We start from the raw sequence: 230,686 nt of genomic DNA, 5'->3' as shown, positions 1-230,686 counted from the left end.
GCGCTGATCGCGGCGACCTCCAACCGGTCGACGCGCCGCCGGACCGCGCGCTCACTCAGGTAGTTCGTGAGCGCCTCAACATCCGGTAGTTCGGGCACCAGCCAACGGTAGCCTTCTTTCCCGTGAGAATCGTGGTGGCGCACAACCGGTACCGGGAGGCTCAGCCCTCCGGTGAGAACACCATCGTCGACGCGGAGATCGCCCAGCTCACCGCGGCCGGGGTGGAGGTGCTGCCGTTCATCCGCAGCTCGGACGAGATCCCGTCGATGTCGAAGTCGGCCAAGGCGCTGCTGCCGATCTCGCCGATCTGGGCGCCCCGTGCGCAGGAGGACCTGAGCCGGCTGATCGCCGAGCACCGGCCGGACGTGCTGCACCTGCACAACCCGTACCCCCTGATATCGCCCTGGATCGTGCGGACCGCGCACCGGCACGGCGTGCCGGTGGTGCAGACGGTGCACAACTACCGTCAGGTCTGCTCCTCGGGGCTCTACTTCCGTGACGGGATGATCTGCCAGGACTGCCGGGGCCGGGCCCTGGGGGTGCCGGCGATCGTGCACCGCTGCTACCGGGGCTCGCGGGCGCAGAGCGCCCTGATGGCGACCACGCTGGCCGTGCACCGGGGCACGTGGCGCTCGGTGGACCGGTTCGTCGCGCTCACCTCGGCGGTCGCCGACCACCTGCGTGACTACGGCATCCCCGCGGAACGGATCGTGGTGAAGCCCAACGGCATCCCCGATCCGGGGACGCCCGCGCCGCTCGGCGACGGCTTCCTCTACATGGCCCGGCTCTCCCCGGAGAAGGGGCTGGCCCTGCTGCTGGACGCCTGGCGGCGGCACCCGGACGGCGCGCTCGGCCCGCTGCGCATCGCCGGCGACGGTGAACTGCGCCCGCTGGCCGAGGCCGCCGCCGCCGAGCGTGCCGACGTGACCTACCTCGGCCCGCTGGACCGTGCCGGGGTACGCGCCGCGATCGAGGCCAGCGCGGTGATCGTCGCCGCCTCCACCTGGCACGACGTGCTGCCCACGGTGATCATCGAGGCGCTGGCCGCCGGCCGCCCGGTGCTCGGCACCGCCCTCGGCGGCATCCCGTACCTGCTCGGCGCGGACGGCCCGCGCGAACCCGCCGGCACCGGCCCGGCCGCCGTCGCCACAGCCGCGCCGGGGGAGGGCCGCGTCGCGCTGCCCACCGGCGTGGCGGCGGGCGAGGCGGGCTGGGCGGTGCCCCCGGAGCCGGCCGCCATGGCCGCCGCCCTGCCGGTGGCCGCCGCCGGGGCGGCGGAGATCGCGCAGGCTGCCCGGCTGCGCTACGAGCGGACCTTCCACCCCGACGTGGTCACCAAGCGGCTCATCGACATCTACGCCGACGTGACGCGCCGCCGCTGACCGACCCGCCCGCGAGGACCGTCTGTAGGTACGATCTCGGTGTTGTTGGCACAAGGAGGTGTGGTGTGAGCACCGTGTCAGTGCGTGAGTTCTCCTACAACCCCAGCGCGATGTTCGCCCGGGTGGAGCAGGGCGAGACGATCGAGGTCACACGGCACGGCAGCGTGATCGCCGTGCTGCTGCCGGGTTCGGGGACGCTCGGCAGATATGCCTCATTGGTGGCCAAAGGGGTCATTCGCCTCAAGGCGACCACTACGAGCGACATCCACCGGCTCCCCCGTTACGACGTACCGCCCGGTGTGTCGCCTCTTGATCTGCTGCTGACCGACCGCGAGGACGATGAGCAGTGATCTACCTGGACTCGTCCGCCCTGATCACGCTGCTTGCCGACCGCACCCACGCCACAGAACTGCAGGATTTTCTGGCGAGCCGGGTCGGTATGCCGATGGGAACCAGCTCCGTCGGATTCGTCGAGACGGTGCGCACCCTCGACCGGATCGGCGACTATCCGGACGCCATGGAGATGTTGGCGCGGAACTTCACCGAGATCCTGTTGACCGAGGAGGTCCGGGATTCGGCGGCAGCTCTCCCCGCCGGCATCCGGACGTTGGACGCGCTGCACGTGGCGAGTGCCCAGGCTCTTGGCGATGCGCTCGACGTGCTGGTCACGTACGACAAGCGCATGTCGGACATCGCAGCCTCGGTGGGCTTGCCGGTCGCGGCTCCCGGCACCGACTGACTCCTCCGTGGCCGGGGTGGCGGTGTCCCGGACGGAGTTAATGATCGTGATCAGGCGATCCAGGTCGGCGGAGGGAAAGAGCGAATCCGGGTCCGGCGCGATGTCGCTGAACGGGGAGTCGTAGAGCCGCTCGGGTGCCATGACGCCGTTCTGCGTGAGGTGGGCGATGATCAGATCGACGGGCCAGCGCGAAGAAGCACGCCGCCGGGTCGAGGTGCGCATGACCCGGCAGGCTTGCCTGACCGAAGAGCCGGCCCTGAAGTTCTGGGCAATCGTGGACGAGGGCGTGCTGCGTCGTCGGACCGGCGGTCCAGACGTCATGCGCGCCCAACTCAACCACCTCATCGAGATGAGCGATCGGCCGAACATCGAGCTTCAGGTGCTTCCGTTCAGCGAGGGGTGGCACCCCGGCACGGTGGGCTCCTTCTCGATCCTGGAGTTTCCCGAGGACCGGTCACGTGCCGTGTGGCGCAAGAGCAGCCGAAGCGACGCCAACAGCCAGTGCGTCAAGGTGGCCGACCTCCGTGACGGGGTGGCCGTCCGAGACAGCAAGGACACGGCCGGCCCCGCGCTGGCCTTCGACGCCCAGGGCTGGCGCACGTTCATCGACTCCCTGAAGCGCGGCTGAGGCGCGTATCAGAAGTACCAGGGGCCGATCCACGTCATGGCGTGGGCGGTCCGACGGACGGAGGATCTGAAGGGCGCGCGGGGAGCCGGCGAACCACTACCACCGCAGCGCTGATACCTCGGTGGCATCAAAATGCCTGTCTGGTATCGGGATAAGTCGGCCACACCGCCGGTCGTCAGGTCCGACGCGGCGGCGAACCACTGGTGAGACAGGTTCCAGCGCTGCCTTCCGTGGTCGGGTCTGCCGGCGGTTGCCACGTTCCGGGAATTTCATTCCGTTCTTTCAGACGGCCGGAGATCTTGGTGCGAAGGTGCCCCTCCAGGGGCCGTCGCGTACCAAGATCTCGCGGGCGGTCGGCCGTGGGCACGGTGTGCCGGACGTGCCGATCGAGCGGTAGCACAGACGGGGCAGCTCGGCAGGGGCCGAAGAGGGACACCTCGGCCCCGGCGCGGGCCGCCCCGGCGTGGGCCGCCCCGAGGGGCGCAGCTCAGCGCAGGGAGGCGCGGGCCGAGAAGGCGATGCTGGCGAGCAGGAAGCCGCCGTTGACGATCGTGAACGCCACGATCACCCAGAGGACCAGGCCCGGGGCGAAGGCCAGCACCAGGCCGGCCGCGAAGATCACCGCGCCGTAGTCGCGGACCAGCTTCACGAGGCGTACGGGCAGGGAGGTCGAGGTGACCATGCTGGCGGCGTTCGGGCCGGCCTGCATCACCGAGGTGACCAGGTTGACCATCCAGGTGCCGGCGAAGATCGCGACCAGCCAGCTCGGCGTCGACGGCTCCTGCGCCACCGCCGTGGCCGCCAGGGCGGCGACCAGGGCGATCTGGGCGGCCACGTCGGCGAGCACGTCGACCCGGGCACCCGCCGCGCTGCCCTGACCGGTCACCCGGGCGAGCTGACCGTCGGCGCAGTCCAGGGCGTACGCCACCTGCCAGCCGACCAGCGCGAGCAGCCCGACCGCCCAGGCCGGGACGTCTCCGGCGGCGACCCGCCCGGCGAGCGCGACCACGGTGACCGAGGTGGCCAGGCCGAGCACCAGGTTGGCGATGGTCAGCGCCGTCGGGCGCAGCCCGAGGCGCTGGGCGACGAGCGCGAAGACCGCGCCCAGCCACTGGCTGATCGATTCGCTGAACAGGCCGCCGCCCCGGTTGACCCGGTGGAAGTCGGCGACGGTGGGACGGGGCTCAGCCAAGGTGGTCGCGGATTGCACCGGCGTAGTCTGCCAGCCGCTCCCGCGTCTCGGTAGGCGACATCGCCAGGTGTTCGAGGATCGTGTAGCGGTCCGGCCGGGTCCGGGGCGCGAACTGCACGGCATCGACGAACTGCTCGTCGGTCAGGCCCAGGTCGCCCGGCGTGGTGGCGAGGCCGTGCCGGTGCAGGCAGTGGGCGAGGCGACCGAACCGGTCGGAGTCCCCCCGCAGGAACGTGCAGAAGAGGGCGCCGAGCCCCACCTGCTCGCCGTGGGCGGCGGTGCCGGGGTGGAGCCGGTCGATCGCGTGGGAGATCTCGTGGTCGCCGCCGCTGGCGGGGCGCGTCGACCCGCACACGGAGCTGGCGATGCCGCCCATGATCAGCGCCTCGGCCAGCGTGGTGAGGAAGCCGTCGTCGGTGATCTTGCCGGGGTGGTTGAGCAGCGCCTCGGCGCCCGTCCTGGCCAACGTCACCGCGAGCCCGTCGATGGGCTCGCCGCGTACCTCGTGGGCCAGCTCCCAGTCGGCGCAGGCGTTCAGGTTGCTCACCGCGTCGCCGATGCCGGCCTGGGTCTGCCGGTCCGGGCCGTTCTCCACGAAGTCGAGGTCGACGATGACGCCGATCGGGATGTGCACCCCGTAGGAGCCCTTGCCGCCCTCGTGGTCGAGCGAGGCGGTCGGGGAGGCGATGCCGTCGTTCGCCAGGCTGGTCGCCACCGTCACCATCGGGATCCCGTAGCGGGTGGCCGCGTACTTGGCGGTGTCGATGGTCTTGCCGCCGCCGATGCCCACCACGGCGTCGTAATGGCGGCGGCGCAGCCGGTCGCCGAGGTCGTTCGCCGCGTCGATGGTGCCGCCGACGACCGTGAAGACGTCGGCCGCGCCGAGCGACGGCCGGCACAGCTCGACGATCCGCTCACCCTGCCCGGGGCCGACCACCACGGCCACGTCCCCGCCGGCCGAGATCCGCCGGTCGGCCAGCAGCGGCCCGAGGTCGGCCACCGCGCCCCGCCGGACCTCGATCACGAGCGGGGTGTTGACCGTACGGGCTAGTAGCGGCACGCGATCTCCCGCGCCCGGGCCAGGTCGGCGTGGTTGTCGACCTCGACCCAGGAGACGTCGCCGATCGGCGCCGCCCGCACCTCGCCACCACGGTCGGCGAACTCCTGGTAGCCGTCCTCGTAGTAGAGGTTCGGGTCACGCCGCCACGTCGCCTCCAGCGCGTCGGCGAGGGCGTCGGCCACCTGCGGCTCGATGAGCGTCGCGCCGATGTACTCCCCGTACGCCTCGCCCGGGTCCATCAGCTTGGTGATCCGGGTGAGCTGGCCGGCGGCGTCGAAGGTGGTCTTCATCTCCTCCTCGGCCAGCGGCTTGATGGTGTCGACGGCGAGCAGGATGCCCGGGCCGCGCTCGGCCAGCAGGGTCTTCTCCACGCTCACCGGGTGCACGGTGTCGCCGTTGACCAGCAGCACCCCCCGGGAGAAGTGCTCGCGGGCCAACCAGAGCGAGTACGCGTTGTTCCACTCCTCGGCCTTGTCGTTGTGCACGAGGGTGATCGTGACGCCGTACCGCTTCTCCAGGTCGGCCTGGCGGGAGACGACCGCGTCGGCGGCGTAGCCGACCACGATCACCACGTCGGTGAGCCCCACCTCGGCCAGGTTGCGCAGCGAGATGTCCAGGATGGTGGTGTCGCCGTCCACCGGCACCAGCGCCTTGGGCAGGGTGTCGGTGTACGGGCGCAGCCGACGCCCCGCCCCGGCTGCGAGCACCATCCCGATCATTGAGGCGTCCTCCGTCGTACGAGTCCCGGTCACCGCTGGAGGATAGCCCCGGGCGGCGGCACCGCTGCGGTCAACCGGGTCAGCCGGGCAGCGCCGCCAGGTCCGCCAGCACCCCCAGCCGCTCCTCGGCGCTCAGCACGGCGTACGGGGCGGCGGCCCGCCGGTCGGTCTCCAGCTCGATGGCGAGCTGCTCCGGGCCGGGCGGCAGGGCGGTGGCGCTCGCCGCGTCGTGCCCGGCGGCCGTCCACGCGGCGGCGTGCGCGTCGGCCCGGTGGTAGCGCATGGTGCCGAGCCGGTTCAGCAGCAGCACGCCGGGCGGGGTGCCGTCCGGCTCGTACGGCGGCGCCGACGCGGCGAACGCCGCACCCGCCTGGGCGCCCTGCTCGTCGGCCAGCACCAGCGCGCACGTGAGCACCCGGCCGAACGCCTCCACCAGCCGCAGCACCCGGTCCTCGTGCCCCGCCCAGAGTTCCTCGGTGACCTCGGCGTGCACCTGCCAGATCTCGGCGAGGAAGGCCAGCCCGCGCTCGGTGGCGGTGAGCCCGCCCTCGGTGCTGCGGTGGATCATCCCGTACGCCACCTGCTTGTCCAGGGCGCGCCGGCACTCGACCGGGTCCCGGTAGCGGGTGACCGCCGCGAAGCCGGCCTCGTCGACCGTCCCGCCCGGCGCCGCGAGGCGGGTGCGGAACTCCAGCAGGAAGCCGGTGGCCGCCGGCCCGCCGTACCGCTGGCTCAGCTCGGCGCCACCGCCGTCGCGGCCGGCGAGGATGCCGGCGACGAACGCCCGGTCCACCGCCGGGGCGACCAGGCCGGCGAACCGGTGCGGCGCCAGCTCGACGGTGTCGTTCACAGACCGATCGAACGCAGGGCGGCGAAGCCTTCGGCCGCGATCCGGCGGATGAGGCCGTCGTTGACGTCGCGGTGCTCGTCGAGCAGGTCGAGCTCGTCGGCGGCGAGCCAGCGGAACTCGGTGTGCTTGCCCGCCTCCAGCGTCGGCCGGGCCAGGTCGCCGTCGACCCGGACCAGCCAGTCGCGCTCGACGCGGGCCAGGCCGTCGTCGGCGACGTAGCGGTATTCCCCGACGTGGCCGAGCACGTGCGACACCGCCCAGCCGGTCTCCTCGGTCACCTCCCGGCGCAGCGCGTCCATCCAGTCCTCGCCCGGTTCGAGGTGGCCGCCGACGATGTCCCAGCAGTTGGGAAAGATGCGCCGCTGGGGAGATCGTCGCTGGACGAAGAGTCGACTCTCGTCGTCGACGATCAGCGCGCCGGCGCAGCGTAGAGGCTCGGTGGACACGCCTCGACAGTAGCGAGCGGTGGCGCGATCCGGCGACGCCCGGTCTTGTCGCCGGGCAGCGCGCGGGCGCACCATGTCCCCTACCGGGTGCCGCCGTCCCACAGGGGTGATGCGTGATGCAGGTTCGGGAAGCGATGTCCAGCGAGGTTCTCGTGGTCGGCCCGGAGCACACGCTCCGCCAGGCGGCCCGGATGATGTCGGCCCGCGGTGTCGGGTCGGCGGTCGTGATCGACCCGGAGTCCGAGGGGGTCGGCATCATGACCGAACGCGACGTGCTCAAGGCGATCGGGGCCGACCTGGACTGCGACGTCGAGCGGACGGGCGCCCACCTGACCTGGGACGTGGTCTACGCCGGGCCGGAGTGGACCGTGGAGGAGGCGGCGGCGGCCATGGCCCGGGGCGGCTTCCGGCACCTGGTGGTGCTCGACGGGCGCGAGGTGGCCGGGGTGATCTCCGTCCGGGACATCATGCGGGTCTGGGCGGCGAGCCGGATGGCCGGCACGACCTGAGTCACGGCTCGGCGGAGGGTGTGGCGGGCCGATCGACGGGTAAGGATCCCAATGCGGGCGCGGACGGGCCGTGACCCGCGTCGGAGGTCCTCATGCGTGGCGCGGATCGGCTGGTCGAGCAGCAGTACGCGATGCTCCTGCGGCGGGACGTGGCCCGGCTGCCGGATCTCTACGCGGCCGACGCCTTCTACTCCATGCCGGGCGTCACGGTGCGCCCGATCGAGCTGCCCGCGCTGTTGCGCACCTGGACCGGGGCCTTCCCGGACCTGGTCGTCGACCCGATCGGGTCCGTGCAGACGGCGGGCGGCGCGGCCGTCGAGCAGCGGCTGACCGGCACCCACACCGGGGTGCTGCACACCCCGTTCGGCACGGTCGCGCCGACCGGCCGGGTGGTGAGCTGGGAGGTGGTGGACGTCGTCCGGGTCCGGCGCGGCCGGATCGCGGCCTGGCGGTCCTACTTCGACTGGGGGCAGCTCATCGCGGCGCTCGGCCTGCACGTGGACGGGCTCTCGCGGGAAGCGCAGCACGACCCGCTCGGCCTTCCGGTCTGACCTGCCGCCGACCGGTCGACGCCGGTCACCCGTCCCGGTGGCTCAGGATGCGGACATCGCCGTGCCTGGCGCACGCACCCCGTCGCCTTCCGTACGCTGAACAGCCATGACCGCCGAGCAGCTGATCTCCTTCGCCCGTGGCGCTCCCTCCCTGGACATCGTCGATGTCGAGGGGCTCAAGGCCGCCGCCGTCCGCGCGTTCGACGCCGATCCCGCCGGGGTGACCGCGTACGGCACCTCCGTCGGCTACCTTCCGCTGCGGAAGTGGATCGCCGAGAAGCACGGGGTCTCCGCCGACCAGGTGCTGATCACCAACGGGTCGTTGCAGGCGGACGCGTTCCTCTTCGACCACCTGGTCCGCCCCGGCGACGCCGTGGTGGTGGAGCGGCCGACGTACGACCGGACGCTGCTCAACCTCCAGCGGATGGGCAGCGAGCTGCACGGCGTCTCCATCCAGCCGGACGGGCTCGACACCGCCGAGCTGCGCAAGCTGCTGGAGTCGGGGGTGCGTCCCCGGCTGGCGCACGTCATCCCGAACTACCAGAACCCGGCGGGCGTGACGCTCAGCCTGGAGAAGCGCCGCGAGCTGCTCGACCTCGCCGCCGAGTACGAGTTCACGATCTTCGAGGACGACCCGTACGCCGACATCCGGTTCCGGGGCGAGGCGCTGCCGTCGATGCTCTCGCTGGACACCCGTGGCGTCGTGGTGCACGCCTCCAGCTTCACCAAGACGGTCTGCCCCGGCGTACGGGTCGGTTACCTGGTCGGCCCGGCGGACCTGATCGGCGACATCGCGAAGAAGGCGACGAGCCTCTACATCTCGCCGGGCATGGTCTCCGAGGCGATCGTGCACCAGTTCTGCGTCTCGGGCGACATCGCGCGCTCCATCGAGACGGTGCGCGCGGCGCTGGGCGAGCGGGCCCGGGTGCTGGCCGAGTCCCTGCGCCGGCACATCCCCGAGGCCCGCTTCGTGGAGCCGGACGGCGGCTACTTCCTCTGGGTGGAGCTGCCCGAGGACGTGGCGGTCGACCGGCTCGCGCCGGCGGCCGCCGAGCGCGGGGTCGCGGTGGTCAAGGGCAGCGACTTCGTCGTCGACGGCGGGCGGCACGCGCTGCGGCTGGCGTACTCGGCGGTGACCGCAGACCGCATCGACGAGGGCGTGCGGCGCCTGGCGGAGGCCATGGCGGCCGTACGGGGCTGAGTTTCTGTCAGATTTCTGACAGTTGCGCGATCGTGGCCGTCCCGGGTCTCCCGCCGGGGCGGCCGACGGCCCACAATGCTGCGAGCGTCACTCACCACGTGTAGCGGAACTCACCGCCCGGTGCCGGCCCCCACCGCGCCCGGCGGCCGAGGCCCGGCCGGCCCGACCGGCGACACGGGGAGTGTCGCGACCAGCACAACCCCCGCCCCCAAAGGGCGCCGGGCTGGGCCGGGTCGTCCCCTCACCCCCCTGAAGCGACCCGGCCCACCCGGCGCCGCCCTCCCGGGGATCGTCACCGGCGGTGATCATCGACGGCGGCGTACTGTTCACCCTCGGCAGCGCGTGGGGAGGGGGCGGGATGACGGACCGGGGGCAGCAGGGGCGGACCACCGCGCCCAACGGCGGACGGGTGCTCAGGCCCCGCGACTGGGTGGCGCCCGTGCGGGCGATGACCCGCCGGCTCAACCCAGACCATCCGCAGCAGGCCTCCGCGCCGGCCGGCCCGCAGCGCAGCCCCGTGGTCGACTGCGCGCTCTACGTGGACGGCCGCCGGCAGCCCGGCGACTGGCGGTACGCCGAGGCGCTCGCCGCTGCCCGCAGTGCGGAGAACGGCTTCGTCTGGCTCGGCCTGCACGAACCCGAGTTGGCCGAGATGACCGCCATCGCCGCCACGTACGGGCTGCACGAGCTGGCCGTCGAGGACGCCGTGAAGGCCCAGCAGCGCCCCAAGCTGGAGCAGTTCGGCGAGGTCAGCTTCCTGGTGCTGCGCACCGCCCGCTACTGCGAGCACGCCGAGCTGACCGAGCACTCGGAGGTCGTCGAGACCGGCCAGGTGATGCTCTTCATCGGCCCGAACTTCCTGATCAGCGTCCGACACGGGGACGCCTGCCGGCTGGCTCCCGTCCGGGCCGACCTGGAGACGAAGCGCGACCTGCTGCTGCACGGCCCGTGGGCGGTGGCGTACGCGGTCACCGACCGGGTGGTGGACCTCTACCTCGAGGTCGCCGACCGGCTGGAGGACGACCTCGACATCCTGGAGGCCGACGTGTTCGACCGCCAGTCCAGCGGCCGGATCCAGCGGATCTACCAGATGAAGCGGGAACTGGTGGAGTTCAAGCGGGCCGTGATGCCGTTGCAGCGACCCCTGCTCACCCTCACCGCGCAGATGAACCGCGACGTGCCGAAGGAGATCCGCCGCTACTTCCGCGACGTGCAGGACCACCTCAGCCGCACCGTCGAGCAGGTCAACTCGTACGACGACCTGCTCAACTCGATCCTCCAGGCGCGGCTGGCCCAGGTCACGGTCGACCAGAACAACGACATGCGCAAGATCGCGGCGTGGGCCGCCATCGCCGCCGTCTGGACCGCCATCGCCGGCATCTACGGGATGAACTTCGAGGTGATGCCGGAGCTGAAGATGACGTACGGCTATCCCGTCGTCCTCGCCCTGATGCTCGCGATCTCGCTGGCGCTGTACCGCTGGTTCCGCCGCAACGGCTGGCTCTGACGGCCCGAGCCGGACGCGCAGCCCCCGCCGCACCCGGCGCCGCCGCCTCACCCCCGCGGCTTCCGTCGTCGGACGCGGAAGCGCCGGCGGGGCGGCGGGGAGCCGCTTCGCCGGCGCTTTCCGGGACCGACAGGGGATGTCAGCGGCGGCCGTTGGTCCGCGCGCCGCCCTTCCCGAGAGCCTCGGTCAGGTCGTCCGCGGGACGACCCGAGGTGTCCTTCGCGCCCTCGGCCACCGACGGGACCTTGTCCGTCGCGTGCACCGTCGGCTGCTTGCCGGGGGTGGTGGTGGAGGCGCTGTCGCCGCCGGCCACCGCCGAGCTGCCGGCGCCGGTCGGGCCACCGGCCACGCCCGAGCCGCTCGACATCGTCGACGCGTCGGTCACCGGGGTGCGGATCTCCATGGTCTCCACCTCGTCGCGCATCGGCTCCAGCTTGCGGGTCGGGTCGTACTCGGCCCACTCCTGCTGCTCCCGACGCCGCCGCATCGCCACGGCGGCGACACCGGCCACCGCGCCGGCCGCGAGCAGGCCGGTCATCATGGACCCGCCGCGCCGGGAGTTCTTCTTCCGGGACGCCTTCATGTTCTTCGCCTTGACCTTCCTGCCGGCCGCGACCTGCTTGGCTGCCAGGGCCTTCCGTCCGGTGACCGCCTTGCCCGCCGCCTCGGCCTGCGCCTTGCGGACGGCCAGGGCCAGCGGCGCGAGCGCGGCGACCGTGGACGCGAGGCCGCTGGACGCGCGGTCGCGCACGATGACGGCCGTCGGCGCGACCGCGCCCCGGGCCGCCTGGACCCGCGGGGCGACGGTGGCGCCGGCACCCTTCGCGGCGTACGTCGCGGCCTGCCTCAGGTGACCGAGGCCCTGGTTCAGCTCCACCTTGGCCAGCTGCCCCTGGGTCTTACGCCGCCCGATTCCAAACACGGTCCCACCTCCTGGGAGTTGTTCCTTCGTCATCCTCCACCTTCGGATGCCTCCGCACTGCCAGATCGGGCACATGGGAGGATCCGCATGGAACTGACCAACGACTGAGGAGTACCCGTGGCCGAGGCTGTCTACGCCACCTTGCACACCAACGCTGGCCCGATCCGGCTGGAGCTCTTCCAGAACCACGCCCCGAAGACCGTCAAGAACTTCGTCGACCTGGCGGAGGGCACCCGCGAATACACCGACCCGCGTACGGGTCAGCCGGGCAGCGGGCCGTACTACGACGGCACCATCTCGCACCGGGTGATCAGCGGCTTCATGATCCAGATGGGCGACCCGACCGGCACCGGTCGCGGTGGCCCGGGCTACAAGTTCGGTGACGAGTTTCACCCGGAGCTGCGCTTCGACCAGCCGTACCTGCTGGCGATGGCGAACGCCGGGCCGGGCACCAACGGCTCGCAGTTCTTCATCACCGTGTCGCCGACGCCGCACCTGAACAACCGGCACACCATCTTCGGGAAGGTGGCCGACGAGCAGTCCGCGAAGATCGTCGACGCGATCGCCAACACCCCGACCGGCCCGAACGACCGGCCGTTGCAGGACGTCGTCATCGAGCGGGTCGAGATCGAGCGGTCCGCTGCCTGAGCGGTCCGCGAGGTACCTTTGCCGACATGACTGAGCGCTCCGAGGGCCGGGACCGGTTGGTGGGTCGCGCGATCCGCGACGGCGGGCGCGCACGGTGAGCGAGTCCCCACCCACGACCCCGGTCTGCTACCGGCACCCGGGCCGCGAGACGTACGTGCGGTGCACCCGCTGCGACCGGCCGATCTGTCCGGACTGCATGCGGGAGGCGTCGGTCGGGTTCCAGTGCCCGGAGTGCGTGGCGGAGGGACGTCGTAGCGTGCGGCCGGCGCGTACCGCCTTCGGTGGCGGTGCCGCCGGCCGACACGGCTACGTCACCAAGGCGCTGATCGCGCTCAACGTGCTGATGATGCTGCTCTCCATCGCCTCCGACCGGGGCGGGGACGCGGCGGTCGGCGGCTCCGGCTTCGGCGGCCTGATGGGCGGCAGCACCCCGCTGACCGACTGGGGCTCCGTGCTCGGCGGCGCGATCTTCCCCGACGGCACGGTCGGCGGCATCGCCGAGGGCGAGTGGTACCGCCTGGTCACCGCGATGTTCCTGCACTACGGCGTGGTCCACCTGCTGCTGAACATGTGGGCACTGTGGGTGCTCGGCCGGTCGCTGGAGGCCAGCCTCGGGCCGCTGCGCTTCCTGGCGCTCTACCTGGTCGCCGGGCTGGGCGGCAACGTCGCCGCCTACCTGTTCAGCGCGGAGAACCAGCTCACCGCCGGCGCCTCCACGTCGATCTTCGGCCTGTTCGCCGCGCTGGTGGTCATCGAACGGAAGATGGGCCGGGACATCTCCCAGGTGCTGCCCATCCTGGTGATCAACCTGGTCTTCACGTTCACCGTGCCGGGCATCTCGATCCCCGGGCACCTGGGCGGACTGGTGATCGGCGCGCTGCTGGCGTTCGTGTTCGCGTACGCCCCGCGGTCGCGGCGGTCGCTGGTGCAGCTCGCGGGCGGCGCGGTGGTCGTGGTGGCGCTGATCGGCCTGGCCCTGGTCCGCACCGCGGCCATCGTCGGCGGCTGATTTCCGGCCCGGTCCCCGCCTTCGAGCGCGGGCCAACCGGGGCCACCGCCGCGACCTGCCGCTCAGTGCGGGCGGGCCTCGTGCAGGGCCTCGGCGACGTCGGCGGGGTCCGCGCCGAGATCGTGGCGGCCGAAGAGGTGCAGCGACTCGCCCGCGTCGATCTCCAACAGCTCGCTGGTCAGGCCCCGCCTCGCGCGGCGGTCCACGGTCACCTTCTCGATGCTCGACCAGGCCAGCCGCCGGCGCCCCGCGAAGCCCTGGACGACCGTGATCCCCGCCGGGTCCACCGCGAGCCGGACCGGCACGAGAAGGTCGCGCGCCGCCCAGCCGGCGAGCCCGGCGGCCGTGAGGACGGCCAGCGCCAACCGGATCCGGTCGCTGCCGTCGAGGAGCAGTGCCAGCGCGAGCAGCGCGACCGCGCCGGTCAGCTTGAGCGCCGGCAGGGCGGCCGGCACCCGCCACTGCCGGCTCGGGGACGGGTCTGCGGACATCCGTTCAGCATGCCAGGGGACCGGGGGAGGACGCCCGGCCCGCCGACGACGTAGGATCGGGGCCAGCCCAAGTTACCGGGGAGTAGTCATGAGTGACGCAGTCATCGTCGGCGCGGTACGCACCCCGGTGGGGCGGCGCAAGGGCAGCCTGGCCGCCGTGCACCCGGTCGACCTCTCGGCGCACGTGCTGCGCGCCCTCGCCGAGCGCACCGGCATCGACCCGACCCTGGTCGACGACGTGGTCTGGGGCTGCGTCTCCCAGGTCGGCGACCAGTCGTGGAACGTGGCCCGCAACGGCGTGCTCGCCGCCGGCTGGCCCGAGTCGGTGCCCGGCACCACGCTCGACCGGCAGTGCGGCTCCAGCCAGCAGGCCCTGCACTTCGCCGCCGCCACCGTCCTCTCCGGCCAGGCCGACCTGGTCGTCGCCGGTGGCGTCGAGTCGATGACCCGGGTCGCGATGGGCTCCAGCGTGGCGGGCGGGTCGCCGTTCAGCGACCAGCTCCGTGACCGCTACCGGGGCGTCGAGGGCTTCGCCGACGACGCGCCGCTGCCGTTCAACCAGGGCGTCGGGGCGGAGCTGATCGCCGAGCGCTGGCGCTTCTCCCGCGCGCAGCTCGACGAGTTCGCCCTCGCCAGCCACGAGAAGGCCGCCGCCGCGCAGGACGCGGGCGCCTTCGACGCCGAGATCGCCCCGGTCGCCCTGGCCGACGGCGGCAAGTTCGCCGCCGACGAGGGCATCCGGCGGGACACCTCGCTGGCGAAGCTCGGCGAGCTGGCCACCCCGTTCCGCGCCGACGGCGTCGTCACCGCCGGCTCCGCGTCGCAGATCTCCGACGGGGCGGCGGCGCTCGCCGTCACCACCAGCGAGTGGGCCAGCCGGCACGGCCTGCGACCGCTGGCGCGCGTACACACCGCCGTCGTCGCCGCCGACGATCCCGTCACCATGCTCACCGCGCCGATCCCGGCCACCGCGAAGGCGCTGCGCCGCGCGGGGCTGGGCATCGAGGAGATCGGGGTGTACGAGGTGAACGAGGCGTTCGCCCCGGTGCCGCTGGCCTGGCTGGCGGAGACCGAGGCGGACCCGGAGCGGCTCAACCCGCGCGGCGGCGCCATCGCCCTGGGGCACCCGCTCGGCGGCTCCGGGGCCCGGATCATGACCACCATGCTCGCCCACATGCGCGACAACGACATCCGCTACGGCCTCCAGACGATGTGCGAGGGCGGCGGCATGGCCAACGCGACCATCGTCGAACTGCTTTAGGGCCTGTGTCGAACTGGTGAGGCCCGGCAGGCGGAAGGCCGCGGAAGCCTGACGAACCACTGCCGCCCGAACTGTGATACCTCTCTGGCATAAAAATACCCGTGAGGTATCGGCGAGCGAACTACACGGCCGTCGAGATCAAACGCATTCAGTCACGTCCAACGAGCAGAAAGTAGCGAACAGCTCTGGCCGGTCGGCCCCCCACCAGGCCGGTTCGCCGCTGGTCGGCGTGCCGCCGTGGACGACGGAAAACGCGTGGTCCGGTGCGGCGGGTTGCGGTTAGGTTCCCGGCGTGACCGACGCCGCCACGCCACCCGCAGACCGGGCCGCCACGCCGTACGCCGACTGGGCCGACCCGCTCTGGCGGGACACCGCCCTCGACTGGGTCGGCGAGCACCTCGGCCGGCACGGCCGCCGGGTGGCCGGGCCGGTGGAGCCCCGGGTCCGGCCCTGGTCGCTGGTCTGGCGGGTGCCCACCGACGCCGGGGACGTCTGGTTCAAGGCGAACAACCCCGGCACCCGGCACGAGGCCGCGCTGCTGGGCGCGCTGGCCCGGCTCGTCCCCGGCCGGGTACTCGACCCGGTCGCCGTGGACGCCGGGCGAGGCTGGTCCCTGCTGCCCGACGGCGGTCCGACGCTGCGCGAGGCGCTGGGCGGCGACCGCGGCCTGCTGACCCGCTGGGAGCGGGTCCTGCCGGCGTACGCCGATCTCCAGCGCGCGGTCGTGCCCGCAGCCGGCGAACTGCTCGCCCTCGGCGTGCCCGACCACCGGCCGGAGGCGCTGCCGGAGCTGTTCGGGGCGCTGCTCGACGACGAGGAGTCGCTGCTGCTCGGCGCGGAGGACGGGCTCTCCGCCGAGGCGTACGGGCGGCTGCGCGCCCACCGCTCCGCCTTCGCCGAGGACTGCCGGCGGCTGGCCGGCTCCGGCGTCGCGCCGACCGTCCAGCACGACGACCTGCACGACGGCAACGTCTTCGTCGCCGGCGACGGGTACCGCTTCTTCGACTGGGGCGACGCGTCGGTGGCCCACCCGTTCGGCACGCTGCTGGTGACGCTGAACTCGGTCGCGGACGCGTTCGGGCTGCCCGAGGGCGACCCGGCGCTGGCGCGGCTGCGCGACGCCTACCTGGAGCCGTGGTCCGACGGGCACGACCGGGCGACGCTGCGCGAGGCGGCCCGCCTGGCCGTCCGCGTGACCCGGGTCAGCCGGGCGCTCTCCTGGCGCCGCGCCCTCCGGGGCGCCGACCCGACCCGCGCCGAGTACGCCGCCGCGGTGCCCGGCTGGTTGCAGGAGCTGTTCGCCCCGGACCCAATCTGAGCCGCCCCGACCGGGCTCCGGTGGCCGGGGCGCGGAGGCGGACAGGCGGTGCGACGCGCGCCCGTGGAACTTCCAAAAATCCGGCGTGACCCACGTCACCCCAGGTCGCGCCTCGTTGGGCAGGGCATGGACGTCTTCTCCCGAACGTTCCTCCCGGCCGCCTCCGAGGCCGGGCTGGCGGTGCAGACCGTCACCCGGCACATGCCGGTCTTCCGACGCTGCGTCGGTTCCGGCGACGCCACCATCCTCGTCACCCGCTGCGCCCGGCCCGAGCGCCCGATGGCCGGCGAGTACCTCCTCCTGTTGACCCACCGGCGGCTGGTCGTCACCCAGCAGACCCGCGTGCTGCACCGGCTGCGCCTGCACCTCAACACGGACCTGCGGGAACTCAGCAACGTCACCTGGAGCCCCGACCCGCGTCTGCACTCGGTCGAGCTGGCCGCCACCGCCATCGACGGCATCCGCGAGCGGTTCCTCATCCGTACCCGCCACCCGAAGCAGGTGTGGCAGCTCGACGCGCTGCTCAACCACGCCTTCCGGACCCGGCTGCGTACGCCCCGGGAGCGGCTCGTCGCCACCATCGGCGAGGCGCCGCCCGTCGCGCGGCCCGCGACCTTCCGCCCCGCCGTGGTGCGCTGAGCGCCTTCTTACCGAACCCGAACATCCGCCGCCCCTGCGGCGCCGCCGCGTCGGCAATCATGGGCCGGTGACCGCCGACGCCCCGCCTCGCGGGCTCGTCCTCGTGGTGGAGGACGAGCCGGCCATCGCCGACCTGGTCCGGCTCTACCTGAGTCGGGACGGATTCGGCGTACACCTCGAACGGGACGGGGCGGCCGGGCTGGCCGCCGCCCGCCGCCTGCGCCCGGTCGCCTGCGTCCTCGACATCGCGCTGCCCACCCTGACCGGCACCGAGATCTGCCGCCGCCTGCGCGAGGCCGGCGACTGGACGCCGGTCATCTTCCTCACCGCCCGCGACGACGAGGTGGACCGCGTCGTCGGGCTGGAGCTGGGGGCGGACGACTACGTCACCAAGCCGTTCAGCCCCCGCGAACTGGTCGCCCGGGTGCGGGCGGTGCTGCGGCGCACCGCCGGGGCGCCCGAGGGGACGGGCCTGCCCCGGGTCGTCGGCGCGGTGGCTCTCGACCCGACCCGCCGGACGGTGACCGTCGAGGGCACCCCGGTCCAGCTCACCTCCACCGAGTTCGACCTGCTGGCGTACCTGATGGCCCGACCGGGCCGGGTCTTCACCCGGGAGGAACTGCTCGCCGGGGTGTGGGGGTACGCGGCGCACGCCGGCACCCGGACCGTCGACGTGCACGTCGCACAGGTCCGGTCGAAGCTGGGCGGGGCCGGCGTGATCCGCACCCACCGGGGCGTCGGGTACGCCGCCGATGGCTGAGCCGAGCGCCGCGTCGTCACCGCCGCGACACCGTCCCGGCCGGACGCTGACCTCCCGCGCGGTGCTCGTCACCTGCGCGGTCGCCCTGGTCTCCGTGCTGGTCACCGCGATCGTCGCGGTGCCCCTGGCGGTACGCGGCGTGGAGCGGCGCGACCAGGAGGCGCTGGCCGCGCAGGCGCGGCTCGCGGCCGAGGTGCTGCGCCCCCGGCTGGAGACCGGCCGGACCGCCGACGAGGAGCGGCTCATCCGGCAGTTGGACGCCCAGGGCGTCGACGCGTACCTGATCCGGGGCGGGGTGGCCGAACGCCCCGGACTGCCGCCGCGGGTGGTGCGGCGGGTCGCCGAGGGGCGCAACGTGTCGACCCGCCGGCCGCTCGACGGGCGGCGCACCCTCATCGAGGGACGTGCCCTGCCCGGCGGCGACGGGCTGGTGCTGACCCGGGCCCGGCCGACCGCGCCGTGGCGGCAGGTGGTGCCCAGCCTGTGGCTGCCGCTGCTGGCCGGGCTCGCCGCCGGGGTGGCCGCCGGGCTGCTGCTCGCCCGCAGGCTGGCCCGACCGATCCGGCGGGCCGCCGACGCCGCCGCCCGGCTGCGCGCCGGGGACCGGGCGGTACGCGTACCGGTGGAGCCGCCCGACGAGGTGGCCGACCTGGCGTACGCGCTGAACGGGCTGGCCGCCGCGCTGGCCACGAGCGAGGGCCGGCAGCGGGAGTTCCTGCTCTCCATCTCGCACGAGCTGCGCACCCCGTTGACCGCGATCCGGGGCTACGCCGAGGCACTGGCCGACGGGGTGATCGGGCCGGCGGACGCGGCCGGTGCCGGTCGTACCGTGCTCGCCGAGGCGCAGCACCTGGACCGGCTGGTCAGCGACCTGCTGGCGTTGGCCCGGTTGGAGGCCGCCGACTTCCCGCTCGAACCGGTCCCCGTGGACCTCGCCCGGCTGGCGGCCGACGCGGGCCGGACCTGGGCCGACCGGTGCGCGGCGGTCGGGGTGCCGTTCCGCGTGGAGGCTCCCGACGGCGCCGTGCCGGCGTACACCGATCCGGGCCGGATCCGGCAGGTGGTGGACGGGCTGCTGGAGAACGCGCTGCGGGTCGTACCGCCGGGGGCGCCGGTCGTGCTCGCGGTCCGGCCGGCCGGCGCGGACCCGGCGGCGGGCGGCGTCGTCGAGGTCCGCGACGGCGGACCGGGCCTCACCGACGACGACCTGGCGGTGGCGTTCGAGCGCGGCGCCCTGCACCAGCGCTACCGGGGCGTGCGCAAGGTCGGCAGCGGGCTGGGGCTGGCGCTCGCCGCCGGCCTGGTCCGCCGCCTCGGCGGGGAGGTCGCGGCCGGGCACGCGCCGGAGGGCGGCGCCGCGTTCACCGTCCGGCTGCCCCCGGATCCTTACCTGACCCGAACATCGGTCTGACCTGTCGCTCGCGGTGCGGCGGGAGGCTGGGGTCCCACGGACGAGAGGGAGACTCATGGCACGTTGGTCAATCGCCACCACCACGCTGCTCGCGGCGGTCGCGCTCGGCGTCGGCGGATGCGGCTCCGCCGAGGTGGCCGGTCAGCCGGCCCGGGAGACCGCCGTCGAGGTCGTCGCCGCGTTCGGCGCGGAGGGCCAGGCGCTGGCCGCGATGGGCTTCGACGCCGGCGACCTGGACGTCGAACCGCTGGCGGCCCCCGCCTCGCCGCAGGCGTCGCCGGGCCCCGCCGGGGAACAGCGTCGGGAACGCGCGGAGGAGCGGCGCGAGCGCCGGCAGGCCCGGGTGCAGCTGCGGCGGAACACCCTGCACGGCGAGGCCGTGGTGCGTACGAAGGACGGTGGGACGAAGACGGTCGTCGTGCAGCGGGGCGAGGTGACCGCCGTCGACGGCGACTCGATGACCGTGAAGTCCGCCGACGGCTTCACGATGACCTGGACCTTCGGCGACGAGCTGCGCGTCGTGGAGCGCCGCACGACGATCCGGTCCGCCGACGTGAAGGTCGGTACGACGGTCGGCGTGGCCGGCGCCAAGGCGGGCGACGGCGGGGTCGCCCGCCTGATCGTCGTACCGGCCCGGCAGAGGTAGGTGGGGTGGCCCGTCGGTGTCGGCGGGCCACCCCGGACGGCGCGAGCGGTGCCGCCCCGGGAAGGGCGGCACCGCTCGGCGTCGGTCGAACTCAGTAGACGCGGGAGCCGATGAAGTCGTCGTGCCCGTAGCCCACCGGGTTGGCGAAGTTGCGCGACTCGAAGGACCACTGCTGGCGGGTGCTGGTGGAGCAGGCGGCCAGGCGCAGCCGGGGGGTGCCCAGCAGCGGGTTGTCGAACGCCAGGCAGAGGTTGCCGTTGCCGGCCGTCCTGATCTGGTTGCCGGCCAGCACGAACTTCTGGTTGGCCCCACCGTGGCAGTCGTAGATGTTCACCGCCGTGCCGGCGCTCAACGATCCGCCCGCGACGTCCAGGCAGCGGTCGTGGGAGAGCTCCGAGTGCAGCGACTGACGGGTCGGGTCGTACCAGAAGCCCTGGTTGCGCCCGCCGTGGCAGCCGTACGACTGCTGGGCGGTGCCGTTGCGCGAGTCGTAGCCCTTGCCGTCGACGCAGGTGCCGGTGGCGGCGTTGCGCAGCTGCTTGAACTCGAAGAGCCCGTCGTAGAGCACGCCGTTGCCGGTGCTGGCCGGGTCCACGCAGGTCGCCCGCTGCCGCCCCGAGTCGACGAACTGGGTGATGCACTGGGCGAACATGCCGTGCCCGCGCTTGTTCGGGTGGAACGACTGCCGGGCCGCGTTCTCGTCCCAGACGCCGATCTCGATGAACAGGCCGCGTACGGAGGTGCTGTCGGTGCACACCTCGTGGCCGTGGAAGAGCCGGCTGGCGTCCAGGTAGCGGGTCCCCGTGTTGGTCGCCGCCGCCCGCAGCGCCGACTCGAACAGCGGCACCGCCTTGTTCCGGGCGAACGCGGCGTCGGCCAGGTAGAGCAGGCAGCCGCCGGAGTACCAGCCGGGGAAGTTCGGGTTGTCCTCCACGTCCGGGCTGCCGGGGCTCGGGTACGACATGAGCACCAGCTCGTAGTCGGACTGTAGGTAGCCGGCGCCGGTCATGGTCCGCCGGATGTCGGTGAGCGCGTCCTCGACCGCCCGGCGGCTGCCGTCGGTGCGGACGGTCCACTGGTCGGTATAGGTGGGGTAGCAGGGCCCCTGGAAGAAGACCCGGCGGACGGCGCAGTCGGTGGCGACCGGGCCGAACTGGATCGTGCCGTCGCCGTTGGCGCCGACCACCACCCAGATCAGCTTGATGTGCGTGTTGCGGGCCTTGATGGCGAGGTGGTCGCCCTGGTTCAGCTCGTTGTGCTGGGTCGGCCCGCCCCGGATGAGGTTCCACGGGGTCGCCCCGGAGCAGGCGATGTTGTACTTCTCGTCGGCGGTGAGCCCGGTGCGGAAGACCGCCTGGTCGTACGAGCGGTCGCACCAGTTGCCGGGCTGGTGGGTGCCGGGGACGTAGTTGCCGACCCCTTCGCCGGAGATCTCGCTGTCGCCCATGGTGATCAGCGCGGTGCGGCGCTGCTCGATGGGGCGGACGGCGGGCGCGCCGTAGAGCGCGGTGGCCTCGGCGGCGCGGATCGCCTCCAGGTTGGCGGCGAGTGGCTGGATGGCGGGACGGTCGGCCGCGGTGGCGGGGGAGGCCGTTGCGGCGAGCATCGGCAGGACGAGAGCGGCGGCGGCGACGACGGTGGACACCCGTCGTCGGGTCGCGCGTTCGCGCCTGGCAGGGGAACCAAGCATCGACGCACTCCTTTCGGCTCGATCGCGGGACGTCGATCGAGTTACCAGAAGGTAGCGTCGGCTCCGAGGTATGTGAATGCGTCTCGGAATCGTTGCGCGCAGGGTGCAGAACCTGGCGATAGGGGCAAACCGTGCGGCACCCGGATCGCCGGAGGGGCGGGCGCGGGCCCTTCCGGCGGGTCGGCGCCGTCAAGGGGTCGGCGCGGCGGGCAGCCGGTCGGCGTCGAGGCGGTGGCTCAGCGTCCGGGCGGGAGGGCGTAGCCGACGTAGCCCCGGAACTGCACGCGCCAGCCCGCCGGCACCAGCGCCGTGCAGGCCGGCCGGCTGCCCGTACAGACGATGGCGTCGACCGAGGCCGGGTTGGCCGGCGGGCGCCCGGGCAGCACCGACTGGAGCGCCACCAGCTGCGGCGGGCGGCCGTCCGCGTCGCGCAGCAGCAGCCACCAGGGGTACTCCCAGTTGTCGTTCTGCTGCACCAGGCCGATCCGGCGGGCGTCCGTCGCGCGTACCGCGTCGGCGGCCCAGCGGAACTCCTCCGCCCACTGGGGACGGCGCAGGAACCGGGTGTCCCATTCCGAGGTCGTGAAGACCGAGCCCGCCCCGACCAGCCGGCGCGGGAAGCCGTACGACACCGCCAGCACCCCGGCCAGCGCGCAGGTGGCCAGCACGCTCACCGCGAGCCCGGCCGCCACCGACCGCCGTCCTCCCGCGCCGGCGGCCCGGCGCCGGAACAGCGCGTCCAGCCAGAGGCCCGCCAGCGGTACGGCCAGCGTCAGCGCGTAGAGCAGCAGCCGGTTGCCCCACGGCTGCCACTTGATCATGGCGGTGTGCAGCAGTGCGGCCGCCACCACGACCACCGCGTACGCGCGCAGCGACCCCGCCCGCGTCGGACTGATCCGGCCGGGCCGGGCCAGCGCGTACGCCGCCCCGATCGCCGCCAGCGCCCCGGCCAGCGGGAAGGCCACCCGGTCCTCGTCGGGATACCAGGACGGCACCGGGAACCGCTCCCGCCCGAACGTGGTGGCCCGGTCCTGCGGGTCCACCCCGATCAGCTCCGCGCCGCCGACGATCGCCTCGGCGCCCGCCCGGCGCAGCGGCGCGAGCGGGGTGTCGAACGCCGTGTGCGCGATCCGCAGCGCGTTGACCACGAGCGACGGCGGGTCGTGCCGCTCCATCGGGATGGACTCGCGCAGCCGGGGCGGCCCGAGCGGATGCCCGAACTCGGCCGTCACCCGCGCCAGGAACGGCCCGACCACCACCACCGCGACCAGCAGGATCAGCGCCGATCCGGCGACCGTACGGCGCACCTGCCGCGACCCCGAGCCGCCGGCACGGGCCGGGTCGACGGTGCCGGCGACCGGGCCGCGCGGCCCCGCGCCGTCCGGTTCCGTGCCGGTACGGGCCAGCCGGAGCTGGGCCAGCCCCCAGAGCAGCAGCAGCGGCCCGACCGCGACCAGGCCGCTGGTCTTGGTCAGTGCGGTCAGCCCGGTGGCCGCCCCCAGCACCAGCATCGCCCCGACCCCGGCGCGGCGGCGCAGCCCGTCCAGCGCCACCGTCGCCGCGCAGGCCACCCAGGCGGCGCAGACCAGGTCCGTCTGGGTGCTGGTGGCCTGGAGCGCGACCATCGGGGTGGTGGCGAGCACGAACGCGGCGAGCAGTTGGGCCCGCCGTCCCCCGCCGAGCTGCGCGGTGATCCGGGTGGCCGCCAGCAGTACGCCGACACCCGCCGCCCACTGCACCAGGTTGTGCAGCGCGTCCCCGTCGGTGAACAGGCGCAGGTGCAGCAGCAGGTACTCGGCGCCGGGCGGGATGGTCACCTGCCGGTGGATGGCGGTGGGCCAGAAGTCCAGGCCGCCCCGGGCGACCCAGTGCTCCACCTTGGGCAGGTGGTAGGTCTGCGAGTCGAAGTTGTTCGGCTCCGCCAGCAGGGCGATCAGCAGCTCGACCAGCAGCAGCCCGCCGACCGTGCCGGCGAGCAGCCGCTCGCCCCGACCCGCCGTACGCCAGGCGTGGGCCAACCGGGTCGACCAGCCGGCGGGGCGGGCGGCGACGCCGGGGTCGGCGGCCGGCGGCGGTGCGGGTGCGGGTGCGGGGGTGCCGGCGGTCGGACCCGTCGTCGCGCCGACCAGCGCCGGCTCGCGCGCGGCGACGACCTCGACCGTGCGGTGTGCGGCGGCCCGGAGCCCGTCGTGCGCGGCGTCGCGGCGTCGCCGCCGGCCGGCGGCGACGGCTGCGGCGGCGAGGAAGGCCAGCCAGGCGGTGGCGAACGCCGGCAGGGTGAGCAGCCGCAGCGCGCCCAGCAGTTCCACCGTGAGCACCGCGAACGTGCCGGTGACCAGAGCCGCCCGGACCAGCGCGAGGCGCCGCCGGGCGACCGTGGCGGGCGCGACCGGGCGCAGCGCCACGGCGAGGAGTCCGATCGCGGCGACAGGGGCCAGCGCGAGCGGGTAGCCGAGTGCCGACATGGCGGCAGTAAACACCATGAACCTGGGGCTGCCGCGCCCAATGCCCGCAGTGCTGAGCACCGGCCCGCTGGCTGCCAGGCTAGGCTAGGGCCGACATATCGTCGCCACCGTGGAGATTCCCGTGAAGCTCTCGATCCTCATGCCGGTCTACAACGAGGAGGAACGCATCGCGGATGCCCTCAAGCAGGCATTGGCGGTCGACTACCCGTGTGAGATCGAGCTTGTCGTGGTCGACGACGGCAGCCGGGACGGCACCGGTGAGATCCTCGGTCGGGCCGACGACGCGCGTCTGCGGGTCATCACGCACCAGCGTAACGCCGGCAAGGGCGCGGCCATCAAGACGGCGGTCGACAACGCCGAGGGCGACTACATGGTCATTCTCGACGCCGACCTGGAGTACGACCCGCTGGACATCCCCAAGCTGCTCGACCCGGTGCTCGACGGGCGGGCCACGGTGGTCTACGGCAACCGCACCTTCGGCAGCCACAGCGCCTACAGCTTCTGGTACGTGATGGGCAACAAGGGCGTCACGATGGCGGCGAACGTCCTGTTCAACTCCTACATCGGCGACCTGGAGACCTGCTTCAAGCTGATGCCGGTGGCGCTCTACCGCTCGCTCGACGTCCGCTCGCGCGGCTTCGGCATGGAGGCCGAGGTCACCGGCAAGCTGCTGCGCCAGCGCATCCGCCCCTACGAGGTCCCGATCAGCTACCGGGCGCGGGGCCGCGAAGAGGGCAAGAAGATCACCTGGAAGGACGGCGTCGAGGCGCTCTGGATTCTCGGCCGCGAGCGCACCCGCCGCCGCCCCCTCGGCGCCCCGACCCGCTGACCCCCAGCCGCCCCGACCGCCGCCCCCCCGGGCCCCTCGTGCCCGTGGCGCCCGGCGTGACCTAGCGGCCGGCCGGCACCGGCGCCGCGTCCAGGAACCCGGCGACCGAGCGGCGCAGCCCGGCGGCGTCCAGCCCGTGCCAGCGGGTGTGGTCCTCGGCCGAGCCGTAGCGGCGCAACTCCTCCCGCCCCACGCCGAGCGCCAGCAGCCGGTGCGGCCGATCGGCCAGGGCCGCCGACACCACCCGGGCCGACGTACCGGCCAGGTAGGGCTCCACCAGGACCACCGCGTCGCCGGCCAGGGCCCGCAGCCCCGCCGTGTCGAAGGGTCGCGGCCGGTGGGTGTAGGCCACCGTCACGCCCAGGTCGCCGACCGCCGCCAGCGCCGCGTCCAGCACCGGCCCGACCGCGACCAGCAGCGGCGCGCCCGGCCCCGCGTCCCGGAGCACCCGCAGCGCGCCGTCGCCACCGTACGGGCGGGCGTTGCGCAGCGTGGACAGCCGCAGGTACGCCGAGCCGTCGCCGGCCACCGCGTCCCGCAGCAGCGCCGGCACCTCGTCGGGGTGCCCGGGAACGTGCACGGTCCAGCCGTGCAGGGTGTCGATCAGCGAGACGTCGGCCGGGGACAGGTGGGTACGCCCCGACTCCGCCCGGTCGTACGACGCGCCGATGCTGACCAGCACCGCGCCCACGCCCTGGTGGTCCAGGTCGAGCTTGATCTGCTCGTACGCCCGCTCGATCAGGAACGGCGCGTAGCTGTGCGCGATCGGCCGCAGCCCGGTCAGGGCGAGCCCGCCGGTCACGCCCAGCAGCAGTTGCTCCCGGATCCCGACGTTGAGCACCCGGTCCGGGTGCCGGTACGCGGCCGGGGCGAACGCGTCGGCGGAGATGTCCGCCAGCACCAGCGCCGTACGCGGATCCTCCGCCAGCAGCGCGGTGGTCGTCTCGACGAATCGCTCCCGCACGGTCACTCCCCCTGGTCGACGACCGCGACGACGACGTGCGGCCGGTGGTTGTCGTGCCCGGTGAGGGCGGTGTGCAGGGCGTCCTGGTCGTGCCCGTCGACGGTGGCGGCGGTCCAGCCGTTGACGGTGAACCGCGCCGCCGCGCCGCCCGGCCAGCCGTGCGTGGCGGAGCCGTTGTCGACCACGATCGCGGTCAGGCTGCCCAGCCCGGCCGCCCCCGCGTACGCGATGGCCTCGTGGTTGGAGCCCTCGTCCAGTTCCGCGTCGCCGAGCAGCACGTGGACCCGGGGCGCGAGCAGGCCCTGGGCGCGCAGCCCGAGCGCGGTGCCCACGCCGAGCCCGAGCCCGTGGCCCAGGGAGCCGGAGCCGATCTCCACGCCGGGCACCAGCACCCGGTCGGGGTGGTCGCCGAGCCGGCTGTCGGGCCCGCCCTGGTCGTCGAGCCAGTCGGCGGGGACGAATCCCTTCGCGGCGAGCACGGCGTAGTAGCCGGCGACGGCGTGCCCCTTGGAGAGCAGGAACCGGTCCCGGCCGGGGTCGTCGACGGTCTCCGGGGTGACCCGCAGGATGCGGTCGTAGAGCACCCAGAGCACGTCGACGGTCGAGCGGACGTTCGCGCCGAACTCGCGACCCGCGCGGATCCGCTCGTACAGCGGCGCGACGGGTCCCGGCAACGGCGGGGCGCCCGGATGACGGGGTGGCGCGGGTACGGGGTCGCGGGGCGGCGCGGCGGTCCGGGCCGGGCCCGCGCTGGCGGTGGTCGTGGTCATGCCGTTAGCCTGCAAGTTGAAGTCCACTTCAACTCAAGGCGAACGTGATGCACGAGTCTCTGACCATCGGCCAGCTCTCCATCCGCAGCGGCGTGGCGCCCTCGGCGTTGCGCTACTACGAGCGGCTCGGGCTGATCCGGGCGGAGCGGACGGGTGGCAACCAGCGCCGCTACGCCCGTACCGAGCTGCGCCGGGTGGCGTTCGTCCGGATCTCCCAGCAGGTCGGCATCTCGCTGGAGGAGATCCGGGAGGCGCTGGACTCCCTGCCCGCGTCGCGGGTCCCGACGGCGGAGGACTGGGCGCGGCTCTCCGCGACCTGGCGGGAGCGCCTGAACGAGAAGATCCGGCTCATGACGAAGCTCCGCGACGACCTCGACGGCTGCATCGGCTGCGGCTGCCTGTCCCTGCAACGCTGCACGCTCAACAACCCCGGCGACTCGCTCGCCGGCGAGGGCCCCGGCGCCCGCCTCGTGCTCCCCCGTACGACCGGGGACCCGGCACCCTGAGCCTCAGCCGGTCGTCAGCAGCACCTTGCCGACGTGGTCGTTCGACTCGACCAGCCGGTGCGCCCGCGCCGCCTCGGTCATCGGCACCCGGCGGTCCACGACCGGTCGGACCGCGCCCGACTCGACCAGCGGCCAGACCTCCTCGCGGACGCCGCGGACGATCTCAGCCTTCTCGTCCAGCGGCCGGGAACGCAGCGCGGTGGCGGTGATCGTGCCCCGCTTGGCCAGCAGCGCCCCGAGGTCCAGCTCGCCCTTGCGGCCGCCCTGCATGCCGATCACCACCAGCCGGCCGCCCGTGGCCAGCGCCGCCACGTTCCGGGGCAGGTAGGCGGCGCCCATGATGTCGAGGATGACGTCCGCGCCCCGACCGCCGGTGACCCGCCGGACCTCCTCGACGAAGTCCTGCTCGCGGTAGTCGATCGTGTGCGCCGCGCCCAGTTCCCGCAGCCGCTCGTGCTTGGCCGCCCGCGCGGTGACCGCGACGGTGGCGCCGAGCGCGACCGCGAGCTGGATCGCGAAGGTGCCGATCCCGCTGCCGCCGCCGTGCAGCAGCAGCGTCTCGCCCTTGCCGAGCCCGGCCACCCGCACCACGTTCGACCAGACCGTGCAGGCGACCTCGGGCAGCGCCGCCGCGTCGACCAGGTCGACGCCGGCCGGCACCGGCAGGAGCTGCCCGGCCGGCACCGCCACCCGCTCCGCGTAGCCGCCGCCGGCCAGCAGCGCGCAGACCTCCCGGCCCACCTCCCAGCCGGCCACGTCGGGGCCGATCGCGCTGATCACCCCGGAGCACTCCAGCCCGGGGTACGCGGGCGCGCCCGGCGGCGGCGGATAGTGCCCCTGCCGTTGCAGCAGGTCGGCCCGGTTCACCGCGCTGGCCCGCACGTCGACGATCACCTCGCCCGGCCCGGGATCGGGATCGGGCACCTCGCTCCAGACCAGTGCGTCGGGTCCGCCGGGCTCCGGGATCGTCATCGCGCGCATGTTCCGTGTCTACCCCACCCGTCCGTCGGTCCACGCCCGGGCCAGGATTTCGTCCACCGTCCGCGCCGGGGTCAGCGCCGAGCTGTCCAGCCAGAGCCCGATCCGGGGCGTCTGCGCCCGGAACTCCGCGTCCAGGTCGGCGACCGGCCAGTCCCCGTACCCCTTCTTCTCCCGCGCGTCCTCGCGGGCGGCGACGACCTCGGGGCTCGGCGCGAGCACCACGACCGCCAGCGGCCGGTGCCGGACGCGGTCGACCATCGCCGGCAGCTCCGCGCCGAGGATCACGTCCTGGAGCACCACGGTGAAGCCGGCGGCGGCGTACCGGTCCGCCGCCGCCGCGGCGAGGTCGTAGCGCAGCCGCAACTGTCGCCACGCCTCCGCCGACGGCTCGGCGGTCATCTCCTCCCGCCCGCTGACCACCATCCGCCGGAACACGTCACCGCGCAGGTGCACCGCGCGGGGCAGCCGCCGGGCCAGCGCCTCGGCCACAGTGGACTTTCCGGCGGCCATGATCCCGCTGATCAGCACCACCGACGGGCTCTCCCACACGCCGTGGATCATCCCAGGGCGGGTGCGGTGCCCGCTCGCCCGCAGCGGGTCCGTGGCAGACTAGGCACGGTCGCGTACCCCTGCGGGGCGGCGCGACCCGGGAGGGTTCGCCTAGTGGCCGATGGCGCTGGTCTTGAAAACCGGTAAGGCAGCGATGTCTTCGTGGGTTCGAATCCCACACCCTCCGCCCTCTTGTAGAGGTCTCGGCCTGCTCGCTCGGCTCGCCGCGTACGTGTGCGGGTGTCGTCAGCAGCGGAGGTAGGTGCCGCACAACGGCGGCGCGTCGACGCGACAGACCTTCCAGCCGCCGCCGATGCCTCCCTCCTCCGTCGTCTCGAAGCGCCACCGGTGGGTGGCGCCGGTGAAGGTGACGTTTCCCGAGGGGGCGACCTCCGTGAACCGGAGGTCCACCATCGCGGAGACCGTGCCGTCCGCGTCGGTCTGCCAGTTGGTGGCCTCGACCCGCACGCCGAAGGTGACCTGCGACTCGACCTGTTTGCGCAGGTCGCGAGCCTGCCGGAACAGCTCGTCCCGATTGTCGCCGCACAGGCACCGGTTGATGTCGGGGTTGTCGTCCGGTTGGAAGACCGCCAGCAGGTACGCCTCGGCCGCCGCGGCGGGCGTCTTCTCGCCCCCGCCGGCCTCGATCGCCCTCGTCACCGCCTGTCGGACCGGCCAGCCCACGCAGGCCACCGCGAAGGCGATGGCGGCGGCAACCGTCGCCCGGCGACGCCATTGCCGAGCGGTCAGCGGCATCTCGATCACCGGGCGAGACTACGCGCCCGAGCGACGAGGGTCGGGACGGGACGCTCGGCGCTTCCGGTTCGATCGCGGGCGCCGAGGGGGTAAGAAGGTGGCGGAGAGACAACCGCTCACCGGAAGGACCGCCCCGATGACCCTGGAACGACCGATCGCCCCGGACCCGTACGAGCTGCTGCCGACCGTCCCGTCGTTCACCCTGACCAGTGACGACGTGCAGAACGGCGAGCCGATGGACGCCGCGTACGCCCACGGCAGCGTCGGCGGCGACAACGTCTCGCCGCAGCTCACCTGGTCCGGCTTCCCGGCCGAGACCAAGGGGTTCGTGGTGACGTGCTTCGACCCGGACGCGCCGACGGGCAGCGGGTTCTGGCACTGGGTGCTGGTCAACCTGCCGGCCGGCGTGACCCGGCTGCCGCGCGGCGCGGCCGGGGACGACCTCGGCGGCGCCTTCACGGTCCGCAACGACTACGGCGAGCAGGGCTACGGCGGTGCCGCCCCGCCGGCCGGCGACCGACCGCACCGCTACGTCTTCGCGGTGCACGCCCTGGACGTGGAGCGCCTCGACGTCACCCCCGACGCGACCCCCGCCTACGTCGGCTTCAACCTGGCCTTCCACACCCTGGCGCGGGCCGTGATCCGCCCGACCTTCCAGGTCAAGGACTGACCCGGGCCGGGGTGGGAGACGGTCAGGAGGGTACGCGGGCCACGGCGAAGACGGACTGCCCGAACGGGGGCAGGAGGCGCTGCTCGGCCGCCTTGGTGACGGGGAGCACCAGGGTGTCGTAGACCTTGACCATCGGGCCCTCCTTCGGCATCAGCCGGAAGACCTTGGTCGCCATGAAGTAGCCGATCAGGCCGAGCGCGTTCGCGTAGTGGATCTTCTCCACCGTCAGGCCGGCGTCGGTCATCGCGGCGGCCAAGGTCTTCTTCGTGTAGCGGCGTACGTGGCCGGTGGCGACGTCCGCCGGGCTCATCGCGAACTGGAACGCCGGCACGATGATGATGACGTTGCCGCCGGGCCGGACCAGGTCGCGCATGCTGCGCAGCGCGCCCACGTGGTCCTCGATGTGCTCCAGCACGTTGTACGACACCGCGGCGCTGTAGTCGCCCCGGTCGGGGTGCGGCAGCAGCATCTGCCGGACCTCGATGTGGGGCTGGTCGGCCAGCCGCTCCTTCAGCGAGACGAGCCGGTCCGGGTCGGCCTCGGTGGCGGTGAACCGGGGCAGCCGCTCCGCCCACTCCAGCGCGTAGTCGCCGAGCCCGCTGCCGATCTCGATCGGGTCGTCACCGAGGTACGGCAGGGCCAACTCGACGAACCAGCGGCGGTGGTTGACCGCCGTCGCGAGGCCCTCCAGGACCTCGGACTGCACGCGCTGATCCCCAGTGATTTCTGCCATGCGTCGATTCCTCACGATATGAACTCGACCCGCGCCTGGACCGACAGAGTGAATCATCCGCGCTGGCGGGATAAAAATCGGGGCACCGGTGGTGGCCGAAATGCGGTCGGGGTTGGCACGTGATCGGCGGTCGGCGAACCCGGCACATAGTACGCCAGTACCCCGAAACATGTCACGGCGGCGCCATAGCCTGACTACTCTACGAATCGTCATGACTACTCCTGAATCGGGCCTCCCCGCCGGCGGGTCGGGGGCCGGGGCGTCGGCGGACGGGCCCGACCGGGGCGTACGGGCCTGGCAGGGGTGGTGGACCGACGTCGCCGCCGTGGCGAGCTTCGTGGCGCTGGGCTTCTGGGTGACCGCGCGGCTCTGGCTGCGCCCGTCGCACGGCATCCGGGACAACCGCACGGACCAGTCGCAGTTCGAGTGGATGATGGCGCACGGCGCGCGGGTGCTGACCGATTTTGTTGATCCATTCACCTCCGACCGGATGAACGTGCCGGAGAGCGTGAATCTCATGGCAAATACGTCCGTATTATCCGTATCTCTGCCAATGACGCCCGTCACGCTCCTGCTCGGCACCCGCGCGTCGTTTCTGCTCTTCCTCACGCTGGGCATGATCGCCACGGCCACGGCCTGGTACTTCCTGCTGTCCCGGGTGGTCGTCGGCAGCCGGGGGCCGGCCTGGCTCGGCGCCGCCTTCTGCGCGTACGCGCCCGCGATGGTCTCGCACGCCAACGCGCACCCCAACATCGTCTCGCAGTACGTGGTGCCCCTGATCGTCTGGCGCACCCTGCGGCTCGCCGAGCCGGGGCGCTGGTTGCGCAACGGGCTGCTGCTCGCGCTCGTCATCGTGTGGCAGGCCTTCCTCAACCTCGAGGTGCTGCTGATGACCGCCATCGGGCTGGGCGTGGTCGTCGGGGCGCTCGCCCTCGGCCGACCCGGGTTGCGCCGCCGGGCCCGGCCGTTCCTCGCGGGGCTGGGGGTGGCCGCCGCCGTGGCGCTGGTGGTGCTCGCGTACCCGCTGTACGTCCAGTTCTTCGGCCCAGGGGCCTACAACGGGCTGTCCCGGCTGATCCGGGGCTACTCGACGGACCTCGCGTCGTTCGTGGCGTACTCGCGGGAGTCCCTGGCCGGCGACGCCCGCAGCGCGCAGGGGTTGGCCAAGAACCCCACCGAGGAGAACGCCTTCTTCGGCTGGCCGCTGGTGGTGCTCGTCGTCGCCCTGTTCTGGTGGCTGCGCGACAACGTCGTGGTACGCGGCCTCGCCGCCCTCGCGCTCCTCTTCGGCTTGCTCTCCCTCGGGCGGGAGGTGCAGCTGGGCGGCAGGGGAACCGGGGTACCCGGCCCGTGGGCGGCGCTGGAGAACCTGCCCGTCCTGCACTCGGTGGTGCCGACCCGGTGGGCGCTGGCGATCACCCCGATCGTCGGGGTGCTGCTCGCGTACGGGGCGGAGCGCGTACGCGCCCTGGCCGCCCGGCACCCGCGGGCGCGCCCGCAGATCCGGTTCGCCACCGCCACGGTCCTGGCCATGGCCCTGCTGCCGATCCTGCCGACCCCGCTGCCCACCACCCGGCTGGAGCCCGTACCCGACTTCGTCACCTCGGGCGCCTGGCGGCCGTACGCGGAGGGCGGGCGGAGCATCGTGACCCTGCCGCTGCCCGACACCCACTACGCCGATCCGCTGCGCTGGTCGGCGCGGACCGGGCTGGACATGCCCATCGCCCGCGGCTACTTCCTCGGCCCGGACACCCGCCCCGGCCGCGACCGGGTGGCCCTGTTCTCCGCGCCGCCCCGCCCCACCAGCGAGTTCTTCGGCGAGATCCGGCGAACCGGCGCGGTGCCGCCGATCACTCCGCAGGCGCGGGTCGACGCGGTCGGTGACCTGCGGTACTGGCGGGCGGGCGCGGTCGTGCTCGGGCCGCACCGGCAGGCCGACGCGCTGCGCCGGGGCATGACCGAGCTGACCGGCGTCCATCCCACGTACACCGGAGGGGTCTGGCTCTGGGACGTGCGCCCGCTCACGGACTGACGCCGGCGGGATCGGGGCGTGGGGAGCGGCGGCGTGCCGGACGGCCGGTCGTCAGGCCTGGCGGACGCAGCAGCCCTGGCAGATCTTGGGCTTGGGGAGGGTGAACGCGAGGCAGCAGGTGCGCCGCTGCACGGTCGGCTCGCCGTTCGGGCCCGGGACCAGTTCCACCAGGTCGGCGAGATCGAGCGCGCCGAGCAGCGTCTCGATCGTCTCGACCGACGAGCCGGGCAGGGCGTCGGCGGCCCGGAGGATGCCGTGGGCGATGCCCGAGGCCACCGACCCGAGCAGGGTGCGCGCGCCGATGCGGACCTCGGCCTGGATCGCGGCCACCATGGGGGCCAGGTGGGCGTCGAGCAGCGAGGCCCGGAGCGCCCGGAGCAGTTCCGCCTCGTCGGAGACGACGCGCACCTCGGGCAGCCCGGCGAGCGCCAGCGGGTCGCCCGGCAGGACCGCGACCGTGGTCGAGTGGCGCAGGCCCATGGTGAGCAGCGGCCGATGGTCCTCGAAGTGGATCAGCACGTCGGCCGGGTCCAGCAGCGGAACCCGGCGGGCCGAGGCCCAGCCCAGCACCACGGGCAGCGCCGTCCAGTAGCTGTACGACTTCCAGGCCAGCGCGGCGCACGCGTGCGGGGTGCCACCCCAGCGCGAGGCGGCCGAACGCAGGAATTCGGGCAGGAGAGCGCCGCCGACCAGGGCGGTGGCCGGCTGCCAGCCGAACTCGTCGTGCACCAGCAGGCCGGGCGCGAGACCGGGCACGTCGTCGGTGCCGAACATCGCGCGCATCGTGGCGGTTACCGGCGCCAGCGGCGCGGCGGCCACATCCCGCTCCGGCAGCACCGCTGTCACTGGACTCACCCGCCCCGTCATCGCCGTCGCCGGGCGGTACGCCCGTCACTGGTAAGGCTAGCCTAACCACAGGCTGCGCGGTAAGGGAAGCCTCGCCTCTGTCGGATCGGGAGGGGCCGGTCACTCCGCCCGCTGCTCGGCGTACTACCCGGCCCCCGGGGTGGAAAACCCGGCCCCAGTATCGGCAGTCATCGCCTCCTGTCAATGTTCGTGTCGGCAAGGTGCCAGTTCCGTGTGCGCGTCGCCACAGAAAGTGAAACTGATACTCCCGGCCACGAGGAAGCTGATGACCTCACCGCTCGATCGGGCTGCCGACTCCTTCGCCGCCGAGGTCGCCCGGCACCGCACAGGTCGGGGGCTGTCCAAGAAGCAGCTCGCCACCCTGATGCGCTTCGACCCGTCGTACGTCAGCCACGTCGAGGGGCGGCGGCACCGGCCCACCGAGGACTTCGCGCGCCGCGCCGAGGCCGTGCTGGAGGCCAGCGGCGCCATCTGGCAGCGCTTCAAGGAGTACGACGAGCTGCGCCACGTCCGGGCCGAGCGGGCACACCGGGAACCACCCGTACCCGGGCAGTGGATGCCACCCGGCACCGGCCTGATCGTCGAGCGGGAACTCGCCACCCTCACCCACCTGGACGACGCCTACCGCTGCGTCATCCGGCGCGAGCTCTACAACGCCGGCACCGAACCCGTCACCCGCTACCTGGTGCGGGTCGCCGTCGACCGCTACCCCAACGACCCCGGGCGCTCCAACCTGCACCACCGGGAACACCCGCTGACCTTCGCCGAGCTGCGACTACAGGCGTACCGGGAGGACGGGGACGAACGGGAGGCGATGCACTGGCGGGCCAAGCACGACCGGGACGCGTTCAAGGAACTGTGGCTGCTCTTCGAGAACACCGACCGGCGCTTCCCCCTCTACCCCGGCGACCGGGCCACCATCGAGTACGCCTACTGCGTCGGGCACGACAAGTGGGGCCCCTGGTTCCAGCGGGCCGTCCGGCTGCCCACCCGGCAGATGGCCGTACGCCTGGACTTTCCGGCGGCCCTCGACCCGCAGGTCTGGGGCGCGGAGACCTCGCTCTCGGCGGAGGAGGGCCCGCTGCGCACGCCGGTCACCAAGCGGGAGGACGCCGACCGGGTGATCTTCGACTGGGCGACCGAGGACCCCCCGCTCAACGCGCGGTACCGGTTGCAGTGGCGGTTCCGCAGCCGGCCGGAGGCCGAACCGGAGGAGGCCGGACGGGTCCGGCCCAGCGAGCGGATGCGCGGCATCGGCATCGTGCAGCGCGGCGACGACCTGCTCCGCCAGCCGGCGCGCCCGTTCGACCTGCCCCGCGAGGAACAGGCGGCCCGGGAGGTGGCCGACCGCCTCGCGGCGACCCTGGTCCGCCTCGACGAGCTGCACCCGTTCCGCAAGGGGGTGGGCATCGCCGCCCCGCAGCTCGGCCTCGGCCGGGCGGTGGCGGTCGTCCGGCCCCCCGACCGGTCGGCCGACCCGGTCGTGCTGCTCAACCCCCGCGCCGTCGACGCCTCACCCGACAGCGACGAGCAGTACGAGGGCTGCCTCTCGTTCTTCGACCACCGTGGCCTGGTGCCCCGGCCGCTGCGGCTCGACGTGGAGCACGCCCAGTACGACGGCAGCCGGATCATCACCTCGTTCGAGTTCGGCATGGCCCGGCTCGTCGCCCACGAGATCGACCACCTGGAGGGGCGGCTCTACGTCGACCGGATGGCGCCGGGCGTGCCGCTGGTCCCGGTCGAGGAGTACCGCGAGACCGGCCGGCCCTGGCGCTACTGACTCCATGGACCAGCCGGGCGGCACGACCACGTCCGCGCGGGTGGGAAGGACGGCCGGGCGGACGTGGTCGTGCGGGGCGGTGCCGGTCCGCCCGTCTGGGGGACCGGGGCGCGTGCCCCAGGGGGCAGGGGCACGCGCCCCGATTCGGGGGGAGGAACGCTTCTAGAGGTTGCCGAAGGTGTCGTAGCGGGTGTTCTCGGGCGGGACACCGTCCTCGGCGAGGACCCGGAGGGTGGCCCGGACCATGCGGGCGGAACCGGAGACGTAACAGTCGTGCGCCGTCCACGGGCCGTACCGGCTGACCACCTCGGAGACGTCGCCCAGCTCGCCGTCGAAGTCGGGATCCTCGCTGCACGCCGGGGTGACCGACAGCCACGGGTGCGCGGCCACCAGTTCCTGGAGCCCGGCCAGGCCGTACAGGTCCGCCGCCGTGCGGGCACCGTAGAAGACGTGCACCCAGCGGGTCCGGTTGTAGCCGGCCAGCTCCTCCACCAGCGCCTTGATCGGAGCCAGCCCGACGCCGCCCGCCACGCAGAGGATGTCCCGCTCCGAGGAACGGTCCAGCGTCATCGACCCCATCGGCGCCGCCACCCGGAGCAGGTCGCCGGGCTTGACCCGGCGGACCAGCGCCCCGGACACCCAGCCGGCACCCTCCGGCGTACGGACGTGGAACTCCAGCAGGTTGTCGTCGTTCGGGGCGTTCGCCACCGAGTAGGTGCGCCACACCCGGGGAAGGTGGCGGGGCACCTCCAGGCTCACGTACTGCCCGGCCTTCCACGACAGCGGAAACTGCAACGCCCGGCAGGTCAGCACGGCCGTGTCCCTGCCGTACCGCTCGTGGGTCAGCACCTCCGCGTGCCAGAACGGCGGGTCGTCGTCGGCCGCCGCGCCGGCCAGCATCTTCTCCGTGATCGCCGCGTAGGCGTCCCGCCACGCCTGGTCGTACTCCAGGTTCCAACCGTCGCCGGCGACGCTGCGCAGTGCGTCCAGCAGCGCCACGCCCATGGTCTCGTAGTGCGCCGCGTCGACGTGGTACTTGCGGTGGTCCCGCCCCAGCGCGCGCAGGTACTCGTCGAAGCTCTCCGGGTCGCCGACCGTCTGGGCGGCGGTGACGATGGCCTCCAGGATCCGGTCGCCCTGCCCCGTCATCTCCACCGGGAAGAGCTTGCGCAGCTCGGGGTCGAGGAGGAAGAGCCGGGCGTAGAAGTGACCGCTCAGCCGCTCCCGGTGCTCCTCGACCAGGGTCCAGCTCTCCTTCAGCAGCCTTGCGAAGTCGTCCACGGGGCGCGCTCCTTCTCCTGACGGCGGATCGGGCACCCATAGAATGTCCACGGAGCGTGTCGACTGGTCGCACAGAATGTGCGATCGGCTCGTGAGGCTCGTTCGGGCGGTGCCGCCGCGCGGTGACGTCGGCGCGGCCGCCGGTCCCACCCCGAAAGACGTCGGGCAGAGTGGTGCGGTGACCGTTGAGCTGCAACGCCCGGCGACGCGCCGGATGCTCGGCACCGAGACGCTGCTCGTGCTCGGCCTCTCGCTCGGCCAGTCCGCCGTCTACGCGACGGTGTCGATCATCGCGAAGCTGACCGCCGACGGGCCGCTGTCGAAGCAGACCGCCGCGCTCAACACCTCGGCGTCACCCCGGCCGTGGCTGGACCTGACGTACCAGCTGCTCGGGATCGTCTTCGCGCTGCTGCCGGTGCTGCTCGCCGTACACCTGCTGGCGCGGGACCCCGGCGACCCGGCGCGGACGCTCGGCCTGGACGCCCGGCGGCCCGGTCAGGACCTGGCCCGTGGCGCCGGCCTGGCCGCGCTCATCGGCCTGCCCGGCCTGGCGCTGTTCTGGGCGGCGGCCCAGCTCGGCGTGAACGCGACGCTGGTGCCGGCCGCGCTGCCCGAGCTCTGGTGGACGGTGCCGGTGCTGATCCTCGCCGCCGTGCAGAACTCGGTGCTGGAGGAGGTGATCGTCGTCGGCTACCTGGTCACCCGCCTGCGCCAGCTCCAGTGGCGGATCGGCGCGATCGTCGCGACGAGCGCGCTGCTGCGCGGCTCGTACCACCTCTACCAGGGCTTCGGCGCCTTCCTCGGCAACGTGGTGATGGGCGTCGTGTTCAGCCTCTTCTACCTGCGTACCCGCCGGGTCATGCCGCTGATCGTCGCGCACACGCTGCTCGACGTCGTCGCCTTCGTCGGCTACGCCATGCTGCCGAGGGAATGGTTCGACTGGCTCTGACCCCCGCCAGCCCCGCCGCGGCTCTCCGCCGGACGCCTTGGTGGATCTTGGTCGGAAAGCGCCCCTCCGGGGGCCGTCTCGTACCAACATCTACCAGCGGCCGGCGTCCTTTCCGTCGCTCCGCCGAGCGCAGGCTCAGCGGGGCGCGGGTCGCCGGTAGGCGCTGACCGCGCGGGCGGCGAGCCGCTCGGCCGCCGCCGCGTCCCCGGCCGCCGCCACGAGCATCGCCGCGCCGGGCAGCAGCCGCGACGCCGCCCGCAGCGCCAGCCAGCCGCCGGCCTGGGCGGCCAGGGGCGGCGCCAGCCGCCACGCCGCCTCCGCCGCCCGGGGCCAGCCCGCCTCGTCGGGCGCGTCCGCCGCGCGGGCCGCCGCCAGCGCCGCCCGCGCGCTCTCCGCGTCCGGGTGCACGCGGGTCAGCACCAGCAGATCCACCGCCCGGTCCGGATGCGCCGGATCCCGGCCGTACGCCGCCGCGAGGTGCAGCACCAGGTTGGCCTGCGCCCACAGCACGGCCGCCAGCTCGGCCACCGGCGCGAAGAGCCCCGCCAGTGCGGCGGTCGCCCCGCCCGCCCCGGCCTGTCGGACGAACCGCCGGGTCGCGAGCCGCGCCAACCCGTCGGCACCCGCGTCGGGGTACGCCTCCCGGAGCCGCTGCGCCCAGTCGCGGGCGCGCGGCCCGACCGCCTCGACGGCGGCCAGTGCCAGCAACTCCGGCGCGAACCCGGGATGCTCCAGCATCCGCGCCGCAGCCAGCCGAAGGACAGTTTCCGGCGTACGCCCCAGCGGTGTCTCCGCCGCCGCGTCGCCGGTGTGCCGCTCGACCACCTGCGGGCGCGCGGCGGCGTCGGCCGAGGCCTGGACCGGGGCCTCGGCAGCGACCGGCGCCGGGGTCGGCGTCGCCGGGGCGGCCTTCTTCGCGGGCGCGGCCTTCCGGGCGGGCCCGGCGCTCGCGGCGGGTGCGGCCCTCTTCGCGGGCGTCGCCTTCTTCGCGGGCGTCGCCTTCTTCGTGACCGCCCTCTTCCCGGGCACCTTGCGCGCGGGGGTGGCGTCATCGCCAGAGGTCTCCGCGCCGAAGGTGGACGGGCCCGCATCGGTGGCGGATCCCGGCTGATCGCCGGCAGGGGCGGGCGCGCCGCCGCCGGTGTGCGCGATGTCACTTCCACGGGCCTCGTCCGCCTGGCCGGGCCGCTCCCGTGGCGCCTGTTCGGCCGCTCGGTCGGCCTGGCGGGGCAGCGGCGGGTCGGCCGAGGGCGGCTGGAAGAGCACCGCGGGCGCCGGCTTCGCCCGCCGGGGGCGCTTCCCGGAGTCCTCCTGCCTGCCTGGCTCAGGCGGGGTGGGCGGCGGACTGAAGGTCGGCTTCGGGGAGCGGCGGCGTGCCCCCTCAGCGGGCTCTCGGCGGTTCGGCTCGCGCGGCGGCTGCTCCTGCATATCGATGGAGCGTAGTCCTGATCACGCCCGTGCACAGCAGTGAAAGGCGAGGCCGGGGCGAGGATCGGGGTCCCCGGGGACGACACGGTGCGGAGGTGGAGGGCGCGTCGGGGGAAGTCGCTTTGCTCCCGATGGGTGGTGCCCTGTATTCTCGGGCGCGGTGGTCTGCAGGGCCACCAGGGAGACTTCGCCTAGTCTGGTCTATGGCGCCGCACTGCTAATGCGGTTGGGGTCTTAAAGCCCCTCCCGGGTTCGAATCCCGGAGTCTCCGCGCGAAAGCCGGGTGTGTAGACTGGCCAAGCACCGAGCGCCCGTAGCTCAATGGATAGAGCATCTGACTACGGATCAGAAGGTTAGGGGTTCGAGTCCCTTCGGGCGCACAAAGTGATCAAGGCCGTGACCAGCAGGAACGCCGGTTACGGCCTTGACTCTTTCCCGGTATGTGCCGCAATTTTCCAACATTTGGGAGCGTGGTGCTCCGATGGTGCTCCGAGGTTTGCGTGCCGTCTGCATGCGGCTCCGAGCGCGTGGCTGGTCCGCGTCGCCGTCCCACACGGCGTCACCGTCGTGTTCGACGAGAGCGCGCGGCCGTGCGCTGCCATCACCGACCAGTTGGTCATCGCCCGGTTCACCACCGATGTCCCGGTCCCACCGTCGTTGATCCGGTGCAACCCAGGGGTCGAGATCGCCCCGGAGATCGCCGAGTGGGCGGATTTCGGGATGGACGGCTCCAAGCTGCCGCTGGACCAGCGCATGCGGATGACCGAACTATTCATGCGAAACCACCTCGAGAATATGGCCTACTACTCGAACGTGACGCCGCCGCAGGGCTTCCGCACGATCAGCCTGCCGCCCGCGAGCTGACCCAACGACTCCGGATCGGAAAGACGCTGTCAGATGGCACGACTGTTGAGCGACGCGACCCTGGACGCGTTGAGTGACCTGGGCACCAAGGTCCGATTCGACGAGGACGTGAAGCCGGCCCTCGCCGCAGTCGGACTGGTCGCACAACGAGAGGGCGCGAGGTCCGGAGACGGTTTCTTCTACATCCCGGGTACCGCCTCCCACATCGCGAAGAGCCTGAAGGGGCTTGACCTGTCCGATCCCGCCCTCGCGTCAAAGGTCCTCCGGTTCGCCGCCCGGATCGCCGAGGTGTACGCGGCGACACCAAACGTCGATCGGCGGCGACTCGTGCGGCTGCGCAACGCGCTGGCCGACGATGGCTACGACCTGCAGGCCGCGGGAGAGCCCGTCGCCGCGATCACTGACCTGTGGGTGAAGGCCAGCCCCGACCTGGCCGACTCCGCCGCGGTCCGGGCAGAACTCGTCCGGCTGGAGCGCGCACTTCCCGACGATCCAGCCGCGGCGATCGGCCGGGCGAAGAACCTGGTGGAGGCGACCGCGAAGCTGGTCCTGCAGCGCACTGGCCACTCCGTGGACGACAACGACGACGTGCCGGTCCTGGTCCACAAGGCGAGCATCGCAGCTGGCATCCACCCGAGTCAGGTGCCGTCAACCCAGCATCGGGAGCAGTTCCTGCGGATTCTGGGCAACCTGAAAGCCATCACCCAAAGCCTCGCCGAGCTACGGAACAAGGTCGGCGACGGTCACGGCTCCGGGACGGTACCCGCCGACGTCACGGTCGCACATGGCCGTCTGGCGGCCCGCTCCGCCATCGCCTGGGCGGCGTTCGCGTTGGACACGATCGCCGCGCCCTGAACCGTTCCGCCGAGGGGTCTGGCGTCGGCTCACCCTCCCGGCTCGAAACTCCAGTGCTGTCGAGCGTGCAGGTCTCTACCGTGAAGGAGTTCGACGGTCGAGTGTCGAGCGGAAGTCACGGGAAGGCTGGCCACGATGCAGCGCCTGGAGCTGGTGATCGTACAGTTTGAAGAGGTCAAGCGCCTGATCACCGTTGGACGTGTTCCTCAACTGAGGCTGGCGCTCATCCTGCTCGACAGCGCCATTGAACTGATCATGCACCGCATGGTCGAAGCGGAGCTCGGTCACGAGCGCTTTCATTTCGATCAACTGAAGCAGCTTCGTCGGCTGGAGTCGTGGCGGCACAGCGGCAACCCGATGCAGCGCCAGTTCGCGACCAGCGGGCCCAGCTGCGACCAACTTGCCACTGAGATTCAGCGGCTTGCACCGATGGTGACGTCAACGGCCAAGCGAAAGAGGATCGACCGCGTTTTCGGCGACAAGATCGACTTCCTGGTCGAGCGGCAGCTGCTGCCAGCCGAGGTCGCGCCAGCGCTGAAGAAGCTGCACGAGTACCGAAACGAGACGTACCATCGCGACCGGCATCGCGTCGAGGTGCTCCATCCGGCGGTCGTGATCTATTTCGACATCGCGTGCACGGTGCTGGATCACTACAGCCCGGGCTCGATGGTTGACGGGCCGCTCGGCCCTGAACTCAAACGTTTTCGAGACGACTCCGGCGGCCACGACGACCCGTTCGAGCTGCCCCACCGAGCGGCCCGGCAGCTCCGGCAGGACGTGGGACTCGATCTGGCGACCGTCCGTGAGGCGCTGGTGGCGCACCTACTCGAACGTCTTGAAGACATCGAGTCCGGACTTGGTTACATCGAGGAGAACAGTCTGAACCGCATGCGTCCCGGCGATGCCATTAGGTGGATGCAGATCGATGACGACGACGTCGAAGCAATCTTCAACGATGCCGTGTTCCGCAGCCGAGATTATCCGCTGACGATGGCTGATGTCGCCGCATGGATTGAAAGGGCGACCGCGATGGAGTGCATGACCGACAAGCATGCGTTGTTCGCTGAGTTCGCAGCCCTTGAAGACGCTTTTGAAGCGATGGAGCATAGGGTCTCGAAAGCGGTCTGGGACATCGATGAGCAGGCGAACATCCGATGACCGCCCGCAGCCTTGGCCGACTGCATGTTGCGGGCCGTCGACAGCACTAACCTCGGCCGTTGACTCAGCCGAGCTCCTTGGCAGATGCGGTGTTGCGATGCTGTCGCCCGCGCCGAGCGATCTCAGTTGGGCGTTGAGCTGGTTACGGATGAGCGGGCCGGCCGGGTGGCGCCGGAACGTCGAGTCGGTCGTGGGTGTACGGGCGCAGCGTGGGGCGGTGCCGATCCAGTTCCTGCGGTGAAGCGATTCCGTCGACGTCGACCACAACGTGCGCTGACGAGGTAGGGGACGTCAGGTGTCCACCCGGAGCTACCCTGGCGGAGGTTGTGTCGATGGCGAAGGACCTGCCTCCTTAAGTCACGGTGAGGTGATGGTGAACCGGTAGCGGACGCCGTCGCCGACTGGCCGGTAGACGCCACTGTGAGCTGGGTCGAGCGGGTTGGGTAGAAGACGGATCCGCCGCTCGGCGGCTCGGAAAACGTTCGTGATGAAGAGGATTGTGTAGCGTTCGTTCTTTCTTAGGCCCCGTGCTCGGGTGATCTCCGCAGGGGTGAGCAGGAACTCGGATGCTTCGCTTTCGGATGCCTTGACCTCGAACATCAGACGCCGGCGGCCCTGCTCGACCAGGAAGTCGTATCCGAGGGTGTCGTCCCCGCCGTCGTCGCCGAGCAGTTGGTTGCGATAGCCGGAATGCCAGCACTGCAGCTCGTTGAGGCCGGGGTAGCGCTCCTTGAGCCACTCCAGCGCCGCGATCTCGCCGGCCAGACCGATTGCAGCCAATTTGGCCTCTGGCGGCCGGCTCTGGCGGGCGGCGGTCGTCCCGGGGCCGCCCCATCCTGGTGCACGGCGCGACGGGCGTGCGGCGGCCTCTAGTGAGGTGCGACCGTTGGCGGCGCGGAACTCGGGCGTGATGCTCGCCCGAACGGCCGTGGCGATCTGTGCGTAGTTCGTCTCGTCGGCTACCAGCCGAACTCCGTCAATCTGGACGGTCCGACGTTCCAGCTCGCGGCGGTCGTGGATCTCCCGCTGTTGCTTTCGGGCCAGGTCGAGGGAGTCGGCGGGCAGGCCGAGCGTGCCCAGGTCGGTGGAGCGCGGCATGTCGGCCGGCCAGCGTTTGGTGTCTGCTGCCCAGACCAGCAAGCGGTCCGCGTCGACTGGCTCGAAGTCCAGGATGCCTGCGCTACTAGCCGCGTCGGCGACCGCGGTTGGCTCACCCGGCAGGCCGGACGGGGTAAGGCCGCGCTGGGTTTCGTACGCCCGGACGACCCGAGCGGTCTCGGCGGCCCAGCTCAGTGCTGCGGTGCGGTTGCCGATCCGCAGCCGGTCGAGTGGCTCGAGCCCGGAATTAATGCCTGGCTCACCGGCGCCGGACGCGGCCAGCCAGGCGTTGACTCGCTCGCTCATCCGGGCAGCGGGGATGGTGGGGAAGTAGTCCAGTACCCATTCCGGATCGGGGCCGAGGGTCGCCAGCGTCCGTTGCGCGACGTATGGGTCCAGCGGGCGTCCGGCCCGAAAGTCGGCGAGGGAGGCCGCCCGCAGGGCATCGAGGATCGGTCCGGTGCGCTCGGCGACGAAGGCCCGGAACTGCTGGGCGATCCCCTCCGGGTCGGTCAGAGGTTGGTAGGGCGCCCCGAGCGCCCGAATCGCCGCGTTCAACGGGCGCAGTTCGATACCCAGCAACCGCCGAGCCGCGTCCAGGCCCTCGGCTGCGGCCTGGAGCAGGGCGTCCGGCGTGGCCGTGGCGTCGCTGTGGTCGCACAACCATGCCGCGATCTCGCCGGGGGTGACCGCCGTGTCGTCGCCGTCCAGATCGTGCGCGCGGGCCGGGTCGAGGGTGGCGACCAGCGGGACGAGAACCTCGAGGGTTACCTCGTCGGGCCGGCGGATCGCGGCGCGCACCTCTTCCACCCTGGCGATTGGTTCGCCGAGTACGTCGGCGATCGCGGCCGACGACGGAGACTGGTCGGGTCCGTAGCCGTCCCGGGCCAGCTCGATCAGGGCGAGCCGGAGGGACTCGTCCAGCGACGGATGGCCGAGCAGCTCGCCGACGGCCGGCGTGGCGCGTTCCAGTAGCCGCTGGCGATCAGGCGAGCGCAGCAGCAGGACAGTTGGATGGGTGTCGTCTGGCATGGCCAAGTGCCGTGCCTCGATCGTATTCCCGCCGAAGCCTGCCTCGATCCGGTCGGCCTCTACGACGCGGATCCGGCGGAGCATGGTGTTCGCCCGGCGCAACACGTCCGTCCGACTGGCCCGGACGCTGCGCCCTCGCAGGTCGATCACCGCGGCAACCAGGTCAGCGAACCAGTCCTGGTCCGGCTGCATCAGCAGCGGCGGCGTGTTGGACGGGGTGAACGGGATGCCGTCGACGGTTACCGCCGGGTGCACGCCGGAGACCCGCTGCACCCGAGCGCCGAACGCCGCGACCAGCCGGTCGGCGACGGCGGACGCCTCCGGGCGGCGTAGGCGGAGCACCGGGAGTCCGCACTGCTCGAGCATCCGGAGTCGCTGCCGCTCGTCCGTGTCCTGCACGAACACAGGATCGGTGGCCGCCTCGGCGGCGAGATCGATCACGTCGATGGTGGTGCCGCGGGTGACCACCAGCGGTGCCCGGCTCTGGTGGTCGAGCGGCGTCCCGGCGGAGCGCTGGCGGATGAAATCCGTCCAGGCATCTTCGTACGCGTTGCGGAACGGGGGCACCACCGTGTCCGGCACGTGCCCGGTCTCGAGCAGCCGGGCCAGCAGGAGGACCCGGTCGGCCGCGGTGGCCGGGTCGTCCCAGGTGCGGATGCCGAGGCGGGTAGCTCGTGCCTCAGCGACCGGGCGGGCGTGGATCAGGTTGCGGACCCGGGACGCGATGACGGCTGCGAACGGCAGCGCGTCTCCCCGATCCGACCAGGCCTCGCGTGCCTTGCAATAGGTGACGTTGCTGCGGTCGCGCGGGGCGGTGACCGGCAGCCAGTCCGCTTCACTCAGAAAGGCCGCGGCCGGCGTCGGCAGATCGAAGGCGTCCGTGCCGTCGTTGTGCCGCCGCACCGTCACCGTGAGCGCCTCGTCAGGCCAGGTGGCGAGGCCGTGGACGATCAGCCGTGCGTACGCCATCCGGGCGGGACCGGAAAAGCGCACGTGGTCGTCCTGGCCGGCCAGGCGATAGAGCGGGCTTCGGCTGAGGTATGTGGTCTGCGGCCGGCGTCCCTGCGGCCGAGCGCGCCCGGTCGCCCGGCGCCAAAGCTTCCCGGTCTCGGCGGTCAAAGCGCGCGGGGAGGTGAAGTAATCACCCATGAAGGCGTCGCCGCGCCCGTTCAGCAGCGAATCCGCCACCGGATCTGGGACCAGGCCGGCCCGTACGCCGATGTGCCCGAGGAACTCCCGCCACCGCTCGCGTTGGTGGCCGGAGAACGGCGGAGCGCCCGGCCCGGCGATGATTCGGCGCCGCAGGGCGGCCATCTCGGGGAACTCGTCGGCGGTGTGGCGCAGCAGGTCGTCGAGCAGCGCGGGCTCGGGGCCGCCCCAGTCCTTGGACAGGTGGGCCTCAGCCGCAGGAATCCAATCGCCGTCGCGGCACGGCACGCGGAGCCCCATCTCGCGGATCTCGCGCCAGGGCGGATCGGCGAGGCCAGTCGCGAAATGGTACGTCCACAGCAGCACATCGGCGGCCAGCTCCGGTCTACGCTTCAGCTCTTCCCCGACGGTCCGGAGCAGCGTGGCGGCCCGGTACTCCCGGACCAGACCGGCTTCCAGCAGCGTGCGGCCGGGCCGCTTGGTGATGACGCTTCCGGTGCGGGTGTTCCAGGGCAGCGCCGACGAGACGTAGAACAGCCGACGGCGCAGCGACTCCGGCGGCTTGAGGGTGTCGCCAGCGGCATCCGGCGCGTCGGCGTCCGAGCGCGGGGAGAAGAACGCGGTCGGGCCGCCGCGGTCACTGTTGCAGGCGCGCAGCCGGCCGTCGTCATCGATCAGGATCGTGCGGCCGCGCAGGACCGTACGCTGTCGCACCGCGCCGGCCAGGTCGTCGTAGAAGGCCATCCAGACGTCTGGGTCGAACGGCGCCGAGGTCAGGCCCTGGGCAATGCGCTCCGCCCAGCCGGCGATCTCCTCATCCGGCGCGGTCAGAGTCCGGCCGGCGAGCGTACGAGCGGTCGCGCCGATGCTGGCCCGGCGTCTCTTCGACAGTGCGGCCGGGAGCAACGGGACGTGCGCGCGCCGGGCCAGCCCTTCGGTTGTCAGCACCTTGCGCCCGCCGCCATCCCAGGCGAAAACCTGCGACAGCGAGGATCGCGCGCCCGAGTCACCCTCGATCGGCACCACAGGCACGGTAGCGGCGTCGTGGCCGAGGGCGCCGAAGGCATTTCGTAGCCGCCCGGCGTCCTCTGTCGTCCAGGAGAGCAGGTCGGCGAGGGTGTCCACATCGATCGGCACGTCGCCGCTGCGCGCCGCGAGCAGCAGTCGGGCGCACAACATCGCGACCTCGTCGAGCAAGGTGTCGTTCAGCGGCACCGACTGCTCGAGACCGACCCTGGCAAGCTTGGCGAAGAACGGCGCGTTGACGTGCGCGGCCAGCGGCGCCCGAGCGTCCCGCCCCATCGGCAGGTGGGTGTAGAGGCGGTGGTCGCCGGGCTCGTCGCCGAGGGTCGCGGCGATCGACACGTGGGCGTCGCCGCGCCAGTCCCGCCAGCCCTCGCTAATGTGGTCGCCCCCGATGCTCCGCCGGATCGCCTCGGCCAGCGTCGCCTCGGGGACGAGCTTGTCAGCCACGAAGTACCGACCTGCCGGGCCCAAATCCACGATCGATGCCGAGACTCCGCCGTCGAAGCCGGCCAGCGGCGTCTCGCGCCGGCGCAGGGTCTCGCGGACCGGCTGAAGGCCACCGATCTCGACGGTCAGCTCGGCGATCCGGCGCAAGAACAGCAGTGTAGGCGGTGTCCCGCCAAGCAGGTGCATCTGCGCCATTGCGTCCGCGCGGGCGTCGTCGCTCTTGAGTGGCAGTCGCACTACTGTGGCGTACCCCTCGGCGAGCAGCTTGATCACCGCCGCCGGCCGGTGCGGCTGAGGGAGTGGCAGACAAAGGTGGAAGACATCGCGTTCGATGTCGGCTACGTCGCCGGCGATGTCGGGACCGACGATGCCGATCAGCTGCTCGCGCAGCTCCGGGCCGGTGGCGAAGCGGAAAGAGTAGGCGTCGTCAAGGTGTGTCGCGGTCGAATAGACCTCGGGCGAGCGGGACAGTTGCAGGACCGATTTGAACCCGATGCCCTTGTTGCCGATGCCCTCGTCGGGCCGCTTGTCCGACCGGGCAACGTCGCTGATCGCGTCGAAGTTGCTGTCGCCGAAGCCGTTGCCGGTGTTCGCCACGTACAGCACGCCGTGCTCGCCCTCGTCGGGATCGAGCCGGACCAGGATTCGACCGGTCTGTTCTCCGCCATCCTGCGCGTCGTGTGCGTTTTGCACCAGCTCGACCACGGCCCGGTGCTCGTAATCGCGGACCGCCTGCTCGGTCAGGTTCTTCAAGCCGCGGGCCGGGTTCCAATCGTCCTTGGAACGCAGGTACGACCGGATGCGGCCACGCGTGGTGTCCTCGATTCGGCGCTGGCGGGATCCGGTCGAGGCGGGCTGGACCTGAGTCACGCCTTGAGCATGTCACTCAGGTGCGACAGAGGCGACGGTGCGCCACGGCGGGGGCGGTCCCTGGTGTTTCAAAACGGGCACCGAACTCCTCGACGATGCGTAGGTGCGCCGCCACATCGCTGCGTGAGGTCCCTCTATAGCCTTGGGGATACCCTCGAACGGAACGCGTCGTAGACAGACGACAGCGGCGGGCATTCGCAGCTGCAGCTCGCATGGTCCACCCCCAGCCGCAACCCGCCAGGCGTGGGCCGCGTCAGCATCACGCGGGCCGGGCCTTGTTTCACCTGTTTGCGGCGGCGACGATCAGTGCGAGGCAGCCGATGAGGAGTGTGATAGCGCCGAACATGGCATAGGGCCACCACTGGCCGGACCGCGGCCGGGAACTTGGCTTCGATGGTGGCCACGACTCGGTCGAATTGGGCTCGGACGGCGTCGGCGTCGGGTTGGTCGAAGATCGTGCGGACGAGTGTGGCGATCCACGGCTGCGCCGACTTCGGGACTTTGGTCAGCAGGTTGCGCAGGTAGTGGGTGCGGCAGCGTTGCCATGACGCGCCGGGCAGGGCGGCTCCGATGGCCTGCACCAGGCCGGCGTGGGCGTCGGAGATGACCAGGCGGACACCGGACAGGCCGCGGGCGGTCAGCGATCGTAGGAACGCCAGCCAGCCGGCGCCGTCCTCATCTGAGGCGACGTCGAAGCCGAGGACTTCGCGCCCTCCGTCGGCGTTGACGCCGACGGCGATCAGGGCATGAACGTTGACGGTCCGGCCTGCCTCGCGGACTTTCATCGTCAGCGCGTCCATCCACACGAACGTGTAGTGGCCTGAGTCGAGGGGCTGGTTGCGGAACGCCTCGACCTGCGCGTCCAGGTGGGAAGCCATCTCCGACACCTGCGACTTGGACAGCTGCCGGATCCCGAGCTGCTCGACCAGCTTCTCCACCCGCCGGGTCGACACCCCGAGCAGGTAGGAGGTGGCCACGACCGAGACCAAGGGCCTGCTCCGCCCGCCGACGATGAGTCAGCAGCCAGTCCGGGAAATACGAGCCAGAACGCAGCTTCGGGATCGCCAGGTCGATCGTCCCGGCCCGGGTGTCCCACTCCCGAGGCCGGTAGCCGTTGCGCGAGTTCACCCGCTCGTCGCTGCGCTGCCCGTAACCGGCGCCGCACATCGCGTCGGCCTCGGCGGACATCAACGTCTGCGCGAACGTTTTGATCATCGCCTGCAACATGTCCGGCGACGCGCCCTTGATCTGCTCGCGCAGCAGGTCAACAGGGTTCACACTCTCTGATGCGGCCATCGCGTTCAGTCGTAGACCGTCTTCGCCGGCGGGAAGTCGTGCGGCAGGTACTCCCACGCGATCCCAGTCCTGGCCACCGCGTTGACGATCTCCCGCAGATCGTGCACCGGCCGGCTGATCCCCAACCCCACCCGCCCCGCGCGCCATGCGGTCAGCACCAGCTCGATCAACGCCCACCGTTAATCCGACAAGTCCGACCGATACCCACGACGCTGCACTCCCACGCCACGATCAATGAACCGGCCACGGCCGAACATGAATCAACCGCTACACGGATCAGATGCCCTCTTAGCTTGGAGTCAGACCACAGGTTGGTGCGCAGGGTCGGACAACAAGTCGGCATTCCCAGCCTCTAGCCGCTGGGAGATCCTTGGCGCACAGGGCGACTGTGCTGGCCTTCAGCTTCCCCGGATTCTCTCCACGAGCCGGTGATGATTGCCCGGAGCTGTACCTCCCACCGCAGGAAGGCGAGCACACATCAGCCCTGCATTGCGCGCTACCTGCACCCGGCACCCTGTCACGACCAGACAGCACGAGAAACCAGAGATTGGAGCGCCGAGTGACGCACACGGCTGACAGGTCGGATTCCTCGGATCGAGTCGGGAGAATTCGAGATGGCCTCGTGGACCGCCTCATCGCTGACGGCATGATCACCTCCTCGGTCGTGGAGGCGGCGTTCCGAACGGTACCGCGGCATGCGTTCGTGCCTGCGGGCACACCACTCGAGGTCGTCTACGACGTCGACCAGTCGGTGATTACGAAGACCGATGAGCACGGAGTACATCTGTCCTCGGTCAGCGCCGCGTACATCCAGGCCCGCATGATCGAGCAAGCCGGTGTCGGGCCCGGGATGCGGGTCCTGGAGATCGGTTCGGGTGGTTACAACGCAGCGCTGCTGGCTGAGGTGGTCGGGGCGGACGGCCACGTCGTCAGCGTGGACATCGACGCCGATATCACGGACCGGGCCAGGGTCCTGCTGCGCGAGACGGGCTATGACCACCGGGTACGGGTGTTGCAGGCCGACGCGGTGCACGGCGTGCCCAGTGAGGGTGTGTTCGACCGGATCCTCGTCACGGTCGGCGCGTGGGACATCTCTCCCGCCTGGCTGGATCACCTCGCACCGGACGGGGTGATGGTGGTGCCGTTGCGGATGAACGGCGTGACCCGGACGATCGCGTTCCGCCGCGACGGCGACCACTTGAGGAGTACCTCGAGTGAGGTGGCGGGATTCGTGCCCCTGCAGGGCGACGGTGCGCGGCCCGAGCGGATCTTCCGGCTGCCCGACCGGCAGGGCCAGTTCGTCAGCTTGCGCTTCGACGTCGGCGTCCCGGACGACGTACGTCAGCTGGATGGTGTGCTGGATACCGAACGCAGCGAGGTCTGGTCGGGAGTCACGGTCGGCCTCAGCGAGTCCTTCGCGGATCTTCACCTGTGGCTGGCCGGGTTCCTGCCCGGTTTCTGCCTGCTCGCGGCGGACGACGGTACCGAGCTGGCTGCCGAGCGCCGCTGGTTTCCGTTCGGTGTCGTGCGCGGTGACTCGTTCGCCTACCTGGCCTGGCGTCCGACCGACGGTGGCTCGAGGGCCGAGCTCGGGGCTCGTGCCTTCGGGGCGCACGGCAAGGACGCCGCAGCGGCCATGTCGGAGCAGATTCAGGCCTGGTACCAGCGGGCCCGCAGCGGGCCGGCGCCGACGTTCGCCTACTGGCCGGCCGGTAGCAGCGCCGGCGCTGTGTCGGACAACGTAGCGGTGCTGAAGAAGACGCACGGCCTGCTCATGATCTCCTGGCCGGCGGCGAGCTAGCCGCCCTCGGCCGGGTGAACCACCCCTATTCGATCTACCCGAGGAGCGTGAAGACCATGGCCCCGCTGCTGGAACTCGAGCGCACGGACGCCGCCACCGCAACCACCGAGGACGACTTCGTGCTCGACATGCGGGTCGTGGAGTCCACGACCCCGCTGGTGATCATGATGTGCAGCACGAGCGACGGCTGCGGTAGCAGCTGCAGCACGAGTGCCTGCGCGACCAAGTCCAGCGACCCCGTCTGATTCGGGCTTCATTCTGACGATGCCGTCGGCGCCCAGTCGGGCGCCGACGGCGGCCACGCGGTTGAGGAGGCCTCGTCGTGCCAGTCCCGCCTGTCTTTCAGCGTGCCGGTGCGGTCATGGTGCGCGCCACGACGGACCCCGGCGATTTCGATGTGCCTTCTCAGCTGGACCTGGCCGATGATGCCGCGGTGCTGCGTGACGGCATGGCGTGGCTGATGAAGACGTGGGCGCGCTCCGACGTCCGCGATGCGCTCAGCCTGGCGAGCCCCACGCTGGCGGCGCAGCTCGACCGAATCAGCGAGCGTCCCGACACGGCGACGGTCAAGGCCGTTCGCCGGGCGGTCATCTCCGTCGCCGGGTACCTGCTGCGGTGGCAGCGCCGGGCTACGCCGTTCGGTGTATTCGCCGGCGTCACGACCGCCGCCGAAGGAGCGGCCAGCGTAGCGGTGGGACGACAGCACCGCGTGATCGCGCGGGCCGACAGCGAATGGCTCACGGCCGTGATCGACCGGCTGGAGGAGCACCCGCTCCTGCGACGTCAGCTGCACCTTGTTGCCGACAACACCGGCGTCGTTCGTGACGGCCGGTTCATCACCGCCCGCCGCGCCGACCCGGGCAGCGGCAAGGCGGTTCCGCTGCGCGACGCGTCCGTGCGCTACACGGCACCGGTGAAAGCCGCGCTCGCCATCGCCGCCATTCCCGTCCGATATGACGAGCTTGCCGTCGAACTGGCGGAACGGTTCCCGGCTGCCCGACCTGAGCAGATCACCACGGTCCTGGACAATCTGCTGTTACAGGGGGCACTCATCAGTGCTCTGCGCCCACCGATGACGACCCTCGACGGCCTCACCCACGTGATCGATACGGTGACCGCCGCAGGCGGCGAGCAGTTCGCTGACGTCGCCGTGCTGCTGCGGGACCTCGAGATGGTGCGGGAGCTGATCGATCAACACAACGCGATCGACGATCCGGTGCAGGCATCCGCGATCCGCGCATCGGTCATGCAGCGAATGCGCGAGATCGTTCCCGGCAGCCAGGATGTGCTGGCCGTCGACACTCGGCTCGACGCCCATATCCGCCTCCCACAGCAGGTGTTGGCCGAAGCAGTCGAGGCCGCGAACGTCCTGCTGCGGATCAGCACGAAGCCGTTCGGGTCGACCGCCTGGCAGGATTACCGGTCCCGGTTCCGAGCCCGCTATGGCCAGGGCGCACTCGTGCCAGTGCGGGATCTGGTTGCCGACTCCGGGCTCGGCTATCCCACCGGCTACCTCGGTGCGCCCCGCGCGCACCCCAGCTGGCGGGCCATCAACGAGCGTGACGCGGCTTTCCTGGCTCTGGTGCAACGGGCCGCGCTCGACGGACGCGACGAGATCAGCCTGACCGATGCGGATGTCGAGGCGCTGACCGTTGGCGAACCGGCAGACGTGATACCGCCGGCACGCATCGAACTCGGCGTGGCGGTCCACGCCGCGTCGCTCGAGGCCCTCGACAGGGGCGAATTCCGGCTGCGCTTCGCCGCGGCACCGGGCATGCCGACGAGCGTGGCCGGCCGCTTCATCTACCTTTTCGACAAGAATCAGCAGGCTCAGATGGCTGCCGCCTGTGCCCCGAGTTCGCCGAGCGGCGACGCGGTGGCGGTGCAGCTGTCGTTCCCGCCGCGCCGCCCGCACAACGAGAACGTCACCCGGGTCCCACAGCTCCTGCCCGACGTCCTCGCGCTCGCCGAACACCCCACCGGCAATCCGATCAGCCTCGACGATCTGGCCGTCACCGCCGACGCCGACCAGATGTACCTGGTGCAGATCTCCACCGGCCGCCGGGTCATCCCCAACATTCCGCACGCACTCGACACCGTCGTGCAAAGTCCCCCGCTGGCACGCTTCCTCGCCGAGGTCGCCGACGCGCGCACCGCAGTGTTTGGCCCGCTCGACGTCGGTGCCGCCCGCACCCTGCCGTACCTGCCGCGCGTCCGGTATCGCCGCACGATCCTCGCTGCCGCACGATGGCTGCTCACCACCAATGACCTGCCGTCCCGAGCCGGTCAGGGCTGGGAGTCCGCGCTGCAGGCGTGGCAGCGGCACTGGCGTGTCCCGGCCCGTGTCGTGCTCTGTCACGGGGAGTTCCGTCAGCCCTTGAATCTCGACCACCGCCTGGACCGGGCACTGCTGCACAGGCGTCTAGCGCAAGCCGGACGGGTGGAGCTGCAGGAGGACGCCCAGCCCGAGGAACATGGGTGGATCGGCCGTGCCGCCGAGCTGCTGATTCCGATGCTTGCGACCGCGCCACCGCGCCGGCCGCTCCCTCACCTCGCACCGCCCGGTCGGCTTCAGGTGCCCGGCAACACGGCCGTGGTGCAGGCTCGTCTGGCCGGCAACCCGGCCCGCTTCGACGACATCATCCGGCACCTCCCGCCCCTCACCGCGACACTGCGCGGCGAGGTACGCCGGTGGTGGATTCGGCGCCAGCGCGACCTGGTTCGGATGGACGCCGACCAGCACCTCATCCTCGTGCTCCGGCTGACCGAGCCCGAGCACCACGCGGCCGTCACCGCAGCCCTGGCCGCGTTCGCCACCGAGCTCACAGCCCGTGGCTTGCCTGGCCAGATGTCACTCGTGCCTTACCAGGACCATCCCGGCCGCTACGGCTACGACGAGGCACTCACTGCCGCCGAGGACGTGTTCGGCACCGACACCGCCTGCGTCATCGCCCAGATGGCAGCCGCCGACGACCTGGGCATCGCGGCGCAGGCGCTGGCCGCCGCATCCATGGCCCGGATTGCCGCCGCGTTCGCTACCGACGAAGGCTCGGGAAATCAGGCCCTGCTGCGGTGCCTGCCGCAGCAGACCGGGGCGTTGGACCGCGGGCTGGGCGAGGAAACGCTACAACTGGTCGACCTCTCCATCGACTCGCGGCAGCCACAGCCAGACACCGCCAGGGAGGCGCTCTTCGACGCGTGGCGGGCTCGCGACACCGCCCTACGCCGCTACTTCCGCACCCTCGCCGTGCAACGCGACCCGGCCGGTCTCCTGCCGACCTTGCTGCGCGACCACCACATCCGTGCGCTCGGCGTCGATCCCACCTTCGAGCAGAACACCAACCGCCTGGCTCGCGCCGCCGCCCTGCGCGCTCTCGCCCGGATCGACCAGCGGTGAACAGGCCAGCGATCAGCCGCACAACCCCTGTCGGTGCCGAACCACCGACGATGGGCGGCCCGGATGCCGTCCGCCAGTCGCTGTCCACCGGCACGGCAGGGATCGCTCTGCTGCACCTCGAACGCGCCCTCACCGGTACCGGATCCTGGCCAGACGCGCATGCGCAGACCCGGGCAGCGGCCACCGGGCCGCTCGACGGCGGCCAACACACCGGCTTGTACTACGGCACCCCAGCCATCGCATTCCTCCTGCACTGCGCCGCCAAGGCCGACGACCGCTACGAAACAGCCGCAGCGACCCTCGACCAACACGTCGCCCGGCTTACCCGTCGCCGCCTTTCCGCCGCCACCGCCCGAATGCGGCACGGCGGCGCGGCCTCGCTCGCCGAATACGACCTGTTCTACGGCCTCACCGGCATCGGCGCACTACTGATGCAGCGTATGCCCACCAGCGACACTTTCGCCGATCTGCTGCGATACCTGACTGTGCTGGTCCGCCCGCGGCAGCAGGACGGCCTCCTGCTGCCCGGCTGGTGGGCCGCCCACAACCCCGACCCGACCCTGCCCACGCCGGGTGGACACGCCAACCTCGGGATGGCCCACGGAGCGGCGGGCATCCTCGCCCTGCTTGCCCTCGCGGCGCGCCACGGCCACGTTGTGAACCACCACGCCGAGGCCATCGACCAGCTCACCCGCTGGTTTGACCGATGGCGCCAGCACGACGCCGACGGCAGCACCTGGTGGCCACAGTGGCTCACCCTCGACGACCTACGAACCGGTCGCGTAAGCCAGCCCGCACCGGGCCGGCCGTCCTGGTGCTACGGCACCCCCGGCATCGCCCGTGCACTCCAGCTCGCCGCGACCGCCACCGACGACCCGGCCCGCCGCGCCGATGCCGAACACGCGCTCGCCGCCTGCCTTACCGACCGGCACCTCAACCGGCTCACCGACCTCGGCCTCTGCCACGGCCTCGCCGGCCTCTACGCAACCGCCCACCAGGCCGCTGCCGACGCCCACAGCCCAGCCCTCAAGCAACAGCTACCCGCCTTGGCCACGGCCATACAGAAGGCCGCCCACAACCACGACCAGGACGGCAACGCCGGGCTGCTGACCGGCCACGCCGGCATCCACCTGGCAGCCGAGACCGCGCGGCACGGCACCACCCGCACTGGATGGGAAACATGCCTCCTGATCACGTGACCACCACACCACTGGCCGCCAGCGTGCTCAACGTGCTCGCCGGCACCCCGCTGGAGACCGCCGCGGCGACCGCAGCCATCGATCCAGCCGACCTCGCCGACGCCGTCACCACCTACCACCTGGCCGGCCGCGCCGCGCTTCAGGAACACGCCGACGGCCACTGGTACCAGGTACGCGTCGAATTTCCCGACTGGGACACCGCAGAGACGACCGCAGTCACCTCGCTCGGCCCCCGGCTCGACCACCTCACGAACGAGGGCGCATGCGGCGGCTGGTGGTTCCTGCGCAAACATCCCTGCTGGCGCATCCGCTTTACCCACGCACAGGTCGACGGCGTCAACCAGGTACTCAACGAGCTCACCGCAGCCGGGCAACTCACCAGGTGGTGGCCCAACCTGTACGAACCGGAGACCACTGCCTTCGGCGGCACATCCGGAATCCAAATCGTGCACGACCTGTTCTGCGCCGACAGCCACGGCGTCCTCAACTACCTCCGCCAACCGCAGCCCGCCCTCGGACGCCGCGAGCTGTCCCTCCTCCTGCTTAGCGGCCTCCTACAGGCCGCGGGGCTGGACTGGTTCGAACGCGGCGACGTGTTCGCTCGGATCGCCCAAATGCGGCCCCTCGACAACATCGCCGACAGCCGACTCGACGCACTCACAGCCAGCGTGCGCGGGCTGCTCGCTGTAGCGCCCGACACGGACAACTCCCTGTTCGGCGCTGGCGGTGTGGTTCCCTTCGCCGCGCCATGGCACACCGCGTACACGTCCGCCGGCCGCGCACTTGCAGCTGCCGCGAAGGCCGGCACCCTCAACCGCGGTCTACGAGCTGTCGTCAGCCACATCGTGATCTTCCACTGGAACCGGCTCGGGCTGCCCGCCCACACCCAAGGCATCCTCGCCCGCGCCGCGCTCGAAGCGTTCCTGCCCCGGAGCCGACCATGAACACCGCTGTCAACCCCACCACCATCCCCGTCGTCATCCGTCGCTTCCCACTCCTCGGCAGGCCCCGACCCGCGTGCTCCGCCCTGACCGACCGTGTCGCCGAGGTCGCCGAGATCGCCGCCAACGCAGCCGCACAAGACGACAACGGCATGGCCGACGCCGCACACGCCCTGAACAAAGCCGCGCTAATCGCCAGCGACTGCGGCCTGACGGACCTGGCCCGCCAATGGTGCTGGCAGCACATCGACATCTACCGGCAATGGGACTCCCTCAGCGTCTTGCAGGCCAGCTACCTGCTCGAACCCGTCCTCAACCTCGCCCGCCTGCAGATCCGCGCTCGTCAGCCCGCACTGCAACTATTGAAGGCGATGAGCCAGGCCGTCACCACAGGCACCAACCTGATCATCGACGGGCACACACTGCCACTGACCAACCTGACCGGCGCCGCAGCCGAACTCGGCAAGCTCCGCCAGTGGACCTGGCTACAACACCTCAGCGAGGGCATCCGCATCCTCGCCCTCGCCGGCCGGTGGGACGACGCCGTCGAGCACGCCAAAACCCTCAACGGCATCGGACTGCACCTGATGGAAGGACGACAAGCCACGATCATCGCCCACCTTCTGCACGAGGAAATCGAAGCCGCCCGCGCGATCCTCGACGACAGCGCCATCACCCAACCGTGGGAACATCAGGTCGGCTCATGCCTGACCGCCATGTGCGCAGCACCAGGAACGGCCAGCCATCAGATATCCGCCATGGTCGATCAATTCCTCGCGCACGAACCCGTCGACGGATACGCCGTCTATCGAGCCCGTTGGGGCCTCACGGCCGCCACCCTGTCCAGCGGCCACCACGAAGTCGCAGCTCAACACCTTCTCCACCGCCTGGCGACCGAGGTTCTCGAAGCAGCCGACGGATACGCAGCCCGGGAAATCCTCGGCCACCGCACCGGCCTACAGATCAAGGAGCCGCAAGAGCAAGCTCTCGCCCGCATCGTGGCAGCAGCCGGCCTAGGGGCCGGTGCCATACCAGAAACCACCCTACGAACGCTCAACGGCGCAGTGGAGATCGCGCGCGACGCCTTGGCCCGCTCCGTCGGGTTGCCTATAGGTCTGGCGACGCCACGGAAGAGGTCGCGGCTGCGGAAACTCGGTGAGCCGGCGCCGTAAATCGCGCCGATAATCGAGCTCCCTGTCGCCGGTGCACGCGCCGCCCTCGCCCGTGGCAGTGACCAACCGGTCAACCTCGGTTGGCGGGCACCTAGAGCGCGTTTCACATATAGACCAGTCGGGTGTGTTGAAGGTACGGCGCTGTTGCCGGGTGGCGGGTGCACCTCGAGTCAGGCGGCCAAGCATGCCGCCAATGGCGGCCCAGCGGATTATGGCTTCCGAGGTGGTGGGTGGCGGTGAGCGCGGTGGCGGCGACGATTGGTCCCACGCCGGTCAACTGCAGCAGGTCCGGTCGCCAAGAGCGGACGATCGTCCGGATCGCCTTCTCGTGTTCGGCGGCTTCGGCTTCGAGGAGACGGACGCGGCGGGCGAGGTTGCGCAACACGCTCAGGCAGGTGAAGACCTCGACGTCGACGCTGGTGGTGGGGCGTAGTCGGTGGCGGTGGTGAGCATGAGCCGGGTGCTCTGGCCGCGGAACCGGGCCCGCGCCACCTCGGGACTGGTGATCACCAAGGCCGTGCAGTTGCCGTTGGGCGGTGGCGCTGGCCTCGACGGCGACGAGGCGGGCGGTCAGCCGTGCTTGCAGCGCGGCCCGTTCGGAGCCGGTCTTGGGTTGCGCCAGGCGGGTGCGGGCCAGGGCGTCGCGGGCGGCGCGTTCGGCGTCGATCGGGTCGGACTTGGTCCCGCCACTGCGGGCTGGTCGCACGGGCCGGTCCAGTTCGACGACCAGCTCACCACGACTGGCCAGGTGCCGGGTCAGGCCGGCGCCGTAGCCACCGGAGCCCTCCAACGCCCAGGCCCGCAGCCCCGAGTGTTGCTCGGCCAAGGTCATCAGTTCGGCGTAGCCGTCGGGATCGGCGGTCACTGTGGTTCTGGCGAGGACTCCGCCGGTGCGAGTGTCGAGCAGTGCGGCGGTGTGGGGTCTTTGTGGGTGTCGACGCCGATGACGACTTCGACCAGTTCTGTCAGCATGGACATGCGTTCTCTCCTCACCGTGGGGACGCGAGGGTCCGGTCCGGTGCGGAGATGGCAGGGCTGTGATGAGACATGCCAGCCGGTAACCGGCGGTCAAGCTCCTGATCAGGCCAAACGTCTCCGGCCGGGCCGCCGCCGGCAGCAGCAGGCGGACAAGTCCTTTCAAAGGCACAAACGCTAGTCAGGGCAAGAGTCACGCCCGCCACCACCAGCTGTCAGCTCACCACTGCTGAACCGACCCCGCCACCCTCACAGTCAGGCCAGCCGACGCCTGACGGCCAGTAGGCGGCGTCCGACGTTGTGCTCCCAGAGCTGGTTGGCTACCTCGTCCGGGGCGCTGCCCATACCGCCGAGGCACAGGCGCTGCTGCAACTGCCCGAACGCCACCACCGCCAGCTCGACGTTCTGGGTCAACTGCCGTGGGGTGATGGTCCAGCCTCCGGCGAGACGACGGCTCAGGATCCCGGTCATCTCCCCGTGGGCAACGGCGGAGTACAGCGAGTAGACCACCTCGTGGCCACCGCTGACCTTGCCGGCCAGCAGCGCCGTGACCCTTTCAGTCTTGCTCGGCAGCCTCTCGCCGGAGACGGAGAGCGGCTTGGTGGCGCGAGCCAGGCCCAGGTCGTCGATTCGAGTGATGAGCGTGCTGAGGTCCGCCTGCGCCTGCGCGATGTTCGGGGGTGCGCTGGCCTTGGTGTTCTTGAGCGTGGTCTTGTTCTCATCCCAGAGCACCAGGTAGGTGCGGGCGACCCGCTGCCGGACGGTGAGCTGCGGGTCCATGAGCCAGAAGGCGAACCCGGCACTTTCCAGGGCTGACCGGCACAGGACTGCCGAACCCAGCTTCGGCACCGGCGGGGGGAAGGGCGGCTCCAGGAGCTTGCGGATGCCGGTCAGGTAGTCCTCGACCGCGAGCATGCTCAATTGCGCCATCTCGAACGCCATAGTGGGTTCCTGCGGGCCCCAGGGAGCCCCGTGCACATCGACCTCGGTGTTCGCCAGCTCGTCACGGAAGGGCGAGCCTGGCCGGGGCTGCCAGAACGCCGGGTCGAGCCGGCGCACGGCGGCCCGGCTGGTGAGGTCGAGCACCTCCCGCAGCTGACCCAGCAGCCAGTCCCCGTCCGGGCTCGTCGTCTGCGCAGCCGGGAAGCCCGGAGCGAGGGGGAAGGACGTCGTCACCCCTATAGGATGACAGTTAACTCCACACATTGGATCTGCGCGTGGCCTCGGTGACCCGCAGGTGTGCTGATCGTCGACGACACCGGGTCCTGAAGAAGGGCGTGCGGTCGGTCGGGTGTAACGCCAGTACTCCGGCACCGCCGACCGGACTGATAATTGCCAGGTCGGAGTGTTCCTCGCCAACCGCTCTGGCAAGGGTCACGCGCTGATCGACCGGCAGTTGTACCTGCCCCAGTCCTGGCTCGACGACCGGGACCGGTGCCGGGCCGCCAGATCACTAACAGCAGTGTGGCTGATCCGGCGCCCCTCAATGGGCATCACGGACTGGAGCAGGTCGCCCGCAGGCAGCAGGTCGACCAGCGAAGCTGTGCCTGGGGCGTCGCGGTCAGGATCGGCAAAATCTGGTGCGCCGGTACGACGCGGGCTGTAGAGGCCGATGTCAGCGTCGGTGGCGGCACCGAGCACCTGGCGAAAGGGCGGTGCGGCGCTCCCGGCTGGGTCAGCGATGTTCCCCACGTTCGAGTTTGCCGACCCAGCGGTGGTCAACGTAGTGGGCGGTGAGGCTTCGCCCGGGGTAAAGGCGGTCGAGGGCGACGTTGATGGCGTCGGCTAGCTCGGCCCGGGACATCTGCTGGCCAAGCCGTCGTGGCGAGGTCCGGCGCTGGCGGGCCTGGGCGAGCAGGGTGTTGCGCGTGATGATGGTGTCGGGATGGCGGGACATCTACGCCTCCCTCCGTAGGCCGACTCTGGATCCTCAGCCGAAGCGTAGTTGTGGTACGTCGTACAGGTCCGCGTTCGGTAGACGGCGCATGACCGGCGAATCAATCTCGATGATCAGCATTTCCGTCAGGAATTGGACCGTGGCCTCCAGCAGGTGGCTGGTGTGAGCGGTGGCGCTGTGTTCCTTGAGTCCGGCGGTGATGTGAATGTGAGGGAGGATCCTCTGGGCGGTGTTGTCCCAGGCGATGGTGCCGCCACCGAGTGCTTCCACGTTCTCGAGGTCGACGTGCGTCCATACGGGGGCGTCGGGGTTGTCGAGGCGTTGACATGTGCCGACGACCTTCGCCCTGCTGAGGCCGGCGATGAACATGGGGATATAGCCCTGTTTAATGCCGTGGGCGCGGCAGGCGTCGGCGAGGGCGGTGAAGAAGTCGTCGCCGTGGTCGAAGACCACACCGATCATCCGTCCTGCGGTCAGGTTGTGGCTACGCATGCGGGGTGGCTGTCTCCGTTGGGTCACCGGTCAGGGGTGGTGCCGGCCAAGGCCAGGAGGAAAAGGCATCGAGGTTGCCTGCGACTGCGATCGCTGAAGCGATGTACTGCGGCTCGACTTGGGCGTTGAGAAGCACGCGGAGCAGGATGCGGGCTTTGTAAGGGTGTAGCCAGCCTGCGGGGATGAGCCCGCGGGCGAGGAGGTCCTGCTCGGAACCGGGGAAGCCGTAGGTGCGGGTGAGCGTTGGGCCAGCCGGGGTGCGGGAGGCAAGGACGACGGGGATCCGTGCGGCGAGGGTGGAGAGGGTGTCGACGAGGGGTTCGGGTACATGGCCGACTCCGAATCCGGCGACGACGAGGCCGTCGCAGTGCCGGCTGATGGCGTCGAGGAGAGTGGGATCCTCGTCGAGGCTGACTGTGTAAAGGCCGACGCGCGCACGTGCGGCCTGAGCGAGGGTAGGGATGGTAAGCCGACATGGCACGCAGGTCAGCAGCCTAAGGGCACCTTCCACGACGGCTCCGATGGGACCGGTGTCCGGCGAGCGGAAGGTATCGCCGTGGGTGGAGTGGGTCTTGGTGACCCAGCGAGCGGCGTGAACTTCATCGGCGAGGACGACGAGGCAGCCTTGGGCCCGAGCGGCCGGGGAGGCAGCGGTTTGGATGGCGGCGAGGAGGTTGGCAGGGCCGTCCGCGCCGGCCATGGTGGGATTGCGCATCGCGCCGGTGACGACCACGGGTTCGGCGCGTCGGTGCAACAGGTCGAGCAGGTAGGCGGTCTCCTCGATCGTGTCGGTGCCCTGGGTAACGACCACTCCGGTGGCACCTGCGGCAAGTTCGTCAGTCGCCGCGGTGGCGAGCTCGGTAACGTCTTCGAACGTGAGGGACGCCCCGGGGCGGCGGCGGAAGTCCACCACCTCGACGTCGATTCGAGCTGAGGCCAGTCCTGGTACGGCGTCGACCAGGTCGCGTGCGGACAGGTTTGGACTGACGCCTTCCCTGGTGCCGCTGGTCATGGCGATCGTGCCGCCAAGGCCGAACACGACCACCTTCGGCGCGGATGTTGTCGGTGTCGAGGGCACGACGGTTCCTCTCGGCGGTCGCCGCTTGTGCGCAGAAGCCTATTACGGCAGGGATCCAATGAAGCGGCACGCCTGGTCGACCCCGTCGAGGGAGAGTAGACGGCTGCGGGGCTCGGCGAGGCCTGCCAGACTGTACTGGCCGAGGTCGGCGCAGCGGCTTTGTAACCAGTTCCAGTCGAGGTTGAGGTAATCGGCAAGGTGGAGTAGCCGTCCGCCGGGCGTGTCGCTGGCGGTGATGGAGTGAGCTTGCACGTGGCCAATGGCGTCACGGTAGGCGGCGATGGCGTTGGGGCGGTCGGTGACATCAACGTGCCAGACTTCATCGGCACGGATCCAGGTGGCCATGATCGCTCGCTGCTTGTCTATGACGAGTCCCGGTAGCGTGGTGTATTCCGGGTCGTCCGTCACCGCAGTGTGGATCCCGAGGGATTCCATCAAGGCCAGGGCAAGCAGCAGCAGGATTCGTTCAGACGTTGACGAGGCGGCCACCGCGTGCGAAGGGAGGCAAAACATCCTGGTCATCGGCTGGGACGCGCTTCGGTACCGTTCGGCGGTCTCGCGTAGGTACCGCAGCTTGTGGCGGAATAGCAGCCATGTGCTGGCTTCCTCCCCGCGTTGCTCCCGCGTCCAGTAGGTGGGCACGTCGGACAGGAGATGGTAGTGGCGGCGGATGTGGTCGGCGCAGAATGCCGATCCGATCCACAGCCGTGACACCGAATCCAACTCTTCAGCGATATCGCGGCTCGCGGCAGATCTGTCCATGTCCCTGTATGGAGATGCGGCTGCCTGCGCGGTGTCCAACCGGGCGTCGTCGAGCAGTAGCGACGAATCGAGGTTTGCCACCGCCCACAAGACTCCGGCCGTGATCGCGTCGAGCTGGTATGCGCGAGGGATGAGCAGCCGGGTGTCCCGACCCGCTTCGACCAGGTGCTGGTACGCCCGCCGAGAGTCCAGCGCGAAGACACCGACACGATCCGGCCTATCGACATGCCCAAGGATGAGCCGCCGTTGAAGGGACCGACGCCATCTCTGTTCCGTGCCGGCATGGGTGATCGTGGCGAGGACGCGACCGTCGTCGACCGCCGGGTACAACTCGATGTCGATCGTTGTTCCAGGGAAGTGTTGGCCTGTCGGGGCCGAGATCGTTCGGCGGGAAGAACGGTCATCGTCGGGCAGCAGTTGGCGTCCAAACGTGGGGGCACCGAGTTGCAGCAGATCGCCGACGGGAAACAGGTCGCGCCTTGGGGCGGAACGATCAACCTGCTTCCGTTCATCGATGTCCGTTCGGAGGTCGCCGGAGCGCCGAGGACTGTAGAGGTCGAGATCGGTGTCGCTGGCGGCATCGAGCGCGAGCCGTAAAGCGGCACGGCGTTCCTCGCTGGGCCAGCGGTGCTCCCCGCGTTCCAGTTTGCCCACCCAACGGTGGTCCACGTAGTGAGAGGCGATGTCCCGGCCTGGATAGAGCCGATCCAGGGCGGCGTTCACAGCATCGGCCAGTTCGGTCCGGGACATGCGCTGCCCAGGCCGCCGGGGTGATGGCAGGCTAGCGCGTTTCGCGGTGAGCAGAGCGTTTGGCGTAATCAACGTCTCCGGGTGACGAGGCACCGGCACTCCTCCCCCTTGGACACACTGGACTTTTGCGGTTGGGCTAACACGCCAGCTAGGGCGGTATGAGCTGCCGCCCCCCACCGCCGCCATCGTGGCGAGGCGCACACCGACAGTCAAGGAAGCGTCGGGCGTGGCCGCCGAGACGGGAAGGCCAATCTCGGCGTCACGGGTGCTGGACAACGTACGGCCTGAAGTGGTTCATCGGCAGCCTCCAAGGATCACTCCGGGCCCGGTCGACGGTCGGTCGGCCGGGGGGGAGCGGTCAATGTAACCCCGCCCAACCCGGCAGATGATCTTCAGGCGAGTAAGCGGTTCGACCTTTTTCCCAGGTCATCCGCTGGTCGGACCGAAAGTCGGTACGTGAAGTCGGACGGAAGGTCGGCATTCCCAGCTCCGCGCGGTTCCGTAATCGTTGATTTGCAGCGAGCTATTCGTCAATTCACAGAGATGCACGAGGAAGGGTCAATGCGCCGGATGAAGTGGTGCGTGCCGAGGGGAGGCCCGGGCAGCGCACCGTCGTTGAAGGAGGTAGCGCCGATGCGGTGCGAGTGGTTCGCTCCCGCCCGCGACGGTGAGCCCTACAGCCCCTTCGGCCTCGACTGTGAAGGCGCGGCCACGCTGTACGGCGACCGCAGCGGCTGCAATTTCGCCGGGCCGGGTCGAGCCGATCAGGGGGCCGAGGATCTCGCCCAGCGCAACCGTGATTTCTGGATGGCGGCCGATCGGGTTACGACTACGACGAAGCCGTCTCCTCGGCGGCGGCTGCTCCCGGTCCGGCCGGAGGGGCGGTCAGCGTGAACTCGACCGCGCCGATCCCGCAGATCGAGCCGGGCGTCCTGCTGACGCTTGACGGTGACGACTGGTCTGAGGGCCGTGACCTGATTCCCGGCGGCCGGGTCGAGGTCGTCGTCACCGGCCTGCACACCGACGGCAGCGACCACTGAGTGTGGGTGTCCGGTCACCGCCCCGGGTGCTCCTACCCACACGTCGACGAGCATATGCCGTGCCTGGAATTGCGTGTTTGGCTGGCCACGCTGCGCCGCTACGGGAGTGTCCGGCATGAGCCGTAACAACGAAGGTTGCGGGCTCGCGGAGAGGCTTGAATCCGCGCGGATGACTGCCCGGCAGCACGCCGACGGCGGCACCTGCTTCCACTGCAAACCCGACGGCTGCGACCAGAACGCGTGGGCCCAACAGGAGCTCGCCGAGCATGCCCGCCGCGACCCGGCGGCAGCCCCGCACCCCGCCGAGAACACCTGACGCAGGAAGGCCCGCCGCCGTGCACACACACCCCGGTGCCCCCGATGACGCTGCCTGGCCCGTCGACATCCAGCCCGCCGAGCCGCAGCGTCTCGTGCGGGCGGTAGGCACCGTCCCCGCTCGACCCACGTTGCTCGCCGACGAGTTCTGGTTCATGGCCCACGACGACCAGACCGGCCGGCCACGCCTGTTCGAGTCCGCGCTGAACCACGGCCTAGCCGCCGCGCTGCTCGCCGAGCTGTACGGCGAAGGCCGGATCACCTTCAAGCAGGGACAGATCGAATTGCTCCAGCCCTGGCCGCCGAGGAACTGGTTGCAACACGTCGTGCTTGACCGGCTGATCGCACAGCCGCAGCACAGCGACACCCGGACGTGGTTGGCGTTCCTGGCCGCCACTGCCAGCGAGCAGGTCACCGACCGCATGTGGCAGGTCGGGCTGCTGCGACAGCAGCAGGTTGGCCGGCTGTGGCGTCAACGCACCATCTACGTGCCGACCGACATGAACGTCGCTGCGTCGTCGTGGGCGCGGCTGTCGGTCGACCTGCGTTTCACCCGCCGCCTCAACTCCTTCGACGTGGTGCTCGCGGGCCTGGCCTTGCACACCCAGCTGGACAGGGCCCTGCTCGACGGCGCGTCGCTGGCCGTCCGTACCCACTTGCGTCAGGTGGTCGCGCAGGCCCCACAACCGGTACGCGACCTGCTCGCCGACCTCGGCAGCGCGGTCGGCGGAAGCGTCCTGAGTCACCGCACCTGAGCGCGGTCAATCCCCACCACCCTTCCTGAGAGAGACCCGATGCGTACATCGAAACCCGACACCGTCTCGGCTGTGCTGGCACGCGGCCGCCTCGGGATCCCGTCCGTGGTGTTCTTCGTCATCGCCGCAGCGGCACCGCTGACCGTTGTCGCTGGTGGTGCGACCACCGGGTACGCCGTCACCGGCGTCGTCGGCATCCCCGTTTCCTACCTTGTCGTCGCCGCGATCCTGGCGCTGTTCGCCGTCGGCTACGTGGCCATGTCCCGGCGCATCGTCAACGCCGGCGCGTTCTACACCTACGTCGCGCACGGTCTCGGCAAGCCGGCCGGCGTCGCCACCGCCTTCGTGGCGCTTCTGGCGTACAACGCGATGCAGATCGGCCTCTACGGCGGGTTCGGCGCGGTACTGGCCCAGTTCCTCCAGCACCGCTACGGCTGGAACTCCACTTGGTGGCTGTGTGCCCTCGCCGCGTGGGCTGCCGTGACCGTTCTCGGGCTGTTGCGTATCGACCTCAACGGCAAGGTGCTGGCCGTCGTGCTCGTCGCCGAGTGCGCTGTCGCGGTCGTCTTCGACGTCGTCATGGTCAGCAACCCGGCCGCCGGCGGTGTCAGTTTCGACACCCTCGCCCCGTCGCACATCTTCGCCGCCGGTATCGGTGCGGCGCTGGTCACCGCGATCACGGGTTTCGTGGGCTTCGAAGGCACCGTCGTGTTCAGCGAGGAGACGAAGGACCCGCGCCGCACCGTACCGCGGGCCACGTACATCGCGGTGGCGGTCATCGGTCTGCTCTACGGGCTGTCCGCGTGGGCGATGTCCGTCGCCACCGGCCCCGACAAGATCGTCGGCGCCGCGCGCGCCGACGGCACGGACCTCATGTTCAACCTGGTGTCGCCGCACCTCGGCAGCAGTGTCGTCACCGTCGGCCGGGTCCTGTTTATCACCAGCCTGTTCGCCGCGCTGCTGGCGTTTCACCACACCGTCGCCCGGTACCTGTTCGCCCTCGGCCGCGAGCGGGTCCTTCCCGCGTGGCTGGGGCGCACGAGCCGCCGCACCGGCGCACCGAAGGCCGGCTCGATCGTTCAGAGCGTCATCGCGGTAGTCGTTCTCGCAGGCTACGCGGTGGCCGGCGCCGACCCGATCGTTCACCTGTTCTTCTGGATCACCGTCACCGGTGGCCTTGGCGTGCTGATCCTGATGACCGTCACCTCCGCCGCGGTGGTCGGATTCTTCGCCCGCACCCCACACCGCGACGGCCTGTGGCGCACCGCGATCGCGCCCCTGGCCGCTGCTAACGCGCTGGCCGCCATTCTCGTCGTCACCCTCCAGGAGTTCGACGTCCTGCTCGGTGTCGCCGCAACGTCGCCGCTGCGCTGGTGGTTCCCCGCCGCCTACGGCATCGCCGCCGTCCTCGGCACCGTCTGGGCGGTGATCGTGCGCGCCACCCGCCCCGACGTGTTCACCGCGATCGGCCTCGGCGCGGACAGCGCCACCGCGCCAGCACGCACCCCCGGCACCACCCGCCAGCCGGCCTGACCAGGAGTGACCATGCAACCGAACAGCACCATCGCCGTCCGCCGGGCCGCACGTGAGGACGCCGGCGCGCTCATCACCGTGCTGGTGGAGGCGTTCCTCGACGGGCCTGTCGCCGACTGGCTCGTGCCCGACCTGAACGAGCGCCGCGCGGTCTACTTCCGCTACTTCAAGCTGGTTCTCCACTACGGGCTCCAGCACGGGCGCGTGGACACCACCTCCGACCTGTCGGCCGTCGCGATCTGGTACACCCGCGACGAGGTCCCACTGCTGGCATCAACCGACCACTACTACGCGGTGGAAAAGGCCACCGGCAAGTACGCGCCGAAGTTCCTGCTGCTCGACGCCATCTTCGAAACACACCACCCACACGCCCCACACGACTACCTCGCCTACGTCGCAGTCGACCCACGGCGCCAGAGCCGTGGCATCGGCTCGGCGCTGCTCACCACCGCCCACCAAACACTGGACGCGACCCATCGGGCGGCGTACCTGGAGGCCAGCAACACCCGCAACAGGGACCTGTACCTGCGCCTCGGCTACCGCCAAGGCGAACCGATCCACCTACCAACCCAAGGACCGCTGATCTGGCGGATGTGGCGCGGCCAACCGACCGACGGCACCCCCGCACCGTTCCCGACGGACCTCCTACCACGCAGGCGGCTACTGTGAGCGGCCCCGCCCTGGGCACGACCATCCGCCGGGCGACACCCCAGGACGTCGCCGCGATCACGGTTCTGCTGGCCGGCGCACTCGACGGCGACCCCGTCATCCAGTGGCTGCTGCCCGACCCCACCGAGCGCATCACCGTCCTGCAGCGCCTACTCGCCGTCGATATTGACCACGCGATCGAGACCGGGACCGTCGACGTGACGCTGAACCTCTCGGCGGTCGCGGTATGGCGCAGACACGACCCGGAGGCCCCGCGATGGCCGCTCGGAGACCACCACCTGACAACCTTCGCCGGCACCGCAGCCCACCGCCTGGCCACGCTGAACTCCGCCATCGACAGCTACAGGTCCTGGGCACCACACCACTGGCTGTCATGGCTCGCCGTACACCACGCCTTCCAGCGACAGGCCTCGCCAGCGAGCTACTGCGACGGCACCACCAGGTCGTTGACGGCACCGGATGGCCGGTCTACACGGTGGTCACCACCGCAGCGGCGCGGGACATGCTCCGGAAGCAGGGTTACCACGCTGCCCTGCCGCTGAACCTGCCCAGCGGACCGAAGCTCTGGCCCTTGAGCCGAGGGGCTCGCCCGGCCCGCCCGCCCGATGCTTCCCTCCGCTACTGCTAATTGACCGGTTACGCCGAACGGCCGCCAGGCCACCCGGACGGTTTGGCGCTCCGATCCCACCCGCAACGCCACGACCCAGCGAGGAACCACACCGCATGCTGATCCCCCGACGAAACGCCCCCACCCGCCTTGTGGTGGGTCTTCTCGGCAGCGTCATGCTCACCGCCTGCCAGTCAGGCCCCCTGGCCGGCCGGTCGACGCCGACACCAGCGGCGCCATCGCAAACGCAGCAGCCCACCCTCATACCACCCTCGGCCGCCACCGGACCGAACCTCACCGCGCAGCAACGCCTGACCGCCCTGGCGACCAGCGTCGCCGCCACACCGGCCGACGACACCACCGACCGGCCCTACACCTACCTGCACCTGCAGATGTGGAACCGCGCCACCAACGCGATCACCCGCACCGACCTGCGACGCTGGCGACGCGGCGCGGACAGTTCCGGACGCGAGAGCACCCGCCGGCTACCCGACATGCTCGGTGTCGACTACCGCCCCGACCCCGACGAGCGGGAACTGTTCACGCACGCCCCGCAAAAGACCACCCAGTACGGACGGGGCACGCTGCGCCACTACCTCCCCGAACCGCCGCCCACCGATCCCACCGCGCTTGCCCACGCGCTGGCGCCACCGATCCTGGCCGACGAAACCGCATACCCCCTCCTGCTCGCCTCCGGCATCGTCGGACTCGCCACCAGCCAATACCTCAACCAGGAACAGCGAACCGCTACCCTGCGGGTCCTGGCTGGCATCCCCACCATCACCTACCAGGGCGAGACCACCGACATCGCCGGGCGTACAGGCGTCGGCTTCGCGGTGACCGCCGACGGGTCGACCTGGCAACTGATCATCGACGAACGTACGGGCGAACTCCTGGCCGCCCAGGAACGCGTGACCGGCAACCGGCCAGGTCTGTTCTCGTACGTTCTTATCCTCGAACGCGGCCGCACCACCACCGAGGCCGACGAGCCGGGACTGTACAAATAACGGGCTGAATGACCGATCAAGGGAGAGACGCCAGATGACGACCGAGATCATCTCGGGGCAGGAGCCGGCCATCGGGTCGTTGAGTGCGGTCACGGATGAGTGTTCGGCTCGACAGCAGTGCCCCACCTTGCGGTAACAGGGCAGGGCACTGCTGGCTGACGAGGAGTTACTGAACGAGCTTATGGAGTCGGTTGGCTACCACCAGTCCGGTCAAAACCAGGGTGACAACTCCGCTCGCGACCCCCAGAACGATGCTGGGGCCGAGCCCCAACGCGGGGCCGGTCTGGATCGCTACGGTCAGGCCGGCAACGGCGGCCGCAGCAAGGCCGACGATCAACGTGATGACGAGGATGAGCAGATCCCGCTGTGTCAACAAGTAACGCTCGTCCCGTGTGGGCCCATCATCGACGGGCTTGGACTGTCGCGGGATAGGCCGCGAACCGCTGCGGCCGGATCCAGAAGTCCCGTTCACCGGCCCGCGCCGGCTGGATGTGCTCTTGTGCACTGTTGCTCCATCGCATGTTGTGGTCGTTCCTCGGACAGGCGAGACAACAAGCCGTGGGTAGCGCTGCCGGTTACCGCCGGACAGCGGCATGGTGTCTCAGTCCCCCAACGACGTCGCGACGTTCAAAGAAACGCTTGTGCGACGCCTTGTCTCACGCAGCGTGGTGGCTCTGGCGTGATCCGTCTTGGCACTCAACGCGAAATCGGACTTCCTAGCACGCCTGCATTACTGAAAGTAATGATGAAGTTCTTTCAATTCGATCTCTACTTAGTCGATGGATATCGATTTGTGCGACTTCAGTCATCAGCGACTTTCGCCAGGCGCGAGCGCGCTGAGCTTTAGTTATGGCAAAAAGAGATCGGAGAGTGTGAATGGGTTGAACTGTACTGGACAGTAACTTACTCAGGAGTGAGTGCTGCGGGTTCGCGAAAGTTGCGTACCTTAAGCAGGCGAAGTGTCGTTACCAGTAATGAGATGTGAGCCACGCGCATGACGTGGACGCACCTCGGACAGAACGGCCCTCTGTTACCGCAGAGGGTCGTTCGCGTGAGGTCGCTGCCCGACTGCCATCGCCAGAACTCGGCCGGATCCGCTCTACGCCGGAAAGACGATCTCCTCTGAGTAGCGGTTCCCCACTCCAGGCGACCCGCTGTACTTGCTGGTGGTAACCGCGAAGCTGGTGACGGGGTTCGACGCCTCAACGAGGGTGTCCTCTACCTGGACAAGCCGCTAAAGCCCCACACCTTCCACCGTCGCTACATCGAAGCCCATTACCTCGGTGACTGACGAGTGTGTCGCTACCCGGAGGTGATCCGAGGGGCGCTCGCGGCTATCCGCGACGTTGTCCGACCCTCCACATACGCTCTGGTCGCATCCTGTGATGCTTCCTCCGCCCTGAGTGACGGCGGAAGGAACGCCGCGTCGGCGCCTTCGCCGGCGGTGGAGCACACGGACCCGGGAGAGGTCCGCGTCATCCCTACAGTCTCCAAGGAGTAGACGTGAGGCAATTCCTGCTCAGAATCCTCGCTGGCGCGGCCCTCGTGTTGGGGTTCGCCGGCGTCGCCGCGGCCCCGGCCCAGGCCGACACCCCGGACGTGACCGTGTCGTCCCCCTGCTACGAGCCCGCCATCGGCCGGGACTGGGTGTACTGGACGGTCACCAATCACACGTCCGCCGACATCGTCGCCGCCATCACCAACGACACGGCGTCGCCGTATCCCCCGGTGTTCACGGTACCGGCAGGTGGCAGCGTAGTCCGGGAGACGATCGGGGGATTCGATGTGCAGGTGACGGTCGGGGGTTCCGTTGTCGCCTCCGGCTCCGTCTCCCGTGATGCGCTCACGGCATGCGGCACCACGCAGGCCAGTTTCAGTCTGATCGTGGACTGCCGGCCGAGTCCGTACCAGGTCAGCCTGCGGATCAAGAACGCGACCGACGGGGCACGCCAGTACAAGCTGGTGAAGCAGCGTGGCGAGGAGCTGACCGTCACCGCCCTCCCGGGCAACACCTACATCACGGAGGACTGGATGAAGCCGACCGACCGGTGGGTGCTGGAGATCGCCGGGTACAAGTACGTCCGCGTGGTCAACGAGCCGGCGCTGTGCAATGCCCCGTCGCCCACGAGCACTCCTTCCCCGCCGGGCCCATCGCCCATTCCCACCTCGGCGGCTCCCGCGCCCGCCCCGACGCAGACGGTGGCACCGCCTGTGGAAACGACCGGCCCCCCGCCGACCCTGGCCCCGGTTTCTAACGTGTCCGGGTTGAACTCCGGGAATGGTGTGCTCGTCGTGGGGTTGGCCGGCCTGGTGGTCGGCTCAGCGCTCGGCATCGCGGCCACGCTCCGGTTCCGCCGCAGGCCCCTCCCCAAGGAGTAGCGGCTGGCCTAAGTGTTCGGGGGGTGCCATTCGGGGCCATCCCCCGAACAGTCTGCCCGCATGGCCCGCATGCGCGCCGAACCGGCGCGGAATCACGTGCGGCCCACCTCTTCTGGGGCCGCGACAGTGCCGGCATGTCAGAGACCTACGGGCCTGGGACGACCTCGATCGCACGTTGGACGCCGACGCCGACGCCGACGCCGACGCCGACGACTTGCGCCGCGCCACCACCGTGTCCGAGCCGATCACGAGCGGGACTCTCATCGGGGCCGGCTACCACATGGCCGCGATCGCGGCGTCAATCGCGAGGGCCAGCGAGTTCGAGAGCTTGGTCGACAACCACAACAATCTCGAAGAGCCGCTCATCGTCACGAACGACACCCTGGTCTTCCTGGCCCAGTACATGAGCAACCTGGCCGAGTCCGTGCAGCGCAACCCAACCCGTTTCAGCACCTACGACGCCGACGCGCGGGTGCCGTGGCTGCGTGGGTGCGGCACGAAACTCCGCACCGCAGCGGAAGCGACCAAGAAGCCGCCGAAGCGGCGCCGCGAAGCGGAGTAGCCCTCTTCCCGGGGCGGCCTCGGTAGCCCTCGATGTAACCGGCGACGTCGTTCTCGGCGGTGCCCCATACGCTGGGATCGGGTGAGACGACACATCGAAAAGGGGAGAAGGCGTGGACGGAGAGGTCTGGGGCGAGGCGGAGGTGCCCTTCCCCGACTGGAAGGGCACGGCGCAGCTGGACGAGCGCTTGACGGTTCCGTGGGAAGGGCTGGCGCGGACGGTTGGCCTCGACAGTGAGCAGTGGCAGGTGGTGGGGTTCAGCATCGGCGGCGGTGAGCACGGGTATGACCTGCGGCTGGTGGCCGCGCCCCGTGATGTGTGGGAGAAGGTCAAGGCCGACGATCGCGCCGAGATCGAAGCGACCGAGTTCCTCGTGCACGATGTTGACCCGCTCGCGATCCTCCAGCAGATGACGCACGTGTTCGAGTTGAAGATGCGGCTCCGCGCCTTCGACGGGCGTACGGTGCGGGTCCGCGCCCTGTCCGATCTTCCGTCGGAGATGGTCGTGGACGAGAGCTTCGGGCCGCAGGAGGGCTGACGGGTGAGGGTCCGTCGGATGCTCGCCGGACCCTCCGTCGTAGCTGACCGTCGCGGCCGCGTCGGGGTTAGCCTTCAGGTACGTCCGCACCCAGACCGCGGTACGCATCTACTTCTTCTCCGAGCACGGCGCACCAATCGGCACCGTGAACTCCCGCCACGGACCGCCGTTCACGGACACCTTGCCCCGCACACAACCGGCCGACCGCACCCAATAGCCGCCGGCGAACGCCAGCCACTCATCTGGCTGATCGCAGGCGTCCACCCGTACGTGTGAGCTAGGCGTCGCCGGTGTGCCCCAGCCGAGCCACGCCTTCCCGGCCTGCGAATCATCGATTAGCAACTCGATGGCGTGGCCACGGCGGACCAGTACACCAGCCTTGGCGAAGAGCCCTCCAGGGCCGATCTCATCCTCTGTGCTTAGCTGGGCCTGGAGCACCCGCGTGCCAGGAAGCGCCACCGCATCGGCAATGACGACGAGCTCTGCATCAGGTTCCTCCGCGCTACCGACCGACTCGGCGCACGGGATCACGCGTGCCCGGCTGGACGAAGACGGCGGCACTGCCCTCGGCCCGGCACTATCGGATGGCGGTGTCACGCCGGGCATCTCGCCTCCGGCCTGCGTGCTGCCGGTGTCTGACGTGCAGGCGCTCAGAAGTAGCGTCAACATGACGATCAAGCTTCTGATCCGCATCCCGCCAGTCTCCAATTCTTTGGTACTCCAACGTCACTTGGCTCCGGCGGGGGCATGAGGACGGCCATCGCGTGCTCATCGATGGTTTGTGAGGACAACCGAAGGTCGTGCGATGGCCGCGTGCCACAGCGCAGACCTCAGGGTCATGTAGCCGTTCGGGTTTGCGGGATCGGTCACCCCGGCATCGTTGCAGCGGCGCCACCCGTCGCGCCCGGCGGTATGCCAGCCCGGTGCGTACCTGGGCGCGGCGGCTACGGATCGTTGTACAGGGCGGTTACGTTTTCCGCCGTGGACGACGTGAGCAGCCTGCGGTCCTCGGCGACCGCCTTCGCCGAGCAGCACGCCATGACGGTGGTGCCCGCTGTGCCGCTGCACGACCTCGGGCCCGAGGTGCAGCTCGACGCGGAGGTTATCGACCTGCCGGGCTTCCTGGCCCTGGCGCAGCGGATGGGTGCGCCAGCCCTGTATCTGGAGGTCGACCCGTTCGACCCAGACCCGGACCTGGTGGCCGATCCGCCACGGCACCTGCTCGCCCGGCGCGGGCAGCTGCACGGCATTGAGATGGCGTTCGTCGCCGGCGGCGTCGTGCACTTCTGGGAACACACCGTGTCCTGGTACGCCGAGTGGGAAGACCTGATCGACGCGAGCCGAGCCGCTGTCCGTGATGAGGACGTCGACGACGACCGGCCGCGCTGGCTGACCGAGAGCGAGAGGGCGGAACTGGCCGAGCCCGCCGTGCAGGTCCTGCTCGCGATGCCCGAGTTCCGCGTTGAGAAGCCTGGCGGCGGCCGATACCGGTTCGCGCAGCAGCACCTGCCCGCCGACATCGACGAGCGCGTCACGCACACGGCCGTGCGGCTGGCGTGCGACCGCGCCGATGAGCTGACCCGGCAGCGGTACGTCGACATCGACGACCACTACGAGCAGCTTGCCGCGGACCTGCTCGCCGACTCCACTTACCGGCGGGCCGGGTCGGCCGCTGCCCGCAAGCAGGCCGCCGAGCGGTTCCTCACCGCCTGGGCCGACGGCTGGGCTCCCCCCACCGTTGCCCGCGAAGAGCTCTACGCCCGCGCTCAGCGACTGGCTAAAACGGCAGCTCGCCCGCTGGCCCTGTACTGACCAGCAATCCCGGTGGGCAGGGTGGAGGCCCTGCTTCATGCCTGGCTGGTCGCGGGTCACCGAGCGCCGCCGTCGTCCCCGATGATTTGGTTGAACAGCGCGATCGCGCCGCCGGCCGCCGCACCGCCGGTAAGCAGTGCGCTCGCCCAGCCTCCGCCGGACGCGATGACCTGCGTGCAGCTCTAGAGGTATCTCTCTGCGCTGAGCTGCGCTACTCGCCGCTGTGGCTGTGGTGGCGAAGGCGGTGAATGATATGGGCATGCGTTCGCGACGCTGGGTGATTATCGGGGTGGGTGGGGTGGTCGCTGTCGGGTTGGTTGTGGCGGCGGTGATGTTCGGTTTGCAGGGGGTGGAGGTGGCCGGTTGGCTGGCAGGGGCCGCGAGCTTCGTGGTCGCGGTGGCCGCCCTCGTGCTGGCGCCGTCGGGAAATCCTGCAGCGACACCGAAGCCGACGGATCCAGTGGCACCACCACCGGCGGTCGGGCCAGGGTCGATCGCCGTGCAGGGTGACCTCACGGGAATCGCCTCGACCGGCGACAACGCGACGAACACCCAGCAACGGTGAGCCGGTGGTCCCGGCGGGGGCGGCCGACGCCTGAGCCGGCTGATCCGGTGACGCCGACCGTGCCGGCTGATCCCACCGCGCCGGTGGCGCCGGGTGGGACGCGTGCGATCAAGGCGGTCAGCATCCCTGGTATCGCCTCCACGGGCGACCACGCGACCAATATCCAGCACGTCACGATGCTGCCCGCGGAGGTGTTGGTCGCGCCGGAGGCGGTGCCAGCACCGGCCGGGCTGGTGAATCTAACGGTGCGACGGCAGCTGTTCGTGGGGCGTGAGGACGCGCTGGGCTGGCTGAACTTAGCGACTCTGGATCCGGGTGTGGTGGTCGTGCAGGCGGTCCACGGGCTCGGTGGTATCGGTAAGAGCACTCTGGTCGCGCAGTGGGCGGCCACGCACCGCGACGACCACCGCCCGATCTGGTGGATCACCGCGGACAGTCCCGCCGCTCTGGATGCCGGTCTGGTCGCCCTGACCGTCGCGCTCCAACCAGCCCTCGGCGCGGCCCTGCCGTCACCGGCCCTGCGGGAATGGGCCGTGCGGTGGCTAGCCTGCCACGACGGTTGGTTGCTGATCCTGGACAACGTCACCGATCCCGGCCACATCGCTGCCCTGGTGGGCCGGCTGCCACGAGGGCGGATCGTGGTGACTAGCCGCCGGGCCACCGGCTGGCCTGACATCGTGGCCCCGCTGCGCCTGGACGTCCTCGAAACCGACCAGGCGGTCGACCTGCTCACCGCAATCGTGTCCGGTACCGGTGCTGTCATCGACCCCGCAGACGCCGCTGAAGTGTGCGCCGAGCTGGGCTACCTGCCGCTGGCGGTGGAACAGGCTGGTGCCTACCTGGCCCACACCTGCACCGCCGCTGTCGACTACCTGCGGCTGCTCGCGCAGCATCCCGCCGACATCTACCGCGACGGTGAGGAAGGCCGAGCCGCCGAACGCACGATCGCCCGGGTCTGGCAGGTTACCCTCGACGCCCTCGCCGACGCCCTCCTGCCCGGACAGCTGCTACGGACTCTGGCCTGGTACGCACCGGAAGCCATCCCCCACGACTTGTGGCACCACCTCGGCGGCGGGGCGGAGGAGCCGGCGGTGGTGCGGGCGATCGGCCGGCTGGCCGCCTACAACATGCTCACCATCGACCGCACCAGCCGGGCAGTCACGGTGCACCGGCTCGTCCAGGCCGTCGCCCGCACTCCCGATCCCGACGACCCGCACCGCCAACCCGACGACATCACCACCGCCCGCACCACCGCCACCACCGCCCTGATCACCGCATTACCCGACGACTGGCGCGACCCCACCACCTGGCCGACGTGCCGTGCCCTGCTGCCCCACATCGACGCCCTCGCCACCCACGCCAAAGCACATACCAGCGACAGCGACCGCATCGCGCTGGCTTATCTGCTCAACGCGGCCGGCCTGTTCCTGCGCAACCAGGGAAACCTCCCCCACGCCATCGCCTACCTCAAGCAGGCCCTAGCCGACCGGCGGCGGGTGCTCGGCAACGACCACCCAAACACGCTGGCCTCGGTAAACAACCTCGCCTGCGCCTACGAGTCGGCCGGGGACCTGCGGCGGGCGATCCCGCTGTACGAGCAAGCCCTCACTGACTGCCGACGGGTGCTTGGCAACGACCACCCAAACACCCTGGTCTCGGTGAACAACCTCGCCGGCGCCTACGAGTCGGCGGGGGACCTGCGGCGGGCGGTCCCGCTGTACGAGCAAGCCCTCACCGACTGCCGGCGGGTGCTCGGCATGGACCACCCACAGACGTTGCTCTCGGTGAACAACCTCGCTTACGCCTACAAGGTGGCCGGGGACCTGCAGCGGGCGATCCCGCTGCACGAGCAAGCCCTCACCGATCGGCAACGGGTGCTTGGCAACGACCACCCGGACACCCTGGCCTCGGTGATCAACCTCGCCGGCGCCTACGAGTCGGCGGGGGACCTGCGGCGGGCGGTCCCGCTGTACGAGCAAGCCCTCACCGACTGCCGGCGGGTGCTCGGCAAGGACCATCCCGACACCCTGGTCTCGATGAATAACCTCGCCCGCGCCTACAAGGTGGCCGGGGACCTGCAGCGGGCGATCCCGCTGCACGAGCAAGCCCTCACCGATCGGCAACGGGTGCTTGGCAACGACCACCCGAACACCCTGGTCTCGGTGAACAACCTCGCCGGCGCCTACCTGGCGGCCGGGGACCTGCAGCGGGCGGTCCCGCTGTACGAGCAAGCCCTCACCGATTACCGGCGGGTGCTCGGCAAGGACCACCCCGACACCCTGGTCTCGATGAACGACCTCGCCGGCGCCTACCTGGCGGCCGGGGACCTGCAGCGGGCGGTCCCGCTGTTCGAGCAGTCTCTCACCGACTGCCGGCGGGTGTTCGGCAACGACCATCCCGACACCCTGATCTCGGTGAACAACCTCGCCGGCGCCTACCAGGCGGCCGGGAACCTGCGGCAGGCGACCTCGCTGTACGAGCACGCCCTTACCGACTACCGACGGGTGCTCGGCAACGACCACCCACAGACACGGGCCGTCTACGGCAACTTGCGAGCTGCCATCGAGAGCTCCAACTCCGAGTAGCGACGCGAGGAGTGTCCAGCCAGCGAACCTGATGCGCGCAGAAGATACGGGAGCTGCCGGTCGACGCGGCGGCGTCGACCGCATCGGGGCGCTGAGCCCGCCGCGTCAGTTCCGTCTACCTCCGAATCGGCTTCGGTAGCTCCGGCATTAGATCCGCTGAGCCAAAACAGAGTGGGTTGGGTTGGGTTGGGCCGCTGGCGGCATCTGATGTTGTTCGAGAATCGATCGTTCCCGGACAAGCGCAGGAACCGGGCTTCGGGCCGGTCAACGCCGTCCAGAAAACGTGTCCAACAAGCTGGAGTGTCCAACAACGCCGACGCAGGTTTCCTGGACAGGGCTTCCTTTGGGGGTCGCCAGTCGCGTCAGACGCGAAGATCTCGCATCTGACGCGACTGCTCCAAGGTCCCAGTGCAAGCGCCCGCGCCCCGGTCGACCAGGGAACTCTCCTTGGCGTTGTTTTTCGCTGGAAGCTACAACCGCCAGGCCTCTACCTCGACACCCGAGCCCCCGGTCTGGCCGCCCGTGCGGAGCGCCTTGAGCCGCCTCAGCAGATGCGGTGGAACCAGTCGCATGATCAGCCTAAGATGGCGGCTCAACTCGACATCCGTCGACAGATGTTCTGGTTACTGCGCCATCGTGTTGAGAAGCCAGCGGGCTCGACCGAACCCAGCGAGCTGGCCACCGCTGAACCTCCGGGGAGAACTCGCCATGACCGAAACTCCGATTGACGCGGGCGACTCCGACGACGATGCCGCCCGGGAGGCTGTCGAGCGGGAGCGGGCCGAGCTGCGGGAGTTCATCAAGGGGCTGAACCCGGACGACGTCAAGTCAGGCGACTGGTTCTCGAAACTCGTCGCGCAGGCCCTGAGTTCCTACACCGACAAGGTCGACTGGCTGTACTTCCAGGAGAAGTACAAGGGCGTGCCAGCGGATGGCATCGTCGAACAGCGGATCACGATGGCATCGCGGTACGCCGCGCTCGAAGGCGGACTCTCGGCCGGGATGTACTCGGCGGCCGTCGCCGCCACCATCGGCAGCGCTGGTGGCGCCTCACCGCTTACTCTGCCGGCCGCTGCGGTGACCCTCATGGTCGACCTCACGTACATCACCCGGCTTCAGCTGCGCTTGGCCTACGACATCTCCGTGCTCTATCGGGTCCCGCTCGACCTGTCCGACCCAGACGACATGTGGAAGCTCATTCGCGTGGCCTTCACGATCAAAGGCGGGGAACTGGCGCGGGAGGGCGTCACCAAGTCGGTCCCGCTCGTGGTGCGTCCGTTGGTAAAGCAGTTCTATTCCAGGGGCGTCCTGAACGCGGCGAAACAGCTCCCCGTTGTCGGGAAGTACCTCCTGCAGCGAAACGTCATCAAGGTTGGCATTCCCCTGGTCGGTATCCCCCTCACCGTCGTGCTGAACCGCTACACGACGCTGGTCGCGGGCCGGCACGCGCGAGCCGTCTTCCGTAACGAGGCGCGGGTGATCGAGCTCGCCGAGAGGCTGAGCAGCCGGAGTCAGCACCCGCAGCTGATGCTGTGGATCGCGTGGCTCGTCATCACAACAGACAACAAGATCGGCGACGATGAAGCGCTGCTGATGAAGCACCTGGCGCGGATTGTCCGCGATCTGCATGGGGTGGTCGATGATCAGCTAACCAACGTTGTCGACATCGACCCCGACGATGTGTGGAAGCGTCTGGACGCCGAGCCCGGGGACCTGACCGAACTCCTTGACGTCGCCAGCCGGGTGGCCACGGTAGACGGCGACATCACCGCACGTGAGAAAGAAGTCATTGCTCAGCTTCATGACCGCTGCCGTCGAGCCTGACGCCGCCATGCCTTATTCCTGACCGACTCCGACTCCATGAACAGTGGGCCGGCCGGTACCTCGACGCGGCCGTACGCGGCGCACGCGCCACCGAAGTCGCCGACAAGATTGCTCACTCTGGCCACCGTGATCACGGTCGGTGTTGGGGCGGATGCCGCGAGCGGAGTTCAGTCCGGACTGATGGTCGAGGTGACGAGGTCCAGCCCTTCCTGGGTCACCTCGGCGAACCACTCGGCCTTCTTCCGGCGGCGACCACCCCCGCCCGCTTCGACGATGACTGTCGATGCGGGCGGGGGACCAAGCATGTCCAGAATCGACGCCGATACAGTCAGTCGGACGGTAACAGGCATCACCTCGGTCATCTCGCCGGTCAGCAGAACGAAATCCTCCGCCGCTAACGCCTTGCAGAGTTTGAGCGAAACCGGCCCACTACGCTCGGGAACGGCCGGGCCACCCGAGTGGTCGAAAACCAGTTTCGCCAGGCAGTAGGCCTGATCGAACGGTAGTCGCTTGTCGATGACAGCGATCTGATGGGCGGCAACGTAGGCAGGTGGTCCCCCTGCCCGAGTGGTGGTCATGAGTACCTCATCTTTGATGGTTGCAGCCTGATCGGCCGTAGACAGATTCCGATGCCGGTCAGCCAGTACCGGCGGTCGCTGCCGGAACGATGCCGACCCAGGACACGAGGTAGATGTCGTCCTGGATGATCGCAGGTAGGGGCGCTACGGGTGGCGGTGGTGTGAGGCCGAACCTGGTGGCGAGGTCTCGTAGTACTTCGATTTTCTCGCGGGTCGGGGTGTCTGGTGTGTTCAGGACATGGCGCACTTCTCGTTGGATGCGTAGCACGTACGGCGCGTTGAGCTGGGCGGCGAGCGGGTCTTGGGCGTCGCCGAGGAAGGCGCCGTGTTCGGTGACGAGCGCGGCGGCGTCGCGCATCACACGTGGGATCGGTGGGGCGAGGTTGGCTGGGTCGGTCTGTACGGTCCACTTGGCGTAGATGTCGGCTTGGGCGGCGGCCCACGCGTCGAACGCCGCCTGGTACACCGTCTCCGGCAGGTGGGCTGGGGTTTCCGGGCTCCGCGGGTCGGCGTGGGCGAGGCATGACAGGGTGTCGTCCACCACGTACGGGACCTGGGTGCCGTCGCCGTTGGGGACATGCTGGACGGTGAGGTCGGGGTTGAGTGGGACGTAGCGGTACCACGGCTTGGGGTGATCGCCGATGCGGGCGCAGAATACGATCCCGGGCTCCGCACCGTCGCGGATCATGCCGGTTCCGCTGCCCCAGGGCAGGGCCATAACCCGGTCGCGGGTGCCCCGGTGTTGAAAAGCGTTGGCGAGCTTGCGCCGGTACTCCTCTCCGGAGAGTGCGGCGTTGCTGTCGTCGTCGAACAGCACCGCTTCCTCGCGGCGGATCTGCTGGATTCGTTCGCGTGTTTCGGTGATGACTCGTTCGACCGGATCCACCCCGGGTAGGACGTGGCCGATGCCGACCGCTGCGGCGGCCTGCTTCAACTTGCGTTGTAGGCGTTCTTCGAGTCCCAGCAGCCGGTCGAGGTCCTCGTCGGGGAAGAAACAGCGCATGAACACTTCACGGTGTGGGGAGCCGATCCGGTCGATGCGGCCATGGCGCTGGACGAGCCGCATCGGGTTCCATGGCAGGTCGTAGTTGATGATGTGCCGGGCCTGTTGAAGGTTCACCCCCTCGGCGAGTACGTCAGTGGTGATGATCAGGTCGTAGGTGTCGTCTTCGACACCTGTACCGGCGGTCATCGGCGCGAACCCGATGATTACATCAGCCCTGTCTGCCTTGTTCGATCCGGAGACCATCGCCAGCCGGTCCCGGTAGGCGCCAAGCCGCGGGTCGGTGGACACCAGGCTGTGTAGCGCCCGGCGGAGGTGATCGGCGGTGTCGGCGAAGTAGGTGAACACGAGAACTTTCCGCTTGTTGCGGATGTCCTGATCACCGACTCCTTCCTGTTCGGCGTCGCGGCTGACCGCCGCGAGTTCGTCGACCAGGGCGTTGACCTTGGGGTCCCGGTCCCAGCGCACATTGCGGACCCGTTCATGAAACCGGGCAAGGAGGTCCCGGTCCGCCTCTACCGCTTCACGAAGCCGGGTCACGTCGTAGTCGGCCGCGTCGGCAACACCATCGGTGACGTCGAGTGAGTCGATGAACTCGCCGATGTCGTCGCTGTCGGTTGCGGCCCATCCCCGTAGCGCGTCGCCGGTGAGGATGAGACCGGAGTCGAGCGCGGACCGGAACCGGTCATGCGAGGTGATCATTTTTGCGACGGTGCGTTCAAAGGCATACGACGATGATTCGAACCGCTTCAGCAGGTTCGACCGGAGTAGCCCCGCGTTCTGCGCCTCGTACTGTTCGGTCTGCCCGCCGATGCGGAACCGCGACGGCACGTAACGCGCCATCGTGAGCACCGACCCGGGGTCAGCGAGGATCACCCCGGCCGAAAGCGACTCGTTGAGAGCTTCCTCGGACACGTTCGCACCAAGTGCCGTGGCAAGATCGTCGAACACGTCGGGCAGGACCTCGTCGAGGTCGTAGTCCACCCGCACGACCCGCGGCGTCGGAAACGTGATCGTCTTCTCGACGCCGTTGATGACGACCTTGTCACCGACGTAATGGTTCTTGACGAACCGGCGTGTGCGCCGTACCGCGACCTCATCGAGCACGTCGAACAGGTGCTCCGGGGACAGGTCGTCCGGGTTCAACGCCATCGCCCGCTGGAAGTAGCCGCGCAGCGAGGGTACGCCGACGTCCGCGAACGCCGCATCAGACGGCGCAAAGTAGGAGATCAGGTTGTACAGGTCTTCCAGGCTGTTGTTCACCGGCGTCGCCGTCATCAGCACGACGTCTTTCGGAACCGTCCCGGCCAGCACCTTCCGCAGCGCCTCAGCCCGCAGCGTCGTCGCATTGCGCAGCGCGTGCGCCTCGTCCACGACGACCATCGCATACTTGTCCGGCTCCTGCAGGTCGCTCGTGCGCGCCCCGGCATCGTCGATGCCGGCGACCAACTCCTCGAACGACAACACCTCCGCACGGAGGTTCTTCTCCCGCAGGAACGGCCGCCAGGTCGAGTCACGCAACGTCGCTGGCGCGATCACAAGGACCTTCTGGCGACGGTCGAACACCGCCTCGTGAATGAGTTCACCGGCGATGAACGTTTTCCCGAGACCCACCTCGTCGGCAACGATGACTCCCTTGCGGCGGGCCAAGATACGTTTGGCACGCCACACCCCATCGGCCTGAAACCCGGTCAAGCCCATCCGGGAGGACAGCGCCGTGTCGGTGTCCAGATCCGTTCCGTAGGACTCCCACAACATTCGCAGGAAAATGTCCCACGGCTGGTGTGCCATCCACCGAGCCTCATACAGGGCCGCCAGATCATACGGGCGCGAAGCTTCCCATTGCTCGTTGAACCAGTCGATCACCTGCTGCACGCCGCTCGGCTGGTACAGGCCGAGGTTCAGCTCGTTGTTGCGCGCCAGACCGGCATAGGTGAAATTGCTCGAACCGGCGATCACCCCAGTCGCATCCGTCTCCACGATAAACGCCTTACCGTGCAAAAAGCCCGACTCAAACCTGCGTACCTGCACGTTCGGATTGCTCCGCAACCATGACACCAGCCGACGGGCCTGCGCATCCGCCTGCCGAGTAAACCCGAGCAGATTCCGGTCCTCCTCCAATGACCGAGCATGCCCCTGCAACGCACGCTGCACCTCCGGTGACGGACCCCGCCGCCGCCGAGGAATCGCAAGAGGGCGGACCCGTGGCCGATCCTCGGCCTCCACCGGTTCCGCACCAAGCAACAATCGCACCCCAACAACCTGCTCCAGCTCGTCGGCAAGCAGGTTGAACCCACCCGGATTGAAGTAGGCAGTCGCGATCGCCACCGCCGGCGGCCGGATCAGCCGCTTCCGCAGACCGCCGAGCAACATGTTGACCGCCCCGGCAACCGTCTCGTTCGAGGTGTGCCGGTTCGTCGCGAACTCGCGACGGTAACCGTCGGTGGCCTGGCTCACTCGGTTACCTTCCGTAGCCCTAGCGCCTTCCGCAGGTCGGCGGGCAGGCCTTTGGCACTGAAATCACTGGCGATCATCTCCAAATGGTCAGGGAGAGTCAAGCCGTAGCCGCGCAGAGCCAGCCGCTCCAGATCGGCTAAAAGATCAGTATTAGATGCGGTTGTGCGGTTGCTGACCTCGATACCGGCGGCAAGGACGGTGGCGCCAGTCCGGGCGAGGAGTGCGGAGACGATCTCAGCCGCCGTTTCGATGTCGTCATCGGACCAGTCCGGTAGCGGTAGCTGGTTGATGATGGGGGCCGTGACATGTCGGTCCACGAACCGGCGGACCCACCAGTCCGCGACGATTGTGTTTAGTAGGCCAAGCAGGGCCAACTGTTTGGGCAAGTTCGTGCCGTCGGCCGTATTTACGGTATGGACGGATCCATTGTTCGGGAGCATCCCGCTTTCGGGAAGCGCAGTCGCGATCAGAGTGCGGGAGTCGTCGCTTCGACTGGGGCGACGAATCACAATCGTGGGGTGCTGTTCAGTAAGCACATAACGGCCGTGAACAGAGGCAACGCCTCGGTTGCGGGTGGCGAGGGCAGGCAGGTCGGTAATGTACTGCTTGAACGGTGCGTTCATGTCGAACGCAAACGCATCTACGTGGGCGGTCATGAGGACTCGCCATGCCCCGGGAGCGTCCTGCCGTACGGCGAGGAGGTTATCCCGTCCGCTGCCGGTAAAGTCCCATCGGGAGTCGTATGTTGCATGAACCCATCCGGCTCCGGAGGCGAGACGAGGGTATCTACGCATGATGTCGAAGACCCGCCGGTCTTCCGGCTGGTTGAACCAGGGAATCACGTTCGTCTCGGACAAGGTGGCGAGGTCAGCAGAGGTGAAGGTGACCATCGTGTCGCCGGTCATCGCAACGATGTCTTGCGGACTCCGTGCAACGCCGACCCGGGTGAGGCGTGTGTTAGCAGGGCTGGCCGCCACGAGAACAACCGCATAACGTGGATCGACGTCCTCAAAGATCCATTCGCCGTGGTTGCGGCCCTGGACGATGTGCAGATCGTGCCGGGTGACCAAGCGTTCCCGCAGGTTCTTCCACCCGGCGAGAACCATGCTCTGGCGCGGTAACACGAGACCGAGATATCCCGCGGAGGAACGCAGGGCGAGCGCCCGTTCCAGCATGAGTTGCGCGAGCTCGAGGTGCGTTCCGCCGCGAAGTGTATACGACCGTTTGAACAGGTCCTGTTGGACTGCTCGGAGAGACTGCTGTCGTTCTTCCTCGGCGAACTCTATTGGATGCCCCGCCCGTAGCTCGGCGATCTTTGCATCGCGCGCCCTATCCTTGAGTGCTATCAATCCAGGGAATACGCCAACCCAGTAGGGGGCGGCTTCCCACCTGACCTTGTCCCAAGGCGGGTTGCCGAGGATCACGTCGAAGCCGGGCCGGCTCCGGAGTAAGACATCGGGGAATAAGTATGGCAGGTGGACAACGTTCAGTTCGGCAATCTTGCTCTGCACGTCTGGGCGATTGCCCTCGCGGACTGCGATTTTGGGGCTGCTGGGCAGAGTGATGATGCCGAGGCGGACCCCGACAGCGGCGTCGAGGAGAGCTCTTGCGTCGGAGGCGTCGTCTCGGGCCTCAGCGTGGGCCTTGGCGGCTTCGCGGACTTCGGCTTTAGTTGCTTCGGCGGTGCGAGCGACTCGGGCCAGTCGGTCGCGTGCCGTAACCAGTGCGGTCTCAATCTCTTCAGCGAAGAGGCTGTACTGGCCGGGTACACGTTGTGGCTCGAGGATATCGAGGACCTCGTCGAGGGTTCCGATGCCGGTGAGGCTGTTGCCGACTACGAGGCCGTGGTCGAGCGCGCTCATCGGTAGGCCCGGCACGAACGTGTGAATCCAGATACCGAGCCGGGCAAGTTCCACGGCCATCAGATTGAGGTCGAGGCCGTAGATGCAGCGGCGGGCGATCTGACGGCGCAGCAGCGCGGACGGTTCGATTTCGAGGTCGGGAGCATTGTCGCCGAGTGCGTCGTGGGCGACGGTGGCGAGCCGGTCCAGTTCGTCAGCCACTGCCGGGATCGGGTGGTTGACAAGGAAGGCTGAGAGCCGGTTTTCGATCCGGTCGATGGCGGCGACAAGGAAGTGCCCGGACCCCATCGCCAGGTCGGCGACCCGGAAGTCGAAGAACAGGTCGGCAGCTTTGGCATCGTCGCCTGCATCGAGCGCGGCTTGGACACGGGCGAGATGGTCAGTGAGAGCCGGTTCGAGGGCGGTGTCCAGCAGGTGCTCGACCGCGAACGCCTTGGTGAAGTACGACCCGGTCGACTTACGTGCCCCGGACGCGTTATGGAAGTAGACCTCGCCCGCGCGGACCGCGATGCTGTCGCCGGGCTTCGCAGGCAGGTACGCCTTCGTTTTCGGGTCGACGGTCAGATCAGCCGGGGCGATGGATAGCGACGATTCGAGCAGCCCTTCGTAGATGGTGCCGAACTCCCGCACGGACAGGCTGCGGAAGTCCACCGGTCCTCGGGTGCCGTCGGGTCCGGTGTCAACGAGCAAGGCGCGCAGTGCGGGCCCGATCTGCGCGTTCGTGAGCCGCATCTCGGCGATGGCTTGTCCGGCCGGATGCGCCCCGTCGGTGGCGAACAGGCCGCCGTTGTAGGCGGGGACATCCCACTCGCGGTTGCCGTCGTCAACAGCGCGCCACACGGCGAGCAGGTCGGCCCACCGGTCGGTGACGTCCGGATCGAACGCCAGGTTCGGGTCGTTGGCGAACTCGCGGGCGAGTGTCTTGAGCGCCTTCTTCGTGTACCGCGGGTTACGCAGGTAGGGCAGGAGTCCGCGGTCTTCGGCGTAGGCGATGAACAGCAACCGGAACAGGATGGTGAGCGTGCGGTGGTACGCCTCCGCCAGATCGGCTTCGCTGGTAGCGCCCATCTGTGCGGCGACTGCCTTGGCGAGGTCGGGCACCACGTCGGCATAGACTCGCTCCCGCAGGCGTTCACCGAGCGCGGCCGCGTGGTCAACAGACGCGCGCAGAATCTCCGCGACGGTGCCATTCGGAGCGAGGGCGTCGGCGGAGAACAGCAGCGTCAGGTACGCCGCGTCGCCGGCGGACAGCAACGCCAGGTCGAGCTCAAGAAAGGTTTCGGTCTGGCCCTTGCGCCCGACGCCTACATCCGGCTTAGCCGAGTAGAGCCGGACCTGCGTTCCGCGGAGCACAACCAACCAGGGCACGTTGTTCGCCTGGGCTGCCGCGAGGCCGTGCGCTACCGGGCTGACCGCCCCGAACCGGGTGGCGGGCCGGTCGAATAGGTCCTGTTCGTCAAGGAGGACAGCGACTGCCCGGTGCGCGCCGTGCACGGTGAGTAGCAGGGCGGTGGAGCCGTAAGCGGTGGAGGTATACCCGAGGCTATGGACGAGGTCGATGCCCCGCATCCGCAACAGCGGTTGGGCAGCCGCCCTTTTTGTTGCCCAGTCGGTGCGGACGGGAACACCGGCGCGCAGTTCGTGGGATGCGAACAGGCCGGAGTTGGTCAGCCCGGCGACCAGCTGGTCTTTCTGACCGACCAGTAGCCGGTGCAGTGTGCGATCGGCGGTGGCCGGGTCTGGCGCGGCCAGCGCGGCGGCGCAGACGCGTTCGACCTGGGCGAGGTCGAGATCGGTAAGTACCGCCGGATCGTCTCTCGTGCCGCAGACCGCCGCCTTCCACGTGCCGCCAGCCTGGTAAGCGACGACCAGCACGACGGGCGCGGCGCGCCGGTTCCACCGCAAGTTCCACAACCGCCGAACGTCGTCGGTTTTTGGGGCGGCTTGTGCGGTGGCCACCAGGACCTCGAAAGCGTCGGCGCCTTCGGCGATGAGGACACGGTCAACGGTGAGGGCTGTAGGAGCTCCGGCAGGTTTCGGCCAAGCGATCTCCCGTACATCCTCGTCCTCGAGGAAAGCCCCTGCAGTTACCTCACTCAACGCTGCCCCCTGGGTCGCCTACTATTCACCGGCACTGCTCTACAGAGGCTCAGGCATTGATTGGTACTGGCCTCGGCCGGAGTTGAGCGTAGTCGGCACCCCTTGAGTCGATCGACAGGTGGCCCGCCGGCTGCTTGTCCAGCACGCCGCCGGTGCGGCGGCCCAGAAGTGCTCAAGCAGCGGGGTGCGGGGCGCACGTGGTGCCCGAGCGGGTGTGCTGGCCGCTTCCGCTGAGGTGTGGAATCTCGCGGTGCGGCGCGCTGAGGTGATCGGGCGCCTCGCCGAGCGTGAAGGGGTTGGTCATCGCTCTGCCGACGTGGCTGCTGCCGAGTTGGTGCCGCACCCCGGCGGCGTACGAACGGTGACGCTTGGACCTGATCGCGTGCGGCTTGCCCGAGTGGTTCCTGCCCCACTGGCCGGACCGGATCAACCATCCGCAGCTGCCCGTGTAGGTGCCCGTTCTCGATCAGGGCTCCTATCCGTGGGGCACTCGGGCGGTGGCGGCCGTCGTCCGCAGGTAGCTGTACACGGTTTCGCGGCTGATACCGAACTCGGTGGCCAGCACGGACTTCCGCTCGCCGGCGGCGGCGCGCTCGCGCAACTGCTGAGCTTGTGCGGCGGTGAGGGCGGGCTTACGGCCGGTGTAGACGCCGCGTTGCTTGGCCGCGGCGATGCCTTCGCGTTGCCGTTCGAGGATCAGCGCGCGTTCGAACTCGGCGAACGCCCCCATGACCGACAGCAACAGGTTGGCCATCGGCGAGTCCTCCCCGGTGAAGGTCAGGTCCTCCTTGACGAACTCCACCCGCACGCCTTTGCCGGTCAGGGTCCGCACGATGTGGCGTAGGTTGTCGAGGTTACGGGCGAGGCGGTCCATCGAGTGCACGATCATGGTGTCGCCGTCGCGGACGAACGCGAGCATCTCGTCGAGCTTGGGTCGGGCGGTGTCCTTGCCGGATGCCTTGTCGGTGAAGGTGCGTTCCACCTCGACGCCGTCGAGTTGCCGGACGGTCTTCTGGTCGACACTGCTGACCCTGACGTAGCCGACGCGCACCGTCGCCCCCTTTTTTTGGAGCTGAGACTGTCAGGCTGGACTCTAGGAGCCGAGCGGACATGCGTCAAGAAACGTCGCAGACGACCCTATTCTGACGCGCTTCACCGGGAGTCACTGGTGTGGTGTTGGGGTGTACCTCAAGCTGACATCGGCTATGCGTTGTGGCCTCGGACGAGCTCGTCCGGGGCTCCGCCGTTCATGACGCACCTGCCACCGTGCCGACGTTGCTCAGCTAGCCCGTCACGGTAGCCCGAAGGCGTGGATGGAGCCGACCTCGATGATCACCCTGTCGAAGGGGTAGTGGGCGAAGGCTTGGGGCAAGACGTAGTGCGTCCAGAGGTGCCGTTGGTCGGCGAGGCCAAGGAAGTTGAAGTCTCGCGCGAGCTGGCAGGCGCGATAGAGCCTCGCCGAAGCGGAGGAAGACGCAGGGGAGAGCAGCGTGCCGATCTCCATTAGCTTGGGGGAGTTCAGCAGGATTTCGCGCGGCACGTACGCCCGGACTCCGCCGCGGCCACGGCCGGCGTCGAAGCCGAGCTCGATCAGGTCCTTCACGGCGTACCCGAAGGTGAACGCCGCCATCTCGCCGAGATCGAGCGAATGCGGATAGCCAGGATAATCGGTGCGCGACAGGAGACCATTGACCTTGAAGGACAGCGCCCGGTTCAGGATCGTGCGGATCTCGGCGTCGGTGTAACGCGCGGCATGCGCGGCACGAGCCAGCCAGACCAGCTCCGGGCCCAGCCTTTCCGACCGTCCCTTTGCCATCCGGACCGGACGCAGGATCTGCTTCTTCACGTCGTCGTCCGGAATGTCGAAGGCCGAACGTCGGGCGAGTTCGGCGGTGAGCCAGTCGGTCAGCAACGGTACTTCGACGTGTACGGACTCGATGACCCCAGATAGTTCGAATGCGACGTCGTCGCCGAGCATGGGGTCCCAGTCAGCGACGAACATGTGCCCGGCGGCCTCGTCGGGCTTCGGGCGGGCGACGACGGCCGCCGTGTCGGCTGGTGGGGGCTCTGGGGCGGAGGTGTTATCGCCGGGTTCGTCTCGCGATGGTCCCGATGGCTGATCGAACGAGTGCATCAGCTGGTTGACCCGATTGGCGATCTTGTACCGATCCTCGCCACAGGCCAGTGCCAGCATTTGCGCGATCGAGAGGACGTCATCCAGGGCCGCCGGCCCACCTCGGGAGATGATCCGGTGGATCACGTCCTTCTTCGGTGAACCGTCGAGGCGGTCATCGCCGGCGATCCGCTTCTCCAGATCCTCCAGCGCTGGCCTGCCCGCTTTTTCGCGCAGGTCGTAGAGCAGATCGCGGACATCCCGCTGCGGCCCGGCGTCGAGCTCAGGGCGGGCAAGCTTCCGCGGGCGGCGCACCGGAGCGCGCTTGGCGGCCGCCGCAGACGGGCGGGGCACTCGTCGGGACTTGTCGGCATCCATCGCCGACCGATGATGCCCCACCGCTACCGGTTATGGGACTGCGGGCTCCCCGTCGGCACTCAGGTCAACCCCTCCGGGATGGCACGAGTCTGAGAACGCAAGCCGGCGCCGGCTCCGCTCTCGTCTCTAACACCAGGGAGCATCCGATGACCCAATCCCCGCAAAATCCCGACGGCCCCCAGCCGCGCCGCACCCGGAACACCCTCGCCGTGATCACCGGCGTCCTCGCTGGCGCCACCCGCGCCTTGGCCGACTGGATCCTCGACCATCTCGCTACCGGCAACTAACCGGATGCCTGGCGGGATCCCGCGCTGTACCGGCCGGATCCCGCCCTACTCACCGCGTGCAGAGAAGTACAGACATCCGTGCAGACGACTTCGGAAATCGACAGTGGCCGGCCGTCGCGCCGCCGCCGGGAGAAGAACTGGGGAACGCTGACCGCGAGCGGCGGCGGCGGAATCGTCACCGCCGCCGGCGTCCGCCCCAGCCGATGGAGCAGCAATACTGGCGGCCCGAGTCACCCGCGGGCCCGCTTGGCGAAGATCCGGCTGGCGACGAGACGAGCCCCGGTGGCTTTCATGCGCCATCCCGCCAGCTGCACGCTGACATCGAAGTGGGCCGCCACCTCTTCGTCTGACTTCTTCCCTCGGGCTGCTCGGTGGGCCGCGTCGTACGGGAGAAGAAGTTCCGCGCCGAGCTCGGCGGCCTCCCACTCCTGGTCTTTGTTAGCTGGATTGTGGCATCCGCCCGTGCTGTCAGCGGCGAACATGACCCGGTCAAACTCGTGCTCGAGGAGCACGTGGGCCATCTCATGGGCGATGTTCGCCCGCCGGCGCGGGGGCAGATGGGCAGTGTTCTCGACGATGAACTGCCCTGTCCCGGCCGGGATGACGGCGGCGGACCACCGGTCGGGGCGCTCGGAGGTGAAAAAGGCGATGGACTCCTGCGGGCAACCGGCGGCCACGAGCTCGTCGAGGGTGATGATCTCCACCCCGTGCTCACGGGCCAGGTCATACGGGCAGAGGCGGACGAACTTTCCTAGCCCCAGATCGGTCTCGCGGATGTCGACGGCTAGGCGTTGAAGCTCCGCCTTCGGCAACCTCTTGCCCACCGGTCACCTGTTCCGGTCAGCGCGGCGGGTGGCGTTCAAGCCCATGGCCGCCTCCAGCACGTTCTGCAACTTTTGTCTCTCCTCGTTGGTCATGTCCTTGCGGTTGCGCAGGAGCGCACCCACCTCCGCGAGCAGCTCCGGCTGTGACTCGCCGTCGGCCTGGTCGTCGTCCTCGCTCATCCAGAAGCGTTCGGCGGGCATCTTGAGCCACTGGGTCAGCGACATGAGGGCGTCGGCGTCGGGTCGGTAGCCGTTGGCCAGCCGGGTCATGGTCGACGGGCTGCACCCGACCTCTCCGGCAAGTTGGCGCCAGGACAGGTTCTTGCTCTTCCGCGCTCCATCGAGAGCGGCATACAACGCCGCCACGTTGATCCGGGTTTGGGCCATATCGGGGGTCTCCTCGCAGGGTCGCGCGAACCACCTTTCTACCAGCATTCGACTTGTCGAACAGCGCATGGTAAGTTCGATCACGTTCGACAAGTCGAACACCGTCTTACTTGTAAGACGCAACGTTACCCGCTGCGCTTCGGCCGTGGCAATGAGTTGAGGAGATCGATATGAGTACCAGCATTGCGGCGGGGGTCGGCCACGACGACGTCCGCCGCCCCCGCACGATCACCGTCACCATCAACAATCGGCGAGTCGAACTGCCCGAGCGTCAGATGACCGGCCTGGAGATCAAGCAGGCCGCCATCGCGCAGGGCGTCGAGGCCGAGGCCACCTTCCAGCTCTCGGTCAAGCACGGGAACCGCTACGAGGTCATCGGCGACACCGACACCGTCACGGTCCACCAGCGCCAGGAGTTCCTCATCGTCGCTCCGGACGACAACTCGTGAGCAGTCTGCTCTCGGCGGTCGCCACCGCAGTCGACGCCGTCCGGGACCACTTCACCGGCAAGCCGGTCACCGTGGTCCCGGACGGCGCCGGCGGCGCCTTCGTGATCGTTGATGACATCGAGGTCGGCGCCACCTACAGCCCGTCAACCACCTGGATCGGCTTCCAGATCAGCGCCGCCTACCCCAGCGCCGACGTCTACCCCCACTACACCGGGGTCCTTGCCCGCACCGACGGGCAGCCCCACGGTCCGGCCGTTCAGCAAATGACCTGGCAAGGACGGCCCGCGATGCAGATGTCGCGGCGTTCGAATCACTGGAAGGCCGGCCTGGACAACGCGGCCCTCAAGGCAGAAAAGGTAATCACATGGCTCCGTACCCAGTGAATCCCCCGGCGGGGGGCTGGAGTCTCACGCTGCCGCCCCGGCTCTGGACCGAGTTGTCCGACCACCTCTTTCAGGACGACGACGAGCACGGCGCCGTCATCCTCGCCGGCCGCGCCGACGGCCCTCGAGGCCCGCGGCTGCTCGCTCGCGAGATGATTCTGGCCCGCGATGGGACCGACTACGTCCCCGGCCAGACCGGCTACCGGGCGCTCACGCCGACGTTCGTCCGTGATGCCGCCGTCCGAGCCCGCGACGAGAACTCGGCCTACATCGCCGTCCACAACCACCTCGGCGACCGGACGGTCGGCTTCTCACCCACCGACCTTGCCAGCCACGAACGGGGCTATCCGGCTCTGCGACAGATCACCGGCCAGGTCATCGGCGGTCTTGTCCTCACCCCGCAGGCTGCCGCCGGAGACCTGTGGCTCCCGGACGGCAACCGAGTCGAGCTGGCCGAGACGGTTATCCCCGCCGGCAACCTCATCCGCCTGCGACCCCGCCCCGCGACACAAGACGGACCCCCGGACGCAATGCACGACCGTCAGGCACGCCTATTCGGTGCGCTCGGCCAGGAACTCCTCAGCCGCATGCGGGTCGCGGTCGTCGGCCTCGGCGGAGTTGGCAGCATCCTCGTCGAGGGACTTGCCCGCCTCGGCGTCGGCCACCTCGTCCTCATCGATGACGACGTCGTGGACGAGACCAACCTGCCTCGGCTCATCGCCGCCGAGCGGGAGGATATCGGCAAGCCCAAGACGCTGTCCGCGATCCGTAATGCCCGCAGAGCCAGCCCTCAAGTGCAGTTGACAGTCCTGCCTGAGCGGGTCGAAGCCACCCATGCCCGCGACGCGCTGAAGACCTGCGACTGGATCTTCCTTGCGGCGGACAGCGACTCCGCCCGCTTCTGGGTCAATGCGACAGCTAACCAATACCTCATTCCCGCCACCCAGATCGGGATCAAGATCCCCATCACCCGCAGCGGCGCCGTCGGGCGAATCCACGCCGTCAACCGCATCCTTGCCCCAGGCAGTGGCTGCATGTGGTGCAACGAGCTCATCAATCCGACCGAACTCGCCATCGACATGCACCCGGAGCAGGAACGGGCGGCCGCCCGTTACGTCACCGGCGTCCCCGCACCAAGCGTCATCGCCCTGAATGGAATCGCGGCGATGGAAGCCGTCAGTCACTTCATGCTCGCCTGCACTGGCCTCCATGAGGACCCAATGGACACCACCTCGATCATGCATCTTCCGCGAGAACGGGAACGCACAGCCCAGGTGCCTCGTCGTGACCCAGACTGCCTGTGGTGCTCCTCGAATGGTCAACTGGGGCGAGGAAGATAACCCGAAACTGTGTGCCCACCTCGCCGGAGGCGCACAAGATCCATGTTGATAGATGAGCGGGTGGCTATCGGCGCGTCGCGTGCGATCACCACCGTGGGACTACCGACATGGAGGACCTGGATGCTCTCTCGCGCGAGCGCTGCGGCAGCGGCTAGGGAGCAAGCCGAGCCGCAGCGTTGCTGCCTCGGTCTCTCGCTACGGCGGTAACGTCGCCGACGTGGGGGTGGACTGGGGTCGGCTGACGCCGGCGCTGCGCGCAGGGGACTGGACCTGCGGTACGCACGGGTGTATTCGTCCGCGAGCCAACGGTGTCGTTCCCGCCTGCCCTACCGAGCTGGATCCGCGGTTGCGTGAGCACCTGGACGACCCGGTGCGCCACGGCAACAACGGCTACGCCCGCAGGTTCGGCCGCGACGGCGCCCGCCGGGTGCTCGCCGACATGGCGGGCGCCGGGTTGATCGAGCGCGACGTCGTGCTCAGTGCGTTGAGCGTTTATGAGATCTCTCCCGCCGCTCAACTGGTGATCGCTAACTTGATCGACAAGATCGCCTAGCTGGCAACCCGGTCCCGAACTGCACAAACAGCCGAACAAAAAATCTTGGAAGGAAAAGTGGCGGGTAATCAGGGCGGCCGCACATAGGAGAAGACGTCCGGTGAGGTGCTCAGCGGACGCACCGTACTGAGAAGGGCGTCATGCAGCCGGAAGCCGACGAGCAGACGGACGACGGGGCGCGATCGGGACTACAACGGGAACCGACCCGCCGCGATGTCGCTGTCCCCGCTTCCTGGCTCGCCGAATTCGCGGGCACCCGTGAGGATCACGAGCTGGATGAGGCCGTCCGGGCTTTGCGCCGGCGTGACCGCATGGCCGAGGACGCCGAGCTGGTCAACTGGCTGCGTCGGTCGAATTTCACCGGCCGTGACTACGACCTGTTCGCCACCGAGCTGGCCCGCTACGGGTACGCCGTCGTGGTGGCCTGGATCCGCCAGGGCACCATCTTCGGCAAGTGCCGCGAGCGCGGGGCGGGCCTGCCCGAGCCGCCGCTCGGGGCGCTCAGCCGGCCCGACGTCGCCGAGGAACTCGCCAACGAGACCGTGGCCAAGGCGCTGAACACCTTCCGCAACACCGTGTTGATCCCTGGGCGGTGGAACCCCGCCCGCGGCGCGTCACTCAAGACGTTCTTTATCGGCCAGTGCCTGATCCGCTTCCCGAACATCTACCGCGCCTGGCTGAAGACCGAGGTGCACCACGACCTGCTCGTCGACGAGCTCGCCATCTTCGACCGCCCGGCCGGTGGCGGTCCAACCATCGACCCGGCGCAGCTCGCCGTGATCCGCCAGGAACTCGACACCCTGATCGGCGACGCACCGCGGCGCACCCGCCCCATGCTGGTTCTCCTGCTCGCCGGACACACCCAGGCAGAGGTCGCCGCCCAGCTCGGGGTGACCGAGAATGCCGTACAGAAAGCCCTGGCCTACTACCGCAAACGCCTGACCAGCCGCCAACCCGCCTGACCGAAGGAGGCATGACCCGCCATGCCGCAGCCCACCCCGAAACCTCAACCGCGATCGTTGTTGACGACCTCGCGGTCACTGAGATCCACCATCGAGACCAAGATCGAGCGCTCATCGCTGGGCACCGCCGACGCCCGCGCCATGCGCGCCCGCACCTCCACCGCGACCGCCCGCGCCATCGTCGCCCGAGCAGCCGGAGTCACCGTCCACACCGCCCGCAGCACCGGCCAAAAAACTAGCCGCAAAGGTGGCGGGTAGAAGCTCGGCCAGCACATATGCCTACGGCAAGAGCGGTCCAACCGAGACCGCACCACCGAAGGAGATGATCCACATGGCTCGAGGCGGCTCCCGCTCCGTGTCCCGCAGTGCCGGCACCGGCCGGTTCGTCAGCAGCCGCACCGCGGCCCGCTCCCCGCGGACCACCACGACCGAGCGCGTCGGGCGCGGCACGAGCAACACCCGCGCTGTGAACCGCAGCGCCAGCACCGGCCGGTTCGTCACCGCGGCCACCGCAGCCCGGCACCCGGGTACGACGATCACTCAGCACGTCTGACACGAGCCCCTAGAGATCGGTGGGCCCTCTCCCAGCCTGGGAGAGGGCCCACCGATCTCTTACCGCCCCACTACTGCGGCTCGTCACCGGCGGCGGGCAGCACGAGTGCCCACCGGCTGCACCGGGTCATGCCGTTGATCTTGCTGGGCACGCTGACGCCGAGCAGGTTGTCGGCGTATCCGCTGGCCTTGCCGGTGTGCCCGTCCCACTTCGGGCGACCGGCAGGGAACTTGAAGCGGGTCAGCACGAGCACCGGGGCGCCTTGGCCGTGCGAGGCCACTGCGTGGGCAGATCGGCCTCACCCGCCCTGCCGGGCGCCGTGCACGACCTGACCGCCGCCCGCACCCACGGCCTGATCAACGCCAACGTGATGACCTTCGCCGACAAGGCATACCAAGGCGCCGGCGGCAGCGCCACATCCAGGCCACGTCGCGGGCGTCGATCCGCACGCCCTTCAAGCGCCGCCGGCGCCGGCCGCGACTGTCCCGCCGACAGAAGACCGTCAACCGGCACCACGCCAGGATCCGCGCCGTCGGCGATCGCGCCGTCGCCACCTCAAGGGCTGGAGATCCTGGCCAAGCTCCGCTGCTGCCCCCGATGCACCACCGCCATCGTCCAGGCCATCCTTGCTCTACATCACGGCCCGACCAGCCAAAACCCACGATGAAGAGCGGGAACGCGTGAAACCGGCCCCTCCCGAGGTGGGAGGGGCCGGTTTCGTGTCGATATCCGTGTCGGGCTGCTGCGGCGTCGTTGGACACCTGCCGAGTGATGGGTCAGGCAGCGCGGTTGTCGCGAGGGATGAGGTCGGCGACGGCGTCGGCGCTGCCGTGTCCGAGTTCAAGGATGACTGTGGTGTAGGTGTCGGAGGTCAGGCTGATGGTGGAGTGTCCGAGGGTTTCCTGGACTTCTTTCAGGTCGGCGCCGCCGTGGCGGAGGTAGGTGGCTGCGCAGTGGCGGAGGTCGTGCAGTCGCACTGGCGGAAGGTCGGCTTTGGCGATGAGGCGGTCGAAGCGGTCGCTGATCGTCTGGGGGTGCCATTCCTTGCCGTCGGGGCGGACGAAGAACCTGCCGGTATCGGGCCATTGGAGGCCGTTGACGTGTTGCCAGCGGCGGCGCATGTTGAGGTAGGCGCGTAGGGCGGTGATGGTTTTCGGGCCGAGGGGGATGATCCGGTCGCCGGCGTCGCTTTTGACTGGCCGGACGATGGGGGTGTAGCCGACGGTGGTGATCTGCTCGACGATTGTGAGGTAGCCGGCGTCGAGGTCGACGTCGTGGTCACGTAGCCCGCATGCCTCACCTCGGCGTAGCCCTCGGTGCAGGATCAGCAGGAACATCGCGTAGAGGGCGATGTCGTGGCGCTCGACGTGGTCGAGGAACCGTCCGGCCTGCTCTGGCATCCACACCATGACCGGACTCGGGCGGCTGCCCGTGACCTGCCAGTGCTGAATCGCCTTCGCGGTCCATACCCGTGCCCTGGGCCGTTTCCCGGAGGGCAGTTCGACGCCGAGGGCAGGGTTGTGGGGGATCAGCTTCGACCGGATGACGGCGTCGTTGAGTGCCTTGCGGACTGTGGCGTACAGCCGCTGCATACTCGAGGCACCCATCGGCCGTACACCTTTGACCTTCGCGCGGGTGTGGGGATCGGTGCTGGCGCGGGCGGCGCGGATCTCGTCCTGCTTGAGTGCGATGGCGGTGAACATGACCTCGATGTGGCTGGTGCGCAGGCTCTGGATGGGGATCGTGCCGAGGTGGGGGATCAGATACTGGCGGATGTGGTCGGAGTAGCCGCGCACCGTTTTCTCCGCCAGGCCCCGGCGCCCGGCGAGCCAGGCGGTGAGGTACTCACCGGTGGTGGTGGGCACGCAGGCGGGCACACCGGCGCGGACGCGGGCGGCGACCGCGTCGCGGTCGGGTAGTGGGGTGCCGGGCCGGCAGGCGTGCAGCAGGTCGCCAATCTGCGCGGCGAGGTCGGTGTCGCCGTCGGCGAGTTCGAGCAGGCCGCGGGCGTGGCGCAGTTCGCGGGTGGCGGTGTCGCGACTGTCGAAGCCGCTACGGCGTAGCTGCCGGCGGGTCTGTCGGGGCCGGACGGGTAGTTCGATCTGGTAGCCCCACACGCCGTGGGTGGGGTGCCAGCCGCCGCCGGGGCGGCGTAGTTTCGGGCATCGCCCGCCTAGTCTTTTGCCGGTGTCGGGGTCGGTGCAGGTGCATCGTTTGGTGATGGCGCCTTCGGGGCTGCTCGGGCGGGTCACGGTTCCTTCTTTCCGACGCCGCCGTTGGTGTCCGGCGGGGTGGTGCTTCTGATTGCGTCGTGGTGATCGACGCTTCGCTTCGCGTCCGGGGTCAAGTCGCCGGTGGCGGGTTGCAGCCCGAGGGTGGTGAGGATTCCGGCGACGGGCACCTTGTAGCGGGAGCCGACCCGGATGACCGGCACCGGGAAGTCGCCGGTGCGGGCGAGTTCGTAGGACAGGGCGCGGCCGAGGCCGAAGACTCGCCCGGCGGTGGGCAGGTCGGTGATCGCGCCGAGCGCGCGGATGCGCTCCTCGGTCCACACCTCGCCGCGGTGCTCGCCGGTGCTCGGGTTGGTGGGGTTGGTGCTCACGGTGGGCACTCCGATCGCAGAGAAAACGAAGAAGTCAGGGCGAGTGGGTGGTAGGCGGCGGGGCCGGGGCGTCCAGACATGTGGACGCTCCGGCCCTCGCAGGCGTGGTGGCGTGGATCTGGTGGGCGAGCAGGGAGCTGGCTGGGATGGGTGCGGTACCGACCGGTCGTGTTGTCCGCGCCGGAGTCCGGCAACCCATCGGCCGATGTCGTCGCCGTGCGCACCGCTGGGATCGGTGGCGAGGTGGTGACCGTGTCGACAGCGCGCCGTTGGGCATGGCAAGAGAACCGGGCTGCGCGTCTCTCGAGGTAGAAGATGCTGTTCCGGCCGGGTGGTACTCGTATCCGGGCTGGCGGTGTGGTGGGGGAGGCCGGTGCCTACGAGGGCATCTCCCAGCGGCGGGGGCACAGCAGCAGCCGCAACGCGACGGCTGCCTGTTGGGGCACGACGCCGTTGCCGAGGACCCGCAGCGCGCCGGTGCGCGGTAACGCCAGCGTCGGGTCAGTGACGTGGCCGGTGTCCAAACCCATGAGCCATTCCACGAACGGCGGTGCGAGGACCGATTTGCCGTGTCGTCCCGGTTGGGTCGGCTCCGGCACTGGACGGCCGAGCAGCAGCTCCCAGCGTGCCACCGCCGCGGCGTAGACACCCCACCGGTCGACGTCGGGGTGGCCCAGCCCGGCAACGGTGGTGCGCAGGTCCGCGCCGCCGTCGCCGTGGCGGCCGGGTCCGCAGGCGTCGGAGGCACGGGGGGTGGGCAGGGTCCGGGCCGGTAGCCGCACGGCCGCTGACGGCAGGGTGAGGTCCCCGTGCGAGCCGCGTTGCCCGGGGCAGCCCTTGGTGCCGTCGCTGGCCTTCGGGGTGGGCAGTAGCACCTGCGACAGCGGCGGTCGCCACTCAGCACCGGCTCGCCGGCCCGGGGTGCCGGTGTCGCTGGCCCTGGGTGTCGGCAGCCGGGTCGCGTCGGTCATGGTGCGGCCCGCGTGTCCGGTGGATGTGGAACGTGCGGCGGTGATGTTCGCCGAGGAGCGGCTGTCGGCCACCGTCGGTGTCGGCGGCAGCTGGGTGGTGGTGCCGGCCAGGCTTGGCCGGCGGGCCGCTCCGGCCGATGGGAACATGTTCGGCCCGTAGGCCATCGCTGTGGGGGTTGGTAGGAGGTCGTGGCGGGTTCCGGTCGGCTCGATGAGGTCGGGCAGGCCGTACTGGTGGCCGGGGCCCTTGCCGTCACGGGCGCACGGTGTCGGCAACGTCCGCACCTGCCTGGAGTGACTCGGTGGGAGTGGCCAGCAGGAACAGCCGGTCTCTGCGGTGGGCGGCGCCGACGTCGGATGCGCGTAGGCATAGCCAGCTCGTGTCGTACCCGATCGCGGCCAGATCACGGTGGACGACGTCGAGTCCTCGCCGAAGGAGAGCGGCGACGTTCTCCACGAAGAGCAGCTGCGGTCGAAGGACGCGAACGGCTTCGGCGACGTGGTTCCAGACGCTGGAGTGCTCGCCGGTGATGCCGACACGTCTGCCGGCGTTGGAGATGTCCTGACAAGGGAATCCAGCGGTGACAATGTCGACGGGCGCGACTGTCTTCCAGTCGACGGTGCGGATGTCGCCGAGGTTGGTGACATTGGGCCAGTGGTGGGCGCAGACGGTGGCGGCGTGCCGGTCGGTCTCGGCGTACCAGGCGACATGGCCGCCGAGCACCAGCTCGACGGCCATGTCGAGCCCGCCGTACCCACTGCAGAGGGATCCGATGCGTGGGGCGGTGGTGTGCGCAATGCTCACGCCACCTTCCCGCGCCCGGCGCCGGCTGCCACCACCGGCTGGTCGTGAGGGCAGGTCCACGGCCCACAGCCAGGCGCCTCCTGCGCCCGGGGGCGGGGGCGCAGGACCACCTCGTCGAGCGGCACCCGCTGGCGGTGCAGGAAGAACTGTCCGCGCAGCGGGTGACCGTCGGCGTTGGCCCGGGCCGAGCCGTGGCGGATGGCGCGGTCGAAGGCGACCGCGTCGGTCCACTCCTGTGGGCTGTGCTCGCGTAGGGCGAGCCAGAAGCCGTCGTCGTGGAACGGGCAGCCCACGCACGACGACTTCGGGGTGTCTGCGAGATTGTGCTCGGCCAGGAAACGTAGGCAGTCGGTGCGCCGCCACCCCAGGTCGAGCAGCGGGTGCACGTTGCGCATGTAGCCGACGTCGGAGTCCCGCGTCCGACCAATCTCGTCGACGCTGATCCCGATCGCCATCTGCGCCCAGACCCCGGCCGGTACTCGCGTCGGGTGGGGGTAGCCCAGCCGGCGCCGCACCTCCGCCTTGATGGGTTTGATCTTGTACTCGCCGGTGCATTGCCGGCGTGCCATGCCCCGCTCACCGTTCGGGCCGAGGGTGAACAGGGGCATGGAGGCGAAGCGGTGGTCCGGGTCGAGCGCGTCTGCCCGGATGTCACCGGTACCGACGCGCACGACCTCGATGCCGGCCCGCTGCGCGATGCCACTCAGACGGTCCAGATGCCGGTAGACCGCGGCCGGCTCCCAGGAGGTGTCGGCGAAGATCGCCGCGTCGAACCCAGGGATCGTGCCCTGGGCGGCGAGCAGCAGGAGCGTGGAACTCTGCACGCCGGCACCCAGCGAGAGGTAGCGGTGGGTGGGTGCGCTCACGCGACCACCCCGGATGGGTCCTGCGGCGACAGCGCGAAAATGAGGACGTCCTCGTGCGCGATGAGGTGCATCGGCACCCCGCCGGCCCTGGCCTTGCGGACCTGCTGGAGCTGGAAGAACGACGGGCGGGCGACGAGCTGCCCGTCGCGGACGGCGGCGAGCAGGGCCACGCACCGCTCGGTCGGCACGAGGCCTGCGCGCAGGCCGGCGGCGATGACGGCGCTGGGCAGGTCGACCAGCTCGCCACGCTTGCGCCACGGGCGGGCGGTGACCACGACGACGCCGCCGGGTCGCAGCAGGGTGGCGCAGCCGCGCAGGATCTGGGCAAAGCCGTCGGCGAGGCCGGTCAGGTCGCGGTAGGCGAGGTTGCCCTTGTCCTCGCCGTAGCGGTCGTCGTACTTGACGACCCCGTCCGCGCCGGCGCGGACGAGACCGTGCACGGTCGGCCCGTACGGCGGCGAGGTGACCACGAGCGCCACCTGCCGGGTGAGGGCCTTCGGGACCAGCGACATCAGTCGGGTCGCGTCGCCGCGGATGACCGATGCGCGTCCAGTGGCGCCCTGGTCGTGGGCGTGGCGGATGTTGGCGTCGGCGATGTTCGACCATTGCGGCTCGTACTCGATGCCGAAGGCGTCGCGGCCGGCGTGGACGGCCTCGACCAGGGTGGTGCCGATGCCGCACATCGGGTCCAGGACCAGGTCACCGGGCTGGGTGTAGGCGTCGATCGCGTGGGCGGCGATCGCGGGAAGCATCCGGGCGGGATGCTTGACCGATTCCGGCACGTACCGGCCGCGTCGCTGCACGGGGCCGGTCGACTGGGCGGTCGCCCAGACGGACAGCCCGTCGGCCCCGGCGCGGTGGAGGCCTTCGTCCTCGCGCTGGCGGCCCTGGTGATCCTCGCTGGCGGCGAGGCCGCTGATGTCCGGCTCGTTCGGGTCGGGGTGCGCGGGGGTGGTGTGCTCAGGCACGGCGCTCACCGCCCGCCCGGCTGCCGCGCCGCCTCGACGCGGGCGCCGGGGTGGACGTTGCGGGGGAGAACACCAGCAGGTCCGCATGGACCCGCAGGTGCGCCAACGCCCACCGCGGGTCGTTCTGGTGGGTGAGGGCGAGCAGTTCCTCGTCGGTGACGTGGTAGACGAACGCGTCGCCGCTGGTGTCGGCGGCGACAGCGACGATGTGCTGCAGGTAGCCCAGGCCCACCTCCGCGGCGGCGGTGGCTACCGGGGTGAAGTCCTCCGGCCCACCATCGACGGCGGTGGGGACGGTGACAACCAGGACAAGGCAACCCCCGGCGCGCAGCAGCCGCGCGCACGCGGTCAGCAACCACGCCAGCCGGACCCGATTGGTGGTGTCGTCCGAGTCCAGCGGCCAGCAGGCCACCACCAGGCTCGTCGCCCCCGCAAGGGACGCGCGGCCGGTGACGGTGCAGGTCGCTTCGGTGGGCAGGTCGGGGTCGGTGAGGTCGTCACCGAACCACGCGCTCATGTCCGGCACGTCGTCGCCGTTTCCGCTCGAAGCGGCGGGGTCGGGGCGTGCCGGTGGGGTGGCCGTGCCGATGACCAGGCTGGACGCGTCGGTGAACCAGCCCGGGTGGTGCCGCCGGCCGCCAGCGGCGCAGACGGCGGTCAGGGCGTGATCGGCGGTGAGGTCGACGACGACCTCGCCGGGTCGGGTGTAGGCGGCGACGAGGCGGTAGGCCAGCCGGGCGCCGATGCTGCGCCCGGTGTCGGCCGGGCCGCGCGCGGTGCGCCACACGGTGACCGGCACCGGCGGGTCGCCGGCGACCAGGTCGATCAGGGTCGGATCGACCGCCTGGGGGTCGACGGAGTGGACAGGGTCGGGGTGCTGCGGCGTGTGCTCGCTCATGTGGTGTCGGCTCCGCGCCGCGCATGCAGTGCGCTGACACCCTTAAACCCGCCTTTGTGTGCTCTGGCGAACGCCTGCCCCACTCACAGCCGCTCACAGCGCCACGGCGGACAACCCACACCCAGGGCGGCGGCGCGCATACGTGACGGTGCACCAAGCGGATGGCGGGCTGACACGCCGATCACCGGTTTCTGTCAGCGAGGCACCCCGCGGTGCCGCCGGTGACGGGACTACGCCATGTCATCGCCGCAGGTCGATGACATGGCGTGGTGTCATGATGTCCGCCGCGCAGTGAGGGTGGGCGTGTGCCTGGCCATCGGCGGCTGCCGGTGACCGGCCGGACAACTGACCGCCGAACGTGCGGACTCTGATGACCTCGGCGTGACCGCCGCGCCGGTGGCGTGTCCGCGACAGTGCCCGGCGCTGCACTGGCCGGTGGTGCCGCGCACTCGTAACCGGTGTCAAAGTCCTGATCAGCAACGCCGACGGACACCAATGTCAACGATGGCCGGCAATGTCAATCGCGGCTGTGTCACAGGTGCGCTGCCATCGCCGGCTGTCTCGCCACGCGCACCGCGACGGCGTGGCCGCCGTGCGCGCAGGCATTGTCACCATGTCCAACCCATTGACATTCCTCTCTGACATTGTCGCCGTAACACCACGTCTTAGGTCACGCCCGCGCTGGCCGCCATGACACGCGGTGCGTGCAGTTGTCATGTCACCGCGGCGCCCTGCGGCGTCTCGACGCAGAAGTGCCGGCGCTGGCCCCGACGACGATGGCGGCGGCGCCCGGCGCCGGCAACCATGCGCTCAACAGTGCATCGTGATCCGTCGTCGCTTGTCAGCCACCAGTGGGAGCGCAGAGTGCTGTATGAGTGAGCCGCTGTGAGCGCCTATGAGCCGCTGTGAGTGGCGCGACGGGTCGGTGTGACGAGCGCGGAGATGTGGCGGTCGGGATGTCAGGCGGACCGGGCGGCGCGGGGTCGGCCGTCACTCACAGCCCTGCCCAGCGCCACTGTCAGCTCACGCGTCGACGGAAGAAGCGGACGTGCGGGCAGCCGGCCCGGGCGTCGCGGTGACGGCGGGCCCGGGCGGCGGCATCACCGCCGTGACCTGCGGTGTCAGCGTGTGTGAGTCGGCCGTGGCGTAATCGGCTGCCCAGTCGTCGCCCCAATCGACGGCGACACCGCAACCCTTTTGTAGGAGTGGCAATCATGAGCGTGTTCCTCACGCATTGGCCGGACTCTGCGCTGGACGCCGCCGACGTGGCATTCACGGCACTGACCAGCGACCCCGAGCCCTTGTCGATCGACCTTGACCTGTTCGGCCCGGACGTTGGTTTGCCTGCGGGTGTGATGCCGCTGCCGGCGGTGCGGGACTGGCTGCTGGCGCACCCCCGCGACTTTCAGGCGCGCGACGCGGTGTGGGCCGAGGTGATCCGCCGCGCTCGGCTGGACGGGCCGCAGTGGGTCATCGCCGCGGTCGGCATGGCCATGCCAGCGCTGCGCCGCTACACCCGCCAGCTGCGCGACGGGTACCGAGGCGATCCCGAGGACATCGAAGCGGAGATCCTCACCGGGTTCCTGGCGGCGCTACGCAACCACGTCGACCTGACCCAGCCCGCCCCGTACGCGGCACTGTGTCGCGCCGGCTGGCGCGCCGGCTACAAGCTGCGCCAGCAGGCCGGCGAAACCACGCCGGTCGAGGACGTGGAGCACGTCACCGGGCCCCGCACCCCGCAGGTGCCCTACGGGCATCCGGACGTGCTGGTCCGCCGCGCCGTCCGGTTGGGAATTCTCGATCCCGACGACGAGCAGCCCTACATCGACGTGCGGCTGGGCCGCCGGGCCATCGAACCGATCGCTGCTCGGATGGGCATCACCACCGACGCCCTGCGGATGCGACTGGGTCGCATCGACACCCGCATCGCCGAAGCCCTCGCCACCGGCCTGCTCACCGGGGCCGCGTCCCCGCAGGCCGCCGCCGCCCTCGCCGCGCGCGCCGAACGACGGGCCAACCTGCGCGCCGCCAGCCGCTACCGCGCCCGCCACGACACCACGTCGGCGGCAGCCGCCGCCTGAACCATCGCCCGCACCACTTCCCACGGCGCCCCACCGACTTCCGGTGCGGGCGCCGCAACCTGTCCCACGCTCCGCCGACCCGCTCCTTGCCCACGCGCCCACCGCACCACCTACCCGCAATCGGGTCCGGGAAGTCGGCGGCTGCAGGCAGCAGCGGCACCGCCATCTGTGAGTGGCGGTGAGCTGCTGTGAGAACGAGAGGCGTTCGCCAGGGCACACAAACGGCGGTTTAAGAGTGCGAGACCGTTTCGCCCGCCACGCGGTGGGCGCCATGGTTCCGCCCGCCGCCAGGGGGCCGGGCCCACACCGGGCCGCCTCACGTACCGGACGTCTCCGGGTGCCGCGCAGTTTGGTGCGCTGACACCTCATCGAACACACCGCCAACCCGACAAGGGAGGACGTGCTCCTCCCGGGGACGGTCGTGGTTCGTGGCGCTGTCCGCGCCCGCGCCCCCTGACGCGGCGGTCCACCCGCCCTGACCGCCGACAACCGCCCCGCCGTCACTCGATGCCGGGGCCGGAGGTGACCCGCTCATGTCCCGCATCCCGGCACGTTTTCGTGCCCTCACCCACTCCCGCACCGCCCGCCGTGCCGGCCGGGTCGCCGCTGTCGCCGGGCAGGTGCTGCTGTTGCTGTCCGTGCCCGCCGCCGCGAACGCCGACACCGGCATGCCCGCGCTGGCGGCGAACTCCCTGCCGGTCGTGATCAACAACCTGCGGATGTGGCTGATCGGCATCCTCGCTGCGGTCGCCACCCTGTTCCTCGTCATCGCCGGCGTGTACTGGGCCACCGCCGGAGGCGACCCGGCGCAGGTAGAGCGGGCCAAGAGCGCGCTGCGCAACGCCCTGGTCGGCTACGGCCTGGCGATCCTCGCCCCCGTCCTGCTGCAGATCGTCAAGGGCATTGTCGGGGCACCGTGATGAGTATCCTGCTGCCTCAGATCCTGGACTGGCTGGCGGCGGCGCTCCTGGCGACCCTGGACGCGCTGTTCGGGGTGATCAGCAAAGCTCTGCTGATCACCCCGAACGTCACTGCCCTGCCGCAGGTACAGGCCCTGACCGGCCGTTCCCTGCTCGTCGTGGACACCGTCTTCGTCCTCGCGTTCCTCGCCGCCGGCGTGCTCACCATGACCGCTGGCGGCAGCGAAGGATCCCGCTACACCGTCAAGGACCTCGTCCCGAGGCTGATCGTCGGATTCGTCGCCGCCCACTTCTCCCAACTGTGGTGCGGCATGCTCACCGATGTCGCCAACGCGCTGACTGGCGCACTAACCACCCCTTCCGGGGACAGCGACGGTGCCCTACGGACCATCAAGACCCACCTCAAAGCGGGGCAGGACGCGACGCCAGCGCTGCTGTTCGTCATCTGCCTGGCGATCACCGCCGTGCTCCTCGCGTCCACGGCGTTCAGCGTGATCGTCCGCTTCGCGGTCCTGCTCGTCTTGACCGCCGCAGCTCCGATCGCGCTGGCCTGTCACGCGTTGCCGCAGACCGACCCGGTGGCCCGCCTGTGGTGGAAGGCCTACACCGGCGTGCTCGCGGTGCCGGTGGTGCAGGGCTTCACCCTCTACGCCGGGCAGTGGATGCTCACCGACCCGCAGCACATGCTGCCCGCACTCGGACTGCCCGTAGAGCCCGGCGGGGTGCTCAACCTGTTCGTCGTCATGGTCATGCTCTGGACCACACTGCGGGTACCGACCCTGATGCGCCGATACGTGAACGCCGGCGGCAGCGGCCGCGGGGCGAACATGATCGGCGCGGCCGTGCGGGTCATCGTCGTGCAGCAGGTCACCCGCTCCGTTCCCGGTCTCGGCCGCGCACTGAAGGCGGTGGGCCGATGAACACCCACCCCGACCCGTCTGACGCGGGTCGCGTCCGGATGCCCGCCGACGTCGACGCCCCGGACAAAGTCGCCTACGGGCTGACGTTCCGGCAACTGGCGATCCTCGCCCTTGCCGCCTGCGTCTTCTACGGCGCCTGGCAGAGCCTGCACACCATCGTGCCAGCACCGGTGCTCGTCGGCGCCGCCGTGGTGCTCGGCGGCCTGGTCTTCGGCATCGCCGTGGGCCGCCGCGACGGGCTGCCCCTGGACGGGTGGCTGCTGGCCGCCGTCCGGCACGCCCGAGCACCACGGGCCCTGTCAACAACCGACACGACAACGACAACCCCAGACTGGGTGCAGGCGCCGAAGAGCAGGGTGATGCTGCCGGCGCCGTTGACGCTGCCCGCCGACGCGATCGACGACGGCGGGGAGATCCGCCTCGGTAGCGCGCGGGCGGCGATGGTCGCCGCGTCGAACGTCAACCTCGCGCTGCGCACCGCCGACGAGCAGGCCGCCCTGATCGACACGTTCGGTCGGTGGCTCAACAGCCTGTCCACCCCCACCCAGATCGTGGTGTCGGCGCAGCCAGTGGACCTGCACGGCGCCGCACGCACCCTCGCTGACACGGTCGAGAAACTGCCGCACCCGGCCCTGGCGGACGCGGCAGCCGACCACGCCCGCTTCCTCGACACCCTCGCGACCCGACGGGACCCGCTGCGCCGGCAGGTCCTCATCGTCACCCGCACCAGCCCCGGGGAGCGCAGCGAACACGCGGCCCGACGGCGCGCCGACGACACCGTCCGCGCCCTGTCCGGCCTCGGTGTCACCACCCGCGCCCTGGACGGCGCGGCGGTGACCGCCGCGATCGCCGCCGCCGCCGACCCCTACCGGCCACCCCGACCCGGCGGCCTCGCCGCGCCGGATGCCGTCATCACCTCACCAGCGCCCCACCAGCCACACAGAGATGGAAGGAGCCGACAGAGATGATCCTGCGCCCCCGTACCGCGCCCGCCGAGCGCGACCGCAAGCCCCAGCAGCTGGCGGCGGCCGTCGCCCCCGCCTCGGTGGAGGTAACCCCACGGATGCTGCGCGTCGGCGACGGCTACGCCGCCACCCTCGTCGTCACCGGCTACCCGGCCGAGGTCGGCCCCGCCTGGCTCGAACCCTTGCTGTCCTGGCCTGGCCGCCTCGACCTCGCCCTGCACATCGACCCGCTGCCCGCCCCGCTCGCCGCAGCCCAGCTGCGCAACCAGCGCGCCCGCTTCGAATCCTCCCGCCGTGCCGACGCCGAACGCGGCAAACTACCCGACCCGGTGGTGGACGCGGCGGCAGAAGACGCCGCGGACCTAGCCAACCGGCTCGCCCGCGGCGCGGCGAAGCTGTTCCGCGTCGGCCTCTACCTGACCGTGCACGCCCGCACCGAAAACGAACTCCTCGAAGCCTGCGCGCAGGTCAAAGCCGCCGCCGCGTCGACCCTGATCGAGGTACAGCCCGCCACCTGGCGCCACCTCGCCGGCTGGACCACCACCCTGCCCCTGGCGACCGACAGCCTGCAGATGCGCCGCACCATGGACACCGCGGCCCTCGCCGCCGCGTTCCCCCTCGCCTCGGCGGACCTGCCCGCGCCACTGCCTGGCGACCCGCCCACCGAGGGCGGAGTGCTCTACGGGGTGAACCCCGACTCGCAGGGCATCGTGTGGTGGGACCGCTGGGCGCAGGAGAACCACAACTCCGTCGTCCTCGCACGCTCAGGCGCCGGCAAGTCGTACTTCGTGAAGCTGGAGATCCTGCGCAACCTCTACCAGCAGGTGCAGGTCGCCGTCATCGACCCCGAAGACGAATACCCGCGCCTGGCCGACGCCGTCGGCGGCACCGTGGTGCGCCTCGGCCTAGCCGGGGTAAAGGTCAACCCCCTCGACCTGCCCACCAGCGACACCCGTCCCGACGTCCTCACCCGGCGCGGCCTGTTCCTGCACACCCTCATCGCGGTGCTGCTCGGCCAGCAGCCACCCCCGACGGAACGGGCCGCCCTGGACCGGGCGATCCTCACCGCCTACCGCCAGGCCGGCATCACCGCCGACCCGGCCACCCACCACCGGCCCGCCCCACTGCTGCGCGACCTCGCCGATTGCCTACACGCCGACGACGACCCCGCCGCGCGGCAGCTCGCCGCCCGCCTCGCCCCGTGGGTGCACGGTTCGTTCTCGCACCTGTTCGACGGCCCGACCACCACCCGCCCTGACGGGCACCTGGTCGTGTGGTCGCTGCGGCACCTACCCGACGAACTGCGCACCGTCGGCACCCTCCTGGCCCTCGACGCCATCTGGCGGCAAATCGACGCGCCCGGCCCGTCAACGGCGCGGCGGCTCGTGGTGGTGGACGAGGCGTGGCTGCTCATGCGCGACGGCGAAGGCGCCCGGTTCCTGTTCCGCATGTCCAAAGCCGCCCGCAAACGCCACGCCGGCCTAGCCGTGATCACCCAGGACGTCGCCGACGTCCTCGGCAGCGACCTCGGCCACGCCGTCGTCGCGAACGCCGCCACCCAGATCCTGCTCAAGCAGGCACCGCAGGCCATCGACACCATCGGCGACGCGTTCGGCCTCACCGCCGGCGAACGCCGACTCCTCCTTGCCGCCCGCGTCGGCACCGGCCTGCTGATCTCCGGCGCCAACCGGACCAGCTTCGAAGCCATCGCCTCCGACACCGAGCACCAGCTGTGCACCACGAGGCCAAGCGAGCTGACCGACCTCGACGACGAGGAGGACCTGTGACCGCGCCCGCCACCCTCCCCACACCCACGCCCGTACCTGTCCCCGGCGGACCGGGCGCGGGCGTCGCGCCCCCGACCGAAGCGACCCGGTGGATTCTCGACGCCGCCGACTGGGCCGCACACAGGCCCTGGCTGCTCGCCGTCGCCGCGGCCACGCTGATCGCCTACGTCGCCGGCCGTAACCTCCTCGCTCTCTGGCGGCATCGCCGCCACGCCGACGGAGCCCGCCTCGTCACCATCGCCCCGCCACCCGAGGTCGACCCCCACAACGCCGCTGCCCTGTGGGCCAACCTCACCGGCACCCTCACCCCATCGCGCCGACACCGGCTGCTCTACGGCAGCCCACACGTGGTGTGGCAGTACACCTGGACCGGCCGGCGACTACTCATCAGCCTGTGGGTACCCGGCCCCATCCCACCCGGCGCCGTCGAAGCCGCCGTACGCGCCGCCTGGCCCGGCGCCACCTGCACCACCGACAACTCCGCTCCACCGCCGATACCGCTGAATGCGCCAGCCATCGTGGGCGGGCATCTGCTACCCACCGCCGCCGAGTGGCTGCCGCTCCACACCGACCACGACAACGACCCGCTGCGCGCCCTCATGTCCGCCGGATCGGGGCTACGGGCCGACGAGCACGCCTGCGTGCAGATCCTGGCCCGCCCCGCAACCGCCCGCCGCGCCCTGCGAGCCCGACGCGCCGCAACGCGGCTACGCGACGGCAAGACCGCCCTGCCCACCATCAACCCCGCCACGCCGCTGCTGTGGCTCGTCGAGGTGCTCCTGCCCGGCCGCTCCACCCACACCACCGCCCGGCCCGCAACCACAGGCCGCCGCGACCCGGGAATCGAACGCGACGTGCGAGCCATCCTCGACAAGACCTCCCACCCGCTGTGGGAAACCGCCGTGCGCTACGCCGTCGCCAAGGACAGCCGACGCGCCACCACCGACCAACGCCCTCGGCTGCGCGGCATCGCCGACACCATCGCCTCGGCGTTCGCGGTGTACTCCGGACGTAACCGCCTCACCCACCGCACCCGCATGCCCCATCCCGCCGCCATGCTGGCCCAGCGGCGCCTCAGCGGAGGGTTCCTCACCTCCACACCCGAGCTGGCCGCGCTCGCCGCCCTACCCCGCGACCTGGCGGTGCCAGGCCTGGACCGGGCCCGCGCCAAGTCCATGCCGGCACCCGTCGCTGTCCCCACCGGCGGACGGGGCGTGAAAGTCCTCGGCGACGCACAGGTCGGCGGGCACGGTGTCGCCCTGTCGGTGCCGGATTCGAGATATCACCTGCATGTGATCGGGTCGACCGGCAGCGGCAAGACGACACTGCTGGTCAACATGGCCGTCGACGACATCAAAGCCGGCCGCGGCACCGTCGTCATCGACCCCCACGGCGACCTCGTCCTCGACATCCTCGACCGGCTCCCCGCCTCCGTCGCCGACCGGGTCGTCCTGTTCGACCCCGATCAACCCAACCCACCGACGATCAACCCCCTCGCCGGCGACGACCCCGACCTCGTAGTCGACAACCTCGTGTCGATCTTCGGCAACATCTTCGCCAAAGCGTGGGGACCCCGCATGGACGACGTCATGCGCGTCGCCTGCCTCACGCTCCTGCGACACGCGAACGTCACCCTGCAGCACATCCCGCCCCTGCTCAACTCGGCGCAGTTCCGCTCCGCGATGACCGTCGACCTCGACGACCCGGCCGGACTGCGTGGCTTCTGGCAGTGGTACGACGAACTCAACCCGGCCCTGCGCTCCCAGGTCATCGGACCCGTGCTGGCCCGGCTGCGCGCCTTCCTGCTGCGCGACTTCGTCAAACGCACCATGCGCTACCCGCACTCGAGCTTCGACATGGGCGAGGTCCTCGACGGCGGTGCCCTGCTCGTTCGGATTCCCAAGGGGCAGCTCGGGGAGGACACCAGCAAGCTACTGGGCTCGCTGATCCTCGCGCAGGTGTGGCAGGCCGCCACCGCCCGCGCCAGAATCGCCCCCGACCAGCGTCGCGACGCCACGCTGATCATCGACGAGGCGCAGAACTTCCTCACCCTCGCCAACTCCCTGGACACGATGCTCGCCGAAGCCCGTAAGTACCGGCTGTCCCTCGTGCTGTCCCACCAGGACCTCGCCCAGTTCCCAAAAGACCTCCTCGCCGCCGCCTCGGCCAACGCCCGCAACAAGATCTACTTCTCCTGCGCCCCCGAGGACGCCCGCGTCCTCGCCCGCCACACCTTGCCGGAACTCGACGAGCACGACCTGACCCACCTCGACGCCTACACCGCCGCGACCCGCCTTGTCGCCGACGGCCGCCAGACACCGGCATTCACGATGAAGACCCGCCCGCCCAAGCCCGTGGTCGGGGAGACCACCGTGATCAGACAGGCCGCCGCAAAGAAGGTCGAGCCCCAGGATGCCAGCGCCATCGACGCCCTCGTCGAACGGCTGTCCCGACCAACAAAGGACGACAGCGAGCGCCGCGCGGCCGGCATCCGCGACACCAGACGGACGCCTCGTACATCCCGCTCCGCCTGACAGTCACAGATGCCCATGACGGACGAAATAGCCTTCACCGGGAGGGCCGTGGCTGGCCCCGCCATGGGCTGACTGACGCTGCTATCGGCTACCGGATGTAGTCGGGCCCCGGGTGCGGTGACGCGTTACTTCGACAACCGCGCCCGTGCGACAGCCTTGTCAGAACTCATCCAGGTCGTCTGCAATCAGGTCGGATGTTAATCGATCCTATCCCAGGAGGCGCCCTGCCTTTGCGGGCGCGCGGAACGCAGAAGGATGCGGTACCGCAGTCCCCGAACCCGCAGGAACTGCGGCCGAGAGGTCGGCCGGGTCAGTTAGCGTGCAGATTCCGACCGTCCAGCATCCGCTACGGCTAGATGACGAAGGACCGATCGCATTTATCGAGAGCCCCCTCGGCGCGGCGATTACACAAGCGCCTGGCATGATTCACGATATTCGGGTGGTGAAGGCCCTCGGAAATCGGCGTCGTTATCAATCGCTAAAGCCGCACGCCAGTCCAGTCCATTCATCATCGTAGCGTGTCGAACCGCCCGCGCCGCTGAGGCCGATCGAATTCTCGCGGCCGAATCGGGCACCGAACTAGCGGCTCGGCGCAATCGAGACAGTCCGGACCGGGGGGAAGTCACCTGGTATCGGACTTGACGCATCTCCGATAGGCTGTGACACGAAGGCGACGCACTCCGCGCCTGAAGCTTTCAGGATCGCTTGCCATACCTCTCTTAGGTGCTGTCTGCCGCTTTGCCCTAGAACCTGCTGTGGCGAAGCCACATTGCCGAGATTGGAAAATATCACGGTCACTCCGGCAAGTTCAGGCAAACTACCCCGCCGTGTGAGTTCGCGAACTACCTCGTCGGGTGACAGAGCAAAGGCGCCGGGTTGACTTAGATCGAACGGCGCGACTGTCGAGACACCGGTGTCCAGAATTACAGCCGTCCCTGAGTTGCCAAGCGTTCCGGCTGCCACGCTCAGTGCTCCAAGTGGGTCCGATTCGGGCTCGACAGGCCTCACGACACCCGCAGCCCGACCGATCTCGTCCAGCCAGTTGGACATCTCGACTCGACGCGCGCGGTTATTCTTGTTTTTGAGACGAGGAGTCGTTTGATCGACGACGGCCGGGTCCCCGTCCACCTTGATGATGCTCACTCGATTTTGGACTTCAACTGTGTATCGCACCACGTCTTCCACTTCAGCTGTGATCGCTGGGGGGACAGCATTCGCGTGACGGCCAACGACGAGGGCCAGCGGGGCATTTGATAAACGACATTCGCCGATCATCGGCGGCTGAGGACCGCCCGGTGGATTGGTAAGGCTCGCAAGCGAACAGGAACAGGTAAACCCGACCAGCGTAACGGCTGCTGTTGCCGCAACCCCCATGACGCCCCCGCGCAGTGACGTCCTGAAGGTTAAAACCTCCGAGGCTGGTGCTGGCCGAGTGCCACTCTTACCTCCGGTTCCGGGACGCCCCCCAACCTGAGCTTTAGCCGCGTTCTGGCTTCTCTTGCTCTTCCTCTTCGTCTTCGGTTTTGGTTTCGGCCCACCGTTCCCCGCTTCAACGCCCGCCCAAGCAAGCGCACTTGCCAGCAAGACGACAATGACAAATATCGCAGTCAGCCAGACTCGCCAACCACTTGGCGCGGAGTACATCGCCGTAACCACGTTGGTCAGCGCACCGCCCACTAGGGCCAGCAGCGTCCCCAACACGGCAAGGACCTTGCGACGGCTCACGGTGCAACCTCCCAGGTGAGATCGTCAATATATCTCGCTCGTCAGTCATGTGATCGGTCCAACTCGCAGCGCCGTCAGATGCCGAAGCTCAAACGTACGGATTGCTGTTGATGTCAGTACGGGCAGAGGTTGTCCCGTCGGAAGCTGAGCCTCTAAGCAGGCAGGAACCGCCGCACAGATCCGACATGTCTGAAAGCATCAGATCTGGCAGGACGAAGCGCTCCGAGCCCGATTGCGGGCTTAGCCCTTACGCACCGTCAGTTGGCTTCGGCGAGATTGGCCCGTGGTGGGAGCAGTTTTATGACCGTCACGGTGGAGTCCATCTCGTTTGGCATAGCACAGAGGCCTACACCGCACGCACGATGCAATGGCTCCTGGGCGAGCTGGTGGGGTTTCCGTGGCGTCTTCCGTCGTTGCTTCACCGCTCCTTCACCACCTCTACTCACCATCACCTCCTGCACGGAGCGCGAATGTGGCTGTCAGCGCAGCACACCGCCGGTGGCCGGCTCCGCTGACCAGAGATGACAGCTCCAGACTCCCTCCTCACAGGAGGGAGCCTCTCCGTTCTACTCGCTGAGGAGATTCCTCATGCCCTCCGGCTCGTCGACTTCTGAACCTCGCCCGCCCGAACCTCGCCCTCCTAGTACTCCAGCCGGGGATGTTGACCTTGGCTGAGCTGGGGCTTGGTGTGGTGTGTGAACGGGTGCAGCCACCGTCGATCATGGGCGGTTGTGTGGACTGACCATGACGCGGCGGTGGCTGCGGGATACAGGGTAGACGCTCAGCGGTGGCGGGTGTTGTTCGACGGCCTGATGCTGACGGTCGGGGGACGTTTCCGCAGGCCCGAGCCTCGCCGTCGGGTGCGTGACTTCGTCCGGGGCCTGCTGGCGCCGTTACCGTCGAAGAACTGCTGGACGATCGCCGAGCACGCCGGTGACAGCGGCCCGGACGGGATGCAGGACCTGTTGACCCGGGTGCGCTGGGACGACGCCGCCGTTCGTGTCGATGTCCGCGAGTTCGTCGCCCAGCACCTCGGTGATACCGAGGCGGTGCTGGTCATCGACGAGACGGGGGACCTGAAGAAGGGCCGGCACACCGTCGGTGTCCAGCGGCAGTACTCAGGCACGGCCGGGAAGATCGAGAACTGCCAGCTCGCCGTGCACCTCGTCTACGCCACCGACACCGCTCACGCGATGCTCGACGCGGCCCTCTACCTGCCGAAATCCTGGTGCGACGACCCCGAACGCCGGACACGGGCCGGTGTCCCCGAGCAGGTGCGGTTCGCCACGAAACCGCAGCTGGCGTCCCGGATGATCACCACCGCGGTCACCGCCGGGCTGCCGTGCGGGTGGGTGGCCGGCGACGAGGCCTACGGCAACGATCCACGCCTGGCCGCCCGGCTACGTCAGCTGCGCCTGGGCTACGTCCTGGCCGTGGCCCGCTCCCACCAGGTCACCACCAGCCTCGGCGTCCACCGCGTCGACGCCCTGGCCACCGGTCTTCCCACCACCGCCTGGCAGCGCATCTCCGCCGGCCGAGGCGCGAAAGGCCACCGCTGGTACGACTGGTCCTACACCGCCCTACCGCACGCCACCGACGCACACGGCGGACACCACTGGCTCCTGACCCGCCGCAACCGCCGCACCGGTGAACTGGCCTTCTACCGCTGCTGGTCACCGCAACCCGTCCCACTCCACCGCCTGGTCACGGTCGCCGGCCGCCGCTGGAAAATCGAAGAATCGTTCCAGGCCGCGAAGACCGGACTCGGCCTCGACCAGCACCAACACCGCCGCTGGACGTCATGGCACCGCTGGACCACCCTGGTGATCCTCGCCCACGCATTCCTCGCCGCCGCGACCGCCAACCACCACCATCAACCGGCCGGGCTGATCCGACTGACCGTCAACGAACTACGCCACCTGTTCCACGTCCTGATCATCGAACCCACCCGCCGCCGAGCGGACCCACTGCTCTGGTCCATCCGCCGACGACGCCACCAAGCCCAAGCCATGACCAGCCACTACACCCGACAAGACCTCACCGAGCCGTGATCACAATCCCCGGCTGGAGTACTAGGCCTCACCGGCGTTTCAGCAAGGCACACCGGCTGTCCTACCTGCGCCGGCTGACCCTGCGCGACCGGCAACTGCTGGCCTGGCTCGCCGAGCACTACGTGCTGTCCACCGCGCAGATCACCACCGCGTTGTTTCCGTCGGGGCGCTCCGCGCGGCTGCGCTTGGCCACGCTGCATCGCATCGAGGCCGTGCACCGCTTCGTCGATGTCACCACCGGTACCGGCCAGCACCTCTACACCCTCGGGCCGCTTGGCATGCTCGTGCACCCAACCACCTACACCGACCCCGAGAGCCCGGACGCCCGCCCGCCGCGCTCCAGCATTGAACGCACCGAACGCATCATCGGCAGCCCCCGCCTGCGGCACCTTCTCGGCGCCAACCAACTCTTCGTCGACCTGTACGCCTATACCCGCACTGACTCCAGTGCCCGTCTGGTGCGCTGGTGGTCCGAGCAGCACGCCACCGCCGCCTACGCCCTCGCCGACATCCGCCCCGACGGCCACGGCATCTGGCAGGCGGACGACCGCACGGTCGGGTTCTTCCTCGAACACGACAACGGCACCGAGCCTCTGCGCAAGGTGCTGCGCAAGCTGCGCGCCTACGAACGCCTCGCCGAGTTCGGCCCCCGCTACCCCGTCCTGCTTCGTGTGCCCAGCCACCGCCGCGAAGCCCACCTACTCGACGCGCTCGCCGGCATCCCGACAGCCATGCCTGTGGCCACCGGCCTGCACCACGAGCACCCCGCCGGCCCCGCCTGGACCCTCGCCGCCGACCCCGGACCACCCCGCTGGTTGCACGACCTGCCCAGCGACCACGGCCCCGACAACACCGCCACCAACCCTCACCGCTACACCGACCCCGACCACGCCTGACAGCCCCGCCGGCTCGCTCACAGCCCCCTCACACCGCAGGGCACCCGCCCGTCCTGCAGCCGCCTAGGCAGCTCCGGAAGGCTCGGCCCACGGCGAGCGCGTCTGTGAGCGGGCCCGCCACTCACAGCGACTCACACCAACCGCCCCGCAGTGGTGGTTGATCTCTCACGGTGCAGGTCACCGCCGAATCAGACCCCACCGCCGTCTGTGCCCGCTGTGAGTACCCAGGGCTACTGTTCACGGCACCACCACCCCTCACATATCGCTCCACCCTCGGTTCGGTCCCACCCCAGGGATCCTCGCCGCACCAACCCGTAGCGCCATGCCCACCCGCCTACGCCGGTCGGCACGCGCACCGCGCGGCGATTCCTCAAGGTCGCACCAACCAACCGCACCAGCGCACCACGCGCGGGCACCCATCGACCTGACCCACGTACCTGGTGGGCCTGGTCGCCTTCGCGCGCCCGCGCAACCTCCCGTTCTTGCGGCACTAGCCCGACTCACGAATCGGTGAGCCGGTCCCGCATGTCCACGTGCACCCGAATCGAAGGAGGACAACGCCATGTCCGCTGTAAACGGCACCCCGCTGACCCGTCACGGCAGCCGCGTGCCCACCATCCCGGCGCGACCCACCCGGCCGAAGGCCACCTCGACGCCTGCTGCGCCGCCAGCCCGCGTCCAGGCCACCGCTTCCCGACCGCCGGTCACGCCGGCCCCCACCATCAAGACCATGGTCATCTGTCTGCCCGACGACCTGCCGGCTCAGGCACTGACCAGCCACCAGCTCGACACGCACTTCGGTGTCGCCGGCACCCTCACCACCCTGTACTGGGCCATCCCGCGGCTACGGCTGTGGCAGCGCCACCAGCTCATCGGTACCCGCAAAGGCCACCCGACGCCGTGCGCGGGCGGACCCGTACGGCTGCTCGACCTGCCCGGTATGCGGCACGCTGCCGCCGTCGGCGCCGGTATCCGTTACCAGGGCTGGCAGCAGGTCGTCCACGGCACCCGCCCGGCCATCCCGTGGCCCGTGTTCGAGGCCCGTCACCTCACCGACCCCGACCGCTACCCCTTCGAGCGGGCGAGCGAGGACTTCCACGCCCAGCCCCGCGTGCACGCCATGCGCCTGCACGCCGCAGCCACCCCCGGCCCCGGCCAACCCAGCGTCGGTGAACTGGAGATGTATCAGGCTGGGCAGGTCGCCTACCAGCACTACCGCGCCTCCAGCGCCGTCGTCGGCGACGCGATGCTCACTGCCGACGGCCGTCACCTTGCCCCGGCCAGCGACTTCCTCGCTCACCGCATTACCTACCTCGAGCAGGCCCTGACCCATCTCGACACCCTCGGCCCCGACCAGCGTCTGCTCGCCGTCTCCCTCTAGTTACCCCGGGGGCGCCCGCCCCACACAGTCAGGGCGTTCGGCGGCCATCCCAGCACGGGTTCGGTCGCAGGCATCATCTCGTCTCGCACCCGGTCGTCAACGCAGACGCCGTTCGACACCAATTCTGCGCCATGCCGCACTGCCTGTGGGGTTGGTGATCGCGCCAACCCCGCAGGCGGGGTGACACCCCTGCCGCACCCGCCGAGAGCCCCGGGCGTGGGGCGCCGCACCCCGCTGGCCTGTGACAGGCCGCTCTGTTCCTCTTCCCGTCCCCTGTTCGTCGCAAGGAGGTCCGCGTCACCGTGTCCAACCGACTGTGGTTCCGTGTCGAGGACGTGCTGCCTCTGGCAGAACACGCCCTCGCCTGCCCCACCCACCGTCTCACCAAAGCCCAGGTCGCCGCAGGCGAGCACAACACACCGGCGCTGACCCTGCGGCGCGCCGGCTCCGGAGGACAGTTGCGTTCCAACGGCGTGCCGGTCTGGCACACCACGCATGGCGCCGAACAGGTCGCCTACGGCGGATCGTGGCGGCTCGTAGGCGCGGCCATGGAGCCTGATCACCACTGGTATCTGCCGCTGCGGCACCCCGATCCCGACGGGCGTCGCCTCATTGACGTCCTACGCGCTGGCCGCGCCCTCGACCGCGACTGGCTCGCGATCGACACCGACACCGGGCCCGGTTGCACGCTCGACGCCAGACACGTGCAGCTGTCCGACCACCGCGCCGACATCGCCCCACCCCACGTGCGTTGGCGTTCGGTCATGGTCACCTCACGGAAGGCCGGCGACGGGGTCTACCCCGCGCTGGTCGCCGATGGCTACGACGCCGGTGAGGACGGATACCTGATCTGCCGCTTCCACCCGCACACCGTCCGCCAGATGGCCGCGGACCTCGCCGGGCCGTGGCGCGCGGGCACGATGCCGGGGGAGTACCCGCTGCTGTGCTTCGACGGCACCACCGCCGTGCTGCTCGAAGAGACCGACGTCGGCGACGACATCCGTCTCGACGTCGACGACCGCTGCTACCCCGACCGGGACGGCTACTACAGCATCGGCGCCTACCGGTGGCTCTGGCACACCTCACCCACGGACGCCATGCCCATCCGGGAGCGGCTCCGGCTGCACCTGGCCGCCCTGTCCGGCCGCCTGCGCGCTATCACCGCCACCGGTCGCCCGTCTCGGCAGTCTTCCGCCGCTCACGACGATCCACCGTTCTGACCCCGCGACATACCCCGCTGCCACCGAGCCGGATCTCGGATGTCCCGAGATCTGCCCATCGCACTTGATCGCCGCCGCGAACGAAGCGTGGATCAGTGCTGACCTCACACATAGAAGGGAGATGCCCATGACCGACGCGCCAGAATCCGTACCGGCACACGCCATGTTCAAGGTCCTCGCTGCCCTCGCTGAACTTGGCGAAGCCACCGCCGCCGCCGTCGCCGACAAGGCCGGCCTCGGCTACTCCACGGCCACGGCCAAACTCCGTGCGCTGGAGCACACCGGGCAGGCCGAACCCGTCCGCACCGAAGACAAGCGCGCGGTGTGGCGGCTGACCGATGCCGGCCGCACCACCGTCGGCACCGACCCTAGCCCTCCGCTGGCCCACGACACTGGCACGCCGTTCGAAGCCCCGGCCCAGACCAGTGCCGACGACCCCGCCGAGGAATGCGACACCATCGACGATGCCGAGACCGCTGACGAGGAACCAACCACCCCGCAACCTGCCAATCCCGCCGACACCCCGCCAGCCGCTGCCTCCAGCGCCACGGTCGACGCACTCTCACAGGCCGATGGTGCAGCGGCAGAACCAGCGGTCGCATCCGACCCGGACAGCGAGCACCCCGCCGGGGTGTCGGAGGACGCCCCGCCGGCCCCGACCATCGAGGCGGGCACCTCGACCGCGGGTAGCCGCCGGACGAAGGGCTCGCTGAGAGGGGCGGTGCTCGATGTTCTCGAAGCGCACCCTGACCGGGCCTACAAGACCAGTGAGCTGTGCAAGCTGATCGACGCCGCGAACGCCGGCACCGATGCGAAGAAAGCCAGCGCGGGCGCGGTCAACAACGCGTTGTTCAAGCTGGTCGCCGCCGGCAAGGCCGTGCAGACCGTCGACAAGCCCGCCACCTTCCAACTCGCCCCCGCCTAACCGGCGGACTGTTCAAGCAGCGGCAGCCCAGGGGCGGGCGTGAAGTGGCCGCTACCCGCCCGCCCCCGGTGTTGCTCCTTCCCGAAAGGAGCGAACTCAGTGTCTCAAATCGTGCACGCGGCGCTTACCGCCGCCGGCGGGATCCTCGCCGGTCTCGCCCTCGCCGCCGCCATGCTGTGGCGCCAGCAGCACGCCCTGCGGACGGCCCGCCACGACGCCACCCACGACGACGTCACCGGCCTACCCAACCGCAGGCTGTTCCTGGCCCACCTGCGTACCGCCTTGGAGAACAACACTCCGGTCGGGGTGGTGCTGCTGGACCTCAACCACTTCAAGGCCGTCAACGACACCCTCGGCCACGAAGTCGGCAACGACCTGCTCAACCAAGTCGGCCGACGCCTGGCCAGCCTTCCCACCCCCGTGCGTCTCGCCGCCCGGCTCTCCGGCGACGAGTTCGCACTGCTCGTCACCGGTGACCGCGACGACACCACCGCAGCAGCCCACGCCGCATGGCAGGCGATCGCCGGCAACTCCATCCGCGTCGTCAACGGCGACCTTCGCGTGACCGCCTCGGTCGGCTACACCCACACCCACCACCCGAACACCAGCATCCGACACCTGCTCACCCAGGCCGACTGCGCGATGTACGAGGCAAAAAGCGACGGCAGCGGCGTACGCGAATACCTACACCACCGCACACCAACAGTGCGCAGCCGCGACCGCCATCCCCGCTGACCTGCCCTACCCGCACGCACAGGACCCCGCAGTCCTCCGGCTGCGGGGTCCTGTCGTATCTGCTTTCCGACAGGAGACCACCGTGTTGTCCTTCGCCGTTGTCCACGACATCACCTCATGCCTCATCGCCGCTGACGCTGAGGCCGACGCGATGGGCTGGGGCCAGCCCGCGACGACGCTGCTCATCCACGACCGGCCCCTGACCATTCCCGGGTCACCACAGGAGATCCGCGGCGTGGAGTTTCCGCTGCATCCTGACGACCTGCTCACCGACCCGGCCAGGCTGTCCGCGCTGCTACACCGCCTCGCCGCCGGCCTCGGCAACCCCGCGGCACCCACGCCCTACCAGACCGTCCTGGACACCATCATCACGCAGATCCGCGCCGCCACGCCCGACTCGCGGCTGCTGGCATGGGCCACCTGCTTTGACGACCTCCTCACCGTCGACGGCCAGCAACGGCCGGCTCGCCGCATCGACGCTGTCGACATCAACAGCCGCCTCTACCAGCTCTCCCACCTGCGCGGCGATGACCACCCGCTCGTCCTCGTCGACGACAGCCCACCATCGGCCGACATCCCCACCACGTATCCCGGCCTGGTCGCGCTGCTGGCCGCCACCGCCCGCTACACCCGAACAAGCACTGCCGAGGGCACCCCGTGACCCCACTAATCCCGCCCCGCAGCGACTCCGACGAGCCGGTCTTCAGCGGGTGCGGACCCGACGGCGCGTCCGTCCGCTGCGAGATCTGCGGCGCGGTCGACGAGATCGACGCCGACGAGATGCCGTCCATGGCCGGCTACGGCGAGGACACGTACGTCCGCTGCACCCGCTGCGGCTCTGTCGAGACCACCGACCCGGTCTTCGGCTGGCGCGCAAAACCCGCCGCCTGGCCGCCCCAGCCCGAGCACGACCACCCATGACGGCTGTCCGCCCGCCGCTTGTCGCCCTCTTACTGAAGGAGTCTGTTTGTGAGCACCCACTGCTACATCGGCGCCACCAGCCCCGACAACCCGCACCTCGTGCACGCCCGGTTCGTGCTCTTCGACGGCCACCCCGCCGTGGTGCTGCCCACCCTGGCCGCCATCTGGGTCGGTTACGCCCAGCACGACACGCGGATGCTGATCACCGCGATCCTCGCCCACGACTGGGAGTACCTCGACCCGGACGTCGCCGCCACCACCCGCTCCGCGTTTTCCGGACAGCGCCCGGTGCCGGGCGTCGGCATGACGCTTGCGTCCAAAGTGGATTCGCCGGAGCCGGTCACGGTGTTTCCGCTGTGCCACGCCGCTCACCTTGACACCGAGTGGATCTACCTCATCGACGCGGACACCGGCACCCTCGCCGTGCACACCAGCGACGGCACCCGCCTCGCCACCTACCACCTGGTCAACTGCCTGGACCCTGGCGGCACCGCCCGGGGCGAGCAGCCGTGCGGGCCGCGATCAGCGGCGGGAGCACCGCGGTGAGCGCCCGCGCGCTCGGCGCGATCGCCGCCGGAGTCATCGCCGCGTTGGTGCTGTGCGCCGGTGGGATCGGCGCGCTATTTGCCGGCGGCGGCGCGGCCTCCGCCGCCTGCTACGGCCCGGCCGGTCCGGACGGGCAATCGCTGCCGCCCGCCGTTCCTTTGTCCCCTCCCGTGGTCGGCGCCGGCGATGGGTGGAGCAGCGAACAGACGGCCAACGCCGCTGTGATCGTCACCGTCGGCGTGGAGCTGAAAGTCCCGCCCCGAGCCTGGGTCATCGCCCTGGCCACCGCCATGCAGGAATCCACCCTGCGCAACCTGCCCAGCGGGGACCGAGACTCCGTCGGGCTGTTCCAGCAACGCCCCTCCCAAGGCTGGGGCACGCCCGCCCAACTGCGCGACCCCCGCTACGCGGCCGGGAAGTTCTACACGGCGCTGCTGGCCGTCAACGGCTGGCAGGCCATGGCGTTGACCGACGCCGCCCAAGCCGTGCAACGCTCCGCCTACCCCGACGCCTACGCCAAGTGGGAAGACGACGCGATCGCCCTGGCCCGTGCTGTGGAATCCGTCAACCCCTCAGCCCTCCCGGCCGATCTTGAGTTATGTCTGAGCACGTGCCCGTCGGTGGGCAGTGGCGGTGCCGCTGGTTGCGCTGACATTGCCACCGTCTTCGCCCGTGCCCACTCGTGGTTGACCGCCTGGTCGGGTGGTCCAGTGCCGTACCTGTCCAGCGGGAATCCGGGCGACTGGTTCCAGGGATACCGGCGTGACTGCTCGGGCTACGTGTCCATGGCCTTGGGCCTGGACGGGCCCGGGTTGAACACCGTCGGGCTGGCCGCACGGTCCACGGTCATCGCCAAGACCGATCTGCGGCCGGGAGACCTGCTGATCAACACCGCTCCCGACCTGCGCGGGCACGTGGTGTTGTTCGAGCGCTGGTCCGACCCGTCGATGAGCCACTACTACGGCTACGAACAAACGGGCGACGGGGGAACGCATCACCGACTCATTCCCTACCCGTACTTCGGTGACTACCCGATGATCCCCTACCGGTACGGGCGGACAAGATGACCGCGCCCGTCGAACGGGGATGTCGCCCTGCATCGCAGGGCGCGAAGCGCTGACCCAGGCCGCACCGACCTTTCGCCGTGCACGACGGCACCGCCGACCTGGACACCCCCAGTCACCGCCGGAAGAACGGATGCGCGCCACCGAGGACGCGCACGCCCACGTACGCGAAGCGCGCGACACGACGCACAGCCGGTTCCAGGAGGCGTGCGCCGTTCTGCGGCACGACGCAGCGCTCATCGAGACCAGTTCGAAGCATGAGCCCTCGCAGGACACGACCCGCTGAATGGCCGGCTGCCCGACACCCATGCCCCCGAGACAAATCAACAGAAGGACATGACATGACCCGCTCAGACAACAACACAAGCCCGCCGCAGCCAGATGACTCCGCTACGGGCCGCCGCTCGGCCCCGGACACCTTCCAGGAGGCAGACCGGGTCGCGCTCGAGCACACCAGCGACCCGCACACCCGGCTGCGCCCTGGCGACGAGGGCACCGTGCGCCGCTACGACCCCGAGCAGCGGGTCCTGGACGTCAACTGGGACAGCGGATCCCGGCTGTCGATGCTCCTCGGCGAGGGCGACCGCGTCCGCCGCCTGCCGAACGCCGGATGGCAGCGCGTGCTCGACGCCCTTCACCACGCCGGGGCCGCAGCCGGCCGAAACGCCGCCGAGTGGTGGGCGCAGGACACCATCGGCGCACGGGCCAGCGGTGAGGTGGCGGCGACCGCGCGGCAGGTCCTCACGGCCATCGAGGCCGCCGATGGGCGCGACATCCAGGGGCTGCCGTTCGCCGACCGGGACGACCTCGCCGCCGGCGCCGCCCGCTACGTCGAGCACGCCCCGCCCGATGCGCCCCCATGGGAGGACCTGCGGGGGCGTCAGCTAGACCAGGCGCGGTGGGCGTGGTGTGACGGCTTCGACGAGGCGGTCGAGGCCGAGGCGGCCCGGCAGTGCCGGATGCTCCTGCACCCCGACGGCGACGACCGGGACCTGCAGCATGTATACCCGCAGCGGGTGCGCCTGGGCGGCCCGGGCGTGTTCGCTGGGGACTGGGCGTGGACGCCCAACGAGGCGGGGGAGATGCGGATCCCGGTCGGGTTCGTCGGCACGCTGGTCGACACGTGGAACGGGTGGGCGGTGTTCACCTGCACCCGCGCGGTCGCCGAGGCGATCGTCGCCGAGCAACAGGCCGCCCGCGACCGCTACCGCCGCTATCTGGCCGCGGAGGGCGCCGCCGCGGCGGACCTGCACCGCCGGGTGGACCAGTCCATGGGCCGGATGTGGTTCGACGGGGACGTCATCGTCGCTGACGACACCCGGGTGCAGGACGACCCGGAGGCGATCGAGCGCATCAGCTCGAACCCGGACGGCGGCTACGTGGTGATGGGCTGGTCCTGGACCTGGCTGCCGGTGCATCCCTACGACTGCGACCGCATCGCCGGGACAATCCCCGACGCACCGGCGACCATCACCCCCACCCCCGCACACCCCCGCTGAGGAATGGCCTGCGGCAAACCCTCACACCGACGGCGCTGAACCGTCCTGCTGTGAGACGGCTCTAGCTTCACCCGATTCCAGTCTCCGCTGCGCGGATTTCGCTTCTGCCCGCGCATCTGGAGACGGGATGCGCGGGCCCTACCCCTTGACGGGAGGACTCGCATGGATCCCACAACTGGACCTGCCACCCCGCCCACACCGGCCGGTGGCGGCAGGCGTCCTGGCTACCTGTACCACAAGGTCGCCTCGTACCTCGTCGCTCATCCGGACCGCATGTTCACGGTCGGGGAGATCACGAAAGCCCTGTCTGTTCCCTCGACCGGGGCTGTCTTCGAGGCGCTGAAGAAGATGGCCGCCGCCGGCTACGCCACCCACCTGACCGGCCCGCACCGCTTCCAGATCACCCAGGCCGGTATCGACGCCGCCGGGATGATGCCGCCGCCCACCCCGCGGACACCCCGCCAAGGACATCGCGGGGCAGGTCGACGGCAGCCGGTCACCCGCCCGAACGGTGACCTGTACTTCCCCCGCAAGCTGGCGGGGGCCACCGACGTGGACGTGCTGCGCCGGCTGCGCGAGAAGCGTATCCCGGTGCTGCTCTACGGCCCGCCAGGCACCGGCAAGACCGCCCTCGTCGAAGCCGCCTTCGCCGACCTGCTCACCGTCGCGGGCACCGGCGACACGGTGGTGGAGGACTTCCTCGGCAACTTCATCCCCCTGCCCGACGGCGGGTTCGAGTTCGTCTACGGCCCCCTGGTCATCGCGATGCGCGAAGGGCGGGCGCTGCTGGTCGACGACGCCACGCTCATCGCGCCGAAGGTCCTCGCCGTGCTGTACCCCGCGATGGACGGCCGCCGCGTCATCACCATTCCCGGGTACCGCAACGAACGCGTCGAAGCCACCGACGGGTTCTACGTCATCGCCGGACACAACCCCGGCGTTCACGGCGCGATCCTCACCGAAGCCCTCGCGTCCCGCTTCGACGTGCACATCGAGGTCACCACCGACTGGGACCTCGCCCGCCACCTCGGCGTCCCCCGACCCGCCGTCGAAGCCGCGATCGCACTCAACACCGAACTCGCCGCCGGACGCATCGGCTGGGCGCCGCAGCTACGCGAACTGCTCGGCTTCACCCGCGTCAGCAAAACCCTCGGGTCCGCGGCGGCCGTGGCGAACCTCGTCGGCCGCGCACCACAAGACGATCGGGAGCAGGTTCACGCCGTCCTCAAACAGCAGTTCGGCACGGACATCAACCCGCTGACCCTCGGCAAACAACGCTGACCCCTCCCGAGAAGGGAAACCACTCATGCCCCATCCCTCCACCCACCGGCGTGCCAGTTCCGGCACCCCGACCCCCAGCGCCCCGGACTGGCGCCCATGGAGCGACGCCTGGACCCGACACATCCCGGTCCTCACCGGCCGCCACGACCTGACCGTCACCGTCGCCCCCGGCGCGGGCGGCGGCGCACCCGCCTGCTTCTACCCCGACGCCCGCCGCATCGAGGTCGACGCCACCCACATCGGCGCCCCCGACATCACCGACCCCCGCAAAGCCGGACACAAACGCCTGGTACCCACCGCCTACGGGCTGCTCGTCCACGAAGCCGCCCACGCCACCCACAGCCTGTGGACAACACCCGCCGGCACCCCGCCGATCGTCGCCACCGTCGCCGACCTGCTCGAGGAATCCCGCGCCGAGAACCGCCAACGCACCCGGCGGCGCGGCGACCGCCGATGGCTGCGCCACACCGTCACCACCCTGCTTGACCCCGACGACGCGCCCGTAGACGACGCCTGGCACGCCGCCCACCTCGCCGGGCTGCTCCTCGCCCGCGTCGACGCCCGCATCATCACCGCCAAAGACACCAAAGGAGTCCGCGCCGCCGTCACCGCCGTCCTCGGCCGCACCACCCTGCGCCAGCTGCGCGACCTGTGGCACCAAGCCCACACCGTCGACGACACCGACGCCACCGCCATGACCAACCTTGCGTGGCAGTGGTGCCGCATCCTCGCCATCGACCCCCACCAGCAACCCGAGCCGCCACAGCCAGACCCCGGCGCGTTCCCCGGCCAGCTCGCCCAGGCACTCGCCGACTACCTCGCGCACGCCGCCGGCCTGACCCCCGCCGAATACACCACCAGGCAGATCCACCCCCGGCACAGCGCACCCGCGTCGTGGACACGCCGAGACCCCACCGACGCCGAACGTGCAGCCGCCCGCCACCTCGCCGCGCGGCTGCGCCGCGCCCGCACCCACCAACCCGAACCCGACACGCGTCCCAGCCCGATACCACCCGGGCGGCTACGCACCCGGCACGCCATCACCGCCCAAGCGCAGATCGCCGCCGGTAGCCTGCCCACCGCCACACCCTGGCAGCGCCGCGCGCACGTCCCACCGCCGAAGCCACACCTGCACCTGGCAGTGCTCGTCGACACCTCCTACTCGATGCACCCCTACGCGGCGCCGATGTCCTCAGCCGGGTGGATCCTCGGCCACGCCGCCCACACCAACCAGGCCACCACCACCATGATCGGATTCGGCAGTCGAGCCACCCTGCTCGTGCCTCCTCGGCAGCACCCCTCCCACGTCCTCGAAATGCGGGCGGTCGGCGGCACCACCGCGTTCCTCGACGCGGTGAAACTCGCCGACCAGCTCCTGCACCTGCGCCAGCCGGGGCGGCTGCGGATGCTCGCCGTCGTCTCCGACGGCGACCTACCCAACCCCGACCCCGCGCAACGGCTCATCACCACCCTGCACCAGTCCGGGTGCGCGGTGCTGTGGCTGCGCCCCGCCGACCTGACCGGGCACACCTTCACCCACACCAGCACGCTGATGGTCGCCGACCCCATCGAGGCGGCCGACGCGATCGCCGACGCCGCCGTCACCGCACTCGAACACGCCTGACCACGAGCCCCCGCGAGTGATGGGCTAGGCGAGGCCAAGGCTCGCACTCCCGCTAAACGGCGCTACTCGCCAACGCCCTCACCCCCGGACGGCCACGCCGCCGGCAGCGCGAGCCACGGCATCGAAAAGGCCGCCGGCCTCGCATCCGCCCTCACCCCACACCACCCGCCTGGGCGTCGACCTCGAGACGAAGCCTGCGCGGCTGGCAACGCCGAGGTGCCGCCGTGCTGCTGCCCGACGCCGCGCTGACCGCCCCGCAGTCGCCGCTGTTCGCAAGGCCCGCCCATCGGCGCCTGCCTCGGCCTTGGCGCTTGTCCTCGCGATCACCGCAGATGACCAACCCCTGACCTGAGCCAACAGGCGGTGGCGGTCACGAAGCCCTGATCTGCCGCCGGCACACCACCTCGAAAGCTCCGCACGCCCCACGGCGGCGGAGCCCTTCCTTTTAGGAGTGATCCCACCATGACGCACGACCAGCCGGCCCGGCTGCCGGTGACCTCGATCAGCGACCTGCTCGCCGCCGTGCCGTACCTGCTCGGCTTCCACCCCGCCGACAGCCTCGTCATCGTCGGCCTCACCGGACAACGCATCACCGTGGCCGGCCGCGCGGACCTGCCCGATACCGCCGCGATCACCGACTGGGCGCCCGTCACCGCACGGCAGTACCTTGACCTGCTGCGCAACGTCGACGCCACCAGCGCGATCCTGATCGGCTACGGACCCGCCACCACCGTCACCCCGGTCATCGACACCCTCACCTCACGCGTGAACGCCGCCGGCATCACCCTGCTCGACACACTGCGCGTCACCGACGGCCGCTACTACTCCTACCAATGCCCGGACCCCGGCTGCTGCCCGCCTGACGGAGTGCCGTTCGACCCGCACTACAGCCCCACCGCGGTGCACGCGATCGTCGCCGGGCAGACCGCCCTGCCCGACCGAGCGGCTCTCGTGGCCAGCATCGCCCCCACCAGCGCCGTCACCGCCGAGGCAAGCCGACCGGCACAGCACCGCGCACTCGCCATCATGACCGCCGGCGGGCGGTCGGCGCTCATCCGCGCCGGCAGGAAAGCCGTAGACGAGGCGCTCGCCCGCTACGCCGCCGACGCCGTCCTCACCGACGACGAGGTGGCCTGGCTGTCCGTCCTCCTGGCCGACGTCGCCGTTCGTGACCATGCCGGAAAGGCCACCGGTGACCAACCGTGGCACCTGGCCCTGTGGACCGACATCACCCGCCGCGCCGACCCGGCCTACGCCGCCGCCCCCGCCACCCTGCTCGCCCTCACCGCCTGGCGGCACGGCCAAGGCGCCCTCGCCAGCGTCGCCCTCGACCGGGCGTTCGCGGCCGACCCGGACTACCGCCTCGCCCACCTCATCGACCACGCCCTGCGCCACGGCATCCCACCCACAGCCCTCAACGACTGACCCACTCCAGCAACCCGCCCGGTAACCCACGGGCACCTCAAACCCCCGGATCCAACCCGCCCGTCCGGCTAACCGGGGTTCTATCGCCACATCGCAAGGAGAGCCTGATGGCCCTGCACCTGTACTTCGACCTCACCGACACGCTACGGCTGGCCGAACACGCCGTCGCCGCCGCTGAGCACGCTCCGACCTTCACCGAACGCGAAGAGCAGACCCCCTGCCGGGGTGCGCTGGAGTGGGTCCACGACCACGGCGTCTACCTCATGTCCAGCGGCCTGCCCCGCCTCAAGGATTCGAACCGGCCCCAGACGAACCTCGTCGTCTACGCCCACGGCTGGAATCCCGACACCGACGGCCACCGCCACGACCCAAACCTCGGCGGCGACGACTTCGTCGAACACCTACACCTCACTGAGGCGCCCACACCGCTGATCGACACGCTCCGCGCCGCCCACGCCGCCGGCGACCGGTGGCTGCACCTGACCGTCAGCGCCGACACCTACGAGGCGCGCGTCGCCCGCACCCGCCGCCCCGACTGACCACCGCGCCCGACGGCCCCGCCCCCACCCGAGGGCGGGGCCGTCGGCTTCTTCACCGAACTGGGAGACCGCATGTCCACCCCTGACAACCACGAGCAACAACCCACGAGCCTCGAGGCGGTCCTACGCGACGCGTGGGACGCCTTCCACCCCGGCCAACCAGCTCCGCTGGGATGGCTCACCCACACCGCCGCACGCATCCACGACCACCTCCACGCCCAGCAGCCTGCCCTGACCGTGACCGCCCCGCCAGCGGTCATCAACGACCAGCAGGCGGCCCTGCGCCGGCACGTGTGGCAGACACTGCGCGACGCCGCCGCCGAGGACGACATCGACCCGGACGCCGCCGACCGGATCCTGCATGCCCTGCAGTTGCCGGGACTGCCGCGCTGCTGGCAGGTCCGCCTCACCCTGCCGCTGATGATCGAGGTCACCGCCACCAGCCAGGACGACGCCGTCGAGGCCGCCGAGGACGCCATCGACGCCGCACTCACCGGCACGAGCCACGACATCCACCTCGACTGGGACAACACCACCCGAGACGACGCCACCCCCGGCGACATCGACACCACCGCCGACACCCCCGCCGGCCTGCGATGACACCCTCATCCGCCGACATCGCCTCCGTGCAGGCCTGGTCGTGGCCCGATTGCGCCAAGGCGACCGCCCGTACTGCGGCCACGGCACGTGCGTGTTCCCGCACACGACCACACCACCGCTACGACCCCGACGGCCACGACCTCAGCGAGGCGCAGCCGATGCGCTGCCGGCACTGCGGCCAGCCCGCCCATTACGACGCCCGTCTCGGCGACTACCGCCACGACGACCCCGCCACGCCCGGCTGCTCCCTCATCCATCGCGGCGACTGAACCCACCCCTGACATCGAGCGGCTCGCCTCGGCGATGCTCCAGCCGGATCGCCCATGAGTGCACCGACAAATACCGCCCGGGGCCGGCCGGCGACTTGATCAATACGCAAAGTCGAGCGTGACTGCACCTCGGCCCTGCCACCCCTGCGGCGCCCGACCGCGACAACCCATGCCGCTGCCGCAGAGATGGAGGCTCGAATCCGCCGAACCCAACGGAAAGGGGCATCAACTCATGGTCTCCCAGCACCGCCGCGCAATACCGCACGCGGTCACCGACATCCTGCTGTGGCTGCTCGCCAGCGACGTCGCCGCCGCCCACCTACCGCAGCCGCACTCGCCCGGCCGCTGCAGCAACCTGCGCTGCGCCGGCCAGGCGTACCCCTGCCCACCCATACGCGACGCCCACCGTGCCCAGCAAGCCGCCAGCCGCCCCCAGTCGCAAGCGCGAGGCCGCGCCCGGGTGCTCACCACCGCCAACCCACTCAATGGCTGGTTCCGACCAGCCCACACCCAGCCCTGCGCCGCCTGAGCAACGGCAGCGCCCGTACGCCCAGCGAACAGTCCACACGCCCGTCACAGGGCAGTGACTGCGCCTCGGCCAGCCTGGCCCGCCAGGTGCAGTCAGCGGGCCGCCAGCCCAGCACTGGCGCCAGCAGCCGCACCCATTCGCACCACATCTCAGCCGACACCAGGGAGCGTTGCCATCCGGCGGCGCTCCCTGCCGTGAGACGAAGGAAGACGTCATGCAACACGTGCCCACCCCCGGCGACGATCCTGTCGAACCGAATGTTGACGAGCCCCTCAGCGTCGGCGATCCGGTCCTGGGAAAGTCGCGGCTGCTGTCGCGGCAATGCGACACCTGCATCTTCGCCCCCGGCAACCGTATGCACCTCGAAGCGGGACAGTTGCGTGCTCTCGTCACGCAGGCCCGCGAGCAAGAGCGCTACATCATCTGTCACGACACCTTGCCGCATTACCTGTACCCGCAGGCCAAACCCGCGATCTGCCGCGGGTTCGCCGACCGCTACCGCACCCGAGCCCTGGAACTCATCGAGCGGCTCTGGGGCTTCGTCGAGGTCGACCCACCCCAACCGCCCGAGCGTCACGACAGAACGGAAGGAGCTGACCGGTGACCACCATCGAGGACTTCATGCGCCACCAGAGCGAGATCATCGACCGGGTCGGCTGGTCGGTGACACTCGTCGACCCCGGCGCGGACGACACCGACGACACCGACGACAGCGTCCCGTTCGCCTACACCGTCGGGCTGACCGACCACGGCTATCCCGAGCTGCTGATCGCCGGCCTCGACCCCGCCATCTCCCAGCAACTGCTCAACGACCTAGCCGCCCGCGTCTACGACCAGGCCGAGCGCTTCACCCACGGCCAGCGGCTCGGCAACCTGATCGCCGGCTACGACGTGACCATCATCGACGGCGCCCCCGCCGAACAACTGCACCCGGGCGCCGCGATTGCCCGATACGGCCACCAGCAGGTCCGCGTGCAGCAGATCGCTTGGCCCGACCCGGCAGACTGCTTCCCCTGGGACGACGGCTACGCCTACCCGGCGTCGGTGCAGCCGGCTATCGGCTGTCCTTGAACGGACGGACGCGCCGTCGAGCAAGGAAGCGCCCGCTGACGGACAGAAGTCCAGGGGCTGCCACGGCGTCGGCAGCCGCAGGCACAGCGTGCACTGCCGGGCACCACACCTGACGCTGCCCCTTTGCGGCCCCGCGATGAACGGTGGGCTGGGCAGGGCCCCTGTCCAGCCCACCGCAGCACCTCGGTTCCTTTTCATGCATGCAACTCGGTCCGGCTGGACCTGACCGGCGCCTCGGAGCAGGAGAGGGAACCTTTTGTCGTTCGGTCGCGTCATGCGGGGTCCGCCGTCGGCGATCCGGTCGCGCCTGCCCAGCCGGACCGGGGTGGACTCGGACCCGGCAGGCGGCGATCCGTCTGCCCTGAGGCGGGTTTGGCGTGGGTAGTCAGCGGCGGAGGCTGTCGGCGAGGTGACCGTTGACGTGCGGCGTGCCGTCTGGTGGCGGTGGCGGCCAGTACCGGCGGACGGTGCGCTCGGACCGGCTGATCCGTGCGGCGATCTGGGCGGGGCGGAGGCCAGGGTCGAGGTGGTGCCAGTACGCCACCGCGGCGGCGGTGCCCGAGGGCACCTCGTGCTCTTCCAGCATCCCATCTGGGGTCCGCACGGGCTGTCCGTCGGCGTCGTCGTTGTCGTCGGGTGGTGTCCCCAGGGTCTCGGCTGGCGGCGTCGGCGCGACTTCGGGAGTCGGGCCGCCGTGCCGACGCAGGCGCCTTGGTTCGATTTTCGAGTGGGGTGCGGGGGTTTCCTGACCAGGGAGGTCGTGTGCTGCATGACCGTGCCGGCATTGTGCCTCCGCGGGTGGAACGGATGACGATGCCTGGGCGACGATGGCGCTGTCGGCTGCTTCTGGCGCTGAGATCGGGTCGGCTGGACGTGCGGGTCCGTGAAGCGTGGCGGTGATGCCGGGCCGGGAAAGTGCGCCTGCGCCGGCCGTGAGAGCCGCAGCCCCGGCGGAGTCTTGGGCGTGGCCGGCTCCTGGCGGAGGGGCGTCTCGACCTGCGGTGGGGGGCGTCGCGGCCGCGGGTGGCGTCCCTGTGCTCGGCCGCTGCGGCGCGGTGTCGGCGGTGGCTGTTGCTGCGGCTGGTGTGGTGTCGGACCGAGCGGCAGACGTGGGCGCGGTGGCGCGGATTCTGCCAGTGATTTCAACGAGGCTGACGCTGGCGACGATGACGAGCCCGCCCACGGAGATGGGCAGCAGGTATGAGGCTCCGGCTTGGGTTTCGCCGTAGCGGGCGGCGACGCCGACGAGGTGCCAGTAGGAGACCCAGGTGGCGATGGCGGCGACGACGGCGGTCGCGGCTATGCGGATTATGCCGAGGGAGCGGCGGTGCTGGGGGACGCGGGAGATCAGCTCGACGGTGAGCAGGAGTGCCAGGGGCGGCCACGCGGCGATGATCTGGCTGATCGGGTTCGGTCGGGCGTGGAGGACGTTCGCGGCGATGGAGGCGGCCAGGCCGAGGGTGAGTGCGGCCCGTACCGCCCACCGCAGCCGACGCAACTGTTTGACAGACACCGTTGGGTCCGCCTGGTCCACGGACCCGCGCGCCTCTGTCGTGATGGGCGCTGGCGTGCTCATGCGGTCGGCCCCGGCTCATCGGGATGGCGGGCGCGGCCGTTCGACTGGCGTTGGCCCTGCTCGGTGAGGAGGCGGGCGGCCAGGGTGAGGGTGTCGTGATGGGGTTCGGCGTCGATCTCGGCGAGGCGGCGGGTCAGGGTGCGGTGTAGGGCGCGGACGGTATCGAGGCGGCCGAGCTGCGCATGGACGCGCATCGCGGTCTGGTACAGGGTTTCGGCGTAGGGGTGTTGGTGCAGTGCGGTGTCGAGGACGGCGGCCTGGTCGGCGGGTTGTCCGGCGAGCTCATCGAGGAGGGCGAGTGCGGCGTCGAAGGCTTCCTGGCGAACAGCGTGGCGGTGTGGTTCCAGCCATTCGTAGTCACAGTCCTCAGCGAGGGGGCGGTAGGTGTCGACGGCGCGGCGTAGCGCCGCGATGCGTTCGGGCTCGGCGGTGGCGGTGTCGGCGGTGCGGATCGCTGTCCGCATGCGCCACAGGTCGATGTCGAAGCGGTCGGGGTTGAGCTGGTAGCGGTGGTTGTGGTGGGTGAGGTAGGTGCCGGGTCCGGCGTTGTGTCGTAGCACGGCGCGCAGGTCGGACACGTAGGTGTGGAGGCGGTGCAGGGCTTTGCTGGCGGGGGCCTCGGGCAGCAGGTCGTCGAGGATCGCCTCGGTGGAGGCGCTGCCGTCGCGGACCGCCAGGTACACCAGCAGTTCAAGGGACTTGGCACGCAGACTGCGGCCCGGGTCGTAGTCGACGAGAGCGGGCGCGCCGAGCACGTTCACCTCGACCCGGCCGCGCTGCGGCTTCTGCGGTGGGGCCTGCTCGGCTTGGGTACTGGCCTGGCCGTTGTGGTGGATGCTGGTGTCTGCGAGATCGACGTCGCCGCTGCTGTGGGCCGTCTCCTTATGGTGATGGCCTGCCTCGATGCCGGTGGTGGTGGCGACGGCGTTCGGGTCGTGGCTGTCGCGGTCTTCCCCTTGGCAGCCGGCGTCGGTTGCTGAGTTCTCGCCAGGTTTCTCGGTCATCGCTGCCGTGCGGGTGGGGTTTGCTGGCTCCGGCGTGCCGGGGCTGTAGTCGGGTGCCGGTTGCGGTGGCGCGGGCGTGGCGTCGGGGGCGGGTGCGGGCCGTTGGCCGGTGTGGGATTCGGCGAGCGTCGTGATCAGGTCGGCGGTCTCGGTGGGGTTGAGCACGGTGAGCCGGCCGAGGTCGGCGGGGCGGTGGCCGTGGCGGGCGTCGCCGTCGCCGGGGGTGGTCGCGCCGTCGGCGGCGACGTCGATGGTGTTGCCCTCGGGCCACGATCCGAGGAGCACGCCGTGAATGTCCAGGCGTTGGCCCTGGGCGAGCGCGGCGGCGATGCGGGCGCGCTGGTGGCGTTTGGTGGCGTCGGCGAGCAGCATGACCGGTGCGAGGGGGTCTTCGCCGGGGTCGGCGGCCCGAAGGTCGGTGACGGTGTCGACTTCGTGCTGGTAGAGCAGTCGGGTGCGGTGCAGCGCCTGTGCTTCGAGCAGTTGCAGGGCGTCGTCGAGGTTGCCGGTGATGGTCAGCCTCGGTGTGGAGGCAAGGGTGACGGTGTCAGTGTCCAGCAGGGTCGCCGCAGTCGCGGACGGCATCACCACCTGGGTGCGCGCGTCGGGTTGGTCCGTGTGGCCTGTGGCTAGGGCGGCGACCAGGAAGCCGCGGGCGGCGGCTTCCGCGCCGGGCCCGGTCAGGCCCAGTCCCGCTGGCGGCCACACCGCTGACAGAGGGTGCGTCAGTGCTGGCGCCACCGGCAGCGAGCGGCTGACAGGGCCGTCGGGGCTGTTGTGGTGCCGGTCGTCGTTGGAGTTGGTGAGGCCCTCGGCGTGGACGTCGTCCGAGCCGCTGCCAGCGTGTGTAGGGCTTTGGTCGTTGAGGTCGTCGTCGGCGTCGCACGTAATGCCGCGGCCTGTCGTGTGCGGTCGGGCGGTGGCGTGGCGCAGGCCGCGGCGGATCTGCCCGACGGCGCGGGGCATGGGCGCTAGGTCCGGATCCTTGTGGCGGGGCAGCGGTGATGGGATGTGGGGGACGTAGCGGCGTTGCCGGTGGATCCAGACCAGCGCGACGGCGGCGGCGATGGCCAGAGCGAGGCCGACGTCGACCCAGCTGCCGCTGGGCAGGGAGATTCCGCGCGTCCGGCCTGTGCTGGGCTGGCTGGCTGAGCTTTGGCTCGCGGTCACGTCATCGGCAGGGTTGCTGGGTGTTGGTGCGGCAGTGCTCCCGCCGTCGGGTGCGGCCGTCGTCGTGTGGCTAGGAGCGGGGGCGTGTGGCTTGCTCGGCGCGGTCGGCTCCGCAGGGGGCGTGATGTCGTGGGCCGGCGGTTTTTTCCCTACCTCTGGGGGTGTGGGCGTTGAGGGTTTGGGGCGGGGCCGGTGACCAGGCGGCGGGGTGGCGTCGGCGGGCAGGTCGAGGGTCCAGCCGGGGTGGATGACGTTCGGGTTGTGCAGGGTGCCGCCAACGTCGGCGAAGCGGGTGCCGCAGTTGAGGGTGAAGATGTCCGGCCAGCGGCTGGCATCGCCGAGCCACTGCTCGGCGATCTCGGACAGGGTGTCACCGCGTTCGACGGTGTAGGTGTATTCCCGGCCGGCTGCCATAAGCGTCAGCGTCCGATCGGCGTTCACCTCTAGGCTGGGCAGGCTAGTGGTCGAGGGCCGGGTGGTGTGCTGGTCGGTGTCGTGGCTGGTTCCGGCTGCTGGCGCGGCGGATGCCGGGGTTGCTGCGGCTGCAGAGCTGACGGCGGTGGCACCGAGCAGGGCGGCGGTGAGGCCTTGCAGCGGGCCCGGGAGGCGCAGGGCGGGCAGCCAGCGCAGGGTATGGGCTAGTCGTGCGTAGGCGCGGGTCAGCATGGAGGTGGCCAGGAGCAGCCACAGGACCACAGCGGCGCCCTGAACGAGGGTGATGACGAACTCGGGGGTCAGCGGCTGTTGAATCCACTGCCGCACGGCCGCCCGGGCCGGTAGTCGAGGCGCGGGCCAAATGTCAGCAGCGTCGAGCCAGGCGCATATCGCGGCGGTGAAGGTCAGCGACGTGATGCTCGCGGCGATGGCCGCTGATCTGGACCTCACAGAGCCTCCCTGTGCCGTTCATGGACCGCCGTAGACGTCCAAGTCCTAGCGTTGAGTTGGCACGCGCAGTGCTGGGCGAAGGCGCGGCGGTATCCCGGTGAGTGACTGCGGGCTACGGATGCGATGACGCTATGGCCGTGGAGGTGGCCGTGGAGGAGCCTGAGGAGTCACAGCTCCTCACACGACCTCACACGGCCTTACACCCGCAGGTCAGCAGCCCTGCGGCGTGGCTGCTTCCGTCGTGGTCGAGTCGGGTGGATCCCGGAAAGGATGGTGGCAGCAGGCGAAATGCGTTGGCTACAGGCTGACCGGGCCGCTGCTGGCGTACTGGGTCCGGTGGAGGCTGCTGCCGGTCGGATGCAGTCCCGCAAGGGTGAGCCGGCGGGTGTACGCCTCGCGCAGCCGGACGGCGGCGCTGTGGTTGCCGAGTGCGGTGAGGATGTCGATGGCCCGGCGGTGCAGGTCCTCGTTGTAGGGGTCGACGCGGATGCCGCTCTGAAGGATCTTCAGAGCCTGACGCGGGTCGGGTTCGGTGGACGCGGCGGCGGTGTGGGCGTCGATGATGAGGCGGCGGGTGGCCTCTCGTGGTGGGTCGGCCCAGGGCCAGGTGTGGTTGTCGGCGAGGTCGCCGGTGTAGGCGTCTATGACGGCGCGCCACGCGGCGTAGTGGTTGGTGAGCGTGGTGGCGGCGTGGTGGGCCGCGCTGTGGAGCTGCCACAGGTCGACGTCGATCTGGCCTGGGTCCAGGTGGTAGCGGTCGTCGGTGTGTTCGATGATCGCGACGGTGGTCGAGGTGCGGATGGTGGCGCGTAGGTCGCTGAGGGTGGTGTAGAGGCGGCGGGTGACGGTGTGGGCGGGTAGGCCGGGCCAGATGGCGTGGACCAGTTGTGTGGTGGTGGCGCCGTCGGGGTGCACGGCGAGGAAGACCAGCACTTGCAGGGCGGCGCTGCGGCGGATCGTGACCGGTTGTCCGTCGACGAGCAGGGCGGGTCGGCCGAGCACACGCAATTGGACGAGGGATGGTGGGGGCACGGGTGGCTGGGGCGTGGTGTGCGGGGTGTGTCTGCTGGGCTGGCGGGGGATCCGAGCGTGACCGCCGTCGACAGGTCGGGGCGGTGTGGATTCGGTGGCGGCGTCGTCGTGTGGTGTGGGAGTGGGGTGGCCGAGGACGGTGAGCAGGTGCGTCGCGGCGGTCTGGTCGAGGACACACAGCCGGGGTCCTGCCTGCCCAGTCTGGTCGTCGCGGGTGTGACCGTGGCGGTCGACGTGCCAGGTGCGCCCGAGTGGCCCGGTGCCGAGCGTGACGATGTGGGCCTGCCCCGCCAGGGCGGTCAGCCGGCTGGCCGTCGCGGTGGACGGCGGATCGGTGACCAGCACCAGGGGTGTCATGGTCGGCTCCCCGTCGGGCCTTGCTGGTGGGGCCGTATGGGTGGACAGCAGCGTGACAGCTTGCTCGCCCGTGTCCACCACCTGTAGCCCGGGGATTGAGGCGGCCACTGCGGTGATGTCGGGCACGAGGGTGGTGAGGGCGGCGCGGGTGATGAGCACCCGGGTCGTGTGGGACGGGTCGCGTAGGGCGGTGAGGAGCCGGGTGACGAGGACACCGCGGGCGGCGTCGGCGGCGCCGTCGCCGGTGAACGCCACGCCGGTGGCCGGCAGGTCCGGCACCGTGCTGGAGGTGGTTGCCGGCTGCTGGCGGTCGGCGACGGCTGCTTGCACGGCGGTGACCGTGGCTGGCAGCGGTGTCAGCTGTGACGCTTCGCCGGTGTGGCCGGGTTGGTAGACGCGGCGACGGCGCAGCCACAGCAAGGCAGCGGCGGTGGCGATCTGCTGGGCGGTGTCGTTAGGTAGCCAGCCGCCCGGCACCGCCACCCCCGCGTCGCCGGTGTGGTTCCACGCCCCGTCGGCGGTGTGCGGGTCGACGCCGCCGATGGAGACGGGTGCCGGTGGGGCCGGGGGGTCTGTGGTGGGGGTGTGAGCGGTGGTGAGGGCGGCGGCGCCAGCGATGCTGGTGGCGGCGGCCTGCCACGGTGTGGGCAGGGGCAGGCGGCGTAGCCATCGGGCGCCTGCCCGTAGCCGGCGGGCGGTGGTCACCGCAACCGTGTAGGCCAGGCCCAGCCAGAGGAGCCAGGCCAGGGCGGTGAGCCCGGCGGTGAGCGTGCGAGAGGTGAGCGGGTTCGCGACCCAGTGGCGTAGCTGCGCGCTGGTTGGCCAGCCAGGCAGCGGCGGCTCGGTGAGAGTGGCCAGCAGCCAGGGTGGTATCGCCAGCATCGCCGCGACGAGGGCTGCGCCGGCCAGCCGGCGAGGCCACCTCATCCCCGGTACTCCCCGACGGCCACATGCTCGTAGGACGCGACGGGTCGGCTCATCCGGCTAGCCGGGCTGAGGTGTGGGGGCGTAGGAGGCGGGTCCACAGCTGGCGCAGCCACCACACGGCCACGGCGACCGCGTAGATCGCCCCGAGCATTCCCGTGGCCGGCCAGCTGACCAGCGCGGCGGCGATGACCGCCAGGGGCGCGCCCAGGATCAGCCGCAGGACCGGCTGGGACACCACGGCCATGACCGTCCCGACGCCGAGGAGCGCCCCGCCGACCCGGCCGGCGATGTCGATCCACAGCACCATGTCCGGCCACCGGTCCGCGGTGACGGAGTACTGGATGAGCAGCATCCCGAGCCCGGCGGTGACCACCGACCCGGTGGGGAACGCCAGCAGCCGCGACCAGCCACCCTGCGGGATACGCCACTGCCGGGCGGCGACCAGGGCCATCACCGCGGCGGCGGCCGTGACAGGCGCGACCGGCAGCAGTGCCCAGCGGAGGAAACCGTTGACGGGCTCACCGATGTAGAGGCTGCCGATCACGGCATACATGCCGGCGACCGCAACAGCCAGGGACGCTGACGCCAGGATCCCGGTACCGATCTGGGCACCGGGGCTCACCGGCGTGGTGGTGGGGCGAGCGGCGAGCGCGGAGGCGAGGACGGTGCCGGCGCCGAGGCTGGCGATCATGGCGAAGACAGCGGCCATCGCCAGTTCACCCCAGTTGAGCCATGCCTGCCGATACATGAGGGCGCCGTGCCACTCGGCGGTGAGGAGGAACTGGGAGACCAGACCCAGCGACGCGAACCCCGGCACCGCGATCCCCGCTGCCCGCCGCACTGGCGGCATCGGCTCCCCCTCAGGCGGCACCGCCGCTGCGGCGTCAACAGCGCCGATGTCCGCGGCGCCGCGCACGGCCGCCGTCGAGGGCTCCGCGACCACGATCGGCGTCAGCGGTAGAGCCTCGGTGAGGACTTTCTGCAGCAGCGGCAGCCGCGCGACACCACCGACGCAGTAGACACCGGCAAGCTCCTCCATGCTGACCTCCGCCGCAGCGATCGCCTCCGTCGTCAGCTTGGCGACCCGGTGCAGGACGGGCTGGGCGGCCTGGTCCAGCAGGCCAGCGGTGAGCACCACGGCCGACGCGTCGGGCAGCGGCACCGTCACCGCGGCGCGGTCGGCCAGGGCCTGCTTCGCCGCGCTCACACTGGCCGCGAGAGCCCACCGCTGGCCATCTCCATCAGGTGGGCTGGTGGCCGTCAGCGTGGCGGCGAGGGCGTCGTCGATCGCCGTGCCGCCAGCGGCCGTGTCGGCCAGGGTCGCCAAGACCTCGAACCCGGCGGGACCGCGCCGCAAAACACTGACCTCCGCACCGGCCCCGACGTCACAAACAACGATGAACGCCCCAACCGGCAGTTGGACGCCGGTGACGAGGAGGTGCCCAGCAACCGCCACCGGCGCCTCGACAAGACGAGGCTGGGGAATGCCTGCCCGATGCGCGGCGTGGCGCAGCCAGGTGCGCCGGCGCGGTCCCCAGCCGGCAGGCACCACCAGCCGCACGTCCTGCAGCGGGCCCCCGACCGTTTCTTGCGCTTGCGCTGCGACGCGGCGCAGCGTGGCGGCGACTAGGCCCACGACCTCGACCTGTTGTCCCGCGATGCTCAGGTGCTGCTCCGGAGCCTGTCGGGGAGCCGGTATGAACCTGTCCGGGGTGCTGACGGCGACCTGCCACGCCTGATGGCCTGTCAGCGTGTCCCCCTCCGGCGGTAGAAGGACCGCGCTGGGCAACTCGGGCTCACCATCGAACAGCAGCGGTGACCAGGTGCTGTCCGACCAGGCCAGCACAGCGGTCGTGCTGGCGCTACCACAGTCGATCGCCAGCCGCGCCTGCCCCGCCCGCATAGACCACAGTCAAACATGACGATCACACCCACGTCAGCCCGGAACTACTCACAAGCATGAAAGGCCCAGGTCAGGGTTCGCTCACGGCCCCCCGCATTGTCGCCAGGACCCGTTCCGGTCGGGTCCTCGGGCGGCCGGAGCACCTACGGCCGTGGGCCGGTGATGGCGTACAGCGCCACCAAGGCGACCCGGACTCGCTCACCCGCGTTCTTGCGTGGAACTTCCGGCGCGCCGTCCTGCGCCGACCTCGCTCACCGATGAGGGCCCGGCTCTCGCCGTGAGAGCCGGGCCCTGGCACGTCCGTCGGGCAGAATGCCCATCGTGGGCGGCTGGCCGGCAGCGACCCCGGCCGGAGGTCGTCATCGGCGGCTATGAGTGCCGCAGCGACCGGCGGACCTGACCGGAGTCGCGATCGCCGGACGGCCGGTGCCCGCCGCCGGGCCTGGGCGGAACGGACCCGCGCCGGGCCTGGCTCGACCGGCCGGCGGGAATTTCCCGTGAGAGGGCTGGCACCTGGTTGAGGGCACGCAGGCAGGCCCGCAGCTCGACGTCGGTGTAGGCGAGGAAGAGCACGGTGCCGACCCGGCTCGCCGGCGCTGTACGCGCTCCAGCCGGGGCGCCACGCCGCGCTTCAGGTGGTCGACGACGGCAGTCACCAGCCGCTCGGCCGTCGGCTCGACCGGCGCGCCGCCCGCCCCCGCGCCGAGCAGCGGGAACAGGATGCTGCGCGCGGGCCCGGTGAAGCCAGGCGCCGCCGCGGCGGCCAGCGCCCGGGCGACGGCTAGGCCCAAGTCGCGGATTGGGCGGTAGCCTGCCCCCGGCTGCCCCTCCACCGCCGCTACGTGGACGAGGAACCGCACCCCGTGACTCCCGGCGAGTGCGCCGGACGAGGTTACGATCGCGGACCCAGCGGCCACCGGCCGGCGGTCCCGAACCGTCTCCGCCAACTCCTCGGCGATCAGGTCGTCCAGGACGTGGCCGCCGACGTCGCGGCGGGCGCCCTCGTACCGGATGATGCCGGACACGGAGAAGTCGTGGACGCGGGCCATCATCATGTCGGTGTTCTCCGCGTTCACCCAGGCATCGACGCCGCAGACCGCGCGCAGGTCGCCGGTGATGACGCCAACCCACGGGCGTCCGCCGGTGCCGTCCCTGAGCTGAAACCAGTGGGTCTTCTGGTGGGCCAGCACGGCCGGCGGCGGCAGTGAGGCGTTCGCCGCAGCCCGGCGCGCGGCCACCTCGGCCCGCCGGGCGGCCTGCGCCTCGTGCGCATCCCGCCGGGCGGCGACGTTTCCCGCGCGTACCGCTGCCGTCCACAGCAGCAGAACGAAGGCGCCCGCGCCGCCCAGGGTGACCCCCAGGACCGTGCCGTCGGCGGTGGTGGACGGGAACACCGAGAAGACCACCAGGGTGGCCGTCAACGCCGCGCAGAGCCACGCGAACACGAAGAGGGTGTGCCGAACCCCGACCGCCGAGGCCCGGCTGCCCCACGCGAAGCTGCCGAGACAGAGCGCGAGGAAGACGCCGGCGGCGATGTTCACGACCAATGTATGTCACCGTCCCGAGAAGTCGCTGCGGCTGCGAACTCACTGTATGGACTGCCGTCCATCGGTCCGGTCCGGGCCGACGGCCGCCAGCCACCAGCCAGGCCGCACGGGCGCTTCGCCAGGCTCGCTGCGGCGGGGGTGCATGTCCACGCCACTCAGGTGTCACTGCGCCCGAGATGGCCATGTGGCGAGCACCAGGGGCAGCGGTCGTCACGGCGTGGCAGTTGGGCTGAGCGCTCGCGCTGTCGCGGTAGGTGGATCGTGGAGGTGATGTCGTCGGCGTCGCGGTGTAGGCCGGTGGTAGCGAGCATGAAGTGATTGATGGCCTCCATGGCGACGAGGCCGTTGAGAGCGATGACGCTCGGTGCTGGGACGCCTGCCACGTAGCGGGCGGCAGCGCGCTCGTGTCGGGGTGCATGTCGATCGCGAGTTCAGGCGAGGTTGATGACTCCGGGGATACGGTGACACCTCGAGCAGGACTGCCCTATGGACTCTCCTGATTAGGTGAGGCGGCGTCGTAGGGGCGAGTAGTAGCCTGACTTCTGCGGCTCGTACCGATGCCTGTCCGCGAGCGTCGGACGCGGCGCTTGCGTGCCCGGGGCGTATCGGTGCAGGAAGGATCTCCATGCAGCTCGTGTCGATGACGGTCCACGGTTTCCGCAGTCTGCAGGACGTTGGCCCGATTCCGATTCGGCGCCCAACGATCCTGACGGGGCACAACGACAGCGGGAAGTCGGCCACGATCGACGCGCTCGCGTTCCTGCTGGGGACCTCGAACCTTGCGGAAGAGGATCGAACCTTCAAGGCACCTGGGGATTCAGGAGACGCAGCGCCATCCGACTCCGCCGGTCCGACGGCCGGAAGCCGGGTGGAAACCACATGGGTGGAAGGCGAGTTCCGGCTCTCGAACGCAGAGCAGCAGGACCTTTCGCTTCCCGAAGCTGTACGGATGCGACGTCTCAACAGCCATGAACTCGGCTCCCGCCTGGAGTTGCTGGTAGATGCACCGGAGGATGTGCGGCTGCGAAACCTCGACGCACAGTCGGTGGCCGATTTACGTGCGACCGCAGAAGAGCTCGGAGTCACTTCCACGGGTGACAGGCGGGCCAAGAGCAGTTGGATCACCCCCCTCCAGGAGTACGCCCTGCTGCAGCCGTCAACACAAGCCTGGATCCCGGCGAACAAAGAGGTCGTCGCCTGTCTGCCGAAGTTCCTACGCTTCGGTGACGCCGAATCTGCTGAAGCGGCCGTCAAGGTGGCCTTGAACAGTCGTTATCGATCCCATCTAGAAGACGAGGATCTCAAGCAGCAAGTCCGGGGCTTGGAAGAGGAACTCGGTCGCCGCGTACGCGAGGACGCACAGGGCTTGGTCGAGCACATCAAGCAACGGTGCCCGGACCTGGTTTCCGTCGATGTGCTACCAGATGTCTCATTCAAGGCTGGCCTGCAAGCCACGAGGATCCTGCTGGCGCGTACCGACGGTGAGACTGTAAGCCTCGGTGCAGTCGGTGCCGGTCGTTCTCGTCGTATCAGTCTTGCCATCTGGGAGTGGACGAGCGAACTCCTGCAACGAGATGTCGCCAGCCATGACCTCTCTCACGGGCCGCAGATCGTGCTCGCCTACGATGAGCCCGACACCCATCTGGACTACATCCAGCAGCGCCGGGTCATGGCACTGATCCGGGAACAATGTGCGATCGCGGGCGTGTCCATGGTCATCGCCACCCATTCGATGAACCTCATCGACGGGGCCGCAATCGAAGACATCGTTCACCTGCAACTCGAGGGAGAACGCACACAGGCTAGTCGGCTGCTGTCCGACCTCGACGACGATGCGAATGGGCAGTTCCTGTCTGACATTGCCACAGCCCTAGGACTGCGCAACACCGTCCTACTCCACGAACGATGCTTCGTCGGTGTCGAGGGCCCCAGTGAACAGCAGTCCTTCCCGCTGCTGTTCCGACTGTGCACGGGCCGGCCGATGCATACGGCCGGAGTCGTGATCGTCGGCTGCCACAACAACGAAGGTGCCTTGAAGTTCATCGGCTACCTGGCCCGCTCAAAGCGGCAGGTCATGCTCATCGTCGATGCGGACAGCCGGAAGACGAACAAGTTGTTCAGCGATGCCAACTTGGTCAAGGAGGGCCTGGACATCCCGAGCCAGACACGCTTCATCGGCCAGAACGACACAGAGTTGGAATTCACCTTCACTAATGACCAGTGGTGCGTGCTGGCCAACTCACTGTGGCCTCGTAACGAAGGAGTCTGGGAACCGGAGGACATTGACGCCCTCCGGTCCGGGAAGTTCAGCGCCGGCCTGCTGAAGCTGCTTCGCGAAGGTAGCGACCGTGGTCCGTCATCCAAGGTCGAGATGATGTACGAGATGGCGCGAAGCCTCAAGACAGCTGACGAAGTTCCTCCTCAGCTTCGCGATGCGTTCCTTGAGGTCGAAAAGCTAGCCGCCCTGGACGCGTGAAGCTCGACGGCTCAACATCCGGGCGCGTCTCTGCTCAAGCGTGGGGGATTCCCACGGGTGCCAGCTCTTAGCCGGAGTCCAGCGTTGACCGTGTCCGCGTTCCGGTACCCCGCACCAACGGCACGAGTTGGGCTCCGGAGTCTCGGAGTGACGTATGCGGTGTTCGATGGCTGTCACGGCACGACCTCCCTCCTCCAGTGCCTCTACGATCGCACAGGGGTACGACACTTTCTGCAGTTTATTGCTGTGAAGTAGCTGGTCAGGCGAGGTGGGAGCGCTCGACCTCACATGCTGAAGAAACAGACGATCGTCGGCGTAACGGGCCCTCAACCGGGTACTCCATGAACCGCTGTCAACCTAAGCGGCGCCCCGCAGCAGCCATGGCTGGGCCGCCCCATACCCCGAAAGTCCAGCGGGCTACGGGACGGGCCCCAGAACTCGCGGCCGGCCGCGTGTAGTTAGGTAAGTATGACGCTCGAAGGGCCGTCAGCGGCGGAACCCTCGCCGGCCGTCCGGGGAGTCGCGTTCAAGAAGGGCCGGAACCAGGCGGCCGGGCGGTAGTCGCCCATGCCGGCCGCTCGATTGTCGGGTGAGGCGGTCTGCCGGGTGCTGGGCGTGCCTAGCCTGCTTCCTCGTTTACCTTGTCAGGGCAATGTGGTGTCGGCGGAACAGACTGTCGAAGAAGGCCGTGACCAGCGGGCGCGCCTGGTCCTCGTCGTGGAGTTCGTTCGTGCCGAACCGGTACACCTCGTAGCCGGCGAGGGTGAGGTCACGGCTGGCTGCCATCGTGCGTGCGTACTCGTTGCCGTCTGGGAGCCAGCGTCGCTGGCTATCGGCGGCCTCACGCTCGCTTGCGTAGTGCGTCTGACCGTCGACCTCCAGCACGATTCGGGCACCTGCCGGTGCGAGCAGCAAAAAGTCCATGCGGAACTGCACCAGCGCGTCCTTTCCGCGGGCCTTCACGGCCTTCGGGTCCCAGTGGCGCCACACCTCGGGCAGGAGAGCCGGAAGCTCCTGCAGGGCGGCACGGTAGATGTCGTGGTACAGCTTGAACAGAAGCAGCTGATGCCGAGAGCCTTGCGGCACGCTGCTGCCAAGCCGCTGGTAGAGCTCCCGCTTGGCCTGGTGATCGTCTTGGACCTGGCGGGTGTCCGACCACCACCTCTGCAAGTCGCGCCAGCGCAGGCCCGCAGGGCCGATAGGCCGGTCGTAGACGAGGACGTCTCCGGTGGGATCCACCACTTCGACGTCGCTGTCGATGACGTCGATGAGCCGCAGATCAGGTTTTCTTGCGCACGCGAAGATGAGCTGCTTAGGCCTACCGGCCCTGGATCCGGTGGCTACCAGGTGGAAGGTCGGGTAGCCGTCGGCGTTGCCTGTCTCCCGAAGCTCCAGCCCGACGCCGGCCAGTGGCGGATTGATCGCGTCGACCAGCTGACGTTGGGCGTCCTCATCTGGCACGGTGTCGCCGGACACCATGCCTTCGAGGAAGAGAGCGAATCTGCGGTCAGATGCCTGATCGACCGCACCGAGCTCGTCGAACAGCTGCTCGACAGTCCAGTCGTCGTTGCGGTAAAAGTGCCGATCGATCTGTCCGCCAAGGCTGGTGTCCTCGAGACCGAAGAAGGGGTCATGGCTTCCCAGATCGAATAGCGTGCCCAGGAGAGCGTGGAATCGCTGGGCGTGGTTGACCAGAATCCACCCTGGCAGCGCCCGAGCGAGGTCGCGACGTGTCCGCTTCGGGATCGGAGGAGGATGCTCGTCGGCCCACACAAGATCCTGGACCATCATGCGGTCGAGCATGTTCAGGCCGGTGTTCCGCTCCACCAGGCCGACGGCGACCTCCCGAAGCCGCTCGTCCGACACCCCTGCGGCGCTGCTCTCGCCACGCTGCGCTTTGCTCCCACCCTCGGCCGACGGCGGAAGTCCAACCGCGACCAGGTCCTCGTCGAGCTTGTCATGAGTGCTTCCAACAGCGATCGCGCGGGCGGCTCGGATCACGATCGCACGAAGCGCGGCGACACTCGCGTAGTCGGCCATCGTGTCATTCTGGCAGGCATCGCACCGAAGTTGCCTTGCCTGCACGGCGAGCAACGCTACGGCCACACGTTCGTAAGACGACGCCTGTTCTCCTGCTTGCGCAGTCGCATCGACCACTGAGGTGGAGGTCGGCCGCGTTGCGGGGGGATGGAGCAGGTCAGGGTGTGGGTCATGGTGGTTCGGTGGTAGGGCGGACATCGACGTGATGAACATGCTCCTCGCTGCGGGCGCGAGCAGGGTGCCTTTGAAGCGAGTACATGCCCAGTAAGGCACGGATCAGGAGCCGGCCTCGCCGAGCGGCAGGCTGATGCGCAGGGACGGCGGGAAGACCCCGTCGTTCAGATCAAGGGTGATGTCAAGGCCAGTGTCGAGGATCGCCTGGATGTCCGCGTGATCCTGCGAAGCGATAACCGCCAGGATGTCGTCACTGGCGTAGATCGCGATTGGTGCCGGTGCTGGTTCTTCCCGGACGGGCTCAAGCGACAACCGGCGACCATCAATGGACAGCCACGCGGCGTCGCGTACATCAACGCTGACGGCGCCGGTTTCCAGGAGCGTCTTGAGTAAGCTCCGGCTGCGTAGCCTGGTGAAGTCCAGCAGGTCGAGAACCTCCGACGCGGACGCGTCGTAGCGGTCACGCCACTCCGCGATGCCCATACCGGCGAGCCAGGATCGGAGATCCTCATGCGTCGCTTCCACGCCGATCGGTAGATCGGCGACGACCGCGTGGGCCAGCCTGCGGGAGCGAATACCTGCGATCATCAACCGCAGGCCGTGCGGGGAGTTGACCCCGTAGCGGATGTATCCCGCCAGCTCTGGGCAGAGCCGCTCATCGGTCTCCGCGTCGAGCAGACCGTTGTTGACCAGTTCGACCACAGCGCCGACGGTCCACGACAGGTAATGCTCAAACTGTTCGGTGACCGCGCCGACCATCTGCTCAACTCGCCATGCAGGTTCCGGTGCGGCAGCCAGGTGTGTGTCGGCCAGCTGCGGAAATGTCTGCCCGGCGATCCAGTCGATGAGCAACTCCATCACGTTGACGTCAATGTCGCCGGTTCGAGAGGTTTCCCGGAATCCCTGCCGCGGTGCTTCCCGGAGGGTAAGCAAGGTCTTGAACATGTCCGGCAGCCAGCGAATTGTAGCTTCCGGCTCCCGTAGATTCGGCAGGTCGCCCCCAAGGGCATTCGTCAGGATAGAACTGGTGATCCGCTGGGCGAGCTGGTCGATGGCTCGGGCGGATCCGATTGATGTTCCGGTTCGCGCCCAGCGGCGCCGCGCTGCGGGATTGCTTGCCAAATACCGACGCTGCGTTACGGCGGCGATGTGGTCACAGATCGCGGCTACCTGTGGTGATTGTCTGGCAGCGAGCGTCGTGTTGACGATCGCCTGCATGTTGATGCTGGCGGGATCGGTGCGTCGGTCTTCTTCAGTGGCCAGTACGAGCCAGACGAAGCTGATGAAATCGCCGGCGGGGCCGAAGGCCGTGAAGACGGCGTCCTCGTCCTCGCGCAGTTGAGTCTCGAGTTCTGCGAACGACTCAAGCGCGGCATCGGTGATCAGTGATGAGGTTACGGCCAGATCGTCGGCATCCGGGTTGAGATCCGTGAAGTCCTGTGCGGTCGGGGCGGCGCCCCGCACCAGCACGATCCAGCCTTCAGTTTCCTTGCCAGCCCGCCCGGCGCGGCCCATGGCATTGACCAAGCGCGCGCCTCGCAGTCTGCTCTCTGGTGGCTGGTTCGCGTACGCATGGTCGTAAATGACGACGGTCCTCACCGGCAGGTTGACGCCGTCCGTCAGCGTCGACGTGCACGTGAGGTACGGCAGCGTGTCATCGCGGACCGCAGCCTCGAGTGCTTCGAGGATCTCGACCGGAAGGCCCGCATGGTGGAAGCCGACGCCGTGGCGCAGCGCGGCGACGAGTGGGTGATCGTCGCCGAGTTGTTGGCGAACGAAGTCGACCAACGGGGCCAGAGTTGGCTGCTCGTCGCAGGCATCCGCAAGGCCCTGGGCCACCTGCTGTGCCTGAGCCCGTGTGCTGGCTACAACCAGTACCGAACCGGCATGTCCCAGCCCTGTGATCATTTCACTGGCAATCACATACTGTTTTGTCGACCGGCCAGGGTCCCGGACCGCGCCGGACGGGCCGATCTCCTCGGACTTGCGCACGAGCAGCCAGCCGGTGTCGCGCTTCCACACACGAATGGTTCGGTTGTCCGCCATTCGCAAACGAATCAAACCGTTCAGCCTGGTGGTGTGCCGATACCGCCACTTTGGGGCACGAACGCTTTCGACGCGGGTGCTAGCCCAGTCTGCTGCGGTGGTGAAAACGGCGTGCAACCGCCTCGGGCCGCGCCACTGCGACTCGTGGCGTAGACACGAGCCGCCAGGTTCAAGCCACTGCGCGATCTGACCTGAGTTACCCATTGCTGCGGAGATGAGGACAATCTTATGATCGCTGTCCGAGCTCAGGTAGTCCAACAGCGCGATGACCTGCTCAAGAATGAAGCCTCGCCCGGACTCCTTCAGCAGCTGCGCCTCGTCGAAGACGAACATTCCGAAACGGTCGAGGACTGCCTGCGCGTCGTGACGCAGCAGATGCGCTAGTCGCTCCGGAGTCATGACCTCTACATCGGCCGGCTCGTCCTCGGCAGAGTCGTCAAAGAACGACCAAGTGGAGGGATAGTCAGGCTGCTCGCTACCGGTCTCCTTCTGCAGAATCCGTACTCGACTCGACATCGCCCGCCGAACCTCTCGGCCCAGACTGCGAGTCGGCGCCACGTAGCAGATGCTGCGGTCGGTCCGCGCCAGATGTTCCACCGCCAGCAGCTGAGCTACCAGTGTCTTGCCGCCACTGGTCGGAACTGCCAGCACCATCCGCCGCACGGCCGGATCGAACGGTGATTGTAGGCCAGTGAGTAGTTCCCGCTGAGGCTCCCACAGTGTCAGCACCGGTGGGCTTCCCACGGTGAACGCCTGCCGAACCAGCGTCGACACCTGCGGCGGCAGCACCCGCGGGTTCCATAGCGAGCCGGCCTCGGCCTCAGCAGACAGTTCGAGAAGGTGGTTCGCCACCCACCGCGAGTGCAGATCCTCAGGGCCGGCTGCACCGACCGCCGCGGTCCTAAGCCGGACAAGGCCACTTTGCAGACGATCGGCGCGTCCCCGCGCGAAGTAGGCGAGCAGGTCCTCGGCACCGAGGACAACCATGTGGGTTGGCCCGAACGCGGTGGTCGTCAGGTCGGTCAGCTCCGCATCGCGGGCCAAGGCATTGAGCCCGCGACGCCATACCCCGAACCAGCGGAATAGGGTCCGGGTCTCGAACCCCAGAAACGCTAGACCGGCCTCGAGCGAGAGCGTGCCGATGTGATCAACGACCGCTGACGTGAAATCGATGTAGGCGCGTAGCCGGTTCATGATTGCAGTGGCATTCGGGTCACGACCACCGCGGCGGTAGCCGATCGCGGCAGCGAACCCAAGCGAAAGCCGATCGGCGGGCGACCATCCATCCTGGTGCAGGGCCAGATCGAAGATGTGTGCGCTGACCAGAAACGCCTGGCGCTGCCGGGCGAGCGCGTACCGTTCACGGGCTCGGTTGACTGACGCGACGCCGTGCAGATACCAACCGGCATCCAGCAACTCCTGGGCGATCTCGGTGCGACGCTGCAACAACTCGGCTTCGACGTCGGCCATCAGCTGCTGAAGCTCCTCAGCAGTCGGCAACCCGGTCCGGCCGTCCAGGGCGCCCCGCAGCAGCGCCAGATCTAGAGACCGCTCCACACGATGTCCTTCACCCGCTCGGCGAACCCCGGAAAGTCCGGGATCGCCACGACGATGCTTTCCGTCTGGCTCGATTCAGAGAATTCGGGAAACGCCGTCCTGATCGACTTGAACGCCGACGGCAGCCTCGGCGCGTGATGGTCCGACGTGCCTACCGACACCCCCACCCCGGCGCGGTCGCTGCGATCAATCCACAACTCGACCAGGTCCGCGTACAGGTCACCGAGTGGGCCATCCACGGCGAGGGTCTCCGGCCCGGTGAGCTTGGCCAGATACTCCGGACCGCGATCGCGTAGCTGCTTGCTCGCTCGGTTGATCGTGGCTGATACGAGTGCCTGGGACTCGTGCTTCTTGATCTCCCATAGCCGGAAGACGAGAACGCTGGCGCCGTTTTCGTAGACGACCAGGCCGTCACCACCGGGCTCCAGCGGGTCGGCCTTTACCGGATGAGCCCGAACCAGCTGACGGCCGTCTCGGCACACCGACCGCTCCAGCAAGATCCGGTGCCACAGCAGCTCAGCGACGTGACCTTGCACGTGATGCGGGTCAGGTGGACTCTCTGGCGAGCCAAACGCGATCCCCGCGAAGCTACGCACTGTGCTCTGCCGCGTAGCGGACTCGGACGGACCGCCGTCACGGCGGGTACGCCACCAATCGAGAGCTGGTGCCCTCCCACAGGCGACCCGCATCGCGTCGTCGGCCAGAGTCTGCGCCACCGTCTCACGGTCGTCACCGGAGAGCGACTTACCGCCTATCACGTACTCGACCGGCGAACCTGCAGGACCATCGACCAGCTGTAACAGGGAGCTGAGAGCCACGGCGGAGAGCGTACTGACCGGATGGGCGAGTTGGCAGCCCTGCGTGCGGCGGTCTGTACCCATGTGACCACAGGCGCGCGCAGCCGTTGTCGCTGGTGCGGCGCCACCGAGTTCGGCCGGGTCGGGTGAGCTAGGCGGAAGGTGGCTGCTGTTGTAGAGGCCACGCAGGTTGCTGTCCGCGCTTGGGCAGCTCTCGGTGCAGACCGGCTGGTCCCATAGGTGAAGGGGACCCGGCGGCTGAGCCGCCTTGGTCGTTGGTCGGTCGGTGTGCTCCGGCGCGCCCGCCGGCAAGGTGGCGGGTGCGCCGGAGCAGCCGTCACGGCGATGGCTGTCAGAGCCTCCGCCGTGGTGTGGCCCGCCGCGCAAGGACGGAAGACACAGGTCGGCGCTACCACGATGTCCATCGTCGCCTACCTGGAGGCGCAAGGTGGCGGGCTTCTGCACCCGTCGCCCGACCGGGCGGGCGAGCCACCATCGCCGGGCACCCCCTCGCGCTACACCGGCAGACCGTGGATCGCGGGGCGCAGTGGTGGCAACCTGCGACATCCGCGACGCCCGCCTACAAAGCGACGCAGCGGAGCCAACCGGAACCTTCTGCACGCTGGTCGCCCAGCGCCCCCGTGCCAGAAGAACAACAGCTTCTCGGTCAGCGGGCCGGCGCCGTCCCGGTAGTCGGGGCCTGGGTTCCTGGTGGCGGCGGGGCGCGAGGCTGCGCGATGGGCCCGGTCAGCTAACAAGTGCGGCAGGCTTGCGTGAGCCGCGGGGCCCGCGTCTCCAACTCTCCGTAACTGACGCGAGACGTGCTGTCGTCGTAACCCCTGTCAATCCATCGGCTCCATCCCAGACACGAAGGAACGACAAGGGCCCTGCGCCGGATCGGCGCGATCATCAGCGCCGTGCTGGTGGCCGTCGGGGCCGCAACCGTCGGCGCAACGCCGGCCTCGGCCGCGAACTTCGGGATGGGGTCCTAGTTATCGGTTCACCCGCCGATGGTTGGGCAGGGCTGGAACAGTAGGCGGGTGGGCAGCGACGGGGATGCGACCACATCCGGCGCGAGCAGTTCGGCTCGGCGAGTTCAGGGTGCCAAGCACGGTGGCGTGACCCTCCCGGAACTGTTCCTTGATCTGGTCTTCGTTTACGCCTTCATCAATGTCACCGATCTCATGTCGAAGAGTTCGGCCCTGGATGCGCTGCTCCAGGGAGGTGTCGTGGTCATGCTGCTGTGGCGCAGTTGGGCGGGGTGGGCTTGGGTGGGGAACCTGGTCCGACTCGATTATGGGCGCCTTCCCGCCGCCGTGTTCGCTGCGGCGACCGCGATCCTGCTCGTTGCGATCAGTATCCCGAAAGTTTTCGTCGACCGGCCCGGGGGACTCTTCGGGCCCGTCGTCTTCGCGATCAGCTTTCTGGCTGCTCGGGCCGGATCGGTGCTGGTCATTTCGCGGGCAGACCGGGGGTTCGACAACTCGCCTACCGCGGCTCGGCGCGCATGGTTGTCGTTGGCGGCGAGCGCTCCGATCCTGCTGTGCGCGACCCTTCTTCCCTACCAGTTGCCCGACGGCGCCCGAGCCGAGGCCGTCCAACTCGCGCTCTTCGCCGTCGCGATCGCCGTCGACTATCTCGGCCTGCGGGCAACAGGGACGGACCGGTGGCAGTTGACATCGGCAACGCACTGGGCCGAGCGCCACAGCCTGATCATGCTGATCGCGCTGGGCGAGACGATCATCTCGATCGGAACGAGTCGAGGCTTCTCCGGGGATCCTCCGATCACCTGGTCGGTGCTCGCCGGTTCCGCCCTTGGCCTCGTGGTTGTCGCGTTTCTCTGGTGGGTCTATTTCGACATCGCCGCACCCGACGCCGAGCACGCCTTGGAACTTCCCACCGATACCGCGCGGTCCCACCTCGCGCGGGAAGCGTACACACTGTTGCACCTGCCGATGATCGCCGGCCTCATTCTGGTGGCTTTCGGTCTTAAGAAGGCACTGAGCGCCAGCCCACCGGACGCCGTCACGCAGTGGGAGGTCACCTACCATTCAGCGCTCTACGGCGGCGTCGCACTATATCTGCTCGGTTTCGTGGCTTTCGAATGGCGCACCGTCCGTCGGATCGGGCGAGGACCCGTTCTCGCACTGGCGCTCGTAGCGCTGCTGTTCCCGGTTGCCCGACACTTCACCGCCCTGGAGTCGCTTGCCGTGCTGGCCGGCGCCCTGATCGGTGTGGTCCTCGTCCAGGTGACGCTGTTTGGCCGGCGTCACCGTCGACTGCACTCATCGGTCGCGATGATCGTGAATCGGGAGGTCGGCGCCAGCCCGGAGGAACTCTTCCTGGATCTGGTCTTCGTATATGCGTTCATCCAGGTCACCGTGCTGATGACGAGGCACCACTCGCTCATCGGAGTGCTACAGGGAATGGCCGTGCTGGCGTTGCTGTGGGCGTCCTGGGTCAACTACACATGGCTCACCGCCACGATCCGCAGGGCGGGGACCCCGTTGCGCCTGGTCGTTCTGGTCGCGGTAGCCCTGACCCTGATGCTGGGCATCGCCACACCGCAGGCGTTCAATTACGTGCCCGGCGGGCTGCCCGGCCCCCTGATCTTCGTCACCTCCTACGTGGCAGTGCGTGTCCTGCACCTCGTGTCGTTCTGGGTGGCGCTCCGCCGGGAGGCCCGACGCGTCACGGTGCTCCGGGCCGCCGTGCCCGTGGGGCTCAGCACGGTCCTGCTCCTGTGCGCGGTCCTGGCCGCGCCGACGAGCGGTGACCCGCTGACCCCATTCACCACCCTCTGTTGGCTGGCTGCCATCATCGTCGACCTGGGGAGCGGCTACCTCGTCGGCCTCCGCGGCTGGAAGGTGCGCTCCGTCAGCCTGTGGATGGGCCGCTACAACCTGATCATCCTCATCGCGCTCGGCCAGGCGATCATCGCCACCGGGATGACCATCGGCGAACTACCCCTGTCGGTCACCAACCTGCTGGCTGTCGTGCTCACCGCCGGATTGCTGTCCGCGCTCTGGTGGACCTACGTCGGCACCGACATCGCCGTGGCCGCCCGGATCCCCGAACTACCGGACAGTTCGCGGCGATACGCCCTCGCCCGCGACACGTACACGTACCTGCATCTGCTTCTCGTAGCCGGACCCGTGCTGATGGCCTTCGGGCTGCGAACCATGTTCCTGGAACCCGGACAACCAGGCCACCCCACCGGCATGATCGGCCGCATCGCTCTGGTATGCGGACTGCCGATCTTCCTGCTGACCGACCAACTCATCCGGCTACGCGCGCGCCGCCCGATCACCTACCAGCAGGCACTGAACCTGACCATCGCCATGCTGGCCCCACTGACCGTGCTGCTGCCGACCCTATGGGCGCTGACCGCGCTCACTCTGGCACTCCTCGCCACACACACCCTCGGCGGTAGGGCGAACTCCCCGCTGGCGGCGCTGTCCACTGATCGCAGCAGGGGTGCTTGACCCTCCAGCGTCAGAGCATGGTGCGGGCATGAGCACAACCGCCGCGTTGATCATCGATGGTTGCGTAGATTGAGCGCACGTCGAAGGCGAGGGGTCATCCTTGGGTGCCGTTCGGGATCATGGCTGGAGTCCGAGGTTGAGGCGGCGTGTGTAGTGGGGCCGTCGGGCTCGGGCGTTCGTCGACTTCAACTGCCCGGAACTACCAAAGGTAATGAGCACGAAAACGACTTCGCAATGCTCTGCGACCTCTTTCCCGCCGGCTACCACAGCTACCGATTTGGCTGAGATCACCCCGGCGAAACCGTCGCAGTCTTCGCCGCAAGGCCGTCGGATCTATGGCCGCAACAGCGTCATGATCCGCAGCGCGTCCGTCGTCTACGTCGTCGACCAGGTGCCCGCACGACTCGCGCTGGCCGAGCGGCTCGGCGCCGTGCCCGTTGACGACTCGCAAGGCGACGCGCCGAGCAGATCATGGACCTCAGAGGCGGCGACAGAGTTCAAAAGTCGATCGAGGCCGTCGGCTTCCAGGCCCACGACACCGACGGCATTGAACACCCGACTATGGCCCTCGACGGCGGCTGCATCAAGGTGACCAACCCTGCCAGCCGCATCGACTGCGTCGGTGTCTTCATGCCCCCAGGACTCCGACGGCGACAGCCCACAGCCCACAGCCCCAATAAGGCCACACCCGGTCAGGTGGGCGTGGTCACCCGTGGCCGGCGGCGGCTCGGCGGACCAGCCGGCGTGCCTCGTCGCGTGGGACGCCGGTGGCGCGGAGCAGGTCGTTGGCGATGGTCCGCAGTTGGGACACGATGATGGTGCCGGAGAACCCGATGTCCTGGCGACACGCCTTGCCGGCTTCCCGCACCGCCGCGAGCACCCGTTCCCGAGCACCCACCGGTTCCTCGACGGCCAGGTATTCGCGGTGCAGCATCCGGACTGCCTCGCCGTACAGTTCGATGGCGGCGGGCAGGTCGGGCGGCACCGGTTCGTTGTCGTGCAGGGCGGTGCCGATGCGGCGCACGAGGGCGCGGCTGTTGCGGAAGGCCCGTTCCATGTGCTCGGCGCCCTTGCTGTAGGCCGTCAGTACCCGCCGGCGGCGCCAGCGCAGCGGTGAGTGTCGGGCGACCTCGTCGGCGGCGATGATGACCTCGTCGAGCCGGTCGAGTTCCGGCTCCGCGGCGCGCATCTCGTCGAGTAGTTCTTCGGCGGCGCGGGCCTCGCCGTCGGCCAGCGCCTGTGCCGAGGCGGTCATGTGTTTGGCGAAGGTGTCGAGCGCGGGGTCGGCGACGCGCCGCAGCGTACGCAACGGGTTGAGGGGCACGATGACGAGCACGACCAGAAGTCCGATCGCTCCCCCGATCAGCGCGTTGAGCGTCCGGGGCAGTTCCAGGTCAGGGTTGGTTGGGGTGACGGTGGCGACCAGCACGCCCGTACCACCGGCTTGGGCCATCAAGGCCCCGGTGCCACGCACCGCCGCTGCCACGGCGATCGCCACGAAGACGATGGCGCCGGTCTGCCATGCTCCGGTGCCCAGTAGGCCGATCAGCACGTCGCCCACGAGGATCCCAAGCCCTACCCCGGCGACGAGTTCGACGGCGCGTCGGGCGTGGTTGCCGATGGCCGCGGCGATCACACCGACCGCGGCAGCCGGGGCGAAGGTCGGGTCTTCACCGCCCAGCAAGGTCCTGGCCGCCAGCCATGCCAGCGCGGCGGCAAGGCCGGCCTGCACCGCCAGGATGAAGTACGTCTGCAACCGGCGGTAGATCTCCTGGCATTGCTGGCGCAGTCGGGAATCCGCCTTGGTCGCCGCCGGCTTGCACTGTGAGAGCGCCATGGGCGCGGATACCCGGTCCGCCGGGTGCCGAACGTCAGGCCGGGTGGGCCATGACGCCGGTCAGCGCGACGACCCCGGGCAGCCGGGTGTCCTGGCGCAGGAACTGCACCACCACCGGCACCGGCGAGCGCAGCAGGCAGCCGTAGGGACGGTCGAGTCGGACCGCCTCCGGATCGATCAGGTCGTTGACCCGCACGTGCCGGATCCGTCGCGCCCCCACCAGGATCCGGTACGGCCCGACGGGCTCGGCGTCCTCGTAGTAGACGTCCAGGCTGACCTCGGTCTCCTGGTCGGTGGCGTTGAGCACGCACAGCTGGTCGAAGCTGGTGAACTCCGGTTCGGGGCCGTGACCGGGGAACGGCACGTGCCCGCCGGGGACGACCCACGTGCGGGCGCCGAGCTGTGCCATCACGCCTCCTCCAGCAGCCGGGCCAGGTCCGGGGTGAGGAACACCCCGTCCGGGTCCAGTCGGCGACGCAACGCCTGGAAGTCGTCCCAGCGGGGATAGAGCGGACGCAGCTCCCGGGCGGTCAGCCAGTGCTTCTTTCCCCAGTGCGGCCGGCCGCCGTGGTGCCGGAAGACCGCCTCCATGTCCCGGAAGTACTCCTCGTACGGCAGGGTGGTGTTCTGCAGGCAGGCGATGGTCGCGGTCGGCCGGCCGTACGCGTTGCTGAGCCAGATGTCGTCGGCGGCGACGCTGCGCACCAGCACCCGCCAGCCGACGACCCGGCGGTGCCGCTGCCTGATGCGCCGCCGCACCTCCGCGAAGCAGGCCGGCAACGCCTCCACCGGCAGCATGTACTCGATCTCCTCGAACCGCAGCTCCCGGTGGCGGGGGATGGCCCGGTGGGTGGGGGCCACGTGGACCTCGCGGGGCTCGTCCACGGCCGCTGAGCCCGGCACCCGCGGCGCGTGCCACACCCGCTCGTCCGGCGTCTGGTCGACCCGGTTCAGGACCCGGACCTGGGTCAGGTCGTTGCGGGGATACCAGTAGAAGTCCATGTTGCGGTTGGTGTGCTGCAACTCGGCCAGGTGCTCCAGGGTCCAGGCGACGGGCGCGCACCAGGACCGGCGGTGCAGTTGGTAGCGGGGTTGCACGGTCAGCGTGACCCGGGTGAGGACGCCGAGGGCGCCCAGGGAGAGGCGGGCCGCCGGCAGGAGCTCCGGGTTGTGGTCGGCGCTGACGTCCAGCGTGTCGCCGGTCCCGGTGACCAGCCGGACGCCGGCGACCTGGGTGGAGAGGTTGCCGAAGCCGAGGCCGGTGCCGTGGGTGCCGGTGGCGGTCGCGCCAGCGATCGACTGGTAGTCGACGTCCCCGAGGTTGTCCATCGCCAGCCCCGCGTCGTACAGGCCCTCCCCGAGGGCCTTGAGCTTGGTGCCGGCGCGGACCGTGGCGAGCCCGTTGTCGTCGACGATCACCCCGGCGAGCCGGTCGAGGCTGGCGAGGATCCCGTCGGTGCGCACCAGCGGGCTCGACGAGTGCCCCGAGCCCACCGGCCGCAGCGTCGTGCCGGTCTCCCGGGCCCGCCGCACCAGCGCCCGCACCTCGTCCTCGTCCGCGGGCTCGGCATACTCGGCGGGGGTGAACGACAGGCTGCCGGACCAGTTCACGAACCTTCGTCCCACGACGCCTCCCCTTGCCGCCACTGCGGCGGTTACCCACCCTCGGACGGGGTAGTCGTCGCGCTGCCGGGGTGCGCACGTCCTCGCGCGGTACCGCGCCAGGGCCAAGGCCCGCAGAGTAAGAAGAGGTTATGTCCATCGCGAATGCATGTCGTGCACTTCATTGTTGTGCTGTGGCGTCTCGGGGCCGACCGTCGGTGGCGTTGAGGCTGAGTACCGCCGTGGTGGCTGGAATTCTCGCTGGTGCGGTCCACTCCGCCTTGGGTTCGATGGTTGCGCTCGTGGCTGCCGTCGTCATCTTGTGGTTCATGCCTGAGTCGTTCCGGCCGTTGGAGCGGATAGGCCGGCATCTGAGGGGCGCTGGCGCTGAGAAATCCTGTTTCGACTGCCGGGAGCCGGAAGAAGCGGCCACAGCGCCCGGGTTTCATCGTCCGCCTGTCGCCGCGCCGTCGGTCGAGCCGGCCAACGAGACGCCTCCGCCCGGAGAAAATCGTTGAGAGTGTGCGCTCCGGAAGCAGCCCCTGTCGGCATCGCGCAGTTGAGCGAGAACCTCTGGCCCGGTGATGGTTCGATGGGCATCGGGCGAGGGCGCGTGTGCTTGTTCGGGGCGCTGAGGCCGGGATCGCCGCCGTGGACCTCGTCGCCGGTCGCCCACCCGAACGGGACTGCGGCGGTGAGCGCGGCAGCGCCTTGGGTCGGGATTGGGAGAAGCTACGAATCGCCCCTCCGGCAACCCGCCGTTTTGACGCGGCCCACCGAGGCGCGGATCTAGATCAGCTGCTTAGTACTGCAACGGCAGTAGGCGAATCGAGTTCGGTTCGCGTTCGTTGGTCTGCCTGTGACGGACGTTGATGTCGATCGTTGGCATGGGGAGTTGGACCGGTTGCATGCCCGTATCGGGCCTCGGTTTCGCCGTTCCGAGCCGCGGCGGCGGGCGCGTCAGTACCTGTGCGGCCTGGTGTCGGGTCTGGGCCGTAAGAACGGCTGGACCCTCGCTGAGCAGGCCGGGGATGTGTCGCCGGACGGGATGCAGCGGCTGCTGCGGTGGGCGGACTGGGACGTCGATGCGGTCCGTGATGATGTGCGGGACTACGTAGTTGAGCACCTCGGCGAGCCGGACGGTGTGCTGATCGTCGACGACACCGGGTTTCTGAAGAAGGGCACGCGTTCGGCCGGGGTGCAACGGCAGTACTCCGGCACCGCCGGTCGGACGGAGAACTGCCAGGTCGGCACGTTCCTGGCCTACCGGTCGGCGAAGGGCCACGCGCTGATCGATCGGCAGCTCTACCTTCCGACGTCATGGACTGAGGACCGGGACCGGTGCCGGGCTGCCGGGATCCCGGACGAGGTGCAGTTCGCCACGAAGGTGCAGATGGCCCGCGAGATGCTGGCCCGCGCTCTGGACGCTGACGTGCCGGTGGGGTGGGTGACGATGGACGAGGCCTACGGGCAGTCGAAGTCGCTGCGGCTGTGGTTGGAACACCGGGATGTGGCTTATGTGGTCGCGACCCGCCGCAACGACGACATGATCACCACCACGATGGGCATCGCCCGTGCTGACAAGCTGATCGCGGCCCTGCCTGCTCGGGCGTGGTGCCGGCTGTCCGCCGGCGCGGGCGCCCACGGCCCCCGCGAGTACTGGTGGGCGCGGGTGCCGGTGCGCATCGGTTGGCAGCCCGGTCGCGGGCACTGGCTGCTGGCCCGGCGCAGCATCGCCACCGGCGAGATCGCCTACTACGTCTGTTACGGGCCCCGCCGCACCCGCCTGGTCGACCTCGCCCGTATCGCCGGTGCCCGGTGGGCGGTCGAGGAGTGCTTCCAGCAGGCCAAGAACGAAGCCGGCCTCGACGAATACCAGGTCCGCGACTGGCGAGCCTGGTACGCCCACATCACCCTGTCCATGGCCGCCCACGCCTGGCTCTCCGTCGCCCGATCCCTGACTACAAAAGGGGATCCAGTCCCGGCGACGGCATGATGATCGGCTACACCGTACCCGAGATCCGAAGACTGCTTACCGCACTCGTAGTGCGATCAACTCACCCACCAGAACGCGTCTGGGCTTGGTCCAACTGGCGCCGACGACGCCAACACCAAGCCCGAACCTGCCACTACCGACGACGCGGCTACCCCTGACCAACTGCCGTTGCAGTATTAGAGCGTGTCTCAGGTGGTGAGTTTGAGGTAGCGCTTGTGGCAGGTGAGAGCGGCGGCGAGGGTGACGAACGCGCAGTAGAGGCTGGCCGAGCGTTCGTAGCGGATGGTCAGCCGGCGGTAGCCGGTGAACCAGGCGAACGTTCTCTCGATCACCCACCGGTGCCGCCCGAGCCGGTGTGAGGATTCGATGCCGCGACGGCGTGGCCAACATCCGAGGGACATCGCGGCTCTCGGTGCAGACCGGGTGGTGCTCCGATGGTGCTCGGATGTTCGGCGCCGGACGAGCACGAACGCATCAAATCCAGCACGCCGACATCGCCATCAGCCGGCCGCCGACGCTTGCCGTCGACGGCAGCGCGCGGACCAGCCGAAACGAAAAGCCCTCCGCGTGGACGAAGGGCTTGCAAAACAGCACGGGGTATGAGAGTTTGTATTTGGTGGGGAAGGTTGGTGATCCTCCCGACTACGGATCAGAAGGTTAGGGGTTCGAGTCCCTTCGGGCGCACTTCACGATCAAGGCCGCGACCAGCGTAAACGCCGGTTGCGGCCTTGATCGTTTCCCAGGATGTGCCGTGAGCTCCCACGATGTGGGAGCTTGGTGCTCCGTTGGTGCTCCGTTGTCACCGTGCTGTCCGGGTGGGGGTTCGTGCCTGTCCGTGCTGACCAGTGCGTTTGCGTGGCGCCTGGTCTGGATCATGGTCGGGTGTCGGCGGGTGAGCGTACGGCTTTTGTCCACTGTGGTGGGTGTTGTGAATCTTCTCTGCCGGGTTTGTGTCCGGGCTGTCGGCCGCCGTTGGTCTGGGCTGGCGTACGGCGACGAGCGGGGGTCGGGACGTTGGGCAGGGCGAGCGTCGGGGGTTGACGGTCGGGAGGTCGATGCATCTGATTCCCGCACTTTTGACCGGCGCGGCGGATCGGGGGCAGTGCCAACCCGTCGGCGTGATGGGCGACCTCGGCGCATTCGGCCGGGTCCCGCCCGGGCATCGCTGCCGGGGGTGACTCCCGACCCGAGGTCGGTTCGACGGCCGCACGTGACGCGACCGGCCCGCGTGCCAGGCCAGGCCGACATCGGCGGACTTGGCCGTCGTTGCCGCTGATCGTCGGTGACCCTTAACGGGTCTCGTCGGCGCGTTGTCGGCAGGGGTGGATCCGGGCGGCGGGACCCACATCGACCAGCCGGACGCTGATACAGCCCTGACCTACGGTGAGGGGCCACCTCCCGGGACGGCCGGCGGTGCGCGCTCATGGCCGATGTGCGCGCACATCTGAGCGCGAGCTCGACTGGCTTCACAGCTTGGCTCGCGCCTGCTCGATGCTTCGAGGCCGGCTGCTCACGGTCGGCGGCTACCGCCACCCCCCGCTGAAACCCGCTCGCGGTGCCGCCGGCCCGGGTCGCAGAATGGTCGGGTGCTCGTCGTCCTCGACGCCAACGCGCTTACTGCCGACCCCCGTCTCACCGGATCCGTGTGGGAGTTGCTCGCCGCCCGAGTCTCCGCCGGTTACGACACGGTGGTGGTCCCGGCCGTCGCGTTCATCGAGGTCGTCGCCAACCAGCGACGCGAGGCGGCGGTCGTCCGGCAGGTCCTAGACAAGCACGGGCCACGGCTGCGGAAGCTGGGCGCCGACGACGCGGCGTCGGCGTTCCGCGGGTCGCTCGATCGGCTCGCCGCCGGCTACGAGACCTGGCTGCAGGAACGGCTGGCAACGCTCGGGTTCGTCGTGGACGCGATGCCGGACGTTGACCACGAGACCCTCGTGAAGTGGGCGACCCAGCGCCGGCGCCCGTTCAACGACAACGGAGGCGGCTACCGGGACGCGCTCGTATGGTCGGCGGTCGTCGCGCGGCTCGCCCGGACGCACGCCGACGCGGCGTTCCTGGTCTCCGGCGACAAGACGTTCACCGCGGACGGCGGCGAGCTGCACCCCGACCTAGCCACCGACCTGCCCCAGGGCGGCAGCGTCATGGTGGTCCCGACTGCGGCCAAGCTGGCCGAGGTGTTGTTCGCATCGCTGCGCGGCACCACGGGCCCGGACGTCGACCCGCGTTTGTCGGCGTACGTCACGGGCCTCGACGCAGCGTCGCTGGTCGACTGGGTTGCCGACCGCCTCGACGACGCGCTCGCCAGGTTCGACCTGAGTCCCGAGGCGCTGGCGTTGCCACGGTGGAGCGAGGGCGCCGCCGTCGAAGACACCTATGTCCTCGAGCTGGACCGGCGGCCGGAGCTGGCAGGCGGGTTCAGCGGCTCGGCGCTGGTGCCCTTCGACGCCCGGATCGAGATAGGGCTCTCCTTCGAGCTGGACGCGCTTGACGCCGATGCGGCTGGGCTCGCGTCATCCGACCACGGCGGAAGGGACCGCGTCTGGGTCACCCTGCATAAGCCTGTCGACGTGCGGCTTCTGGTGAAGTTCGACGGGCAACACCACCTGCCCACGACCCTAGACGTCCTGTCGGTCCAGGCCCTGAACGACGACCCTGGCCATGACGAATGGGTGCCCCCGGACCATTGCCACGCGCAGCGTCGCCGGGCGTGACGGTCACGTAGTGGAACGCTCGGGCTTCCTCGCGGCGCGCAGTAGGAAGATGATGTTGGTGAGTCCGTCAAGATCAGCATTGAAGGGAGCTCTTGACCGGCGCGGGTGCCCGCAGGTAGCCGCGATCCGCGCCCTACGGCTACGACGTAGGCATCAGTGTGTTCGGCGTGGTGCTCATGCACCGCTTTTGCTGGCGGGGGAGTCCTGCGGCGCTCACCTTTAGGTGATCTCTGTCGGAGCCACGGCGATTGCCGTCAGCGGACGTGGTAGGTCCGAAAGAGGTCTGCGAAGAACGCGCGCAGCGTCCCGCGGGCAGCCTGCTCTTGATGCAGGTCTGCGGCACCAAACCGGAAAACGTCGTAGCGCGCGAGTTTGAGTTCGCGGTCCCCGCGCATGGTCGCCGCGTATGCTGCGGGGTCGGCTGCTTCGCCGGTCGCGTAGTGGTGGCGCCCGTCGACTTCCAAGACGATCCGGTGCCCACCTGGCAGCAGCATGAGGAAGTCCATGCGGAGGTTCAGCATCGCGTTGACACCTCGCGCCTTGACAGTCTGCGGGTCCCAGTGCAGCCACACCTCTGGTAGTAACGCCGGTAGGTCGTAGGCCCGCTCACCGTGGATCTCGTAGTAGAGATCGAACAACAGGCGCTGCGGCGGGGACTCAGGAAGGCTTTGCCGCAACCTCCGCCACAGGGTCTTCTTGGCAGCGGCGTCGGTCTCGATGGCCTGGGTGTCCTTCCACCAACTTTGAAGGTCTCGCCAACGCAAGCCGTCGCTTGTGATCTGCCGGTCGTAGACCAAGACCTGGTCAGCTCCAGAGGCGATTACGATCTCATTGTCGATCACGTCGCTGAGACGTAGGTCTGGCTTACGGGACGTCGCGAAGATCAGAGTCTTCGGTCGCCCGATGTGGGCTCGAGTCGCTGTCAGCTGGAACACCGGATAGCCGTCGGCCTCACCGGTCTCTCGTAGCAGCAGCCCCACAGCTTCGAGGTTCGTATTGATATGGGCTGCGACGCGACGTTGCGCCGGCTCATCGGGCAGCGTCTCGCCCGAAACGAGTCCCTCGAGGAACAGAGCAACCCTCCTGTCGCAGGCGTCGAACACCCCGAGCTTGTCGAACAGGTCCTCGGCCGTCCAATCACCAGGGTTGCGACGCACATGCCGATCGATCTGGGAGCGCAAGCTGCCGTCATTCAGCGAGAAGAAGGGAATCTCATCGCCAAGGACCCACAGGCTGTCCAGCAGCGCTTCGAAGCGGTCGAAGGCGGGAAGGAATTCGGCGAGTTCAAGGCCGCGAGCGATGTCGCGGCGAGTGCGCTTCTGAATCGTTGGGCCTGCCTCGGCGGCCCACAGGACGTCTTGTATCGCGTTGCGGGCACCCGCATCGACAACCCGGTTGGCAAGGATCAGCCGAGCGACCTCCGGAAGCCGGTCGTCCGGGGTCATGGCGGCGCTGCGCTGCGCCCGCTCCTGCTTTGTGCCCTCTTCGCTCGGCACAGGCAGGCCCACACGGCTGAACTCAGCCGGCAGGCGCCGGTGAGGCCCCCCGAGGGCGATCGTGCAGGCGACGCCGTCGACCAACTCGCGGAGCTTGCCGATGTCGAGATCGCTCACCATTGACTGATTCTGGCAGAGAGGTAGGTCCCTGATCAGCCCTCGGCACTGCAGACCTCGACTGCTCCGCATCCGATGCGGAACCTCGCTGGCCGGACTATGGCCTCAGATGCCGGCTTTGTACTGCCGCGCCTTGCTGGCCTGCGTTGCCTGTCGTCAACTGCCGCTTTACCGTCGCCCCGGGGCAACCGGTTCTGGCTGGCTGTCGCAACCGTGTCCCCTGCGGCGCGTGCGTGTCCCGGCCGGCCGCCGACCATGATGCGGTTTCCCGCCGACCGTTGGAGGGCATTCCCCGATCGGTGAACACCTGGCCCCTGTCGCGGCCGAAAGTCAGCTAGTCGCCAGGGTTGGCTGCTGCCCAGCGGAGAAGACTGGTGTATGCCGCGATCGCGGCATACACGTCCTCGCGTAGTCCGGCCATGGTGATCAGTTGGGATCCGCGGGTCCGGCGGTCCACAAGGTGCCACTCCACTCGCTGGGTCTTGCCTGCTCCGTCGGGTCGCGGGTAAGCCTCGCTGATGACTCGGGTGATGTTCCCGTGCGCTAATTCGTTGCGGCGCCTGATTGCGGCCCATAGCTCCTCGCGTGGGAAGCTGCGGTCTGCGTCTGGGGATGCGCCGCTAGCCAGAAGCGACTCCACACGATTTAGTCGTTTGCCGATCATCCACTGGTCTAGCTCGCTTCGACGCGTCTCGGGATCGTTCGGTCTTTCCAGCTGCAGGATCACGTCGCCGAGAAGATCCTCCAAGACAGTGCTCTGCGTTATAACGAGACCTCGCCGTTCATCAAGCGCGCTGCGTTCAGCGACTTCTTCCCAGTCAAGGTCGACCGCGTCGTGGAATGACAGGAGGAGGTCATAGTTTGAGAAGACGTTCAAGGGTTCGTCCGAGTCGTCGTCGAACGACACCTCGACCACGTCGACCGACATCTCCTCAAGGCTCCGAACGTTGTGCTCGTCTAGCATCCCGACGTAGGCCCAGTCGACGGTGTACGAACAGGCCACGTCGGGATAGTCCGGCGTCCAGAAGGCGCAGCGCCAACCGCTGACGTCTGGAACGAGATCCGAACTCTTGCGCCGCACGTCGCCGTGACGGGGGCACCTCATGTGTGCGGCGATCGGAGCAGCCTGCCAGCGACGAAGTAGCGCGACCTGCTCAGCAGTGAACGGTGCGTGGACCTTTGGCGTGTCGGTTGGAAGTCCCAGCGTGATTCGGAGCGCCACTCGGTGTCTCCCCTACCTCGTTTCTGAGACGGCCAGCTCGGTGGCGACGGTGCCCCACGCCCCTATCCTGCCGTAGCGCCATCACCCTAGGCGGCCGTCATCACGGCGTTTCCGGGCCGCTAGCGAGGACCGGGATAGTGAGCGGCCAGGTCGCGGACGCCGGGACCCGACGCGGCGCACTCGGAATGGAACTTGATCTAGATCAGCGACATCTGCTCGTGGTCGGGGAGGTTGAAGTACACGATACGGGCGGTGTCGATGGTGCCTGTGCCGGCGAGTTGTTGGGCTTCCCGAGCGTTGCGGACGTAGACCCAGACGGCAGGGGGCAGCCGGTGCAGCGAAGCGGGGCTGGGCCGGAGCACCCCGTGTAGCCGCTCGCGAATGTAAATGGCGATGCCGTAGGCGCGGTCCGGGGCGGGGCCTTGGGCGTCGAACTCGGGACGGGCGGCGTGTGTCTTCCACAGCGGCTCCGCGACGGCCTCGCGGAGTTCGTGGATCTGCGCGGCAGACAACTCCCCCCACCACCGGTCCGCGGCCAGTCGCTCGTCCTGCTCTTGGCACAGCCGCTGCTGCTCGGCGGCGCGTTGTTGTGCCTGCCGCAGCTTCTCCTCGGCTTCGCGTCGCTGGCGTGCCTGTTCGGCGTCGGCCGCCCATTTCCGAAGTTGCTCGTCTCGCCGGGCGGCCTCCTCCGCTGCCCTGATCTCGCGTTGCCGTTGCTCGTCTTGGCGTCGGGCTTCGGCTTCGGCTGCGGCTTGCTGCTCGGCCTGGCGTTGCTGCTCTTCCCGTTGGCGCTTGCGTGCGTCCTGGCGTTGCCGCATCGCCTCGTGCCGGGTCTCGGTATCGATATGCGGGCTGGTGGTCCAGACCAGGCGCCGCCGGCGGTAGATGTGGTCGGAGCCGAACCAGACCCGCCGGTATCGGGGGCGGACCTCGTGCACGACGGGCTGCCCTCGCGACGCCCAGCGGACGAAGGCGGTCAGCTCCAGCGTGTCGACGGCGACCCAGGCGCCGTAATCGATGTCGAATGCGGCCGGACCCTCCACGACGGTCCAGGGCCGGCCCTGGGTGGGTTCGCGGACCCGGATTGACGGCACGTGTCCCATCCACGGGGCCTGCGCGGCCGGACTGACCCAGCACACGCCGACACCGGCGGAGCGGTATCGCTCGGTGCGCTCCTGGATGTCGTCGATGGTGATGGGCGACAGTTGGGCCTCCCAGGCGATGCGTCGGGTGCCGTCGTGCGAGGAGGCGAGCACGTCGGCGCGCCAGGTGCCATCCGGGGAACGAACCTCTAGCTCGGCGTGCCAATCAGCGGCACGTACCGCGGTGGCCAGTTCCAGCTTAAGGAGGTGATGCTCCAGCGACTCGTTCAGCCAGGCGCAGTCGGCGGGGCGTCCAGGGTCATGGGCGAAGTACCTGAGGTTGCGGGCGGACACCTTGGCATGCACACCATGCCCGCATTCCGGACACCGCAACGCCACGCGAGGCCGAGTCTTGTGCACCGCCGGCCAGGTCAGGCCGCAGCCGAGGTCGGGCAAGGTGGCGTCGATGCGGCCAGCCTCGGGATGGATCGCCGCGAAGGCCATGTCATCGCCGCCGTGTGATCTTGTCGTCGACAGCCGGGCCGCCGCTGGTGCCCTTGCGGATCTCGCCCACCGCGTACCTCTCACTGATGATCGCGGAATTGCGTATACACCGAGCGTGGCAGAGCGGTACGACAACATCACTGCTCGTGCCGGCCCCGCCTCTGGTCGTGTGCTGACGCTGGTCAGCGACGAGGTGCTGGATCACCAGCAACCCTGCGGCTCGCCCAGCGGCTCACTGACTCGTAGATCCATGAGTGCTTGTGGTATAGCCCGCCTCGCTTCAGCGTTGAGGCGGACCCCACCGATACTGAAGGGGAACTTGTTCGACATCCACAGCAGCCCCGACAATCGGGCGGGCATCGTCCATCGGAACGGATGCGCTAGGTCAACCTGACACGAGCCAACGTGCCAATCGCCTGGGTTGAACTGGAACGTCATAACCTGCTCGCCAGCGAGCAGGTTATCGACGTTGGTCAGCTCGAGCCCGGTGAAAGGGTGCGCGCCGACCGCCACGACGAACGGTACGTCGTGCGTGTCGATGACGTCGGCGTACTTTCTGACCTTGGCGTCGACGGCCGCGGCGAGCCTGCGCGCGTCAACAGGGCCCGCGATACCACTCGGAGAGGCGAACTGCGCGCAGAGTCCGCTGGCTGAGCGGAGCGGACCGAACCGATCGCGCACCACGGTAAACCGGTAGCCATGCGTATCGATCACTGCTGGCGGGACCGGTGAAGCGAGTAGCCGCCCGCGCAGGTCCCGTGCGATCCGCTTGGCGGTGCCAGCCTCGGGCGGTCTGGGTGGCACGTTGCCGCGAGCGGCCATGCCAAGGACAACACCCACCGGGATCTTCCTGATCAACTGGTCGAGGTAGTGCCACCCCCGGATCTGCCCCAAGGTCTGCCTCGCCGGCTGGTCGGTGTGAACCTCTACGAACATGGCCGGCTTCCCGTCCGCGCCAAGCACGGTCCAGTCCGGGGTGAGCCTGCCATGTTCACCTTCGTATACGGCGGTGAAGCTGGCCCCTCGAAGCGCCGCACCGGCCGCGAGCTCGAAGACACACGGCCAGTGACTTTCGTCGAGCCACAACTTTCGCCCGAATTCTGCGGCCTGCTTCGCGGCGAGTAGATCAAGCTGCTCGCTGAGCCAGGCGCGCCGCGGCGCATACTCTTCATCAACAGCGATGTCGTAGGTAAGTTGTCGTCCAGAACGCGGCCGAGTGCCGAAGCGACGCCGATGTTCTTCGACAAACTCTGGGCCGAACCACAGTTGTTGCTCCACGAGGGAATCATCACGAGAAACGCCCAGCGCGGCCACAGCTATATAGCCGAGATGTCTCCGCAGACTGACCGTGTCTCGATACTCGGTTGCCGGTGCTGAGTCAGCGGCTGGAGCAGCTGCCCTTGAACGGAGGTCTCCGTCAGGGGACCTGATGTGGCGGGGTGTGAGCGCCGCTGTGCCCGACGGTGTGGGAGCCGGCGTGGACGGCGGCGGTGATGGCCTCGGGTAGCGGGGTGTGGCGGGCGAGGTCGAAGGCAAGAGAGCCGAGGAAGGCGTCGCCGGCTCCGGTGGTGTCGACGACCGGGACGCCAGGTGCCGGCACGGTGCCGGATCCGTGGGGATGGGTGAAGGCGGCGCCATTGGAGCCTGCGGTGACGACGACGGTACCGGGGCCGAGGCGTTGCAGCGCGGCGGCGGAGTCGAGCGGGTTGCCAGCGGTGGTGCGCAGGATGGCGGCGGCTTCGTGCTGGTTGACCACGAGGACGTCGAGTTCCGCCAACAGCCGGGGGTCGAGGTCGGGGTTAGGGACGAGATTGCCAACGACGATCGGCGCGCGGCGGCGGCTCAGCAGTGTGGTCACGGGTTCGGGTGGTAGGTCAAGCTGCACAATCACGGCTTCCGCAGCGAGGCCGGCGGTGGCGCGGTGGATATCGTCGGTGGTGAGTTCGGTGGCGGGTGAGAGTGCGAGGGTGATGTAGCTTTCGCCGTCGGGTGTGACCTCGATGATGGCCGCGCCGGTGGTGGCGTCGGGGACGAGCCGGACGTGGCGGGTGTCGACCTTGGCGTCGGTCAGTGTTGCGGTGATCTGGTGGCCCCAGGTGTCTGCGCCGACGTTGGCGATCAGGGTTACGCGCCCTCCGCGGTGGGCGGCGGCGATGGCCTGGTTGAGGCTTTTGCCTCCGGCGTTGGCGGTCAGAGGCGAGCCGATGGCGGTGCGGCCGGGTCGGGCGCGGTGGGGTACATGGATGGTCAGGTCGATGTTGGCCCGGCCGACGAAGGCGGCATCGACCCTGCCACCGGCGCCGCTGCTGTCGGTCACGAGGTCGCTGTGGAAGCGGCCAGGGCGGCGTGCAACTGCTGCACCGCAGGCTCGGTAGGAAACGCCGCGAGTTGGCGGCCTGCGATTGCGACCTCGCGTTGAATCCGTGCCGAGCGGGTGAGGTTGGCCAGGTTGAGCGCGGCGAGGGCGGCGGCAGCGGCCGGCCCGGGTTCATCGGCGGCGGCGTGGGCGACGGCGGTGCGCGCCAGATAGCGGCCCCGTTCACGTCGGTACGTTTCCGGCCACGCGTCGAGAGCCTCTCCGAAACACCGGACGGCGGCGCCGGGGCGGCCCAGCCGAAGCCAGCCCTCGCCCTCCTGCGCGCTGATGTATGCCGTGGTGCAGAACGCACCGAGCCCACCGCCGTCTGTTCCGGTGGCGGCAGCGAGGGGGTGGGCCTCGTCGATGGCGGCCCGGAACGAGCCAGTGTCACCTTCGACCGTGTGCCCGTGGGCGCGCTGCACCGCCGCGAACGCGCGCACCTGCTCCCGGATGCTGCCAGCGCGCTCGGCGGCACGGGCGAGCCCGAGTACGCGGTCCTGGTCAGCGGCGTCGCTGGCCCGCTGCGCCATGCGAGCGAAAACGTAGGCAGTGAACTCCATGTCGCCGGCTTCTTGGGCCATGGTCAACGCTTGGGCGAGCCACCATTCGCCGGCGTCCCGGTCGCCCAGATCGTCGCTGAGCCAGCCGGCGAATTCCGCCCACCGGGCCTCGGTACTCAACAGCGCGTCGCGCAGGCTGCCTCGTGCGGCTCGGCGGTAGTCGGCGATGTGACCGAGCTGCTGTCGGGCCGTGGGAAGGATGGTCGCGGCGCCGACCCGGTTGTCGGATTCCACGAGCACCGACCGCAGTGCCGCGAAGTGCTCCACGACAGCTGGATCAACCTGCGCCGCCCGTGTCGCTGCGGGCAGCGGTTCCGCACTCGACAGGGACGCCACCACACTGCCGGGAACCGCCTGCAGGAGAGCCCGGCGGCTGACCTGAACGTGCCGTCCTCGCCCGTCTGCCACAGTCATCACGATATCCGCCTCCCCTGCGGGCTGGCCGTTCGTGTCGGTCACCGGGGTGGTACCGGCCGCGGTCAGAGCGGTGGTGAATGCTGCTGTTCCCCTGGCCCGGCGGTACTTCTGCTCAATGGCCACGACCCGGTCGTACCCGGCGGTGAGGGCACCGTCGGTGTCGAGGACCTCGTCACAGCGGTTCCAGAAGGCCCGGTCTGGGTGCTGGCGCCCGACTTCGGTGTTCGCGATTGTGCTGCGGCCGGTAAGGATCCTGGGCGCCAGTGAGTGCTGGGTGTGGCCGGCCGCCTTGCGGTACGCGGCCAATTGCTGGCCAAGCGCGCGCCACGCTTCGCCCACCTCGTTCGGGCCTGCCACCGTCGCCTCCCGGGGCCATCGCGCCTCGGCTGGCTGAGCGAGATGACCGAGCGCTAGCCAGAGGCGGTCTTCGATGTAGATCGTTACCCTACCGTGCGGTCGTGGCTGCGTAGGTCGTCTACCCGCCGTTGCTGGTCGAGGCTTGCCCCGCCTGGCAGTGGCCCGCCACGGCCAGGCGGGGGTGTCAGTCGATCCGCAGGCCGCCCTGCGCCTGATGCCTTCGACCGTCACGCAGTCGGTGCGCGACGCGGTCACGGGCGTGCTATCGGCCGAGGGTGGTGGAGATGCAGGTGTTGGGCGAGGTAGTCGCTGAACGATGTGGCGCATGGGAGGTCCGGATCATTGGTGGCGCCGGCGGGGACGTAGCGGGTGTGGCGCAGCTCGTCGACGAATGCGACCGCAGGTGTCCCGCCACGCAGACCGGTAGTGATCGCCGTGGACAGGGCGTTAGTCCGGCCAGGGTGGAACCGTGCTTGCCCACTCTCAGGTCGACGTGGGTGAGGGCGCCGTTGGCTTCTGCGGCTGTCATCAGGTGTCCGGGGACACCGGCGATCACGAACTGACTGGTGACGCCGGCCGCACGTCGAGGCACGGTCGTTTCGCTCATAGTGGTCGTGATCCTCTCTGGTGGAATCCGCCTCTACGCGACGTCGGGCGGCTCTTTCGTGTGAGGGGTTCGGGGTGACCTGTGCGCGTGCGCTTGGTCAGCTGGTCGTCGCAGCGGCGGGTGGGGTGTCGGCTTTGCAGGCGCAGTGGCGGCAGCGTCGTGGGCAGGGCGTTTGTGGTGCGGCGCTGATGAGGCCGCTGGCTTGCAGGATCGTGGTAACCGTCTGCTCGAGGGTCTGGGGTTCGGGGATGGTGGTTTCGCCGGGGACGTTGAGTAGGTCTCGGTGCGTGTACCAGCGGCGCATCTCGTCGGGGGTGACGGGGATGGGTTCGTCGCGGTTGAGGTGGCGGCGGATGGTCTCGTCGATGGAGACGTCCAGGTAGAACACGGCGGCCGGACCGGGGTGGTTGTCGATGAGCTGGTGCAGCGCGGCGGCGTAGCGTTCGGTGTGCAGGATGCCTTCCAGGATGACGTGGTAGCCCAGCTCGAGGGCGGTGCGGGCGGTCGCGATGATGAACGCCGGGGCTACCGGGTTGATATGGGCGCTGTCGTGTTCGCGGAGCAGGGTTCTGCGCAGGTAGTCCTGCTCCAGCAGCGCGGCCCCGCGTCCGTAGCGGCGTCGGACCTCGCGGGCGGCCGTGGTCTTTCCGCTGCCGGAATTACCGCGGATGATCACCAGCGTTGGCGCGGGCTCGGCGGCGTGTGGTTCGTCCATCTGGTGGTCCCTCAGGCGGAGGCGGGTTGGCGGGGCAGCGTCGGAGCGTGCGCGGTGGGGCTGTCGTAACCGGCGGCTTGGAGGGTGAACAGCTCGGCGTACCGGCCACCGGCGGTCATGAGCTGGTCGTGGGTGCCGGCTTCGACGAGGCGGCCGTGGTGCAGGACGTAGATGCGGTCGGCGTGCCGGACGTTGGCGAGCCGGTGGGTGATCAGGATGGTGATGCCGCGCCCCTGCCGGTCGCGGATGGCCTGGAACAGGGCATCCTCGGCGCGAGGGTCGAGGGCGGAGGACGGCTCGTCCATGATGAGCACGTCGGCGTCGCGTAGGAACCCGCGGGCGGCGGTGATGCGTTGCCACTGTCCACCGGAGAGGTCCTGCCCGCCGGCGAAGGTGCGGTCGAGCAGCGTCTCGTACCCGTGGGGCAGTTCGGTGATCATGTCGTGGGCGACCGCGCGGGCGGCGGCGGCCTCGATCCGGTCCTGCGCCGCCGTGGTGCTGATGTCTCCGATGGCGATGTTGGTGGCCGCCGTGAACGGCCACTTGTGGTACTCCTGCGTCACGACGCCGATCCGAGCCCGCAGCGCGTCGGTGCCCCAATCGTCGCCGGACCGCCCGTTGTAGCGGATGGCGCCGCTGGTGGGGGCACGGAGGGTGGCGATCATGGTGGCGAGGGTGGACTTGCCGGAGCCGTTCTCCCCGACGAACGCCACGGTCTGCCCGGCGGAGATGGTGAGGGTGACCTGGTCGACGGCCGGGGTGTCGCGGTCGGGGTAGCGCAGGCTCACCGCGTCGACGGTGATCTCCCGCAGCCGCTCCGGTGCGTGCGCGTCGGCGGCCCGGTCGGTGGGCGGCGGCAGGTAGTCGGCGGCCCGGGTCATGAAGCCGGTGTAGTCGCGGAAGTGCTGCCCCTCGGTGTAGACCCGGTCGACCTGGAAGGTCACCACGGACAGGGAGCGTTGCGCGGACTGCACGGCGATCACGCAGGTCGCGGCGGCGGCGAGCGGAATCTGACCGTCGACGAGCAGCAGGCCGAGCAGGACGTAGACCACGGCGGTGGCGATCCCGCCGATCATCGCGCCGACGGTGGTGGTCGTGGTGACCTTGCGGGCCAGGGCGAGTTGGATGCCGGTCTCGACGTTCATGACCCGGTCGTACTGGTCGAGCAGGAAACCGCGTAGGCCGTAGGAGCGTAGTTCGGGGGCGGAGTCGCGTTCGGCCATCAGCCGGTGCAGCAGCCACAACCGGCGACGCCGTACCGACCCGGCCGCGTAGCTCTGGTAGCGCAGGTGCCCGGCGCGCAGCGACGCCCACCCGTTCGGCACGGTCGCCACGAGCAGGGCGAGCAACAGCAGCGGATGGACCAGCACGACAGCGACGGCGACGGCGAGAACACCGGCCAGGCCGGCGAGCAGATTCATCGACGCCTGCACCAGAGCGGTGGTGGAGTCCGCGCCGCGGGAGGCGCGTTCCATGTCGTCGGCGAAAGCATCAGCGTCGAACGCCTCCAACCGCACCGCGGTGGTCACCTCGAACAGGCCACGCTGGACCTCGCGGTCGACCTTCGGGGTGAGGCCGTTCTGCGCGTACCCCATGGCGGTGGCCATGCCGGCGCGCAGCGCGGTCACCGCCGCGAGAGCGGCCAGGGCGGGCAGCGCGGCGATCACCTTGTCAGCGGTAGGCCCGCCGGCGAACAGCTCCACCAACACCCGCTGCGCGGCGAGGAGCCCGAACGCTGACATCACCCCCGCGCCCACCGTCGTGGCCGCCACGATCAAGGTGCATACGCGGTCGGCGCGCCAGCTCACGGCGAGGGCGGCCCAGACCAGGCGGGGCAGTTCGGAGAAGACGGCGAACAGCCCGGCCTGCGCCCGCGCCCGCACTCCCGTCTCCCACCACATCTCACGTAACTCCGGCAACACCGAAGCCTGCTGTGTCGGCTCAGACACGGTGGACGTGCGGTCGGGATGGTCGGTTTTGGGCATGGAGATACCTCCCAAAGGCGAGCAGGGCTGGGCACGGCGGTATTCGTGAACGGCGGGGTTACGCAGGTATCCCGCCAGTGGCGGCGGCTTGTGCCGTCGAGGCTTCTTCCGAGGGAGAAGGCTCCGGGTGCTCTGCGCTTAGGTAACCCGGACGCCGTCTTCGAGGTAGTAGCTGCAACTGTCAGCTCGGGCCTGCAGCGCCTGTGTGATCCGCCGGGCCAGCAACGGCTGCAGCCGCCGCGCGAACTGTGGCGGATCCGACCACGCCCAGCCCTTCAGCTCGCCGGGCGGCACCACGATCCGCCTCGCCATGGTGGCATCGAGGGTGCCGCCGTCATAAATGACCATGACGCCCTCGACCCAGCCGCGCTGTGCCGACACCCAGTCCATGACGAGCAGCCGACCCGGCGTCAGCTCCAGACCGAGTTCCTCACGGCACTCCCGGATCACGGCCTGGTAAGGCGACTCGTCAGCCTCGACGCACCCGCCGGGGATTTCCCACTCCACCTTGTAGGCCGGTTCGACCAACAGCACGCGCTCGTCGGGGTCGGTGATCAGCAACCCGGTGGCCATCCGCTTACGAGGCAGGCCGGCGGTGAAGTCACGGTCTTCGGAGGGCATGCAGGGACGGTAGGACGTCCCTCGCCCGACACGCCCGCAGCGCCGTGCGCCGACAATGTCGGCAGACACCGACACCAACTCCGACAAAACTTTGACAACACGGCCCGACCACAGGCAGCGCCGATCCTGATAATGAGCACCTGACGAGGCTGTGTGATGCCCCGGCGGCTACCGGTCATGCCGGTGCCTGGCCCAAACCCTCGGCAACGCGCGGCCGGTCCGGGAAGTGTCACAAGCGGCAGCTATGGTCTGCACGCATCGTGACCGCATCGTCCGTAGGCGACCGGGGGGGTAGCAGCGATGGATGACAGCGACGAGATCAAGACCGCCCGCCGCGCGCTCGGCTGTCGGCTCGCCCAGCTACGCAAGGCCGCCGGTCACACCCAGCATGGCTTCGCCCGACTCGTGCAGTACGGGCGCAGCTCCGTGGCGAACACGGAAACCGGCCACCAGCACCCTGACCGAGCGTTCTGGGCCCGCTGCGACACCGTCCTGCAGACCGGGGGCGCGCTCGTCGAGGAGTACGACCGCATCACCGAGCGCGACCGTCAGCAACGCCGCTCATCGGCGCTCCAGAACGCCAACGCCACGTCCCGGCCGGTGACGCCCACTCACGCCGGCCCCGACGACCCTGAACCCGACGACAGTGCCGTTCTGTGGGAAGGCGAGGACAGCATCAACGGCCGCCGGCTGGCGCTGACATCCTCTACCGACGACGCCCGCCTCGAATACCTCGAGAACGAGATCCGGCAAGCGATCGCCGACAACGAACGCCTCACCCCCGCAAACCTCATGGCACGTATGCGACCCCTACGTGCCTACGTCGACCAACTCATGGCAGGCCGGCAGCATCCACCGCAACGCGCCCGGCTCTACACCGCCGCCGCCCGCCTGTCCGGACTCCTCGGCGCGCTCGCCCTGGACCTCGGCGCGTTCGGCGTGGCGCACGCGTACGCTGCCGAAGCGTTCGACCTCGCCGACGCCGCCGAACAGCCCGACGTGCAAGCCTGGGCGCGGGCCACACAAAGCCTGATCGCCTTCTACGCCGGTGAGTATCACGACGCGCTGGCCTACGCCCAGGACGGCCTGCGCCGTGCCGGCACCAGCGGGCACCGAATCCGGCTCACGATCAACGGCCAGGCGCGCGCCCTGGCCCGTCTCGGCGACCGGTACGGCGTCGACCGGGCCGTCGACCGCGCATTCACGATGCTGTCCGACCACCCCACCGGCTCGGCGGTCAGCGAGAGCCTCACCCTCGGCCCGTACTGCCAGGCCAGAACCGCAGCCAACGCGGCTACCGCCTACCTGGCCCTCGGCCGCACCGCCGGCGTCACCGACTACCTCACCACCGCCATCACCGCGTTCGACACCGCAGGCCTGGCCGGCCCGCGAGCACTGAGCCGCCTCGACCTTGCCACCGCGCACCTGCACACCGACAATCCCGACCCCGACCAGGCAGCCGCCCTCGCGATGGAAGCGCTCACCCTCACCGCCGACCAGCGCTTCGAGTCGGTCCACCAACGCGCCCGCCAGTTCCTCGGCGCAGCCCAGCCCTTCGCCCGCCATCCACATTTACGGCAGGTCGCCGACGTGCTCGCCGACCGTTCGCAGATCGGTGCCACGACAGCGCCCGCTCTACCATCACTGTCATGAGCAGCCGGGAACTGGCAAGCCTGCACGAGCGTTGGACCACCTACCAGGACCTGCCCGAACTCACCAACCACTGGTACTGGCGCCCCGGCTGGCGAGCTGATCGCCAGTTCTACACCTGGCACCTCACCTTCGAGCAGCAACCCGAACTCCACCACCTCGTCACCGGCCTCCAACACAAGCTGGCGCTGCCCGGGCTGGACTTGGTGCCGCTCGACGGACTTCACCTGACCATGCAGGGCCTCGGCTTCACCGACGAGGTCACCGACGCAGACGTCAGCGCGATCGTCGCCGAAGCCCGGAAACGCTGCACCGGCATTCCGCCGCTGGAGTTTTCCCTCGGCCCGGTCGACCCCGACGCCGAGGGAATCGGCCTCCTTGTCCGCCCCTGGGACCGCGTGGAACACCTCCGCGCCACGATCCGAGACGCCATCGGCGCGGTCTGGCCTACCGTTCCCGAGCCCGCCCAGGGGTTCCGGCCGCACGTCACCCTCGCCTACAGCGGCTCACCAGCACCCACCGAACCGATACGGGACACGCTGGCCCAACTCCGCGACCGGCCCGCAGCGCGGGTAAAGATCCGTGAGGTGCCGCTGATCGCGCTACGGCGAGAGGGCCGCACCTATCGATGGACCACTGTGGCGACGGTGCCCCTAACAGGGTGACTTTGATCGCCAGGGCGCCACCTGCGGGAGGAGCGGAAAAGGGCCGCACCGAGGGCGTGGCAGGGGCCATCGGCCGGGAATGGGGGGCTGGAAGCAACGACGTCAGCTCATATATCTCGGGCTGAAATCTCGAAAGCGTGGCGGTAAGGCAGCTCGTTGCGAGGTGTATAGGCTCCAGCGGTGCAAGAGGTTGAGGTCAAATATCTGGTAAGCGACGAATCGGCGCTACTCTCGGCTCTGGCTGGCCAGGGCATTCGGTTGTCGGAGCCGGTGCGCCAGGACGATCAGGCGTACGCTCCCGCCAGTTGGCGGTACGGGATGTCGAAGCGCAACGTGACCTTCGCGCGGCTGCGTACGCAGTCCGGTCGGCACCTATTCACCGTCAAGCGCCCGCTGGACAACGAACTCGCCTGCGTGGAGCACGAGACCGTCGTGGCCGATCGAGCGCAGATGCACGACGCTCTGCTGATCATGGGTTTCGTGCCGACCGTCCGCATTACCAAGACCCGGAGAACCGGCACCTGGGGTGAGGTGACGGTCTGCGTGGACGTCGTTGGCGGACTGGGCGTCTTCCTTGAGGTGGAGACGATGGCGGGGGAGAACGACGCAGGCACCGAGACGCAGGAGAGACTGCATTCCCAGGTTGTGGCGCTGGGCGTAGCGGTCGAGCGTGTGACGCACACCTATGACTCCCTGCTTCGGGCCCGCTCGAACGGCGAGGGGCGTTCAGAAGAGGGTTTGCGCCGCGAGTACGGTCCGGCGTCTGTCGGGCACGAGGACGTCGATGGTGATGGCGTGCGCGGCGTGGTCGGTGAGCCCGTCCAGACGTGGTTCGTGCAGGTAGGCGGCGGCGGTCACGTGGGGCAGTAGCCCGGGGCCGGCGTGGAGGTAGTCGAAGCGGTATCCGTTGCCATTACGGCTGATCCAGGTGTGTGCCTGGGCGCCTGGGTGAAGATGCTGGTGGGTGTCGGTGAGCCCGAGGGCGTCGAGGGCGTCGAGGAAGTCGTACTCGAAGGAGAGGAAGCCGGGGTAGCGGGGTTGGTGGTCGCGGCTGATGACGTTGTAGTCGCCGCCGAGCAGGAGATGGTTCCGATCGGTAGGAGCGAGCCGGGCCAGGGTGTTCTGGACCGTGGTGAGGAACGCGCGCTTTTTGGCGACTTTGGCGGGCGCGCGGTCACTGGAGGGCACGTAGAGGCCGAGCACGGTGACGGCGGGGTCGGTGCCGAGAACGGTGGCAGGGGCTCTGCCGGGCAGGCTGATTCCGGCGGTCAGGTGCGGTGCCGGGTGGCTGGGGACGCGGGTGGCGATGGCGCATCCACGGTCGCCGTCGGGCGATGGATGGTGAGTGATGGTCAGGCCGGCGGCGCTCAGCTCGGTGAGGAGCTGACGGGTGCCGGGACCGTTGCTGGTCTCGGTCAGGATGATGACGTCGTCGTCGCGGGCCAGGAGCCAGGTGAGCAGGCGTTGCGCGCGGGCTGGGGCGGCGGCCTGCATGTTGATCGTCAGAGCGGACAGCACTGGGTTAGGCCTCGCTGGTTAAGAGCGTGTCGGCGGGTATGAGGTTGAGGATAGTGCTCACGATTTGATCGGGGGTTAGTCCTGCGCAGGCAATGGTGTGTTGGCGCCATTCCTGGCGGTGCAGGTGTCGGGCCGCGTCTCGATAGAGGGCAAGTTCCTTCTCAGGTGAGCCGGCGCGTTCGAGGCGGGTCAGGTGCGCTCGCGCGGCGAGTCGGGCCCGGATGATGTCGGGGTCGTCTTCGAGGTAGATGACGGTGGCGGGAAGAACGTAGCGGTTGTAAGACCAGATTTCGGCGAGGTCGAGGCCGTCGACGCGTTGCAGGACCAGCGAGGAGGCGACGTACCGGTCGGTGACGACGTGGAAGCCGTCATCGAGGCGAGGGATGATCTCGTTTTCGATATGTGCGGCGCGGTCGGCGGCGAGGGCGAGGGCGAGGGCTTTGCCGTGAAGGAAGTCTTCCTGGCGGCGTAGGAGCTGCCCTAGCGGTGTGCGGGTGGGTTCTGCGGTCAGGTGCACGCCAGCGGGACCGAGGTCGGCGAGGCGGTCGGCGAGGAGGCGGGAGATGGTGCTCTTGCCGACTCCGTTGGGGCCTTCGATGGCGATGAACAGGTTGATCACTTCTTCGCGACGGCGAGGGGCAGCAGACGTCGGCCGTCGGACCCGGTGACCGGGCACTGCTCGGTGTCGACCTCGCCGATGCGCCCGCCGGCCGCCACGACCGCGGCGGGGCAGCCCTTGCCGCACTGCCCAGTGAGTGCGCAAGAGCCGCAGGTCGGGTTGGCGCCAGGCTCGTAGCGGGTGTGGAAGACGTGGCTATCCAGGTTGGCGGTGACGTCTTTGTCGAGGATGTTGCCGGCTAGGAACTCGGTGTCGTGGTGTTGGGACAGTGGCGTGCGGGCGGCGAAGACGAGGTACGGGCAGATCGCGACTTGCCCGTCGACGAAGACGTAGATCAGCTTGCCGGCGTCGCAGCCTCCCAGAGGCAGCTCGTCGTTGGGAAATCGGATCCGGACGAGGTCGAGCTGGTCGGCGAAACGGTCGGTCACGGCGCGGATTGCGTTCATCGCTGCTGCCGGGGCGGCGAGCCGGCTGCGGCTTTTCACCCCTCGCCCGAAGGACGACAGGGGGTTCATCAACACGTACTCGGCGCCAACCTCAACGCCGAAGGCGCACAGGTCAGCGAACTCCTCAGGCGTGGTCAGTGCGTTCGGGGTCGACAGGAGACCTTTGAGTAGGCCGGCATCGGCGAACTTCCGGGTGGTGGCGAGTGTGGTGGCGAACGACGACCGATCGCCACGGAACTTGCCGTGGCTTTCAGGGCGGAATCCGTCGAAGGACACGTTGATGTGGACGTTCCCCATCGCGGCCAGGGCCGCGATGTCCTCGTCGCTACTCTGCGTCGCGTTCGTGCATATGCCCACGGGCAGGCCCTGGTCGGTCACTGCTCGGCAGAGGCCGAGGAAGTCGGGATGGACGAAAGGCTCACCGCCGGTGAGCGTGATGCGCTCGACGCGGGCGTCGAGCAGCCGGGGTAGGACGCGGGAGGTGAAGTCCACCAGTGGCAGATCGGCTCCCTCGGCGGTGGAAGAGACGAAGCAGTGGGCGCAGTGCAGGTTGCACCGCTCGGTGATCTGCACCAACGCCTTGCGGCCGTCCCCGCCTACCGAGGTGCGGAAGTAGCAGGACGACGCGTGGGTGTCGACGATGAGACGCTTCATGATGATCTCTCCGCTTTCAGTGGTGGGCAGGCGGTGCCCGGGTCCGGTGACGACGTGTCGAGCAGGTGGGCGGCCCCACGCAGCTGTCGGAGCACGACGTGCGCGTGGCGACGGTCGGTGTCGGGGCGGTGGTGCCCGGCGGCAGTGGTGGTGAGCAACCACCAGGCCGCCCACACCCGGTGCCAACCCAACGCCCAGCGGGCCGCGGGTAGCCCACCGCGGTCGGCTTCGGCGTCGGGGTGCCCGCCTGCGGCGACGTAGGCGCGGATAAGACGAGTGAGCGGTCGAGGCTCGGGAGGCGTGCGAGTGCCGAACCAGGTGGCCAGGTCGAGCAACCCCGGCCCGATGAATGCCTTGGCCCAATCGACGAGGTGACATCCGGTGCGGTTGACATGCAGTGAGGTGCGATGGAACTCGCCGTGGCACAGCCCAAACGGTGGCCGCTCAGTGCCCTCGGCCAAGCGCGGTGCGATGGTGGCAAGTCGCCGCAGTACCGACCCGATCTGGTGCCTGGTATCGGTGTAGCGGCCCTGCCGACGAAGCGCGTCCAGCGCATCGAGTGCTTGCCTGGGCAGGTGCGTCAGACCGGCCTGGTCGAAGATCGCCAGCCCGGCGATGCCGTCAACGGCGTGGACCCAGCGGGCTGCCGCGGCAGCTTCCGCTGACGTTGCGGTGCGGCTGGCTTGGCCGAGGTCGTCCATCAGCATGCCCAGGCCATCGGGGCGCATCGTGTAGCCGTGCAGCACGGGAACGGCGGATTCTCGCTCGTTGAGCGCACGCAGCACGGTTGCCTCGCCGGTAAATGGTGCGGCGGCGATTTTGCAGACCAGGCTGCCGCCGTCGGCAAAGGACCAGCGCTCGACAGACGACAGCTCCCACTCCTGGATGAGCTGTCGTCGGATCGGAGCGCGCCGCGCTGCGGCGAGCAGGTCGCCCCGAAGCTGCGCGACGAGGCCCTCGTCGAGGCCGGCGCTGGTCACCGCGCACCCGCGCCCGGGAATCTGGCGGTCCGTTCGAATTGGGCGAGAATGGCGTCGAGGTGCGCCGACATGCTGGCTGGCACCCGAGGATGCGCGCAACGCTGAAAGGCTCGGAAGTACGGAAGCAGCCCGCACAACACCGGACGCTGGGCGAAGAAGCCCAGGGCGTCGCCGGTAGCGCGAGCCCGCCGCAGCAGGGACGTCAAAGCGACGATCTTGTCAGCGGTGGAGGCGAGCACCACCGACTGGTCATCAATGCGGATGGGCGGGTCAGGTTCGTCGAGAGCCCGATGCTCGGCCTGGAGAGCAGCGATGATCCGTGGGACCTCGGCACCGTAACCAGTAGCGAGGACCTGGTAGATATCCGGCTCCGCCGGGGCGAGGTCCGGAGCATCGTGCAGCAGCGCCGCGACGATCACTTCCCACGGTGGGGCGGGCGCGTGGTGACCGATGATCACCGCGACCCGAACCGCGTGAACCAAGGCCGGCCTGTCATCAATGGTGTGCCCCGCGCACCACCGACGGGCGTCCTGCAAGGCGCGGTCGATAACGACAGACCGTGGAGGCGATAAAACCGTCATAGCCTGATACCTCCTGATTGTCGTACGATCGGCGCCATGTCAGGGCCCCTTCCGCAGTGGTGTGAACAGACCTGCGTCGTGTGTCCGGCACAGCAACTCGGGCCGGGCCAGTTCGACGTGGTCGACCGGCCAGGACCCGAGTTCGCCTACCGCCCCAACCTCGGCTGGCGGGCCAGCGCCGAGGGCGTCGCCGTCTGCGTCCACCCCTTCCGGGTGGGACTTCCCGCCGGCCGGTACGCCTCACAGGGGGAGCCAATCCCTGATCAGACGTCCCGGCCAGCGCCGACACCGGCGGCACTGGAGCTACCTGCCGACGTGGTGGACCTGGAAGGCTGGCTCGTCGCCGTGCTGCGGGACGCACCCGCCGAAGGGATCTTCACCGCGGTAACCCGTGCCGAACGGCTGGCCGCCGAACGGTTCGGCGCGAAGCAGGCGGTGGCGGCCCTACGACGGGTGCTGTCGGTGGAGTTGACTAACCGCTGACCCCGACACCAACCGGTTCAGGCCGGTCGAAGTCAAAGTCGTGGCTGCGCCCGTCCGGGCCAAGGCCGGCCGCCTGGTAGTGCTTGTTGAGCAGGTTGAGCCGCCGGCTCACCTCGACAGAATCCAGCCAGTACCGCAGCGGCTGCTCTCCCCAGCCGGCGGCGGCGTAGTAGGCGTCGGTGACGCAGCCGCGGGTGTAAGTGAACTCCTCCAACTCCGTGGCGTGAGGGAAGACAACGCCCAAGTCGGTCTGCATACGCGTCATCAGCGTGAACTGCGCGAGCACCGCGTGGATCATCTCGTCCACCGGCGCCGGCACCAACAGCTCGGCCGCCTCCTCGTCGCCACCGGTCAGCTCGAACACCGCTGCCTTCAGCGCGAGCACGCGCAACGCCTCGCCCAGCAACGGACCGGCGTCCCGCTCCAGTGACCAGCGACTGATTGCCGGGTAGCCGGTGAACGTCGCCCAACACGTGGAGTACCTCATCGACGAGCTGTGCAACCGGTCGTAGGCCGGGTGCACCCGCATCTTGCCGAGAATCACGGCGGCCAGACGGCCAACCTTCCCGACCTCCGGCATAGACGAACTGGTCATAGTGCATCCCTCCCAAGGGGCAGTGGACACAAGGGAGACCGTGACGCCACGCGGCGACCGCAGCCCCTCACCGCTACAAGACCGACGCGGCGGTGACCAAAACATCAGAAGCCGCCGCTGCCTGTGTCGATAAGGGATATCGGCCACCTTCGACAATCTGCCGACAATCCCCGCTGCCGGACGCGGTGGACGTCCCCGCCGCCTAGATTGTCGGCGGAATGTCGTAACTGGCTTCCAGGACTGGCCGACATTGATGAATCTCGCCTTAGGTCGCTCTATGCCGGCGTCAGCGCCGCCGCTGCACTGCTATTCGTCAGCCAGCGAAACCAACTCATCGAGGAAAGGTTGCCGTGCCCGTTGCCAGGAGGCTCAAGAACCTCATCTGGCCAACGCATCCCAGCGAACTGCCGTGTCGACGGACCACGCCTAGCTCTACCCGACGGTCGCCAGGGTGCCGCGAGGGCGTTCCGACAGAACACGTGTCAGCACGCCGCTCCACGCTGAAGGAGGAGTTGTGAGGCGTTCAGCCTCCCAGACGCCATTAGTCCTCGGTCTGCCTCGGTGGCGCCTGCAGGACAGACGGATCCGTACCAAGCTGGCTTTGCTGTTGGCGCTGCCGTTGATGGCGACTGTTGCCTTGACTGGGATTTCGGCTGCGGGTGCTGCGTCGGCTGCGATGCAGGCCGAGCAGTCGCGGCAGTTTGTTGCGCTGGGTGGGACGGCGGGTCAGCTGGCCGCGCAGTTGCAGCGTGAACGGACGGCTGCTGCCCTAGTCCTCGCCCGCGGCAGCAACGGGGTAGCCGTCGACAGTTACCGCCGGCAGATCGCCCTGACGGATGGTGTGATCACGCAGTTCGACGAGGCGCGGCGCAGCGTGCGCGTGCCCCAGATCTTGCAGGGGCCTCTGCGGCGTGTTGAGGAGCAGTTGGCGAACTTGGGGCCGTTGCGGCAGCAGGTGCAGGTGGGGCCGGATGCGACGAGCAGTTTGGTGGTGTTCAGGTATCGGGCGGTGGTGGCTGACCTGTTGGCCTACCGGCAGGGGTTGTCGCAGGTGGGTGTTGACGCGCAGACGGGCAACGATCTGCGGGCTGCTGCCTCGTTGTCGCAGGCGGTCGAGTCGCTGGGGTTGATGCAGGTTGCTGTGGTGCGCTCGCTTGGCGGGGGACGCCTGACGCCGGCGGGGCAGCAAGAAATCGTTGGCGCGGATGTCGGCTTCACCGAGGCGATGCAGGCTTTTCGCGCCCTGGCGCCGGCGCGATGGCAGGCCCGGGTCAATGCCCGGGTGAGCGGTCGCACCGTGCTTGAGGCTGAGCGGTTGCAGGGTGTGGTGGCTCGTACGACGCAGGGAGCATCTCTGCGGCTCGGTGTCAGCGCCTCCGGATGGGCGGCGGCAGTGGGTGCTCGGATGGATCTTCTGCACGCGGCCGAGGATGAGTTGGACGCGGAGCTACTGGCGGCGGTGACCCAGCGCCGTGATGAGCAGCGGCGCACGATCGTGTTGCTGTCGGTGACAGTGGTGGCGTGCCTGGCCGTGATGGTGGCGGTGGGCTGGTGGATGACCCGGTCAATGACGGGCTCGTTGCAGCGCCTGCGCGCTGGGGCGCATTCGGTCGCGGCGGATCGGCTGCCGCGGATGGTCGCGCAACTCGGTGGCGATCATCCAGACCAGGCCACGATCGAAGGACTGATGGCGCAGGCGGCCGAGCCAATCGCGGTGGACGGGCGCGATGAGGTGGGGCAGGTCGCTGACGCCTTCAACCGGGTGTCGTTGGCTGCGGTGCGGATTGCTGGTGAGCAGGCGGCGCTGCGTGCCACCGTGGCGGGCATCTTCCTGTCGCTGTCACGTCGGCTGCAGTTACGTGCGGACCGGATGATGGTCAACCTGGACGCGTTGGAGCGCAACGAGGAAGACCCGGACCGCTTGGAGAAGCTGTTCGACCTTGACCACGTCGCCACGTTGATCCGCCGGATGACGGCCAATCTGCAGGTGCTGGCAGGGGGGCGTGCGGGGCGCCCGACGCCCGAACCGGTGCCACTGCCGGATCTGCTGCGCGCCGCCGGCAGCGAAATCGACGACTATAAACGCGTCGAACCCGGAGACATCGATGGTGACGTCTTGGTAGGCCGGGACGTTGCCGAGGAACTGATGCACCTGGTGGCCGAGTTGCTGGACAACGCCACCAAGTTCTCCGCTCCTGACACTCCCGTCCTGGTGGAGGGAAGCCGCGTCGGGGACTTGCTGCATCTACAGGTCCGCGATTACGGCATCGGGATGCGGGAAGCGGAGCTACAGGCCGCTCGCGACCGGGTGACGCACCCCCACCACATGGATCGTGCCACGACCCAGCAGATGGGCCTGCCCGTGGTCGGGCGGATCGCCACCCGTCTTGGCATCACAGTCCAGATCCGCTCGGACTTCGGCGAGGGCACCCGTGTCGACGTCACGCTCGCCTCGCATCAGTTCACGGTGACGAAGGCAGAACGGCTGGCGGCGCCGCCGCGAGCGCTGGCGGACGAGCGGACCCGTGAGCTACCCGCAATTCCCGCCCGACCTGCACCGCCGGCAGAGAGGCAGCCGCCAGCGACATGGCCTCCTGCCGTGCGGGCGCTGCCCGCGACGCCCGCACCCGCGCCAACGCCGGTCGGGCCGCCACCGCCGCTGGCGATTTTCGACGCAGTGCGATCCGACCCGCGCCACTCGTGGTTCACCTCCGCGCCTGGCGACGGTGCGGCGCAGGGCGGTCCCGCGATGCCGGCTCGCTGGAAAGCTGCCGCCGAGGCGGCGTTGGCGGCAGCGACTGACCCAGCGACCGAAACCACCTCGCACGGGCTACCGGTGCGCCGTCCAGGCCGACGAGTGATTCCGCCCGTCGCGCCCGGTGCGCAAGCACCGGTGCCGGCTCAACGTGATCCCGAGGCGCTGCGCCGGCAGATGTCCGCGATCGACAGCGCGCTCGGTGCGGCCGGGCGCCGCACCCAACACCCCTTGAAGGAGTTCCCCCGATGACTCGGCCCGCGCGTTCGAACTGGAACTTCCTGCTCGACCAGCTCTGCACCACGCCAGGCGTCGCGCACGCCGTCGCGGTGTCCACCGACGGCCTGTTGCTGGCCCGCAGCACCGGCCTGGCCAAGGACCGTGCCGACCAGCTCGCGGCGTTCACTGCCGGACTTGCCAGCTTGACCAGCGGCATGGCATCGCTCATGGAGGCCGGCACGGTGGAACAGACCGTCGTGGACATGGGTAGTGGCCGGCTGGCTGTCATGTCGATCGGTGACGGCTCGGTGCTCACCGCGCTTGCGGACAAAGAGGCGGACATGGGGCAGGTCGTCTACGAGATGGCCATGCTGATCAACCGGGTCGGTGGGGCATTGACGCCCGAGCAGCGAGCCGTGCAGCGGGTATGACGGCCTCTCGACAGCGATCCGGGCCCGTGTCCCGGCAGCGCGCCGGCTTTGCCGAGAGCGAGATGCGCCGTGTCGCTTCGGCGAAGATCGTGGTCGCGGGTGGCTTCGGCTCCGGGAAGACCACGTTCGTTGGGGCGATCTCCGAGATCACGCCGTTGCGCACGGAGGCGGTCATGACGGCTGCCAGCGTGGGAGTTGACGACACCGTCGCGGTGCCGGAGAAGACGACGACGACTGTCGCGATGGACTTCGGTCGGATCACCATCGACGACACGCTGATTCTCTATCTGTTCGGCACTCCGGGGCAGGACCGGTTCTGGTTCATGTGGGACGAGGTGTGCCGGGGAGCGATCGGCGCGGTTGTCCTGGCCGATACCCGCCGCCTGAATGACTGCTTCGCGGCCATCGACTACTTCGACGCCCAGCAGGTGCCGTTCGCGGTGGCGATCAACGCCTTCCCTGCGGCGCCCCGCTTCGCCGAGGCGGAGCTGCGTCAGGCGCTCAACGTGCCCGACACGGTGCCGCTGCTGCACTGCGACGCCCTCGACCGCGCCCAGGTCCGCCAGACGCTCATCACGCTGGTCGAGCACGCCATCACCCTGCGGCGCACCCAAGCCCACCACCATCCCCAACCCCGATGAGGAGCCCCATGATCCGCCGACGACCCGTCACCCGCCTACTCGCCACCGCTGCCGCCGCGACCATCCTCGCCGCTGCGGCTGGGTGCTCCGGCTCCAGCATCGACGACTCGACCGCCGGGGGCACGATCAAGATCGGTCTGCTGGTGCCGCAGTCCGGCCCGTACAAGGCCATCGGTGATGACCTCGTCAAGGGCTGGCAGCTCTACCTCGACACCCACGACGGCAAGCTCGGCGGCCACCGGGTGCAGGTCGTCACCGCCGACGAGGCCGAGGGTAAGCAGTCCGCGCTCAACGCCGCCCGCAAGCTGCTGGACAAGGACAAGGTGACGGTCATCGCCGGCACCGGCAGCGCCGACGCCGTGGAATCCATCAAGACCCTGGTCACCGAACGGAAGGTTCCGTTCGTGGGCACCGGCGGCCGGCCGTCCACGCTGACCGACGTCTCCTACATCTGGCACACGTCGTGGCTATCGCGGGAGACCGGGCAGGCCATTGCCGAGCACGTGCATACCACGGTGGACGGGCCGGTCTATGTCATCGGCCCGGACTACCAGGGCGGCTACGACCAGATCGGCGGCTTCGTCGACACCTTCGTCAAGGCCGGGGGGAAGCTCGCCAACGACGACGGCAAGCCGGCCTGGACGCCGTGGCCGGGCACGACGAACTTCCTGCCGTACCTGAACAAGATCGCCTCCAGCGGCGCGAAGGCCGTGTACTGCTTCTACGCGGGCACGATGGCCGTCGACTTCGTCAAGCAGTACGAGCAGGCCGGGCTCAAGGGCAAGGTCCCGCTGTACGGGACGGGGTTCCTGACCGAGGGCAGCGTCCTGGCGGCCCAAGGCGCCGCCGCCGACGGGGTGCAGACGGTGCTGAACTACGCCGCGAACCTTGACAACGCCGCGAACCGTGCGTTCGCCCCGGCCTATCAGCAGAAGCATCAGACGGCGCCGAACCTGTACAACGTCACCGGCTACGACGCCGCGCTCGTGCTCGACGGCGCGATTACCGCCGCGGGTGACAAGCCGACCAGCGAGTCGATCAACGAGGCGATCGGGAAGCTCGGCGCGATCGACAGCCCCCGCGGGCAGTGGCGCTTCGGCGCCAACCACAGCCCGATCCAGCCCTGGTACCTGCGCAAGGTCCAGAACGACGGCCGGGCCCGCGCCAACGTCGTCGTGCAGAACCTCACCACTCTCGGCAGCTAGGAGCCCAATCTCATGACCGCAGCACCCGACGCCGCCGTGGACGGCCGGTACACCTTCGACAACGCCACCAGCGAGGCCGCACGGCAGGTGCGCCTGCTCGCGGAGATCCTCGACCCGCACTCCACCGACGTGCTCGCCCGTACCGGGGTGGAGAGCGGTTGGCGGTGCCTCGACCTGGGCACCGGCGCCGGCACCGTCGCTACCTGGCTCGCCGCACAGGTCAGTCCTGCCGGACGTGTCGTGGCTCTCGACGCCGACCCCCGGCACGTCGCTACCCACGAGCTGATCGACGTGCGTACCGGTGACGTCACCACCGTCGACCTCGGCGAGCGGGAGTACGACCTGGTACACGCTCGCTTGCTGTTGATGCATCTGCCTCAACGCGAGCAGGTCCTGCGCCGCGCCGTCGGAGCGCTCAAGCCCGGCGGGGTGCTGGTGATCTCCGAGTGGGACTGCACCCGCCTCGACGAGATGCTGCTGCGTGGCCGGGCCGACCTCGCCGAGGCGTTCCTGGCTTTCCAGACTGCCCTGGTGGGCCTGGCCGTCGACAACGGCGCGTCGGTCAGTTGGGCGCACCGTGTGCCGGTGGCGATGCGCGACGCCGGCCTCGTTGACGTCGAGGCCGAGGTCCACAACCGGCTGTGGTCCGGGGGAGAGCCGGGGTGTCTGCTGCATGCCAGCAACAGCCGCCAGATGCAGGCGGCGCTGCTCGCGCGCGGCATGAGCTCGGCGCAGCTGGAGACGCTGCGCGACGGGATGGACGACCCGGACACCCTCGCGTGGTCCTACCCGATGGTCACCACCGTCGGCCGCCGGGCCGAGGACTGACCAGGACCCGTGAGGAGGAAGGGGAGCGTGCCGTGGGACAGGTAGCGACGTTCGCGGTGACCGCGTTGGACGGGGCAGCCTTCGGGCTGCTGCTGTTCGTGGTCGCCGCCGGCATGGCGCTGGTCTTCGGCGTCATGGACGTGCTCAACATGGCCCACGGCACGCTCTACCTCCTCGGCGCCTACCTCGCCTACCTGTACACCGACGGCAGCCTGCTCGGCCTGCTCACCGCTCTGGCCGTCGGCGTGGCCACCGGTACCCTCGGCGGCGCGGCCCTGGCTGCTGCGCTGCGTCCCCTGACCGAACGCGGCCACCTCGATCAAGGCCTTGCCACCCTGGGCATCGCGTTCCTGGCCGGGGACGCCTTCACCACCGTGTTCGGTGCGACACCGCTGCCCGCCGACCCGCCCATGGTCCTGGCGGGCCGCATCGACATCGCCGGACACGGCTACCCGACCTACCGACTCGTGTTCATCGCTGTCGCCGCCGCCGTCGCGGTCGCACTGCACTGGGTCGTGCGGCGCACCACCGCCGGGGTGATGCTGCGCGCCACCGTCTCCGACCCCGCCATGGCCGCGGCCACCGGCATCAACACCGCCCGAGTACGCATCGCGGCCCTCGCTGTCGGCACGGCCCTCGCCGTCACCGCCGGGGTCCTCGGCGCACCCCTGCTGGGCCCCGCCCCCGGAGTCGACACCACCGTTCTGGTGCTGTCGCTGATCGTTGTCGTTCTCGGCGGCGCCGGCTCGATCCCCGCAACCCTCGCCGCAGCCCTGCTGGTCGGGCAGGTCCAAACCCTCGGCGTGCTCGCCGCCCCCTCCCTCGCCCCCTTCGCTCTCTTCGGCGCCCTGTTCGTCGTCCTCGTGCTCCGGGGCCAGGCGGGTGCCCCGACGGCGGTGAGGCCAGCATGAGCACCGCCACGGCAACCACAAGCGGGAACGCCGCCGCGCCAATGCACCCGGCGGCACCGCCTGGCCGTTCACAGCGCGCGGTCCGGGCAGGCATGGCCGGGTGCGTGCCCCTCGCACTGCTGCTGCCCGCCATCACCGACGCCTACACCGTGTCCCTGGCCAGTACCGCGCTGGTCTTCGCGGTGCTGGCCATGAGCACCCAACTACTCGTCGGTGTCGCCGGCCTGCCGTCCTTCGGCCAGGCCGCCTACTTCGGCATCGGCGCCTACACCGCGGCCCTGCTCGCCCAAGCAGGAGTTACCGCCGGCCCGGTGCAGCTCGCCACAGCAGCTGCCGCCGGCGCGATCACCGCCGCCGCGACGGCGCCGCTGGTGCTGCGTACCCGCGCGACCGCGTTTCTGATGGTGACCTTCGCGGTGCAGAGCCTTACCGCGACCATCGCCGCGCAGTGGAAGACCGTCACCGCCGGCGACGAAGGCATACACACCCCGCCGGTCACCGCCTGGCCAGGTACGGCACCGTTGACCGACGCCGGGCACATCTACTGGTACACCCTGGGCTGCTTCCTCCTGCTGGCCGCCGCAGTGGCGGTGCTGATGCGCTCCCGGCTCGCCCTGGTGCTGCGCGGCTGCGCCGACCACGAGCCCCGCATGGCAGCACTCGGCCATCGCGTCAGCGTCGAACTCGCCATCGGCTATACCGCCGCCGGCACGCTCGCCGGGGCCGGTGGCGCGCTGCTCGTCGCGGTCAACCGGTACGTCTCTCCCGCCGACTTGGGCTTCGAGATCGCGGCGCTGACGCTGCTGGCCGCCGCGATCGGCGCCGGCAGCATGACCGGCGCCGTCCTCGGCGCACTCGCCGTCGTCGCCACCCGGGATCTCCTCGGCGCCGGCACCGCCGGTCACGGCCCCGCGCTGCTCGGCGTTCTGTTCCTCGCCGTCGCCTACGGCCGGCCACTTGCCCGCCACCTCACCACACGCCTGCGCCGCACACCCGAAGGAAGGCAGCCGTGAACGATTCCGCACCTGCGCTTCTGCGCCTCGACGGGGTGGGCCGCCGCTACGGCGGCCTGCACGCCCTGCATGACCTCAGCATCACCCTGCCCACCGGTGCCCGACACGCGGTCATCGGCCCCAACGGAGCCGGCAAGAGCACCCTGTTCGGGATCATCGCTGGCAGCGTGCGACCCACCAGCGGGCGGGTTCTGTTCGACGGGCGCGACGTGACCCGACTCGGCCCCTCGGCCCGCGCCCGCCGAGGCGTCGGCCGCACCTACCAACACCCTGCCGTGTTCGGGCGGCTCTCCGCCGCCGCGAACGTCGCCCTGGCCATCAACCGCCGTACCCCGCCCGCTGCCCGGTCCGGTGGCATCCGCCGCGGCACGAACACCGACCAGGCGCGTGCGGTGCTGGACGCCGCAGGGCTGACCGCCTACGCCGACACGTCCGCCGCAGCCCTGCCATACGGGGTACGGCGGCGGCTGGAACTGGCTGTCGCACTCACGCCCCAACCGCGGCTGCTGCTACTCGACGAGCCTTCCGCCGGCCTCGACCCCGGCGACATCGCGCAACTCGGAGAGACCATCCGGGCCCTCCCACCGGAGGTCACGGTCCTACTGATCGATCACCATCTGGACCTGGTGTGGGACGTGGCGGACACCGTCACCGTCCTGCAACACGGCAACCACATCGCCACCGGCACCCCCGAGGAGATCCGCGCGGACACCGCCGTACGCGCCGCCTACCTCACCACCGCCAGTACGCCGGCCGCCGCCGTACCCGACTGCGTTCCCGAACCCGTGCCGCCAGGCGGTGAACGGCGTCGGCGGCTGCTGCAGGTCCGCAACCTGCGTGCCGGCTACGACGGCGCGCCGGCCGTGCACGGCCTCGATTTCGACGTCTTCGAGGGCCAGATCCTGGCACTGCTCGGCCGCAACGGCGCCGGCAAGACCACCGTGCTCAATGCCCTGGCGGGGCTTACACCTCTCACGCCGCCCACCAGCGTCAAGCTCGGCGGAGGCAGGCTACCTACCGCCGCGCACCGCATCGCCCGCGCCGGCCTGACTCTTGTTCCGCAGGGCCGTCGACTGTTCAACCTGACCGTCGCCGAACACCTCACCGTCGCGGCTGCCGCAGCGGTCCGGGACGACCGTCTCTCTGGCCAGCGGTGGAGCCTGGATGACGTCCTCGCCCTGTTGCCCGCACTGGGCACTCGCCTGCGCCATCCTGCCGAGCGCCTCTCCGGCGGTGAACAGCAGATGCTCGCCCTCGCCCGCGCGCTACTGGCCCGTCCCCGAGTGCTGCTGCTCGACGAACCGTCCGAAGGACTCGCCCCAACCCTCGTGCAGCAAATCAGCGTCGCCATCTCCACGATCGCCGCCCAGGGCGTCGGCGTCGTGATCGCCGAGCAGAACCTCGCCCTCGCCCTGTCCCTCGCCGACGACGTGGTCGTGCTCGAACACGGCCACATCGCCCTCACCGCCGCCACCGCCGACTTCACCGAATCTCATCACCGGCGCCTCAACGACCTGCTCGGCGTCACCCCGGTCGGAGCCAACGCATGAGCAGCGACCCCACCGAGGACAAGCCAAGCCGCTTCGCGCTGCTCGCATACCCCGACGACGACAGCCCACCGCAAATCGTGGGCTGGGGCCTGGCCCTGCCCGACGGATCCGCCTTCGCCGTCAACCTGAGCGGCGGCCGACGCACCCTGCTCGCACTCTGCGCCAACGCCGACGGCGTCGCCCGCCTCCACAACGCCGACGTCGCCTGGATCGACGACGAACCCTCGCCCCCGTCCCCGCCACACAGCCCGCCATGAATTCCACACCCGGCCGCCAGCCCAACAGCCACCGTCGCGGGATTGTGGATCCTTCACACGAAACTTTCGACGACGCCCGCGCGGTCCAGGCAGCCCATACCGACAACGACGGCATGTGCCACGGCTGCCACATCGCCTACCAGCAGCTCAAACCCTTTCCCTGCGAGTACGCCCGCTGGGCCGCCCGCTATCTCGCGTCGACACTGAAGCAGGAAGACCCAGGTCCATGACCGCCACCGCCGCCCCGTCCGTGCAGTCCGCGCCACCCGCGAATCGCCTGCTGAGCCCGCTCGTCCACCGCGAACTGGACCAGCTCCTCATCACACCCGGGCAGCACATCCTCGATATCGCCGGCACCAGCGACATCACCACCCGTCTCGCCGCCCTCGTCGGCCCGACAGGATCCGTCACAGCCGTCGACCAGGACACCCGACACTTGCACCCCACCCACGTCATCGACGTCTACGGCCAAGATCCGGCCATCGCTCCGCTGCCCGGCAGCGCAGCGGGCTTTGACGGAGTCGTCGCTAGTTGGCTCAGTGCGCTGCCCTCCTGGCCAGACCTACTAGCGGAGATGATCATTCGCCTCCGGCCCGGTGGGTGGCTCATCCTCGCCGACATCACCGACACCCCACTGCAGGTCTACCGGGCGACCGGCAACGAGGACGACGCCAAGTTGATCCTGCGCGTCATGCGAACGATCTACGCCCACACGCTCGGCAACGGTGGGCGAAGCGCCAACGCGGTCGACACCATGCTGATCACCAGCGGCATGCAGCAGATCCGCTCCTGCGCCAGCATCGAGACCTGGAACGGCGGTGGCACCGGATGCGCGCTACTCGCCGACATCGCCACCGCCCTGCACGACGGCCACTCCGACGGCGACCTCGACCGGTTCGTCGAACTCATGGCCAACCCGCAGGTGTCCGTGCGCTCGTATGCGCTCAGAGCCACCCACGCCCGCAAAGCCAACTGACCCGCCCCCCGTGACTCGGGCAACCATGCGCACACACCGGAGACGAACAGCATGCGATCGCACCCGTGGGCTTGCGCCAGGCAACCCCATGCCCCGCTGCCACCGGGTAATCGAGGTGCGTCCGTCGGGCATCCCGGCGGCGTCAACGACCAGGCTCGCCTACCCGAGCCCGAGTTCACGCCTGCGGTGAGCGGTGGTTGGCGACGAGCAGGAGGCATCGCCTATGTCGCCGGGCTTGCTGCGGCAATGGCGGTGGCGAGCGTGCCGGCACCACCGCGCCTCGCGTCACCCGTGGTGCTCGTCAGCGCCGATAGCCGCTGTGGTGTGCCAACGCTGACGGCGAGCGCCGAGCTGGCCGCCACTGCGGGCGTGGCAGCGACGACGGTGGCAGCGTATCCGCGCCCGGCCCGGCCTGCCCTGATCGACCTGGCCCAGCGAATTGCACCCGCCGACTGCGACACCACCAATGGACGCTTCCACGTGGTGCGTCACCGTGACTGGTGGTACTCGCGCGCCGCCGGTCGGCAGAGAGTGCAGGAGGCGGTGCGCTGGTACGCGGAGGACGATTCCGGTGCCGCCCTGACCATCGAACACCCGAATCCGTACCCCGGCGTCGTGCGCGACTATTGGCTGCCCTGGCACCTGGTCGACAAGCATCTGAGCAACGCGTTCGTCAACAGCGACTGGCTTCGATCCAGGGCTGCCCTTCAAACCACCCAGATCGATGACCCTCCTGATGCGTTTCTGATCGGCCTGGCGAAGCTGGCCACCTGGTATCACCCCCGTCCGTCCGGGCGGGCCCTTGCCGTGCACCTCCTGGCGGACCTGCCCGGCCTGATCGCCTACCCGCGCACCGTCGATCGGGCTGGGCGTATCGGTCTCGGCATCGCCGCCGTCACCGAAAACGGCCGCGAACGGAGCCTGCTGATCCTGCACCCGGCCACCGGCGAGGTATTCGCCTACGAGTACGCCACCCGCACCGCCGCCGGCTGGCGTGTGCACCGCTACCTGCTCGTGCTCACCCGTACCCACGCCGAGCGCCGCTGGCGGGAACCACCCACCCGCACCGGCAGGCCCGCCACGACAGCGCAGCCGCCGGGACTGATGATGCCCCGCCCGCCTCACCTCTGGCTTGAGATCCCCGCCGAACCCTGCATCACCGCGCCGACGTCAGAAGAGGCCTCCGCGACAAGCGATCACTTGAGCTGGTCGCCCCGCCCTTGAGGCAGGGCCGCGGCGGCCACACCGACCCACCTGCCGGCCGGGTCCGGCCCCAGCGCGCCCCGCACCCCTAACCGCCTGATGGGCAGCAGAAACCGTTAGCAGTCACCTGGACGAAGTGGAGGTGGTGATGCCGTCGACGACGCAGACGGTCGCCGCGCAGAGCCCGGCATTCATCGCGGATACGGTGGCCGAGACACCCGTCCTCGCCGCCGGACAGGGGTTGTACCGGGCCATCGGTGAGATGGCGAAGGCTCATGGCTTGTTGACGCCCATGCTCACCGAGTGGGTGTCGCGTGCCCGCGCGATCCAGGGGGTCCCGGTGCCGCCGGGACTGCTGTTCTGCCGGCCCTGTGACCAGCCCATGATCCTGGTGCAGCCACCGACCTGCGAGCCGGTGTACCTGTGCCGGCCCACCTGCGGACATCTCGCCGTACCTGCGGCGCCGACGGGTGAACTCATCGCCCGAGCGGTGCTGCAACACACCCCGCACCTCGTGCCGAACGGCAAGACCGCTGACGCCGCCGCCTACGCCCTCGGCGCCATGCAACGCGTCACCATCGGCGCCACACCCCCCGACCTGCACATCATCTGGCGGCAGGTCCCCCGGCAGCTCACCACGCCGCTGATGTCCATGGCACAACGCCTCGACCTCGCCCACCGCCACGCCGCACGCGACGAGCGCGCACGCGTCATCGACGTCCTGCACACGGGCCTACTCCAGGTCGATCCGGCCACCGATGGCACGGCTGTCGATACCGCCACCGGAAAGGCCGCCGCGCTGCTGGCCGAACTCACCCTCATCGAGGGCGATCCCACTGCCGCGCTGCCCTGGGCCATCTGGGCGCACCGCTGCCTGCACCGCTTGATCGGTCCGTCCGCCGCCGAGACCCGCAACGCCCTCAAGATTCTCGCCGCAACCCACCGCCGCGCCGGCAACCTCACCGACGCCGCCACCTGCTACAGCGACCTCATCCGCCACCACAGCACCGCCAAGGGCGCCCGAGCCCAGCCCACCCTCGCCACCCAAGTGTCAATCCCCTGGAATCGTGGAGGGCTCCGTTATGCGGCCTGGGCCTCCAGGGCGCGGGTCTCTGATCGTTCGTAGTCGATGGGGGATCGCCAGTCGCAGACGGAGTGCCGGCGGCGCCGGTTGTAGAAGTCGGTGATCCAGGTGGCGATCTTCAGGCGTGCCTCGGTACGGGTACGGAAGTGACGGCGGTGGACGTACTCGACCTTGATGGTGGAGAAGGTGGCCTCGGCGACGGCGTTGTCGAAGCACGACCCGACCCGGCCCATCGACTGGCGTACCTTCCACCGGGCACAGGCCCGGTCGAAGTCGGCCGAGGTGTACTCGCTGCCCCTGTCGCTGTGGAAGATCACCCCGTCCACGCAGCCGCCGCGGGTGACGGCGGCCATGTTCAGCGCGGCGACGACCAGCCCGGCGTCGTGATGGGCGCCCATCGCGTAGCCGAGGATGCGACGGGAGTACAGGTCGATGACGGTGGCCAGGTAGAGCTTGCCCTCGTCGGTGCGGATCTCGGTCATGTCGCCGCACCAGGCGACATCCGGCGCCGGCGCGGTGAACACCCGCTTGATGAGGTCCGGTGCGGCCGGACGCTTACCTTGGCGGGTCAGGCCCCGCCGGCGGCGCTTGACCCGGGCGGCCAAGCCCAGCTCGGCCATGAGCTGCGCGATCGTGTTGTCGGAGACCTGCCAGCCGGACTCGCGCAGCTCGATGCCGATGCGCGGGCTGCCGTAGGTGCCACCCGAGTCGTCGAACACCTTCTGGACCGCGGCCGACAATCGAGCACGCCGGTCATCGCGGCGCGTTGGCGGCCGGTCACGCCACTTGTAGAACCATGACTCGGACACCCCCAGGGCCCGGCAGGCTAGCGCGTGCGGCACGTCGTGCTCGGTCCTCTGGGAAGCGATGAAGGCGGCCACGCTCACCGGCCCGTCGCTTCCTTGACCCACAGGACCACGGATCGCTTGAGGACATCACGCTCCATCGCCAGCTCCGCGTTCTCCCGCCGCAACCGTGCCAGCTCCGCCCGCTCGTCCTCTGCCAGCTGCCCAGCAGCGGCCTCACCGCGAGTCTCGCGGTCCCTCTTCACCCAGTTCGCCAGGGTCCCGCTGTTGATCCCCAGGTCGCGGGCGACCTGAGCGATTGACTTGCCCGTCTCGCGCACGATGCGCACCGCGCCCGCCCGGAACTCCGGATCGAACTGGCGTCTCGTCTCAGCCATGAACCTCTATCCCTCAAGCTCTGGCCTCCACGCTACGAGGGGAAGGGCAAAGCCACCCTCGCTCTGGTCCTGCACCAAAGCGGCCAATGCCTACAGGCACAACAACTCCTCGCCCAGACCTTCAGGATGAGGTTCCCCCGATTCGCCGGAGGGTCGATGACGAAGGCCGCATTTACGGTGGCCGGCACCGCATCCAAGCCATGATCGACCAGGGCGTGAAGCGGACCATCCTCGTACGCCTGGAACTGCTGGACCCGCGAACCGGGCTGCCCGCCTGAGTGCGATCCGGCTCGCAGGCCACGTTGCCGATCACATGCGGCGACGCGCTACAAGCTCGAGCGCACGCCGTGCCGCGGCACCCGCAGACCGTCCAGCGTGCGGATGCGGCGATGCATGCGTGAACGACACGGTCCGCGCGGGCGGCGGGCAGTGGGGCCGTCGTGCCGCCGGGCAATTGCCGTGGGAGGACCAGGCTCAGCGTTCGTCGCGAAGCGTCGACCAGCGTGAGGCCCGGCAGATTGGCCGCGGCCACGGATTGCCCGTGCACGATGTCGGGCCGAGGTGCTCGCGCCGGTCACGTTAGGTCTTGTCGTTTGCCGCAACGCCTTGACGGCTTTCCTGACCCGCGAGGAGCACGTGCCAGGCGCGGTGGATGTGGTCGCGGGTTCGTGGGCTGCTGGTGTGCGGCCCACGAACCCGTCGCCGTATCTCTCTGTTTATGCGGTGTTGTCGTTGCGGGGGATGAGGTCGGCGGCGGCGTCGGCGCTGCCGCGTTCGAGTTCGAGGATGACGCTGGTGTAGGTGTCGGAGGTGAGGCCGATGGTGGAGTGGCCGAGGGTTTCTTGGACTTCTTTCATGTCGGCGCCGCCGTGGCGTAGGTAGGTGGCGGCACAGTGGCGTAGGTCGTGCAGCCGCACGGGTGGTAGTCCGGCTTTGGTGATGAGGTGGTCGAAGCGGTCGCTGATGGTTTGGGGGTGCCACGGCTTGCCGTCGGGGCGGACGAAGAACAGGCCGGTGTCGGGCCAGTCGGTGCCGTTGACGCTCTGCCAGCGGCGGCGCATGTCGAGGTAGGCGCGCAGCACGGTGATGGTTTTCGGGCCGAGGGGGACTATCCGGTCACCGGCGTCGCTTTTGACGGGGCGGGTGACGGGGGTGTAGCCGACGGTGGTGATCTGTTCGACGACGGTGAGGTAGCCGGCGTCCAGGTCGATGTCGTGCTCGCGTAGTCCGCATGCCTCGCCGCGGCGTAGGCCGCGGTGCAGGATGAGCAGGAACATGGCGTAGAGGACGATGTCGTGGCGTTCGGTGTAGTCGAGGAACCGTCCGGCCTGTGCGGGCATCCACACCATGACGGGGCTGGGGCGTTTTCCGGTGGCTTGCCAGCGTTCGACGGCTTTGGCGGTCCAGACCCGTGCCTTGGGTCGTTTGGCTTTGGGGAGTTCGACGCCGAGGGCGGGGTTGGTGGGGATCAGTTTGGCCCGGACGACGGCGTCGTTGAGGGCTTTGCGCAGGGTGGCGTAGAGCCGCTGGGTGCTGGAGGCTTCCATCGGCCGTACGCCTTTGACCGTTGCGTGGGTGGCGGGGTCGGTGCTGGCTCGGGCGGCGCGGATGGCGTCCTGCTGGTGGCCGATGGCGGTGAACATGGCCTCGATGTGGCCGGTGCGCAGGTTCTGGATGGGGACCTTTCCGAGGTGGGGGATGAGGTATAGGCAGATGTGGTCGGAGTAGCCGCGGACGGTTTTTTCCGCCAGGCCGCGTCGTCCTTCGAGCCAGGCGGTGAGGTATTCGCCGGTGGTGGTGGGCACGGATGCGGGCACGCCGGCGCGGATGCGGGCGGCGACCGAATCGCGGTCCGGCAGCGGGGTGCCGGGACGGCAGGCGTGTAGCAGGTCGGCGACCTCGATAGCGAGGTCGGCGTCGCCGTCGGCGAGGTCGAGCAGCGTGTGGGCGTGGCGCAGTTCGGCAGTGGCGGTGTCGCGACTGTCGAATCCGGAGCGGCGCAGTTGCCGGCGCGGCTGCGTGGGCCGGATGGGTAGCTCGATCTGGTAGCCCCACGTGCCGTGGGTGGGGTGCCAGCCGCCGCCGGGGCGGCGTAGCTTGGGAGTGTGTCGATTTCCGTGTTTGGGCCTGTGGTGTGATCGAGGTTGTTAGATGGTGATCCGGTCGTCGTAGGCGAGGATCAGGGCGTTGAGGGCCTTGGCCCAACCGTAGACCCGGCCGGTGATGCTCCCGCCGCCCTTGCGTTTCTGCTGGACGACGAGGTAGAGGACCTTCATCGCGGCCTGCTCGGTCGGGAAGTGCCCGCGCCGGCGGGCCGCTTGCCGGAACCGGGCGTTCAAACTCTCGATGATGTTGGTCGTGTAGAGGACCTTGCGGACTTCGTGGTCGTAGTCGAGGAAGGGCACGAACTGCGGCCAGGAGGTGCGCCACAGCCGGATGACGGCGGGGTACTGGTCGCCGAACTCGGCGGCGAAGGCCTCGAAGCGTGCCTCGGCGGCGGCGACGGTGGGGGCGGTGTAGATCTCCCGCAGGGTGGGGGTGATCTTCTGCCAGTCCTTGCGGTTCGTATAGCGCAGTGACGCCCGGACGAGGTGCACGACGCACTGCTGGTGCACCGCCTGCGGCCAGACCTGTTCGATGGCGTCGGTCATGCCTTTGAGGCCGTCGGAGCAGACCATGAACACGTCCTCGACGCCCCGGTTACGCAGTTCGGTGAGGTAGCCGGCCCACTGCTTGGCGCCTTCCCCGCCGGTGCCGGCCCACATACCGAGCACGTCGCGTTCCCCGTCGAGGCTGATGCCGACAACGACGTAGACAGGCCGGTTCGCGACCTGCCCCTGGCGGATCTTCATCACCAGCGCGTCGATGAACACCACCGGATAGATCCTGTCGAGGGGCCGCTGCCGCCAGGCTTCCATCTCGTCCACGACGCTGTCGGTGACCCGGCTGATCAGCTCCCGGGACACGTCGGCGTCGTACACGTCCGCCAGATGCGCGGAGATCTCCCCGGTCGTCAATCCTTTCGCGTACAGCGACAGGATTGCCTCGTTGAACCCGTCCAGCCGGCGGGCGTGCTTCGGGACGATCCGCGGCGTGAACGACCCCGCCCGGTCCCGCGGGACCTGGATCCGCACCGGCCCGACCTCGGTCTGCACCGTCTTCGCCCCGTGCCCGTTACGGACGTTGGCCCGCCGGCCGGTAGCCTCGTCGACACCGGCCTCGTCGAGGTGCGCGTCCAGCTCCGCATCGAGCGCTGACTCGAGAACCGTGCGGGTGATCCCCGCGAGGAGCCCACCCGGCCCGACCAACGACACTCCGTCGGCCTTCGCCCGCTCGACCAGTTGCTGCGCGAACTCCACCTCCACCGCGGTCGGTTCAGGAAGCTGAGCAGCGTTCTTCTTGTCTGCCATGACGTGGTCCTTTCCGGACAGGATCAACGTCCTGTCCAACGGACCACACCCAGGTCAAACACGGAAATCTACGCAGTCCCATCGGGCGCTCATCGTGTCGCTTCGGTCAGGATCTGGCGTAGGCGTCGTGCCTGTTTGATGGTTTGCGAGCTGCCGGTGCGGTCGGCGATCGCGTCCAGTTCGGGGATGCTGCCGGTCGCGCCGGAGGTGCTCGCGCAGTCGGCGGCCAGCGACAGCAGGGCTCCGAGCCGGCGTGGAAGCTCACTTGCGCTGAGTAGGCCGGGCAGTGCGCCGGCCAGGATGTTCCAGGCGGTGGTGTGGGCGCCGATGCGCGCGATCTCGGTGAGCAGGTCGAGCAGGTCAGGTGCCGGTTGCCGTCCACCCCGCTTGTTCCGCGGGATCAGGCATTCGCCGACATGCTTCGCGTCCATCTCGTTGCGGGCGATGAGCTGGAGCAGTGCGTCCATATCGCCGTCCGGGCGACCCCGTGACAAGGTGTTGGCCAGGAGTCGGTGGAACAGTGGACCGATCGGGCCGTCGGCCGCCGCCAGCAGCGGGAGGTCCGAGACGTAGGTGAAATCCGATTCCCCGGCTCGCGTCGATATCATCTGTGCCGCGATGTACTCGCGTACCAGCGGCAACGTGGCGACCCACTGTGGCAGGTCTAGCGGCCGGGCCGCCAGGTGGTAAAGAGACGAGTCGGGCAGATCCTGGCTGACCGGGCCGGCGTTGTGATACTTGCGCAGCAGGACGTCCAGTCGCCGGAAGGGGTCGGTGAACCCTTCTCGCAGCGCGGGCAGGGCCAGACCGGTGCCTTCTTCGACCACCGTGAGCCCTCCGGACGACAGCCACTGCGCGAACCTGGTGCCCTCCGCGGTGCCCAGTGCGGCGGCGGCGCCGGCCAGCCGGTCGCGGTCTGGGCCGACGGGGATCCGCACCCGTAGCAGAGCCTGATCGAAGTCGGCCGGTCCGGCCGTGATGCCGAGTCTCGCGTACTCGGCCAGCCGGTCCAGCAGGACGTCGGTGTCCACCACACCGGTACGCCAGGAGGGTCCAGACAGCAGGAACGGGGGCGGATCGGCCAGCACAGCGCGGGCGACTTCGAAGATCCGCGCTCGCCAGGCGGCACGGAAGACGCAGTGCCCGCACTGCGGTGGGAAGCCGGTTCCGTTGTCGGACATCTCCGGGGGTACGACCGGAAGACTCTCGGCGTCGAGCCTACCGAGGAGGAGGGCGAGAACGATGACGCCGATGCCCGCAACCGGGTACGGCTGCCGGTCGGGGAACCGCTGGGAGGTCACCTGGCCCTCGCTCTGCCAGGGCCACTGCTTGGCGGGGACGCTCCGCAGCGCTGCGGCCAGGGCCGCCCGGTCCCGGTGCGCGAAGCGCACCAGGCCGTCGAGGGCGCGTTCCGACTCGACGGTCGATGCGTGCGGCGCGGCGACGATCGCAACGATCTCGCCGATCAGCTCCGGCAGGGTCTCGGGCGGCGCCGAGGCGCGTTGCGGCGCCACCACCGGCGGCAGCGTCTCCTGGTACGGCGTTCGCGTGCGCTCGCTGCCGGGCGTGCTCTCGCCGAGTGCTGCGGTCGCCTGCTCTCGCAGGTCGGGGGTGAGTACAGCGACCGCTTCGACGATCTGCGCACGGGCCGCCGGTTCCGCCTTCGCGATGTGCCGGGCGACGAGTTTCCAGGCCTGCTCCTGCACGGCGTTGTCCTCGTGCCCGAAGGCCACCGTCGCCGCTGTCAGCAACTGGCCGGCACCGTCCGTGCTCGACCGCAAGGCTTGACCGAGATGCTTGAGCTGCGCGCTGACCAGTCCCTTCTCCGGGCGCGCCAGCACGTCCCGCGAGGCGTCCCCGAGCAGGCCGACGTCCAGCCGTCCGGCATCGATCAACCGGCGCAGTCTTCGCACCGCGTCGCCGGCGGTCGGCGCATCGGCGTCCGCAGCCAGCCGGGCCCAATCGCCGGCCCGATCCGCGAGTTCGTCGTCGGTGAGGGTCAGATCGTCCAGCAGCCGCCGGAAGCCGCGCAGCTCATGCGGTCGTCCGCCGCGGAACAGCCGACCCAGGCACTGGTCGATCAGCGCCGTGCGATCGAGTTTCCCGGACTCCGTCATGTCCACCAGGCCCGGCCCCAGGTAGCCCATCCACGCCCCGAAGCCCTCGACCTCCAGGGCGATCGGCACCAGTATCGGAGCATCCGGGTTGGTCAGTCCGCCGAACCGGAGCCGCTGAATCGCATAGCCGAAGTTGGTCGGTGTCGCACAGCCCGAGAGTCCGATTAGGTTTTGCACCAGGTGATAGTGCAGCGGCGTCCCCTCGAACTGTCTTCTTTCCTTGTCGAGTTCGGCGGCGAGCCGATGCGCCAGCTCGCCAAGCCATTCCGGGCCGTGCCCGGCCAGGATCTCGGCTGACGAGGCAGGGAACTCCTGTCTCCGCAGCCGATTGATCCAGAGCACCCACTTCGCTGCCCCGGCCGGCGTGGATTGGCAGGCCAGGCCGGCCAGCCGGCCCGCGTAAAAGACCGACCACTCGTTTTCCGGGCGTAGCCCACGGAGGATCTGCGTCACCGCCGGCACACACCCGCTCCGGGCCGCGACGTCCATCTTCTCGACGAGGGCGGCGGACAGTTCCTCGTCGCCGGCCCGGATCGCTTCCAGCAACGCCTCACGCTCAGTGGCCATCAATCATCTCCCCGTGTGGTCATCCGTACCGCGAGTGCGTGTTTGCAGGGACCGCGGCCGCCCCGGTGCCCAGCCCACCACGGGCACGTGCACCCCATGACCGCGCTGCGGTGGTCGACGAGATAGACCTTGTCTCCGGAGCGGACCGACGCCGTCTCACCGTCCACCGTCACGGCGCCTGCCCGCGCCAGCGCCCGGGCGTCGCGTAGGCGCGGGTTGTGCAGTTCGGCCTGGCCGACGCGATACGGCAACTCGCGATGGAAGTACGCGGCCTCCGCGGCGTCGTAGCCCACCCGGCCCGCAGTCCCCAGCCGGGTCAACGCCGAACGCACCCGATGGGTCGTCAGTCCGGCCCGCGCCGCCAGGTCAGCCACGTCGATGCGCGGCTCCCAGGCGAGCAGTACGGAGATCAGGTCTGCATCGGCCCGCACCTCGTCCGCGGCCAGGGCTTCCAGCACCGCGCCCTCGCCGGAGAACCCGCGGGACACCTGCGGCGACAGCATCAGCGTCAGCCGCATGCCGGGCAGTGTCACCTCCCATGCGCTGGCCAACGGTGGACTGCCTGCGGTCACCGAGGGACCGTACAGGCGAAGGGTCCGAGCGTGTCGTAGTACACGCTCCAGTGTCGCCAACCGGCTGGGCCCGGGAAGGCAGACAGCACCCGGAGCCGGAGCGCCCGTCGTTCGCAGGGTCCGCCCGACGGGCAGCACCCAGAGGTCCGGTACCCGGCCGCGGGTCGGTAACGACCGCAGGAACCGCGCCGCGTCTGCGGCCGGCACCTCGGCACACAGGTCGAACCCCGAGGCGATCACCTGCGTCTCCGCGAAACCACGCAGCCAGCGTTGCGGCAGCGGTACCTTCTTCTCGACGAGTGGTCCGTCGAGGGTGGTGACGGCAAGCTCGTCCGGGCCGACCCGCAGATACAACGGATCATTGGCATGGATCCGCGACAGTGCGATGCGCAGCGGTGGGTTGACGTCGACATTGGTCGTTCCTTGACCCACCTCGCCTCCGTCGAGACCGTCGGTGAGGATGTCCAGTCGCGCGTACACCCCGCAACAGCCTGAGAAGGACTCGAAGCGCAGCCGGTCGCCGTTTCCGGTGACTACCGGATCGAGGGAGCTTTTCAGCGTCGGCTGGTAGTAGCGGGTGGCGGCCACGTCAGCCACGGCGAGCAGCCCGGACGCGGCAATCCGCGGGTCGGTCAGGAAACCGGAGAAAAACCCTGGATTCGCCTCCGCCCCCTTCGACGTTCTACCGCCAGAGGTCTCCAAGCCGACGATCTTGCTTCCGTCTGCGGAGTACACCTCGGAGGATCGGACGTACGAGACCGCATGCGCTGTCTCGGTCATGACGCGACCGCCCCCATCGCAGACGGCCGACGCCGAGGCGGAGTACATGCTGGAGGGTGGTGTCGCACGGCGATCCTTACCGTCGGTGGGCCCAGGTGATGGCGGCATGCGACATCAACGCGAATGCCCGTCCACCCCACGGGAGGACAACCAGGAGAGCCAGGTTCCGATGCTCCGTCGAGCCATTATAGGGAGCGCTCTCTCAAGGCATTATCAACGAGTCCCACCAACGAATCCTGGCCGTGCTGACCGCTGACGGTGCCGGCCTGCGCGCCGAGGACATCCGTCTCGCCTGGGCATCGGCACCCCAACCCAAAGACGTAGAAGGCATCCGCGCCAAGCTGAAACGCCTAGTCAACCGGGAAATCGTGACGGATTCCCAACCTAAACCCGACCTATTCACCCTCAGCCCGAAGCGGACATAACATTCCGGACCGCCCTCTCGGAGAGGGTTATTACCAGGGAAGTGCTGTAACCGCTCAGGGTTTCCGCAACAAATCGCTTGGTCAGGTGACGATGAAGACGGGGGCGCAACGGGTCGGGTCGACGTGCGTTGGATGTCATGGCGGGCTCGTGGAGCGTCCTGGTGGGTGGCCCTCCAGGGACGCTTGCAGTTGGAGTGTCTTCCTCATGCTGCGGCCTCCGCCATACGTGGCGCCCCCGCTGACTGCGACTGCCAGTGGGGGCGCGGCACCATGCATTAGGGTCAGCGACCGGTGTGCTTCTTCTCGTGCCACCGCCGGATCGAGCGTTATCGTGGCGCCTTCGGTGAGCATGACGGCCAAACCGAGCAGGGGGTCCTGCACCGAGGCCGCCGTGACGATCGCCGCCAGCAGCAACCCCAGCGTGTCCGTGGCGATGTGTCTTGCGTCCCCTGAGCTTCTTCGCCGCGTCGATGCCCTGATCCGACTCCGCAACGTTGCTGGAATCCTCACGCTCTGTACCCATTCCGCAACAGGTCATGGGTGCGCTGCGTGGTCTCGTCAGCCTCCCACTTGGCGTAGTCGTAGGCCGTTTCCGCTGGCGGAAGTCATGTGGGAGGTACTCTCAGCGATCCCCGTCTTGGCCATGTACGGGATCGCGTTGACGATCTCCCGCAGGTCATGAACCGGCCGACTGATCCCCAAGCCCCCCAGCCGCCCGCCAAGCCATACAGGCCTACGCCACCCGAACGATGCGGTGGCTCACGGGAGAGCTGGTGGGTTTCCGTGGCGTCTTCCGTCGCGGCTTCACCGCTTCTTCACCACCTCTACCCACCGCCATCTCCCGCACGGAGCGCGAATGTGGCTGTCCGCGCAGCACGCCACCACTGATCAGCTCCGCCGACCGGCGGTGACAGTTCCAAACTCCCTCCTCACAGGAGGGAGTTTCTCCGTTCTACTCGCTGAGGAGATCCCTCATGCCACCCCGCTCACCGGCTCCCGAACATCGCCCGCCCGAACCTCGTTCTCCTGCTCATCATCGGCGTTCCAGCAAGGCGCACCTGCTGTCCTACCTGCGGCGGCTGACCCTGCGCGACCGACAACTGCTGGCCTGGCTCGCCGAGCACTACGTGCTGTCGACCGCGCAGATCACCACCGCGTTGTTTCCGTCGGAGCGCTCCGCGCGGCTGCGCTTGGCCACGCTGCACCGCATCGACGCCGTGCACCGCTTCGTCGATGTCACCACTGGCACCGGCCAGCACCTCTACACCCTTGGGCCGCTTGGCATGCTCGTGCACCCAACCACCTACACCGACCCCGAGAGCCCGGACGCCCGCCCGCCGCGCTCCAGCATTGAACGCACCGAACGCATCATCGGCAGCCCCCGCCTGCGGCACCTTCTCGGCGCCAACCAACTCTTCGTCGACCTGTACGCCTATACCCGCACTGACTCCAGTGCCCGTCTGGTGCGCTGGTGGTCCGAGCAGCACGCCACCGCCGCCTATGCCCTCGCCGACATCCGCCCCGACGGCCACGGCATCTGGCAAGCGGCCGACCGCACCGTCGGGTTCTTCCTCGAACACGACAACGGCACCGAGCCTCTGCGCAAGGTGCTGCGCAAGCTGCGCGCCTACGAACGCCTCGCCGAGTTCGGCCCCCGCTACCCCGTCCTGCTGCGCGTGCCCAGCCACCGCCGCGAAGCCCACCTTGATTCCGGCAGGTTGAACCGGCACCACTCGGGCAGGTTCTTCGGGCGCCACCGGCCGTCGTGCTCGATCGACTGCCGTTGATGGTTAGTTTCTTTGGGCACCAGTCGGCGGGCCTTCATGATCGGTAGTTTGTTCCGGCACCATCGTGGGACGCGGTCTGATGCTTTGCATGTGGGTCGCTGCGCCGAGTTCGCGTCAGGGCTGGCTAGTATCGGGGCAGACCGGGTTCTTTCAGGCTGCGCTCCCGATGCGGGGTCTGGGGGACCCGGCTCTGTGTGTGAGGGTGAGACGCGGCGGCGCCGGGACGGTTCGTCCCGGCGCCGCCGTTCGTGGTGGGGCTGTCAGCTGCGGTTGCGTTCGAGGGTGCTCTGCAGTCGGTAGGAGTCGTTGCCGGTTTCGACGAGGTAGCCGTTGAAGGTGAGTCGGTCGACGATGGCGGAGCAGAGGCGTTCCTCGGTGAAGGTCTTGTCCCATTCGGAGAAGGGGGCGTTGGAGGCGACGGCGATGGCTTTGCGTTCCTCGCGTTCGGTGAAGATCTGGAACAGCAGTTTCGCGCCGGTGCGGTCGAGGTTGAGGTATCCGAACTCGTCGAGGCAGAGCAGGTCGTAGCGGGCGTAGCGGTAGAGGGTCTTGGACAGGCGTTTCTCGTTGTGCGCTTCGGCCAGTTCGTTGACGAGGTTCGCGGTGGTGGTGTAGCGGACCTTGAGGCCGTGTTCGGCGATGGCGGTGCCGATGCCGATGAGCAGGTGGCTCTTGCCGGTTCCGGAGTTGCCGACCAGGACCAGCGGGGCGCCGGCTCTGACCCAGGCGGGGTTGGCGAGGTTGTTGACGTAGACGGCGTCGACGTGGGGGTTCTTGTCGTAGTCGAAGTCCTCCAGGCGCTTGGGTCGGTGGAACGCGGCGTCGCGGACGAGGCGTTGTTTGCGCCGTTCGTCGCGGTCGGTGATCTCGGCGCGCAGCAGGTCGAGTAGGAAGCCCTTGTAGTTGGCGCGGTCGCGTAGCGCCTGTTCGGCGATGTCGGCGTAGCGGTCGCGGATGCTGGGCAGGCGCAGCTCGGTGCAGGCGGTGTCGATGGCGGCGTCGATCGGGTCGATGCCGGGGGCGGACTGGCGAGGTCGGGGGGTGCGGGACACCTTGGCGGTAGAAGCGGTCGCGCTCACGCGGTTGTGCCTTTCGTTCGGTGGGACAGCAACTGGTCGTAGACGCTCATCGGCGGTGGCTTGTGCTCGGTGCCCGAGGGCAACCGCCGCGCGTGCAGAGAGATCACCCGAGCCCCGCCGGAAGCTGGCTCGTCGGCCGGCTCGGCCAGGGCGAGTCCGTCCTCGGCGCCGTCGTCGATCGGTGTCGCGGCATCTGACGGGTCCGCGACGATGCCCGCGTCGGCGGCCTTGCGGGCCTCGATCGCGACCAGCTCCGGGCTGCAGGAGCCGGTATTGACGGTGGCGGTGATCCCGGCGACCAGCGCCGCGTGCGGCAGCTGCCGGTGCAGCAGCAGCACCTCGATCAGCGCCCGGGTGCCTTCGGCTTCGCCGTGCGCGGCGCGGGCGGCGGCCCAGAACGCGTCGTGCACTGGCGTGAACGACCCCTCGGCGCGGGCCTGCGCCAATGCCGTCGACCCGGCCAGGGCGCCGGGTTTGACCAGCAGGATCTCCAGGTAGTGGTCCAGGTCGTCGCGGTAGTCGTAGCGGCGCGACAGCCGGGGATGCCGGGCGACGACCTGCCGGCCGTCGAACACGAGAACCTCGTTGGCGCGCAGGCTGACCCGGACCTTGCGGTCGATGAACCGGGCGGGCACCGAGTAGTAGCACTGTCGGACCACGATCCGGGCGTTGCGGCGCACCAGCGGCGTGAGCGTGGTGCCGAGCTCGAAGTCGTCGGCCGGCAGCGGGTGCAGCAGCGGCGCCTCGGCGGCAAAGTTGAAGCCGATGCTTGCCGGCGCGCCGTGGACGTGCCGGGCGTCCTCGGCGGCGTCGATCTCGGCCAGGCGGTCGTTGAGCTCGGTCAGGGACGCGACCTGCGGGGGCGGGACCAGGTGGTTGCGCCGGAAGCGGCCGCCCTCGTGTTCCACCCCGCCCTTCTCGTGGGCGCCGTCCTTGCCTGGCAAGCAGTAGAAGGCGTGGAAGCCGTAGTGGGAGCGGAATGCCACCCACCGCTGCGACTCGACCCGGCCACGGCCGAACAGCACTTGCCGCACCGCGGGCTTGAGGTTGTCGTAGCGGATATGCCGGGTCGGCACCCCACCGAGAACCCGGAACGCCTCGACGTGGCCCTCCATGAACGCCTCCTGGCCCTGCGAGGCGAACACCCGGTGCACCGCCTTGCCCGAGTACGACATTCGCAGCGTGAACAGGTAAGACTTCATCTGCGTGCCACCGACCACAGCGAACGCCTCGGCGAAGTCGACCTCCGCCTCCTCACCCGGCGGGTGGATCTGCGGCACCATCCCGTCGAGGTGCCCGCGTCCCTCGCGCGCCTCGGCGAGGATTTCCGGCCGCCGCCGGGCGACGTAGTTGCGCACCGTCGAGTACGACGCGTCGGTGAAACCGTGCTCGACGGCCAGACGCTGGCAGATCCGCTCGATCGTGTGCCGCTGCTTGCGCGGCCCGACCACGTCCGAGCGCAGCATCTCGTCCACCGCGGCGAGTACCGGCCCCAGTGCCAGCGGCCGACCGCGAACCGGCGGTTTGCGCGGCGGCGGGACCGCCGACGCGAGCGCCGCCCGGACGGTGCGGCGTGACACCTGATGCCGGCGCGCCAACTCCCGCTGCGACACCGACGGATCCACCCGCCGATCAGCGCGAATGCGCTCGAACAAGTAAACACGCGTGAACAACCCGGCCTCCCGATATGACCGGACTCAACCTAAACCGGCCGATATCAACAAGTCGAGCAAGACCGGCGAAGTGGGCATTCCCGCGTGTCGAACCCGAGGTTGGCACGAGATCGCCGACCGAAGCACCGGCCTGCGGCGGGACCGCTGACCTGAGGGGGCGTCAGCATCCTCATCAGCAGCTCGTCGGGGAGGCCGGGTTCGAGGTCCTGGCCAGGACGGCATTTGGCCTGCCGCCCCGGGATCGGGCGGCAGGCCAAAGGTGTTCGGCCGAAGGACGGCAGTCAGGAGCTCTTGGGGAGCTCATCGGGCCACCGCTGGCGGTCGACGCTGTCCTGCCAGTCGGCCACCGGGTCCGATCGCCCAGCACGGGCCGCGGCCCGGTCAACGACCGGGAAGTCTGCCCCGCCTACCAGTTGGTGCGTCCCACGCCCCTGCTCCGTCTTCGCCGCCAGCACGTAGGTCGTGCCCGGCCGCAGCAAGGGCTCGCCCTCCACCCGCCAGGTGTCCTTGCCGAGGGTTCCACCCAACTGGGCCACCCGCAGCGCCTTGACCGGCTCGCCCTTGAGGGTCTTGTCCACGGTCACGTCGAAGACGGTGTAGGGCGCGCCGTCGCGCTCCTGCACCTCGGCAATACGGTCCACCGTCGCGACGACGACGTAGTCGGCGAACCCGGCCACCTTCGTCTCATCCTTCACGTCGAACGCATAGGACGAGTGCACCGAGTGCGTTTCACCGGCGCGCAGCGAGTCGTAGGCCAACCACCCGCCAGAGGCCACCGCGACGGCGACGGCGCCTGCGAGCAGCGGTCGAACAAGGCGGCGGTTCATGCTCAGTACCCCCATACGTTGTGATACGCGTTGATGTCCCACGACTGCAGGTTGTTACTCATGTTCGGGTTGTAACAGGGCGGGCACGCGTCCATCACCGCGATCTCCGGCCCGTGACCGAGCTTGAGCGCATGGCCGAACTCGTGGGTCATGACAGCGTGCTTCTGCGAGTCGTTGAAGCCGTCCATGTGGTGCGTGTTCAGTTTGAGGTCATCCGCGCCCGCGCTGCAGTCGAACCAGCCCGCCCGACTGTCGCTCGAAGAGGTGTAGTCGGACACGTCGAGGTCCGCGTAGGTCGAAGCCGTATCAGCTTTGACGTTGATCGGGTTCAGCGAGTTCCACTGATTCACCGCGTGCGACAACGAGTTGTTGTACTTGGTGAAGTCGTCGTAGACCAGCTCCCCGCCATCGACCGACGTGCAATGATCCAGCAGCCCCACATCGGCCGACGCCGCCGATGCGAAACCCCCCGTGGCAACCAGCGCCGAGGCCACCACAAGGGCGGCCAACCGCGCCGATCGAAGCCTGCTTCCTGCCCTTCCCCTCGTAGCGTGGAGGCCAGAGCTTGAGGGATAGAGGTTCATGGCTGAGACGAGACGCCAGTTCGATCCGGAGTTCCGGGCGGGCGCGGTGCGCATCGTGCGCGAGACGGGCAAGTCAATCGCTCAGGTCGCCCGCGACCTGGGGATCAACAGCGGGACCCTGGCGAACTGGGTGAAGAGGGACCGCGAGACTCGCGGTGAGGCCGCTGCTGGGCAGCTGGCAGAGGACGAGCGGGCGGAGCTGGCACGGTTGCGGCGGGAGAACGCGGAGCTGGCGATGGAGCGTGATGTCCTCAAGCGATCCGTGGTCCTGTGGGTCAAGGAAGCGACGGGCCGGTGAGCGTGGCCGCCTTCATCGCTTCCCAGAGGACCGAGCACGACGTGCCGCACGCGCTAGCCTGCCGGGCCCTGGGGGTGTCCGAGTCATGGTTCTACAAGTGGCGTGACCGGCCGCCAACGCGCCGCGATGACCGGCGTGCTCGATTGTCGGCCGCGGTCCAGAAGGTGTTCGACGACTCGGGTGGCACCTACGGCAGCCCGCGCATCGGCATCGAGCTGCGCGAGTCCGGCTGGCAGGTCTCCGACAACACGATCGCGCAGCTCATGGCCGAGCTGGGCTTGGCCGCCCGGGTCAAGCGCCGCCGGCGGGGCCTGACCCGCCAAGGTAAGCGTCCGGCCGCACCGGACCTCATCAAGCGGGTGTTCACCGCGCCGGCGCCGGATGTCGCCTGGTGCGGCGACATGACCGAGATCCGCACCGACGAGGGCAAGCTCTACCTGGCCACCGTCATCGACCTGTACTCCCGTCGCATCCTCGGCTACGCGATGGGCGCCCATCACGACGCCGGGCTGGTCGTCGCCGCGCTGAACATGGCCGCCGTCACCCGCGGCGGCTGCGTGGACGGGGTGATCTTCCACAGCGACAGGGGCAGCGAGTACACCTCGGCCGACTTCGACCGGGCCTGTGCCCGGTGGAAGGTACGCCAGTCGATGGGCCGGGTCGGGTCGTGCTTCGACAACGCCGTCGCCGAGGCCACCTTCTCCACCATCAAGGTCGAGTACGTCCACCGCCGTCACTTCCGTACCCGTACCGAGGCACGCCTGAAGATCGCCACCTGGATCACCGACTTCTACAACCGGCGCCGCCGGCACTCCGTCTGCGACTGGCGATCCCCCATCGACTACGAACGATCAGAGACCCGCGCCCTGGAGGCCCAGGCCGCATAACGGAGCCCTCCACGATTCCAGGGGATTGACAAGCGTCTGGCGTAAGCAGACTGCTCGAGCACACTCGCTTGCCTGCGTCGCGGCGGGCCCGGTGCCGGAGGCGGTGGTGCTGCTGGTGTCCCGCAGTGGCCGGCTGCCCCTGGAGACCACCCCCGACCTGTGGGTGGCTGCGGCCTAGACGTACATAAAGCGTTGGACCAGATCGCGTTCGCCGGTCCGCTGTTGGTGGCGGGCGCCGTCGCCGCGCGGCCACAGACATTGTGCTCGACTACGGCGACCCCGATTGGCCGGTTGTTCGGCGCTTCATCACCGACCAGCGCTTCTTCGTCGCGACAGACCGCACCGTCGATGACGGTACCAATGAGCGCTTTTCATCGTGAGTTTCGGCTAGTCGGGCCGTGATGTAGGGCAAGGATGGCGTTGATGATCGCGGTGGCCCGTCGGGGGCAGCAGCGGAACTTGGTCAGAATCTTCTAGAACATCGAATCCTGCTCGGCTACCCAGCACCCTCTGTCACCACCGAGCGTGAGGCGGCAGCTCACACTCGGTGGTGACAGAACGTATTCGATGTCGTTGTGTTCATGTCCGCCGCGGTCAGCAAGCTCCGTGTGGCCAACCGCGCGGAGGCGTTCCGCACCGCCCGGGACAACGGCTGGCTCTGACGGTGCCGCTCAGATGAGCACGCTCCACGTCACCGGCCCGACGAGGCCGTCGGCGACGAGGCCGTTGCGGCTCTGGAAGGCGCGCACCGCGCTGGTGGTGACCGAGCCGAAGCCGCCGTCGACGAGGAGGCTGGCACCGCGGGCGTTGAGGGCGGTCTGGAGGCCGCGCACCAGGTCGCCGGAGTTGCCCTCGCGCAGGGGCAGGACGAGCGCGGTCCAGGTGATCGGGCCGACCATGCCGTCGGCGTAGAGGCCCCGGCTGCTCTGGAACGACCTGACCGAGGCGGCGCAGCCCGGTCCGTAGATCCCGTCCACGACGACGGAGATGCCGCGGGCCCGCACCAGGTACTGGATCACCCGGGGCACCCAGCCGGAGGCGCCTTGGCTGACGCTCGGGTAGCCGGTGCTGCCGACCGGGGCCGTCGAGCCGAGGGTGATGCCCCGGTTGGCCAGGAAGACCCGGGGGTCCAGCGAGGTCAGCCGGGGCCGGTGGATCTCGAAGTGCAGGTGCGGGCCGGTCGAGTTGCCGGTGTTGCCCATCAGGCCGATCAGTTGCCCGCAGCTGACCCGCTGGCCGGCGCTGACCAGCACCCGGTGCAGGTGGCCGTAGTAGGAGAAGTAGCTGTCGGCGTGGTTGATGTGGACGCTGTTGCCGGTGCGGCCGGCCAGTGGGCCGCTCGTCGTGTCGCCCGGGTACGAGTTGGTCTTGACGTCGCGGACGGTTCCGTCGGCGGTGGCGTAGATCGGGGTGCCCTGGCTGTTGGCCACGTCCCAGCCGAGGTGACCGGGCCGGCTGGGGCTCTTGTAGCCGGAGGTCAGCGTGCCGCGGGTCGGGTTGCTCCAGCCGGTGACGGCGGCCAGCGCGGGGCTGGGCAGGCCGAGCACCCCGATGCCGGCGCCGACGCCCAGCGCCGTGAACAGGGCGCGGCGCCGGGCCGGTACGTGGAGCAGCTTGCCTGTCTCCGGTGCGTCACACATTGTTGCCTCCGATGTTCGTGCCGTGGGGAGGGTTGGACGATGGAGGCCGAATCGTAAAACTTCTATATCGTCGAGAGCAACGGTGAAAACCTTCTACAGGCTGTCACGCATCGTCACCTCCGTGCCCAGCGATCGTTCGTATGAGTAGCCAACAGAGGGTCCGCTGCGAGTTGGGGCCGTCTTCGAACGTTCAACGTGCAACCCCGTTGGTTCTGAGCATCCGTCAGGCAGGCTGTGTCCCAGTGCCTGAGGGGAGGTGGCGCCGGTGGGTCGACGCCCGGATGTGTTTGTCCGGCGAGTGTCGTTGACCGAATGGTCAGCGGTTGCAGCGGACCGCCCGGACGGCGAAGGACGCGGCGCAGCTGCGTCGGGTGAGCATGATGTCCGCCCAGGGGTGGCCGGTCCTGGGCATCGCTTACCTGCTCAAAAACGGCGAGAACGTTAGGAGTTCTTAGAAGGGCGCGTTGCCTCTACCGCGGATCGACATACGACCGACCTCAACTTGGAGCGCGGCGGACAAGAATGCCGCCTCGCGCCCATCCGAGAACCGCAACCGGCCGCCGCAGTCTTCGTGGATCTGGTACAGAACCCCGCCGTTTCGGCTACGGATCACACCGCCCCACACGCCGACAGCACTGTCCGTTAATCTTAGAGCCGCGATGCCCTCGATCTCGGTGCCATCGTCGAGGATCAGCGTCACCTGACCGTCATACTTATCCATGACGCAGCACGATAGCCCTCGACCCAGCGCTGACGCGATAGTGCCTGCACGAAATGCCGACCATAGGGGATGCGTAGAGATACTGCGGGGCCGGCGTCGGCAGATCACTCTTTGCCGGTTACACGGCTGTGAACGTCGAACAGGGCGCCCCGGGAGGCGTCGCTCCACCCGTATCGGGCTGCCGCGGTTTGTCGGACCTACAGGCTGAAGGTCCTCACGCTTTCGTCTGGGAAGGCCACCCACCACCAGGACGTACGCCTGTCATGGGGCATGGCGGTTGCTACTCTCGCCCGTTGAGCGGTGTGGCGTGCGAGAGAGCGCGGCGTTGGTGGGTCACCCGGTCGGGTGACGGGTGTAAGAACAATGCCACCTGCATCACCAAATAGGCGACGATGGACACCGTGGTGATGCCGGCCTGCGTCATCCGTCCTTGCGCGGCGGGCCCACACGACGGCGGAGGAGCTGACGGCCACCCGCCGTGACGGCTGCTCCGGCGCGCCCGCCACCTTGCCGGCGGACGCGCCGGAGCAGGCTGACCGGCCGGACGGGCGAAACAGCTCAGCCGCCGGGTAGCCTTCATCGGCAGGACCTACGCCTTCTCTGGCTTCTACTAGCAGCGGAACGGTGAGCTGTCGGCGGTGAAGGGCACGAGGCGTGGACCGCGTGCTGGTGGAGTTCTATGGTGGGCCTCTCGACGGCGAGCAGACAGTGACGTCCGACCTGCCCGTCGTCTGGCCATTGCCAACGTCCGCAACATGCGCCAATCAGCCGGTGACGAACCTCGAGCCGCAGCGGCCGAAGACCCATGTCGGATGATGTAGCGCGTGGGTCGTCGCTACGAGTTGTCTGACATCGAGTGGGAAGCGCTGTCGCGGTACCTGCCGTCGGCGTGACCGGTGGTCGGCCACGAGCTGATGACCGGCGGGTGCTCAACGGGATCGTGTGGAAGATCCGGGCCGGGGCGGCGTGGCGGGACGTGCCGGCCCGCTACGGATCGTGGCAGTCGATCTATACCCGTTTCCGCAGGTGGGCGCTTGATGGAACCTTCGAGCGGATGCTCGCCGGGGTCCAGGCCGACGCGGACGCGGCCGGGGACATCGACTGGCTGGTGTCGGTCGACTCGACCATCGTGCGCGCCCACCAGCACGCCGCGGGCGCTAAAGGGGGCGCCGAGGAACGAGCAACCCTCACAGATCCAACGGCACCTCTTTGTCACGGCGTTGGCAACAGAGAGGTCTCCAACTTCGTTAGAATATCGATCTTGCATACGCGATCTCAACGCCATCGACTACTTTCGGCATCCACCGAAAGTAGTCGGGGTGGCAGGGTCACCCGTAGCCGGCGGCGGCCCGCCGCACCATCCGGCGTGCCTCGTTGCGTGGGACGCCGGTGGCGCGGAGCAGGTCGTTGGCGATGGTCCGTAGTTGGGATACGACGATGGTGCCGGAGAAGCCGATGTCCTGGCGGCATGCCTTGCCGGCTTCCCGCACCGCTGCCAGCACCCGCTCCCGTGCGCCCACCGGCTCCTCGACGGCGAGGTATTCGCGGTGCAGCATCCGGACCGCCTCGCCGTACAGTTCGATGGCGGCGGGCAGGTCGGGCGGCACCGGTTCGTCGTCGCGCAGGGCGGTGCCGATCCGGCGCACCAGGGCGCGGCTGTTGCGGAACGCCCGTTCCATGTGCTCGACGCCCTGGCTGTAGGCCGCCAGTACCCGGCGGCGGCGCCAGCGTAGCGGTGAGTGCCGGGCCACCTCGTCGGCGGCGATGATGACCTCGTCGAGCCGGTCGAGTTCCGGCTCCGCGTCGCGCATCTCGTCGAGCAGTTCTTCGGCGGCGCGGGCGTCACCGTCGGCCAGCGCTCGCGCCGTGGCGGTCATTTGTTTGGCGAAGGTGTCGAGCGCGGGGTCGGCGACGCGCCGCAGCGTACGCAACGGGTTGAGGGGCACGATGACGAGCACGACCAGCAGCCCGATCGCTCCCCCGATCAGCGCGTTGAGCGTCCGGGGCAGTTCAAGGTCGGGGTTGTTCGGGGTGACGGTGGCGATCAGCACGCCCGTACCGCCGGCCTGGGCCATCAGGGCGCCGGTGCCGCGCACCGCTGCTGCCACGGCGATCGCCACGAAGACGATGGCGCCGGTCTGCCATGCTCCGGTCCCCAGCAGGCCGATCAGCAGATCACCCACGAGGATCCCAAGCCCCACCCCGGCGACGAGTTCGACGGCGCGCCGGGCGTGGTTGCCGATGGCGGCAGCGATCACACCGACCGCGGCGGCGGGGGCGAAGGTTGAATCCTCGTTTCCCAGCAACATCCTGGCCGCCAGCCACGCCAGCGCGGCGGCCAGGCCAGCCTGCACCGCAAGGATGAAGTACGTCTGCAACCGTCGGTAGATCTCCTGGCATTGCTGGCGCAGCCGGGAATCCGCCTTCGCCGCCGCCGGCTTGCACTGTGAGAGCGCCATGGGCGCGGGTACCCGGTTCGCCGGTCGCCGAACGTCAGGCGGGATGGGCCATGACGCCGGTCAGCGCGACGACGCCGGGCAGCCGGGTGTCCTGGCGCAGGAACTGCACCACCACCGGCACCGGTGAGCGCAGCAGGCAGCCGTAGGGGCGGTCGAGGCGGATGGCCTCCGGGTCGATCAGGTCGTTGACCCGTACGTGGCGGATCCGGCGCGCGCCGACCAGGATCCGGTACGGTCCGACGGGTTCGGCGTCCTCGTAGTAGACCTCCAGACTGATCTCGGTCTCCTGGTCGGTGGCGTTGAGCACGCACAGCTGGTCGAAGCTGGTGAACTCCGGTTCGGGGCCGTGACCGGGGAACGGCACGTGCCCGCCCGGGACGACCCACGTCCGGGCACCGATTTGCGCCATCACGCCTCCTCGAGCAGCCGGGCCAGGTCCGGGGCGAGGAACACCCCGTCCGGGTCCAGTCGGCGCCGCAACGCCTGGAAGTCGTCCCAGCGGGGATAGAGCGGACGCAGCTCGCGGGCGGTCAGCCAGTGCTTCTTGCCCCAGTGCGGCCGGCCGCCGTACTGCCGGAAGACCGCCTCCATGTCCCGGAAGTACTCCTCGTACGGCAGGGTGGTGTTCTGCAGGCAGGCGATGGTCGCGGTCGGGCGGCCGTAGGCGTTGCTGAGCCAGATGTCGTCGGCGGCGATGCTGCGCACCAGCACCCGCCAGCCGGCCACCCGGCGGTGCCGTTGCCGGATCCGTCGCCGCACCTCCGCGAAGCACGCCGGGAACGCCTCCACCGGCAGCATGTACTCGATCTCCTCGAACCGCAGCTCCCGGTGGCGGGGGATGGCCCGGTGGGTGGGGGCCACGTGGACCTCGCGGGGTTCGTCCGCGGCCGCCGAGCCCGGTACCCGTGGCGCGTGCCACACCCGCTCGTCCGGTGTCTGGTCGACCCGGTTCATGACCCGGACCTGGGTCAGGTCGCTGCGGGGATACCAGTAGAAGTCCATGTTGCGGTTGGTGTGCTGCAACTCGGCCAGGTGGTCCAGGGTCCAGGCGACGGGCGCGCACCAGGACCGGCGGTGCAGTTGGTAGCGGGGTTGCACGGTCAGCGTGACCCGGGTGAGGACGCCGAGGGCGCCCAGGGAGAGGCGGGCCGCCGGCAGGAGCTCCGGGTTGTGCTCGGCGTCGACGTCCAGCGTGTCGCCGGTGCCGGTGACCAGCCGGACGCCGGCGACCTGGGTGGAGAGGTTGCCGAAGCCGAGGCCGGTGCCGTGGGTGCCGGTGGCGGTCGCGCCGGCGATCGACTGGTAGTCGACGTCCCCGAGGTTGTCCATCGCCAGGCCGGCGTCGTAGAGGCCCTCGCCGAGCGCCCTGAGCCTGGTGCCGGCGCGGACCGTGGCGAGCCGCCCGTCGTCGGTGATCACCCCGGCGAGCCGGTCGAGGCTGGCGAGGATCCCGTCGGTGCGCACCAGTGGGCTCGACGAGTGCCCGGAGCCCACCGGCCGCAGGGTGGTGCCGCTCTCGCGGGCGCGCCGCACCAGCGCCCGCACCTCGTCCTCGTCCGCGGGCTCGGCGTACTCGGCGGGGGTGAACGACAGGCTGCCGGACCAGTTCACGAACCCACGCCCCACGTCGCCTCCTCCCCCGGCCGGTCGGGCGGCTTACCCGCCGGCGGGAGGGGTAGTCGTCGCGCTGCCGAGGTCCGCACGTCCTCGCACGGTACTGCGCCAAGGCCATGGCCCTGCAGAGTAGGAAGAAAGTTATGTCCATCGCGAGTGCATTTCGGGTACTTCGTCGTTGTGTTGTGACGTCTCGAGGCCGACCGTCGGTGGCGTTGAGGCTGAGTGCCGCCGTGGGGGCTGGAGTCCTCGCCGGCGTGGTCCAATCCGCCTTGGGTTCGATAGTTGCGCTCGTGTCAATCCCCTGGAATCGTGGAGGGCTCCGTTATGCGGCCTGGGCCTCCAGGGCGCGGGTCTCTGATCGTTCGTAGTCGATGGGGGATCGCCAGTCGCAGACGGAGTGCCGGCGGCGCCGGTTGTAGAAGTCGGTGATCCAGGTGGCGATCTTCAGGCGTGCCTCGGTACGGGTACGGAAGTGACGGCGGTGGACGTACTCGACCTTGATGGTGGAGAAGGTGGCCTCGGCGACGGCGTTGTCGAAGCACGACCCGACCCGGCCCATCGACTGGCGTACCTTCCACCGGGCACAGGCCCGGTCGAAGTCGGCCGAGGTGTACTCGCTGCCCCTGTCGCTGTGGAAGATCACCCCGTCCACGCAGCCGCCGCGGGTGACGGCGGCCATGTTCAGCGCGGCGACGACCAGCCCGGCGTCGTGATGGGCGCCCATCGCGTAGCCGAGGATGCGACGGGAGTACAGGTCGATGACGGTGGCCAGGTAGAGCTTGCCCTCGTCGGTGCGGATCTCGGTCATGTCGCCGCACCAGGCGACATCCGGCGCCGGCGCGGTGAACACCCGCTTGATGAGGTCCGGTGCGGCCGGACGCTTACCTTGGCGGGTCAGGCCCCGCCGGCGGCGCTTGACCCGGGCGGCCAAGCCCAGCTCGGCCATGAGCTGCGCGATCGTGTTGTCGGAGACCTGCCAGCCGGACTCGCGCAGCTCGATGCCGATGCGCGGGCTGCCGTAGGTGCCACCCGAGTCGTCGAACACCTTCTGGACCGCGGCCGACAATCGAGCACGCCGGTCATCGCGGCGCGTTGGCGGCCGGTCACGCCACTTGTAGAACCATGACTCGGACACCCCCAGGGCCCGGCAGGCTAGCGCGTGCGGCACGTCGTGCTCGGTCCTCTGGGAAGCGATGAAGGCGGCCACGCTCACCGGCCCGTCGCTTCCTTGACCCACAGGACCACGGATCGCTTGAGGACATCACGCTCCATCGCCAGCTCCGCGTTCTCCCGCCGCAACCGTGCCAGCTCCGCCCGCTCGTCCTCTGCCAGCTGCCCAGCAGCGGCCTCACCGCGAGTCTCGCGGTCCCTCTTCACCCAGTTCGCCAGGGTCCCGCTGTTGATCCCCAGGTCGCGGGCGACCTGAGCGATTGACTTGCCCGTCTCGCGCACGATGCGCACCGCGCCCGCCCGGAACTCCGGATCGAACTGGCGTCTCGTCTCAGCCATGAACCTCTATCCCTCAAGCTCTGGCCTCCACGCTACGAGGGGAAGGGCAGATCTTGTGTCACTCGATGTTGAGGAGAGTGGCATGGGGCGACGGGGCTACCCACCGGAGTTCAAGCGCAAGGTGTTGGACCTGATCGAGTCCGGCCGGTCGGTGACCGACGTGGCCAGGGACCTGGGCATCAACGGCCAGTCGATCTACACCTGGCAGCGGCAAGACCGCATCGATCGTGGTCTACTGCCAGGGCTGAGCAGTGCGGAGAAAGAGGAACTGACCGCAACGAAGCGGCGGATCGCCCAGCTTGAGATGGAGTTGCACGGGTCCTGCCAGGGGCTCGGTAAAGGGTGGACAGCGCAAATGGGTCGCTGCTGGAGTCAGGTGGCCGGGTGGTCACGGCCGGAGGCCGGGAGCAGCGGATGACGTTGAACCAGGTCTATCTGCTGCTGGTGGCCGGTGCCGGGATCACGCTGCTCAGCGTGACGGCTGCCCGGGTGGCGACCCGGGTCGGATTGCCGGTGCTGCTGGCGTACCTCGGGGTGGGTTTGCTACTCGGGGAGAACGGCCTAGGGTTGCGGTTCGATGACGCCGCGCTCGCCCAGGCCCTCGGCACGGCGGCGTTGGCGGTGATCTTGGTCGAGGGTGGCCTGACCACCCGGTTCGCCGACATCCGTCCGGTGCTGGCTCCGGCGGCCGCCCTGGCCACCGTCGGTGTCCTGGTGAGCGTCGGAATCACCGCCTTCGGCGCGCACCTGCTGCTTGGCGTGTCCTGGCAGTTGGCGCTGCTGCTGGGTGCGGTCGTCTCGTCTACCGACGCGGCGGCGGTCTTTTCCGTGCTGCGGACGCTGCCGCTGCCTCGACGGCTGGCAGGCCTTGTCGAGGCCGAGTCAGGTCTGAACGACGCGCCCACGGTCATTCTCGTTCTCGCGTTCAGCGCCACCACACTGGACGCGGCGGGGCCATTGCCGCTGCTCGGTCAGATGCTGTACCAGCTCGCCGCCGGCGGAGCGATCGGTGCCCTGGTCGGCACCGCCGGTGTGTGGTTCCTGCGCCGGCTCACGCTGCCCGCCTCGGGCCTGTATCCCATCGCCACGTTCGCCTGCGGCATCCTCGCCTTTGCCGCCGCCGGGGTCGCACAGGCCAGTGGGTTCCTCGCCGCCTACCTCGCCGCGCTCATTCTTGGCAACGCCCGGCTGGCGCACCGCCGCGCCACCCTCTCGGTCGCGGAAGGCCTCGGCTGGATCGCGCAGATCGGCCTGTTCGTCATGCTGGGTCTGCTGGCCACCCCCCGCGAGCTGCCGGCGGCGATCCTACCGGCCTTGGCCGTCGGGTCGGTGCTGCTGCTGGTCGCCCGGCCGGTGTCGGTGCTGCTCACCCTGCTACCGTTCCGCATCCCGCCGCGCGAGCAGGTACTGCTGTCTTGGGCAGGCCTGCGCGGCGCCGTGCCGATCGTGCTTGCGACGATCCCCGTCGTCGCCGGAGTCGCCGGCAGCGACCAGCTCTTCAACATCGTCTTCGTACTCGTCGTGGTCTTCACGATTCTCCAGGCGCCCGCGCTGCCGTGGCTCGCCCGGCGGCTGCACCTCAGTCCAGCGAGCGTCGGACCGGAACTACAGGTCGAGTCCGCGCCGTTGGACGCCATCGCCGCCGACCTGCTACATCTCACCATCGACGACACATCGCGCATGCGGGGTGTCTACATCAGGGAATTGCGGCTGCCACCACCAGCGGCGGTCACGCTGATCGTGCGGGACGGCACAGCGTTTGTGCCCGACCCGGACACCCGTCTCCGTGCCCACGACCAGCTCCTCGTGGTGACCACACCGCTCGTGCGTGACGCCGCCGAACGCCGGCTGCGCGCGGTGGCCCGCGCCGGCCGGCTGGCCACATGGCACGGCGAGACCGGCAACCCAGACCGACCCGCCCTCGCCCCAGCCGCCACCAGACGCCCCGCACGCCGCGCCCCACCCAGAACCCCGCTGTAGCATTAGTACTGCAACGGCAGTTGGTCAGGGGTAGCCGCGTCGTCGGTAGTGGCAGGTTCGGGCTTGGTGTTGGCGTCGTCGGCGCCAGCGCGACCAAGCCCAGACGCGCTCTGGCGGGTGAGTTGATCGCACTACAGGTGCGGTGAGCAGTCTTCGGATCTCCGGTACGGTGTAGCCGATCATCATGCCGTCGCCGGGACTGGATCCCCTTTTGTAGTCAGGGATCGGGCGACGGAGAGCCAGGCGTGGGCGGCCATGGACAGTGTGATGTGGGGTACCAGGCTCGCCAGTCGCGGACCTGGTATTCGTCGAGGCCGGCTTCGTTCTTGGCCTGTTGAAAGCACTCCTCGATCGCCCATCGGGCACCGGCGATGCGGGTCAGGTCGACCAGGCGGGTGCGGCGGGGCCCGTAACAGACGTAGTAGGCGACCTCGCCGGTGGCGATGCTGCGCCGGGCGAGCAGCCAGTGCCCCCGTCCGGGGCTGCCAGCCGATGCGCACCGGCACCCGCGCCCACCAGTACTCGCGGGGGCCGTGGGCCCCGGCGCCGGCGGACAGCCGGCACCACGCCCGAGCCGGCAGGGCGGCGATCAGCTCGTCCGCGCGGACGATGCCCATCGTGGTGGTGATCATGTCGTCGTTGCGGCGGGTCGCGACCACATAAGCCACATTCTGTGCGCCCACGCCTACCTCGCCGTCACCGCTGCGCAAGCCAAAAGGGGGCGCTGAATCCGATGACGGCCTCATTCCTTACACCCTCGGCGAGGTCCGACGTCTGCTGGCACACCTGATCACCGCCGCCCGACCGTTCGACCACATCCATCGATGGTCACGATGGCGACGCCGACACCAGTGCCGCGCCCGAACAGCCCACTACCAGCGACGACTCCGACTTCATCAGGTGCGGCTGGAGTACTAAGAACTCCTAACTCTTTGAGCGTTGGAGTCGGCGCCAGCAGACGATGGCGCAGGCGAGGGTGAGGAACGCTTCGTGGATGTCGTCGCGGATCTCCCAGCGGATCCGCAGGCGGCGGAACCAGTGCAGCAGGGCGATGGTCTGCTCCACGACCCAGCGGCGGGTGCCGAGGCCGGAGCTGTGGCCGACTCCACGTCGGGCGATGACGGGTGTGATGCCGCGCGTGCGTAGCTCACGGCGGTAGCAGTCGAAGTCGTAGCCCCGGTCGGCGTAGATCCGGTCGGGTCGTTGCCGTGGCCTGCCGCGGATGCCTTTGATCCGTGGGATCTTGTCGACCAGGGGCAGCAGTTGGGTGACGTCGTGGCGGTTGCCGCCGGTCAGGGTCGCGGCGAGGGGGATGCCGCCCGCGTCGGTGATGACGTGGTGTTTCGAGCCTGGCTTGCGGCGGTCGACCGGGCTCGGACCGGTTTTGGGCCGCCCTTGAGCGCCCGGACGTGGGAGCCGTCGATCACCGCCCGGGACATGTCCAACTGCCCGGTGGCCCGCAGTCTGCCGAGCAGGACCTCATGCAGTCGTTGCCAGACGCCGGCGTCGTTCCAGTCCCGCAACCTGCGCCAGCAGGTCATGCCCGAGCCGAACCCGAGCTCTTGGGGCAGGTACTCCCACGGGATCGCGGTGTAGAGCACGAACAGGATCCCGCATAACACCTTGCGATCGTCGAGGGGCTTGCGTCCCGGGTAGCGGTGCCGCCGGGGTGGACGGGGTGGCAGCAGCGGTGCGATCTCGGCCCAGAGTTCGTCCGAGACGATCCACGGCGGCTGCTCACCCCTCCTCGCGTTCAGACAGAACGATCCTCACGTCCCGAGGACACGCCCAACATCATTTCGTTAGGAGTTCTAAGGCGTGTTTCATAAGTCCGGTCAGAGCCATTCGCAGATGATGGTGATGGTTAGGATGGCCTGGAACCGGACGGCCAACAGTCGTACCGGGTGGCCACGACACGGTGGCGCTTGAGCCTGTTGATGCCGTTCTCGACGGCGTGTCGCATCCGGTAGAGGTCTGGGTCGAACTTGGGCGGGCGTCCACCGCGGCTGCCCTTGGCTTTGCGGTGGGCGTCCTGGTCTTTCTTGCTGGGGATGCACGCCTTGATGCCACTTTGCGCAGGTAGGCGCGGTTACCGCAGCTGGTGTAGGCCTTGTCGGCCAGGACCAGGTCGGGACAGGTGCGGGGCCGGCCCACCCCGAGACGGGTCACCTTGATCCGGCGCAGGACCGGGATGAACTGGGGGCTGTCACCGCGATGCCCGGCGGTCACGACCATCGATAGGACCTTTCTGTCCCTGCTCACAGGCCAGATGCGTCTTGGTGGTCAGACCGCCGCGAGATCGCCCGAGGGCGTGATCGGCGGGTTCGTCGTGCACGCCGCCGGGTGGCTCTTTCTGCAGATGGCCGTCTCTGCGGGCGCCGGCGGCGTGTTGGTGGGCGCGGCTGGTCATCGAGTCCACGCTGACCGTCCAGGTGATCCGGCCGTCCGCATCGCCGGCCGCCTGTGACATGGCCAGGATCTTGTCCCAGGTTCCATCGCGCTGCCAGCGACGGAACAGGCCATAGAGCGTCTGCCAGGGTCCGTACTCGGCCGGGACGTCACGCCAGGGCGACCCGATCCGGATCCGCCACCGGATCCCGTCGATGAGCTGCCGTTTCTCCCACTTCGGCGGACGACCCATCACCGATGCGGCAGGCAGCAGTGCGGCGAGCCGCTGCCACTGAGCGTCGGTGAGGTCGTGCCGCCTCGTCACCGCTAAGGTGGCCACGAGGTCTCCGGTATGAAGTTCTTGCTTGGTCGCAGAACCAGATACCGGAGACCTCTTCAGTTGTCGATCACCGCCACGCCGGGACCTTCATCGGCCACCACGACTTCTGAAATACGCCTTAGCGCCTGACGGACCTTCACCGCACCTCCGCCCAATCTGAGGGGTGCCGGTCATCAACGGCCTGCCGGCACGTGCAGAGGTCGCTTTGTTGTTCCCCTGACTCTGCCTGTGAAGCGACGTCGCTGAGGTTCCCCCCGGGATGTGGACACCGGGTTATGCCGCGATCTGATGCAGCGTAGTCGGTGCGAGAGCCTGTTCGTAATTGGCGGGGCTGAGGTAGCCCAGCGCGGAGTGGCGTCGTCGGTGGTTGTAGAAGGCGATCCAGCGGAACACGTCACGGCGGGCGTCGGTCTCGGATGTCCAGTGTCGGCGGTCGACGTCGAGTTCCCGCTTCAGGGTGGCGAAGAACGACTCGGCCAGGGCGTTGTCGTACGACGAGCCGATCCGCCCCGTCGAGCGGCGGATGCCGTGCTGTTGGCAGGCGTCGGCGAAGTCGCCGCTGCCGTATTGGGCGCCCCTGTCCGAGTGGAAGATCACCCCGTCGACCCGGCCGCCGCGGGCGGCGACCGCCGCGTCGAGGGCGTCGATGACCAGTTCCGCGCGCATGTGGGTGTTGATCGACCAGCCGATCAGCCGTCGGGTGGCGATGTCGATGACCGTGGCCAGATAGAGCCAGCCGGCGCCGACGCGTAGGTAGGTGATGTCGCCGCACCATCGCTGGTCCGGTGCGGTGGCGGTGAAGTCCCGGCCGATCAGGTCCGGCACTGGTGGGGCGGCCGGGTCGGGGATGGTGGTGCGTTTGCGGCGGCGCAGGTGCCGGCCCACCACGTCACGTTGGCGCATGATCCGCTCCACCCGCTTGCGGTTGACGCGCACGCCCTGATCGTGCAGCTCGACGGTCACCCGCGGGGATCCGTAGGTGTCGCCCGAGCCGGCGTGGATGACCTTGATCTGTTCGGCGAGGGCGTCCTCGTCGGCGGCGCGAGCCTGCCGGGCGGGCTCGCTGGCGGTCCAGCGGTAGAACCCGGAGCGGGAGACCGCCAGGACCCGGCACAGCCGCTTGACGCCGAAGGCGGCACGGTGGGTGGAGATGAACCGGAAGCGGCTGGTCACCGATCCATCTCCTTCGCGAAATAGGCGGCTGCCTTGCGCAGGATCTCCTTCTCCTGCCGCAACTCCGCGACCTCACGCCGCAGGCGGGCGATCTCGGCGTCCTTGTCCGCCACCGACAACCCGTCCCCACCCGAGGCGGTCGCGGCGATCCCGCTCTGGCGTTCGGCGGCGCGGACCCAGTTCCGCAACGTCTCGTGACTCATCCCTAGCTCACGGGCCACCTGATTGATAGGCCGCTGCGACGAGCGGACCAGGTCGACCGCGTCACGCCGGAACTCTTCTGTGTACTTCGATGGACGCCCCAACGGGGACACCCCTTCCTCTGGACCAACATCCAGTCTCAGGGTGTCCACATCTCAGGGGGAAGCCCACGCCCCGGGTAGGGGGCAAAGTAGCCGGACGGCGTATCGGACAATAACGCAGGCCGGGGCGCCTGGACGGCGGCCGGCCGGCAGTGCACCGAAGGACATCAGGGCAGCGCAGACGACAGCCAGCGACGTGCGTCGTAAGCGCCGGATCGTGCGGGTTTGATCTCATCGAACGCCGCCCATGAAATGGGTGTAACTCCTCGTGTAATTAGGCGGGACATTCTGTCAATGAAATGGGGGTGGCGCGGCGGGCGAGGGTCTGGCGACGCGCGCCCTTGCTGGCGGGCCGCGGCAAGGCCGAAACAATTTGTCGATCATGACCGCAGTCCTCAGGGCTGGCACCCAGTTTCAAAGGTCGATCTTCGGCACTGACGAGCTGAGGTTCAGCGACCGAATGCCACTGCTGGTGCCCGGAGAACCTGCACGGTGGTGGCCGTATGGAGGTGCCGGAAGCACGGTGTCGAGGTGGAACTCGACGACGGTTGCCTGAACCCGGCGTGTAGGAGCGGCTCCGCCCCGCTGGCCGGGGCGACGGTGACAGCCCCGGCCAGGTTGGGTGGATCAGCGCAGCGCCCACCGGGTTGGCGGGTTGTTGCGGGGTGGGACGAGCGGATGCGGTAGGGGTGGGCGGGTGTTGCGGCTGGACCGGTCGGTCCAGAACGGCGATAACCGCCACATTGTGTGTGTGGTGGTGTGGCCGCCGACAGGGAAGGTGTCCCGGTGGGTGTAGCCGTGCCGTTGGAACAGGTCGCGGTCGGTGTCGGTGAAGACCTCGGCGTAGGTGGGCAGGCTCAGCGTGTCCATACGGCGCTGCGCTGCAGCGAGGACCGCTGCGGCGCGGTTCGAGTCCGCTGGATCGGGCGCGGCGAGCAGCGCCAGGTGGTTGTGTGCTCCAGTGGGACGGCGCGCGGCGAGTGCCTGGTCGAACTGGAGGAACGCATTCTGATGTGTGCCGCAGGCGTCGGCGAGGCGGTCGGTATACCGGGCGGGGGGCGGGATGGGTCGGTAGCGGTGGAACCAGATGGTGGCGGCCGTGCCGTCTGCGAGCAGGAAGGCGTCGCCGAAGAGCAGTGCGTGTTCGGTCCAGATCCGGGCCACTGCGGCGAGGATGGTCGGCCGGCGTTGCTCGTCGGGGACGAGCCAGGCGCCGAGGGCGGTGGGGGACAGGGTCTCGGTGACAAGATCGGCGATCCGGCCGATGTCGCACCACCGGGCGCGGACGATGGGCATGCTCACGTTCATGTGTAGCTCCTGGTCACCAGGTGATCGGGCACGTCAGGGAGGTTGCCGGCGTCGTCGCGGGACCGCCGCGGGCCGGCGCGGGCCGTCAGGCATACGGGTGCGCGGAGGGTTGCCGGTGTCGCGAGGACGGCACGGATCGGCTCGCTGGTCAGGCGGGTCGGGTGCCCGGGCGGGACGAGTGGGACGCGATTGCGTGGCTGCCGGTCGGGTGGCAGCGATGCTCGGCCAGGCTGGGCGTCCATACCGATGTCAGGGCGTCGGCCGGGTCCCCGTGAACGGTGCTGGGCGAGCCGGATCCGCTGGTGCCGGGGGCCGGCGTGGCTGGCGTGGAATCGGCGTTGGGCGGAGGCAGGTGCGGCCTGTCTGATCGGGCGAGGCGCTGCGGGGACGACAGCTTCGCCGAATGCCAGTCCATCGGGGCGTAACTCGAATCGGATCGGGCCGCTTCGCTGACTGCTTCGGTGCCGGGCCCCGTGCAGCAGCCCGGGCCGGCACCGTTCGCGCTGCCGCCAACCGTGCCGCTCGCTGGCGACGCGGGTAGTGCCGGCGTGGGCAGTGGTGTGGCCGGCGGGCCGTTAGGCGGGTCTAAGGGGTCCGTCACCGGGTCGAGGGTTTCGAGCACGGGGTCTAGCGGCTCGAGCACCGGTTCCAGCCCTCGCCAGACGGGGGAGAAGATCGGGGCGAGCGGCTGGGCCACCGGGCTGAGGACGTCAGCTGCCGGGGCGAGCACGCCGACCTGCACCGGGCTGGTGATCGGTCGTACCTCTTTGCTCACGGGGGTGATTACCGTAGTGCGGACCGGCCCTGTGACCGGACGGAGAACATCACTTACCGGTGTCAGCGACGTCTCGCCGCGGGGCCGGGCGGCCGGGCGGCGGGCGCCGTCGACGGGGAACTTCGGCGTGCCGACCTGGACGCGTGAGCCGGCGGTGGGGTGATCTTGGTTCGCTGGCCGGCTCGCTGGCCGGCTCGTTGGCCGGGCTGGCGGACGGCCCGGTGCTGGGTGAAGGCCGGATCCGCCCGGCGTGGTGCGGCGGGCCGGCTCGTCGGTGGGCACTTCCGGTGCCGGCGGTGGTGTCGTCGTGAGGATCGGGCGAAGGACGCCGGTGAGCATGTCGACCGCGGCGTCCACCGGCACGGCCGACGGGCGGTCGGCGGCGTAGGCGACCGCAGTGGTGGCGGCCTCGTGGACGCCCCACACCGCGACAACCCCGCCGAGCAGGAGCCCGAGGCGCAGCGTGACCTGCGTCCACCGCCCGCCCCGTCGACTCATCCCGGCACCCCCCAACTCCAGGCCATCGCCGACGATCAACGTCCATACTCTACCGAAAGCAATACGCCGCTCACAGATGGTCGCTGATCGAAGTCGGGCGCGTCGCACTGTGGGTCATAGGAAGTGCTCCGGCCGTTGGAGCCGTCCCCGGCGCATGAGGATGAGCATCGCGGACCGCTCCGCTGTCGATCGGTTGCGATCGGGCAGCCCCTGTCAGCCCTTCGACGACTCGGCAGAGGCAACCCGCACCCCGCGCCGCTCCGCCGCCCGCAGACAGAAGACGGCCGTTCCTTGCGTCACGTGCCTCGTTGTAACGGAATCGAGGAAGGTGAGCGCTTCCCTGGCATGGAGGGCCTGTCGCCTGCCGGAGCAGGAAGAGCGCTGGAGGTAGCACCACCAAACAGGGCGGGTGAACATCAAAGAGCGCCGACCCGCCGCGCCTACCCGGCCAGATCCCGGGCTGCATGGTTTCCGGGTTTCTCCCGTGCCGGGCGCCGGCCGAGCAGGCCTGGCATTGTTCGCCGAGATGGGATGCACCTTCACTGGAGCGTCGCCGGCGTGAAACCCAGCGTGACGCCGGCGGGCCCGCATCGTCTCGTTGACCGGTGCGGACGAGGCATTCGTGCGCCAGTCCCGCACCGGCCGCAACGTGCTGGGCGTGGCGGTCCAGCTGTGCACCCTGCCGTGGCTGGGATTCGTGCGGTATCGGCCACCTCGCTGAACTGGTCAAACGTCGACTACGCGCTTGTCAGCAACAGAACGAGCTCCTCGCCGGCTTCTTCACCAGCACCGGCATGACCCTCGAACTCGAACCACCGAGATAGCTCGTACCTTGGCCCTTCACTGGACCGCAGGCTGGTCGACGGTCGCCCGGCTCGGTAAATTAGGTCTACTATAGACGGATCAACCGAAAAGCGGGGAGG

General features: G+C 69.5%; 196 protein-coding genes, 3 tRNA genes and 11 pseudogenes (1 of these 210 only partly in view). 112 read left to right on the top strand and 98 right to left on the bottom strand.

Annotated elements, in window-relative coordinates; all coding sequences use genetic code 11:
* Positions 1-98 carry the 5' end (the start) of a DNA-formamidopyrimidine glycosylase family protein gene (locus CLT72_RS21820; protein WP_101413363.1) on the bottom strand. Its footprint begins 763 nt before the window's first position, so only the first 98 of its 861 coding nucleotides appear in the window; its start codon is at positions 96-98; the stop codon falls past the left edge of the window.
* 24 nt (positions 99-122) lie between these two features.
* Here CLT72_RS21820 and CLT72_RS21815 point away from each other — a divergent pair, with 24 nt between their 5' ends.
* The 4 genes from CLT72_RS21815 (at position 123) to CLT72_RS32985 (ending at position 2,749) form a co-directional block, all read left to right on the top strand.
* Positions 123-1,382, top strand: coding sequence for a glycosyltransferase family 4 protein (locus tag CLT72_RS21815; RefSeq protein ID WP_101413362.1), 1,260 nt, complete (start codon positions 123-125; stop codon positions 1,380-1,382).
* A gap of 65 nt (positions 1,383-1,447) precedes the next feature.
* A complete protein-coding gene (locus CLT72_RS21810) occupies positions 1,448-1,732 on the top strand; it encodes a type II toxin-antitoxin system Phd/YefM family antitoxin (RefSeq protein ID WP_101413361.1) in 285 nt (94 codons plus the stop codon).
* Positions 1,729-2,121 carry a type II toxin-antitoxin system VapC family toxin gene (locus CLT72_RS21805; protein ID WP_101413360.1) on the top strand — a complete coding sequence of 131 codons (393 nt, stop codon included), beginning with the start codon at positions 1,729-1,731 and terminating at the stop codon, positions 2,119-2,121. The genes CLT72_RS21810 and CLT72_RS21805 overlap by 4 nt, the downstream gene beginning before the upstream one ends.
* A gap of 166 nt (positions 2,122-2,287) precedes the next feature.
* On the top strand, positions 2,288-2,749 hold the full coding sequence (locus CLT72_RS32985; protein ID WP_486484306.1) for a Scr1 family TA system antitoxin-like transcriptional regulator: 462 nt from the start codon (positions 2,288-2,290) through the stop codon (positions 2,747-2,749).
* A 487-nt stretch (positions 2,750-3,236) separates the two neighbouring features.
* On the opposite strand, the gene CLT72_RS21795 is transcribed toward CLT72_RS32985, so the two are convergent.
* The 5 genes from CLT72_RS21795 to CLT72_RS21775 form a co-directional block, all read right to left on the bottom strand.
* On the bottom strand, positions 3,237-3,959 hold the full coding sequence (locus tag CLT72_RS21795) for a CDP-alcohol phosphatidyltransferase family protein (RefSeq protein WP_101413359.1): 723 nt from the start codon (positions 3,957-3,959) through the stop codon (positions 3,237-3,239).
* Positions 3,934-5,001 (bottom strand): iron-containing alcohol dehydrogenase family protein, encoded by a 1,068-nt coding sequence (locus CLT72_RS21790; protein ID WP_089002891.1) that lies wholly within the window; start codon positions 4,999-5,001, stop codon positions 3,934-3,936. The genes CLT72_RS21795 and CLT72_RS21790 overlap by 26 nt, the downstream gene beginning before the upstream one ends.
* On the bottom strand, positions 4,989-5,720 hold the full coding sequence (locus CLT72_RS21785) for a phosphocholine cytidylyltransferase family protein (protein WP_101413358.1): 732 nt from the start codon (positions 5,718-5,720) through the stop codon (positions 4,989-4,991). Before CLT72_RS21785 ends, CLT72_RS21790 begins: the two co-directional genes overlap by 13 nt.
* Positions 5,721-5,799: 79 nt before the next feature.
* Positions 5,800-6,570: a hypothetical protein gene (locus CLT72_RS21780; RefSeq protein WP_101413357.1), complete on the bottom strand. Its 771-nt coding sequence runs from the start codon at positions 6,568-6,570 to the stop codon at positions 5,800-5,802.
* Positions 6,567-7,016, bottom strand: coding sequence for an NUDIX hydrolase (locus CLT72_RS21775; RefSeq protein ID WP_486484305.1), 450 nt, complete (start codon positions 7,014-7,016; stop codon positions 6,567-6,569). Before CLT72_RS21775 ends, CLT72_RS21780 begins: the two co-directional genes overlap by 4 nt.
* 116 nt (positions 7,017-7,132) lie before the next feature.
* Here CLT72_RS21775 and CLT72_RS21770 point away from each other — a divergent pair, with 116 nt between their 5' ends.
* From CLT72_RS21770 to corA, 4 genes are all read left to right on the top strand, one after another.
* Positions 7,133-7,525: a CBS domain-containing protein gene (locus CLT72_RS21770; protein WP_101413355.1), complete on the top strand. Its 393-nt coding sequence runs from the start codon at positions 7,133-7,135 to the stop codon at positions 7,523-7,525.
* A gap of 92 nt (positions 7,526-7,617) precedes the next feature.
* The gene (locus CLT72_RS21765; RefSeq protein WP_089002896.1) at positions 7,618-8,076 is read left to right on the top strand and encodes an ester cyclase; all 459 of its coding nucleotides are present in this window, start codon (positions 7,618-7,620) and stop codon (positions 8,074-8,076) included.
* 106 nt (positions 8,077-8,182) lie between these two features.
* A complete protein-coding gene (locus CLT72_RS21760; protein ID WP_101413354.1) occupies positions 8,183-9,277 on the top strand; it encodes an aminotransferase-like domain-containing protein in 1,095 nt (364 codons plus the stop codon).
* A gap of 358 nt (positions 9,278-9,635) precedes the next feature.
* Entirely contained in the window at positions 9,636-10,784 is a 1,149-nt protein-coding gene (corA, locus tag CLT72_RS21755) for a magnesium/cobalt transporter CorA (protein WP_101415313.1), read from the top strand.
* Between the two features lie 139 nt (positions 10,785-10,923).
* Here corA and CLT72_RS21750 read toward each other — a convergent pair whose 3' ends face one another.
* The gene (locus CLT72_RS21750) at positions 10,924-11,739 is read right to left on the bottom strand and encodes a hypothetical protein (RefSeq protein WP_089002898.1); all 816 of its coding nucleotides are present in this window, start codon (positions 11,737-11,739) and stop codon (positions 10,924-10,926) included.
* Positions 11,740-11,823: 84 nt separating this feature from the next.
* On the opposite strand from CLT72_RS21750, the gene CLT72_RS21745 reads away from it, so the two are divergent.
* Positions 11,824-12,354, top strand: a complete 531-nt coding sequence (locus tag CLT72_RS21745; RefSeq protein WP_101413353.1) for a peptidylprolyl isomerase — start codon at positions 11,824-11,826, stop codon at positions 12,352-12,354.
* Positions 12,355-12,448: 94 nt separating this feature from the next.
* Positions 12,449-13,363 (top strand): rhomboid family intramembrane serine protease, encoded by a 915-nt coding sequence (locus CLT72_RS21740; RefSeq protein WP_101413352.1) that lies wholly within the window; start codon positions 12,449-12,451, stop codon positions 13,361-13,363.
* 62 nt (positions 13,364-13,425) lie between these two features.
* Here CLT72_RS21740 and CLT72_RS21735 read toward each other — a convergent pair whose 3' ends face one another.
* Positions 13,426-13,854 carry a PH domain-containing protein gene (locus CLT72_RS21735; protein WP_101413351.1) on the bottom strand — a complete coding sequence of 143 codons (429 nt, stop codon included), beginning with the start codon at positions 13,852-13,854 and terminating at the stop codon, positions 13,426-13,428.
* An 88-nt stretch (positions 13,855-13,942) separates the two neighbouring features.
* On the opposite strand from CLT72_RS21735, the gene CLT72_RS21730 reads away from it, so the two are divergent.
* The 6 genes from CLT72_RS21730 to CLT72_RS21705 all read left to right on the top strand — a co-directional run bounded on the left by CLT72_RS21730 (position 13,943) and on the right by CLT72_RS21705 (position 19,889).
* Complete coding sequence (locus tag CLT72_RS21730) at positions 13,943-15,115, top strand: acetyl-CoA C-acyltransferase (protein WP_101413350.1); 1,173 nt, start codon at positions 13,943-13,945, stop codon at positions 15,113-15,115.
* Between the two features lie 292 nt (positions 15,116-15,407).
* Complete coding sequence (locus CLT72_RS21725) at positions 15,408-16,433, top strand: aminoglycoside phosphotransferase family protein (RefSeq protein WP_101413349.1); 1,026 nt, start codon at positions 15,408-15,410, stop codon at positions 16,431-16,433.
* Between the two features lie 126 nt (positions 16,434-16,559).
* Positions 16,560-17,072: a hypothetical protein gene (locus CLT72_RS21720; protein ID WP_089002903.1), complete on the top strand. Its 513-nt coding sequence runs from the start codon at positions 16,560-16,562 to the stop codon at positions 17,070-17,072.
* A gap of 67 nt (positions 17,073-17,139) precedes the next feature.
* Positions 17,140-17,832 carry a response regulator transcription factor gene (locus tag CLT72_RS21715; protein ID WP_101413348.1) on the top strand — a complete coding sequence of 231 codons (693 nt, stop codon included), beginning with the start codon at positions 17,140-17,142 and terminating at the stop codon, positions 17,830-17,832.
* Positions 17,825-19,243: a sensor histidine kinase gene (locus CLT72_RS21710; protein ID WP_101413347.1), complete on the top strand. Its 1,419-nt coding sequence runs from the start codon at positions 17,825-17,827 to the stop codon at positions 19,241-19,243. Before CLT72_RS21715 ends, CLT72_RS21710 begins: the two co-directional genes overlap by 8 nt.
* 55 nt (positions 19,244-19,298) lie before the next feature.
* Positions 19,299-19,889 carry a hypothetical protein gene (locus tag CLT72_RS21705; RefSeq protein WP_101413346.1) on the top strand — a complete coding sequence of 197 codons (591 nt, stop codon included), beginning with the start codon at positions 19,299-19,301 and terminating at the stop codon, positions 19,887-19,889.
* 91 nt (positions 19,890-19,980) lie between these two features.
* On the opposite strand, the gene CLT72_RS21700 is transcribed toward CLT72_RS21705, so the two are convergent.
* Both CLT72_RS21700 and CLT72_RS21695 read right to left on the bottom strand, forming a co-directional pair.
* The gene (locus CLT72_RS21700) at positions 19,981-21,579 is read right to left on the bottom strand and encodes a ricin-type beta-trefoil lectin domain protein (protein WP_101413345.1); all 1,599 of its coding nucleotides are present in this window, start codon (positions 21,577-21,579) and stop codon (positions 19,981-19,983) included.
* Between the two features lie 236 nt (positions 21,580-21,815).
* Positions 21,816-24,044: a glycosyltransferase family protein gene (locus tag CLT72_RS21695; RefSeq protein ID WP_101413344.1), complete on the bottom strand. Its 2,229-nt coding sequence runs from the start codon at positions 24,042-24,044 to the stop codon at positions 21,816-21,818.
* Between the two features lie 121 nt (positions 24,045-24,165).
* Between CLT72_RS21695 and CLT72_RS21690 the strand changes: the two genes are divergently transcribed.
* The gene (locus CLT72_RS21690) at positions 24,166-24,873 is read left to right on the top strand and encodes a glycosyltransferase family 2 protein (RefSeq protein WP_089002909.1); all 708 of its coding nucleotides are present in this window, start codon (positions 24,166-24,168) and stop codon (positions 24,871-24,873) included.
* 61 nt (positions 24,874-24,934) lie between these two features.
* Here the strand turns inward: CLT72_RS21690 and CLT72_RS21685 are convergent, their stop codons facing one another.
* Both CLT72_RS21685 and CLT72_RS21680 read right to left on the bottom strand, forming a co-directional pair.
* Positions 24,935-25,837, bottom strand: coding sequence for a transketolase family protein (locus CLT72_RS21685; RefSeq protein WP_101415312.1), 903 nt, complete (start codon positions 25,835-25,837; stop codon positions 24,935-24,937).
* 2 nt (positions 25,838-25,839) lie between these two features.
* Positions 25,840-26,607: a transketolase gene (locus CLT72_RS21680; protein WP_101413343.1), complete on the bottom strand. Its 768-nt coding sequence runs from the start codon at positions 26,605-26,607 to the stop codon at positions 25,840-25,842.
* Between the two features lie 47 nt (positions 26,608-26,654).
* Here CLT72_RS21680 and soxR point away from each other — a divergent pair, with 47 nt between their 5' ends.
* Positions 26,655-27,113 carry a redox-sensitive transcriptional activator SoxR gene (soxR, locus tag CLT72_RS21675; RefSeq protein WP_101413342.1) on the top strand — a complete coding sequence of 153 codons (459 nt, stop codon included), beginning with the start codon at positions 26,655-26,657 and terminating at the stop codon, positions 27,111-27,113.
* A gap of 3 nt (positions 27,114-27,116) precedes the next feature.
* Here the strand turns inward: soxR and CLT72_RS21670 are convergent, their stop codons facing one another.
* Positions 27,117-28,094 carry an NAD(P)H-quinone oxidoreductase gene (locus CLT72_RS21670; protein ID WP_101413341.1) on the bottom strand — a complete coding sequence of 326 codons (978 nt, stop codon included), beginning with the start codon at positions 28,092-28,094 and terminating at the stop codon, positions 27,117-27,119.
* Positions 28,095-28,103: 9 nt separating this feature from the next.
* On the bottom strand, positions 28,104-28,655 hold the full coding sequence (locus CLT72_RS21665) for an AAA family ATPase (RefSeq protein WP_101413340.1): 552 nt from the start codon (positions 28,653-28,655) through the stop codon (positions 28,104-28,106).
* Between the two features lie 88 nt (positions 28,656-28,743).
* Between CLT72_RS21665 and CLT72_RS21660 the strand changes: the two genes are divergently transcribed.
* Positions 28,744-28,830, top strand: a tRNA-Ser gene (locus tag CLT72_RS21660).
* 59 nt (positions 28,831-28,889) lie between these two features.
* Here the strand turns inward: CLT72_RS21660 and CLT72_RS21655 are convergent.
* Entirely contained in the window at positions 28,890-29,408 is a 519-nt protein-coding gene (locus tag CLT72_RS21655) for a hypothetical protein (RefSeq protein ID WP_144082307.1), read from the bottom strand.
* Between the two features lie 127 nt (positions 29,409-29,535).
* Here CLT72_RS21655 and CLT72_RS21650 point away from each other — a divergent pair, with 127 nt between their 5' ends.
* Positions 29,536-30,069 carry a YbhB/YbcL family Raf kinase inhibitor-like protein gene (locus tag CLT72_RS21650; protein ID WP_101413338.1) on the top strand — a complete coding sequence of 178 codons (534 nt, stop codon included), beginning with the start codon at positions 29,536-29,538 and terminating at the stop codon, positions 30,067-30,069.
* A 22-nt stretch (positions 30,070-30,091) separates the two neighbouring features.
* Here CLT72_RS21650 and CLT72_RS21645 read toward each other — a convergent pair whose 3' ends face one another.
* Positions 30,092-30,802, bottom strand: coding sequence for a class I SAM-dependent methyltransferase (locus CLT72_RS21645; protein WP_101413337.1), 711 nt, complete (start codon positions 30,800-30,802; stop codon positions 30,092-30,094).
* A 211-nt stretch (positions 30,803-31,013) separates the two neighbouring features.
* Here CLT72_RS21645 and CLT72_RS21640 point away from each other — a divergent pair, with 211 nt between their 5' ends.
* Positions 31,014-32,834 carry a DUF6311 domain-containing protein gene (locus tag CLT72_RS21640; RefSeq protein ID WP_199184619.1) on the top strand — a complete coding sequence of 607 codons (1,821 nt, stop codon included), beginning with the start codon at positions 31,014-31,016 and terminating at the stop codon, positions 32,832-32,834.
* A gap of 51 nt (positions 32,835-32,885) precedes the next feature.
* Here the strand turns inward: CLT72_RS21640 and CLT72_RS21635 are convergent, their stop codons facing one another.
* Complete coding sequence (locus CLT72_RS21635) at positions 32,886-33,701, bottom strand: IucA/IucC family C-terminal-domain containing protein (protein WP_374208810.1); 816 nt, start codon at positions 33,699-33,701, stop codon at positions 32,886-32,888.
* A gap of 262 nt (positions 33,702-33,963) precedes the next feature.
* Here CLT72_RS21635 and CLT72_RS21630 point away from each other — a divergent pair, with 262 nt between their 5' ends.
* Complete coding sequence (locus CLT72_RS21630; protein ID WP_101415310.1) at positions 33,964-35,481, top strand: peptide deformylase; 1,518 nt, start codon at positions 33,964-33,966, stop codon at positions 35,479-35,481.
* 162 nt (positions 35,482-35,643) lie between these two features.
* Here CLT72_RS21630 and CLT72_RS21625 read toward each other — a convergent pair whose 3' ends face one another.
* Positions 35,644-36,762 (bottom strand): globin domain-containing protein, encoded by a 1,119-nt coding sequence (locus tag CLT72_RS21625; RefSeq protein ID WP_101413335.1) that lies wholly within the window; start codon positions 36,760-36,762, stop codon positions 35,644-35,646.
* A gap of 178 nt (positions 36,763-36,940) precedes the next feature.
* Here CLT72_RS21625 and CLT72_RS21620 point away from each other — a divergent pair, with 178 nt between their 5' ends.
* Positions 36,941-37,711 carry a CPBP family intramembrane glutamic endopeptidase gene (locus CLT72_RS21620; protein ID WP_101415309.1) on the top strand — a complete coding sequence of 257 codons (771 nt, stop codon included), beginning with the start codon at positions 36,941-36,943 and terminating at the stop codon, positions 37,709-37,711.
* Between the two features lie 135 nt (positions 37,712-37,846).
* Here CLT72_RS21620 and CLT72_RS21615 read toward each other — a convergent pair whose 3' ends face one another.
* A complete protein-coding gene (locus tag CLT72_RS21615) occupies positions 37,847-38,977 on the bottom strand; it encodes a hypothetical protein (protein ID WP_486484304.1) in 1,131 nt (376 codons plus the stop codon).
* Positions 38,978-39,319: 342 nt separating this feature from the next.
* On the opposite strand from CLT72_RS21615, the gene CLT72_RS21610 reads away from it, so the two are divergent.
* The 5 genes from CLT72_RS21610 to CLT72_RS21590 all read left to right on the top strand — a co-directional run bounded on the left by CLT72_RS21610 (position 39,320) and on the right by CLT72_RS21590 (position 42,016).
* Positions 39,320-39,410: transfer RNA gene (locus CLT72_RS21610), tRNA-Ser, on the top strand.
* A 36-nt stretch (positions 39,411-39,446) separates the two neighbouring features.
* Positions 39,447-39,519 (top strand) — tRNA-Arg (locus tag CLT72_RS21605).
* A 187-nt stretch (positions 39,520-39,706) separates the two neighbouring features.
* Entirely contained in the window at positions 39,707-40,003 is a 297-nt protein-coding gene (locus tag CLT72_RS21600; RefSeq protein ID WP_101413334.1) for a hypothetical protein, read from the top strand.
* A 33-nt stretch (positions 40,004-40,036) separates the two neighbouring features.
* A complete protein-coding gene (locus CLT72_RS21595; protein ID WP_101413333.1) occupies positions 40,037-40,858 on the top strand; it encodes an abortive infection family protein in 822 nt (273 codons plus the stop codon).
* 135 nt (positions 40,859-40,993) lie between these two features.
* Positions 40,994-42,016 (top strand): hypothetical protein, encoded by a 1,023-nt coding sequence (locus CLT72_RS21590; RefSeq protein WP_101413332.1) that lies wholly within the window; start codon positions 40,994-40,996, stop codon positions 42,014-42,016.
* Positions 42,017-42,373: 357 nt separating this feature from the next.
* Here the strand turns inward: CLT72_RS21590 and CLT72_RS21585 are convergent, their stop codons facing one another.
* The 3 genes and pseudogenes from CLT72_RS21585 to CLT72_RS21575 form a co-directional block, all read right to left on the bottom strand.
* Entirely contained in the window at positions 42,374-47,638 is a 5,265-nt protein-coding gene (locus CLT72_RS21585; RefSeq protein ID WP_101413331.1) for an ATP-binding protein, read from the bottom strand.
* 377 nt (positions 47,639-48,015) lie between these two features.
* A pseudogene (locus tag CLT72_RS21580) lies at positions 48,016-48,934 on the bottom strand (IS256 family transposase); the annotation flags it as partial.
* A gap of 14 nt (positions 48,935-48,948) precedes the next feature.
* Positions 48,949-49,101: pseudogene (locus tag CLT72_RS21575) on the bottom strand (transposase); the annotation flags it as partial.
* Between the two features lie 392 nt (positions 49,102-49,493).
* On the opposite strand from CLT72_RS21575, the gene fxlM reads away from it, so the two are divergent.
* From fxlM to CLT72_RS21545, 6 genes are all read left to right on the top strand, one after another.
* Positions 49,494-50,735: a methyltransferase, FxLD system gene (gene fxlM, locus CLT72_RS21570; RefSeq protein WP_101413330.1), complete on the top strand. Its 1,242-nt coding sequence runs from the start codon at positions 49,494-49,496 to the stop codon at positions 50,733-50,735.
* Positions 50,736-50,791: 56 nt separating this feature from the next.
* Positions 50,792-50,980: an FxLD family lanthipeptide gene (locus CLT72_RS21565; protein WP_101415307.1), complete on the top strand. Its 189-nt coding sequence runs from the start codon at positions 50,792-50,794 to the stop codon at positions 50,978-50,980.
* Positions 50,981-51,096: 116 nt separating this feature from the next.
* A complete protein-coding gene (locus tag CLT72_RS21560; RefSeq protein ID WP_486484303.1) occupies positions 51,097-54,132 on the top strand; it encodes a lantibiotic dehydratase in 3,036 nt (1,011 codons plus the stop codon).
* Between the two features lie 50 nt (positions 54,133-54,182).
* Positions 54,183-55,331, top strand: coding sequence for a lanthionine synthetase C family protein (locus tag CLT72_RS21555; protein ID WP_101413328.1), 1,149 nt, complete (start codon positions 54,183-54,185; stop codon positions 55,329-55,331).
* Positions 55,328-56,275: a thiopeptide-type bacteriocin biosynthesis protein gene (locus CLT72_RS21550; RefSeq protein WP_486484302.1), complete on the top strand. Its 948-nt coding sequence runs from the start codon at positions 55,328-55,330 to the stop codon at positions 56,273-56,275. The genes CLT72_RS21555 and CLT72_RS21550 overlap by 4 nt, the downstream gene beginning before the upstream one ends.
* Positions 56,272-57,444, top strand: a complete 1,173-nt coding sequence (locus CLT72_RS21545; RefSeq protein ID WP_101413326.1) for a hypothetical protein — start codon at positions 56,272-56,274, stop codon at positions 57,442-57,444. The genes CLT72_RS21550 and CLT72_RS21545 overlap by 4 nt, the downstream gene beginning before the upstream one ends.
* Positions 57,445-57,547: 103 nt before the next feature.
* Here CLT72_RS21545 and CLT72_RS21540 read toward each other — a convergent pair whose 3' ends face one another.
* Entirely contained in the window at positions 57,548-58,309 is a 762-nt protein-coding gene (locus CLT72_RS21540; protein ID WP_199184618.1) for a hypothetical protein, read from the bottom strand.
* 365 nt (positions 58,310-58,674) lie between these two features.
* A complete protein-coding gene (locus tag CLT72_RS21535; protein WP_101413325.1) occupies positions 58,675-59,595 on the bottom strand; it encodes a hypothetical protein in 921 nt (306 codons plus the stop codon).
* 54 nt (positions 59,596-59,649) lie between these two features.
* On the opposite strand from CLT72_RS21535, the pseudogene CLT72_RS21530 reads away from it, so the two are divergent.
* Positions 59,650-59,866: pseudogene (locus CLT72_RS21530) on the top strand (transposase); the annotation flags it as partial.
* 228 nt (positions 59,867-60,094) lie between these two features.
* Here CLT72_RS21530 and CLT72_RS21525 read toward each other — a convergent pair.
* From CLT72_RS21525 to CLT72_RS21510, 4 genes are read right to left on the bottom strand one after another with little or no spacing between them, the layout of a single operon-like run.
* Positions 60,095-60,316, bottom strand: a complete 222-nt coding sequence (locus CLT72_RS21525) for a hypothetical protein (protein WP_101413324.1) — start codon at positions 60,314-60,316, stop codon at positions 60,095-60,097.
* 33 nt (positions 60,317-60,349) lie between these two features.
* Complete coding sequence (locus CLT72_RS21520; protein ID WP_101413323.1) at positions 60,350-60,808, bottom strand: PCC domain-containing protein; 459 nt, start codon at positions 60,806-60,808, stop codon at positions 60,350-60,352.
* The gene (locus tag CLT72_RS21515; RefSeq protein ID WP_486484301.1) at positions 60,801-61,886 is read right to left on the bottom strand and encodes an asparaginase; all 1,086 of its coding nucleotides are present in this window, start codon (positions 61,884-61,886) and stop codon (positions 60,801-60,803) included. Before CLT72_RS21515 ends, CLT72_RS21520 begins: the two co-directional genes overlap by 8 nt.
* 42 nt (positions 61,887-61,928) lie before the next feature.
* On the bottom strand, positions 61,929-63,398 hold the full coding sequence (locus tag CLT72_RS21510) for an XRE family transcriptional regulator (RefSeq protein WP_144082306.1): 1,470 nt from the start codon (positions 63,396-63,398) through the stop codon (positions 61,929-61,931).
* A gap of 890 nt (positions 63,399-64,288) precedes the next feature.
* Here CLT72_RS21510 and CLT72_RS32015 point away from each other — a divergent pair.
* The 7 genes from CLT72_RS32015 to CLT72_RS21475 all read left to right on the top strand — a co-directional run bounded on the left by CLT72_RS32015 (position 64,289) and on the right by CLT72_RS21475 (position 69,324).
* Positions 64,289-64,438: a hypothetical protein gene (locus tag CLT72_RS32015; RefSeq protein WP_158242059.1), complete on the top strand. Its 150-nt coding sequence runs from the start codon at positions 64,289-64,291 to the stop codon at positions 64,436-64,438.
* 169 nt (positions 64,439-64,607) lie between these two features.
* Positions 64,608-64,754: a hypothetical protein gene (locus CLT72_RS32010; RefSeq protein WP_158242058.1), complete on the top strand. Its 147-nt coding sequence runs from the start codon at positions 64,608-64,610 to the stop codon at positions 64,752-64,754.
* A gap of 19 nt (positions 64,755-64,773) precedes the next feature.
* Positions 64,774-65,508 (top strand): GOLPH3/VPS74 family protein, encoded by a 735-nt coding sequence (locus CLT72_RS21495; protein WP_486484300.1) that lies wholly within the window; start codon positions 64,774-64,776, stop codon positions 65,506-65,508.
* A 39-nt stretch (positions 65,509-65,547) separates the two neighbouring features.
* Positions 65,548-67,041: an APC family permease gene (locus CLT72_RS21490; protein WP_101413318.1), complete on the top strand. Its 1,494-nt coding sequence runs from the start codon at positions 65,548-65,550 to the stop codon at positions 67,039-67,041.
* Between the two features lie 12 nt (positions 67,042-67,053).
* Positions 67,054-67,710 carry a GNAT family N-acetyltransferase gene (locus CLT72_RS21485; RefSeq protein WP_101413317.1) on the top strand — a complete coding sequence of 219 codons (657 nt, stop codon included), beginning with the start codon at positions 67,054-67,056 and terminating at the stop codon, positions 67,708-67,710.
* Positions 67,707-68,252 (top strand): hypothetical protein, encoded by a 546-nt coding sequence (locus tag CLT72_RS21480; protein ID WP_101413316.1) that lies wholly within the window; start codon positions 67,707-67,709, stop codon positions 68,250-68,252. Before CLT72_RS21485 ends, CLT72_RS21480 begins: the two co-directional genes overlap by 4 nt.
* A gap of 181 nt (positions 68,253-68,433) precedes the next feature.
* Positions 68,434-69,324, top strand: a complete 891-nt coding sequence (locus CLT72_RS21475; protein ID WP_486484299.1) for a hypothetical protein — start codon at positions 68,434-68,436, stop codon at positions 69,322-69,324.
* Between the two features lie 166 nt (positions 69,325-69,490).
* On the opposite strand, the gene CLT72_RS21470 is transcribed toward CLT72_RS21475, so the two are convergent.
* On the bottom strand, positions 69,491-69,697 hold the full coding sequence (locus CLT72_RS21470; RefSeq protein WP_144082305.1) for a hypothetical protein: 207 nt from the start codon (positions 69,695-69,697) through the stop codon (positions 69,491-69,493).
* Positions 69,698-70,827: 1,130 nt separating this feature from the next.
* Here CLT72_RS21470 and CLT72_RS21465 point away from each other — a divergent pair.
* The 3 genes from CLT72_RS21465 to CLT72_RS21455 all read left to right on the top strand — a co-directional run bounded on the left by CLT72_RS21465 (position 70,828) and on the right by CLT72_RS21455 (position 72,803).
* Positions 70,828-71,703, top strand: coding sequence for a hypothetical protein (locus CLT72_RS21465; protein ID WP_101413314.1), 876 nt, complete (start codon positions 70,828-70,830; stop codon positions 71,701-71,703).
* Between the two features lie 175 nt (positions 71,704-71,878).
* The gene (locus CLT72_RS21460) at positions 71,879-72,265 is read left to right on the top strand and encodes a hypothetical protein (protein ID WP_101413313.1); all 387 of its coding nucleotides are present in this window, start codon (positions 71,879-71,881) and stop codon (positions 72,263-72,265) included.
* A 112-nt stretch (positions 72,266-72,377) separates the two neighbouring features.
* A complete protein-coding gene (locus tag CLT72_RS21455; protein WP_101413312.1) occupies positions 72,378-72,803 on the top strand; it encodes a hypothetical protein in 426 nt (141 codons plus the stop codon).
* A 108-nt stretch (positions 72,804-72,911) separates the two neighbouring features.
* On the opposite strand, the gene CLT72_RS21450 is transcribed toward CLT72_RS21455, so the two are convergent.
* Positions 72,912-73,496: a hypothetical protein gene (locus CLT72_RS21450; RefSeq protein WP_101413311.1), complete on the bottom strand. Its 585-nt coding sequence runs from the start codon at positions 73,494-73,496 to the stop codon at positions 72,912-72,914.
* Positions 73,497-73,784: 288 nt separating this feature from the next.
* Here CLT72_RS21450 and CLT72_RS21445 point away from each other — a divergent pair, with 288 nt between their 5' ends.
* The 4 genes from CLT72_RS21445 (at position 73,785) to CLT72_RS21430 (ending at position 79,589) form a co-directional block, all read left to right on the top strand.
* Positions 73,785-74,615, top strand: coding sequence for a hypothetical protein (locus CLT72_RS21445; protein WP_101413310.1), 831 nt, complete (start codon positions 73,785-73,787; stop codon positions 74,613-74,615).
* 232 nt (positions 74,616-74,847) lie between these two features.
* A complete protein-coding gene (locus tag CLT72_RS21440) occupies positions 74,848-75,180 on the top strand; it encodes a hypothetical protein (protein WP_486484298.1) in 333 nt (110 codons plus the stop codon).
* 59 nt (positions 75,181-75,239) lie between these two features.
* On the top strand, positions 75,240-77,765 hold the full coding sequence (locus CLT72_RS21435) for a tetratricopeptide repeat protein (RefSeq protein ID WP_486484297.1): 2,526 nt from the start codon (positions 75,240-75,242) through the stop codon (positions 77,763-77,765).
* Positions 77,766-78,473: 708 nt separating this feature from the next.
* Entirely contained in the window at positions 78,474-79,589 is a 1,116-nt protein-coding gene (locus CLT72_RS21430; RefSeq protein WP_101413309.1) for a tellurite resistance TerB family protein, read from the top strand.
* A gap of 167 nt (positions 79,590-79,756) precedes the next feature.
* Here the strand turns inward: CLT72_RS21430 and CLT72_RS21425 are convergent, their stop codons facing one another.
* From CLT72_RS21425 to CLT72_RS21405, 5 genes are all read right to left on the bottom strand, one after another.
* Positions 79,757-80,167 carry a hypothetical protein gene (locus tag CLT72_RS21425; protein ID WP_101413308.1) on the bottom strand — a complete coding sequence of 137 codons (411 nt, stop codon included), beginning with the start codon at positions 80,165-80,167 and terminating at the stop codon, positions 79,757-79,759.
* Between the two features lie 58 nt (positions 80,168-80,225).
* The gene (locus CLT72_RS21420) at positions 80,226-83,627 is read right to left on the bottom strand and encodes a helicase-related protein (protein WP_199184617.1); all 3,402 of its coding nucleotides are present in this window, start codon (positions 83,625-83,627) and stop codon (positions 80,226-80,228) included.
* Positions 83,624-87,589 (bottom strand): Eco57I restriction-modification methylase domain-containing protein, encoded by a 3,966-nt coding sequence (locus CLT72_RS21415; RefSeq protein ID WP_144082303.1) that lies wholly within the window; start codon positions 87,587-87,589, stop codon positions 83,624-83,626. Before CLT72_RS21415 ends, CLT72_RS21420 begins: the two co-directional genes overlap by 4 nt.
* A gap of 475 nt (positions 87,590-88,064) precedes the next feature.
* Positions 88,065-88,640, bottom strand: coding sequence for a recombinase family protein (locus CLT72_RS21410; RefSeq protein ID WP_101413306.1), 576 nt, complete (start codon positions 88,638-88,640; stop codon positions 88,065-88,067).
* A gap of 240 nt (positions 88,641-88,880) precedes the next feature.
* Entirely contained in the window at positions 88,881-90,080 is a 1,200-nt protein-coding gene (locus tag CLT72_RS21405) for a hypothetical protein (RefSeq protein ID WP_144082302.1), read from the bottom strand.
* A gap of 146 nt (positions 90,081-90,226) precedes the next feature.
* Between CLT72_RS21405 and CLT72_RS32005 the strand changes: the two genes are divergently transcribed.
* The gene (locus CLT72_RS32005; protein ID WP_158242056.1) at positions 90,227-90,367 is read left to right on the top strand and encodes a hypothetical protein; all 141 of its coding nucleotides are present in this window, start codon (positions 90,227-90,229) and stop codon (positions 90,365-90,367) included.
* 230 nt (positions 90,368-90,597) lie between these two features.
* Here the strand turns inward: CLT72_RS32005 and CLT72_RS21400 are convergent, their stop codons facing one another.
* Complete coding sequence (locus CLT72_RS21400) at positions 90,598-91,191, bottom strand: ImmA/IrrE family metallo-endopeptidase (protein ID WP_101413304.1); 594 nt, start codon at positions 91,189-91,191, stop codon at positions 90,598-90,600.
* Between the two features lie 3 nt (positions 91,192-91,194).
* On the bottom strand, positions 91,195-91,578 hold the full coding sequence (locus tag CLT72_RS21395; protein ID WP_101415301.1) for a helix-turn-helix transcriptional regulator: 384 nt from the start codon (positions 91,576-91,578) through the stop codon (positions 91,195-91,197).
* Positions 91,579-91,748: 170 nt separating this feature from the next.
* Here CLT72_RS21395 and CLT72_RS21390 point away from each other — a divergent pair, with 170 nt between their 5' ends.
* From CLT72_RS21390 to CLT72_RS21370, 5 genes are all read left to right on the top strand, one after another.
* Complete coding sequence (locus CLT72_RS21390) at positions 91,749-92,027, top strand: multiubiquitin domain-containing protein (protein ID WP_101413303.1); 279 nt, start codon at positions 91,749-91,751, stop codon at positions 92,025-92,027.
* A complete protein-coding gene (locus CLT72_RS21385; protein WP_101413302.1) occupies positions 92,024-92,410 on the top strand; it encodes an E2/UBC family protein in 387 nt (128 codons plus the stop codon). Before CLT72_RS21390 ends, CLT72_RS21385 begins: the two co-directional genes overlap by 4 nt.
* Entirely contained in the window at positions 92,392-93,750 is a 1,359-nt protein-coding gene (locus CLT72_RS21380; protein WP_101413301.1) for a ThiF family adenylyltransferase, read from the top strand. Before CLT72_RS21385 ends, CLT72_RS21380 begins: the two co-directional genes overlap by 19 nt.
* 217 nt (positions 93,751-93,967) lie before the next feature.
* On the top strand, positions 93,968-94,303 hold the full coding sequence (locus CLT72_RS31635; protein WP_144082301.1) for a hypothetical protein: 336 nt from the start codon (positions 93,968-93,970) through the stop codon (positions 94,301-94,303).
* Between the two features lie 311 nt (positions 94,304-94,614).
* A complete protein-coding gene (locus CLT72_RS21370) occupies positions 94,615-95,265 on the top strand; it encodes a sigma-70 RNA polymerase sigma factor region 4 domain-containing protein (protein WP_101413299.1) in 651 nt (216 codons plus the stop codon).
* A 44-nt stretch (positions 95,266-95,309) separates the two neighbouring features.
* On the opposite strand, the gene CLT72_RS31630 is transcribed toward CLT72_RS21370, so the two are convergent.
* The 3 genes from CLT72_RS31630 to CLT72_RS21360 form a co-directional block, all read right to left on the bottom strand.
* On the bottom strand, positions 95,310-95,489 hold the full coding sequence (locus CLT72_RS31630) for a hypothetical protein (RefSeq protein WP_144082300.1): 180 nt from the start codon (positions 95,487-95,489) through the stop codon (positions 95,310-95,312).
* A gap of 55 nt (positions 95,490-95,544) precedes the next feature.
* Entirely contained in the window at positions 95,545-95,766 is a 222-nt protein-coding gene (locus CLT72_RS32375; protein ID WP_199184616.1) for a hypothetical protein, read from the bottom strand.
* A 122-nt stretch (positions 95,767-95,888) separates the two neighbouring features.
* Positions 95,889-96,071, bottom strand: coding sequence for a hypothetical protein (locus CLT72_RS21360; protein ID WP_144082299.1), 183 nt, complete (start codon positions 96,069-96,071; stop codon positions 95,889-95,891).
* Between CLT72_RS21360 and CLT72_RS32980 the strand changes: the two are divergent.
* Positions 96,015-96,485: pseudogene (locus CLT72_RS32980) on the top strand (transposase family protein); the annotation flags it as partial. The gene CLT72_RS21360 and the pseudogene CLT72_RS32980 overlap by 57 nt on opposite strands.
* 109 nt (positions 96,486-96,594) lie before the next feature.
* On the opposite strand, the gene CLT72_RS21350 reads toward CLT72_RS32980, so the two are convergent.
* The 7 genes from CLT72_RS21350 to CLT72_RS21320 form a co-directional block, all read right to left on the bottom strand.
* Positions 96,595-98,070 (bottom strand): site-specific integrase, encoded by a 1,476-nt coding sequence (locus CLT72_RS21350; protein WP_101413297.1) that lies wholly within the window; start codon positions 98,068-98,070, stop codon positions 96,595-96,597.
* Positions 98,067-98,420, bottom strand: a complete 354-nt coding sequence (locus CLT72_RS21345; protein ID WP_486484296.1) for a hypothetical protein — start codon at positions 98,418-98,420, stop codon at positions 98,067-98,069. Before CLT72_RS21345 ends, CLT72_RS21350 begins: the two co-directional genes overlap by 4 nt.
* A 377-nt stretch (positions 98,421-98,797) precedes the next feature.
* Entirely contained in the window at positions 98,798-99,676 is an 879-nt protein-coding gene (locus tag CLT72_RS21340; protein ID WP_486484295.1) for a hypothetical protein, read from the bottom strand.
* Positions 99,645-100,196 (bottom strand): DNA (cytosine-5-)-methyltransferase, encoded by a 552-nt coding sequence (locus CLT72_RS21335; RefSeq protein WP_101413296.1) that lies wholly within the window; start codon positions 100,194-100,196, stop codon positions 99,645-99,647. Before CLT72_RS21335 ends, CLT72_RS21340 begins: the two co-directional genes overlap by 32 nt.
* Positions 100,193-101,062, bottom strand: a complete 870-nt coding sequence (locus CLT72_RS21330) for a hypothetical protein (protein WP_101413295.1) — start codon at positions 101,060-101,062, stop codon at positions 100,193-100,195. The genes CLT72_RS21335 and CLT72_RS21330 overlap by 4 nt, the downstream gene beginning before the upstream one ends.
* Positions 101,059-102,039, bottom strand: coding sequence for a DNA methyltransferase (locus CLT72_RS21325; protein ID WP_101413294.1), 981 nt, complete (start codon positions 102,037-102,039; stop codon positions 101,059-101,061). Before CLT72_RS21325 ends, CLT72_RS21330 begins: the two co-directional genes overlap by 4 nt.
* Positions 102,023-102,928 carry a hypothetical protein gene (locus tag CLT72_RS21320; protein ID WP_101413293.1) on the bottom strand — a complete coding sequence of 302 codons (906 nt, stop codon included), beginning with the start codon at positions 102,926-102,928 and terminating at the stop codon, positions 102,023-102,025. The genes CLT72_RS21325 and CLT72_RS21320 overlap by 17 nt, the downstream gene beginning before the upstream one ends.
* Positions 102,929-104,142: 1,214 nt before the next feature.
* Between CLT72_RS21320 and CLT72_RS21315 the strand changes: the two genes are divergently transcribed.
* The 26 genes from CLT72_RS21315 (at position 104,143) to CLT72_RS21195 (ending at position 132,436) form a co-directional block, all read left to right on the top strand.
* A complete protein-coding gene (locus tag CLT72_RS21315; protein ID WP_101413292.1) occupies positions 104,143-105,009 on the top strand; it encodes a hypothetical protein in 867 nt (288 codons plus the stop codon).
* A 533-nt stretch (positions 105,010-105,542) separates the two neighbouring features.
* Positions 105,543-105,929 (top strand): pilin, encoded by a 387-nt coding sequence (locus tag CLT72_RS21310; RefSeq protein ID WP_101413291.1) that lies wholly within the window; start codon positions 105,543-105,545, stop codon positions 105,927-105,929.
* The gene (locus CLT72_RS21305; RefSeq protein ID WP_101413290.1) at positions 105,929-106,849 is read left to right on the top strand and encodes a TrbL/VirB6 family protein; all 921 of its coding nucleotides are present in this window, start codon (positions 105,929-105,931) and stop codon (positions 106,847-106,849) included. The genes CLT72_RS21310 and CLT72_RS21305 overlap by 1 nt, the downstream gene beginning before the upstream one ends.
* On the top strand, positions 106,846-107,817 hold the full coding sequence (locus CLT72_RS21300) for a PrgI family protein (protein ID WP_101413289.1): 972 nt from the start codon (positions 106,846-106,848) through the stop codon (positions 107,815-107,817). The genes CLT72_RS21305 and CLT72_RS21300 overlap by 4 nt, the downstream gene beginning before the upstream one ends.
* Positions 107,814-109,601, top strand: coding sequence for a TraG/VirB4 family ATPase (locus CLT72_RS21295; RefSeq protein WP_101413288.1), 1,788 nt, complete (start codon positions 107,814-107,816; stop codon positions 109,599-109,601). The genes CLT72_RS21300 and CLT72_RS21295 overlap by 4 nt, the downstream gene beginning before the upstream one ends.
* Positions 109,598-112,135 carry a helicase HerA domain-containing protein gene (locus CLT72_RS21290; protein ID WP_101413287.1) on the top strand — a complete coding sequence of 846 codons (2,538 nt, stop codon included), beginning with the start codon at positions 109,598-109,600 and terminating at the stop codon, positions 112,133-112,135. The genes CLT72_RS21295 and CLT72_RS21290 overlap by 4 nt, the downstream gene beginning before the upstream one ends.
* 2,537 nt (positions 112,136-114,672) lie before the next feature.
* Entirely contained in the window at positions 114,673-115,911 is a 1,239-nt protein-coding gene (locus CLT72_RS21285) for an IS701 family transposase (protein ID WP_199184735.1), read from the top strand.
* 5 nt (positions 115,912-115,916) lie between these two features.
* Positions 115,917-116,807, top strand: a complete 891-nt coding sequence (locus tag CLT72_RS21280; RefSeq protein WP_486484386.1) for a replication-relaxation family protein — start codon at positions 115,917-115,919, stop codon at positions 116,805-116,807.
* 562 nt (positions 116,808-117,369) lie between these two features.
* Positions 117,370-118,188 carry a hypothetical protein gene (locus CLT72_RS21275; RefSeq protein ID WP_199184615.1) on the top strand — a complete coding sequence of 273 codons (819 nt, stop codon included), beginning with the start codon at positions 117,370-117,372 and terminating at the stop codon, positions 118,186-118,188.
* 302 nt (positions 118,189-118,490) lie between these two features.
* Positions 118,491-119,408 carry a hypothetical protein gene (locus CLT72_RS21270; RefSeq protein ID WP_101413286.1) on the top strand — a complete coding sequence of 306 codons (918 nt, stop codon included), beginning with the start codon at positions 118,491-118,493 and terminating at the stop codon, positions 119,406-119,408.
* Positions 119,409-119,535: 127 nt separating this feature from the next.
* Positions 119,536-120,333, top strand: coding sequence for a MarR family transcriptional regulator (locus tag CLT72_RS21265; RefSeq protein WP_486484294.1), 798 nt, complete (start codon positions 119,536-119,538; stop codon positions 120,331-120,333).
* A 99-nt stretch (positions 120,334-120,432) separates the two neighbouring features.
* Positions 120,433-121,068, top strand: coding sequence for a GGDEF domain-containing protein (locus tag CLT72_RS21260; protein ID WP_101413284.1), 636 nt, complete (start codon positions 120,433-120,435; stop codon positions 121,066-121,068).
* 82 nt (positions 121,069-121,150) lie between these two features.
* Positions 121,151-121,729: a hypothetical protein gene (locus CLT72_RS21255; RefSeq protein ID WP_101413283.1), complete on the top strand. Its 579-nt coding sequence runs from the start codon at positions 121,151-121,153 to the stop codon at positions 121,727-121,729.
* On the top strand, positions 121,726-121,989 hold the full coding sequence (locus CLT72_RS21250) for a hypothetical protein (protein WP_486484293.1): 264 nt from the start codon (positions 121,726-121,728) through the stop codon (positions 121,987-121,989). Before CLT72_RS21255 ends, CLT72_RS21250 begins: the two co-directional genes overlap by 4 nt.
* A gap of 48 nt (positions 121,990-122,037) precedes the next feature.
* A complete protein-coding gene (locus CLT72_RS21245) occupies positions 122,038-122,535 on the top strand; it encodes a hypothetical protein (protein ID WP_101413282.1) in 498 nt (165 codons plus the stop codon).
* Entirely contained in the window at positions 122,532-123,602 is a 1,071-nt protein-coding gene (locus CLT72_RS32975) for an NlpC/P60 family protein (RefSeq protein WP_486484292.1), read from the top strand. The genes CLT72_RS21245 and CLT72_RS32975 overlap by 4 nt, the downstream gene beginning before the upstream one ends.
* Before the next feature lie 130 nt (positions 123,603-123,732).
* Positions 123,733-123,885: a hypothetical protein gene (locus CLT72_RS32000; protein WP_158242055.1), complete on the top strand. Its 153-nt coding sequence runs from the start codon at positions 123,733-123,735 to the stop codon at positions 123,883-123,885.
* A 55-nt stretch (positions 123,886-123,940) separates the two neighbouring features.
* Positions 123,941-125,098: a DUF4314 domain-containing protein gene (locus CLT72_RS21235; protein ID WP_101413281.1), complete on the top strand. Its 1,158-nt coding sequence runs from the start codon at positions 123,941-123,943 to the stop codon at positions 125,096-125,098.
* Positions 125,099-125,260: 162 nt separating this feature from the next.
* Entirely contained in the window at positions 125,261-126,379 is a 1,119-nt protein-coding gene (locus CLT72_RS21230) for an AAA family ATPase (protein WP_101413280.1), read from the top strand.
* 25 nt (positions 126,380-126,404) lie between these two features.
* The gene (locus CLT72_RS21225) at positions 126,405-128,003 is read left to right on the top strand and encodes a vWA domain-containing protein (protein ID WP_101413279.1); all 1,599 of its coding nucleotides are present in this window, start codon (positions 126,405-126,407) and stop codon (positions 128,001-128,003) included.
* Between the two features lie 462 nt (positions 128,004-128,465).
* The gene (locus CLT72_RS21220) at positions 128,466-129,428 is read left to right on the top strand and encodes a DUF4192 domain-containing protein (protein ID WP_101413278.1); all 963 of its coding nucleotides are present in this window, start codon (positions 128,466-128,468) and stop codon (positions 129,426-129,428) included.
* A 107-nt stretch (positions 129,429-129,535) separates the two neighbouring features.
* Complete coding sequence (locus CLT72_RS21215; protein WP_101413277.1) at positions 129,536-129,967, top strand: DUF3085 domain-containing protein; 432 nt, start codon at positions 129,536-129,538, stop codon at positions 129,965-129,967.
* A 72-nt stretch (positions 129,968-130,039) separates the two neighbouring features.
* Positions 130,040-130,567: a hypothetical protein gene (locus CLT72_RS21210; protein ID WP_101413276.1), complete on the top strand. Its 528-nt coding sequence runs from the start codon at positions 130,040-130,042 to the stop codon at positions 130,565-130,567.
* A gap of 501 nt (positions 130,568-131,068) precedes the next feature.
* A complete protein-coding gene (locus CLT72_RS21205) occupies positions 131,069-131,365 on the top strand; it encodes a hypothetical protein (RefSeq protein ID WP_101413275.1) in 297 nt (98 codons plus the stop codon).
* Between the two features lie 214 nt (positions 131,366-131,579).
* Positions 131,580-131,969, top strand: a complete 390-nt coding sequence (locus CLT72_RS21200; protein WP_101413274.1) for a hypothetical protein — start codon at positions 131,580-131,582, stop codon at positions 131,967-131,969.
* Positions 131,966-132,436 (top strand): DUF4262 domain-containing protein, encoded by a 471-nt coding sequence (locus CLT72_RS21195; protein ID WP_101413273.1) that lies wholly within the window; start codon positions 131,966-131,968, stop codon positions 132,434-132,436. The genes CLT72_RS21200 and CLT72_RS21195 overlap by 4 nt, the downstream gene beginning before the upstream one ends.
* A 385-nt stretch (positions 132,437-132,821) precedes the next feature.
* On the opposite strand, the gene CLT72_RS31625 is transcribed toward CLT72_RS21195, so the two are convergent.
* From CLT72_RS31625 to CLT72_RS21170, 5 genes are all read right to left on the bottom strand, one after another.
* Complete coding sequence (locus CLT72_RS31625) at positions 132,822-133,970, bottom strand: DUF2637 domain-containing protein (RefSeq protein ID WP_486484291.1); 1,149 nt, start codon at positions 133,968-133,970, stop codon at positions 132,822-132,824.
* 38 nt (positions 133,971-134,008) lie between these two features.
* A complete protein-coding gene (locus CLT72_RS21185) occupies positions 134,009-137,071 on the bottom strand; it encodes a BTAD domain-containing putative transcriptional regulator (protein ID WP_486484290.1) in 3,063 nt (1,020 codons plus the stop codon).
* Between the two features lie 297 nt (positions 137,072-137,368).
* Complete coding sequence (locus tag CLT72_RS21180; protein WP_144082297.1) at positions 137,369-139,387, bottom strand: BTAD domain-containing putative transcriptional regulator; 2,019 nt, start codon at positions 139,385-139,387, stop codon at positions 137,369-137,371.
* Between the two features lie 49 nt (positions 139,388-139,436).
* Positions 139,437-141,290 carry an Hsp70 family protein gene (locus tag CLT72_RS21175; protein ID WP_101413271.1) on the bottom strand — a complete coding sequence of 618 codons (1,854 nt, stop codon included), beginning with the start codon at positions 141,288-141,290 and terminating at the stop codon, positions 139,437-139,439.
* A gap of 359 nt (positions 141,291-141,649) precedes the next feature.
* Complete coding sequence (locus tag CLT72_RS21170; protein WP_101413270.1) at positions 141,650-142,831, bottom strand: macro domain-containing protein; 1,182 nt, start codon at positions 142,829-142,831, stop codon at positions 141,650-141,652.
* Between the two features lie 631 nt (positions 142,832-143,462).
* Here CLT72_RS21170 and CLT72_RS21160 point away from each other — a divergent pair.
* Positions 143,463-145,313, top strand: a complete 1,851-nt coding sequence (locus tag CLT72_RS21160) for a TOPRIM nucleotidyl transferase/hydrolase domain-containing protein (RefSeq protein WP_101413269.1) — start codon at positions 143,463-143,465, stop codon at positions 145,311-145,313.
* Positions 145,314-145,949: 636 nt separating this feature from the next.
* On the opposite strand, the gene CLT72_RS21150 is transcribed toward CLT72_RS21160, so the two are convergent.
* From CLT72_RS21150 to CLT72_RS21140, 3 genes are all read right to left on the bottom strand, one after another.
* Positions 145,950-147,353 (bottom strand): AbiJ-related protein, encoded by a 1,404-nt coding sequence (locus tag CLT72_RS21150; protein ID WP_144082296.1) that lies wholly within the window; start codon positions 147,351-147,353, stop codon positions 145,950-145,952.
* Positions 147,354-147,629: 276 nt separating this feature from the next.
* Positions 147,630-151,130 (bottom strand): DEAD/DEAH box helicase, encoded by a 3,501-nt coding sequence (locus CLT72_RS21145; RefSeq protein WP_101413266.1) that lies wholly within the window; start codon positions 151,128-151,130, stop codon positions 147,630-147,632.
* Complete coding sequence (locus CLT72_RS21140) at positions 151,115-151,948, bottom strand: hypothetical protein (protein ID WP_101415294.1); 834 nt, start codon at positions 151,946-151,948, stop codon at positions 151,115-151,117. The genes CLT72_RS21145 and CLT72_RS21140 overlap by 16 nt, the downstream gene beginning before the upstream one ends.
* Positions 151,949-152,967: 1,019 nt before the next feature.
* Here CLT72_RS21140 and CLT72_RS21135 point away from each other — a divergent pair.
* A complete protein-coding gene (locus CLT72_RS21135; RefSeq protein ID WP_158242054.1) occupies positions 152,968-155,412 on the top strand; it encodes a low temperature requirement protein A in 2,445 nt (814 codons plus the stop codon).
* Positions 155,413-156,118: 706 nt separating this feature from the next.
* Here the strand turns inward: CLT72_RS21135 and CLT72_RS21130 are convergent.
* The 3 genes from CLT72_RS21130 to CLT72_RS21120 are packed head-to-tail and all read right to left on the bottom strand — an operon-like array spanning position 156,119 to position 158,875.
* A complete protein-coding gene (locus CLT72_RS21130) occupies positions 156,119-157,249 on the bottom strand; it encodes an FUSC family protein (RefSeq protein WP_101413264.1) in 1,131 nt (376 codons plus the stop codon).
* A 34-nt stretch (positions 157,250-157,283) separates the two neighbouring features.
* The gene (locus CLT72_RS21125) at positions 157,284-157,658 is read right to left on the bottom strand and encodes a sensory rhodopsin transducer (RefSeq protein WP_486484289.1); all 375 of its coding nucleotides are present in this window, start codon (positions 157,656-157,658) and stop codon (positions 157,284-157,286) included.
* On the bottom strand, positions 157,658-158,875 hold the full coding sequence (locus CLT72_RS21120; RefSeq protein WP_101413262.1) for a D-arabinono-1,4-lactone oxidase: 1,218 nt from the start codon (positions 158,873-158,875) through the stop codon (positions 157,658-157,660). Before CLT72_RS21120 ends, CLT72_RS21125 begins: the two co-directional genes overlap by 1 nt.
* Before the next feature lie 835 nt (positions 158,876-159,710).
* On the opposite strand from CLT72_RS21120, the gene CLT72_RS21115 reads away from it, so the two are divergent.
* A complete protein-coding gene (locus CLT72_RS21115; RefSeq protein ID WP_101411378.1) occupies positions 159,711-160,847 on the top strand; it encodes an IS701 family transposase in 1,137 nt (378 codons plus the stop codon).
* Positions 160,848-161,035: 188 nt separating this feature from the next.
* Here CLT72_RS21115 and CLT72_RS21110 read toward each other — a convergent pair.
* Positions 161,036-161,224 (bottom strand): annotated as a pseudogene (locus CLT72_RS21110) (transposase); the annotation flags it as partial.
* Between the two features lie 1,209 nt (positions 161,225-162,433).
* On the opposite strand from CLT72_RS21110, the gene CLT72_RS21105 reads away from it, so the two are divergent.
* Positions 162,434-163,558, top strand: coding sequence for a PIN domain-containing protein (locus CLT72_RS21105; protein WP_101413261.1), 1,125 nt, complete (start codon positions 162,434-162,436; stop codon positions 163,556-163,558).
* A 254-nt stretch (positions 163,559-163,812) separates the two neighbouring features.
* Here the strand turns inward: CLT72_RS21105 and CLT72_RS21100 are convergent, their stop codons facing one another.
* The 9 genes from CLT72_RS21100 to CLT72_RS21050 form a co-directional block, all read right to left on the bottom strand.
* Entirely contained in the window at positions 163,813-165,171 is a 1,359-nt protein-coding gene (locus CLT72_RS21100) for an AbiJ-related protein (protein ID WP_144082294.1), read from the bottom strand.
* A 334-nt stretch (positions 165,172-165,505) separates the two neighbouring features.
* Positions 165,506-166,393 carry a hypothetical protein gene (locus CLT72_RS21095; RefSeq protein WP_144082293.1) on the bottom strand — a complete coding sequence of 296 codons (888 nt, stop codon included), beginning with the start codon at positions 166,391-166,393 and terminating at the stop codon, positions 165,506-165,508.
* Positions 166,394-166,590: 197 nt separating this feature from the next.
* Positions 166,591-167,979 (bottom strand): competence protein CoiA family protein, encoded by a 1,389-nt coding sequence (locus tag CLT72_RS31995; protein WP_158242053.1) that lies wholly within the window; start codon positions 167,977-167,979, stop codon positions 166,591-166,593.
* A gap of 201 nt (positions 167,980-168,180) precedes the next feature.
* A complete protein-coding gene (locus tag CLT72_RS21075; protein WP_144082292.1) occupies positions 168,181-169,257 on the bottom strand; it encodes a hypothetical protein in 1,077 nt (358 codons plus the stop codon).
* Between the two features lie 139 nt (positions 169,258-169,396).
* Positions 169,397-170,296 (bottom strand): ribokinase, encoded by a 900-nt coding sequence (locus CLT72_RS21070; RefSeq protein ID WP_101413257.1) that lies wholly within the window; start codon positions 170,294-170,296, stop codon positions 169,397-169,399.
* Complete coding sequence (locus CLT72_RS21065; RefSeq protein ID WP_101413256.1) at positions 170,293-171,672, bottom strand: helix-turn-helix domain-containing protein; 1,380 nt, start codon at positions 171,670-171,672, stop codon at positions 170,293-170,295. The genes CLT72_RS21070 and CLT72_RS21065 overlap by 4 nt, the downstream gene beginning before the upstream one ends.
* Before the next feature lie 704 nt (positions 171,673-172,376).
* Positions 172,377-172,994: an AAA family ATPase gene (locus CLT72_RS21060; protein WP_101413255.1), complete on the bottom strand. Its 618-nt coding sequence runs from the start codon at positions 172,992-172,994 to the stop codon at positions 172,377-172,379.
* Between the two features lie 11 nt (positions 172,995-173,005).
* Positions 173,006-174,979, bottom strand: coding sequence for an ABC transporter ATP-binding protein (locus CLT72_RS21055; protein ID WP_101413254.1), 1,974 nt, complete (start codon positions 174,977-174,979; stop codon positions 173,006-173,008).
* 138 nt (positions 174,980-175,117) lie between these two features.
* A complete protein-coding gene (locus tag CLT72_RS21050) occupies positions 175,118-175,600 on the bottom strand; it encodes an NUDIX domain-containing protein (protein ID WP_350822696.1) in 483 nt (160 codons plus the stop codon).
* A 300-nt stretch (positions 175,601-175,900) separates the two neighbouring features.
* Between CLT72_RS21050 and CLT72_RS21045 the strand changes: the two genes are divergently transcribed.
* The 3 genes from CLT72_RS21045 to CLT72_RS21035 all read left to right on the top strand — a co-directional run bounded on the left by CLT72_RS21045 (position 175,901) and on the right by CLT72_RS21035 (position 178,785).
* A complete protein-coding gene (locus tag CLT72_RS21045; protein ID WP_101413253.1) occupies positions 175,901-177,253 on the top strand; it encodes a helix-turn-helix domain-containing protein in 1,353 nt (450 codons plus the stop codon).
* A complete protein-coding gene (locus tag CLT72_RS21040; RefSeq protein WP_101413252.1) occupies positions 177,250-177,915 on the top strand; it encodes a 2'-5' RNA ligase family protein in 666 nt (221 codons plus the stop codon). The genes CLT72_RS21045 and CLT72_RS21040 overlap by 4 nt, the downstream gene beginning before the upstream one ends.
* A 180-nt stretch (positions 177,916-178,095) precedes the next feature.
* A complete protein-coding gene (locus CLT72_RS21035; RefSeq protein WP_101413251.1) occupies positions 178,096-178,785 on the top strand; it encodes a class IV adenylate cyclase in 690 nt (229 codons plus the stop codon).
* 27 nt (positions 178,786-178,812) lie between these two features.
* Here the strand turns inward: CLT72_RS21035 and CLT72_RS32970 are convergent.
* From CLT72_RS32970 to CLT72_RS21010, 5 genes and pseudogenes are all read right to left on the bottom strand, one after another.
* Positions 178,813-179,409: pseudogene (locus CLT72_RS32970) on the bottom strand (endonuclease/exonuclease/phosphatase family protein); the annotation flags it as partial.
* 28 nt (positions 179,410-179,437) lie between these two features.
* On the bottom strand, positions 179,438-180,052 hold the full coding sequence (gene tmk / locus CLT72_RS21025) for a dTMP kinase (RefSeq protein WP_158242052.1): 615 nt from the start codon (positions 180,050-180,052) through the stop codon (positions 179,438-179,440).
* Positions 180,049-181,152: a radical SAM protein gene (locus CLT72_RS32965; protein WP_101413248.1), complete on the bottom strand. Its 1,104-nt coding sequence runs from the start codon at positions 181,150-181,152 to the stop codon at positions 180,049-180,051. Before CLT72_RS32965 ends, tmk begins: the two co-directional genes overlap by 4 nt.
* Positions 181,149-182,132, bottom strand: a complete 984-nt coding sequence (locus tag CLT72_RS21015) for an aminoglycoside phosphotransferase family protein (RefSeq protein WP_101413247.1) — start codon at positions 182,130-182,132, stop codon at positions 181,149-181,151. The genes CLT72_RS32965 and CLT72_RS21015 overlap by 4 nt, the downstream gene beginning before the upstream one ends.
* Positions 182,129-182,668 (bottom strand): HD domain-containing protein, encoded by a 540-nt coding sequence (locus CLT72_RS21010; protein ID WP_350822700.1) that lies wholly within the window; start codon positions 182,666-182,668, stop codon positions 182,129-182,131. The genes CLT72_RS21015 and CLT72_RS21010 overlap by 4 nt, the downstream gene beginning before the upstream one ends.
* A gap of 81 nt (positions 182,669-182,749) precedes the next feature.
* Here CLT72_RS21010 and CLT72_RS21005 point away from each other — a divergent pair, with 81 nt between their 5' ends.
* Positions 182,750-183,196 carry a hypothetical protein gene (locus CLT72_RS21005; protein WP_101413245.1) on the top strand — a complete coding sequence of 149 codons (447 nt, stop codon included), beginning with the start codon at positions 182,750-182,752 and terminating at the stop codon, positions 183,194-183,196.
* On the opposite strand, the gene CLT72_RS21000 is transcribed toward CLT72_RS21005, so the two are convergent.
* On the bottom strand, positions 183,186-183,776 hold the full coding sequence (locus CLT72_RS21000) for a hypothetical protein (RefSeq protein WP_486484288.1): 591 nt from the start codon (positions 183,774-183,776) through the stop codon (positions 183,186-183,188). The genes CLT72_RS21005 and CLT72_RS21000 overlap by 11 nt on opposite strands.
* Before the next feature lie 616 nt (positions 183,777-184,392).
* On the opposite strand from CLT72_RS21000, the gene CLT72_RS20995 reads away from it, so the two are divergent.
* From CLT72_RS20995 to CLT72_RS20940, 13 genes are all read left to right on the top strand, one after another.
* Positions 184,393-186,798 carry a sensor histidine kinase gene (locus CLT72_RS20995; RefSeq protein WP_144082291.1) on the top strand — a complete coding sequence of 802 codons (2,406 nt, stop codon included), beginning with the start codon at positions 184,393-184,395 and terminating at the stop codon, positions 186,796-186,798.
* Positions 186,795-187,196: a roadblock/LC7 domain-containing protein gene (locus CLT72_RS20990; protein ID WP_101413242.1), complete on the top strand. Its 402-nt coding sequence runs from the start codon at positions 186,795-186,797 to the stop codon at positions 187,194-187,196. The genes CLT72_RS20995 and CLT72_RS20990 overlap by 4 nt, the downstream gene beginning before the upstream one ends.
* A 62-nt stretch (positions 187,197-187,258) precedes the next feature.
* On the top strand, positions 187,259-187,837 hold the full coding sequence (locus CLT72_RS20985) for a GTP-binding protein (protein ID WP_199184783.1): 579 nt from the start codon (positions 187,259-187,261) through the stop codon (positions 187,835-187,837).
* An 8-nt stretch (positions 187,838-187,845) separates the two neighbouring features.
* Complete coding sequence (locus CLT72_RS20980) at positions 187,846-189,042, top strand: ABC transporter substrate-binding protein (protein ID WP_101413240.1); 1,197 nt, start codon at positions 187,846-187,848, stop codon at positions 189,040-189,042.
* 12 nt (positions 189,043-189,054) lie between these two features.
* Positions 189,055-189,870, top strand: coding sequence for a class I SAM-dependent methyltransferase (locus CLT72_RS20975; RefSeq protein WP_101413239.1), 816 nt, complete (start codon positions 189,055-189,057; stop codon positions 189,868-189,870).
* Between the two features lie 32 nt (positions 189,871-189,902).
* On the top strand, positions 189,903-190,781 hold the full coding sequence (locus CLT72_RS20970; RefSeq protein WP_101413238.1) for a branched-chain amino acid ABC transporter permease: 879 nt from the start codon (positions 189,903-189,905) through the stop codon (positions 190,779-190,781).
* Positions 190,782-190,885: 104 nt separating this feature from the next.
* Positions 190,886-191,794 carry a branched-chain amino acid ABC transporter permease gene (locus tag CLT72_RS20965; protein ID WP_350822707.1) on the top strand — a complete coding sequence of 303 codons (909 nt, stop codon included), beginning with the start codon at positions 190,886-190,888 and terminating at the stop codon, positions 191,792-191,794.
* The gene (locus tag CLT72_RS20960; protein WP_101413236.1) at positions 191,791-193,344 is read left to right on the top strand and encodes an ATP-binding cassette domain-containing protein; all 1,554 of its coding nucleotides are present in this window, start codon (positions 191,791-191,793) and stop codon (positions 193,342-193,344) included. Before CLT72_RS20965 ends, CLT72_RS20960 begins: the two co-directional genes overlap by 4 nt.
* Positions 193,341-193,601 carry a hypothetical protein gene (locus tag CLT72_RS20955; protein WP_101413235.1) on the top strand — a complete coding sequence of 87 codons (261 nt, stop codon included), beginning with the start codon at positions 193,341-193,343 and terminating at the stop codon, positions 193,599-193,601. The genes CLT72_RS20960 and CLT72_RS20955 overlap by 4 nt, the downstream gene beginning before the upstream one ends.
* Positions 193,598-193,831, top strand: a complete 234-nt coding sequence (locus CLT72_RS31620) for a hypothetical protein (RefSeq protein WP_144082290.1) — start codon at positions 193,598-193,600, stop codon at positions 193,829-193,831. Before CLT72_RS20955 ends, CLT72_RS31620 begins: the two co-directional genes overlap by 4 nt.
* Positions 193,828-194,577 (top strand): class I SAM-dependent methyltransferase, encoded by a 750-nt coding sequence (locus CLT72_RS20950; protein WP_101413234.1) that lies wholly within the window; start codon positions 193,828-193,830, stop codon positions 194,575-194,577. The genes CLT72_RS31620 and CLT72_RS20950 overlap by 4 nt, the downstream gene beginning before the upstream one ends.
* A gap of 186 nt (positions 194,578-194,763) precedes the next feature.
* Positions 194,764-195,801, top strand: a complete 1,038-nt coding sequence (locus CLT72_RS20945) for a hypothetical protein (RefSeq protein ID WP_144082289.1) — start codon at positions 194,764-194,766, stop codon at positions 195,799-195,801.
* Positions 195,802-195,916: 115 nt separating this feature from the next.
* Positions 195,917-196,906, top strand: coding sequence for a hypothetical protein (locus tag CLT72_RS20940; protein WP_101413232.1), 990 nt, complete (start codon positions 195,917-195,919; stop codon positions 196,904-196,906).
* Here CLT72_RS20940 and CLT72_RS20935 read toward each other — a convergent pair.
* The 6 genes from CLT72_RS20935 to CLT72_RS20910 form a co-directional block, all read right to left on the bottom strand.
* Complete coding sequence (locus tag CLT72_RS20935) at positions 196,861-197,751, bottom strand: IS3 family transposase (protein WP_101409310.1); 891 nt, start codon at positions 197,749-197,751, stop codon at positions 196,861-196,863. The two genes, CLT72_RS20940 and CLT72_RS20935, sit on opposite strands and share 46 nt — an antisense overlap.
* Positions 197,748-198,047 carry a transposase gene (locus CLT72_RS20930; protein WP_088981155.1) on the bottom strand — a complete coding sequence of 100 codons (300 nt, stop codon included), beginning with the start codon at positions 198,045-198,047 and terminating at the stop codon, positions 197,748-197,750. Before CLT72_RS20930 ends, CLT72_RS20935 begins: the two co-directional genes overlap by 4 nt.
* 716 nt (positions 198,048-198,763) lie before the next feature.
* A complete protein-coding gene (locus CLT72_RS20925; RefSeq protein WP_396803790.1) occupies positions 198,764-199,864 on the bottom strand; it encodes a tyrosine-type recombinase/integrase in 1,101 nt (366 codons plus the stop codon).
* Between the two features lie 330 nt (positions 199,865-200,194).
* The gene (locus CLT72_RS20920) at positions 200,195-201,457 is read right to left on the bottom strand and encodes an IS256 family transposase (protein ID WP_101408967.1); all 1,263 of its coding nucleotides are present in this window, start codon (positions 201,455-201,457) and stop codon (positions 200,195-200,197) included.
* 89 nt (positions 201,458-201,546) lie between these two features.
* The gene (locus CLT72_RS20915) at positions 201,547-204,141 is read right to left on the bottom strand and encodes a DUF6493 family protein (protein WP_101413231.1); all 2,595 of its coding nucleotides are present in this window, start codon (positions 204,139-204,141) and stop codon (positions 201,547-201,549) included.
* A complete protein-coding gene (locus CLT72_RS20910) occupies positions 204,141-205,493 on the bottom strand; it encodes an SWIM zinc finger family protein (protein WP_101415291.1) in 1,353 nt (450 codons plus the stop codon). Before CLT72_RS20910 ends, CLT72_RS20915 begins: the two co-directional genes overlap by 1 nt.
* Before the next feature lie 1,399 nt (positions 205,494-206,892).
* On the opposite strand from CLT72_RS20910, the gene CLT72_RS20895 reads away from it, so the two are divergent.
* Positions 206,893-207,705, top strand: a complete 813-nt coding sequence (locus tag CLT72_RS20895; protein ID WP_101413229.1) for a replication-relaxation family protein — start codon at positions 206,893-206,895, stop codon at positions 207,703-207,705.
* A 260-nt stretch (positions 207,706-207,965) separates the two neighbouring features.
* Here CLT72_RS20895 and istB read toward each other — a convergent pair whose 3' ends face one another.
* The 4 genes from istB to CLT72_RS32360 form a co-directional block, all read right to left on the bottom strand.
* A complete protein-coding gene (gene istB, locus CLT72_RS20890) occupies positions 207,966-208,784 on the bottom strand; it encodes an IS21-like element helper ATPase IstB (protein ID WP_101413228.1) in 819 nt (272 codons plus the stop codon).
* Positions 208,781-210,457: an IS21 family transposase gene (gene istA / locus CLT72_RS20885; RefSeq protein WP_101413227.1), complete on the bottom strand. Its 1,677-nt coding sequence runs from the start codon at positions 210,455-210,457 to the stop codon at positions 208,781-208,783. Before istA ends, istB begins: the two co-directional genes overlap by 4 nt.
* A gap of 281 nt (positions 210,458-210,738) precedes the next feature.
* On the bottom strand, positions 210,739-211,284 hold the full coding sequence (locus tag CLT72_RS20880) for a hypothetical protein (protein ID WP_350823931.1): 546 nt from the start codon (positions 211,282-211,284) through the stop codon (positions 210,739-210,741).
* A gap of 2 nt (positions 211,285-211,286) precedes the next feature.
* On the bottom strand, positions 211,287-211,793 hold the full coding sequence (locus tag CLT72_RS32360) for a zinc metalloprotease (RefSeq protein WP_350823930.1): 507 nt from the start codon (positions 211,791-211,793) through the stop codon (positions 211,287-211,289).
* Positions 211,794-211,866: 73 nt separating this feature from the next.
* Between CLT72_RS32360 and CLT72_RS20870 the strand changes: the two genes are divergently transcribed.
* From CLT72_RS20870 to CLT72_RS31990, 3 genes are read left to right on the top strand one after another with little or no spacing between them, the layout of a single operon-like run.
* Entirely contained in the window at positions 211,867-212,166 is a 300-nt protein-coding gene (locus tag CLT72_RS20870; RefSeq protein WP_088981155.1) for a transposase, read from the top strand.
* Positions 212,163-213,053: an IS3 family transposase gene (locus CLT72_RS20865; protein ID WP_101409310.1), complete on the top strand. Its 891-nt coding sequence runs from the start codon at positions 212,163-212,165 to the stop codon at positions 213,051-213,053. The genes CLT72_RS20870 and CLT72_RS20865 overlap by 4 nt, the downstream gene beginning before the upstream one ends.
* A 25-nt stretch (positions 213,054-213,078) precedes the next feature.
* Positions 213,079-213,231, top strand: coding sequence for a hypothetical protein (locus tag CLT72_RS31990; protein ID WP_158242051.1), 153 nt, complete (start codon positions 213,079-213,081; stop codon positions 213,229-213,231).
* A 193-nt stretch (positions 213,232-213,424) separates the two neighbouring features.
* On the opposite strand, the pseudogene CLT72_RS32960 reads toward CLT72_RS31990, so the two are convergent.
* From CLT72_RS32960 to CLT72_RS20840, 3 genes and pseudogenes are all read right to left on the bottom strand, one after another.
* Positions 213,425-213,526 (bottom strand): annotated as a pseudogene (locus CLT72_RS32960) (IS5/IS1182 family transposase); the annotation flags it as partial.
* 198 nt (positions 213,527-213,724) lie between these two features.
* Positions 213,725-214,693, bottom strand: a complete 969-nt coding sequence (locus CLT72_RS20845; protein WP_101413224.1) for a peptidoglycan DD-metalloendopeptidase family protein — start codon at positions 214,691-214,693, stop codon at positions 213,725-213,727.
* Between the two features lie 451 nt (positions 214,694-215,144).
* Positions 215,145-215,414: a hypothetical protein gene (locus CLT72_RS20840; RefSeq protein ID WP_101413223.1), complete on the bottom strand. Its 270-nt coding sequence runs from the start codon at positions 215,412-215,414 to the stop codon at positions 215,145-215,147.
* 654 nt (positions 215,415-216,068) lie between these two features.
* Here CLT72_RS20840 and CLT72_RS31985 point away from each other — a divergent pair.
* Together CLT72_RS31985 and CLT72_RS32955 are read left to right on the top strand one after the other, a co-directional pair.
* A complete protein-coding gene (locus CLT72_RS31985) occupies positions 216,069-216,230 on the top strand; it encodes a hypothetical protein (protein WP_158242050.1) in 162 nt (53 codons plus the stop codon).
* 70 nt (positions 216,231-216,300) lie between these two features.
* Positions 216,301-216,576: pseudogene (locus CLT72_RS32955) on the top strand (transposase); the annotation flags it as partial.
* Between the two features lie 166 nt (positions 216,577-216,742).
* Here CLT72_RS32955 and CLT72_RS20830 read toward each other — a convergent pair.
* From CLT72_RS20830 to CLT72_RS20810, 5 genes are all read right to left on the bottom strand, one after another.
* Positions 216,743-217,873, bottom strand: coding sequence for an FUSC family protein (locus tag CLT72_RS20830; protein WP_101413222.1), 1,131 nt, complete (start codon positions 217,871-217,873; stop codon positions 216,743-216,745).
* Between the two features lie 34 nt (positions 217,874-217,907).
* Positions 217,908-218,282 carry a sensory rhodopsin transducer gene (locus tag CLT72_RS20825; RefSeq protein ID WP_250100351.1) on the bottom strand — a complete coding sequence of 125 codons (375 nt, stop codon included), beginning with the start codon at positions 218,280-218,282 and terminating at the stop codon, positions 217,908-217,910.
* Positions 218,282-219,499, bottom strand: coding sequence for a D-arabinono-1,4-lactone oxidase (locus CLT72_RS20820; RefSeq protein WP_101413220.1), 1,218 nt, complete (start codon positions 219,497-219,499; stop codon positions 218,282-218,284). The genes CLT72_RS20825 and CLT72_RS20820 overlap by 1 nt, the downstream gene beginning before the upstream one ends.
* 313 nt (positions 219,500-219,812) lie before the next feature.
* Positions 219,813-220,703 carry an IS3 family transposase gene (locus CLT72_RS20815; protein WP_101409310.1) on the bottom strand — a complete coding sequence of 297 codons (891 nt, stop codon included), beginning with the start codon at positions 220,701-220,703 and terminating at the stop codon, positions 219,813-219,815.
* Complete coding sequence (locus tag CLT72_RS20810) at positions 220,700-220,999, bottom strand: transposase (protein ID WP_088981155.1); 300 nt, start codon at positions 220,997-220,999, stop codon at positions 220,700-220,702. Before CLT72_RS20810 ends, CLT72_RS20815 begins: the two co-directional genes overlap by 4 nt.
* Before the next feature lie 82 nt (positions 221,000-221,081).
* Here CLT72_RS20810 and CLT72_RS20805 point away from each other — a divergent pair, with 82 nt between their 5' ends.
* On the top strand, positions 221,082-221,417 hold the full coding sequence (locus tag CLT72_RS20805; RefSeq protein WP_158242049.1) for a transposase: 336 nt from the start codon (positions 221,082-221,084) through the stop codon (positions 221,415-221,417).
* The gene (locus tag CLT72_RS20800; RefSeq protein ID WP_101413219.1) at positions 221,414-222,979 is read left to right on the top strand and encodes a potassium/proton antiporter; all 1,566 of its coding nucleotides are present in this window, start codon (positions 221,414-221,416) and stop codon (positions 222,977-222,979) included. The genes CLT72_RS20805 and CLT72_RS20800 overlap by 4 nt, the downstream gene beginning before the upstream one ends.
* Before the next feature lie 182 nt (positions 222,980-223,161).
* On the opposite strand, the pseudogene CLT72_RS32950 reads toward CLT72_RS20800, so the two are convergent.
* The 6 genes and pseudogenes from CLT72_RS32950 to CLT72_RS31615 all read right to left on the bottom strand — a co-directional run.
* A pseudogene (locus tag CLT72_RS32950) lies at positions 223,162-223,653 on the bottom strand (IS701 family transposase); the annotation flags it as partial.
* 250 nt (positions 223,654-223,903) lie between these two features.
* A protein-coding gene (locus CLT72_RS20785; protein WP_486484385.1) for an IS5 family transposase occupies positions 223,904-224,703 on the bottom strand; the annotation gives its coding sequence in 2 pieces (ribosomal slippage) (positions 223,904-224,367 and positions 224,367-224,703; 801 coding nt in all).
* 111 nt (positions 224,704-224,814) lie between these two features.
* Positions 224,815-225,707: pseudogene (locus tag CLT72_RS20780) on the bottom strand (IS5 family transposase).
* A 273-nt stretch (positions 225,708-225,980) separates the two neighbouring features.
* A protein-coding gene (locus CLT72_RS20775) for an IS3 family transposase (protein WP_486484205.1) occupies positions 225,981-227,185 on the bottom strand; the annotation gives its coding sequence in 2 pieces (ribosomal slippage) (positions 225,981-226,951 and positions 226,951-227,185; 1,206 coding nt in all).
* A gap of 624 nt (positions 227,186-227,809) precedes the next feature.
* On the bottom strand, positions 227,810-228,490 hold the full coding sequence (locus CLT72_RS20765; RefSeq protein WP_101413217.1) for a hypothetical protein: 681 nt from the start codon (positions 228,488-228,490) through the stop codon (positions 227,810-227,812).
* A 148-nt stretch (positions 228,491-228,638) separates the two neighbouring features.
* Positions 228,639-229,802, bottom strand: coding sequence for a hypothetical protein (locus tag CLT72_RS31615; protein WP_144082288.1), 1,164 nt, complete (start codon positions 229,800-229,802; stop codon positions 228,639-228,641).
* Between the two features lie 547 nt (positions 229,803-230,349).
* On the opposite strand from CLT72_RS31615, the pseudogene CLT72_RS31610 reads away from it, so the two are divergent.
* Positions 230,350-230,463 (top strand): annotated as a pseudogene (locus CLT72_RS31610) (hypothetical protein); the annotation flags it as partial.
* Positions 230,464-230,686 lie beyond the last annotated feature (223 nt).

Source organism: Micromonospora sp. CNZ309 (assembly GCF_002846525.1).
The sequence above is the reverse complement of the archived record's forward strand: the minus strand, read 5'-3'. Positions and strand labels throughout refer to the sequence as shown.

Excerpts from the sequence above, each read along its gene's own strand:
- CLT72_RS32985 (WP_486484306.1), top strand. The coding sequence starts at position 2,288 with ATGATCAGATCGACGGGCCAGCGCGAAGAAGCACGCCGCCGGGTCGAG.
- CLT72_RS21175 (WP_101413271.1), bottom strand. The coding sequence starts at position 141,290 with ATGCGGGCGGGGCAGGCGCGGCTGGCGATCGACTGTGGTAGCGCCAGC.
- CLT72_RS21595 (WP_101413333.1), top strand. The coding sequence starts at position 40,037 with ATGGCACGACTGTTGAGCGACGCGACCCTGGACGCGTTGAGTGACCTG.
- CLT72_RS21205 (WP_101413275.1), top strand. The coding sequence starts at position 131,069 with ATGGTCTCCCAGCACCGCCGCGCAATACCGCACGCGGTCACCGACATC.
- CLT72_RS21525 (WP_101413324.1), bottom strand. The coding sequence starts at position 60,316 with ATGTCCCGCCATCCCGACACCATCATCACGCGCAACACCCTGCTCGCC.
- CLT72_RS21640 (WP_199184619.1), top strand. The coding sequence starts at position 31,014 with ATGACTACTCCTGAATCGGGCCTCCCCGCCGGCGGGTCGGGGGCCGGG.
- CLT72_RS32965 (WP_101413248.1), bottom strand. The coding sequence starts at position 181,152 with ATGAAGCGTCTCATCGTCGACACCCACGCGTCGTCCTGCTACTTCCGC.
- CLT72_RS21590 (WP_101413332.1), top strand. The coding sequence starts at position 40,994 with ATGCAGCGCCTGGAGCTGGTGATCGTACAGTTTGAAGAGGTCAAGCGC.
- CLT72_RS21055 (WP_101413254.1), bottom strand. The coding sequence starts at position 174,979 with ATGCCCAAAACCGACCATCCCGACCGCACGTCCACCGTGTCTGAGCCG.
- CLT72_RS20825 (WP_250100351.1), bottom strand. The coding sequence starts at position 218,282 with ATGGCGCAAATCGGTGCCCGGACGTGGGTCGTCCCGGGCGGGCACGTG.
- CLT72_RS20915 (WP_101413231.1), bottom strand. The coding sequence starts at position 204,141 with ATGGCCACTGAGCGTGAGGCGTTGCTGGAAGCGATCCGGGCCGGCGAC.
- CLT72_RS20765 (WP_101413217.1), bottom strand. The coding sequence starts at position 228,490 with ATGAACGTGAGCATGCCCATCGTCCGCGCCCGGTGGTGCGACATCGGC.
- CLT72_RS20985 (WP_199184783.1), top strand. The coding sequence starts at position 187,259 with ATGCGCCGTGTCGCTTCGGCGAAGATCGTGGTCGCGGGTGGCTTCGGC.
- CLT72_RS21005 (WP_101413245.1), top strand. The coding sequence starts at position 182,750 with ATGTCAGGGCCCCTTCCGCAGTGGTGTGAACAGACCTGCGTCGTGTGT.
- CLT72_RS21405 (WP_144082302.1), bottom strand. The coding sequence starts at position 90,080 with ATGGATGCCGACAAGTCCCGACGAGTGCCCCGCCCGTCTGCGGCGGCC.
- CLT72_RS31995 (WP_158242053.1), bottom strand. The coding sequence starts at position 167,979 with ATGGCCTTCGCGGCGATCCATCCCGAGGCTGGCCGCATCGACGCCACC.
- CLT72_RS21650 (WP_101413338.1), top strand. The coding sequence starts at position 29,536 with ATGACCCTGGAACGACCGATCGCCCCGGACCCGTACGAGCTGCTGCCG.
- CLT72_RS20870 (WP_088981155.1), top strand. The coding sequence starts at position 211,867 with ATGGCTGAGACGAGACGCCAGTTCGATCCGGAGTTCCGGGCGGGCGCG.
- CLT72_RS21710 (WP_101413347.1), top strand. The coding sequence starts at position 17,825 with ATGGCTGAGCCGAGCGCCGCGTCGTCACCGCCGCGACACCGTCCCGGC.
- CLT72_RS31620 (WP_144082290.1), top strand. The coding sequence starts at position 193,598 with ATGAATTCCACACCCGGCCGCCAGCCCAACAGCCACCGTCGCGGGATT.
- CLT72_RS21215 (WP_101413277.1), top strand. The coding sequence starts at position 129,536 with ATGGCCCTGCACCTGTACTTCGACCTCACCGACACGCTACGGCTGGCC.
- CLT72_RS32005 (WP_158242056.1), top strand. The coding sequence starts at position 90,227 with ATGACCCAATCCCCGCAAAATCCCGACGGCCCCCAGCCGCGCCGCACC.
- CLT72_RS20800 (WP_101413219.1), top strand. The coding sequence starts at position 221,414 with ATGACGTTGAACCAGGTCTATCTGCTGCTGGTGGCCGGTGCCGGGATC.
- CLT72_RS21180 (WP_144082297.1), bottom strand. The coding sequence starts at position 139,387 with ATGAGGTGGCCTCGCCGGCTGGCCGGCGCAGCCCTCGTCGCGGCGATG.
- CLT72_RS21730 (WP_101413350.1), top strand. The coding sequence starts at position 13,943 with ATGAGTGACGCAGTCATCGTCGGCGCGGTACGCACCCCGGTGGGGCGG.
- CLT72_RS20920 (WP_101408967.1), bottom strand. The coding sequence starts at position 201,457 with ATGGCAGACAAGAAGAACGCTGCTCAGCTTCCTGAACCGACCGCGGTG.
- CLT72_RS21645 (WP_101413337.1), bottom strand. The coding sequence starts at position 30,802 with ATGGCAGAAATCACTGGGGATCAGCGCGTGCAGTCCGAGGTCCTGGAG.
- CLT72_RS21705 (WP_101413346.1), top strand. The coding sequence starts at position 19,299 with ATGGCACGTTGGTCAATCGCCACCACCACGCTGCTCGCGGCGGTCGCG.
- CLT72_RS21665 (WP_101413340.1), bottom strand. The coding sequence starts at position 28,655 with ATGATCCACGGCGTGTGGGAGAGCCCGTCGGTGGTGCTGATCAGCGGG.
- CLT72_RS21235 (WP_101413281.1), top strand. The coding sequence starts at position 123,941 with ATGACCCGCTCAGACAACAACACAAGCCCGCCGCAGCCAGATGACTCC.
- CLT72_RS20810 (WP_088981155.1), bottom strand. The coding sequence starts at position 220,999 with ATGGCTGAGACGAGACGCCAGTTCGATCCGGAGTTCCGGGCGGGCGCG.
- CLT72_RS21485 (WP_101413317.1), top strand. The coding sequence starts at position 67,054 with ATGCAACCGAACAGCACCATCGCCGTCCGCCGGGCCGCACGTGAGGAC.
- CLT72_RS21450 (WP_101413311.1), bottom strand. The coding sequence starts at position 73,496 with ATGCGGATCAGAAGCTTGATCGTCATGTTGACGCTACTTCTGAGCGCC.
- CLT72_RS21520 (WP_101413323.1), bottom strand. The coding sequence starts at position 60,808 with ATGCGTAGCCACAACCTGACCGCAGGACGGATGATCGGTGTGGTCTTC.
- CLT72_RS21200 (WP_101413274.1), top strand. The coding sequence starts at position 131,580 with ATGCAACACGTGCCCACCCCCGGCGACGATCCTGTCGAACCGAATGTT.
- CLT72_RS21150 (WP_144082296.1), bottom strand. The coding sequence starts at position 147,353 with ATGGCCGACTACGCGAGTGTCGCCGCGCTTCGTGCGATCGTGATCCGA.
- CLT72_RS21750 (WP_089002898.1), bottom strand. The coding sequence starts at position 11,739 with ATGACGAAGGAACAACTCCCAGGAGGTGGGACCGTGTTTGGAATCGGG.
- CLT72_RS20880 (WP_350823931.1), bottom strand. The coding sequence starts at position 211,284 with ATGAACCGCCGCCTTGTTCGACCGCTGCTCGCAGGCGCCGTCGCCGTC.
- CLT72_RS21060 (WP_101413255.1), bottom strand. The coding sequence starts at position 172,994 with ATGGACGAACCACACGCCGCCGAGCCCGCGCCAACGCTGGTGATCATC.
- CLT72_RS21560 (WP_486484303.1), top strand. The coding sequence starts at position 51,097 with ATGGTGCGCGCCACGACGGACCCCGGCGATTTCGATGTGCCTTCTCAG.
- CLT72_RS21045 (WP_101413253.1), top strand. The coding sequence starts at position 175,901 with ATGGATGACAGCGACGAGATCAAGACCGCCCGCCGCGCGCTCGGCTGT.
- CLT72_RS21700 (WP_101413345.1), bottom strand. The coding sequence starts at position 21,579 with ATGCTTGGTTCCCCTGCCAGGCGCGAACGCGCGACCCGACGACGGGTG.
- CLT72_RS21265 (WP_486484294.1), top strand. The coding sequence starts at position 119,536 with ATGACCGACGCGCCAGAATCCGTACCGGCACACGCCATGTTCAAGGTC.
- CLT72_RS21720 (WP_089002903.1), top strand. The coding sequence starts at position 16,560 with ATGGACGTCTTCTCCCGAACGTTCCTCCCGGCCGCCTCCGAGGCCGGG.
- CLT72_RS21735 (WP_101413351.1), bottom strand. The coding sequence starts at position 13,854 with ATGTCCGCAGACCCGTCCCCGAGCCGGCAGTGGCGGGTGCCGGCCGCC.
- CLT72_RS21130 (WP_101413264.1), bottom strand. The coding sequence starts at position 157,249 with ATGGCGCTCTCACAGTGCAAGCCGGCGGCGACCAAGGCGGATTCCCGA.
- CLT72_RS21315 (WP_101413292.1), top strand. The coding sequence starts at position 104,143 with ATGAGCGTGTTCCTCACGCATTGGCCGGACTCTGCGCTGGACGCCGCC.
- CLT72_RS21430 (WP_101413309.1), top strand. The coding sequence starts at position 78,474 with ATGACCGAAACTCCGATTGACGCGGGCGACTCCGACGACGATGCCGCC.
- CLT72_RS32000 (WP_158242055.1), top strand. The coding sequence starts at position 123,733 with ATGCGCGCCACCGAGGACGCGCACGCCCACGTACGCGAAGCGCGCGAC.
- CLT72_RS20845 (WP_101413224.1), bottom strand. The coding sequence starts at position 214,693 with ATGTGTGACGCACCGGAGACAGGCAAGCTGCTCCACGTACCGGCCCGG.
- CLT72_RS21395 (WP_101415301.1), bottom strand. The coding sequence starts at position 91,578 with ATGGCCCAAACCCGGATCAACGTGGCGGCGTTGTATGCCGCTCTCGAT.
- CLT72_RS20895 (WP_101413229.1), top strand. The coding sequence starts at position 206,893 with ATGCCACCCCGCTCACCGGCTCCCGAACATCGCCCGCCCGAACCTCGT.
- CLT72_RS21770 (WP_101413355.1), top strand. The coding sequence starts at position 7,133 with ATGCAGGTTCGGGAAGCGATGTCCAGCGAGGTTCTCGTGGTCGGCCCG.
- CLT72_RS21565 (WP_101415307.1), top strand. The coding sequence starts at position 50,792 with ATGGCCCCGCTGCTGGAACTCGAGCGCACGGACGCCGCCACCGCAACC.
- CLT72_RS21125 (WP_486484289.1), bottom strand. The coding sequence starts at position 157,658 with ATGGCACAGCTCGGCGCCCGCACGTGGGTCGTCCCCGGCGGGCACGTG.
- CLT72_RS21390 (WP_101413303.1), top strand. The coding sequence starts at position 91,749 with ATGAGTACCAGCATTGCGGCGGGGGTCGGCCACGACGACGTCCGCCGC.
- CLT72_RS21680 (WP_101413343.1), bottom strand. The coding sequence starts at position 26,607 with ATGACCACGACCACCGCCAGCGCGGGCCCGGCCCGGACCGCCGCGCCG.
- CLT72_RS21225 (WP_101413279.1), top strand. The coding sequence starts at position 126,405 with ATGCCCCATCCCTCCACCCACCGGCGTGCCAGTTCCGGCACCCCGACC.
- CLT72_RS21490 (WP_101413318.1), top strand. The coding sequence starts at position 65,548 with ATGCGTACATCGAAACCCGACACCGTCTCGGCTGTGCTGGCACGCGGC.
- CLT72_RS20930 (WP_088981155.1), bottom strand. The coding sequence starts at position 198,047 with ATGGCTGAGACGAGACGCCAGTTCGATCCGGAGTTCCGGGCGGGCGCG.
- CLT72_RS21160 (WP_101413269.1), top strand. The coding sequence starts at position 143,463 with ATGCAGCTCGTGTCGATGACGGTCCACGGTTTCCGCAGTCTGCAGGAC.
- CLT72_RS20805 (WP_158242049.1), top strand. The coding sequence starts at position 221,082 with ATGGGGCGACGGGGCTACCCACCGGAGTTCAAGCGCAAGGTGTTGGAC.
- CLT72_RS21040 (WP_101413252.1), top strand. The coding sequence starts at position 177,250 with ATGAGCAGCCGGGAACTGGCAAGCCTGCACGAGCGTTGGACCACCTAC.
- CLT72_RS20830 (WP_101413222.1), bottom strand. The coding sequence starts at position 217,873 with ATGGCGCTCTCACAGTGCAAGCCGGCGGCGGCGAAGGCGGATTCCCGG.
- CLT72_RS21510 (WP_144082306.1), bottom strand. The coding sequence starts at position 63,398 with ATGTCCCGGACCGAACTGGCCGATGCTGTGAACGCCGCCCTGGATCGG.
- CLT72_RS21230 (WP_101413280.1), top strand. The coding sequence starts at position 125,261 with ATGGATCCCACAACTGGACCTGCCACCCCGCCCACACCGGCCGGTGGC.
- soxR (WP_101413342.1), top strand. The coding sequence starts at position 26,655 with ATGCACGAGTCTCTGACCATCGGCCAGCTCTCCATCCGCAGCGGCGTG.
- CLT72_RS21220 (WP_101413278.1), top strand. The coding sequence starts at position 128,466 with ATGACGCACGACCAGCCGGCCCGGCTGCCGGTGACCTCGATCAGCGAC.
- CLT72_RS21050 (WP_350822696.1), bottom strand. The coding sequence starts at position 175,600 with ATGCCCTCCGAAGACCGTGACTTCACCGCCGGCCTGCCTCGTAAGCGG.
- CLT72_RS21555 (WP_101413328.1), top strand. The coding sequence starts at position 54,183 with ATGGGCGGCCCGGATGCCGTCCGCCAGTCGCTGTCCACCGGCACGGCA.
- CLT72_RS21305 (WP_101413290.1), top strand. The coding sequence starts at position 105,929 with ATGAGTATCCTGCTGCCTCAGATCCTGGACTGGCTGGCGGCGGCGCTC.
- CLT72_RS21785 (WP_101413358.1), bottom strand. The coding sequence starts at position 5,720 with ATGATCGGGATGGTGCTCGCAGCCGGGGCGGGGCGTCGGCTGCGCCCG.
- CLT72_RS21425 (WP_101413308.1), bottom strand. The coding sequence starts at position 80,167 with ATGACCACCACTCGGGCAGGGGGACCACCTGCCTACGTTGCCGCCCAT.
- CLT72_RS21380 (WP_101413301.1), top strand. The coding sequence starts at position 92,392 with ATGGCTCCGTACCCAGTGAATCCCCCGGCGGGGGGCTGGAGTCTCACG.
- CLT72_RS21275 (WP_199184615.1), top strand. The coding sequence starts at position 117,370 with ATGTCCGCTGTAAACGGCACCCCGCTGACCCGTCACGGCAGCCGCGTG.
- CLT72_RS21760 (WP_101413354.1), top strand. The coding sequence starts at position 8,183 with ATGACCGCCGAGCAGCTGATCTCCTTCGCCCGTGGCGCTCCCTCCCTG.
- CLT72_RS21295 (WP_101413288.1), top strand. The coding sequence starts at position 107,814 with ATGATCCTGCGCCCCCGTACCGCGCCCGCCGAGCGCGACCGCAAGCCC.
- CLT72_RS20910 (WP_101415291.1), bottom strand. The coding sequence starts at position 205,493 with ATGACCGAGACAGCGCATGCGGTCTCGTACGTCCGATCCTCCGAGGTG.
- CLT72_RS20990 (WP_101413242.1), top strand. The coding sequence starts at position 186,795 with ATGACTCGGCCCGCGCGTTCGAACTGGAACTTCCTGCTCGACCAGCTC.
- CLT72_RS20980 (WP_101413240.1), top strand. The coding sequence starts at position 187,846 with ATGATCCGCCGACGACCCGTCACCCGCCTACTCGCCACCGCTGCCGCC.
- CLT72_RS21320 (WP_101413293.1), bottom strand. The coding sequence starts at position 102,928 with ATGAGCGAGCACACGCCGCAGCACCCCGACCCTGTCCACTCCGTCGAC.
- CLT72_RS21635 (WP_374208810.1), bottom strand. The coding sequence starts at position 33,701 with ATGACGGGGCGGGTGAGTCCAGTGACAGCGGTGCTGCCGGAGCGGGAT.
- CLT72_RS21370 (WP_101413299.1), top strand. The coding sequence starts at position 94,615 with ATGGCCGAGGACGCCGAGCTGGTCAACTGGCTGCGTCGGTCGAATTTC.
- corA (WP_101415313.1), top strand. The coding sequence starts at position 9,636 with ATGACGGACCGGGGGCAGCAGGGGCGGACCACCGCGCCCAACGGCGGA.
- CLT72_RS21765 (WP_089002896.1), top strand. The coding sequence starts at position 7,618 with ATGCGTGGCGCGGATCGGCTGGTCGAGCAGCAGTACGCGATGCTCCTG.
- CLT72_RS20950 (WP_101413234.1), top strand. The coding sequence starts at position 193,828 with ATGACCGCCACCGCCGCCCCGTCCGTGCAGTCCGCGCCACCCGCGAAT.
- CLT72_RS32010 (WP_158242058.1), top strand. The coding sequence starts at position 64,608 with ATGACTGCCCGGCAGCACGCCGACGGCGGCACCTGCTTCCACTGCAAA.
- CLT72_RS21310 (WP_101413291.1), top strand. The coding sequence starts at position 105,543 with ATGTCCCGCATCCCGGCACGTTTTCGTGCCCTCACCCACTCCCGCACC.
- CLT72_RS21545 (WP_101413326.1), top strand. The coding sequence starts at position 56,272 with ATGAACACCGCTGTCAACCCCACCACCATCCCCGTCGTCATCCGTCGC.
- CLT72_RS20840 (WP_101413223.1), bottom strand. The coding sequence starts at position 215,414 with ATGGATAAGTATGACGGTCAGGTGACGCTGATCCTCGACGATGGCACC.
- CLT72_RS21475 (WP_486484299.1), top strand. The coding sequence starts at position 68,434 with ATGCTGATCCCCCGACGAAACGCCCCCACCCGCCTTGTGGTGGGTCTT.
- CLT72_RS21000 (WP_486484288.1), bottom strand. The coding sequence starts at position 183,776 with ATGCCGGAGGTCGGGAAGGTTGGCCGTCTGGCCGCCGTGATTCTCGGC.
- CLT72_RS21285 (WP_199184735.1), top strand. The coding sequence starts at position 114,673 with ATGCTGACGGTCGGGGGACGTTTCCGCAGGCCCGAGCCTCGCCGTCGG.
- CLT72_RS21210 (WP_101413276.1), top strand. The coding sequence starts at position 130,040 with ATGTCCACCCCTGACAACCACGAGCAACAACCCACGAGCCTCGAGGCG.
- CLT72_RS20955 (WP_101413235.1), top strand. The coding sequence starts at position 193,341 with ATGAGCAGCGACCCCACCGAGGACAAGCCAAGCCGCTTCGCGCTGCTC.
- CLT72_RS20975 (WP_101413239.1), top strand. The coding sequence starts at position 189,055 with ATGACCGCAGCACCCGACGCCGCCGTGGACGGCCGGTACACCTTCGAC.
- CLT72_RS21695 (WP_101413344.1), bottom strand. The coding sequence starts at position 24,044 with ATGTCGGCACTCGGCTACCCGCTCGCGCTGGCCCCTGTCGCCGCGATC.
- CLT72_RS21300 (WP_101413289.1), top strand. The coding sequence starts at position 106,846 with ATGAACACCCACCCCGACCCGTCTGACGCGGGTCGCGTCCGGATGCCC.
- CLT72_RS21670 (WP_101413341.1), bottom strand. The coding sequence starts at position 28,094 with ATGCGCGCGATGACGATCCCGGAGCCCGGCGGACCCGACGCACTGGTC.